At 62.7% G+C, this 191,512-nt stretch carries 178 protein-coding genes, 1 tRNA gene and 3 pseudogenes; 93 read left to right on the forward strand and 89 right to left on the reverse strand.

Annotated elements, in window-relative coordinates:
* On the reverse strand, positions 1–272 hold a 272-nt coding region (locus tag QCM77_RS08025; RefSeq protein WP_279682780.1), incomplete at its 3' end, for a transposase.
* Positions 273–588: 316 nt separating this feature from the next.
* Between QCM77_RS08025 and QCM77_RS08030 the strand changes: the two genes are divergently transcribed.
* From QCM77_RS08030 to QCM77_RS08040, 3 genes are all read left to right on the forward strand, one after another.
* Positions 589–795 carry an acyltransferase family protein gene (locus QCM77_RS08030; RefSeq protein ID WP_279682781.1) on the forward strand — a complete coding sequence of 69 codons (207 nt, stop codon included), beginning with the start codon at positions 589–591 and terminating at the stop codon, positions 793–795.
* Between the two features lie 80 nt (positions 796–875).
* A complete protein-coding gene (locus tag QCM77_RS08035; protein ID WP_279682783.1) occupies positions 876–1,571 on the forward strand; it encodes an acyltransferase family protein in 696 nt (231 codons plus the stop codon).
* Positions 1,572–1,648: 77 nt separating this feature from the next.
* The gene (locus QCM77_RS08040; protein ID WP_279682785.1) at positions 1,649–2,332 is read left to right on the forward strand and encodes a class I SAM-dependent methyltransferase; all 684 of its coding nucleotides are present in this window, start codon (positions 1,649–1,651) and stop codon (positions 2,330–2,332) included.
* Positions 2,333–2,391: 59 nt separating this feature from the next.
* Here QCM77_RS08040 and QCM77_RS08045 read toward each other — a convergent pair whose 3' ends face one another.
* Positions 2,392–3,735: a glycoside hydrolase family 16 protein gene (locus QCM77_RS08045; protein WP_279682787.1), complete on the reverse strand. Its 1,344-nt coding sequence runs from the start codon at positions 3,733–3,735 to the stop codon at positions 2,392–2,394.
* A gap of 312 nt (positions 3,736–4,047) precedes the next feature.
* Here QCM77_RS08045 and QCM77_RS08050 point away from each other — a divergent pair, with 312 nt between their 5' ends.
* Positions 4,048–4,857, forward strand: a complete 810-nt coding sequence (locus tag QCM77_RS08050; RefSeq protein ID WP_279682788.1) for a glycosyltransferase family 25 protein — start codon at positions 4,048–4,050, stop codon at positions 4,855–4,857.
* A gap of 3 nt (positions 4,858–4,860) precedes the next feature.
* On the opposite strand, the gene QCM77_RS08055 is transcribed toward QCM77_RS08050, so the two are convergent.
* Complete coding sequence (locus tag QCM77_RS08055; protein ID WP_279682789.1) at positions 4,861–5,682, reverse strand: glycosyltransferase family 25 protein; 822 nt, start codon at positions 5,680–5,682, stop codon at positions 4,861–4,863.
* Between the two features lie 204 nt (positions 5,683–5,886).
* On the opposite strand from QCM77_RS08055, the gene QCM77_RS08060 reads away from it, so the two are divergent.
* Positions 5,887–7,056 carry a glycosyltransferase gene (locus QCM77_RS08060; RefSeq protein ID WP_279682790.1) on the forward strand — a complete coding sequence of 390 codons (1,170 nt, stop codon included), beginning with the start codon at positions 5,887–5,889 and terminating at the stop codon, positions 7,054–7,056.
* Positions 7,057–7,148: 92 nt separating this feature from the next.
* A complete protein-coding gene (locus QCM77_RS08065) occupies positions 7,149–8,408 on the forward strand; it encodes a hypothetical protein (protein WP_279682791.1) in 1,260 nt (419 codons plus the stop codon).
* A 34-nt stretch (positions 8,409–8,442) separates the two neighbouring features.
* Here QCM77_RS08065 and QCM77_RS08070 read toward each other — a convergent pair whose 3' ends face one another.
* Complete coding sequence (locus QCM77_RS08070) at positions 8,443–9,507, reverse strand: glycosyltransferase family 2 protein (RefSeq protein WP_279682793.1); 1,065 nt, start codon at positions 9,505–9,507, stop codon at positions 8,443–8,445.
* Between the two features lie 219 nt (positions 9,508–9,726).
* Here QCM77_RS08070 and QCM77_RS08075 point away from each other — a divergent pair, with 219 nt between their 5' ends.
* The 12 genes from QCM77_RS08075 (at position 9,727) to QCM77_RS08130 (ending at position 23,137) form a co-directional block, all read left to right on the forward strand.
* The gene (locus QCM77_RS08075; protein ID WP_279682795.1) at positions 9,727–11,646 is read left to right on the forward strand and encodes an HAD-IIIC family phosphatase; all 1,920 of its coding nucleotides are present in this window, start codon (positions 9,727–9,729) and stop codon (positions 11,644–11,646) included.
* A 44-nt stretch (positions 11,647–11,690) separates the two neighbouring features.
* Positions 11,691–13,130 (forward strand): MBOAT family O-acyltransferase, encoded by a 1,440-nt coding sequence (locus tag QCM77_RS08080; RefSeq protein ID WP_279682797.1) that lies wholly within the window; start codon positions 11,691–11,693, stop codon positions 13,128–13,130.
* 148 nt (positions 13,131–13,278) lie between these two features.
* The gene (locus QCM77_RS08085) at positions 13,279–14,265 is read left to right on the forward strand and encodes a hypothetical protein (protein ID WP_511337186.1); all 987 of its coding nucleotides are present in this window, start codon (positions 13,279–13,281) and stop codon (positions 14,263–14,265) included.
* Positions 14,266–14,314: 49 nt separating this feature from the next.
* Positions 14,315–14,554, forward strand: coding sequence for an acyl carrier protein (locus QCM77_RS08090; protein WP_279682799.1), 240 nt, complete (start codon positions 14,315–14,317; stop codon positions 14,552–14,554).
* A 7-nt stretch (positions 14,555–14,561) separates the two neighbouring features.
* On the forward strand, positions 14,562–15,014 hold the full coding sequence (locus QCM77_RS08095) for a VOC family protein (protein ID WP_279682800.1): 453 nt from the start codon (positions 14,562–14,564) through the stop codon (positions 15,012–15,014).
* A 22-nt stretch (positions 15,015–15,036) separates the two neighbouring features.
* Positions 15,037–15,489, forward strand: a complete 453-nt coding sequence (locus QCM77_RS08100) for a hypothetical protein (RefSeq protein ID WP_279682801.1) — start codon at positions 15,037–15,039, stop codon at positions 15,487–15,489.
* A gap of 91 nt (positions 15,490–15,580) precedes the next feature.
* Positions 15,581–16,654, forward strand: a complete 1,074-nt coding sequence (locus QCM77_RS08105) for an ABC transporter substrate-binding protein (RefSeq protein ID WP_279682803.1) — start codon at positions 15,581–15,583, stop codon at positions 16,652–16,654.
* A gap of 4 nt (positions 16,655–16,658) precedes the next feature.
* Positions 16,659–17,642, forward strand: a complete 984-nt coding sequence (locus tag QCM77_RS08110) for an NAD-dependent epimerase/dehydratase family protein (protein WP_279682804.1) — start codon at positions 16,659–16,661, stop codon at positions 17,640–17,642.
* A complete protein-coding gene (locus QCM77_RS08115; RefSeq protein ID WP_279682806.1) occupies positions 17,642–19,114 on the forward strand; it encodes an O-antigen ligase family protein in 1,473 nt (490 codons plus the stop codon). Before QCM77_RS08110 ends, QCM77_RS08115 begins: the two co-directional genes overlap by 1 nt.
* A 67-nt stretch (positions 19,115–19,181) precedes the next feature.
* The gene (locus tag QCM77_RS08120) at positions 19,182–19,862 is read left to right on the forward strand and encodes a hypothetical protein (protein ID WP_511337187.1); all 681 of its coding nucleotides are present in this window, start codon (positions 19,182–19,184) and stop codon (positions 19,860–19,862) included.
* Between the two features lie 106 nt (positions 19,863–19,968).
* A complete protein-coding gene (locus QCM77_RS08125) occupies positions 19,969–22,383 on the forward strand; it encodes a polysaccharide biosynthesis tyrosine autokinase (protein WP_279682808.1) in 2,415 nt (804 codons plus the stop codon).
* Between the two features lie 10 nt (positions 22,384–22,393).
* The gene (locus tag QCM77_RS08130; protein ID WP_279682809.1) at positions 22,394–23,137 is read left to right on the forward strand and encodes a hypothetical protein; all 744 of its coding nucleotides are present in this window, start codon (positions 22,394–22,396) and stop codon (positions 23,135–23,137) included.
* 300 nt (positions 23,138–23,437) lie between these two features.
* Here QCM77_RS08130 and QCM77_RS08135 read toward each other — a convergent pair whose 3' ends face one another.
* A complete protein-coding gene (locus QCM77_RS08135) occupies positions 23,438–24,541 on the reverse strand; it encodes a polysaccharide biosynthesis/export family protein (RefSeq protein ID WP_279682810.1) in 1,104 nt (367 codons plus the stop codon).
* Between the two features lie 228 nt (positions 24,542–24,769).
* Positions 24,770–26,206: an undecaprenyl-phosphate glucose phosphotransferase gene (locus QCM77_RS08140; protein WP_279682811.1), complete on the reverse strand. Its 1,437-nt coding sequence runs from the start codon at positions 26,204–26,206 to the stop codon at positions 24,770–24,772.
* Positions 26,207–26,485: 279 nt separating this feature from the next.
* Between QCM77_RS08140 and QCM77_RS08145 the strand changes: the two genes are divergently transcribed.
* From QCM77_RS08145 to QCM77_RS08155, 3 genes are all read left to right on the forward strand, one after another.
* Complete coding sequence (locus QCM77_RS08145) at positions 26,486–27,088, forward strand: hypothetical protein (protein WP_279682813.1); 603 nt, start codon at positions 26,486–26,488, stop codon at positions 27,086–27,088.
* A gap of 74 nt (positions 27,089–27,162) precedes the next feature.
* Complete coding sequence (locus tag QCM77_RS08150; protein WP_279682815.1) at positions 27,163–27,477, forward strand: hypothetical protein; 315 nt, start codon at positions 27,163–27,165, stop codon at positions 27,475–27,477.
* Between the two features lie 153 nt (positions 27,478–27,630).
* Complete coding sequence (locus QCM77_RS08155; RefSeq protein WP_279682817.1) at positions 27,631–28,938, forward strand: O-antigen ligase family protein; 1,308 nt, start codon at positions 27,631–27,633, stop codon at positions 28,936–28,938.
* A 6-nt stretch (positions 28,939–28,944) separates the two neighbouring features.
* Here the strand turns inward: QCM77_RS08155 and QCM77_RS08160 are convergent, their stop codons facing one another.
* Positions 28,945–29,553, reverse strand: a complete 609-nt coding sequence (locus QCM77_RS08160; RefSeq protein WP_279682818.1) for a transglutaminase-like cysteine peptidase — start codon at positions 29,551–29,553, stop codon at positions 28,945–28,947.
* A 188-nt stretch (positions 29,554–29,741) separates the two neighbouring features.
* On the opposite strand from QCM77_RS08160, the gene QCM77_RS08165 reads away from it, so the two are divergent.
* Together QCM77_RS08165 and QCM77_RS08170 are read left to right on the forward strand one after the other, a co-directional pair.
* On the forward strand, positions 29,742–30,479 hold the full coding sequence (locus QCM77_RS08165) for a metallophosphoesterase family protein (RefSeq protein ID WP_279682880.1): 738 nt from the start codon (positions 29,742–29,744) through the stop codon (positions 30,477–30,479).
* Positions 30,480–30,605: 126 nt separating this feature from the next.
* The gene (locus QCM77_RS08170) at positions 30,606–31,181 is read left to right on the forward strand and encodes a hypothetical protein (protein ID WP_279682819.1); all 576 of its coding nucleotides are present in this window, start codon (positions 30,606–30,608) and stop codon (positions 31,179–31,181) included.
* Between the two features lie 656 nt (positions 31,182–31,837).
* Here QCM77_RS08170 and QCM77_RS08175 read toward each other — a convergent pair.
* From QCM77_RS08175 to QCM77_RS08190, 4 genes are all read right to left on the reverse strand, one after another.
* A complete protein-coding gene (locus QCM77_RS08175; RefSeq protein ID WP_279682820.1) occupies positions 31,838–32,257 on the reverse strand; it encodes a hypothetical protein in 420 nt (139 codons plus the stop codon).
* A gap of 49 nt (positions 32,258–32,306) precedes the next feature.
* Complete coding sequence (locus QCM77_RS08180; RefSeq protein WP_279682822.1) at positions 32,307–32,585, reverse strand: hypothetical protein; 279 nt, start codon at positions 32,583–32,585, stop codon at positions 32,307–32,309.
* Complete coding sequence (locus QCM77_RS08185; protein WP_279682824.1) at positions 32,578–32,700, reverse strand: hypothetical protein; 123 nt, start codon at positions 32,698–32,700, stop codon at positions 32,578–32,580. The genes QCM77_RS08180 and QCM77_RS08185 overlap by 8 nt, the downstream gene beginning before the upstream one ends.
* A 511-nt stretch (positions 32,701–33,211) precedes the next feature.
* Positions 33,212–33,400: a hypothetical protein gene (locus QCM77_RS08190; protein ID WP_279682826.1), complete on the reverse strand. Its 189-nt coding sequence runs from the start codon at positions 33,398–33,400 to the stop codon at positions 33,212–33,214.
* Between the two features lie 770 nt (positions 33,401–34,170).
* On the opposite strand from QCM77_RS08190, the pseudogene QCM77_RS08195 reads away from it, so the two are divergent.
* The 4 genes and pseudogenes from QCM77_RS08195 to QCM77_RS08210 all read left to right on the forward strand — a co-directional run bounded on the left by QCM77_RS08195 (position 34,171) and on the right by QCM77_RS08210 (position 37,197).
* Positions 34,171–34,988, forward strand: a pseudogene (locus QCM77_RS08195) (sugar nucleotidyltransferase).
* Between the two features lie 12 nt (positions 34,989–35,000).
* Positions 35,001–36,039 (forward strand): annotated as a pseudogene (rfbB, locus tag QCM77_RS08200) (dTDP-glucose 4,6-dehydratase).
* Between the two features lie 218 nt (positions 36,040–36,257).
* Positions 36,258–36,431 carry a hypothetical protein gene (locus tag QCM77_RS08205; RefSeq protein ID WP_279682828.1) on the forward strand — a complete coding sequence of 58 codons (174 nt, stop codon included), beginning with the start codon at positions 36,258–36,260 and terminating at the stop codon, positions 36,429–36,431.
* A 493-nt stretch (positions 36,432–36,924) separates the two neighbouring features.
* On the forward strand, positions 36,925–37,197 hold the full coding sequence (locus tag QCM77_RS08210) for a hypothetical protein (protein WP_279682830.1): 273 nt from the start codon (positions 36,925–36,927) through the stop codon (positions 37,195–37,197).
* Between the two features lie 532 nt (positions 37,198–37,729).
* Here the strand turns inward: QCM77_RS08210 and QCM77_RS08215 are convergent.
* Positions 37,730–38,011, reverse strand: a complete 282-nt coding sequence (locus tag QCM77_RS08215) for a hypothetical protein (protein ID WP_279682832.1) — start codon at positions 38,009–38,011, stop codon at positions 37,730–37,732.
* Positions 38,012–38,731: 720 nt separating this feature from the next.
* Between QCM77_RS08215 and QCM77_RS08220 the strand changes: the two genes are divergently transcribed.
* The 3 genes and pseudogenes from QCM77_RS08220 (at position 38,732) to QCM77_RS08230 (ending at position 41,073) form a co-directional block, all read left to right on the forward strand.
* Entirely contained in the window at positions 38,732–39,226 is a 495-nt protein-coding gene (locus QCM77_RS08220; RefSeq protein ID WP_279682882.1) for a transglutaminase-like cysteine peptidase, read from the forward strand.
* 204 nt (positions 39,227–39,430) lie between these two features.
* On the forward strand, positions 39,431–39,655 hold the full coding sequence (locus QCM77_RS08225; protein WP_279682833.1) for a hypothetical protein: 225 nt from the start codon (positions 39,431–39,433) through the stop codon (positions 39,653–39,655).
* Between the two features lie 1,051 nt (positions 39,656–40,706).
* A pseudogene (locus QCM77_RS08230) lies at positions 40,707–41,073 on the forward strand (VanZ family protein).
* A gap of 598 nt (positions 41,074–41,671) precedes the next feature.
* Here QCM77_RS08230 and QCM77_RS08235 read toward each other — a convergent pair.
* From QCM77_RS08235 to QCM77_RS08245, 3 genes are all read right to left on the reverse strand, one after another.
* Positions 41,672–41,956: a hypothetical protein gene (locus QCM77_RS08235; RefSeq protein ID WP_279682836.1), complete on the reverse strand. Its 285-nt coding sequence runs from the start codon at positions 41,954–41,956 to the stop codon at positions 41,672–41,674.
* A gap of 509 nt (positions 41,957–42,465) precedes the next feature.
* On the reverse strand, positions 42,466–42,744 hold the full coding sequence (locus QCM77_RS08240) for a hypothetical protein (protein ID WP_347882358.1): 279 nt from the start codon (positions 42,742–42,744) through the stop codon (positions 42,466–42,468).
* A gap of 421 nt (positions 42,745–43,165) precedes the next feature.
* Complete coding sequence (locus QCM77_RS08245) at positions 43,166–44,590, reverse strand: undecaprenyl-phosphate glucose phosphotransferase (protein WP_347882359.1); 1,425 nt, start codon at positions 44,588–44,590, stop codon at positions 43,166–43,168.
* Between the two features lie 344 nt (positions 44,591–44,934).
* Between QCM77_RS08245 and QCM77_RS08250 the strand changes: the two genes are divergently transcribed.
* Together QCM77_RS08250 and galE are read left to right on the forward strand one after the other, a co-directional pair.
* Positions 44,935–45,213, forward strand: coding sequence for a hypothetical protein (locus tag QCM77_RS08250; RefSeq protein WP_279682840.1), 279 nt, complete (start codon positions 44,935–44,937; stop codon positions 45,211–45,213).
* Between the two features lie 293 nt (positions 45,214–45,506).
* Positions 45,507–46,499: a UDP-glucose 4-epimerase GalE gene (gene galE, locus QCM77_RS08255; RefSeq protein ID WP_279682842.1), complete on the forward strand. Its 993-nt coding sequence runs from the start codon at positions 45,507–45,509 to the stop codon at positions 46,497–46,499.
* A gap of 40 nt (positions 46,500–46,539) precedes the next feature.
* Here the strand turns inward: galE and QCM77_RS08260 are convergent, their stop codons facing one another.
* The gene (locus QCM77_RS08260; protein WP_279682844.1) at positions 46,540–46,995 is read right to left on the reverse strand and encodes a hypothetical protein; all 456 of its coding nucleotides are present in this window, start codon (positions 46,993–46,995) and stop codon (positions 46,540–46,542) included.
* A gap of 543 nt (positions 46,996–47,538) precedes the next feature.
* Here QCM77_RS08260 and QCM77_RS08265 point away from each other — a divergent pair.
* Both QCM77_RS08265 and QCM77_RS08270 read left to right on the forward strand, forming a co-directional pair.
* Complete coding sequence (locus QCM77_RS08265; RefSeq protein ID WP_279682845.1) at positions 47,539–48,207, forward strand: hypothetical protein; 669 nt, start codon at positions 47,539–47,541, stop codon at positions 48,205–48,207.
* 18 nt (positions 48,208–48,225) lie between these two features.
* Positions 48,226–50,376 carry a CHASE2 domain-containing protein gene (locus QCM77_RS08270; RefSeq protein WP_279682847.1) on the forward strand — a complete coding sequence of 717 codons (2,151 nt, stop codon included), beginning with the start codon at positions 48,226–48,228 and terminating at the stop codon, positions 50,374–50,376.
* Positions 50,377–50,383: 7 nt separating this feature from the next.
* Here QCM77_RS08270 and pobA read toward each other — a convergent pair whose 3' ends face one another.
* Positions 50,384–51,556 (reverse strand): 4-hydroxybenzoate 3-monooxygenase, encoded by a 1,173-nt coding sequence (gene pobA / locus QCM77_RS08275; RefSeq protein ID WP_279682848.1) that lies wholly within the window; start codon positions 51,554–51,556, stop codon positions 50,384–50,386.
* A gap of 48 nt (positions 51,557–51,604) precedes the next feature.
* Here pobA and QCM77_RS08280 point away from each other — a divergent pair, with 48 nt between their 5' ends.
* Both QCM77_RS08280 and QCM77_RS08285 read left to right on the forward strand, forming a co-directional pair.
* The gene (locus tag QCM77_RS08280) at positions 51,605–52,525 is read left to right on the forward strand and encodes a helix-turn-helix domain-containing protein (RefSeq protein ID WP_279682850.1); all 921 of its coding nucleotides are present in this window, start codon (positions 51,605–51,607) and stop codon (positions 52,523–52,525) included.
* Between the two features lie 300 nt (positions 52,526–52,825).
* Positions 52,826–53,446, forward strand: coding sequence for a LabA-like NYN domain-containing protein (locus QCM77_RS08285; RefSeq protein ID WP_279660281.1), 621 nt, complete (start codon positions 52,826–52,828; stop codon positions 53,444–53,446).
* 15 nt (positions 53,447–53,461) lie between these two features.
* Here QCM77_RS08285 and pcaG read toward each other — a convergent pair whose 3' ends face one another.
* Entirely contained in the window at positions 53,462–54,088 is a 627-nt protein-coding gene (gene pcaG / locus QCM77_RS08290) for a protocatechuate 3,4-dioxygenase subunit alpha (protein WP_279660280.1), read from the reverse strand.
* 4 nt (positions 54,089–54,092) lie between these two features.
* Positions 54,093–54,878, reverse strand: coding sequence for a protocatechuate 3,4-dioxygenase subunit beta (gene pcaH, locus QCM77_RS08295; protein ID WP_279660279.1), 786 nt, complete (start codon positions 54,876–54,878; stop codon positions 54,093–54,095).
* A 95-nt stretch (positions 54,879–54,973) separates the two neighbouring features.
* On the opposite strand from pcaH, the gene QCM77_RS08300 reads away from it, so the two are divergent.
* The 5 genes from QCM77_RS08300 to QCM77_RS08320 all read left to right on the forward strand — a co-directional run bounded on the left by QCM77_RS08300 (position 54,974) and on the right by QCM77_RS08320 (position 60,139).
* Complete coding sequence (locus tag QCM77_RS08300) at positions 54,974–55,903, forward strand: LysR family transcriptional regulator (protein WP_279660278.1); 930 nt, start codon at positions 54,974–54,976, stop codon at positions 55,901–55,903.
* A gap of 145 nt (positions 55,904–56,048) precedes the next feature.
* Positions 56,049–56,297: a hypothetical protein gene (locus tag QCM77_RS08305; RefSeq protein ID WP_279660277.1), complete on the forward strand. Its 249-nt coding sequence runs from the start codon at positions 56,049–56,051 to the stop codon at positions 56,295–56,297.
* Positions 56,298–56,361: 64 nt separating this feature from the next.
* Positions 56,362–57,075, forward strand: a complete 714-nt coding sequence (locus QCM77_RS08310) for a hypothetical protein (RefSeq protein ID WP_279660276.1) — start codon at positions 56,362–56,364, stop codon at positions 57,073–57,075.
* 102 nt (positions 57,076–57,177) lie between these two features.
* Complete coding sequence (gene pncB / locus QCM77_RS08315; RefSeq protein ID WP_279660275.1) at positions 57,178–58,482, forward strand: nicotinate phosphoribosyltransferase; 1,305 nt, start codon at positions 57,178–57,180, stop codon at positions 58,480–58,482.
* 349 nt (positions 58,483–58,831) lie between these two features.
* Positions 58,832–60,139, forward strand: coding sequence for a GGDEF domain-containing protein (locus QCM77_RS08320; protein WP_279660274.1), 1,308 nt, complete (start codon positions 58,832–58,834; stop codon positions 60,137–60,139).
* Between the two features lie 15 nt (positions 60,140–60,154).
* Here the strand turns inward: QCM77_RS08320 and QCM77_RS08325 are convergent, their stop codons facing one another.
* Entirely contained in the window at positions 60,155–60,775 is a 621-nt protein-coding gene (locus QCM77_RS08325) for a TetR/AcrR family transcriptional regulator (RefSeq protein WP_279660310.1), read from the reverse strand.
* A gap of 285 nt (positions 60,776–61,060) precedes the next feature.
* Positions 61,061–61,384 carry a hypothetical protein gene (locus tag QCM77_RS08330; RefSeq protein WP_279660273.1) on the reverse strand — a complete coding sequence of 108 codons (324 nt, stop codon included), beginning with the start codon at positions 61,382–61,384 and terminating at the stop codon, positions 61,061–61,063.
* Between the two features lie 67 nt (positions 61,385–61,451).
* Between QCM77_RS08330 and QCM77_RS08335 the strand changes: the two genes are divergently transcribed.
* Positions 61,452–64,856: an acyl-[ACP]--phospholipid O-acyltransferase gene (locus QCM77_RS08335; RefSeq protein WP_279660272.1), complete on the forward strand. Its 3,405-nt coding sequence runs from the start codon at positions 61,452–61,454 to the stop codon at positions 64,854–64,856.
* Between the two features lie 5 nt (positions 64,857–64,861).
* Positions 64,862–65,575, forward strand: a complete 714-nt coding sequence (locus QCM77_RS08340; protein WP_279682852.1) for an alpha/beta hydrolase — start codon at positions 64,862–64,864, stop codon at positions 65,573–65,575.
* Here QCM77_RS08340 and tcuB read toward each other — a convergent pair.
* Positions 65,539–66,645 carry a tricarballylate utilization 4Fe-4S protein TcuB gene (tcuB, locus tag QCM77_RS08345; protein WP_279682854.1) on the reverse strand — a complete coding sequence of 369 codons (1,107 nt, stop codon included), beginning with the start codon at positions 66,643–66,645 and terminating at the stop codon, positions 65,539–65,541. The genes QCM77_RS08340 and tcuB overlap by 37 nt on opposite strands.
* Positions 66,632–68,023, reverse strand: a complete 1,392-nt coding sequence (tcuA, locus tag QCM77_RS08350; RefSeq protein WP_279660269.1) for an FAD-dependent tricarballylate dehydrogenase TcuA — start codon at positions 68,021–68,023, stop codon at positions 66,632–66,634. The genes tcuB and tcuA overlap by 14 nt, the downstream gene beginning before the upstream one ends.
* 161 nt (positions 68,024–68,184) lie before the next feature.
* Between tcuA and QCM77_RS08355 the strand changes: the two genes are divergently transcribed.
* Positions 68,185–68,868, forward strand: a complete 684-nt coding sequence (locus QCM77_RS08355; RefSeq protein ID WP_279660268.1) for a GntR family transcriptional regulator — start codon at positions 68,185–68,187, stop codon at positions 68,866–68,868.
* 11 nt (positions 68,869–68,879) lie between these two features.
* Here QCM77_RS08355 and ybaK read toward each other — a convergent pair whose 3' ends face one another.
* From ybaK to mobB, 8 genes are all read right to left on the reverse strand, one after another.
* Entirely contained in the window at positions 68,880–69,353 is a 474-nt protein-coding gene (gene ybaK, locus QCM77_RS08360; protein ID WP_279660267.1) for a Cys-tRNA(Pro) deacylase, read from the reverse strand.
* Between the two features lie 349 nt (positions 69,354–69,702).
* A complete protein-coding gene (fdhF, locus tag QCM77_RS08365; RefSeq protein ID WP_279682856.1) occupies positions 69,703–72,468 on the reverse strand; it encodes a formate dehydrogenase subunit alpha in 2,766 nt (921 codons plus the stop codon).
* Positions 72,465–74,174 (reverse strand): NADH-ubiquinone oxidoreductase-F iron-sulfur binding region domain-containing protein, encoded by a 1,710-nt coding sequence (locus QCM77_RS08370; protein WP_279660265.1) that lies wholly within the window; start codon positions 74,172–74,174, stop codon positions 72,465–72,467. Before QCM77_RS08370 ends, fdhF begins: the two co-directional genes overlap by 4 nt.
* A gap of 248 nt (positions 74,175–74,422) precedes the next feature.
* The gene (locus tag QCM77_RS08375) at positions 74,423–74,710 is read right to left on the reverse strand and encodes a hypothetical protein (RefSeq protein WP_279660264.1); all 288 of its coding nucleotides are present in this window, start codon (positions 74,708–74,710) and stop codon (positions 74,423–74,425) included.
* 116 nt (positions 74,711–74,826) lie between these two features.
* Positions 74,827–76,548, reverse strand: coding sequence for an OFA family MFS transporter (locus tag QCM77_RS08380; RefSeq protein WP_279660263.1), 1,722 nt, complete (start codon positions 76,546–76,548; stop codon positions 74,827–74,829).
* Positions 76,549–76,864: 316 nt separating this feature from the next.
* On the reverse strand, positions 76,865–77,128 hold the full coding sequence (locus QCM77_RS08385; protein WP_279660262.1) for a sulfurtransferase TusA family protein: 264 nt from the start codon (positions 77,126–77,128) through the stop codon (positions 76,865–76,867).
* Positions 77,129–77,194: 66 nt separating this feature from the next.
* Positions 77,195–78,451 (reverse strand): molybdopterin molybdotransferase MoeA, encoded by a 1,257-nt coding sequence (locus QCM77_RS08390; RefSeq protein WP_279660261.1) that lies wholly within the window; start codon positions 78,449–78,451, stop codon positions 77,195–77,197.
* Between the two features lie 9 nt (positions 78,452–78,460).
* Positions 78,461–78,988 (reverse strand): molybdopterin-guanine dinucleotide biosynthesis protein B, encoded by a 528-nt coding sequence (gene mobB, locus QCM77_RS08395; RefSeq protein ID WP_279660260.1) that lies wholly within the window; start codon positions 78,986–78,988, stop codon positions 78,461–78,463.
* A gap of 120 nt (positions 78,989–79,108) precedes the next feature.
* Here mobB and fdhD point away from each other — a divergent pair, with 120 nt between their 5' ends.
* Positions 79,109–79,999 carry a formate dehydrogenase accessory sulfurtransferase FdhD gene (fdhD, locus tag QCM77_RS08400; RefSeq protein ID WP_279660259.1) on the forward strand — a complete coding sequence of 297 codons (891 nt, stop codon included), beginning with the start codon at positions 79,109–79,111 and terminating at the stop codon, positions 79,997–79,999.
* Entirely contained in the window at positions 79,944–80,621 is a 678-nt protein-coding gene (gene mobA / locus QCM77_RS08405) for a molybdenum cofactor guanylyltransferase MobA (RefSeq protein WP_279660258.1), read from the forward strand. Before fdhD ends, mobA begins: the two co-directional genes overlap by 56 nt.
* Before the next feature lie 7 nt (positions 80,622–80,628).
* On the opposite strand, the gene QCM77_RS08410 is transcribed toward mobA, so the two are convergent.
* From QCM77_RS08410 to QCM77_RS08420, 3 genes are read right to left on the reverse strand one after another with little or no spacing between them, the layout of a single operon-like run.
* Positions 80,629–82,578 (reverse strand): molybdopterin biosynthesis protein, encoded by a 1,950-nt coding sequence (locus QCM77_RS08410; RefSeq protein ID WP_279660257.1) that lies wholly within the window; start codon positions 82,576–82,578, stop codon positions 80,629–80,631.
* A 13-nt stretch (positions 82,579–82,591) separates the two neighbouring features.
* Complete coding sequence (locus tag QCM77_RS08415) at positions 82,592–83,698, reverse strand: molybdopterin-binding protein (protein ID WP_279660256.1); 1,107 nt, start codon at positions 83,696–83,698, stop codon at positions 82,592–82,594.
* 54 nt (positions 83,699–83,752) lie between these two features.
* Positions 83,753–84,586, reverse strand: coding sequence for an ABC transporter substrate-binding protein (locus QCM77_RS08420; RefSeq protein ID WP_279660255.1), 834 nt, complete (start codon positions 84,584–84,586; stop codon positions 83,753–83,755).
* Positions 84,587–84,984: 398 nt separating this feature from the next.
* Between QCM77_RS08420 and QCM77_RS08425 the strand changes: the two genes are divergently transcribed.
* Both QCM77_RS08425 and QCM77_RS08430 read left to right on the forward strand, forming a co-directional pair.
* Positions 84,985–85,878, forward strand: a complete 894-nt coding sequence (locus tag QCM77_RS08425; protein ID WP_279660254.1) for a substrate-binding domain-containing protein — start codon at positions 84,985–84,987, stop codon at positions 85,876–85,878.
* A gap of 101 nt (positions 85,879–85,979) precedes the next feature.
* Entirely contained in the window at positions 85,980–87,209 is a 1,230-nt protein-coding gene (locus tag QCM77_RS08430; protein WP_279660253.1) for an ABC transporter substrate-binding protein, read from the forward strand.
* Positions 87,210–87,258: 49 nt separating this feature from the next.
* On the opposite strand, the gene QCM77_RS08435 is transcribed toward QCM77_RS08430, so the two are convergent.
* A complete protein-coding gene (locus tag QCM77_RS08435; protein ID WP_279660252.1) occupies positions 87,259–88,236 on the reverse strand; it encodes a TAXI family TRAP transporter solute-binding subunit in 978 nt (325 codons plus the stop codon).
* A gap of 107 nt (positions 88,237–88,343) precedes the next feature.
* On the opposite strand from QCM77_RS08435, the gene QCM77_RS08440 reads away from it, so the two are divergent.
* Complete coding sequence (locus QCM77_RS08440) at positions 88,344–89,321, forward strand: Bug family tripartite tricarboxylate transporter substrate binding protein (protein ID WP_279660251.1); 978 nt, start codon at positions 88,344–88,346, stop codon at positions 89,319–89,321.
* A 334-nt stretch (positions 89,322–89,655) separates the two neighbouring features.
* A tRNA-Ile gene (locus tag QCM77_RS08445) sits at positions 89,656–89,731 on the forward strand.
* 468 nt (positions 89,732–90,199) lie between these two features.
* Here QCM77_RS08445 and QCM77_RS08450 read toward each other — a convergent pair.
* The 4 genes from QCM77_RS08450 to QCM77_RS08465 all read right to left on the reverse strand — a co-directional run bounded on the left by QCM77_RS08450 (position 90,200) and on the right by QCM77_RS08465 (position 92,566).
* Complete coding sequence (locus QCM77_RS08450) at positions 90,200–90,898, reverse strand: AbiU2 domain-containing protein (RefSeq protein ID WP_279660250.1); 699 nt, start codon at positions 90,896–90,898, stop codon at positions 90,200–90,202.
* A 6-nt stretch (positions 90,899–90,904) separates the two neighbouring features.
* Positions 90,905–91,258: an HdeA/HdeB family chaperone gene (locus QCM77_RS08455; RefSeq protein ID WP_279660249.1), complete on the reverse strand. Its 354-nt coding sequence runs from the start codon at positions 91,256–91,258 to the stop codon at positions 90,905–90,907.
* Between the two features lie 138 nt (positions 91,259–91,396).
* Positions 91,397–91,660: a Y16D family protein gene (locus tag QCM77_RS08460; protein ID WP_511337188.1), complete on the reverse strand. Its 264-nt coding sequence runs from the start codon at positions 91,658–91,660 to the stop codon at positions 91,397–91,399.
* A gap of 171 nt (positions 91,661–91,831) precedes the next feature.
* Complete coding sequence (locus QCM77_RS08465; RefSeq protein WP_279660248.1) at positions 91,832–92,566, reverse strand: hypothetical protein; 735 nt, start codon at positions 92,564–92,566, stop codon at positions 91,832–91,834.
* 477 nt (positions 92,567–93,043) lie between these two features.
* Between QCM77_RS08465 and QCM77_RS08470 the strand changes: the two genes are divergently transcribed.
* Complete coding sequence (locus tag QCM77_RS08470; protein ID WP_279660247.1) at positions 93,044–93,460, forward strand: universal stress protein; 417 nt, start codon at positions 93,044–93,046, stop codon at positions 93,458–93,460.
* Positions 93,450–93,578 carry a hypothetical protein gene (locus QCM77_RS08475; protein ID WP_256374932.1) on the forward strand — a complete coding sequence of 43 codons (129 nt, stop codon included), beginning with the start codon at positions 93,450–93,452 and terminating at the stop codon, positions 93,576–93,578. The genes QCM77_RS08470 and QCM77_RS08475 overlap by 11 nt, the downstream gene beginning before the upstream one ends.
* Before the next feature lie 174 nt (positions 93,579–93,752).
* Here QCM77_RS08475 and QCM77_RS08480 read toward each other — a convergent pair whose 3' ends face one another.
* The 7 genes from QCM77_RS08480 to QCM77_RS08510 form a co-directional block, all read right to left on the reverse strand.
* The gene (locus QCM77_RS08480; protein ID WP_279660246.1) at positions 93,753–93,941 is read right to left on the reverse strand and encodes a hypothetical protein; all 189 of its coding nucleotides are present in this window, start codon (positions 93,939–93,941) and stop codon (positions 93,753–93,755) included.
* 181 nt (positions 93,942–94,122) lie between these two features.
* Positions 94,123–94,491 (reverse strand): hypothetical protein, encoded by a 369-nt coding sequence (locus QCM77_RS08485; protein ID WP_279660245.1) that lies wholly within the window; start codon positions 94,489–94,491, stop codon positions 94,123–94,125.
* Positions 94,492–94,568: 77 nt separating this feature from the next.
* Positions 94,569–95,132, reverse strand: coding sequence for a cyclic nucleotide-binding domain-containing protein (locus QCM77_RS08490; RefSeq protein ID WP_279660244.1), 564 nt, complete (start codon positions 95,130–95,132; stop codon positions 94,569–94,571).
* 93 nt (positions 95,133–95,225) lie between these two features.
* The gene (locus QCM77_RS08495) at positions 95,226–98,132 is read right to left on the reverse strand and encodes an NHLP bacteriocin export ABC transporter permease/ATPase subunit (protein ID WP_279660243.1); all 2,907 of its coding nucleotides are present in this window, start codon (positions 98,130–98,132) and stop codon (positions 95,226–95,228) included.
* Positions 98,129–100,345: an NHLP family bacteriocin export ABC transporter peptidase/permease/ATPase subunit gene (locus QCM77_RS08500; protein ID WP_279660242.1), complete on the reverse strand. Its 2,217-nt coding sequence runs from the start codon at positions 100,343–100,345 to the stop codon at positions 98,129–98,131. The genes QCM77_RS08495 and QCM77_RS08500 overlap by 4 nt, the downstream gene beginning before the upstream one ends.
* 12 nt (positions 100,346–100,357) lie before the next feature.
* Positions 100,358–101,626 (reverse strand): NHLP bacteriocin system secretion protein, encoded by a 1,269-nt coding sequence (locus QCM77_RS08505; protein WP_279660241.1) that lies wholly within the window; start codon positions 101,624–101,626, stop codon positions 100,358–100,360.
* Positions 101,627–102,123: 497 nt separating this feature from the next.
* Entirely contained in the window at positions 102,124–102,378 is a 255-nt protein-coding gene (locus tag QCM77_RS08510) for a hypothetical protein (protein WP_279660240.1), read from the reverse strand.
* Positions 102,379–102,941: 563 nt separating this feature from the next.
* On the opposite strand from QCM77_RS08510, the gene QCM77_RS08515 reads away from it, so the two are divergent.
* Both QCM77_RS08515 and QCM77_RS08520 read left to right on the forward strand, forming a co-directional pair.
* Positions 102,942–103,826, forward strand: coding sequence for a HEAT repeat domain-containing protein (locus tag QCM77_RS08515; protein ID WP_279660239.1), 885 nt, complete (start codon positions 102,942–102,944; stop codon positions 103,824–103,826).
* Positions 103,827–103,834: 8 nt separating this feature from the next.
* A complete protein-coding gene (locus tag QCM77_RS08520; RefSeq protein ID WP_279660238.1) occupies positions 103,835–104,653 on the forward strand; it encodes a hypothetical protein in 819 nt (272 codons plus the stop codon).
* 1,161 nt (positions 104,654–105,814) lie between these two features.
* Here the strand turns inward: QCM77_RS08520 and QCM77_RS08525 are convergent.
* Positions 105,815–106,366: a TetR/AcrR family transcriptional regulator gene (locus tag QCM77_RS08525; protein ID WP_279660237.1), complete on the reverse strand. Its 552-nt coding sequence runs from the start codon at positions 106,364–106,366 to the stop codon at positions 105,815–105,817.
* Between the two features lie 127 nt (positions 106,367–106,493).
* Here QCM77_RS08525 and QCM77_RS08530 point away from each other — a divergent pair, with 127 nt between their 5' ends.
* The 3 genes from QCM77_RS08530 to QCM77_RS08540 all read left to right on the forward strand — a co-directional run bounded on the left by QCM77_RS08530 (position 106,494) and on the right by QCM77_RS08540 (position 109,037).
* Complete coding sequence (locus QCM77_RS08530) at positions 106,494–107,351, forward strand: oxidoreductase (RefSeq protein WP_279660236.1); 858 nt, start codon at positions 106,494–106,496, stop codon at positions 107,349–107,351.
* 58 nt (positions 107,352–107,409) lie between these two features.
* Positions 107,410–108,411 (forward strand): NADP-dependent oxidoreductase, encoded by a 1,002-nt coding sequence (locus QCM77_RS08535; protein ID WP_279660235.1) that lies wholly within the window; start codon positions 107,410–107,412, stop codon positions 108,409–108,411.
* A 332-nt stretch (positions 108,412–108,743) separates the two neighbouring features.
* Positions 108,744–109,037, forward strand: a complete 294-nt coding sequence (locus tag QCM77_RS08540; RefSeq protein WP_279660234.1) for a DUF1127 domain-containing protein — start codon at positions 108,744–108,746, stop codon at positions 109,035–109,037.
* Between the two features lie 36 nt (positions 109,038–109,073).
* Here the strand turns inward: QCM77_RS08540 and QCM77_RS08545 are convergent, their stop codons facing one another.
* The 8 genes from QCM77_RS08545 to QCM77_RS08580 all read right to left on the reverse strand — a co-directional run bounded on the left by QCM77_RS08545 (position 109,074) and on the right by QCM77_RS08580 (position 118,864).
* The gene (locus tag QCM77_RS08545; protein ID WP_279660233.1) at positions 109,074–109,871 is read right to left on the reverse strand and encodes an adenylate/guanylate cyclase domain-containing protein; all 798 of its coding nucleotides are present in this window, start codon (positions 109,869–109,871) and stop codon (positions 109,074–109,076) included.
* A 257-nt stretch (positions 109,872–110,128) separates the two neighbouring features.
* On the reverse strand, positions 110,129–111,325 hold the full coding sequence (locus tag QCM77_RS08550) for an adenylate/guanylate cyclase domain-containing protein (RefSeq protein WP_279660232.1): 1,197 nt from the start codon (positions 111,323–111,325) through the stop codon (positions 110,129–110,131).
* 112 nt (positions 111,326–111,437) lie between these two features.
* Entirely contained in the window at positions 111,438–112,022 is a 585-nt protein-coding gene (locus tag QCM77_RS08555) for a HutD/Ves family protein (protein ID WP_279682860.1), read from the reverse strand.
* 399 nt (positions 112,023–112,421) lie between these two features.
* On the reverse strand, positions 112,422–113,462 hold the full coding sequence (locus tag QCM77_RS08560) for an IS110 family RNA-guided transposase (protein WP_279660230.1): 1,041 nt from the start codon (positions 113,460–113,462) through the stop codon (positions 112,422–112,424).
* A 190-nt stretch (positions 113,463–113,652) separates the two neighbouring features.
* Positions 113,653–114,807, reverse strand: coding sequence for an ABC transporter substrate-binding protein (locus QCM77_RS08565; RefSeq protein ID WP_279666921.1), 1,155 nt, complete (start codon positions 114,805–114,807; stop codon positions 113,653–113,655).
* Between the two features lie 26 nt (positions 114,808–114,833).
* Positions 114,834–115,679, reverse strand: a complete 846-nt coding sequence (locus tag QCM77_RS08570; RefSeq protein ID WP_279666919.1) for an amidohydrolase family protein — start codon at positions 115,677–115,679, stop codon at positions 114,834–114,836.
* A 25-nt stretch (positions 115,680–115,704) separates the two neighbouring features.
* On the reverse strand, positions 115,705–116,547 hold the full coding sequence (locus QCM77_RS08575; protein WP_279666918.1) for a shikimate dehydrogenase: 843 nt from the start codon (positions 116,545–116,547) through the stop codon (positions 115,705–115,707).
* Positions 116,548–116,773: 226 nt separating this feature from the next.
* Positions 116,774–118,864 (reverse strand): adenylate/guanylate cyclase domain-containing protein, encoded by a 2,091-nt coding sequence (locus tag QCM77_RS08580; protein ID WP_279682862.1) that lies wholly within the window; start codon positions 118,862–118,864, stop codon positions 116,774–116,776.
* A gap of 302 nt (positions 118,865–119,166) precedes the next feature.
* Between QCM77_RS08580 and QCM77_RS08585 the strand changes: the two genes are divergently transcribed.
* The 6 genes from QCM77_RS08585 to QCM77_RS08610 all read left to right on the forward strand — a co-directional run bounded on the left by QCM77_RS08585 (position 119,167) and on the right by QCM77_RS08610 (position 122,773).
* On the forward strand, positions 119,167–119,472 hold the full coding sequence (locus QCM77_RS08585) for a BufA1 family periplasmic bufferin-type metallophore (protein WP_279666916.1): 306 nt from the start codon (positions 119,167–119,169) through the stop codon (positions 119,470–119,472).
* 58 nt (positions 119,473–119,530) lie between these two features.
* On the forward strand, positions 119,531–120,448 hold the full coding sequence (gene bufB / locus QCM77_RS08590; protein ID WP_279666915.1) for an MNIO family bufferin maturase: 918 nt from the start codon (positions 119,531–119,533) through the stop codon (positions 120,446–120,448).
* Positions 120,438–121,220: an HvfC/BufC N-terminal domain-containing protein gene (locus QCM77_RS08595; RefSeq protein ID WP_279666914.1), complete on the forward strand. Its 783-nt coding sequence runs from the start codon at positions 120,438–120,440 to the stop codon at positions 121,218–121,220. Before bufB ends, QCM77_RS08595 begins: the two co-directional genes overlap by 11 nt.
* Positions 121,217–121,726 carry a DoxX family protein gene (locus QCM77_RS08600; RefSeq protein ID WP_279666913.1) on the forward strand — a complete coding sequence of 170 codons (510 nt, stop codon included), beginning with the start codon at positions 121,217–121,219 and terminating at the stop codon, positions 121,724–121,726. Before QCM77_RS08595 ends, QCM77_RS08600 begins: the two co-directional genes overlap by 4 nt.
* Positions 121,727–121,818: 92 nt before the next feature.
* Positions 121,819–121,974 carry a hypothetical protein gene (locus QCM77_RS08605; protein ID WP_279666912.1) on the forward strand — a complete coding sequence of 52 codons (156 nt, stop codon included), beginning with the start codon at positions 121,819–121,821 and terminating at the stop codon, positions 121,972–121,974.
* A complete protein-coding gene (locus QCM77_RS08610) occupies positions 121,961–122,773 on the forward strand; it encodes a class I SAM-dependent methyltransferase (protein ID WP_279666911.1) in 813 nt (270 codons plus the stop codon). Before QCM77_RS08605 ends, QCM77_RS08610 begins: the two co-directional genes overlap by 14 nt.
* Positions 122,774–122,797: 24 nt before the next feature.
* Here the strand turns inward: QCM77_RS08610 and QCM77_RS08615 are convergent, their stop codons facing one another.
* Positions 122,798–124,354, reverse strand: a complete 1,557-nt coding sequence (locus QCM77_RS08615; protein ID WP_279666909.1) for a L,D-transpeptidase — start codon at positions 124,352–124,354, stop codon at positions 122,798–122,800.
* A 281-nt stretch (positions 124,355–124,635) separates the two neighbouring features.
* Complete coding sequence (locus QCM77_RS08620) at positions 124,636–126,072, reverse strand: lipopolysaccharide biosynthesis protein (RefSeq protein WP_279666908.1); 1,437 nt, start codon at positions 126,070–126,072, stop codon at positions 124,636–124,638.
* Positions 126,073–126,379: 307 nt separating this feature from the next.
* Here QCM77_RS08620 and QCM77_RS08625 point away from each other — a divergent pair, with 307 nt between their 5' ends.
* Positions 126,380–127,447 carry an endo-1,4-beta-xylanase gene (locus tag QCM77_RS08625; RefSeq protein WP_279666907.1) on the forward strand — a complete coding sequence of 356 codons (1,068 nt, stop codon included), beginning with the start codon at positions 126,380–126,382 and terminating at the stop codon, positions 127,445–127,447.
* Positions 127,448–127,508: 61 nt separating this feature from the next.
* On the opposite strand, the gene QCM77_RS08630 is transcribed toward QCM77_RS08625, so the two are convergent.
* The 5 genes from QCM77_RS08630 to QCM77_RS08650 form a co-directional block, all read right to left on the reverse strand.
* Positions 127,509–128,459 carry a DUF6492 family protein gene (locus tag QCM77_RS08630; RefSeq protein ID WP_279666905.1) on the reverse strand — a complete coding sequence of 317 codons (951 nt, stop codon included), beginning with the start codon at positions 128,457–128,459 and terminating at the stop codon, positions 127,509–127,511.
* Positions 128,460–128,659: 200 nt separating this feature from the next.
* A complete protein-coding gene (locus QCM77_RS08635; RefSeq protein WP_279666903.1) occupies positions 128,660–129,169 on the reverse strand; it encodes a hypothetical protein in 510 nt (169 codons plus the stop codon).
* Positions 129,169–129,549, reverse strand: coding sequence for a hypothetical protein (locus QCM77_RS08640; protein WP_279682863.1), 381 nt, complete (start codon positions 129,547–129,549; stop codon positions 129,169–129,171). Before QCM77_RS08640 ends, QCM77_RS08635 begins: the two co-directional genes overlap by 1 nt.
* Before the next feature lie 93 nt (positions 129,550–129,642).
* Positions 129,643–130,434 (reverse strand): protein-L-isoaspartate O-methyltransferase family protein, encoded by a 792-nt coding sequence (locus QCM77_RS08645; protein WP_279666901.1) that lies wholly within the window; start codon positions 130,432–130,434, stop codon positions 129,643–129,645.
* Positions 130,431–133,901, reverse strand: coding sequence for an ATP-binding protein (locus QCM77_RS08650; protein WP_279666900.1), 3,471 nt, complete (start codon positions 133,899–133,901; stop codon positions 130,431–130,433). The genes QCM77_RS08645 and QCM77_RS08650 overlap by 4 nt, the downstream gene beginning before the upstream one ends.
* A 142-nt stretch (positions 133,902–134,043) precedes the next feature.
* Between QCM77_RS08650 and QCM77_RS08655 the strand changes: the two genes are divergently transcribed.
* The 4 genes from QCM77_RS08655 to QCM77_RS08670 all read left to right on the forward strand — a co-directional run bounded on the left by QCM77_RS08655 (position 134,044) and on the right by QCM77_RS08670 (position 142,764).
* Complete coding sequence (locus QCM77_RS08655; RefSeq protein ID WP_279666899.1) at positions 134,044–140,496, forward strand: non-ribosomal peptide synthetase; 6,453 nt, start codon at positions 134,044–134,046, stop codon at positions 140,494–140,496.
* Positions 140,497–140,638: 142 nt separating this feature from the next.
* The gene (locus tag QCM77_RS08660; RefSeq protein ID WP_279666898.1) at positions 140,639–140,809 is read left to right on the forward strand and encodes a hypothetical protein; all 171 of its coding nucleotides are present in this window, start codon (positions 140,639–140,641) and stop codon (positions 140,807–140,809) included.
* 246 nt (positions 140,810–141,055) lie between these two features.
* A complete protein-coding gene (locus QCM77_RS08665; protein ID WP_279666897.1) occupies positions 141,056–141,787 on the forward strand; it encodes a 4'-phosphopantetheinyl transferase family protein in 732 nt (243 codons plus the stop codon).
* Positions 141,784–142,764, forward strand: coding sequence for an LLM class flavin-dependent oxidoreductase (locus tag QCM77_RS08670; RefSeq protein WP_279666896.1), 981 nt, complete (start codon positions 141,784–141,786; stop codon positions 142,762–142,764). Before QCM77_RS08665 ends, QCM77_RS08670 begins: the two co-directional genes overlap by 4 nt.
* Here QCM77_RS08670 and QCM77_RS08675 read toward each other — a convergent pair.
* Genes QCM77_RS08675 through QCM77_RS08685 form a run of 3 tightly spaced genes read right to left on the reverse strand, consistent with a single transcriptional unit; the run spans position 142,761 to position 145,769 of the window.
* Positions 142,761–143,600, reverse strand: coding sequence for an ABC transporter ATP-binding protein (locus QCM77_RS08675; protein WP_279666895.1), 840 nt, complete (start codon positions 143,598–143,600; stop codon positions 142,761–142,763). The genes QCM77_RS08670 and QCM77_RS08675 overlap by 4 nt on opposite strands.
* A complete protein-coding gene (locus tag QCM77_RS08680) occupies positions 143,597–144,400 on the reverse strand; it encodes an ABC transporter permease (protein WP_279666894.1) in 804 nt (267 codons plus the stop codon). The genes QCM77_RS08675 and QCM77_RS08680 overlap by 4 nt, the downstream gene beginning before the upstream one ends.
* A 4-nt stretch (positions 144,401–144,404) precedes the next feature.
* Entirely contained in the window at positions 144,405–145,769 is a 1,365-nt protein-coding gene (locus tag QCM77_RS08685; protein WP_279682864.1) for an ABC transporter substrate-binding protein, read from the reverse strand.
* Between QCM77_RS08685 and QCM77_RS08690 the strand changes: the two genes are divergently transcribed.
* The gene (locus tag QCM77_RS08690) at positions 145,768–145,944 is read left to right on the forward strand and encodes a hypothetical protein (RefSeq protein WP_279682866.1); all 177 of its coding nucleotides are present in this window, start codon (positions 145,768–145,770) and stop codon (positions 145,942–145,944) included. The genes QCM77_RS08685 and QCM77_RS08690 overlap by 2 nt on opposite strands.
* Before the next feature lie 183 nt (positions 145,945–146,127).
* Positions 146,128–146,967, forward strand: coding sequence for a Crp/Fnr family transcriptional regulator (locus QCM77_RS08695; protein ID WP_279666892.1), 840 nt, complete (start codon positions 146,128–146,130; stop codon positions 146,965–146,967).
* 13 nt (positions 146,968–146,980) lie between these two features.
* On the opposite strand, the gene QCM77_RS08700 is transcribed toward QCM77_RS08695, so the two are convergent.
* From QCM77_RS08700 to QCM77_RS08710, 3 genes are all read right to left on the reverse strand, one after another.
* Positions 146,981–148,006, reverse strand: a complete 1,026-nt coding sequence (locus tag QCM77_RS08700; RefSeq protein ID WP_279682868.1) for a histone deacetylase family protein — start codon at positions 148,004–148,006, stop codon at positions 146,981–146,983.
* A gap of 130 nt (positions 148,007–148,136) precedes the next feature.
* Positions 148,137–149,078: an SMP-30/gluconolactonase/LRE family protein gene (locus QCM77_RS08705; RefSeq protein ID WP_279666890.1), complete on the reverse strand. Its 942-nt coding sequence runs from the start codon at positions 149,076–149,078 to the stop codon at positions 148,137–148,139.
* Positions 149,035–151,107, reverse strand: a complete 2,073-nt coding sequence (locus tag QCM77_RS08710; protein WP_279666889.1) for a PQQ-dependent sugar dehydrogenase — start codon at positions 151,105–151,107, stop codon at positions 149,035–149,037. The genes QCM77_RS08705 and QCM77_RS08710 overlap by 44 nt, the downstream gene beginning before the upstream one ends.
* A 206-nt stretch (positions 151,108–151,313) precedes the next feature.
* Between QCM77_RS08710 and QCM77_RS08715 the strand changes: the two genes are divergently transcribed.
* The 4 genes from QCM77_RS08715 (at position 151,314) to QCM77_RS08730 (ending at position 153,835) form a co-directional block, all read left to right on the forward strand.
* The gene (locus QCM77_RS08715; RefSeq protein WP_279666888.1) at positions 151,314–151,547 is read left to right on the forward strand and encodes a DUF6894 family protein; all 234 of its coding nucleotides are present in this window, start codon (positions 151,314–151,316) and stop codon (positions 151,545–151,547) included.
* A 9-nt stretch (positions 151,548–151,556) separates the two neighbouring features.
* Complete coding sequence (locus QCM77_RS08720; protein ID WP_279666886.1) at positions 151,557–151,733, forward strand: hypothetical protein; 177 nt, start codon at positions 151,557–151,559, stop codon at positions 151,731–151,733.
* Positions 151,734–151,946: 213 nt separating this feature from the next.
* Positions 151,947–153,536 carry a gamma-glutamyltransferase family protein gene (locus QCM77_RS08725; RefSeq protein ID WP_279666885.1) on the forward strand — a complete coding sequence of 530 codons (1,590 nt, stop codon included), beginning with the start codon at positions 151,947–151,949 and terminating at the stop codon, positions 153,534–153,536.
* Positions 153,537–153,622: 86 nt separating this feature from the next.
* The gene (locus QCM77_RS08730; protein WP_279666884.1) at positions 153,623–153,835 is read left to right on the forward strand and encodes a hypothetical protein; all 213 of its coding nucleotides are present in this window, start codon (positions 153,623–153,625) and stop codon (positions 153,833–153,835) included.
* A 51-nt stretch (positions 153,836–153,886) separates the two neighbouring features.
* On the opposite strand, the gene QCM77_RS08735 is transcribed toward QCM77_RS08730, so the two are convergent.
* From QCM77_RS08735 to QCM77_RS08750, 4 genes are read right to left on the reverse strand one after another with little or no spacing between them, the layout of a single operon-like run.
* A complete protein-coding gene (locus QCM77_RS08735; protein ID WP_279666883.1) occupies positions 153,887–155,173 on the reverse strand; it encodes an NAD(P)/FAD-dependent oxidoreductase in 1,287 nt (428 codons plus the stop codon).
* Positions 155,174–155,185: 12 nt separating this feature from the next.
* Positions 155,186–155,917: an amino acid ABC transporter ATP-binding protein gene (locus QCM77_RS08740; RefSeq protein WP_279666882.1), complete on the reverse strand. Its 732-nt coding sequence runs from the start codon at positions 155,915–155,917 to the stop codon at positions 155,186–155,188.
* On the reverse strand, positions 155,914–156,567 hold the full coding sequence (locus QCM77_RS08745) for an amino acid ABC transporter permease (RefSeq protein WP_279666881.1): 654 nt from the start codon (positions 156,565–156,567) through the stop codon (positions 155,914–155,916). The genes QCM77_RS08740 and QCM77_RS08745 overlap by 4 nt, the downstream gene beginning before the upstream one ends.
* Before the next feature lie 31 nt (positions 156,568–156,598).
* A complete protein-coding gene (locus QCM77_RS08750) occupies positions 156,599–157,357 on the reverse strand; it encodes an ABC transporter substrate-binding protein (protein ID WP_279666880.1) in 759 nt (252 codons plus the stop codon).
* Between the two features lie 24 nt (positions 157,358–157,381).
* Between QCM77_RS08750 and QCM77_RS08755 the strand changes: the two genes are divergently transcribed.
* Together QCM77_RS08755 and QCM77_RS08760 are read left to right on the forward strand one after the other, a co-directional pair.
* Positions 157,382–157,519, forward strand: a complete 138-nt coding sequence (locus QCM77_RS08755) for a hypothetical protein (protein ID WP_279666879.1) — start codon at positions 157,382–157,384, stop codon at positions 157,517–157,519.
* 19 nt (positions 157,520–157,538) lie between these two features.
* Complete coding sequence (locus tag QCM77_RS08760; protein ID WP_279666878.1) at positions 157,539–158,222, forward strand: helix-turn-helix domain-containing protein; 684 nt, start codon at positions 157,539–157,541, stop codon at positions 158,220–158,222.
* A gap of 185 nt (positions 158,223–158,407) precedes the next feature.
* Here QCM77_RS08760 and QCM77_RS08765 read toward each other — a convergent pair whose 3' ends face one another.
* Both QCM77_RS08765 and aptA read right to left on the reverse strand, forming a co-directional pair.
* A complete protein-coding gene (locus QCM77_RS08765; RefSeq protein ID WP_279666877.1) occupies positions 158,408–159,673 on the reverse strand; it encodes a D-amino acid dehydrogenase in 1,266 nt (421 codons plus the stop codon).
* Between the two features lie 71 nt (positions 159,674–159,744).
* Positions 159,745–161,073, reverse strand: a complete 1,329-nt coding sequence (aptA, locus tag QCM77_RS08770) for an omega-aminotransferase AptA (RefSeq protein ID WP_279682869.1) — start codon at positions 161,071–161,073, stop codon at positions 159,745–159,747.
* Between the two features lie 148 nt (positions 161,074–161,221).
* Between aptA and relB the strand changes: the two genes are divergently transcribed.
* Positions 161,222–161,770, forward strand: coding sequence for a type II toxin-antitoxin system RelB family anti-toxin (gene relB / locus QCM77_RS08775; RefSeq protein ID WP_279666875.1), 549 nt, complete (start codon positions 161,222–161,224; stop codon positions 161,768–161,770).
* A 131-nt stretch (positions 161,771–161,901) separates the two neighbouring features.
* Positions 161,902–162,054: a hypothetical protein gene (locus tag QCM77_RS08780; RefSeq protein WP_279666874.1), complete on the forward strand. Its 153-nt coding sequence runs from the start codon at positions 161,902–161,904 to the stop codon at positions 162,052–162,054.
* Positions 162,055–162,096: 42 nt separating this feature from the next.
* On the opposite strand, the gene QCM77_RS08785 is transcribed toward QCM77_RS08780, so the two are convergent.
* From QCM77_RS08785 to QCM77_RS08795, 3 genes are read right to left on the reverse strand one after another with little or no spacing between them, the layout of a single operon-like run.
* Positions 162,097–164,358 (reverse strand): xanthine dehydrogenase family protein molybdopterin-binding subunit, encoded by a 2,262-nt coding sequence (locus QCM77_RS08785; RefSeq protein ID WP_279666873.1) that lies wholly within the window; start codon positions 164,356–164,358, stop codon positions 162,097–162,099.
* Positions 164,351–165,406, reverse strand: coding sequence for an FAD binding domain-containing protein (locus QCM77_RS08790; RefSeq protein WP_279666872.1), 1,056 nt, complete (start codon positions 165,404–165,406; stop codon positions 164,351–164,353). Before QCM77_RS08790 ends, QCM77_RS08785 begins: the two co-directional genes overlap by 8 nt.
* The gene (locus QCM77_RS08795; protein ID WP_279666871.1) at positions 165,403–165,900 is read right to left on the reverse strand and encodes a (2Fe-2S)-binding protein; all 498 of its coding nucleotides are present in this window, start codon (positions 165,898–165,900) and stop codon (positions 165,403–165,405) included. The genes QCM77_RS08790 and QCM77_RS08795 overlap by 4 nt, the downstream gene beginning before the upstream one ends.
* Positions 165,901–166,139: 239 nt before the next feature.
* On the opposite strand from QCM77_RS08795, the gene QCM77_RS08800 reads away from it, so the two are divergent.
* Positions 166,140–166,766, forward strand: coding sequence for a TetR/AcrR family transcriptional regulator (locus tag QCM77_RS08800; RefSeq protein ID WP_279666923.1), 627 nt, complete (start codon positions 166,140–166,142; stop codon positions 166,764–166,766).
* 2 nt (positions 166,767–166,768) lie between these two features.
* On the opposite strand, the gene QCM77_RS08805 is transcribed toward QCM77_RS08800, so the two are convergent.
* Positions 166,769–167,695, reverse strand: a complete 927-nt coding sequence (locus QCM77_RS08805; RefSeq protein ID WP_279666870.1) for a LysR family transcriptional regulator — start codon at positions 167,693–167,695, stop codon at positions 166,769–166,771.
* A gap of 71 nt (positions 167,696–167,766) precedes the next feature.
* Here QCM77_RS08805 and QCM77_RS08810 point away from each other — a divergent pair, with 71 nt between their 5' ends.
* Both QCM77_RS08810 and QCM77_RS08815 read left to right on the forward strand, forming a co-directional pair.
* On the forward strand, positions 167,767–168,183 hold the full coding sequence (locus QCM77_RS08810) for a cupin domain-containing protein (RefSeq protein ID WP_279666869.1): 417 nt from the start codon (positions 167,767–167,769) through the stop codon (positions 168,181–168,183).
* A gap of 66 nt (positions 168,184–168,249) precedes the next feature.
* The gene (locus QCM77_RS08815; RefSeq protein WP_279682870.1) at positions 168,250–168,651 is read left to right on the forward strand and encodes a DUF4864 domain-containing protein; all 402 of its coding nucleotides are present in this window, start codon (positions 168,250–168,252) and stop codon (positions 168,649–168,651) included.
* Here the strand turns inward: QCM77_RS08815 and QCM77_RS08820 are convergent.
* Complete coding sequence (locus QCM77_RS08820) at positions 168,648–169,913, reverse strand: MFS transporter (protein WP_279666867.1); 1,266 nt, start codon at positions 169,911–169,913, stop codon at positions 168,648–168,650. The genes QCM77_RS08815 and QCM77_RS08820 overlap by 4 nt on opposite strands.
* 175 nt (positions 169,914–170,088) lie before the next feature.
* On the opposite strand from QCM77_RS08820, the gene QCM77_RS08825 reads away from it, so the two are divergent.
* The 8 genes from QCM77_RS08825 to QCM77_RS08860 all read left to right on the forward strand — a co-directional run bounded on the left by QCM77_RS08825 (position 170,089) and on the right by QCM77_RS08860 (position 177,415).
* Positions 170,089–170,529, forward strand: a complete 441-nt coding sequence (locus QCM77_RS08825) for a hypothetical protein (RefSeq protein WP_279666866.1) — start codon at positions 170,089–170,091, stop codon at positions 170,527–170,529.
* 79 nt (positions 170,530–170,608) lie between these two features.
* Positions 170,609–170,893, forward strand: coding sequence for a hypothetical protein (locus QCM77_RS08830; RefSeq protein ID WP_279666865.1), 285 nt, complete (start codon positions 170,609–170,611; stop codon positions 170,891–170,893).
* Between the two features lie 9 nt (positions 170,894–170,902).
* Positions 170,903–172,327, forward strand: a complete 1,425-nt coding sequence (locus QCM77_RS08835) for a TolC family protein (protein WP_279666864.1) — start codon at positions 170,903–170,905, stop codon at positions 172,325–172,327.
* A 13-nt stretch (positions 172,328–172,340) separates the two neighbouring features.
* Complete coding sequence (locus tag QCM77_RS08840) at positions 172,341–173,672, forward strand: copper oxidase (RefSeq protein ID WP_279666863.1); 1,332 nt, start codon at positions 172,341–172,343, stop codon at positions 173,670–173,672.
* A gap of 35 nt (positions 173,673–173,707) precedes the next feature.
* On the forward strand, positions 173,708–174,163 hold the full coding sequence (locus QCM77_RS08845) for a cupredoxin domain-containing protein (protein ID WP_279666862.1): 456 nt from the start codon (positions 173,708–173,710) through the stop codon (positions 174,161–174,163).
* 15 nt (positions 174,164–174,178) lie between these two features.
* On the forward strand, positions 174,179–174,481 hold the full coding sequence (locus QCM77_RS08850; protein ID WP_279666861.1) for a copper-binding protein: 303 nt from the start codon (positions 174,179–174,181) through the stop codon (positions 174,479–174,481).
* Between the two features lie 298 nt (positions 174,482–174,779).
* A complete protein-coding gene (flhA, locus tag QCM77_RS08855) occupies positions 174,780–176,921 on the forward strand; it encodes a flagellar biosynthesis protein FlhA (protein WP_279682872.1) in 2,142 nt (713 codons plus the stop codon).
* Positions 176,922–177,214: 293 nt separating this feature from the next.
* Positions 177,215–177,415: a hypothetical protein gene (locus tag QCM77_RS08860; protein WP_279666859.1), complete on the forward strand. Its 201-nt coding sequence runs from the start codon at positions 177,215–177,217 to the stop codon at positions 177,413–177,415.
* Between the two features lie 1,040 nt (positions 177,416–178,455).
* On the opposite strand, the gene QCM77_RS08865 is transcribed toward QCM77_RS08860, so the two are convergent.
* From QCM77_RS08865 to fliI, 6 genes are all read right to left on the reverse strand, one after another.
* A complete protein-coding gene (locus QCM77_RS08865; protein ID WP_279666858.1) occupies positions 178,456–179,676 on the reverse strand; it encodes an NAD(P)/FAD-dependent oxidoreductase in 1,221 nt (406 codons plus the stop codon).
* A 142-nt stretch (positions 179,677–179,818) separates the two neighbouring features.
* Complete coding sequence (locus tag QCM77_RS08870; RefSeq protein ID WP_279682874.1) at positions 179,819–180,778, reverse strand: helix-turn-helix transcriptional regulator; 960 nt, start codon at positions 180,776–180,778, stop codon at positions 179,819–179,821.
* Positions 180,779–181,145: 367 nt separating this feature from the next.
* Positions 181,146–182,204 carry an anti-sigma factor gene (locus QCM77_RS08875; RefSeq protein ID WP_279666856.1) on the reverse strand — a complete coding sequence of 353 codons (1,059 nt, stop codon included), beginning with the start codon at positions 182,202–182,204 and terminating at the stop codon, positions 181,146–181,148.
* Between the two features lie 82 nt (positions 182,205–182,286).
* On the reverse strand, positions 182,287–182,832 hold the full coding sequence (locus QCM77_RS08880; protein ID WP_279666855.1) for a sigma-70 family RNA polymerase sigma factor: 546 nt from the start codon (positions 182,830–182,832) through the stop codon (positions 182,287–182,289).
* A 207-nt stretch (positions 182,833–183,039) separates the two neighbouring features.
* Positions 183,040–183,459, reverse strand: a complete 420-nt coding sequence (fliJ, locus tag QCM77_RS08885) for a flagellar export protein FliJ (RefSeq protein ID WP_007606301.1) — start codon at positions 183,457–183,459, stop codon at positions 183,040–183,042.
* 121 nt (positions 183,460–183,580) lie between these two features.
* The gene (fliI, locus tag QCM77_RS08890; protein ID WP_279666854.1) at positions 183,581–184,906 is read right to left on the reverse strand and encodes a flagellar protein export ATPase FliI; all 1,326 of its coding nucleotides are present in this window, start codon (positions 184,904–184,906) and stop codon (positions 183,581–183,583) included.
* A 432-nt stretch (positions 184,907–185,338) separates the two neighbouring features.
* Here fliI and ctrA point away from each other — a divergent pair, with 432 nt between their 5' ends.
* The 4 genes from ctrA to QCM77_RS08910 all read left to right on the forward strand — a co-directional run bounded on the left by ctrA (position 185,339) and on the right by QCM77_RS08910 (position 188,182).
* Positions 185,339–186,040, forward strand: a complete 702-nt coding sequence (ctrA, locus tag QCM77_RS08895; RefSeq protein WP_007600544.1) for a response regulator transcription factor CtrA — start codon at positions 185,339–185,341, stop codon at positions 186,038–186,040.
* Positions 186,041–186,209: 169 nt separating this feature from the next.
* Entirely contained in the window at positions 186,210–186,614 is a 405-nt protein-coding gene (locus QCM77_RS08900) for a DUF350 domain-containing protein (protein ID WP_007600543.1), read from the forward strand.
* Positions 186,615–186,628: 14 nt separating this feature from the next.
* On the forward strand, positions 186,629–187,018 hold the full coding sequence (locus QCM77_RS08905; protein WP_279666850.1) for a hypothetical protein: 390 nt from the start codon (positions 186,629–186,631) through the stop codon (positions 187,016–187,018).
* A gap of 3 nt (positions 187,019–187,021) precedes the next feature.
* On the forward strand, positions 187,022–188,182 hold the full coding sequence (locus QCM77_RS08910; RefSeq protein WP_279682876.1) for a glutathionylspermidine synthase family protein: 1,161 nt from the start codon (positions 187,022–187,024) through the stop codon (positions 188,180–188,182).
* Positions 188,183–188,228: 46 nt separating this feature from the next.
* Here the strand turns inward: QCM77_RS08910 and QCM77_RS08915 are convergent, their stop codons facing one another.
* The 4 genes from QCM77_RS08915 to QCM77_RS08930 all read right to left on the reverse strand — a co-directional run bounded on the left by QCM77_RS08915 (position 188,229) and on the right by QCM77_RS08930 (position 191,273).
* On the reverse strand, positions 188,229–189,101 hold the full coding sequence (locus QCM77_RS08915; RefSeq protein WP_279666848.1) for a CheR family methyltransferase: 873 nt from the start codon (positions 189,099–189,101) through the stop codon (positions 188,229–188,231).
* On the reverse strand, positions 189,098–190,288 hold the full coding sequence (locus QCM77_RS08920) for a protein-glutamate methylesterase/protein-glutamine glutaminase (protein WP_279666846.1): 1,191 nt from the start codon (positions 190,286–190,288) through the stop codon (positions 189,098–189,100). The genes QCM77_RS08915 and QCM77_RS08920 overlap by 4 nt, the downstream gene beginning before the upstream one ends.
* 75 nt (positions 190,289–190,363) lie before the next feature.
* Entirely contained in the window at positions 190,364–190,729 is a 366-nt protein-coding gene (locus QCM77_RS08925; protein ID WP_007600538.1) for a response regulator, read from the reverse strand.
* A 73-nt stretch (positions 190,730–190,802) separates the two neighbouring features.
* Positions 190,803–191,273 carry a chemotaxis protein CheW gene (locus QCM77_RS08930; protein ID WP_279682878.1) on the reverse strand — a complete coding sequence of 157 codons (471 nt, stop codon included), beginning with the start codon at positions 191,271–191,273 and terminating at the stop codon, positions 190,803–190,805.
* Positions 191,274–191,512 lie beyond the last annotated feature (239 nt).

The following is a 191,512-nucleotide window of genomic DNA, read 5'->3' on the forward strand; positions in this document are numbered from 1 at the left end:
CGTTCCGAGCGGATGCCGTAGAACACCTGCAACAGCAAGGCGCTCAGCAATTGCTCCGGCGGGATCGAAGGACGCCCCTCGCTGGCGTAGAGCCTCCCAAGGCTGCGGTTCAAATCACTCAAAACATTCCGGACAAGTTCCCGGACCTTCCGCAGCGGATGGTTCGCTGGCACACGCTTATCGGGCGCGATGTACGAAAACAGGCCGCCCTGGTCCTTAAACCTGCCGCGCATGATCGCCTCTGCCGATTCGAGATGGATAAAGTGAATCATCAAGCCCCCTCCGTGGCGAGGGGGTTCTTCAGCAGACTGCTAATGCGGATTCTGGAGTTGTCCGCGTCATTTCGCGCAGATCGGTCTCAGCCGACGTTCAGCATGTAAACTCTATGCCTGAGCAGCGCGACTGAAGGGTCAGAGTGTGCACGACTAAACAAACATGCGTACACAAATATGTCGATTTGTGCGGTTATACCGACACCAGTCGTTGGTCGTCAGGGACAACCGGCAACCTAAGCCGCTTTCAACACGGTTGCGTCGACGATTCTAAAATGAATGTGAGGCTACATAGCACACAACTAGGAGCTTCAGCGTGCTGCAATCTATTCAGGCGCTTCGCGGTATAGCCGTTCTGGCCGTTGTTATCTTTCATCTCAAGCTCTTTAAGCTAGGACTATTTGGCGTCGACCTCTTCTTTGTGATTTCCGGTTTCATCATGGGCGTAACGTGCCGGAACCGTACAGCCTCCGAATTCATAGTAGCTAGGCTCATCCTATTGTTCCGTTGTATTGGCTACTAACCTCACTGACCTGCGTCCTTAGGATGTGCGGCGCGCCGCCATATTCCCCATTCGGGTTCACTGAGCTGGCCAAGAGCCTCTTGTTCCTGCCGTTTTACGAGCCAACCGGACACATTTGGCCCCTCCTTATTCCGGGATGGACGCTGAACTATGAAATGTTCTTCTACATGGTTTTCGGCATCTGCATGCTAACGAGACAGGCAGCGCTATCGGTGATCGCGCTGTTGCTCATCCTCGTGCTCGCTGGCTTGCTAATGGCACCGGAAGACCCCATGCTCAGAATTTGGACCGGCCCGCTCCTATTGGAGTTCGGTATCGGTGTTCTAATTTCGACATTGATGATTCCGAACTCAACGAGAGTCGCGATCTCGAGCCTTTTGATGAGTCTCGCGCTGGCCGTGCTCTTTATCGTGTGCAGGAAAGTCTTTGAACTCGATCTTGAGCATCCGCTTCCGAGGGTGACATTGATTGGCGGCGCATCCGGCGCCCTCGTCGTTGCGGGACTGACGCTGGAAAAATTGAAGGAACTCCCGGACCTCAACATCTTGCGTTGGTTGGGCGACCGGTCCTATTCCTTGTACCTAGTCCATTTGCCGATCATTGACACAGCAAGACAGCTTTTCGGAACCGGCATCTTTGCGCTGACAGGGATGTTTCTCATCAGCATTGTGCTGGCGCACTGGGTCTATGTTTGTGGAGAGCAAGTTGCGACGAATTGGCTAAAGCAGCGGCTCGGATTGTCGAGGGTTCCCAAACCGGCTGTTGCGAGAGCGTAAGCCTGCCATTTCTATGACGCGGTATGTGGTTATGAGAGCAGGTTAGAACGCGCGACATCACAGGGAGGTCGAGCCAAATGTTTAGCCAAGCACGAGGACTAGTTGGGCCCCTATTCCAAGCTGCATTTCCATCGATCGCCAAGCGGCGAGCTGAACTGGCCTATTGGCGCGATCGCTATTCCGTCGAGAGAGGAGTTCTGGTCAACACGCACTACGAGCCGCTCTACACGTCCGCTTTCGAGCTTGATCGCAGTGCCTATTCGGGGAAGCGCGTCCTCGACATCGGATGCGGCCCCCGCGGCAGCCTGGAATGGGCTGACGTCGCGGCCCAGCGCGTCGGGCTCGACCCGCTTGTGCCCGACTATCGCAAGCTCGGAATCGGTCGGCACAAGATGGAATATTGCGCCGCTCCTTCGCACAAGATCCCCTTCCCCGACGGACATTTCGACTTCGTGACCTGCCTCAATGCACTCGATCATGTCGACGATTTTGAAGGTACCGTCGGCGAGATAAAACGCGTGACGAAGCCGGGCGGTTTTTTCCTCCTGAGCGTGGAAATCGATCATCCGCCAACGCCGGCGGAGCCCATCACCATCACGCGCAATCTGCTCCGCACATTTGCTCCTGAATTCGAGGTTGTGCACGAAGAATTGTTCGGCACGCCCGAGGATCATAATTTGCACGCCGCTATTCTATCAAAACTGCCTTACGTCCCGAACCAGCCGGGCATCTATGTCGGCAAGATGAGGCGCGCCGGCTGATCCCCGGCTTTCGTCGTGGCGCCCCGTCCGCTCGCACTTCAACGAGCGGCGCGGGATCGTCAGCGCACCTGGAGCGACAGCAGCCGGCACGAGAGCGCCTTCTCCGGCTGCGCAATCTCGGTGCTGCAAGCGACCGGGCTCGGCAGCACCTGCCTTCCCTTGTCGCCACTCACCTCCGATATCAGCCTCGCCGTCAGGGCGTAGGATCCGGGACGCATGACTGCGGGCAGCGAGAGCTCCACCACGCTGGCGCCGTCGGATCGCTTCTTCAGAGATGCCGGCTCCAGTTTCGCATTCGCTGTCGCCGCGGCCGTCCCGTTCGCCTGGTCAACAAGAGAGGCCTGAAGCGTCCTGTTCGAAGGATATCCCTCGGGCAACCTGATCGGGATTTCCACAGTGACCGCCTGGGAGGCGCCGAGAGACGCCGCACCGGCACTGACCGGCTTGCCGGCGACGTTGCCGACCTTCAGGAAGGTCGGCTTCGGCATGTCGTTGATCGTCGTCGAATAACCGAATTGCTTGGGGTCGGGCGTGACTTCGCTCGGCCCGCATTGGCGCGCGCCTTTGTCGGATTCGGTGAACTGGCAGACGCGGACATAGTCAATCTTGAAGGCCTGCGGAAATGCGGCCTCATCGATCCCATGCCGGCCCGCCCATTCGCTGCCGCCGACGGCGAAATTGAGGTCAACATGTGCGGGCGGCCCGAGTTGGCCATCCTTGCGCAACCATTGATAGTTGCGGGTGTAGATCAGCTTGCCATCCCAGAACAACGAGACCTTGTCGGGAGCCCAGAGATAGCCTGCGGTGTGCCAGCCAAGATTGAGATCCTCGCTCGCGTACATGTTTTGAAACTTGGCCAGGAAATTCCTGTCAATGTAAGTGTACTGCTTTTCGTTGAACGGACCGATTACGTTGGAATGCAGCGAGTTTGCCTTATCCTCGACCCCGTTGATTACGAACTCGAAAATGTCCGCCTCGGGCGGATGCCAGGTCTTGCCGTCGAGGTCGTAGTCGGCCTCGAGCCAGAAGGCCGGAAACACGCCTTTCGCGTTCGGCAGAAACACCCGCGCCTCATAGTAACCATAATAGAAGGTTCGATGGCTTCGGATCATCGCGGATTCGAAGAGGTTCGTTCCCTCAGTCTTCTTGGCTACCAGGCTGAGCGCACCGCCGGAGACGACGTGATTGTCGCGATAGCGCTGGTTCTCGTCCTTAAAATGGTCCATCGTTTCGTTGTTATAGATATAGCGGGTGGCCCATTTCGTCCGGTCAAGCTTGTCGCCGTTGAAGTCGTCCGAAAACACGAGCTCCCAACCGGCAGACCATGCCGGCTTTGTGGGCAACACAGCACCAACAAACAGCAGCGCCAGCAGCGCTGACTTATGAATTCCGGGAGTCATCATCCCTGAGATACCTTTCTCAAATCCAGCGTCATTTACGGACAGGGCGCCATCGATGTCCAGATCATGCTCCGCATTGACCGCCTCCGGGCGGGCGTTCAGGTTGCCCGGGATGTCGACGTCAGTGAGGCGAATATCCTACATTTTGCGGGTTCTTCCATGATTGCGGTGGTCAACCATCCCAAAGCGATAGTGGCTGCCCTAACGATGCTCCCCGTCCGTGTTGACGAAGCGAGGCCAAAAGGCGGAACACAGTTGCTATCGCTCGTTCCATCAGCTACCCGCTAGGCTTGCTGCAGATTGGCGAGGAAACCCGTGACGGCCGGATTTGCCCCACCCGCGCTCATTATCAATCTTGATCGCGACATCGCTCGATGGCGAAGCCTCTCGGGCGCCCTCGACGGGCTCGGTATCGCCTATCAGAAGGTCCGCGCCGTCGACGCTCGCAAAAAGATCAACCTCATTCGCCGCATCGTTCATCGCGAGTTCGTCTATCCGTCCGAAAATCGTCATCTCACCGATGCCGAGATCGGTTGCTACCTCTCTCACATCTCCGCATTGAAGCGCATCGTGCGGCAGAATTTGCCCGCCGCGATGATCTTCGAGGATGATGTCGTTTTCGACAGCCAGTTTCGACAGTTCTACCAGAATGATCTGCCGAGATTCCTGGCGGCAACCGACATCGTGAAATTCGAAGGCATTCACTACCCCCACACATCGAAATCCGGATTCCTGATTGCGCAAGGCGTTACGAGCGAGCTCGTTATTCGCGTGAAACCAACCCTCGGCGCAGCCGCCTATGCTGTAACCAAAGAGGGCGCCATCGCCTTGCTCAAGGCAGTCTCTGTCGCTGACCGACCCTTTGATCATAAGCTCGCATATTATGATCGCCATTGGGTCGATTACGCCGAGACGGAACCCTTCCTTGCGCGGCAAGCCGACTACACCAGCAATCTCGAGCACGAACGCAAGGTATTCGATCTGGACGTTGATGCCTCCCGGCGGCTTCGGCGACTGCAGAATAAACTCAGGGCACCGAGCCGTGCCGCGCTGCGGTTTGCCTACATTGCAAAATTCCTGATCAAGCGCCGGCTGCGCACACCGAGGCGAGAGTCTCTCGCCTGACAATCACAAAGCTCGCGCGGGCGTACGCCGAAAGCCTCGACCAACTTTGGCAATCAGGACATTGCGCACCATCACGATGGGCCTGTGCAACGCACGCCCCAGCCAGCCTGCCCGCCGACGGAGCTTATTGATCATTGACGTGTCAGCCTTGGATTGGTTCCACTCTTTTCGCCTATCGATCTCGATGTTGCTGATGACGGACGCTTGCTGAACCAACAAGGGCCGGATCTCTCCAAACGTAGCGTTGTATCCTTCATAGCCAACTAAAAGGTGATCGGTCGGCCAGTCGAGGATGGAAAGGCGGCTTAACAATGCTTTCGCGCCACGCAGGTTGACCGCGTATCCGGCCGACCCGAGCGTAGGATTCAAAGGCACAATGAGTTTCGTAAGCTTCCCACTGGATATGACCGGGCCAGTGCGGGAGGTGTGATCATAGAAGATGCCTTCCAGCTTAACTACGTCGCAACGCGCCAGATAATGCGGCAGCTCAGTGCGATAAAATTCCAGAAAGCTGTCCGAAAACTCGGCATCATCTTCCAGGATGACCGCCCGATCGATGTTTTGTCGCACCATTCGACGCAAAATACCCATGTGGGACAGCGTGCAGCAGATCTCGCCAGTCGTCAGCGGACGCCCGATCTTTGTGTTGATAAAGTCCCTTCTGATCACGGAGCGGATCAAGGACAATTTGCGTTTTCCGTCGATTGCCGAAAATCGGCAATAGGGCAGCCCAGCCCGGACCATAAAGTTCCGGATGCTCTCCCAACGTTCCTTGTCACGCGTCAGATTAATGATGAAGATCGGAATTTTGGTCTCGTTTGCCATGGTGCTTCCGAAAAGGCATGGGTTTTAATCGTGCAACGGGCGAACTGTAGACCAAGCATGCGGCCAGTGCTAGTTAGAGGTCAGGCAGCTAATTACCAAATCGAGCGGGTTCACCAAATCTCGAAATCTTGCCGCTGACATCACCGTGCCCTAATCTACATTGGACAACTGAGCCTCGACGGCAAATCTCCTTACGGTTGAGCAATGAAGAACATCCTCTGGATCTGCGGACGACTGCCTACGCCGCTATTCACCGGCGACGCGCTCTACTCTGCAGGCCTGTTGAAAGCGCTGGCGCAGACCAATGAAGCTGCAATCACGCTGGTTGGGACCCGCAGGACTGACGAGCCGGTAGGCAACCATATCCTGAGCCTGCCAAACACCATTTGTGTCGACGTTCCTCCCACCGGCTCATCAGGCCTCCGGAGTCTGCTTTCGCGCCTTCCGCGAGATGCTTTCAATCTGAGTACGTCCGAACTAAACCGGTCTTTGGCAAAACTGCTTCAGCAGAATTGGGATTGGATCGTGATCGATCACGCCTATTCCGCAGGGCCGCTCTCCGCAATTCTGCAAAACCGCAAACGCGCCTCGATCTGCTATATCTCGCATAACGCCGAAGGCGCCATCCGGCCGCGGATCGCTAGCAGCTTCAACAACCCGCTGCGCCGGACGCTCATGCGGCTGGATGCCGAAAAATATCGCAGATTGGAGAACAGGATTCTGCAAAGTGCAGATGCTGTCACGTGTATCTCTGCCGAGGATGCATCCTACTTCGAGCGGTTCTCGAAGCACGTCCACATTGTTCCGCCGGTCTATCTCGGCGCAGTCTCCCCTGCCCGTCAGATCCAATCCGACTGCCCCCGTTCATTGCTGCTCCTGGGCTCTTTTGAATGGGGCGCTAAGCAAAGGAACCTAGAACTAATTGTGGAAAGCCTGTTGCCGGCGCTCCAGCAGAATGGAGTCACCCTCAACGTCGTCGGTACAGTCCCGCAGCATTTTCGCGATCGTTTCAGCAGCTTCCGCCCGCATTTATCGTTCCATGGACGTGTCGACGATGTTTCGCCATTTGTCGCGTCCTGCCGCGGGGGGCTGGTGCCGGATATGCTTGGCGGCGGGTTCAAACTCAAAGTTCTGGACTATGCGTTCCAGCGGCTGCCGATATTCGGTTTACGCAATGCGCTGGCCGGCACCACGGTCACTGAACAATCGGCAATGTTCCCTGCCGACGGCTTGGACAGCCTCGCCGAGACCATCATTCGTAACATCGATGATCTTGCCACGCTCAATCGAAACCAGAATTCACTGTTCGAGTTGCTTTCCGCCCGGTTCGGCCTGGAAGCCGGAACCCGTTATCTTTCGAAGGTCTTTCTGTGAGGGGAACGGCATTGTATCTTGGCCGGCAAGTCGCAGCGGGGTGCCTCCAAATGGACCGGCTTCGAGGCCCGCAGACCGTCGACGGACGCTAGATGAGTTCGAACACCGCCAGCACCATTGACTCGGCGTCGGGCCCGATCTCGGAACTTCAGTCGGATTTCGAACTGAACTCGACCGGAAAGCGCTTGGTCTCGATCTCGATTTTCTCCGTCCTCTTCCTTGGCCAAATTGCTTACAACATCGGAGAATTTCCGCTCGCATGCGATCTGGTCTGCTACGCTCTGACGACAGCCTACCTGTTAGCCTCCGGATACGCCGCGCCGAGCGTTCCTTCCCTGTTTGTGTTCATAAGCGTGATCGCGCTCGCCGCGTTTCGTATTCCCTTCGCAACTTCCGGCACGTCCTGGAGCTCGCTTCTGCTTCTGACCGTCCTCTACCTACCATTGTGCTTCCGTTTCAAATGGCGCCCCGGACTTGAACCTGTTCAGGATTACACGCTGAACGCCTATGTCTTGGCGGCGTCCGCGATCGCAGCAACGGCCGTTTTGCAAATCGCGCTGGTCAATGGACTTCACCTCAAGGCACTCGCGAACATTTACTTTGTATTACCCGCATCATTGCGCGGCGCCGGCTTCTACACTTTCTTCCGTGAAGAAGGAGGCATCGTAAAAGCCAACGGGTTCTTTCTTCGTGAAGCGGCCGATCTGTCGCTTGTAACCGGGCTCGCGCTCCTCATCGAATATCGTACCAGAAAGAGATTGATCGTATTGGGTCTGCTTGTAGCGGGCTTGCTCTGCTCGTTCTCTGGCTCTGGATTGATCGCAGTGTTCGCCGGCTTGCTACTACCCAAGACGGCAAATCGCATTCCTGCCTTTATCGCCTCAGCGGTCGGGGCGCTGCTATTGCTCGTCATTCTCTACAATCTGGAGCTCCCGTTTCTCGCCCCGTGGTTTGACCGCCTGTCTGAGTTTGGAAAGTCCGGAACGAGCGCTTATGCCCGATTTGTGGCCCCGATGGAGATGGTACAAAACAGTCTCGACGGCGGGATGTTAAACACGTGGCTCGGCAAGGGCGCCGGCAGCTTCTTCCGGGACCTCTCGGTGGCCCGATTAACCTATGAAGTGGCCGATCCGACCTGGGCGAAGGTAACTTACGAATACGGCTTGCTTGGATTTGTTCTGCTGCTGACGCTGGTCACGATCCGACTGTATTCGAGTTCCCTGCGGGTCGAGGCCTGCCACTTTTTTCTGGTGAGTTGGATTGGCTTTTCGTTTCTGCTCAAGCCAAATTACTGTCTCTTGATCTGGCTTCTGACCCTCGTGCCGAACATACGTCGGCTGTCCAGGCCATGACGCCCGTTGTGCCGATATCCCACCGTGGAACGCACTACCTCACCACCCTAAAAACATTGAGGGCGGCCCTCATCAATCTGGGCCGGCTTGTTGGTGCGTAGCGCCAACTTACGAGGGAGCGCGATAGCTGCTTGGGGCCAGCCACCACCGCTATAGTCCAGAATAGCAATGACATTCGCTGGGTGTATGAAAAACCCTGCGGATAGGACAGGGCTCGGAGAAAGTCAGCGATGATGCGGCCTGCGCTGTCCTTCGCGATCGGATGACGGTCGGGCCGCAATGCGTATGACGCAGCGCGCAAGCAAAGAAACAGCATGTTTCTGTTCAACGCTTCAGGGGCGACGGACAACCCAACACTGGCGGCAATTTCGCGAAAATACCCAACCCGTCGTCGGGTGACATCCACTTCTCGGGCGAAGCGGTTGTCTTCCAATTCCAAAAATGCACCGTGATTTGCCCCGTGGACGCGGTAATCCACCAGCGGTTTGGGGATTGTGATAACATCACCAAACGCGGGGGCAGCCGTCACCAAATAGCTGTCGGGCGCCCTGTCCATGAAGTCGGTCTTGAAACTGAAAATTTGATCAACGACCTCGCGTGGATAAGCATTGCCAGATCCCGGCGGGGTCGGGTAGACGCCCGCAGTAATTGCCCACTCACGAATTTCTTGAGGCGTAGGGGTCACAAAATACTGTGGCAGAATGCTGCCCGTTGCATTTCCATCTGCATCAATTGTTCGCATTTGAAACTGGAATTTGCTGGCTTTTTCAGACCAAACCGCCGCAATTTCGGTCATTACGTCGGGATGTAGCGCATCATCGGAATCCAGAAAGATGACGACGTCGCCTGAAGAACGGTGGAATCCATTCACGCACGAGGGCATTTGGCCGGCATTTGCCTGTTCGATAAGCGTAATTCTGTCCGCAAACTTTCCAATCACCTCAAGCGAATTGTCTGTCGATCCATCGTCGACAACGACCACTTCCACCTTAGGCCATTGAATTCCCAACGCACTCCTGATCGCCGCGCCTACAAACTTTGCATAGTTGTAGTTCGGGATGACGACGGAAAGAGCTAATTCACTCGGGTCCCGGGGCATTTCAATCCTGACTGACGTACATTCTGGTCGGTCCACTTCCCACGCCAGCTTCCTTCATTCTGTCTTGTGATAAGGACACCCCAACGAGGCGAAGGAGAGTCGGGTGTGGTGAAGAGCCGCGCCACGAAACCGTCTAATTGTGTTCACGGATCTGACCTAACTGGCATGGTACGCGATTTGCTAGTACAACCACAAATCTACGTAGACTTGGAAGTGACGATGTCCGCTGAACTGTATCGGGAACTGTCTTGGCTTCCAAGACCGCCCGAGGATTTCTCTTCTCACTGCAAAGACCTTTTGATGACCGGGGCCGAGTTGGGAGGCCAAATCCGGTTTCTCGCGACCCACGCGCTGGATGAGCGGCAGCTTTCGCGATTGGGACGCGCGATTGTCTCGGCCCGCGAGCAGGGACGGTCCCTGCAACCTTTAGCTCCATTTCGGCTTGGCCTGATCGGAAACGGCACCCTGGATCTCATGGTCCCCGTCCTGATTGCAACGGCCGCGCGCCACGGCTTTGCCCTCGAATGCATCACCGGTGCGTACGATCAATTCCTCCAGGACGTGTTGCAGCCGGACTCACGTCTCAACACATCCCGACCAGACGCGGTCCTGGTTGCGCTCGATCACAGAGGCCTTGCGCTTCAACCGAGCCCTGGCAACGAACAGGTTGCCGCTCAGACCATTGACGCCGCAATTGGCCTCCTCGACACCATTCGTGCGGCGATTGCGCGCAACAGCGGTGCTGTCTGCATCGTCCAAACACTTGCTGCTCCTCCGGAAGGGCTGTTCGGATCCTTCGATCGCGCGCTGGGCGGAACCAGCAGAAACCTCGTTGATCGCTTCAACCAAAAGCTGTGCGAAGCGGTCCTCCAGTCAAACGATCTGCTCCTCGACGTAGCAGGCGTTGCTGAAACGGCTGGCCTCGCAGACTGGCATTCCCCCGCACAATGGAATTTGGCGAAACTGCCATTTTCCGATGATTACGTTCCGCTCTACGCAGATCACGTCTGCCGGATCATTGGGGCGATGCGCGGCAAGAGTCGCCGATGCCTCGTGCTCGACCTCGACAACACGGTTTGGGGTGGCATCATCGGTGACGATGGACTTGAAGGAATTCAGATCGCGCAAGGCGACGCCACAGGCGAAGCGTTCTTGTCGGTCCAGCAGCTTGCCCTCGCCTTGCGTGCACGTGGCGTCGTTCTGGCCGTAAGTTCGAAAAATACGGATGCGATCGCACGGCGTCCCTTCAAGGAGCATCCGGATATGCTCCTGAAGGAGGATCACATCGCCGTGTTCCAAGCAAACTGGGATGACAAGGCAACCAACATACGTGCGATCGCACAGGAATTGGCGCTTGGTCTGGATTCCTTCGTTTTCCTTGACGACAATCCGGTCGAGCGCGGCCTGATCCGGCGCGAAATCCCTGAAGTGGCGGTTCCCGAACTCGACAGCGATCCCGCCGGCTACGCGCGCACCCTGGCGGCAGCAGGCTATTTTGAGGCGATCGCCTTTTCCGATGAAGATCGCGCGCGGGCCGACATGTATCAGGCAAACGCCCGCCGCTTGAATTTGCAGGGACAGACGTCGGACCTTCAGTCCTATCTGCGGTCACTGGAGATGCGCATCGTGTTCGGCTCCTTCGATCGCACGACGAGGTCGCGCGTTACACAGCTGATCAACAAGAGCAACCAGTTCAATCTGACCACTCGCCGTTATACCGAGCCTCAGATCGAACAGCTCGAGCACGACGGTGATGCGATGACGCTGCACGTCAGGTTGCTTGATAAGTTCGGCGACAACGGGATCATTTGTGTCGTCATATGCCGCCTGTCCCGCCCGGGCGCTTGGACCATCGACACCTGGTTAATGAGCTGCCGGGTGCTGGGACGGTGCGTCGAACAGGCGGTGCTTGCTGAGATCTTGTTCCGTGCGCGCGCTGCGGGCATCTCGACCCTGGAAGGCCTTTACCTTCCAACCGAGCGAAACGAGATGGTCGCCGAACATTATGGAAAGCTTGGATTTACGCGGATAGAAACCGCTTCCGACGGCAGCAGCCGATGGGAGCTCAAAACCGATGCAGAATTCGGCGACCTGCCGATGACTGTGGAGCGTGAACAACTGCAGCTGCTGCCTGCTTAAGCCTATCTTTTTCCCGCAAGCCTTTACGCCCGAGCTGATCGTCGATGAGCCTCACATCACCTCTGTTTTTCGCTTTCCTGGCCGGAGTCATTCTCGCCTATCACATCAGCGAGTCCGTTCGGTATCGCAGGCTGGTGCTGGGATTCGGCAATGCGATCTTCATCGCCAGTTACCTCACCGACTACATCCAGATCCTGCCCCTGCTTGCTTTTCTGCTCTTGGGCTATGCGTGCGTCTCGATTCTTTCCGTCTGGAAGTCTTCGCTTGCGCTGGGTCTCGCGATCCTTGGCGTCCTGGTATGCTATGTCTTCCTGAAGCGGTTTTCCTTCTTCGATGACCTCGGTCGTCTCCCCTTTCCATATTTGACGATCGGGCTGTCCTATATCCTGTTCCGAATCCTGCACATAATGGTCGATGTCCATTCGGGGGACCTCGAAGAGCGAATCGGGCCGACCGCATTCTTCCGCTACACGTGCAATTTTCTGTGCTTTGTGTCCGGTCCGATCCAGCGCTATCAGGACTTTCGCGCCGCAGATGGGATTGCCGTTGTCAAGCTCGACGCAGACACCGTATTCCAGGCCTTTTCCAGAGTGGTTGCCGGCTACGCGAAATTTGTGATCATCGCCGCTGTGGCAGAGTACGCGTTCTCGTTCCTGAAGCCGCAGCTACTTCAGGCTGGCGACCCGTCGCTCGCGAAGCTGTGTATGCTCTATGCTGCCGCCGCCTCGCTCTACACCGTGTATCTGTACTATAATTTCTCCGGATACATGGACATAGTTCTCGGCAGCGGGGTGCTACTCGGTCAGGCCTTGCCGGAAAACTTCGACAAACCTTTCTCTGCCCGTAGCTTCCTCGAGTTTTGGCAGCGTTGGCACATGACGCTCTCACAGTGGTTCAAGTTCTATTTGTTTAATCCGCTCGTCATGCTCCTGATGTCTTGTTTTCCTGCGCCCGCGCTCACGGCCTATCTTGGCGTTTTCGCTTTTTTCGTCACGTTTCTCGTGATGGGCGTTTGGCACGGGACCACGGCCGTGTTCGTCGTCTACGGATTGCTGATGGGGGCTGGCGCTAGCATCAACAAGCTATGGCAGGTCGCCTGCGCGGAACGCCTTGGAAAGAAGCGCTACAGAACGATGACCGAGACTTTGGGCTACGTCTATTTTGCGCGCGGCGTCACAATCAGCTATTTCGTGTTGGCCTTGACATGCCTGTGGACGCCTGAATTGTCGGATTTCACGCGTTTGATTGGCCGGCTTGGCCCTGCCGGGATGTCGGCTGCGTTTGCCGGGATTGCGCTTGCGTTTGGACTGTTCTGGTGGCTGGCTGATCGGGTCGCTCCCCGCCTGATCGCGCCAGCCTTTCTGGCAACCGCGCGCGACAGCCTTGTCGGCCGAAACCTGACGCTGGCGAGCCAGATGATGGTCATCGTCGCGGTCACCGCGTTGCTCCATAAGTCTCCCGACTTCGTCTACAAGGCGTTCTAAGTTGAGATATATCCTTCGACAGACCGCGCTGACCCTTACATCATTCGCGTTTCTCTATGCTCTGATTGGCAGCCTATCCTTCCTGGTGTTCCCAGACCCTTCGCACGGAGGGCCTCGCGACTTTCAGGTGGCAGAGCGCACACTGTTCATGACCGTGCCGAAGTACGTGTTCCTCGGGCGCAGCGTGCTCGACACTCCGGACAACAAGGTGCTTATCGTAGGAGCCTCCAACACGGCCGTCGGCTTCATCCAGAAGCTCATCCAACCGAAACTGGCGTGCGCCAAGGTCAGCAATCTCGCGATGGGCGGCGCAAACATATCGGAGGTTGCTCAGGTCATCGATCTGGTGCGCGAGACGCAGAGCAGTCCCAGTGCTGCGCCGAATACGTTCGTCATTGGCGTCTGGTATGGGATGTTTGCGGATTCCGACATCAGATTTGCTGATCCCGATCGGAATCGCGGAGAATCCGACCTCGATATTGAGAAGTACCGATACGGCTTCTACCGCCGGACCGCCAATGGCCCCGTCGCGCTCCTACCTTCCAAGTGGCTCGATGCCGGCGTCATGGCGATTCGCCCGCTTCTCCTAGTCGAGAAGGCTGCACGCGAAGCCAGAATGGGCGTCAATCTGCTCCTGACCGGGCGCCGGTCCGCACAACGGACGGAGCTTGAACGTGAGGCTGCGGTGATGTCGGAACAGGACAAGAAAAAGGCCCTGGAGTATTGGCAGGAAAGCATGGGGTTCAAGGGCGCGATTTCCGAGACGCAGTTCAACCTACTTAGGAGCACGGTTGCGTCGTTGCTTGATTCGGAAGAGCGAGTGGTACTCGTCGATCTTCCGATCCCATCATGGCACCGCGACGCAAGTCCGTATCAGTCCGGCTACGAACAAAAGCTTCAGGAATTGTCCGGGCAGTTCAAGGAACGGTCAAACTTCATCTCAATATCGATGGGCGATCTTGACGGAGATTTGGATTACTCTGACGAGGTACATGCAAAGCGACACTTGGCCAACATCTGGTCGGATAGATTGGCCAGCGTCTTGAGTTCTTTTGCCTGTCAGGAGAAGACTAACAAGCCAAAGGTTTCATCGCGAGCTCCCGAACAGGCTACGGCAGCATCGTCCGATCATTGAATAGTCACCAACGGTCGATGCGTGAACGTCGACGTCAAGGATATTCACTATGGATCAAGCTCAAATCTACGCGAAGCTCACATCTGTCTTCCGCGACGTGCTCGATGAGGACAACCTCGCCTTGACGCCGGAGATCACGGCCGACGATGTTGACGGCTGGGATAGCCTGTCTCACATTCGTCTCGTTCTGGCGGTCTCGAAGTCCTTTGGCGTCAAGTTTTCCGCATCCGAGATCGGCGGACTGAAGAACGTCGGCGAGTTCGTCGAACTGATTCAGAAGAAGATCTGAGCTCGAAGTGTCGGAATCCCGCGAGATTGCTCCAGCCTTGACTAACCTTGCCTTTCATCACTTCGGCCTGGCTGTCGCCTCTCCGGATGACGCATTTCGCTATCTGGCGTCGCTTGGCTATACAGCAGGGAATTCGGCGTTTGATCCCCTACAGCGGGTCAACCTTGCCATGCGTCATCACCCGACGATGCCTGACATTGAGGTGATTTGGCCGGGGGATGGTCCGTCCCCGATTGATATGCTAATCAAGAAGACGGGCACGATGATCTACCATTTATGCTATACATGCTCCGACGCTGACGCGGCACTTGCCGCCCTTTCGGCCGCCGGCATGGAGATCCTAACGGTTAGCCCCCCAACGCCAGCCATTTTGTTCGGTGGCCAGGATGTTTCGTTTCACCACATTTCCGGTTTCGGACTTATCGAAATTCTGCATACCGGCTCGCGCCGCGGATCGTAAATCGCCAGCACATGGACAGTCGATGACAAACGAGATCCGTCGAAATATTTCAACGCAAGCGGGCGTCGTTTTCGGGTTGTTGCTCATCGCGCTGACCATCCCTGGCAGATCGGCTCAAGCTCAGCTCGGAAAAACGACCGCGCCAATCACCGGTGGTACAGGAGTTTCAGCGCAGCCCCCCAACAGCTTTCAGACAATGAGCGGAACGTACGCGCCTCCGCACAAGACACCGGATGGCCGAGCCTGCATCGCGGTCCACCCCATGACGCACGCCCAGATAATTAACCCTAAAATCATTGATCAGATCGTCATTGTCAGCAACATATGCGGCCAAACGATTAACGTCCGGGTGTGCTATGCTGGCAGCACCGACTGCATTCTTGTACCTTTGGGGGGGTACCAGAGGCTGCAGAAGACCTTGGGTGTTGGGACAGGCTCGACTTCCTTCAGGTACGAATACCGCGAACTCTACTGAATTTCCTGCCGCCGCTGTGTTCAGGGTCCCCTACATTTCAGGGCGTCGCGTGAGACAGCCACTAGCTGGCTCCACGAGCACGGATATACTGATGAAGACAGTTCGACCCAAACCCCATACCGCTCGTTCCATCTCACGTGCCGTTGCCGGGTTTAATCTTGCCTGCCTATTGGCCACGTTCGCTTTCATTTGGCTGACATCCTCCCCAAGCGAAGGGGCAGAGCTTCCAGCCACGGCTCAATACAAGCTCAAACTCAATCGCGCCATATCGCCCGCGTCGGCTGGAACGATTCTGGCGGCATCCGACGCCCTGTTCGCGCGGGCAGGCCTTGACGTGCGCATGGTAGCCGGCTCGGGGGATGGTGACGCAATAGCTGCTGTTGCGGCCGACGAACATACCATAGGAGTCGCATCGGCCGCGGCGTTCCTCAAAGCGCGATCGGAAGGGCTCGCAATTGTCGCCTTCGCCGGATGCTATGCGACGAGTCCGGTCGAGTTTTTTACCCTGCCCGACACCACGCTGTTGCGTCCATCGGATCTGGAGGGAAAGCGAATAGGGTACAAGAGGGGACCCGAGCTTTCTGTCGTTCTCTCCGAGTTTGTTGCGAAGAACTCCCTGGCGCAAAGCAAGCTCCTCCCGATCGAAAGTGAGGAGCCCTTGCAGGATCTGCTGGACCGGAAGATAGACGTGCTCCTTGGTCGCCTCGACATTGAAGGTCAGGAGTTGGCGCGGAGGAACATAGAGTACAAGACGCTAAGTCCCGCCTCCTACGGCGTGCACGCCGCAGGACCAGTCTACTTTGTTCAAGAGCGCACTCTCGGTAAGCGGCGCAGTCTCGAGAAGTTCGTCATCGCGACCGCCGCGGGCTGGAGCGCTGCATACGCCGACTACGACCGAACAATTCCCATCATCGCCAACTCTATCGATACGCCTCTTTCGCGGCCGCTGATCGCTCGACTCATGGATGCGCAGCGTGGTTTCTTGCGCCCCTATGGGACAAGGTTTGGTGAGCTGGACGAGAGGCGCATTCGCGTGCTCCATGCACAGCTTTTGCAGCGACGTCTCCTACAAGAACCGGTCGATCTGACCCGCGCCGTCAACTACGACGTTCTGAAAGAGGCCTATCGTAGCGAGGCGAATAATCTAAATCGCGAAGAGCCCTGATCAGATGTCTAACGCTACTCAAGCTATCATTTTCGGCGGCGCAGGCTTCATTGGAACCCATCTGGCAACATGCCTCGTGGCATCGCAAAGGTATAGGCGCGTCGTGTCGGTCGACATCGGCCAGCCCAGGGCCAGTGTAGCCGGCGTCGAATATCTGCACCATGATGTGCGGAAGACCATCGATTCCGGCATTTCGGACGGGAGCCCCACCGACATCTTTAACCTAGCTGCGATCCATGTTACGCCTGGGCACCCGGACGGTGATTACTATTATACGAACGTCCTAGGGGCGGTAAACGTCTGCAGATTCGCCAACGCAATCGGCTGCAACAACATAGTCTTCACAAGCTCCATCTCGATTTACGGACCAAGCGAAGCAGCGCTCGATGAAGAGGCCACACCGGCGCCCGTGAGCGCTTATGGGCGCTCAAAGCTCGCGGCCGAGGAAATCCATCTGCTCTGGCAATCCGAAGCCTTGGATCGGAAGCTGACGATCGTTCGCCCTGCCGTCATTTACGGACTTCACGAGCGGGGAAATTTCACCAGGCTCTCGCGGATGATGGAACGGAATGCCTTCGTCTATCCGGGTCGGACAGACACGATCAAATCGTGCGGCTACGTGAAAGATCTTGTCTCATCCATGATCTTCATGTCGAACCAGAATGACGGCGTCCGCATCTATAATTTCTCGTTTGAGCACCGGTACACAATCAGCGAAATCTGTGCTGCGTTCTCCCGGGTCGCTGGCTACAAAGAGCCGCGGCTGACCATTCCAATCTGGTTCATGAATCTCGCCGTACTCCCCTTTGAAGCCTTGCAGTCGGTTGGCCTCAAGACGGGCATCAATCGGGACCGCGTAAGGAAGCTATGGTTCTCGACGAACATTCTGCCTAAACAACTTGTCAAAAGCGGCTTCAAGTTTTCTTACGATTTGGAAAGCTCGCTCATCGAATGGAAACGCGAGTCGGCTCTGAAGGACTTTGATTGATGGGTCTTCTTGATCGCAACCAACGATCTTCGATCAAGAACAGAGCTGATGTTCGTACAATCGGCAAAGAAAAGAAACCCAGCTATCCTGCCATGTTGGCGACGTCGGGGCTCTGTATCCTGGTTGCCCTGGCGCCGCTTCCTTTCGCCTCCATGGATATGCGGATTGTTGCGGTCTGGGTATTGTTGCTTTCTGCCGTGCTCTTGCTGACCGTCCCGCAGGCGATTAGCTCGCGAGACCTTGCTTTCCTGTGCGGATTTGCAGCGATCTCATTGTCTTGGGCATTCGTCGTCAGCGAACAATTGCATCACACGTCACCGCTGTCGCTGCGATTGATGGCCCCAATCTGGGAGCAGACCTCCGCAATCCTGGGCGAGCAATTGAACGGCTCGATTTCCGTAGCCCTCAATCAGCCCTTCTTCTCGGCCGGATCACAGATCGCCTGCCTCCTGTCTATGCTGTGCGGGTACCTTGTTGGCCGCGACCGGCGCGCCGCCCGCCTTTTGCTAATGTCATTTTTGGGATCGACCTTGGCCTACGCCAGCTATGGACTGATCGCCCACATCTTCTGGCCGGACTATTTGCTTTGGCACCGCAAGTACAACTATTTGGCCTCAATCACTGCAACCTTCATCAATCCGAATGTTGCCGCTTCCTATTTCGGGGCCGCAACCATTGGGTGGGTTCTGGTCTTCTCTAGCATGAGTAGCGATCGTTTCTCCGGACCGCCACTTTCGTGGGGCGAGGTGATCAGGTTTCGCCTCCACACCTTCTCGCCACTAAGAACCTTTTATCTGCTGGCGTGCTTTGCAATGCTTTCCACGACGATGCTGACCGGATCGCGCGCGGGATCCGTCCTATCGCTGCTTTGTCTGGCCGGGGCCGTAGGAGCTTATTTTCGCCGAGGATTAAAGAAGCGCAGGCTCCTCTGGGTTTTTCCGATCGCGGCCATGCTTTTGATTGTCGGCGCTATTTCGATCCTTGCACCCATGGTCAACCAAAAATTCGGAGTGCAAGGATTTTTCGATTCGGGACGCTGGCAGGCCTACGTTTCGACGATGGAAATGATCAGAGACTTTCCCTGGCTCGGTTCCGGCCTGGGGACCTATCGTTGGGTCTTTCCAGAATATCGAAGCGGCGATATTCCATCATATGGAGTTTGGGAGCAGGCGCATAATTCGACGCTCGAAGCGGCCGCCGAAATGGGCATTCCCTTCGCCTTGTTGTTGGGGATCGGTTGGCTCGCTTCCCTAGTCGTCCTGTTCCAAGGAATGTTGGGGCGTAATCGTGACGCGATCCTCCCGACCGCGGCCTTTTGGATTGGCCTATTGGTGATCCTTCATTCGCAGGTTGATTTTCCACTGCAAGTTCCGGGCTTTGCTCTGGCGGTCTGCCCCATTTTGGGGATGGGCATGGCTCAATCATTTTCGAGTAGAGCCAAGGTGTTAACCTATCCTTCCAATAAGTCGTGAGCCGCTGTACATTTGCCTAATTTTCCTTTAAAAACACCGAATTAGCAGGTTGGAAGAGGCTGGAATTATGAGCATTAATGGACACCGGTTGTCGTCAAAGCTGATTTTCTCGGCCATGTTTTGTGCGTTTGCGTTGTGCCTGCCCGAAGGCGCGTTTGCCGCTTGCGTGAACGATCCTGGTACCGCACAAAAGGCAGCTGGTTTTACCACGAACCCGTCCTCGTTACTCGAAGGGCCAAATGGACCTCGCAGCCCGGATGACGTGGCCGCCGACGTACAAACCTTCGTGGCGTCCTATCCTCAGGCGCTTCCTGCGGTGCTGGCGATTTTGAAGGATCTGACCAACAAGGGGGCTTCGACCTCCGCTCTCCAGAAGGCTATCGGGACCGGCCTCGGAAAGGCGGCCAACGTCTGCAAGACGACCGATCTGGCGTTTTCCCTCGAGATCCAGGGCGACCTTGGTGCCACGGGATCGGCTGATGCCAACGCGCAATACGCGGCCCTCACCGGAAACGATCCAACCCGAAGCGTGGCTCTCTCAGGCGCCACAACCGGCTCCTCGGGCGGCGTCGGCGGCCAAACGTCAGCGACGGGCGGAACATCGGGTGCCGGCTCGTCCTTTCAAACTTTTGTCGCCAACAGCGTGTCCAACAATCCGACAAATTATTTTAGTTCAAGCGTTAGCGGTGCGGGCTCAGCGGGCGGAACGACCACGACGATCGTCTGTACCGTATCAGGTTCGTGCTGAGCTTTGGGCCTTCCTTCAACGATCCATCCGAATTTTTCGGCGCTTGGATGCGGTCGCTTTGATTTTGAGTAGCCGCGACGAATATCAGTCAGGGTAGACGGGCCGGATGCTTCAAACACGAATTCCAAATTCTCATGCCTCGACGCAAATCCAAGGCAACGACACGGCGTCGTATGAGCACACCTTTTCTGTCGCCCTTGGCCTGATCACTCGGCAATACCCGGTGATGATCATCACGGTACTGCTCTGCCTTGGCATGGCGGGCGTTTACTTATTGACCGCACCCAAGCGCTACACCGGCACCTCCGTCCTTCTGATGGACAGCCGCAAGATGCAGGGTCTGCAAACGCAAGTCGGAGCGGCAGGAGACAATCCGATCGACACAGCCATGGTCGATAGCCAAGTCGAAGTCCTGAAATCCGAGACCATTGCCTCGGCGGTCATCAAGGACTTGCGGCTTTTGGATTCGACGGTATTTATGCGCGAGGACGCGGGTTTCTTAAACCAAGTGACCCAGCTCCTCGCAAGCTTCTTCCCGGAAGAGAAGCCCTCCGATGACGGGCTCATGCGAACGGCCATCGGACGCATTGTGAGCGGGCTGACTATCAAGCGCGTCGCCCAAAGCTACGTCATCGAAATATCATACCAATCGCTCTCGCCTGATCTGGCAGCACAAATCGCAAACGCGGTCGCAGAGAATTACATTACCGACACCCTTGAATCGAAATACCAAGCCTCGCGCCGCGCCGCGGTATGGCTCCAGGATCGCCTGAAGGAGCTTCGTGCCCAGGCTTCCTCCGCCGAACGCGCGGTGGCCGATTACAAGGCCAAGAACAATATCGTGGACGCCGGCGGTCGCCTGCTGACTGAGCAGCAACTCGCCGAGATCAACAGCGGTCTAACCGAGGCCCGCGGAAAGCGGGCGGAGGCGCAGGCCAAGCTGCAACGGATCACTGCAATTCTCAATGCTGACGAGAGCGACCCTCAGGTCATTTTGAATGATTTGGCGACCGTCAATGATTCAATGGCCAATCCGGTCATTACCAAGCTGCGCGGAACTTATCTTGATTACGCAGCTAAGGCATCAGACTGGTCCAATCGATATGGCCCAACCCATTTGGCGGTTGTGAACCTGCGCAACCAGATGCGCGAGATCCGGCGTTCCATCCTGGATGAGCTTCGCCGGACGGCTGAGGCCTACAAGAGCGATCTTGCGATCGCCAACGCTCGCGAGGAAGCGAGCCAAAAGAGCCTCAACGATACGATCGCCGTATCAAATGATACGAGCCAGGCCCAGATCGTGTTGAGGGATTTGGAAAGCAACGCGCAAAGCGCCCGCGCCTTGTCGGATAATTTCCTGCAGCTCTACATGGTCTCGGTGCAGCAGCAATCTTTCCCGATAACGGAGGCAAGGGTCATCACTCAGGCATCTGCCCTATCTACACCGAAGACGTCCCCCAAGACGGCCTTGGTTCTCCTGGCGGGTATAGTCGGTGGCGGCATTCTCGCGGGTCTGGTTGCGATCTTCCTTGAAATGCTCGACCGCGTCTTCCGGACCGTCAATCAGGTCGAAAGGCTGCTCCAGACCAATTGTCTCGCCTCTGTCCCGATCGTTGGTTTCGGAGCAGACCAGGCAGCCAAGGGCTCGCTGAGCCGCCTCAAGGGATGGTTGCCATTCCCGCGCGATTGGATGCCGAATTCGCGGCCGGGCTCTCGTCCGACCGTTGCCACCGGCCAGCCGAGCCGCGCCATGGAGGCGGGACCGACTGATGTAACTCGCCCGGGCGGCCGGCAGCTTACGATCGACGACAGCGTTGGGCGCTTCGCGATCAATTCGCCATTTTCGCGGTTCGCGGAAGCGTTTCGTTCGATCAAATTGGCGACCGATCTGAGCAACTATGGCTCGCCTCATAAAGTCGTCGCGATCACTTCGGCTCTTCCCAACGAAGGGAAATCGACGGTGAGCGAGGCTTTGGCTCAAACCACGGCGCAGAGCGGACTGCGCACCCTTCTCATTGATGGCGACATTCGTAATCCAAGTCTAACCCATCGTCTTGGTCGTTCGGCAGACGTTGGCCTCATCGAGGTCGTGTTCGGGAAGGTAGACTTAAAGGACGCGCTCTGGGTCGATCCGCAGACCAATCTGCACTTCCTGCCGTGCGTGGTAACCTCACGGTTCTCGAACTCGAGCGACCTGCTGGCCTCCGCGCAAATGCAAAAGTTCTTTCAGGATCTGCGCGAGCAATATGACCGCATCATCCTGGATCTCAGTCCATTGGCGCCGGTTATCGACGTGCGCGCGACAGGTACGTTAGCCGACTCGTACATTTTGGTTATTGAATGGGCGAAATCGAAGGTCGACGTCGTCGAGCGTGTCATCCAAGAAACGCCAATGGTTCGTGAGCGCCTCATGGGCGCGGTTCTCAACAAGGTGAACGTCGCCGCCATGAGCCGTTACGACACGCACAGCGGAGGCTATTACCGCAACCGATATTACTCGCGGTACGGGTACGTGGACTAACCGGTAGCGAATGGCCAATGCCGTTGGCAGATCAATCCTCGTACTGATCGCCCTCTCTTCAGCAGGCTGGGCCGTGCTGTTTTTTTTTAGTCCAACTCAGGACGTGCAGCTGGACAACATTGCCAGCGCGGTTCTCTCCGGGACCGTGTTTGGGCGTAATCCAATTGCCGAAACTGCATTGGCTGCAGCCGAAAATCGGGCAACTTGTAACCCTCGGGAAATCAGGGCGGCGGCGATCATCCGCCTGCGTCTCTATGAGATGGCTGTAAACTCCCTTGATGCGCGCCTTGCGAATGAGCGCTTAAGCTCGCTTCGCTCGTCTGTAAGAAAAGCCATAAGCTGCGTCCCGACTGATGGGCTCTTATGGTTCATCGAGTATTGGAGTGCGATCAATCAGGGCGGCCAGGTCAGCGCGCATCTCGACGAATTGCGGATGTCGTATCGCCTTGCACCGTATGAGGGCTGGATTGCTTTGCGCAGCCCATATGTGCTGGCGATCTACGACGTGCTCCCAGCTGACCTGCAGGAGAGCGCCCGCAAGGAATTTGTAGCTATGGTCCGAACGGGCTTGATCCGGGACGCGGTCAAGGTGTTGAAAGGAGCCGGATGGAGACACCACGATGTGCTCTTGGCCGGCCTTGCAACAGTAAGACTGGATTTTCGCCTTCAATTGGACCGCGCGCTGAGGGGTGAAGGGCTGATCGCCGATATTCCGGGCGTGGAGCCCCGCGAGTTCAGGCCTTGGCGATACTAGCAGCGTTAGAAACGAGCCTGATCCGTGCCGGTCTGGGGCGACAATGAAACTCGGCCACTCCTCAAATATTGAACTTTTGCGGCTGATGTCCAGCAAGAAATTTTGACGGAACGGCAGCCTGACGAAGCGAATGCGATTTGGGACGCTCCGGCCGTTTGGACTGCAACGAAGCGAATTCGCTTGGCGGGTCACCCAGCAACCGCTGCTTGAGGCGTGACCTGGCCCGGTCAACGGCAAAACGTTCACTTGCGGATATTGCCAGCCAAATCGTCGCGTACATGGTACGTGGCGAGGAGCTCACTATTGCCGCAGATTGAGCTTGAGGATCTGGGCGTTATTCGCCGTAACGATCGTATCGTTGGCAGTCGCGATCACGACACGAACGAACTGCAGGAACTTGGCCGTATCAACCGTCGCCGCATTGGCCGCGAACAGCACGTCCTTGTCCCGCATGTCAAATTTGGTCGCAAGGAAGTAGGCGGCCGGATCCCTGAAATCCGCGTTGTAGACGATCGGCACCGTGGGACCGACGAACTTGGAGCAATCCACGCCCAGCCGCTCCGCGAGCTCCCGCGGCTCCCGGCGGTAGACGTAGACACCACTGGGCTCGGCTTGGGCGTCCAGCAGGCCTCCAGCCTTGGCCATGGCCTGTGCCATGTTGATTTTCCACATGTCGAACGGAAACTGCCCCTGCGCGCCCGACGCGCCAAAGGCCAGGAAGATCTGCGGCTCGCGATAGACATAGATCGTATCGCCGGGATGCACCCAGATATTGTTCGCCGGGGTGTAAACCAAGGCGCCAAAGGGAACCGTTGCACGCTTTCCGTGACGCTCAAGCGTCACCCAGGTTTCCCAACCCTGCCCCTTCGGACCGCCGGCCCGGGAGATGACGTCCAAGATGCGCTCGCCGGCCGCGTTTGCGGTAAGACGCGTCGGCGAATTGACCTCACCGAGGACACTGATCAGCGACGTGTTTTGGGTGATCAGCGACACCACTACCTGCGGTTCGATGGCGCGATTCCCGATTGCCTTGACGATGTCCTGCTGAATTTCGCTGGGCGTCCGGCCATTCGCCTTGATCGCACCTGCATACGGAACGGTGATGAATCCGGCCGAATCGACGTTTTGGTTTGGCAGCGAAACAAAGTTACCCGGGCGAACACCAGCCTCGGCCGGGATGAACAGGCCGCCAGCGGCCGCTTCGAAGATGGATACTGCTACGACGTCGCCAATGCCGAATTTGATGGATGGCGGCGGACGATTGTCCGGGAAGGATCCAGCAATGGCTCCAGGACCGTATTCCCTGACGATATCGACGACCGTGGGGGTGAGCTTCACCAGCCCATATTCCGGGCCGTTGACCGTCTGCTCGCTCTTGATGACATGGTCCTCAGGACCCGACATCGGCATTATCGCGCACCCCGCCGAACTGAGCAGAACAGCCGAAAGTACGCTCACCAGGACGAAGCCCCGTTTCAACACTACCCAAGTCCCCAATTTATCAGCCCGCAAACTCAGCGAATTCCCCAAGCGAGTCAACGAACAGCGGACCCGAAACCCCGGTCGCGACGACGATAACCTGAAGATGTTGCATCGCGGTTACAGGGCGCAAGGCGCCCCCGGCAGACAGGCTCAATACACATTCCGGCGGTTTGTAAGTTCCAAACAGGTGAGCAGGAGGACCTTAAGGTCAAGCGCGAGGCTCCAGTTATTAATATACCAGAGGTCGCAATCGATCCGTCCCTTCATTTGCTCCACAAGGGCGGTCTCGCCTCGATAGCCCTTGGCTTGAGCCCAGCCGGTAATGCCCGGTTTCACATGGTGCCGGAACGCATAATCCGACAGCAATCTGCCATAGTGGCTGTCATGCGCCAGCGCATGCGGCCTAGGCCCGACCAGCGACATGTCCCCCATCAGAACGTTAACGAGTTGGGGAACCTCGTCGATGCTGCTTCGACGGAGGAGCCGTCCAAACCTGGTGACCCGCGGATCAAACCGCTTGGCCTGGACGACCGTGGCACCATCCTCCATGACAGTCATCGTCCTGAACTTGAAGATGGAAAACTCCTTGGCGTTGAAGCCGTTGCGCTTCTGCCGAAAGAACACCGGTCCAGGTGAGTCCAACTTGACGACGATCGCGCTCAGAATCATCAAGGGAGCGAACACGACCAGCCCGACCATGGCTCCGACGATATCGAGCAGGCGCTTGGATGCCTGCTCCGCCCGCGACAGCGGTCCCCGCTGGATTTCCACCGAAAGTGAATTCTGCAATCTGAACGAGGGATTTCCCGCCAGCGAGCGGATTCGCCGGTCCGGCAGCAATCGAACCGGAAGCGGCGAGATCCTAAGCCCATCGCGGACGAGTTCGACTTTGCGGGTATCGCTCCAAGGAAATGCCAAAACGATTGCTTCGGCCCCTCGAGTGCGTGCGACCGCGATCGCGTGCTCCAGCGTGGTAGCCTCGCCCGCACTCATCGCAAACCCGCCTCCTCGTCCGGCCGGGAACACCACGCGCTCGACTTCCGTAAAGCCATATTTTCCCAGCAGTTCCTCGAAACCCAGCGCGGCCAATTCCTCGCCTGTGCCCAGCAAAACGGCACGCTGGCCCTCTACCTGCCCGTCAGCCACAACACCGGCCACGATGCGTTTGGCAAACCGCCGACAACCCACCAGCAAAAAGGGCGCAAGCAGACTGAAGCAGATCACAGAGCCGCGAGAGTAGACGGCACCGCTTTTCATCAGGAAGGCCAACGATGTAAACAAAAGGATAACCAGGGTCCATTGCGCGAAGATCCGGCCCGAATCCCTTCGCTTCTTCGCAAGTGCGGCACGAAGATCATACAACCCGGTCGAGTAGCCAATCAGCACATAGAGCAATGCTGCAACGGGGCCAACTCCGAGCACTGGCTCAAGGCGATCAAGGCCGCTACTGGCAAGAATTTGGTAGAGTACAGTCCCAACCACGCTCGCAAACAGGATCACTGCGGCGTCAAATGACGCGACCAGATGCGTAAGAGCGGAGTAAGGGATTTTAATGCCGACGCGGCGGTCCTGCAGATCTTCAACCAACCGAGCATCGTCGATTGGACCCTCCGATAACGCCGGCTCGTTCGGCGCCCGGTGACCGTCCGTCGATCCGGTCGAGATTGAGCTCTGAGGGAACAAAATCGCCTCCTTGACAATGCCAACGCTTAATTCAACTTGGCGCCTACCAGCAGATCATTGGTAATATTGCATTGCAATAAAATAATGCGATGCATTAATTCAAATTTGAAAAATGGAGCCTGCTAGTGCCAAAAAGGTGGGCAGGGAGTCAAGTCACTGTTTGCAACGTCAGTCCGAGTTTCGATGAAGAGCCTCCATTGCGTCCTCGCCATCATCGCGCTGCTTTCAATTCCCAACGCGCGATCAGAGCAGACCAACTCCGGAACGCGGGGATGCGTCACCGGAGTCGGAGTCGCTCGGCAGGAAGAATGCGACAGCGAAGTCTCTAAACAGGTGGGCAGCGGCAGCAACATCATCCTGCTTAGTGGGGGATGGCAGTTGGTCAAAACCAAGAACCCGTCAGGCGGACCGGACGCGGTCTCTGTTATGCACGTGGCTGATGCGAAGAGGTCCGACATTGGGCTCGCGGGCCTCAGCCTCCAATGTGGCCGGCAAGGCATCGAAGTCCTTCTAATCATCCTAGAGCGGATGTCGCGCGGCGAGCCGAAGGTCACCCTAACGTCCGGGAACGGCCGAATTGCGGTGTTTAATGCATCCGTCGTGCAGACAGGCCAAGCTCTGTTGTTGCCCCGCAACGCTGCGGAGTTCGCAACCCGTGATTGGCAGCAGGCTAACGAGCTCTCTGTTGAAATTGAGGGAAAGTCCACTTCGATCCGCGGAACGGTCCCGATCGGCGGGCTTGCTGTCGCTTACCAATTGCTAACCGAGAGCTGTCCTGCACGATGAGGAGGCGACTTGTTCGGGAACCAGTTGACGGTTCCTTAGGAAAGTAGGTGGAATGGTGGCGCCGGAGACACACAATGACCCCGATTGCCATCTTCCTATTTCTCGCTGGCGCGGTCCTGGCTTGGCGTTTTCGGGTGTGGATTCTGGTGCCTTTCAGCCTGATCGCGGTCATTGTCACGTTTCTGACCCAGCTATCGCTTGGTGCAGGACTAGCGGTCGCGTGCGGATATGGGTTTCTGATGGGATTCGCCCCGCAAACCGGCTATGCCTTCGGGCTGTTGGCGCAGACGACGTTGCTGGCCCGTTATTCGCGGAAACAAACGTTTTCTCGCAAGGCATCCGTAGCCGCGCTCTACAGACGAACGTCAGCCGATCACTCCGGACGGTAAATGGCCTGCAGGTTTTGCGTCCGTAGACGCCACCGACTGGCTCAAGGTGCCGGCAAAAAGGCATTTGGCGGCGCTGTCTCCGCATGCGATAGTAAATCGATCTGCGGATCGTCGCCGGCTCGCCCTCCTCCCCCACCATTTTGAAGTCTTCAATTGTCGATCGCCTTTTCCCTTCTGATCGCGCTGTTAGTCGCAACTCCAGCCGCACCATTCATTGGCTACATCTTCATCCAGAACACCCTGTATTTGCTCGCCGCGATCATGCTGGCGTCGGTCGCCACTGCGGCGAGCCCGGCGGATATCACTGCCGCTGCGACGCTCCGCAGATTTGCTTGGGCAGCGCTTTTCCCCATCGTATGGATGATCATTCAGATTGTTCCGCTTCCAATTGCTTCGCTTACCAGTCCCATCTGGCCCACTGCAGCGGTCGCACTTAATGACCCCTTGTTGGCCAGCCGAATCAGCATCGATCCGGGAAGCACCTTGCGCAGCCTGATGTGGTATTTGGCCGTGCTATCACTGATCATCTCGACGATCCTGATCGCCAGAGATCGAAAACGGGCAGAAATCCTTCTGCTTACACTGACGGGCGCAGCAACATTCATTGCGCTTGAGAGCTTGGCTGGTCAGATCGAGTTCCTCGCGACGGCCGTGCCGGACACCGGCAGGTCAAATAGCCATTCCTTTGCTGTGGCTGCTGTCATTGCGGCACTGGGAAACAGTGCAATGATTGCCATGGCAATGGAGCGACATTCAAACCGCGCCGGCGCCGCCCTCCCCCTGAGCACTCCGCTGCTGTTACGCATTGCCCTCGGCATCACGGGAATCGTTGTTTCCCTTGCTTCCTTTGCCGCGTTTGGACAGGGAATGCTGTTTGGGCTGACCGGACTTGGGTTTGCGACCATGCTTTTCGTTGCGACCGCCCGCCGCCTCGGATTCCGGCCCTGGCCATCGGCAATCTTGGCAGCAGTCCTGATCGCAATGGCGGCCGTGGCAACGCTATCCCTGGCACAATCCACTCCATTCGTTGATCTCCTGGGCTTTGTTAGATCCGACGATCAGGCATCTCTTGCCGTGGCGCGGCGCGCCATGTCCGACAGCTCCTGGACCGGAAGTGGCGTCGGCACGTTCGTACGGGTCGCGCGGATTTATCAAGATTATGGGGCTGGCCGCGCGTTTGCCGCCCCTTCGGCGGCAGTTTTGGTCGCCATCGAATGGGGACGCGTGGCCGTGCCAATTCTCGCCGGGTTTACGCTTCAGCTTTTCTTATTCGCCTTGCGCGGCGCCGTCGGGCGCGGACGAGACTCGTTCTTCGCGTCCGCAACGGCCGCCATCGTGGTTGTCGTTCTTTGCGACAGCTTTGTCGATGTAAGCATGTTGAACCCGACGGCCCAGATCATGCTAGCCGCGGTGATCGGCCTAGGCCTTGCGCAAAGCACAGGACGAACCGGCTCAACCTGAGGCACCCTAGACCCTGCTGCTTACGATCGTCGTCCAAAGCTTTGAGTTGGGCATCTGCATGCGCACCCAACGATAGGGGACGCGCGACCACGGCTTGATCTGCGAGGTCATATTGTCGAGCACCAAATCTCCACTCGTGGTACGGACAACGAGAATGAGGTGATGCTCGCCGGAATTGACGACAACCTCGCTCAACAGCAGGGCCCGCGCCGGCCAGCCACGCGCCAGCAATTCATGCCGCTTGCTGACCGCATAGTCGTTGCAATCGCCCCGCGCTGGATTGATCACCCATTGCTCGCCGGCCAAGCCGAGCTCATTTCTCTCGGGGGCGATCTCCCGGTTAACCATCTGATTGACTTCCTTCAGATGCCCCCATCGATCCTCGGTCAGCCGAACCGGCCCGCCCCGAAACATCGGCCGTGTGCGGCACTCGTCCCGATACCGCAGACAAAATTGCGTATAAGCCATTGGCGGAAGGGTTGGGGTCTCGAGCTTAATGCGCTGGATTGCGGATTGAAGCCCCATCGGCATTCCCAGAAGTCCCGCATGGACCGGCTCGAACCAAATGAGACCGGCAGCGATAACCCCCAGAGCCAAAGTTGTGATTTTACGCATTGGTTGCTCCCCGCATGCTTATTGGCTAGGAAGCTAACCTCAAGAGTTTGAAATTCTGCGGCATTTCGCCCGCCAAATGGACTCAAAAGCCAAGCAGATTTTTGCGATTCCGTTTACTATGTGCGCTGAACGCAGTTATTCGAGCGATTGACGCCGGAAGACGAAAAGGCCGCCAAGTTCGGCAGATGATGAGATTGTCGAAATCGAGGAATAAGACGCGAAAGCCGATTCTGCCGGAGGGCATTCGCATCTATGCGATAAGCGACATTCATGGATGCGCCGATCTTCTCCAGCAAATGTTCACCGTAATCGACCGCGATCTCACCACGATAGGTTCGAGGCGCGCAATCCACGTTTTCCTCGGAGACTACATTGATCGAGGACCTGACTCGAATCGAACCATCGAACTGCTGATTGAACGTAGCATGAAGCATGAATCGGTGTTCTTGAAAGGCAATCATGAGACCTTCCTTTTGGACGTACTGAACGCCCCCTCGCAGCTTCAGAACTGGAAACAATATGGCGGGCTCCAAACCTTGGCGTCATATGGACTTAGCCCCTCTCTCAATCCCGATCCGGCTGAACAAGACGAACTCATTCGGCAATTATCGCAGGCAATTCCGGTCCGTCAGCTGTATTTTTTGAGGAGCCTGCGCGCGCGCTTCGTATGCGGCGATTTCTTTTTCGTGCATGCGGGTGTCAAGCCTGGCGTCGCCTTGGCAAGACAACAAGAGCAGGACATGCTCTGGATCCGTGAAGAATTTCTCGAAAGCAATCAGAACTTCGGAAAATACATCGTCCACGGCCACACCCCCGTCCAGCAGCCAGACATACGACCGAACCGAATAAACATCGATACTGGTGCTTATGCTACGGGCAATCTAACGCTTTTAGCTCTTCAGGACGACAGTATGCTCGCTCTCTAGTTGACGCACGGCATGCCGTTTTTTCTCTTTGGAGATTTGATGAATTCAACAACCAGAGTTCGTGTCCTAATGTTAGCCCTTGCGGCAGCGGTCGGCTGCTTCGGGATCGCATCGGGAGCCGCAGAAATGACGGCCTTTAATCGGCCGGATTTCCCAAAGGATCCAACCGAGGCCAATCTCAACTCGAACGCACCAGTCGAATGGATCGGAACGATCTCACCGTTGCGCTCCGACCTTGAGGGCGACCAGGCGCTGGTTCTGGCACTACAGGCGATCCAGCAGGCTAGAGCCGATCACGGGATTCGAGCAAACAGCGAACTTGCCCGTTCGCATCTCAAGCACGCTCTTTCCTTGGCGCCGTATGATGCCGAATTGTGGTTAGCATTGGCAGTGCTGGAGGCCGGGCAGGACCCCGACGGACCTGCAGCAATCGAATCGTTGAAAATGACCTACCTCACTGCGCCGAGCGACGCGCGACTGATGCCACTAAGACTTGCTACCGTCACCCGATTTGATGCCCTTGCCAGCCCAGACCTAAGGGACTTGGCACAGGGTGATGTACGTCTCATGTTGACGCGACAGCCGGATCAGACGCCGGCGCTAGTGTCGGCCTATCGGCAAGCCTCAGGCCGGGGCAAAGAGTTCTTGAAGGGTGCGATCCGGACCATCGATCCCGCACGTCTCATAACGTTAAGCGGCTAGTTGGGGCCGCAGGCCCTATGGCTGTCGCGGAGCGGGTCACTCCACAGCTGGCTTTTGGGGATATTGCCCGTTCCTCGCGGAACGTCTAAGATCAATTCCAGTTGGGGGACCTAACCATGCGATCAATTTTCGGATTAGTTGCGCTCATCTGGTGCTTATCCACATTGGTGACCCCGTCATATGCTGCCGACTACGCGATCCCTGTGGTGAAGCATGCAACGCGCGTCCCTTACATTGACCGGGGTCCAAATCCATATTGCGGCCCACGCTGCGGCTGTCCGACGGTAGTCCAGGTGCGGCACAAGTCGCTTCAACAGGCGTATCCCTATACATTCGATCCCCGCACGAGGGATGAGCCTCATTACTATTACGGGTCGGTACGAACGTATGTGCGTTATGTGAACCCGTTGGACCCCCAGCGGGTCCTGGCCTACTAGTCTGGTCGCACGACTTGGCACCGCCGTTAGGATCCATTTACACCTAATCGCCTAATCTCGTTCGTCGAGCGAGGTGATTTTGATGTATGCGGTCCAATTGGTGTCGTGCGCGTTTGTGGTATGCACGACCGTTACACTCAGCAGTTACATTTTACTGCGACACTGCCTGATGCAGTGGAGCGACGAGTCCTAGGTTGCTCTCTCTCTGACCGATAAGGCTTAACAGCTTTCCCCCGGCCCTGGCCTGTAATCGGGAAAACGGCACAACATATCCGCTTTCAAGAACTTGTAGTGAGCAATGGAAGAGTCCAGCTCCTTCAGACGGCGCTGGCCATTTTGAATTTCCCTATCGAACAAGTCCTGATGATGATTATCCAGGGCCTCACGCTCCAGATATTCGTCATCGCCATTGCCGAGCGTTACGGCCGCCCGTGCCAGCACGTCCTCGACCCGCCGGTTCAGGCCCGATTGCTCCCGCTCGGCCGCGCGCAGGACCTGTTCGATCGCGCTCATGATGGCTTCGATGCGGGACTGATCGGTTTCGGCGTCGCGCTCGGGTGAGCGGGCGCGGAACTCCGCCTCCCCCCTGATGCGGTCTCTCAGGAAATCGTGGGTACGGGCCCGGAACAGCTGGAACATACGTGCATTTTCCGATTGAAGCGCCAGACCGAAAATGGGGCCGGGATGGTTAATAAAGGCTAAAGCCTGCGGGCCGCTCACCGCGGTTCTGAGCTATCCATGCCTTCCAGGCGCCTTCGTGCTTGGCGTACAGTTCTTGCCAACGCTGCTCACCCGTAACGAGCCACAGGACGCCTTTGTCGCGTACGACCTCTTCCAGATTGGCGACCGGCTGGCTATCCAGCCGTTCGAATTCGAAGGTCTCTTCAAGCGTCAGCCCTATCAAAACGCGCTGCCCGCCTGCATCAGCGAAATATCGCCGCGGAGCGTTATTTCTGAGGTCAGTCATGGCGCGCCTCTCCCGAGATCCACGGCCCGCTTAACGCGCCGAGGCGGCGGCCATAGACCCAGACGAACAGCGGTACACCTGCAACCGGTATGATCAACGCAACGAGCCAGATCATCAACTCAAATCCCAACTCAACAGCACACGGTGGCAATCAATGGCCTACAAAAATCCGTGCGCAACCTAGCCACCACCAACTCGGCAGACAACGGCGGCTGCGATTTAACCTAACCGGACATGGTTACCTCGGTCATGCCGCTCCATACACAACGCAGCATCCTCGACAATCCGATCTCCTTCCGGTTGTATAACTTCAGAATGCGCGCCGTGTAGCTGGCCGGGATGTGGAGGAACCATAGGGTGCGTAGAGTTGGCGCATGTGCTTGCGCTTGCGCGATCGCCACGCACGTGCGGCGTAGCCAACGCCGAAGCCGGCGAAGAAGATCAAGATCACGATCAAGACTGGCGCCATCGGAAAATCTTTCCATTTGCGGAACGCTTCCTTCTCCCAGACATACCATTCTCATCGTGCAGTTGTGTCGACATGATGATGAATGCTGCTGATTTCGTTGTCAGGTGCGAGAAATCTTGGGCAGCAATCTGCTTGAGGATCGATCATCCGCTTGCGGTCAACTGAGGAACCATACGACAAATCTCACCAGCAATAGCGAGATGAAATAGACCCAGCCTGCCATCGCGATCAACGCCACGCTGAAGAACGCGCCTTCGAACGCTCGTTCTCGAATTTTAGTGAAAGGCAATGCCGCCCAGGCTTTTTGAAGCATCTGCGTGTTCGCGTTGTTCGTTTGCGCGATCATAGCTGAACAAATTCGACGATCTCGTGACGCGCGTCATCGTGAGAGAAGCGACGGGCGATCATCGAGAGACAAATCACCGGAGCGATGCTACTGCATGCACGCGTCATCGTTGGATCAATTCTCGACCAAGATCGTTGCAACGGTGACAATTTCGCGCGCGACGACTCGATACGTATCGACCGGCATGAATTTTCAAGGCGCGAGCGCGACGGAGAAATAAATGTCGTGCAAGCAAGCTAGCGCGGAACTATCGGCACGAAATCCGCATTCTGCCCATCGGCGCCGGACCTACCGCGAAACAGCAAGAACCCCTTGTCTGTCGAGACGATATCCCCTGGCTGCAACGTGTCGTCCCTCAGCACGCGCTGGGTGGCTTCTGCTCCGGCGGATCTGGCTCGACCATGCGCCGTGGGGCGTTGAGCCGCCAGTCCCGCCGCGCCTGCTCGGCGCGCTTGCGTGCATCGTCGCCCCTGCGTTTCCAATCCTCGCCAGGAATCAGACTGTCGGGAGAGAGAGATGTCGTTGGTCGGCTCCTCTGCCGTCGACATCTGGTCGCCGGCGCGGCCAGGCCCCGGCCATGTTTGGGCCGCCAAGACCAGCGCGACGATTGCGATGAAATAGGCTTTCGTGCGGGTCATTACGATCGTCCGGACACGCCGTGTGCAGTATAGTCTGTCATGACGGCCACTTCTTTCGGCGGCCCGAACCGGCTTGCACGCTAAACCATGCATTATCACATGGCAGACCTTCGGCTTGGGCTTTGGAATCACATGAAGGGCATTATCCTGGCAGGGGGCACGGGTTCCGGGCTCTATCCGGTCACCGCCGTGGTATCGAAGCAGCTCTTGCCTGTCTTCGACAAGCCGATGATCTATTACCCGCTGTCCACCCTGATGTTCACGGGTATCCGGGACATCCTCATCATCACGACGCTACAGGACCAGCCGCTGTTCCAGCGGCTGCTCGGCGACGGCTCCCAGATCGGCCTGAGCTTCTCCTATGCCCATCAGGGCATCCCGCGCGGAGTGGCGCGACTTCGTCGGCAAGGACCCGGTCGCCCTGCTGCTCGGAGACAACATCTACGGCAACCGCCTGCCGGCGATGCTGACCCAGGCCGCCGCGCGCGGGCAAGGAGCCACGGCTTTGGGTACCCCGCCAACAGCCGGAGCACTATGGCGTGGTCGAGCTCGACGCCAGCGGCCGCGCCTTGTCCATCGAGGAGAAGCGACAATGACGTTCTCGACATCGCCGCCGGGATAACGACATCCGCGCGCGGCGAGCTCGAGATCACCGACATCAACAGGCTCTCTCTGGAGCGCGGAGAGCTGTTCGTGCGGCTCATGGGCAGCGCATGGCCTGGCTCGACACCGGCGCGCATTCCTCGCTGGTCGAAGCCAGCCATTTCGTCCAGATCCTCGAGCAGCGCCAGGGGCTGCGCATCGCCTGCCCCGAGGAAATTGCACTGCGGCAGGCTACATCTCGCTTGAAGCCTTCGAGAAGCTGGCGCAAAAAAACGCACAAGAACAGCTATGGCGAATATCTGCTGTCGGTCTACCGCTCGTTCGGCCGCGAGGCAGGCGGCTCCTGAAGCAGAGACCGAATGCGCTTTGACGGCACCACCATCTTCGTGACCGGCGGCGCGGGCTTCATCGGCTCGGCCGTGATCCGCCATCTGCTGGCGGACACCGGCGCACGCGGCGTCAACATCGACAAGCTGACTTACACCGCCAACCTCGAGTCGCTGCCGGGCGCAGCCGGCCATTCGCGCTATGCCTTCGAGAAGCAATGCATCGGCGAAAGCGCCGGCCTGCGGGCATTGTTCGACAAGTACCAGCCGGGAGCCATGTCGACCGTTCGATCGACGGGCCGGCGGAATTCATCCAGACCAATGTGGTGGGCACCTTTAACTTGCTTCAGGAGGCGCTGCGCCACTGGCGAACGCTGACACCGGAGAAGCGCGCGCGCTTCCGCTTTCTCCACGTCTCGACCGACGAAGTTTTCGGATCGCTCGGCACCAGCGGTTCGTTCAGCGAAGAGACGCCTATGCGCCGAACTCGCCCTATTCGGCGAGCAAGGCCTCGTCCGATCATCTCGTTCGCGCCTGGCGGGAAACCTGCGGACTTCCCGCCCTGGTAACCAGCTGCTCGTACAATTACGGGCCGTATCATTTTCCTGAGAAGCTGATCCCGCACATGATCATTCGCGGACTGGCGAACGAGCCGCTGCCGGTCTATGGCGATGGCGGCAATATCCGCGACTGGCTCCATGTCGCCGACCACACGGAGGCGCTGACACTGGCGCTCGAGCACGGCAGGGCCGGCGAGACCTACAACATTGGCGCGCGCTGCGAACGCACCAATCTCGATGTGGTGGAGCGCATCTGCGATCTGCTCGATATGATCTCGCCGGGCCCGTCCGGCCCGCGTCGCGACCTGATCAGCTTCGTGGCCGATCGGCCCGGCCAAGATCTTCGCTACGCCATGGATCCCGGCAAGATCGAACGCGAGTTCGGATGGCGGCCGCGCGAGAATTTCGAGAGCGGACTCGCGAAGACCGTCCACTGGTTCTGCGACAACCGGACATGGTGGCAAAACATCCTCGACCGCGGCTACCGGCGCGCGCGGATCGGCCTCGGCTGACAAAAGCCCGTGGTTATACGGAGCGCTGCGCACCGATTTCATGGCGGTAAGGTTGAGCGGTTAGCTTAATCCGCGGTCTTTGTTGCGAGTTTTCCCCAATCACTTATCCATCTCAGCACCGGGCTTCCCCAAGGCCCGCCCCACCCAAGCAAAGCCGTCGAGCGACATGGGTCCGCTTGGCGGCTTTGTCTTGTATCTGCGAGAGGATCGTTTCGGATATGGCGCGCAAGCCCTGGTCGTTCAAGGAAGACCGTCGGTTAATGGAGCTGGCTAAGTCTTCTACGTCGCTGGAAGAGGCGGCAAAGCAGCTCGGCCGGTCGCCCCACGCGATCAAGCGCATGGCGCTGCGCCTTGGCCTGTCGCTCAAATCGAAGGCCACCAAGCAGGGCTGACAAACGCGGCCACGAGGCCAGTCGAAGCTGGAACGGCCGACGGTTCTGTACGCCGGAAGCGGCTTGACTCGCCTTTTTGAAAAGAACTCACGATCCGATCCTGGGGAGCTGAGCGGCCTGCTTACGAATTTGTCTGGCCCATGCGGACAAACGATCCTCAAACTTGATCGTCTTATTTGAAACGACGCCGCTTCAACATAGCGCTCCTCCCTTGGCTCTGGTGGAGGCGGCAGCGCAGTCGGCGGTCATATCGGCGATAGATGCCGAGATGGTTCCAGGGGCACCGGATTTTTCCTCCTTAAGGTTGATCGGTGAGGTTAATTGCACCCACCATTTGTCGCTTTGTCGCGCACCCGATATCCCGTCTCCTAAAGACAAGGATCGACATGCTCGATAGAACCGAGGAAATTACGTCGGTTAGTAAACGCCGATGGATTGGCAATTACCTTCTACCAATCGCCTTCCTGGGCGTCGCCGGCGCCGCGACGATTGCATGGATCACCGCAATTGGCTGGGCCAGTTGGCGCCTGATCACTCGGTTATTTTGACGAAGATAGTGACCGCAATGGCAGATTTTGCCAGCCTTTCCGACCATTTCATTCTACGGATGTATGAGTTCATCCGTCACGAGGTCCTGTCCGTCGCTTCGACCCGCCTCGCCACAAGACAGCGAGCGGATGGACTTCTCCAGGAGATCACCGCCGAGGTCTTTTCTACAAACCGATCGATTGGCCTGAGCACCACGACAGGAGCCGATCACCGTTAAGCGCCCGTTGGCACCCTGAAGACGATCTCAAGCTGATCGTGCTCAATGCATGAGGTGTTCCGACCGATCGGATCGCTCGCCGGGCTTAGTCGCGGGTCGCGGATGTCGATACATGATCGCCTGCAGCCCCTGAGAGAGAAACGCCGGGCTCAGCGCCGCAGAGCTTGAGCGAACTGACAGCCCTAAGGGCTCGGCGATCCGACGACCGCACGCGGCGGTGCTAAGAAACGCCTTTGCACTTGTGACAAAGGCTTATTGAAATGCGTATTTTCTTGGTATCGGCTGTCAGGCCAGCCTCGCGCTCGTCTCGCTCGATATTGCAAATGCGGCTCAGAACTGCATGTTACTCGCGGAAGCTGACGGTATGCGGGAATGTTTCGAAACGACGTTCTCCACGACACCCAAGCCTGAAGCGGCGACTTCGGCCTCGCAAAAGTCTTCCCGCCCGAACTGTCCCATCACCGAATACGCAGAGCGTTTCGGATGGATCGCCCAAATAGTCTCAAGCCTCACCTACGGAAGCGCACGCTTCCTACTGACGCTCTTCGTAGCGATCGCAGCGGGCGTCCCCACGCTTAATGTCCGAGTCGATCTCATCGAGCGGGGGATTGCAGCGAAGCAACGAATACTTGTCGTCGTACGGCGCCGGTTGTCTGCGGCAAACACTCGCGCCGCGCGGCACTTGAATTGCCTGATTTCCGACGGTGTAAACGCAATTGTCCGGCTTCTGATCCACTTTTTTCTCGCCCTGGTTTTGCGCGGCTGCGAACGCCGGCACGGCTAGGACAGCTGCGACAATGGCAAACCTTCGCATCGACGTCTCCCTGTTTCCAAGGCATCGAAGTAAACTTAGGAGCCGTTGGTGAGCTATTCAACGCCTACCGCCGGTTCCCGAAGAACTGCTCTGAGGGTACGTACTTGGTAGGATCGGCGAACATTTAGTGACGCGGGACAGTCAGCTGTGGGCGGACATCGTTCTCGGGTTATGCGAGGGGCTTTCCGATGATGAAGACCTTGGGGAATTACTGACCGAACCCGACACGACCGCACCGCTTGTTCGAGATAGACTACCGACGAGGGCTACCATCGAAGCTAGCAATCTAGAGAGCCACAGGACGGGCCGACCGGCAAGCAGGGGCCACCGCAAAGAACGCTGCGTCCTCACTTCACGGTTCAGCCACTGGCACAAACTGCACATGTATCGGGACTTGGCGCCCCGTTGGGGACAGGTCGGCCTGCTACTTCCTCCGGAACCGATTTCCCCGAGAGATGTTACGCTAACGTATGCAATCTCACATTGCTACGAGGTTGTAGGCACAAAGCGCAACTCGAGCGACTTTGAAGTGAGGAGTTGGCGTGGCACGGGAACTCTCACCGTTGCACCTAGCGTCCCCCAACAGATAGGGAAGCATGACATGCGCCCTTTTTTGCAGCGGCTGTGCTGGCGATTGTGGGGATAATCGTCGGGCCTGACGCCGTCAATGCAGCGCAGCTGGAGATGCCGGCGGGGACCCAGTCGCCAACAATACGGCACATGCGGTTCGCAACGCCGACGCTTCCACCAATGGCCTACACGATGTTTTGCCTGCGCTACGCGGACGATTGTCGCACGCAGCCGCTCTTTCGCGGGGGTCTGGTTCGCCTGACTGGCGAACGCTGGGCCATTCTCAAAGAGATCAATCAAACCGTTAACCGCAGCATTAGTCCGGACGGCGCGGAATTGAGCTCGGGCGTCGAAGCCTGGTTGATCAATCCGGATCGTGGGGATTGCAATGATTACGCAGTGACCAAGCGCCACAAACTGCTCGATCGAGGCTTGCCCTCAATCGCGCTTCTGCTGAGCGAGGTCGTGACCCGTTGGGGAAAGCATCACCTCATTCTCGTCGTGCGTACCCGAAGTGGCGATCTGGTTCTCGACAATCTGACGCCGGTAATCAAGCCGTGGGCGCGTGTACCCTATCGCTGGGTTCGAATTCAGATGCCGGGTCAGCCTCGGCTATGGACCACGATCGCCGACGGTGGGGGGTGAGCATCGGACCGGGGTCTTTACCACACGCAAAATCCGGCGGATGGATGCTCCTAGCAACACAGGAGAATGTCACGACAGCGGTCCTAGTCGCTTAGGCGCTAGCCATTACTGAACAAGAAGTGCGTGCCAACCTTGAGGTTGCGGACCAAGTAAATCGGACCGGCGCCCCCAGACGTGTTATCGCGGGTAATGAAAACATATCTCATGATCGCGATTACCCTTTTTGCGGCTCCGGTTGCCGCACAGCCGGTTGTGCCGCCTGCTGCTACGCCCGAAATATCATTTCGCGACCAAATCAAGGCCGCGCGCGCCAGGGACGCGGCAGAGCAAAAAAGCGGCTCAACCGTGCGGCCATGGGACCGGGACGTCAATGGAAAGCGCCCGTGGGATACTCCCGTGAAAGCGCCAGACAGCAATGTGAAACCCTAAACGGAAATTGAAGCGCCCGCGCGGGCTAGCGGCATTACTTCCACAACAGCGATTCCCAGACACCCGATCTGCTGCTCTCGTAACGTTCGCTGCGAGGTCGTCATGGTTCACTTCGGTGATTTCGCCCAGCGTGGAAAGCTTTGTTGTCGCGATATGAAGGGTGGCGGCGAACTAAGAACCTTACACTGGTCAACCGCTCATATCGACTGGCCCGCAATCGTGAGGTACAGGAACTGCTTTGGGTTGTGTTGTGCCCTTTATTCAGAATCTGGGCACGGGTTTGGCATGTAGAATCGGCTAGGTACGGAAGGGTGGCACACAGAATGCTTCACTGGCGCCATGTTCGCCTTGTTTTTTATACTAGCGATCTTCGATGCTGGATTTGCGGCGGTTTACTTCACCCGAGAAGTCCTTTCGCGACGGCGACGCCGATTTAGCCAAGTCGCATCAGGAGCGGCGCCCTGGGTTAAGCTTGCAAACATGGGCCCGCTGCAAACTTGGTTCCCCCTATCCTACGCAAATTCATTTGATCGCAGTCATAGGGTTTCCGCGAAATTGCCTTATCCGGGTTGAACTGTCTGCGTACTGTGGTTCTGTCTCGCTCATGAGGTCTCCCTTAAATGCTCGGTTTGGTACTTTTGGTTGTGATTGCAGCGACCTCATTCGCGGCTGGCTACGCTACCCGTTCGGCCATCTCGCGGGCACGACGCACCAAATATCTCAAATGGGAACCATACGTCCGACCTTCGCGGTCCTCCCACCCCCCACAGTTTCTGATGCGTCCTGACAAACGTAACGTCTCCCCGATGCAGCGGGTTGCGTCCGGAGGGCGTCGTAACGGTTGATGCGGTAAAAGCCTTCCAAGTGGATCCCCTCAGCGATCCGGCCATGAAAGATTGAATTTCCGCTATCTTTGAGCTCTATCTTTTGCTGCCGATAGGGCCATGGGGATGCCATCGCATAGCCTGCAGCGGACCCCGCATGGCAGATCCTTTTAACGATACGAGCGCTTTTTCGGCCTACTAGATTCCGATTGTTATACTCTGCCAGCATGCGTCGTAACCACCTCATCGCCGCCGCAGGGATCTGCTTTGCGCTTATCGTCTACGCCACACTCGCGAGGTTGGCGGGAAGGCCCGTTCTTGTGGGCCATCACGAAGCCTATTGGGTTGTCGTCATCGAGCGCTTCAGTGCATATGGACTGTTAGGCCTCCTTTTGTCGTTCCTTTTGCCGGGACGTTTTGGCTTGGCCTGCGCGCTGGTGGTGGCCGTTGCGGTCGGCTTAGAGGTCCTGCAAGGACTGACGCCTGATCGCGATCCCTCATTGATAGACGTGCTCCAAAAAGCAGCGGGAGGTACAGTTGGGGTGCTCCTTGCTCAAACCATCCTCGCTTTTTTTGCCCAGACCGCCCTCCTAGACGCCTACACAGGGTGATGCGGACGTGCGACAAATTGCAGTTGGCAACGCGCAGCTTTGGGATCACAGTGGCGGTATGGGCAGCTTAATCGGATCGAAAACTCAAATGTATTATTTCGCAATGCTCGTGGCCGGGGCCACGCTGCTCGGCACTTCCCTGTCCGCTCACGCCCAAGCGACCTACTCAAACGGCATTCGCAGCGGATATGCCGGCACCGCAACAAATTCAATGACCTCGCCTAGCCCTTCTCCCTCGCCATTTTCCAATCCCGCACCGGCAACGAGAAATCTCGGAACAGGCCAAGGCCGAACTGAAGGGGCAATGGGTCTCACACCCCAGCTCCAGCGCGAATTAGGGATCGGTCGCCAACAATAACGTCGCCCACGAGCGCCCAACTTGACCATTTGCCCCCGCAGCTCGCCATGGTCAAAAGCGCCGCGACCTGAGCGTCGGCTAAGGTTGCGGTGCCTTGGATTGCGCCTTGCGCTGATTAAATGGCAAGAGGATGCCGGCATTCGTGTCCGCATCACTTGGCCCATGAAGATGTGCGCCAACCGCCGGACCCGCTAGGTCGGCTCCCAGCCGCAGTTCGCGGCAATCAGGCCGCCCTGTGTCCGGTACGGAACTCGTTGGGGGCCAGAAGTTCAGCCATCTGCCGATGCGTTGCCTGAAGCGCCTCGATGGCGCCGTCCAGATCAAAATCGGCCTCGCGCACAGACGCGAAGAATTTGGCCGTCAGCGCCAGATCGAGTTTAACGCGGGTAGCACCATCGCGGCTTTTGCGGCGGTGGAGCGACAAATGGATGGCCCGCATTCTGGCTTCTGTAGGCGTGCAGCCGCTGAGCATCGCGAGTTCGTCATATGTCATCCAGATCTGAGGCATATCCCTGTCCGCCCTTTTGTTATGAGCGCCAACCTAGATTTCACGTCTAAAGGCACTCTTGCCGCGGCGCGGTCGCGGGGTGTTTTCGCGACAACAGCGTCAATGCAAAGCTAAAGCGCAAGGACGTTGGGGGCACGAGGGCCGGGCACGTGGCGAGCGTCTCCCGCTGCCACCGGGGACATCTCACTTCAACCTCGTTTCGGACACTTGTGTCTCTGCTTCGGGCAGGATGGTACTTCGAGGGGCAGGAAGCATTCGGCACCGTCAAAACGGCCCCCTCTGCAACCCTCTTGCATGTAGCGACGATAGCTCTATGCTCGGCTGCATTGATCAACCGTGAATTTAAGTTCAGATTACTTAAGCGAGATTTCCGTGAGATCACTCCTGAGCAACACCGCTGTCTCCGAAGAATCTGTTTGGTATCGTTCCACTTTTTCCCCGCACGAGCCTTACCGCACCGATACATCGCTCGATTGCGCCGCAAGGGTCCTGATTGGATAGCGATTGCACTAGCCGTGGCTGCTGTAGATTTGCTGCTGGCGACGGTTACTTGGATAGTTCTGCCTTGGCTCTGAGCTAAGAGGTCCAGGTGCGGGGAGATGGCGTGGCCGCAAACCGCTGTCGAGACCCTTGGACAACTTGTCGGCCTTGAGCTTGACGACCGCGAACCTGGCATCCGCTGCCAGCGCGTTTTCCTGGCTGTAGATCAGCGTCGCCTCAAACTTGACGTCGGGCGCTCCCTCGACCGTTCCCGAGCAGGTCGCCCTCGCGCCGTTGTACACGCCCAAGAGGTTGAGCTCGACCTTCCTCGGCCTTTTCCTACAGGTTCGCGCCAGTCGAAGCTCGGCTCCAGCTCATTCGCGCCGCTGGCTCTTCGCGTCTCTATGGCGCAATGCCGTCCGAGCTGACGAACAATGCGGACAGGACTTCACCGACATCTTCAGTGCACGCCTGTTCCCAAGCGCGGCCGTGCTTTATCAGACCGCAGCTGCGGAGCGCGTGCCGAGCTTATCAATCGTACATGTGGAGCGCCGGAAATCGACCGGGAGCTATTCCGACGCTACGTCACGGAAAAGGGACTGCAACTTCGTCATCCCTGCTATCCGTCGGACGACAGGCCTGCCTATCTGAGGGACTAGCTCATTCCCTTACGGGCGTCGCCGGCGAAGCTCGGCTCGTCGACCAGCGTCGCCCTGAGCAATCAGGGTCTCAATAGGCTTCCTGATGAATCAGCGCCAGCGCGGTCTTCAGGATGATCCTGATGTCGAGCCCGATGCTCCAGTTGCTGACGTACCAGACGTCGTACTCGACCCGCTTTTCCATCAGATCGATGGTCGGGGTTTCGCCGCGAAAACCGTTGACCTGGGCCCAACCGGTCAGACCGGGCTTCATGTGATGGCGGTACACGTAATTGCTGATGAGCTGATCGTAGTAATTGTCATGCGCGAGGGCATGCGGGCGCGGTCCGACCAGCGACATCTCGCCGCGAAGGACGTTCCAGAGCTGCGGCAGCTCGTCGATGCTGGTCCGCCGCAACACGCGACCGACCCGCGTCACCCGCGCGTCGCTCTTCGTCGCCTGTGTGACGACATGACCGTTCTCCGCCACCGTCATGGAGCGGAATTTCCAGATCTGGAATTGCTTGCCGTTGAACCCGCGACGGGACTGCCTGAAGATCACGCTGCCCTTCGAATCGAGCTTGATCATGATCGCGGCCGTCACCAGCAGCGGCGCCAGCAACAGCAGGGCGAACGAGGCGAGGCCGATATCGAGACAGCGCTTCTGCGCCTGTTCGAAGACGCTGAGCGGCGCACGCTGGATCTCGATCGCGACCGTGCCGCTGACCGGCTGGAACGGACGCGAGACCAGGTCGGCGATCGGAAAATCCGGCAGAAGGCGGATCGGCTGGGGGACCACGCGCAGATGCTGGCTCAGTTGCTGGAGAAGAGGCATTTCGTCCCAGTCGACGACCAGGAGATATTCTTCCACATCCGCCGTCCGCGCCTGACGGACGATATCGCGAATCTCGCGATCCCAGCCGGCGCCCTCTTCGGAAGGCTCAAGCACGAAATGCCGCACGACGTTGAAGCCGTGCTTGCGCAGATCCTTGAAGCGACTCGATGTGAAATCGAGGGGCTTGAGGCTGAGCAGCACCACTTTCCGGTCGACCAGGCGACCCTTGGCATAGCTCGACGTGAGCGCCAGGCGCCACAGCACGCGGAGCCCGCCCAAGGCAACGCCACCGGTCGCGGCAAATAACAGGGTGGTCCCGCGCGACAGGTCCTGGGACGATTTGAGCAGAAAAGCCTCGACCGCGAGAATGGTCAGCGAGATCAACCAGACCGCCAGAGCCTTGCGCAGCTGCCAGATCGTACTCAAGAGGCGATGATGATCGTAGACGCCCTGGAAGTACGCGATGGTCACGAACACCGCGCCGACGACGAGACCTGCTCCGACGGACGAATCCTGTTCGGCCACGAGGACGCGATAAAGACCGCTCGCCACGAAATAGCTAAGCAGCACCGCGAAGAAGTCACCGGCGATCAAGGCTACCTGCAGGGGCCTCTGGAGGGCACCGCGTCGGTTCGATATACCCGAATAATAGTTTTCCGAACCGTAAGTTGCTACAGCCATCCGAACCTCGCTGCCTCGTCACACCTTCGCATCAAGAATTGCGGGCAAAATCGATCCAATTCGCGACGTGCGCTAAAAGTATATCTTAACTAAACAAAGCGACATTGCGGCAGTGCACCGAAAAAATCAAATCGATTTTCTGCAACGCAGCGTCGCTTCAAGAAAATGCTCAAAGTGCTGTCACACACGTGACAATTATGCGGGCATCCCGCCGCGTTTGCCGCCAAATCGCGTCATTTCCGCGCAGGATCTCGCGCGCATTTGAACGGCTGTTCAACCATGCCGCTTAAGCCGTTATTAGGTCGCAGCCATTAACACTCGTGACCAATTCGAGGAGTTGTGTCGTGAGTACCGTTGCCGTTTTCAGCCTGTTGATCGGATCGTTGCTGGGAGGACGATTCCAAGTCTTCATCCTGCCGCCCGCCATCGTTCTCGGTGCAGTGATTCTAGGTGCGGGCTCGGCCTGGCAAGGACATGATACAGCTCACACTGTTGTTACGATTCTTGTCTTTGCCGGGGTGCTCCAGCTCGGCTATTTCTTCGGCGCGCTTCTGATCCGCGCGCGAGCGCCGGCCCGTCGTGTCAAGCCCTCGCCGTCGTTCGACAGCCGGAGCTTCGGCTAGCCGGACCGAAACGCAGGGATCGGCGATTCGGAGAACCGCGCGAGCAATCCGTCAGGTGCACAAATGAGCATTCGTTCCACACGGGTGGAGCATAAAGCCGCTCGTGGCGCTCCGATTTCGTCGATAGCGTATTGACGTCTCAGGCGAAGCTCTCTGAAAGAGTTGGGCCATGCTCACGAGCGCGCCCCAAAATTCGTCCCAGTGGTTCAGTCGCGATCCTTGTGTTTGAGGTAGATTTGTTGCTGGGACTGTCGCGTTGGTGATCGTTCCTTTCGCCTTGAGGTAAGTAGACTATGACCGACCAACCGACTATCCTCGTCACAGGAGGCGCAGGCTATATCGGCTCGCATGCCTGCCGCGCACTGGCCGCCGCCGGCTATCAGCCCGTCGTTTATGACAATCTGTCGACAGGTCATCGCAGCTTCGTCGCCGGCCCGCTGGTAACGGGCGATCTGCTCGACGGCGCCACGCTGGCGCGCGCCTTCGCCGAGCACAAGGTCACGGCGGTGATGCATTTCGCGGCGGCCAGCCTCGTCGGCGAGTCCATGACCGATCCGCAAAAATATTACATCAACAACGTGCAGGGCACGCTGTCGCTGTTGCAGGCGATGCGGAGTGCAGGCTGCCGGCGCATCGTGTTCTCCTCGACCGGCGCCGTCTATGGCAACGCGGACTCCAAGGCGCTGCCGGAGGATTTTCCGTGCGCGCCGATCAACCCTTACGGCGCGTCGAAGTGGATGATCGAGCGCATGCTCGCCGATTATCGCGCAGCCTACGGCTTCGGCGCGTTCTGCCTGCGCTATTTCAACGCCAGCGGCGCCGATGCGGCCGGCGGCATCGGCGAATGGCGTGACAACGAAACCCATCTCATTCCGCGCGCCATGATGGCGTTGCAGGGCCATGCCGACTTCGCATTGTTCGGCGACGACTACGACACGCCCGACGGCACCGCGATCCGCGACTACATCCATGTCACCGACCTCGCCGCAGCGCATGTCGCGGCGCTGAAACTGCTGGAACAAGGGCATGCCGGCGGCAGCTTCAATCTCGGCACCGGCTCCGGCTTTTCGGTGCGCGAAATCCTGACCGCCATCAGGCAGGAGACCGGGCGCGAGGTGCCCCACACCGTCAAACCGCGCCGCGCCGGCGATCCCACCTATCTGGTCGCCGATCCCTCCGCAGCGCGAAAAGTGCTAAATTTCGTGCCGCGACACTCCGACCTGCCGACCGTGATCCGCACCGCCTGGGCCTGGCACCAGAAGGCGCACCCGCTTAAGCAGCGCTGACAACATCGCCGAAATCAATCAGGGCGGCTTAACGCGTGGTCTATGGTCTATTCCGTTCTGACCCGAGCGATCCCGGCACAAACGGATGGCGCGGCCGGGAACGGCTGTCGAGGCCCTTGGGCAATTTGTCATTGAGCTTCACGACCGCGCATCGGGCGTCGCTAGCCGGCGCATCTTCCTGGTTGTAGATCAACGTCGCCTCGAACGTCACGTCGGGCGCTTCCCTGGCCGTTCCCGAGCAGGTCGCCATCGCACCGCGGCACACGCCCGAGAGCTTGAGCTCGACCTCGTCAGGCCCGAACACGGTCGGCGGCCCCTCGGCATGTCGCCGCGTGGTCAGAACGGCCGTGAAGCGCTGCTCGTCGACTCGATAAGAGCCGCCATACGTGAAGAAGCTGTCGCTGCCCGAGATCCGGCCCTCGACCAATTCCACAAGGCCCGTGCCCTGACCGCGCGGGGTCCGGAACCAGGCAGCATATTTGCCGTCTCTCAGCATGAAAACATCCGCCGTAGAATTCATACGTATGTGCAACCAACTCTGGGGCGCGACAATGACCGATGCGGCGCGTATTCCGCCACGGTTAACAACCTGCAAAACCAACCGGTCAAATTGCTGCCCATGTACGGAGCCGACGCGGGCGGGCGCACGCTCCGCCGTGCAGCGGGCAAGAAAGCTGGACCTCGTTGCATAACGCGGTAAGAACGATTGGCGTGCCGACCTCGTTTGGCAGCTTGAAGCGACGCCGTACCAGAAGGCCGAGGCCGCGCTCGCTCCCATTATAGAGACTGCAGCAGAGAGCCGTCCGGTCGAGGACCGTTCGCCTGAGGCGGTCCCAGCCGCCTGACATTATCCATCCGGCCAACAGCTTGCCTGGGCTGTGGTTTCTCCGGTCGCCGGTTTGAACCTCTTCCTGATAAAGTGCACCAATATCTAAGAGTGATTCCGGTCACACTTGCCTGGGCGCTGCGCTGCTAAGCGTCGGACCAGGACGGGACCGCAATACACGCAATACATAAGTCGAATTGGATGAGAATTCCCATGAGAAGCCTGATCGGCGCCGTTGTCGGCGCGTTCTGTCTTGCGGTCCCCGCCCTGGCGGAGACCCCGGCCGCGATCGTCGAGGATGTGCAAGGCAAGGTCGACGGCATCGCGTTCATGGATTATGTGGCGCCGGGCAAGATCATCAAGCTCGGACCCAAGGCGAGCATTACGCTCAGCTATCTCAAATCCTGCCAGCGCGAGACCATCAGCGAAGGCGTCGTCCTGGTCGGCGCCGAGCAGAGCACCGTGCAGCTCGGCGAGGTCAAGCGGGAGAAGGTCCCCTGCGATACCAATGCGGCTAAACTGTCCGAACGCGAAGCCAACCAGAGTGCGGCTACCACCTTCCGCACCATGCGCTCGGACGCCAAGGGCGCGCCGGCCAAGCTGCCGACGCTCTACGGCGTCGCGCCGCTGGTGCAAGCCAAGAGCGGCAGCACGCTGGTGATCGAACGCACGGATGGCAAGGAGCCCACGATCAGCGTCCCGCTGGTGAATGACATCATGATCGGCGGAAAATTCTACGACTTCGCCAAGGCCGGAAAGTCGCTGACCCCGGGCGGCAGCTATCTCGCCATTCTCGGCGCCAAGCGCTACGCCTTCCAGGTCGATGCCAGTGCCACGTCATCGCCGACGCCGATCGTCGGCCGCCTGCTGCGGCTCGAATAGGCGGTCTGCGACGCGGCGATGCGGAGGATCGGGGGACGGGACATCGTTGCGGCGATCCTGATCGCGCTCGTTGCGGGCGCGGTCTTGACGTCCCCGCCGCTCAGCACGCTGCAAGGCCTTTCGCTCGACATCCTCACGGCGTTGCGCGGCAAGCTCGTCGGCGACTACCGCGATCCCGCGACATCGCCGGTCGTCGTCGTGGCCATCGACGGCGAGACCTACGACACTCCGCCGTTCAAGGGCTCGCCGACGCAGACATGGACGCGCGAGATCGGCCGGGTGCTCGGGAGCATCACCGACGGCGGCGCCAAGGTGATCGGGTTCGACGTGATCTTTCAAAGCTCGATCGAGCAATCGGAGATTCCGTTCGGCGACGCGTCGTTCGGCAGCCGTTTGAAGGGATTTGACCGGGACTATCTCATCGCCCTGCGGAAGCTTTCCGACGGCGGCAAGCTGGTGCTCGGCGAGATTCTCAGCAATGACCATCCGGAGCGGCCCGATCGCGCGCAGCAACTGGCTGTGAAGAACAACATCCGCGCCCTCAACGTCCATACCGACATTAACGACGTTATCCGGCGAATGCCGTTGAGCTTTCCTATCGACGGCCAGCCTGTCCCCGCGATGGCGGTCGAACTCGCCGCGCGTGCGCTCGGCGCGAAACCTGAGACCGGATCGTCCGGTGCGACGACATTAGCTGGCTACACAATCCCAAGTGCAGTCCCCAACACGCTGACGCTCAACTTCCGCGGCATGGGCCGCGACGTCCCAGCCTATTCCTTCGCCGATTTGCGTGCCTGCGTCGAGAAAGGCGATTACGACTTCTTCCGCCGCGCCTTCGACGGCAAGGTCGTGCTGCTCGGCAGCATCCTCACCTTCGATGACCGCAAGTTGACCTCGATGCACTTGTCCGGCGGATATGATGGGACACCGGCGCAACGATGCGCCCTGCCCGCGCCGGCGAGTACCGCGCAGAAGGCCCGCAGCGACATCGCCGGCGTTTTCGTTCACGCAACGGTGGTCCGAAATCTGATGGAGCACGACGCCGTCACCGAGCTCGGCTTGCCGCTGCGGATGATTCTGACGATTGTGTTCGCCGCGATCATTGCCTGCGCGGCCTGCCTGCTCGCCCCGACCGGCGCGATGCTCACCTGGCTCGCACTGACCGCCGCCTACACCGCCGTCGCCGTCGGCACCTTCGTCCATGCGTTTGCCCTCCCCCTGACCGAGCCAGTGCTTGCGAGTCTCGCCGCACTCGCGATGATGATCGGCTACCGCTTCGTCATCGCCGACCGCGAGGAACGCTTTCTGCGCAGGAGCTTTGCGTTCTATCTCGCGCCCGAAGTGATCAACAGCATGGTTGCCTCCGGCAAGATGCCGGCGCTCGGCGGGGAGATGCGCAACATCACGATGTTCTTCTCCGACCTCAGCGGTTTCTCCTCGATCGCCGAGAAGATGACGCCGGGCGAGCTGGTCGCATTGATGAACGACTATCTGTCCGCGATGACCGATATCATCGAAAGCCATGGCGGCTATGTCGACAAATATATCGGCGATTCCGTCGTCGCGATGTTCGGCGCCCCGGCCGACGATCCCGATCATGCACGCAACGCGATCGCTGCCGCGCTTCAATGCCGCGACAAGCTGGAAGAACTGAACCGAAGCCACCCCGCGTTCCAGGGCCGCCGCCTCGCTCACCGCATCGGGCTGAACAGCGGCGAAGCCGTAGTTGGCAATATCGGCTCGCGCCGGCGCTTCAACTACACCGTCATGAGCGACACCGTGAACCTCGCCTCGCGCCTTGAAGGCGCCAACAAATATTTCGGCACGACGATCATGGCCTCGGAAATGACAGTGAGCCAGAGCCGCGGCACCTATACCTGGCGCGAGCTGGATACGGTCAGAGTGCAGGGACGTGACGAGCCGATCAGGGTGTACGAGCCGCTGGCGGACATGAACCGGGAAACGCAGGAGCAAGGCGTGCGCGCGGCAATCTACGCCAAGGGTCTTGCGTGCTGGCGGGCACGCGACTTCGCGCAAGCCGCCGATTTGTTCGAAAGCGCGGCCGGCGACGATCCGCCGTGCCGATATTTTGCCAGGCGTGCCCGGGCATTGGCGGCGAACCCACCGCCGGCCGACTGGACGCCGGTGAACACGCTGGAAGGGAAGTAGCGGCGTCCTAAAAGGGCAGCCCCACATAATTCTCCGCGAGCAGCCGCTGCGCCGTCTCGGACGAGAACAGATACTCCAGCTCCGTCTGCTGAAGCCGATCTTCATATTCGGAACGGTCGGGGAAGCGATGCAGCATCATGGTCATCCACCACGAAAAGCGCTGCGCCTTCCAGATCCGCGCCAGCGCCTTGGCGGAATAGCCTTCGAGACCCGAATCATCGCCGTTCTGATAGTGCGCGAGCATGGCGTGGTAGAGATAATAGATGTCGGAGCCAGCACTGTTGAGCCCGCGCGCGCCGGTCGGCGGCACGATGTGGGCGGCATCGCCGGCGAGGAACAGGCGGCCGTAACTCATCGGCTCGGCGACGAAGCTGCGCAAGGGCGCGATGCTCTTCTCGATCGACGGTCCCGTGACCAGCCGCGAAGCCACATCATCCGGCAGGCGGCGCTTCAGCTCGACCCAGAACGCGTCGTCCGACCAGTCCTCGACCTTGTCGGTGAGCGGCACCTGGACGTAATAGCGGCTCAGCACTTGCGACCGCAAGGAACACAGCGCAAAGCCGCGCACGTGCTTCACGTAGATCAGCTCCGGCGACACCGGTTTCGTGCGCGAGAGCACGCCGAGCCAGCCGAACGGATAGACCTTCTCATATTCCCGCAGCACGTCCTTCGGGATCGATTTGCGACTGACGCCGTGAAAGCCGTCGGCGCCGACGATATAGTCGCAATCGACCCGGACAGTTTCGCCGTTCGAACGATAGGTCACGTAAGGCCGATCCGAGGTCAGGTCATGCGGCGTCACGTCCTCGGCATTGTGCACGACGTTGCCGCCGAGACGGTCGCGCGCCTCGTAGAGGTCGCGCGTCAGCTCGGTCTGGCCGTAGACCAGCACCGAATTGCCGCCGGAATGCTTGTGGAGATCGATGTGTGAGAGCACCCCCTCATGGGCGATCTCAAAACCGTTGTGAATCTCGCCCTCGCGGTCCATCCGCTCGCCGCACTGCGCCTCGCGCATCAGCCTGGCAAAGCCGTGCTCGAGCACGCCGGCGCGGATGCGGGCAAGCACGTGGTCGCGGCTGTATTTCTCCAGCACGACCGTGTCGATGCCCTTCAGGTGCAGGAGCTGGGACAACAGCAGCCCGGACGGCCCACCGCCGATGATACAGACCTGAACTTTCATTTTTGCGTCCTCCTCGGCACTTTTTTGCAGATCCAGCGCCGCTGACCGATGGAGGGTTTCGTCTTTGTCTTGTACTATTCGAACATGAGAAGCACAGCCCCTGCCCCGGCCATCCGGGTCTACAATTTGTTCGGCGAGTCCGGCGACCTGCCCGACGTCGTGCATTGCGAGACGATCGCGTCGCGCTCGGTGCTGCACGACTGGACGCTGGCCGTGCACCGCCATGCCCGGCTGCAGCAGGTGCTGCTGGTCGAGCGCGGCGGCGGCGAAGCGACGCTCGATGGGCGCGTGATGCAGCTGAAGCCGATGCAAATCGTCAACGTGCCTGTCGGCCACGTCCATGGCTTCCGTTTCGTGCCTGACACCCAGGGCTGGGTGCTGACCATCGCCGCGGAAATATTGGACGAGGCGCTGCTTGCCTCAGAAGGACTGCGCGGCGCCTTGTCACGATCGGCCGTGGTGCGCGGCACGCCGCAGATCCGGGCCACCATGAAGCAAATCTTTGCCGAGCATGCCGCGCGCGATTTCGGCCGCGCGCATGTGCTGCGCGCCTTGTCGGCGGCCATGATCGGCCTCGTGGCGCGCGCGCTCGTGAGCGAGAGTGGCGACAATGGAACGGCCGAAACCGGCCTGTTCCGCGGCTTCGAGGCGCTGCTGGAACAGCATCATCTGGAGCGCTGGAGCGTTGCGGACTATGCAGACGCGCTGTCGATCACGCCGACCCATCTCAACCGGGTGACGCGGGCAGCAACCGGCGACACCGCCTCGCACCTGATCCTCAACCGGCTGATCCGCGAGGCGCGGCGCAACCTCGTCTACACCAATTTGCCGGTCTCGACGATCGCCTATGCGCTTGGCTTCGAGGACCCCGCCTATTTCAGCCGGGTCTACACCGCAACGACCGGGTTATCACCGCGCGCCTTCCGTGCGCAGCTCCATGGAAATACAGCGGTGCGTGGAGCCCGATAATGGTGCCGCAGGCCGGCGCCTCCCACTTACCTTCGTATAGAGCGTCCAACCCTTTGGATATGGGCCGTTTACCTCCGTACAATTGAGCCTGGAACGCGCGCGCCTTAACGTGGCTGCATTCGGCGCCCTGGCGCTGGTGGGCATGAGACCTCCCTAACCTTGGCGCAAGACGGCCACCCCCTGTCCGGTCGTCTGCGCCGCTTTTTTTAGGCCCGCCGCGACTTTTGTTTTCCGGCCGACACATCGGGCCTTCGCGGTCGAAACTGCCGGCTTCCATGCGAAACTTGGGATTTGTGCATAATGTCTTCGTTTGAGAAGATCGCACTCTTCATCGATGGCTCCAATCTCCATGCCACCTCCAAGGCGCTCGGTTTCGAGATCGATTACAGGCGTCTGCTCGGCGAATTTCGCGGCCGAGGTGTGTTGCTGCGGGCCTTCTACTATACGACCGTCATCGAGGATCAGGAATATTCGTCAATCCGCCCGTTGATCGATTGGCTCGACTATAACGGGTATACCGTCGTCACCAAGCTCACCAAGGAGTTCGTCGACGCCACCACCGGCCGCCGCAAGGTGAAGGGCAGCATGGATGTGGAACTCGCCGTGAAAGCGATGGAGCTTGCCGAGCACGTCGATCAGATCGTGTTGTTCTCGGGCGATGGAGATTTTCGTTCGCTGGTGGAAGCCGTGCAACGCCGTGGCGTGCGCGTAACAGTCGTCTCTACGCTGGCCACCCAGCCGCCCATGGTCGCCGACGAACTGCGCCGGCAAGCGGACATCTTCATTGACTTGGGAGAACTGAAGGCAAGTGTGGGGCGCGATCCGGCGGACCGGCCGGGATCGCGCGAGATGCGTCAACAACCACCGCAATTCACCGCACGCGGAGATCAATCGAGGCGACCGGGTGGAATGATCCCATAGGACGACGTCGGATCGTCAGACGTCGAAGAAAACAGTCTCTTCCGGCCCCTGCAAATTGATCGTGAAGGAGTACACGACCTTGCCGGCGCGCTCGTTGCGCGTGGCAATCAGCGTCTTGCGCCGCACCGCGGGTTCGACCAGGTTGAGCACGGGATCGATGGCGTTGGCGGCCTCTTCGTCCGAAAAATAGAGGCGCGTGTTGAGGCCGATGTTGATGCCGCGCGCGACGATCCAGAGGTTGACATGCGGCGCGCATTTGCGGCCCGCTTTATCTGTGATGGCGCCGGGCTTGATGGTGTCGAACGTCACCAGCCCGCTCTCGAAATCCGAGCCGGCGCGGCCCCAGCCGCGAAAATCCTCCTCCAGCCGGCCGGCGGAGCGATCGGCCGGATGGTTGTAGCGGCCGGCCGCGTTGGCCTGCCATATCTCCAGGAGCACGTCGCGCAGCGGCGTGCCGCTGCCGTCGACCACGTTGCCTTCCAGTGTGATGCACTCGCCCTTGGTATTCGGCGTCACCAGCACGTTGGAAAAATTCTTCTCAAAAATGTCGAAGCCGGCCATGGCCGGGATTAGGCCGATATGGACGTAGGGCCCGGCAGTCTGCGAGGCGGTTTCCTTGAGATAGTTGAGCAGCTGCGGCATGGACTCAGTTCCCTGCGGTGCGATTTTCAAAGTAAGTGGAGCGCTGACCACGCAAGACAATGTCGAAGCGGTAGGCGAGCGAGTCGAACGGCGTAGAGGCATTGAGATCGAGCGGTGCCACGAGGCGGTCGAGCGCATCCTTGTCCGGGATCGTCGTCAGGATCGGGCAGACCGAGATCAGGGGATCGCCCTCAAAATACATCTGGGTGATCAGGCGTTGCGCGAAGCCCGAACCGAATACCGAGAAGTGGATGTGGGCGGGACGCCAGCTGTTGACGTAGTTGCGCCAGGGATAGGGCCCGGGCTTCACCGTGCGGAAATAGTAGTAGCCGGTGTCGTCGGTCAGCGCGCGGCCGCAACCGCCGAAATTCGGATCGATCGGCGCCAGATAGGTGTCCTTCTTGTGCCGGTAGCGGCCGCCGGCATTGGCCTGCCAGAACTCGACCAGCGTGTTCGGCACGCCGCGCCCGGTCTCGTCGAGCACGCGGCCGTGGACGATGATGCGCTCGCCGACAGGATCGCCGTCCTTGGCGTAGTTGCGGATCAAATCGTTGTCGAGCGGGCCGAGGTCGTTGTGCCCGAACACCGGCCCCGTGATCTCCGAGACCGAGTTCTCCAGCGACAACAGCGCCTGGCGCGGTGAACGCAGCACCGAGGATTTGTAGCCTGGCGCGTGCGCCGGCGGATGCATGGAACGGTCGCGCTGGAAGAAACCGCCGTCGCCGAGCGGCGTGAACGGCTCGGGGCGGTTGAGGCGGGGATCCCGCAAGGCTGGCGCCTGGGCATTCATCGGCGTTGTCTCTCCCTGTGGCGTCCCGGTCCGGGCGCGCGGCTTATCGGGAGACCATGGGACGGTCTATTCTCAAGATAAATAGATCGATTATAATGAATTCCATGAACAAAATCGATCATTTGGCTCTCGACGGCCACGCCCTCGAACTGTTCCTCGCCGTGCTGGAGGAAGGTTCGGTGACGGCAGCGGCCACGCGGCTCGGCCTGACGCAATCGGCGGTCAGCCACGCCCTGAACAAGCTGCGGCGGATCGCGGGCGATCCGCTGTTCGCAAAATCCGGCCGCGGCATCGTCGCCACGGCGCACGCCCAGGCACTCGCCGCGAAAGCGCGCGCGCTGATCGACGAGATGCGCAGCTTTGCCGGCGGCGTCAGCTTCGAGCCGGCGCAGGCCCAGCTGTCGCTGACGATCGCCGCCAATGACTTTCAGCGCGACCTGCTGCTGCCGCGGTTCTTCGATCATGTCGCCGCACGCGTGAAGAGCCTGAACCTGCGCGTGATCCCCTCGCAGTCACCCTCGCCCGCGATGCTGCGCGAAAACCGCTGCGATCTCCTGATCACGCCGCTGCCGCCATCCGGCGTGGACATCGTGCAGAAGCGGCTGCTCCAGGACCATTACGTCTGTTACTACGACGCCAAGGCGCGTGCCGCGCCGGCCAGCCGCAGCGCCTATCTCGCGGCGCGCCATATCACGGTGGTCTACACCGACAATGAGCGGCTCGACTTCGATCGCCGGCTGGCGGCCAATGGCTTCCACCGCGACATCGCGATCTCCGTGCCGAGCTTCTCCGGCGTGCCGTCCTTCCTGCGCGGCTCGCAGATGCTGGCGAGCATGCCGAGCCTGCTGGCGCCCGGCGTGATGCACGGCTTCGCGCAAACGCGGATACCGCTGGCCTCGCGCACGCGAACCCTGGCCGAGCTGCCGATGTTTATGGTCTGGCACCAGCGCTATCAGAAGGATCCGGCCCACCGCTGGATCAGGAACCAGCTCGAGATCATCACGGCGACGGCCGCGGGCGGCTGAACACGCCGGCTGCGGCGCATAGGCCACACTCAAATCCGGAAACGACTCTCCGAGCGCGGTAGCCGGTCGAGTTCAACCGAACGGTTGATGCACGGTCCGCGTTTCCGCGCCACGGTCGCGCAACTGGTGCGACGAGGTGGATATAATGAAAAAGAATCTTGCGGCGCTTATGCTCGGCGCGATCGCGGCATTGACGGCCACCAGCGCCACCGCCGGACAAATCGAAGACGTCCATGCGCGCCTCGAGGTGCTGGAAAGGCAGAACGCCGCAATTCGCAAGGAAAACGCCGCGTTGCGCGCGAACCAGCAGCTGCGCGAAGAGAATACGCGGCTGGAATCGCAAGGCGCACACGCAATGACCGAACCTGCCAGGACCGGAGCCCGGTCGCACTAGGACAACTCCGCATTCCCAGCCGTGGCGGCTGTTTCGCAACAGGCCAGAAATCCCTTGCAGGCCTATGCCTGCCGACCTGCCGGTCAAGGCGCCACCGCTTGCTGGCCCGGGGCAGTTCAGGGCCTGGATCGAAGGCGGCGCAATCTTCAGCGGCGGGGATCCGGTGTCCGACACTTACGGTCTCACCGGTCAGTTCGACCTGACGCCAAAGGTCGGTTGGGAATCGGCTACCGGCTTCGATTATCGCTTCGCCGGATCTCCCTGGCACATCAGCGGCCAATTCCGCTACGGCGAGGGAGGCAAGAGCACCGGCCTGGACTCACTGACGCAAACAATCGTCATCGGTGCTGCGAGCCAGACAAGTACGCAAACCTTTGCCAATGCCTACAAGGAAACCCGCTGGCTCGCCGATCTCGCGATGGGACGCGACATCGCCGGCAGCGGACCAAGCACGCTTCAGCTGAAGGGCGGCCTTCGCGTGACACGGCTCAAGATGGTCGAGGCTGATGCCATGACCGCGCCTTTGCGCGAACGGCTGGACGCTCATTTGCGCCAGGCGTTCGCCCGCCTGTGGCGGGAGGACGCGGCGATATGCGACTGGGTCACGGCGGAGCGCGATTCGGCCCTGGCAGCGCTTCAGTCCGTTGCGGCCGAACGGCACGGATTTTTGGCGGAGAGGGACGATGCGCGTGCGCAACTGGCGGCGGTCCGAAGCTCGACCTCCTGGAGGCTGACGGCGCCGCTGCGCCGGACCAAGGAATTATTTCACCGCAGCTGACGTGCTTGGCCCCGGGGTTGCACCCTCGCCGGGTGCCAGGCGGTGCCCTGCCCTTCGCCAAACCCACTGGTTGCGCAGGGGCAGCCACGCTAGAATTCCCTCATGACCGTGACCGACATTGCAAGCCGGACCTACAATCACAGCTGGCGGCTGGATCCCATCATCCGCAGCCTGCTTGATACCGACTTCTACAAGCTATTGATGTTACAAATGATTCGGGAAGCCTACCCGAATCAGCAGGTGACCTTCTCGGTCATCAACCGCTCGCGCCATGTACGGCTCGCCGAGATCATCGACGAGGGCGAGCTGCGCGCCCAGCTCGACCACGCCCGCACCATCCGCTTCACCAAGAAAGAGCTGATCTGGCTTGCCGGTAACACCTTCTACGGCAAGACCCACATGTTCTCGGCGGACTTCATCCGCTGGCTCGCCGAATTCCGGCTGCCCGAATACGAGCTGCGCAAGGTCGAAGGCCAGTACGAGCTGCACTTCCATGGGCCGTGGAGCCATACCACGATGTGGGAGATTCCTGCGCTCGCCATCCTCAACGAATTGCGCTCGCGCGCAGCGATGAAGGACCGCGGCCGCTTCGAACTCGACGTGCTCTATGCCCGCGCCAAGGCCAAGCTGTGGACCAAGGTGGAGCGGCTGCGCAAGCTGGAGAACCTCCGGCTCTCCGATTTCGGCACCCGTCGCCGCCATGGCTTCCTCTGGCAGCGCTGGTGCGTGGAGGCCGTGAAGGAAGGCCTGGGCCCGTCCTTCATCGGCACCTCCAACGTGCTGCTCGCGATGGACAATGATCTCGAAGCCATCGGCACCAACGCCCATGAGCTGCCGATGGTCGCCGCGGCGCTCGCCAAGGACGACGAGGAATTGCGCTGGGCGCCCTACCGCATCCTCGACCAGTGGCGCCAGACCTATGGCGGCAACCTCCTGATCGCGCTGCCCGACGCTTTCGGCACCAAGGTGTTCCTGCGCGATGCGCCGGAATGGGTCGCCGACTGGACCGGCTTCCGTCCCGACAGCGCGCCGCCGATCCAGGCCGGCGAGGAGATCATCAAATGGTGGGAGCAGAAGGGCCGCAATCCCAGGGACAAGCTGCTCGTGTTTTCCGACGCCATGGACGTCGGCTCGATCGAGGAGACCTACCACCATTTCGGCGGCCGCGTGCGGCTCTCCTTCGGCTGGGGCACCAATCTGACCAATGATTTCGTCGGTTGCCCGCCGGACGACTCGATCAATCTCGATCCGATCTCGATCGTCTGCAAGGTGTCGTCGGTCGACGGACATCCGGCCGTCAAGCTCTCCGACAATCCCGAGAAGGCGACCGGCCTGCCCTCGGAGATCGAGCGTTACCTGCGCGTGTTCGGCGACGTCGGTCGGGTGCGCAAGCCGGTGCTGGTCTAGAGCATTATCGGTTCTGATTGAATCGGAACCGAAGCTCCAGACTCCTGCATTGACGCGTTTTCTTCACGCCAACCGGTATCCACTTCGCTTGAAAGCGCTCCAACACCAAGCCGATTCTTCTCGATCGAGTAAACTGCGCGAGACGAATTCGAGACATCGGCTCGCCGATGCCGCGTCAGTTCCGGTTCGACGGCATTTGCGACGATCTGCGAGCATCCGCTTCACAACGCCTTCACCCTGCGACGCAATCTCCCGGCATTGTCAAGGCGAGTTAGGCACCCTTCACGCGTAATACGCGTTATGAGCGGATCGCTCCGCTGGGGTCGTCGAGCGACTTGGGGAACGCAAAGTGTTTCGCAGAACAGCGACGTCGACGAAGGGACGAAGTTTCCTTCATGTCATCAAGCTCGTCTCGCCTTTCGTCATGGTCGTCGTGCTGCAGGCCACGATCGCCGGATTCAGCCTGGAGGTGATGTCCTCGGTCCGCGCCTATGTCGCGGGCGAGGCGATGTGGTCGCGCTCGCAGAAGAACGCCGTCTATTTCCTCAATCTCTATCTGCATTCGGGCGACGCCAGCCAGTTCGCGCAATACCAGACCTCACTTGCCGTCCCCATCGGCGACGAGTTCGCGCGCTGGGCGCTCGAGCGCGATCCGGTCGACGTCGAGGCCGCCCGCATCGGCTTCCTGCAAGGCGGCAACCATCCGGATGACGTGCCGGGATTGATCTGGCTGTTCCGATACTTCAATCGCGTCAGCTTCCTCCAGGAGGCGATCCGCGAGTGGACCGCCACCGACCCGATGCTGCTGGAGCTGAGCGTGTTCGGCGAGGTCATCCGGTCAGAGCTGGAGAACAGACCCGTTCAGGACAGCAACCGCCTGCAATTATTGTCGTCGCGGCTCTCGGAGCTCAACATTCAGTTCACGGTGCATGCCAACCGGTTCTCCACTGTCCTCGGCGAAGGCTCCCGCGCCATCAAGGCGACGCTGACTTGCGTCAATATCGTCACCGCCGTGACGCTGATCCTGCTCCTGATCTGGCACACGCGGCGATTGGTGCTGCAACGACAGGCGTTCGAGGATGCCTTGCATGCCGAGAAGGATCGCCTGACCTGGCAGGCATCGCACGATTGGCTGACCGGCCTGTCCAACCGCCGTGCGTTCGAGGCGCGCCTGCAAAGCGAATTGGACGACACGGCAGCGGGTTCGCTGGGCCTGATCCTGCTCGATCTCGACCAGTTCAAGAACGTCAACGACAGCTGCGGTCACCTCGCCGGCGACCGCCTGCTCTGCCAGATCTCGCGCCTCCTGCAACAGGACCGGCGGCCGCATGACCTGGTGGCCCGGCTCGGCGGTGACGAATTCGGCTTGATCCTGCCGCAGTGCCCGCCCTCGAACGTCGTCGACATCGCCGAACGGTTGCGGCGATCGCTCGAATTGTTCAGTTTCGCCTGGGACGATCGCTGCTTTGCGGTGACCGCCAGCATCGGCGTTGCCTGCATCGCAGACGGCAACACCACGCTCGAGGACGCGATGCGGCATGCGGATGCAGCCTGCTATCGCGCCAAGGACAAGGGCCGCAACCGGGTTCAGGTCGACAGCGCGAGAGCGGACGTCGTCGTCGTTACGGCCCGGCCGCGCGAGGCTGCGCGCGCCTGACGCTGCTCGGCTCTGTCAGCGCAAAGGCAGAATCCCGAGACCGGCGAGATGCGCGTCGAGGAACTGTTCGACCTGCTGGCGCAGCATCTGCGGCGGCACGGCCACCATGCGCTCCTCGAGGCCGAGCGAGATGATTCCATGCACCGCGGAAAACAGGGTGCGTGACAGCAGCGCGATCCGCACGTCGTCCGCATTCGGAAGCAGCCGCACCAGGGGCGGATGCATCAGCGCGAAAGCGTCCATCACCATCTGAAGGATGTCATCCGGATAAGGGCGGTCATCCTCCATCCGATGCTCGAACAGCGAGCGCAGCAGATTGGCGTGCTTGGCGAAGAATTCGAGATAGGTCGCGGCAAGCCCGTAGAGCTGGCGAACGGGATCCGCGGCCGGAACCTGGCCCAGCCGCACCGTCAGCGCCTGAACGGTCTCCCGATTTACGGTCAGGATCACCCCGTCGAAGTCGCCGAACTCGTTATAGACGCTGCCAACTGAACAGCCGGCGGCGTCCGCGACGTCTCGAACTTTTAATGATTTCAGCCCCTTAGTCGCAATAATGCTGCGGGCGATCTCCACGATTTGCAGCCGCCGGCGAGATTTTTTTCGGTCTCGCAGCGATTCTTCTTGAACATTGTTCATTTTCAGGATACTCATTTGAACAATGTTCAAGTTAACCCGGAGACCTGCAAAATGCAAATCCTCGCTGTTGATATCGCCTCCACCTTCGTCGATGACGCCACAGCTCTCGTGACCGGATTTGGCCGCGCCCTCCTGCGGTTCGCGATGGCGCCGATCGATCGCATCGCAAATGCCTGCGACATTGCCGGCGTCCTGACTGAGCGCCGCGCGACCTTCCGGATGTGGCGGGCCAACCGCGGCCGTGCCCGTCATGAGGGCCGCCGCTTCAGCTTGCTCAGCCGCCTCTCACCCTTTCGCCGTCTCGGCCATCTCACCTGAGGCGAGCGCAGCCGCCACGTTGGTGGTCGCCTCGAATGCAATATCAGGTTGCAATGAAGGACTTACCATGTCCCGATATTCGCGGCCGATGCCGCGACCTTCGACGATGCGGTTCAGCTTTTCCTCACCGCCCGGCGCGATATCCCGGTCAACGCGGCCTCCCTGCCGAAGTTTGATAGGGCCGCGAGCAAACCATTTGCGAACCAAACGACACCACGCGGAGACCAACAGGATCGGAACGTAAAGGCGCAGAGCGGGCCGATCGTCATCACCCGCAATTGCCTGTCGCATATCGTCTGGTCCCGACGTCCAACCGAATGTATCAACCTCAGGCAGCCTTTCCAAAACAGGACTAGTCATGATCAGGGAATTGATGTCGTCACGCCGCTTCGCGCCGCTGTTCTGGGCGCAATTCTTCTCGGCGCTGAACGACAACGTGCTCAAGAACGCGCTTGTCATCATCCTGCTTTACAGTGCCGCGACCGGCCACGGCGATGCGCTGGTGACGGTCGCAGGCGCCGTCTTCATCTTCCCCTATTTCATCCTGTCCGGGCTCGGCGGGCAGCTCGCCGACAAATACGTCAAATCCGTCGTCGCAAGACGGCTCAAATTCGCCGAGATCTTCGCCGCGGGCTTTGCAGCCGCCGGCTTTTTCCTGCATTCGGTGCCGCTGCTGTTCGCAGCGCTCGCACTGTTCGGCGTCATCGCCGCCCTGTTCGGCCCCGTGAAATACTCCATGCTGCCGGACCAGCTCGCGCTTGGAGAGCTGGCGACCGGCAACGCGTTGGTCGAAGGCGCGACCTTCATGGCCATCCTGCTCGGCACCGTCGCCGGCGGCCAGTTCGTGGCCGGCTCCGCGCATATGGGCTGGGTCGCATCGGCCGTGGTCGTGCTGGCCCTGCTGTCCTGGGCCTTCGCCTCCCGCATTCCCGCGACCACGCCGTCCGCACCCGATCTGCCCGTCAACGCCAATCCCTGGACCTCGACGCTCGGCCTGTTGAAGACGCTGCACGCCGACCACCGGCTGTGGGACGGCACCGTGATCGTCTCCTGGTTCTGGCTGGTGGGCGCCATCGTGCTCTCGCTGCTGCCGGCGCTGGTCAAGGACGTCATCGGTGGCACCGAGGGCGTGGTGACGTTGTGTCTGGCGATCTTCGCAATCGGCATTGCCATCGGCTCACTGTTCGCCGCGAATCTCAGCCACGTCCGCCCGAACCTCGCGCTGGTGCCGATCGGCGCCATCATGATGGGGTTTGCAGGCATCGATCTCGCCTGGGCGATCGGCGTGACCGCCAAGGGCCACGACATCACAGCGGCCGACTTCGCGACGTCGTTCGCGGGCCTGCGCATGCTGATCGACTTCGTCGCCTTCGCATTCGGTGGCGGGCTGTTCGTCGTGCCGTCCTTCGCCGCCGTGCAGGCCTGGTCCGCCCCCACCGAGCGCGCCCGCATCATCGCCGCCGGCAACGTGCTGCAGGCCGCCTTCATGGTGGCCGGCTCGCTGTTCGTCGCGCTGCTGCAGGCGGGCGGATTGCACGTCGGCTGGATCTTCTTCGGCCTCGGCGTCGCCAGCTTCGGCGCGGTCTGGTTCGTGCTGACGAAGTGGGGCAAGGAAGGCGTGCGCGATTTCGGCGGGTTGCTGTTCCGCGCGCTGTTCCGCACCGAAATCCGCGGGCTCGAGAATCTGCCGCCTGCCGGCACGCGCATGCTGATCGCGCCCAACCATGTCAGCCTGATCGACGGCCCGCTGCTGCACGCCGTGCTGCCGATCGACGCGAGCTTCGCGGTTGATACCGGCATCTCCAAGGCCTGGTGGGCCAAGCCGTTCCTGCGGGTCGTCAAGCACTACACCATGGACCCGACCAAGCCGCTGGCCGCGCGCGACCTGATCAAGCTCGTCGCCGCCGGCGAGCCGGTCGTGATTTTCCCGGAGGGACGCATCACCGTCTCCGGCTCGCTGATGAAGGTCTATGACGGCACCGCGATGATCGCGGACAAGGCCGACGCGGTCGTCGTGCCCGTTCGCATCGAAGGCGCCCAACGCTCGCATCTCAGCTATCTCAACGGCAGCCAGATCAAGCGTTCGTGGTTTCCGCGGGTGACTGTCACCATCCTGCCGCCGGTCAAGCTTCCGGTCGACCCGACACTGAAGGGCAAGGCGCGCCGCAACGCCGCGGGCGCCGCACTTCAGGACGTGATGATCGATGCCATGGTGAAGAACGCCATGCTTGATCACACCCTCTTCGAAGCGCTCGGGCACGCCTATCGCGACCGCGACACCGGCAAGGTCATCGTCGAGGACGCGCTCGGCACCAAGCTGACCTATCGCAAGCTGATCCTGGGCGCGCAGGTCTTGAGCCGGAAGCTGGAGAACGGCACCACAGTCGGTGAGAATGTCGGCGTGCTGCTGCCAAATTCCGCAGGCGTCGCCGTCGTCTTCATGGCGCTGCAAAACATCGGCCGGGTGCCGGCGATGCTCAACTTCTCTGCCGGACCGGTCAACGTCCTTGCCGCCATGAAGGCCGCGCAGGTCAAGACCGTGCTGACGTCGAGAGCCTTCATCGAGAAGGGCAAGCTCGACAAGCTGATGGCCGCGATCTCCGCCGAGGCGCGAATCGTCTATCTCGAAGATGTCCGCGCCTCGATCGGCACGGCCGACAAGATCAAGGGCCTGCTCGCCGGCACCGCGCCGCGCGTATCCCGCCAGGCGAACGATCCCGCCGTCGTGCTGTTCACGTCGGGTTCGGAAGGCACGCCCAAGGGCGTGGTGCTCTCCCACCGCAATATCCTTGCGAACGCCGCACAGGCGCTGGCGCGGGTCGATGCCAACGCCAATGACAAGGTGTTCAACGTGCTGCCGGTGTTCCACTCCTTCGGACTGACCGGCGGAATGATGATGCCGCTGCTCGCGGGAATTCCGATCTACATGTACCCATCGCCGCTGCACTACCGGATCGTGCCCGAGCTGATCTACCAGACCGGCGCCACGATCCTGTTCGGCACCGACACCTTCCTCACCGGCTACGCGCGCTCGGCGCATGCCTACGACTTCCGCACCCTGCGCCTCGTGATCGCCGGCGCCGAGGCGGTCAAGGATCGCACTCGGCAGATCTTCATGGAGCGCTACGGCATCCGCATCCTCGAAGGCTATGGCGTCACCGAGACCGCGCCGGTGCTGGCGATGAACACGCCGATGGCCAATCGTCCCGGCACGGTCGGCCGCCTGTCGCCGCTGATGGAAAGCCGCCTCGACCCCGTCCCCGGCATCGAGGAAGGCGGACGCCTCTCGGTGCGCGGACCGAACGTGATGCTCGGTTATCTCAGGGCCGAAAATCCCGGCGTGCTCGAACCGCTCGCCGAAGGCTGGCACGACACCGGCGACATCGTGGCGATCGACGCGGCCGGCTTCATCACCATCAAGGGCCGCGCCAAGCGCTTTGCCAAGATCGCGGGCGAGATGGTCTCGCTGTCGGCGGTCGAGAGCATCGCGACGACCCTGTGGCCGCAGGCCGCATCAGTCGCCGTGTCGATCCCGGACCCGCGCAAGGGCGAACGCATCGTACTGCTGACGACGCAGAAGGGCGCCGAGCGCAGTGCGATGCAGGGCCAGGCCAAGGCGATCGGCGCGTCCGAGCTGACCGTTCCCGCGGCGATCATGGTGGTGGACAAGGTGCCACTGCTCGGCACCGGCAAGACCGACTACGTCACCGCAACGACGATGGCCCGCGAGCAGGCGTCCGCGCCGGAGCGCGAGGTGGCGTAAGAGAGATGTACGAGGCGCCTCAATCAGGCGAGGCGCGATGCCCGGGAGTGGTTCTGCTTCACGGCATCGCGCGAACCTCGGCATCCCTGAAAAGGCTTGAACGGGCGCTCCGGGCAACCGGGTTCGCGACGCTCAACATCGACTATGCCAGCCGCCGCAAACCGATCACGGCGCTCGCGGATGATATTCACCCAGAGGTCGCCCGCTTCGCCGAACGTGATGCGCCCCTGCATTTCGTCGCGCATTCGATGGGCGGCCTCGTGACGCGCGCCTATATCGCAAAATACCGGCCGGACCGGCTTGCCGGCGTGGTGATGCTGGGCACGCCAAACAGCGGCAGCGAAGTGGCCGATCTCCTGCGCGGATCTCGGCTCTACCGTGCGTTCTACGGCCCGGCTGGGCTCGAGCTCACCACCACGGCCACGACCGGGTCTGACGCCCTGCCCGCCGTCGACTATTCCGTCGGCGTGATCGCGGGAAACCGCTTCATTGATCCCGTTGCCGGTCTCTTCGTTCTGCCGAAGCCGAATGACGGACGCGTCTCGGTGCAAAGCGCGATGCTGCCCGGCATGGCTGACCATATCATCGTGAAGACGTCCCATACCGGACTTCCACGTCACGCCGCCGCGATCGCGCAGACGATTGCCTTCCTGCGCGACGGTCGCTTCCGATCATCCAAATCTCAGGACCCGGCTTCGCTGCGGCGCTCCTGCGCATAGCGCACCAGCGCCGCGAAGCGATAGATGCCGTGCACGAACTTGCCGTAGGGCATGGTGATGAACAGCGCGAACACTGCGCCCAAATGCAGTGCGAGCAGCGGTCCCATGGCTGCAGTCTCGCGCAGAATCAGAAGCAGCATGCCGGTGAAGCCGGTGAGGAACAACATGGCGATGAATCCGACATCCATGCCGTAGCGCTGCTCGTCGAGCAACGCCGGATCGCGCCGCATCTTGGCCGCGAAAAGGCCGATCGGCCCGACGATGAGACCGATGCCACCAAGCGTGCCGAGCACGACGGGCAGATCCCACCATGGATACGGCGCCTCGCGGGCGAGGAGGTAGCGGTAAAGCGTGGCTATCGACGTCGCGGCAAAGCACAGCAGGAAGCCGTAGAAGGTCAGGTGATGGAAAAGCTTGCGCCGGTCGGTCGGCTTCTCGTCCTCGTTGTAGCAGCCGACGCCGCCGCCGTGGAGATAGCGCAGCTCGCCCGCATCGCGGATCGCCTGGAATATCGAGCCGCCATCGGCGCGGCCGCCGATCGGCGTCCCGATGTCGCGCCAGAACGCACGCACGCTCATGACCAGCGCGAGGATCGCATAGAGGAAGGCGGCGCTGAATAATGCGGCCATCGCATTGTGCGGCATCAGCCTGTAGAACGCGCCGGGGCCGGTGTGCACGCCGAACAGCACGCCGCGGTCGTTCAGGGCCGCGAAGCCGAGAATGAAGGCCGCCATGCTGAGCGCGGCGACGATGCTGATGACGAGGCCGTTGCGCGAGAAGGCGCCGGACAGCGCCTGTGGCCAGGCATAGGCCGCGTAGGACTCGGCGCGCGCCACCGCGAGCGTCTTCGGGACGTTGACGTTGAATTCATGCGGCGGCGAGAACTGGCAGTCGACATAGCAGGCGCCGCAGGAATGGCAGAGATTGGCGAGATAGTTGAGGTCGCCGTCGGAGAAGGCGCGCCGCATCTCCATCGCGGGAAACACCGCGCAAAGGCCCTCGCAGTAGCGGCAGGAATTGCAGACCGTCATCAGACGGTCGGCTTCGTCGAGAATCCTAGTTCCGTGCATGTTTCGCCGCTTCCCGTCCTGCGATCCGCCCGAACACGCTGCCGATGGTCATGCCGATGCCGGCCGCATAGCCCTTGCCGAGCACGTTGCCGGCCATGATCTCGCCGGCCGCGAACATGTTGGCCGACGGCTTGCCGTCAGCCATCAGCATCCGCGCCTCCCTGGTCACGCGCGTGCCGAGATAGGTGAATGTTATGCCGGGCCGCACCGGATAGGCGAGATAAGGCGGCGTCTCGATCCGCCGCGCCCAATGCGTCTTCTGCGGTGTGATGCCTTCGGTGCGGCAATCGTCCAGAATAGTATGATCGAACGTGCCGGGCCGCACCGCGGCATTGAACTCGGTGATCGTGTTTTCCAGCGCAGCCGGATCGAGCTCGAGCTTGCCGGCGAGCTCAGCCACGGTCTGCCCGGCGATCGGTGGAAACAGCGTCGGCATGAACGAGGTGACGACGGTGGAATCGAAGATGATGTAGGCGATCTGGTCGGGCTGCGCCGCGACCAGGCGACCCCAGATCGCGTAACGCTTCGGCCAGATATCCTCGCCCTCGTCATAGAAGCGCTGCGCGTGCTTGTTGACGACGATGCCGAACACGACCGAATCGTGCCTTGTGATGATGCCACCGTCGAATTTCGGCGCGCGGGCGTCGATTGCGACCGCATGGCATTGGGTGGGATCGCCGACCTCCTGCACGCCCTTGGCAAGCAGCATCTTCAGGATCGTGCCGCGATTATAGGGCGTGCCGCGGATCAGGAAATTGTCGGCGGCATCGCCCCAATATTGCTTCAACCATTCGATGTTGGCCTCGAACCCGCCGGCGGCGGCAACCAGTGACGTCGCACGAATCTCGGTCTCGCCCTTGATCGGCTGCTCGAGGCGCGCGGCGAGGAACATGCCGTCCTCGATCACGAGGTCGGTGACCTCGGCGTCATATTCGACATCGACGCCGAGCCGCTCGGCGGTGAGGTAGAGCGCGTTCAGCATTGCGCGGCCGCCGCCGAGGAAGAAGGAGTTGGTGCGGCCCAGGCTCAGCGTGCCGCCGAGCGAGGGCTGCCAGCGCACGCCCTGCTCCACGATCCAGTTCAAAATGTCCTTGGACTCCCGGATCATGTGCCGGGCGAGCACCTCGTCGGTCTGCCCGCCGGTCACGCGCAGCAGATCCTCCCAGAACTCTTCCTCGGTGTAGGGGCCGGTCAAAATCTCGGTTGCGGCGTCATGGGCGCAGCGCATGTTGCGGGTGTGGCGCGTATTGCCGCCACGATAGAATTTTGGCGCGCCTTCGAGCACGAGCACCGAGGCCCCGCCGCGTCGCGCACTGATCGCAGCACACAGCGCCGCGTTGCCGCCGCCGATCACCAGCACATCGTATTTGCTGCTCATGCCGTCTGCCCGATGCGACGAAGTTGGAGACATTCTGCCCGCCGGCGGCCCCCGGTCAATCCGTTTGGCCGTTGCGCACCTTTGTATACAAAGATATACAGTGATCCGGCAAGCACCGTCCCTGCATGGGCAGGATGCGAGTGGCGAGCCCACGAGGATGCATGGCAAGACGCCCGGCAAAGGCAGGCGGATCGATCGCGCGCGGCAGCGGTGTCGCGCTGGGCGAAGCCGTGTTCCGCTCGCTCTGCGAAGCTCTCCAGGCCGGCAGCTACCGCGCCGGCGACCGCCTGCGCGAGGAAGAGGTCGCCCAGCGGCTGAAGGTCAGCCGCACGCCGGTGCGGGAAGCTCTCGGCCGGCTCGCGGCACGCGGCTTCGTCGAACCTGCCGGCGGCCGCGGCCTGATCGTACGCAACCTTGACATCTCCGAGGTGCTCGAACTCTACGCGATGCGCGAGATCATGGAAGGCGCCGCCGCGCGTCTGGCCGCCGAACACGCCTCAGCGACCGAGGTCGATGCACTCAGGGATATCGAACAGGCTTTTGTTGAGGCCTCCGCGACCGACGCGGCGGAGATGGCGAGACTGAACCGCGCGTTCCACCAAGCGATCTGCCGCGCCGCGCGCAACCGCTATCTCGACAACGCGTCAGGCGAATTGCAGGACTGGATCGCCCTGCTCGGTCCAACCACGTTCACCGTATCGGGTCGCCCCTCGACCAGCCATGGCGAGCACCAGGCCATCATCGACGCCATCGCGGCTCGCGACGGCGACAAAGCGGAGCAGCTCGCGCGCGCGCACATTCGCGAAGCGCTGCGCTGTCGGCTGAAGCTGTTGCAAAGGCAGTAGCAGCGAGACGCTCAAGCTACCAGTTCTGCGGCAATCGCCTTCAACACGTCCCGCACATCGCCTGGACTGAGCCGCACCTGCAGTCCGCGCTGACCGCCATTGACGTACACATAGTCATGTACGAGCGCGCTCTGCTCGATCACGGTGCGCACGACCTTCCTCTGCCCGAACGGGCTGATGCCGCCCACCTTGTATCCGGTGACACGTTCCGCCTCAGGCGGCTTCATCATCTGCGCCGACTTGCCGTTGGCGACCGCGGCGAGCTTCTTCATCGAGACCTCCTGATCGGACGGGACGATCACGCAGACCGGCTTGCCGTCGACCAGCGCCATCAGCGTCTTCAGCACCCGCGCCGGGTCTTCGCCGAGCGCGGACGCGGCCTGAAGGCCGATGCTTTCGGCGTCGGGATCATATTCGTAGGCGTGAACGGTGAAGGCAACACCGGCGGCCGCAAGCACGCGCGTGGCTGGGGTGACTTTGGACATGCCTGATGTCTAAAGCGCGATGAGATGAGGATGAATCATTATCGCGCTTTAGGTTGTTGTTTGAGCATGATCTTTTCGGAAAACCGCTTCGCACTTTTCCGGATCATGCTTTAGCACCGTCGCCGTGGGGAGCGAAGCGACGAGACAATGATGCTCTGGATCTCGCGGCGCGATCTTTTCCCAACGTCGTCCTGGCGAAAGCCAGGACCCATTACCCCAGGGTGAGGTTTGGCGAAAACTCTCGGTCCGGTACCGCGACAATCCGCAATCGACGGATCACGCGGTATGGATCCTGGCTTTCGCCAGGACGACACCGGTGTACTGGGCCGGTATCGGAGCGGCCCAGTACCTACTCCGCCGCGTCCCGCATTTCCGCGCGCTCGGCCCGGGCCGCGCAGAACTTGAACTCTGGAATCTTGCCGAACGGATCGAGCGCCGGGTTGGTCAACAAATTCGCCGCCGCTTCCGCGTAGCAGAACGGCATGAACACCATGTTCTCCGGCACGTCGCGGTCCGAACGCACCTTGACCTCGACCGCGCCGCGGCGGGTCTCGAGCCGGATGAAATCGCCGGGCGCAAGCTTCTTCCTGTGCATGTCCTTCGGCGACATGAAGGCGACCGCCTCCGGCTCGATCTGGTCGAGCACCTGGGCGCGGCGCGTCATCGAGCCGGTGTGCCAGTGTTCGAGCACGCGGCCGGTCGAGAGCACCATCGGATATTCGGCGTCGGGTATCTCGTCCGGCGGGATGACGTGGGCCGGCACGATCTTGCCGCGGCCGCTCGCGGTCGGGAATCCCGTGGTGAAGATGATCTCGTTGCCGGGTTTGTCAGGACCGTCCACCGGATAGGTCACCGCGCCTTCGCGCACCAGCCGTTCCCAGCTGATGTTCTTCAACGACGGCATCAGCTCTGCCATCTCGGTGAAGACCTCGCCGGGACCAGCATAATTCCAGGGCAGGCCCATTCGCTTGGCGATCTCCTGGATGATCCAGAGATCCTGCCGCGCCTCGCCCGGCGGCTTGATCACCTGGCGCGCGAGCTGCACGCGGCGATCGGTGTTGGTGAAGGAGCCGTCCTTTTCAGCAAACGCCGAGGCCGGCAGGATGACGTCGGCGTGGAAAGCAGTCTCCGTGACGAAGAGATCCTGCACCACGAGATGATCGAGCATGGCGAGCGCCTGGCGCGCATGCTGGAGATCGGGGTCGGACATCGCGGGGTTCTCGCCCTCGATATACATGCCCTTGATCTCGCCGGCGTGGACCGCGTTCATGATCTCGACCACGGTCAGGCCGCGCACGGGATCGAGGTCCTGGCCCCACAGCTTCTCGAAGGCACCGCGCATGTCGTCGCGGCCGACCGGCTGATAGTCCGGCAGGAACATCGGGATCAGGCCGGCATCGGAAGCGCCCTGCACGTTGTTCTGGCCGCGCAGCGGATGCAGGCCGGTGCCGGGACGACCGACCTGGCCGGTGATCAGCGCCAGCGCAATCAGGCAGCGCGCATTGTCGGTGCCGTGGACATGCTGGCTGATGCCCATGCCCCAGAAGATGATCGACGATTTCGCCCGCGCATAGGTTCGCGCGACCTCACGCAGGGTCTGCGCCGGGATGCCGCAAATCGCCTCCATCTTCTCTGGCGTGAACTCCTTGATCTTCTCCTTGAGGTCCTCAAAACCCTCGGTGTAGCCGGCGATGTACTGATCGTCGGTCAGCCCTTCGGTGATGATCGTGTGGATCATCGCGTTCAGCATGGCCACGTCGGAGCCCGGCTTGAACTGCAGATGCTTGGTCGCATGGCGCGACAGCGACTGCCGGCGCGGGTCCATAACGAAGAGCTTTGCGCCATTCTTGGCGGCGTTCTTGATATAGGTTGCCGCGACCGGGTGGTTCACGGTCGGATTGGCGCCGATCACCCATATCACCTCGGCGTCCATCGCGGCAGAGAACGGAGCCGACACCGCGCCCGAGCTCAGGCCCTCGAACAACGCAGCAACCGACGAGGCGTGGCACAGGCGGGTGCAGTGGTCGACATTGTTGGAGCCGAAGCCGGTGCGCACCAGCTTCTGGAACAGATAGGCCTCTTCGTTCGAGCCCTTGGCCGAGCCGAAGCCGGCCAGCGCTTTCACGCCATTGGTGTCACGGATCTTGACGAGGCCCTTGGCGGCGATGTCGAGCGCTTCCTCCCAGGTCGCTTCCCGGAAGTGGGTGAAAGGATTGGCCGGATCGACCTGGTCGTTGGAATCCTTCTTCGCATTCGGCAGACGCACCAGCGGCTTGGTCAGCCGATGCGGATGGTGGATGTAGTCGAAGCCGAAGCGGCCCTTGACGCAGAGACGGTTGTGGTTGGCGGGGCCATCGCGGCCCTCCGCATAGATCACCTTCTCGTCCTTGACCTCATAGGTCACCTGGCAGCCGACGCCGCAGAACGGGCAGAGCGAATCCACCTTCTTATCGGCATAGACGACACGGGTCTGCGCCTCGTCCAGCATCACGGCCGGCATCAGGGCCCCGGTCGGACAGGCCTGCACGCATTCGCCGCAGGCAACGCAGGTGGATTCACCCATGGGATCGTCGAAGTCGAACACGATCTTCGAACCGTGGTTACGGTAGGCCATGCCGATGACGTCGTTGACCTGGACCTCGCGGCAGGCGCGCACGCACAGGCCGCACTGGATGCAGGCATCGAGATTGACGCGCATCGCCGGATGGCTGGCGTCGGTCGCCCAACGCTCGGCGGCGGGGAAGCGGCTCTCGGTGACGCCAGTGGTTTCGGCCCAGTGCCAGAATTTGGATTCCGGATCGTGCGAGGTCTCGCGCGCGGGCTGATCGGCGACCAGCAGCTCCATGACCATTTTTTGCGCGGAAACGGCGCGCGCGCTCTCGGTCTTCACCTTCATGCCGACCGATGGCGTCCGCTTGCAGGACGCCGCGAGCACGCGCTCGCCCTCGATCTCGACCATGCAGGCGCGGCAATTGCCGTCGGGGCGATAGTCCGGCGCCGGCGAATAGCACAGATGCGGAATCTCGCGACCCTGGCGTTTTGCGACTTGCCAGATCGTCTCGCCGGCTTTGGCCTCGACCTGCTTGCCGTCGAGCTCAAACGTAATCTTCGTCATTCGGCCGCTTCCTTGAACTCGTCAGGGAAATATTTGATCACGGTGGAGAGCGGGTTAGATGCCGCCTGACCCAAACCGCAAATCGAGGCATCGCGCATCGCCTGGCTCAATTCTTCCAGCAAGGCTCGGTTCCAGACCGGCTTCTGCATCAGCAGCGCGGCCTTCTGGGTTCCGACGCGGCACGGCGTGCACTGGCCGCAGCTCTCGTCTTCGAAGAACTTCATCAGGTTCAGCGCCGCCGCGCGCACGCTATCCTTTTGCGACAGGATCACGATCGCGGCCGAACCGATGAAGCAGCCATATTTCTCCAGCGTGCCGAAATCGAGCGGGATGTCGTCCATCGACGCCGGCAGGATGCCGCCGGACGCACCGCCCGGCAAATACGCGTAGAACTGATGGCCGTCGGCCATGCCTCCGCAATATTCGTCGATCAGCTCGCGCACGGTGATCCCTGACGGCGCGAGCTTCATGCCGGGAGTCTTCACGCGGCCCGAGACCGAGAAGCTGCGCAGGCCATGACGCTCGTGGCGCCCATGGCCCTTCCACCAGTCGGCGCCCTTCTCGACGATGTCGCGCACCCACCACAGCGTCTCGATATTGTTGATCAGCGTCGGCAGGCCGAACAGGCCGACCTGGAACGGATAAGGCGGCTTGTGCCGGGGCAGGCCGCGCTTGCCTTCGATGCTTTCGAGCAGCGAGGATTCCTCACCGCAGATATAGGCGCCGGCGCCGCGGCGCATGTGCAGCGTCGGGCCGCCCGCCGGAAGCATTGCGATCTCGCGCTCGAGGATCTCGCGCGATGCCGGATATTCGTCGCGCAGGTAGATGTAGATATCCGAGGCCTGCACCACATGCGCGCCGATCAGCATGCCCTCGAGGAAGCGATGCGGATCGCTTTCGAGATAGACGCGATCTTTGAACGTGCCGGGCTCGCCCTCGTCGCCGTTGATCGCCATCAGCCGCGGGCCGGGTTCACCAAGCACCGCGCGCCATTTGCGTCCCGTCGGGAAGCCGGCGCCGCCGAGACCGCGCAGCGAGGCGTCGTCGAGCGCCTTTAGCAGATCATCCGTCGGTAGCTCACCCGAGCGAAGGCGATTGAGCAGCTTGTAGCCGCCGCCGGCGACATAGGTGTCATAGCCGATATATGTCGGCAGGTGCGCGTGAGTGTCGCCGGCCTTCGCGGCCGCCACGACATTGGCCACCGTGGCGTGGTCAACAAAGTTGTGTCCGACTTCCGCGGCAGGCGCCGTATCGCAGCGGCCGACGCAGGGCGCGCGCACGACGCGAATGCCGGGACCCGACGCGTTCTGCAAATCGGCGAGCAGCTTCTCGCCGCCAAGCATCGCGCAGGTCAGCGAATCGCAGACGCGGATCGTCAGCGGCGCGATATCAGGCTGGCCTTCCTTCACCACGTCGAAATGCGCATAGAAGGTTGCGGTCTCGAACACCTCGGCGAAGGCAAGCTTCATCTCGTCGGCGAGCGCAGCGAGATGTGCCGCCGAGATCTGGCGGTACTTGTCCTGGATCAGATGCAGATATTCGATCAACAGGTCGCGCCGCCGCGGGCGATCGCCGAGCAATTGCTCGATCTCATGCGCGGCGGTGGGGTCGACCTGCCGCCCCTTGGGCGTGGACTTGGCACGCCGGCGCCCCTCGCCCGGATGCTCGAATTCCCTGACCTTGTGAACGTCGTCGTTGCTGCTCATGGAAACGCCGCGTTCTCCTCAAATGCGCGATGAATTTAGGCCGGGTCGCTATCGCGAATAGCCTGCATGTCCAGCCCTGATCGTTGGGAACAGCGTCGCGCGCGTCCCACGGATTCAAGCCTCGCTCCAACCAACTCTAGCCTCTGGTATGCCAGATGCAAGGAAAATTAGAACGCCTTTATAGTGATTTAGGAGCCATGCAGCCGCCCCGCCATGCCCCTTACGCAAACGCGACCTGAAACCTTATCTCAGCTCTTGCTCATGCACTCTTCGATGTAGAACCAGCGGTCGTCGCCGGCGAGGCCCTTGGCTTTCACGTCGGCACGGCAGGCCTTGAGCTTCGGCTTGTTGGCGGACCACTTCGCCTTCATATCCTTCAGCTTCTGCATGGTGAGCTTGATCTTGCCCGGCTTGGCTTCGCTCGTTGCAACAGGCGCCGCCGGTGTCGTTGCCGTCTGCGCGGATGCGGTATGAAGACCAGCGACGAGCAACACGGCCGCAAGGCAAATTCGAAGGTAAATTCGGGTGCGAAGCATAAAAGTCCCCCTAAGTCACATTCTTGATCATCTGGTAAGTCACATTCTTGATCATCTGGAAAGGCGAGCGCCGCGAGGTACTGCGTTGGGCACCTCGCGGCAGCGTGGGTTTACGATCAGAGAATTCTGACTGCGCTTTCGAGCGTCTTGTATACGCCCCAAGCCAATGGAATGGCGACAAACGCCCAGAATAGCGCGGCCTTGCCATCCAAGCCGCCCGTGCCGATCCCGAATGACCCGGTCTGACCGCCACTGGCGCCACCGATCGAGGCCTGGACCTTCGCCACCTCGGTTTCGCTCATGTACCACTTCGGATCGACCGGCTTGATCAGATAGTTGCAGATCAGGCCCGCGATCAGCATCGCACAGAGGATGTACATGGTGGTGTTGTAAAGCTGGTCGCGCGGCACGCCGGCCGCGAGCTGGAACTCGCGGATGTAGTTGACCACGACGGGTCCGATGATGCCCGCGAAGGACCACGCCGTCAGCAGCCGGCCATGGATGGCGCCGACAAACTGGGTTCCGAACATATCGGCAAGATAGGCCGGCACGGTGGCGAAGCCGCCGCCATACATCGAGAGGATGATGCCGAAGCCGAGCACGAACAGAAGCTTCGAGCCCATCGCCGCAAATGTCGGCGCCAGCGCGTAGAGCACGATGCCGAGAATGAAGAACGTATAGTAGGTGTTCTTGCGGCCGATATAGTCCGACAGCGACGCCCAGAAGAAACGGCCGCCGATGTTGAACAGCGACAGCAGTCCGGCAAAGCCAGCCGCAATTCCGGCGATCTGCGCCTTTTGCGCCACGCTCAATGCGTTGAAGCCGACATCAGGAAGGCCGATCAGCTTACCTGCGAAAACTTCCTGGAGTATCGGCGAGGCCATTCCCAGCACGCCAATCCCGGCCGACACGTTCAGGCATAGCACACCCCAGATCAGCCAGAACTGTGGCGTCTTATGCGCGTTGTTAAGATGGACGTGATGCTCGGAGATCATCGTCTTCTTTTCGCTCGGCGGCGTCCAGCCATCTGGCTTCCAGCCGGCCGGCGGCAGGCGATAACGAAAGGCGCCGATCATCATGAAGACGAAATACCCCGCGCCCAAGATTAGAAAGGTCTGCCAGGCCCCGACATCCACAGAGCTCTTCAAGCCAGAAAAGGTGAAATCGCGTACGTAGTCGACGCCGATATAGGTGAGATTGATTTTCAGGAGGCTGCCGCCGTCCATTAATACGCTGGCAAGTGGCGATCCTATCATGGCGCCGCCGCCGAAGCCCATGATGGCCATGCCGGTGGCCATGCCCCGCCGGTCCGGGAACCATTTCACCAAGGTCGACACCGGCGAGATATAGCCGAGGCCGAGGCCGATGCCGCCGATCACGCCGGAGCCGAGCCACATGATCCAGAGCTGATGGAGATAGATGCCGATGGCCCCGAGCAGGAGGCCGCCGCACCAGCACAGCGCGGCGACAAAGCCGGCCTTGCGCGGCCCGACGCGCTCGAGCCAGCCGCCCCACATTGCGGCAGAGAGACCGAGCACCACGAAGAACAGCGTGTACATCCATCCCATGCTGGCGACCTTCCAGTCGCAGCTGGTCGTGAACAGCTCTTGAAACAGCGACATGTCTGCGCACGCCTTCGGCGCAGTCAAGCCGATCGCGCGCGACAGCGGCAGCCAGAACACCGAGAAGCCATAGGCCATACCGATGCAGAGATGGATGCACAGCGCGGCCGGCGGCACCAGCCAGCGGTTGAACCCGGCGGTCGCGATGGTCCGCTCGCGATCCAGAAAACCTGCGCCGGCACCTGAAATCCTTGCAGCGCTTTCGATTGTAGTCATGCATTCCTCCCCTGCAGCCGCCCTTCTGAGCAGCCTGCCGCTAGCATCCTGTCCTCAGCCCATTGCGGTGCAGCTGTTGCCCCTGCTGCTCCGCACAATCACCCGACACGCGCCAGGATCGTTACGCGCGTCTGAAAAGTTAACCCCTCACGAGGGGCTCTATGCCCGATACGACGTGCAGGCTTCGTGGGTGGCCCGTTGATCCGCGCACTGCAGACAAGACTCAACCTCCGCGCCTGCGCGGACAGAGTTAATTTGGGCAGAAGCCATGATCGATGTCGATAGACAAAAGGTCGGTATCAGCGCGGTAACGCGCCTAAGAACGCAGCACAGCATTGGCGCTGCCTATCGACCCATTCGCTTTTTCTATCAAGAACACGATGCGCGCGTCGTTGCGCTCGGTGATCTCCACCGTGTCGCCGGTCTCGCGGATCAGGTTCGGGATGTCAATCACCGACATGGGATCGGTGCAGTACACCTCGAGCTGATCGCCCGGCTGCAACGGCTTCAGCGCTTTGCGCGTCTTCAGGGCGGGCAACGGGCATTTCAATCCAGTGAGATCGAGCGTCGTTCTGGTCATGGGCGCAACATGGCGGGAGGGGTCGATGGCGTCAACGCCAAGACAACGCCAAGACAACGCCACGACTCAGAGCAGATCGGCATAGGACAAGAAACCTACACCCTGCCCCGGCTCGACCTGCGTGATGTCTTCGCCGAGTTCAATGAGGCCGTCGGTCTCGACCAGGGACGACAACAGCCCAGCCCCCTCGCGCGGAAACTTGACCGCCTCCAACGCGCCATCCTCTCCGCGCCGCAACGAGGCGCGAACAAATTCGCGTCGGCCGATCTTCTTCTTGTAGGCGAATGCCGCGCGCACCGGGATTGGCAACAGCGGCTCCGGCAGGCTGCCCGCAAGCGCCAGCACCGTCGGCCGTACCACATGCACGAAGGTGACAAAGCTGGCGACGGGATTGCCGGGCAGTCCGATCAGCGGCGTACCGTCGATGATGCCCATCGCCACCGGCCGTCCCGGCTTGATCGCCATCCGCCACAACACCAGCGAGCCGATGCTTTCGACCGCTGCCTTGACATGATCCTCCTCCCCGGTCGAGACGCCGCCGGTGGTAAGGATCAGGTCATGGCTGCCTGCCACCTGCTTCAAGCCATTGGCGAGCGCGTTGCGCTCATCGCGCAAGATCCCGAGGTCGCTGACCTCGCAGCCGAGCCGGCGCAGCATCGCCATCAGCATGAAGCGGTTGGAGTCGAAGAGCTGCGAGGCCGCGCGCGGCTCGCCGGGCGAAGCCAGCTCGTCCCCGGTCGAGAACACCGCGACACGGACGCGCCTGACGACGTCGAGCCTGACAAGGCCGAACGCCGCGGCGAGCGCGACATGCTGCGGCCGCAGGCGCTGGCCTGCGCGCAGCGCGATGTGCCCTTCGGGAATGTCCTCGCCTGCGGGCCGGACATTCGCGCCCGGCTTCAGCCCCGGCGGCAGCACGATTCGGCCGGCGTCATCGATGCGGACATCTTCCTGCATGAAGACGGTTTCGGCATCCGGCGGCATCGGCGCGCCCGTAAAGATGCGCGCGGTGTGGCCGGCCTTGATCGGTCCATGCGCAAGGCCGCCGGCCTGGATGCGGCCGTCGAGCGGGAGTGCCCGTTCCGCGCTGTCCGGAAGATCTGCGTTGCGCACGGCGTAGCCATCAACGGCGGAGTTGGTGAACGGCGGCAGCGGCAGGGGCGCTGCGACATCGCGCGCGAGCACGCGCCCGTCGGCATCGATGAGTGCCACGGTTTCGAGATCGGCAATGGCGTTGACGCGCGTCGTGATCAGGCCAACGGCCTCGCCGACCGACATCATCGGCCCACCGAAGGCAAAACAATCGTCCGACAATTGCGCCATGGTGCCTCGTCAGCGCATCGCGGCGCTTTTCGCGACCACATCTTCGACCGGCATCGCCGCTCGCAGCAGCAATTCCGCCGCGGCGGCGATATCGTCGAGATGGACGGTCGGCAGTCGTGTTTCAATGGCGACGTCGGCCACGATCCCGAAAATTCCGGGATCATCGGGAAACAACAACGGCTTGTCGTTGACGGCGCGATGCACCTCGATCTTGCGATGCGGCTCGCGCTTGAACCCTTCGACCACGACGAGATCGACAGCGGACAGCTTGCTCAACAGTTCCGGCAGCCGCGGCTCGGCCGCCCCGCGCAATTCGTGCATCAAGGCCCAGCGGTTGGACGACGCAACCAACACCTCGGCCGCGCCGGCCTCGCGATGGCGCCAGGAATCCTTGCCGGGCACGTCGACGTCGAACTGGTGATGCGCATGCTTGATGACCGAGACGCGCAAGCCCAGCGCGTTGAAATGCGGGATCAGCCGCGTCAACAGCGTGGTCTTGCCTGCACCGCTCCAGCCTGCAAGGCCGATGACTTTCATCGTAACTCGATCTCCGCCAATGGCTCGCCAGCCGATGGAACCTCCGGCCTCTCCCCGTCATTGCGTTTCACCGCCATGCTTATCTCGGCTTGACCCGAATGTCATGCTAACGTCGTAGCCATGATGAAGATCGACAAAGCCCCCGTGCCCCTGATCGTCCCGAACCCCGGCGACCCGCGCCTGACCCAGAGCGTGACCGGGACCGACCAGGCCGGCGCCAAGGTCGAGATCAAGGTGCCGATGGAACGACCGCTGACGCTCTACCTGAATGCCCAGGAGATCGTCACCATGATGACGATCGGGGACTATCCGGAATATCTGGCGCTGGGCTATTTGCTCAACCAGAACATGCTGAAATATAATGACGCGGTCACCGAGGTCGAATACGACGACGACCTCCAGATGGTGGTAGTGCGCACCGAACACCACACCAATTTCGAAGCCAAGCTGAAGAAGCGCACGCAGACCTCGGGCTGCGCGCAAGGCACCGCCTTCGGCGATCTGTTAGAGGCGGTCGAGAGCGTCGCTTTGCCGAAGGCGGAGCTGCGCACCTCCTGGCTCTACCAGATGACGCAGACCATCAACACCATGCCCTCACTCTATCTGGAGGCCGGTGCGATCCACGGCTGCGTGCTGTGCAGGGAGGGCGAGCCGCTCTGCTACACCGAGGATGTCGGCCGTCACAACGCCGTCGACAAGATCGCGGGCTGGATGTACCGCCACGGCGTCGATGCATCCGACAAGATCCTCTACACCACGGGGCGGCTCACCTCGGAGATGGTGATCAAGACGGTCCGCATGGGAATTCCGATTTTGGTGTCGCGCTCGGGCTTCACCGCCTGGGGCGTCGATCTCGCCCGGCAGGTGGGCTTGACGCTGGTCGGGCGCGCACGCGGAAAGCGGTTCATCGCGCTGTCGGGGGAAGAGCGCATCGTCTACGACCAGAACCTCGCTTATGTCGAGGAGGAATCGGCGAAGCACAAGCGCAAGGGTGAAGGTGGTGACGACTAGCTTTCCGACCACGCAAGGCGTGCTGCTCGCCGGCGGCCTCGCGCGGCGCATGGGTGGCGGCGACAAGCCGATGCGTATCATTGGCGGCCGCACCATCCTGGAACGCGTGATCGCGCGCTTATCGCCCCAATGTACCGGGCTGATCCTCAATGCCAACGGCGATCCCGCCCGCTTCGCCGCGTTCGGTTTGCAGGTCGTTGCAGACGACGTGCCCGGCTTTCCCGGCCCGCTCGCCGGCATCCTTGCCGCGCTCGACTGGACCGCAGCGAACCGACCTGAGGTGGAGTGGGTGCTCAGCGCCGCCGGCGACTGCCCGTTCCTGCCGCGCAATCTGGTCGCACGCTTGCAAGAAGAACGCATCGCGGCGAATGCCGAGCTCGCCGTTGCGGCATCAGGCAGCCAATCGCATCCAGTGATCGGCTTGTGGCGCGTAAGCCTGCGCGATGAACTCCGCCACGCGCTCGTGGTCGAAGACCTCCGCAAGATCGACCGCTGGACCACGCGCTACCCTCTCGCGACGGTGACGTGGCCGACCGAGCCGCTTGACCCGTTCTTCAATGCCAACACGGCCGAGGATATCGCGGAAGCTGAGCGGCTGGCCGCACTGGATGCGGCGTCTTAATCAAGCTTTACGCGCGCCGGAATCCCGCCCGCTCCAGCGCCGCCCGCGCCTCGTCCGAGCCGAGCGCATCGAGAAAGGCCTGCACTGCCGGCCGCTGCTTGCGCGCTGTGACCAGCGCGAAGTCATAATGCTCTTCTGCGAGCGGAATGAAACCGAGGCCGACCGCATGGGCGACCGGCGCAATGGTCATGCCCCAGTCGGCGCGGTGCTGTGCGACGGCCGCGGCCACCGCGTTATGCGAGCGTGGCTGGTTCCAATAGCCTTCCGGGCGCGCACCACCGAGCAACCGGTCGATCAGAATGCGCGTGCCGGCGCCCTGGTTGCGGTTGACCATGATGCAGGAGGGATCCGCGAGCGCCACGGCGACGGCGTCCTTCGCGCCATGGCCTTCGAAGCGTTTGTCGCCCTTGCGGAACACGATGCCCTGCATCCGCCGCCAGCCCGGCACGAGCTCAAGTCCTTCGACGAGGTAAGGCGTATTGTAGGTCTCGCTCTTGTCGTCGAACAGATGGATCGGCGCCAGATCGCATTCACCGCGCCGCGCCGCCGCGAGTCCGCCGAGACTGCCGACGGCGATCGAGCGCACGGTCAGGCCGGCATGCGCGAGTTGCGTCGTGACAAGATCGAGGCCGGTGCAATGGCTGCCGACGATGACAAGATCGGGCACCCGCGCATGCGGCGTGAACAGTGTCACCTCGGCTTCGGTCCCGGCCAGCATCTGGTCGGCGAGCGCGTCGATGCGCAGAAAACCGTCGGCCTGTGCGAACGACGTGATCGCACCGGAACCCTTGCCGGAGGGATAGGCGATCAAGCCGTCCTTGCCTTCGACCAGCGAGACCATGACGAATTCGGTGCGGCCAAGCTCGGAAGGAATGCGCACCGGCACGGTCGCGCTCACCTTGGCATCGGAGCGGGGCGGCAGTCCTGCCATCTTGCGCAGCACCGGCACGATCATGTCGTGGAAGGTGAACATCGCCGAGGTCGGAAAACCCGGCAGGATCACCACCGGCTTGCCGTCGCATACCGCAAGACACAGCGGCTTGCCGGGCTTGAGCGCAACGCCATGCGCGATGATGCCGGGTTGGCCGAGCCGGCCGATGATGCGATGAGACAGGTCGCCCGCGCCCTTCGACGTGCCGCCGGAGAGCACCAGCATGTCGGCATCCGCCAGCGCACGGCGCATCGCGGCTTCGAGCTGAGCTTCGTCGTCGGGAATGGCGCCGAGGAAAACCGCCTCACCGCCGTTCTCGTCGATCGCAGCAGTGACGATCGCGCCGTTGGTGTCGTAGATCGCGGCGGGCGCGAGCACCTCGCCGGGCTGAACCAATTCGTCGCCGGTGGAGATCACGGTAACCCGCGGTTTTCGCGCGACATTCACGTCCGCAATGCCGCAGGCCGCCAGCATGCCGATCTCGCGCGAGCCGATCATCGTGCCGGCGCGCAGCAGCGCCTCGCCGCGCGCGATGTCGGAGCCTGCATAGGAAACGAATTGCCCGGGGGACGCAGCGCGACGGACGTCGATCGCATCAGAGCCGGCCGGTTGGGTGTGCTCGACCATGACCACGGCATCGGCACCGCGCGGCAGCGGACCACCGGTGGCAATCGGCGTTGCGGTTCCCGCCGCCACCTGCAGCGCCGGTACGGTGCCGCAGTGAATGGTCTCGCCGTTCAACCCGAGGCGAACCGGCGCGCCTTCACCGGCCGCGGCAAGGTCCGCCGAGCGCACCGCAAAGCCGTCGACATTGGAACGGTCGAACGGCGGCACGTCGATCGGCGCGGTGATGTCTTCAGCGAGCGCCGTACCGAGTGCATCGGCGAGCTTGCGGGCCTCGCTTGGGATCGCGCGCGGGAACAGCGCGGTCTCGAAGCGTGCCAGCGCCTCCTCGCGGGAAAGGATCTTGAGGAACTGCTCCTGTTCGAGCGCGCTGCGGACTTGCGATTGCGGGATCATCGTCATGCCAAAACCCATATCATTCCCGCATCAGATAGGCATCGACCGGCGCGCCTGCTGCAAATCCCTCGTCGCTGGCGGGAACAAGCAGCCATGCATCCGCACGGGCAATCGCCTGGAGCGGCCATTCGCCTACCGCAAGCGGCACCCACGCATGATGTTCCTCGGCCAGCAGGGCCATTTCGGCGATGCCGACGCTGGATGCGATCTTTCGCGCGAGCGGCAAGGTCATCTGTCGGCGCGGCAGCCGCGCCGACAGCCGGTCGACGAGCGGCAGCGCGAGCGCGAGCCAGGCCGCAAGCGCATGATCCGGCGATCCGGGCAAGGCGACGACAGGAACCGTTCGGAGCCGCCCGATCGCGGCGGTGCGTCCAGGCTGGAGCGCAAGACCATGGGCGATCACATTACCACGCTGGGCCAGCGCCGTGACGGCGGCATCCTTGCGACCGACGCCGCTGCCGCCGATCGTGAGCAGGAGATCGCAGCTGGGCGCGCCGAACGCCTCCGCGATCGATTCCGCGTCTCGCGCGCCGGCCTGGTGCGTTTGCACATCCAGCCCTGCGGCGCGTGCGATGTCCGCAATCAGATGCATGGTCACAATTGCGCCCGATACATTGACAATGCGCAGCCGCGGACGACGCACGCTCAGCCGGTCCAGTCCGGCCGCGCGCGCGAGCAACAGAGCGGCAGGACCGACCGGACACCCCTCTGCCGCGGCAGGCGTGCGTCCGTCGATGTCGCTTCCGGCGCGCCTGATGCCCTGCCCCGGTACGCCCTCCGCCAGCACCTGCGCGAGTGGGCCCGACATGTCGACTGCGTCGGCATCGAGCACACAGTCGCATCCCGCCGGCATCGCGTCGCCGTCATCGACCCAAACAGGCGCCATTGTCAGAAGCAGCGGTGAATAGGACGACGCGCCGACCAGATCATTGGCGCATAACGCCCAGCCGTCCGCGGCAGCGACGTCGCGCGGCGGTTGGGCCGCAAGGAGCGGATTGCCCGCCGCGATGCAGCCGGCCGCTTCAGCCAGCGGCAACTGCACCGGCGCGAGCGGATCAAGCCCCTTCAGCAACGCGGCGAGCGCGGTGTCGAGCGGCGTCAGCGATGACGGCAGGCGCTGGGTCATGCGCCATGATGGACCATGCATCGCCCGGTTTGGCAACCGCCGGCGCTGTCAAGATCAGCCGCCCGACTTGTCCGCATTGGGGAAGAACAGCTGTTGTCCGTCGACCTTGTATCCGGCGATCGCCGCCTGCCCCTCCGGCGAGATCAGCCAGTCGATGAAGTCTTGCCCCAGCTCCTTCTTCACGTTCGGAAACTTCGCGGGGTTCACCAGCATCACGCCGTACTGATTGAGCAGCCGCTTGTCGCCTTCGACCACGATGTCGAGATCGCCGCGCTCGCTGAAGGCGATCCAGCTGCCGCGGTCGGACAGTACGTAGGCGTTCGCCGCGCGCGCTGCATCGAGGGCGGAGGCCATGCCCTGCTTGGCCTCGCGATACCAGCCGCCTTTGGTGCTCGCGATGTCGATGCCGGCGACGATCCAGAGCGCGAGCTCCGCGGCATGCGTGCCCGAGCGGTCGCCGCGCGTCACGAACGGCGCGCCCTTGGCCTCGATCGCCTTCAGCGCGGTCGCGATGTCCTTGCCCTTCACCCCGGCGGGATCGCTCTTCGGCCCGATCAGCACATAATCGTTGTACATCACGTCAAAGCGCTTCGCGGCAAAACCGTCGGCAACGAATTTCTCCTCCTGCGGCCGCGCATGCATCAGCACGACGTCGACTTCGCCCCTTCGCGCCCCGTCGAGCACCTCATCGGCGCGCCGCGCGATCACCGTGACGTCGATGCCGGTTTTGTCACGGAAGATCGGCAGCAGGTGGTCGAGCAGGCCGGACTCCTGCGTGGACGTGGTCGAGGCCAGGACGATCGCGCGGTCCTCCGCGGATGACGCCGTACCCCCCGCGGCAAGGCCGCAGAGCAGCGCGAATGCAACGGACAGGCGGCGGGCGGCCATGATCGGGTTCCTATTGGCTATGACGCGGCCATGATGATGATCGATTGCGCCGCACTCGTGACGCGTTTGCTCGTTCAGCTCCGGATGCGGACAACAACAGATAGAGCGCGGGTCGAGCCACTATCGGCGGCAGACTTCACCCCGCGCTGCGCGCCGACAACTCGGGAAATTTCGGCAACGCGCGGAGCGGGATGTCGACTGCTACTGCGGGCGCGACAGCCGCAAGGTCCTCACCACGCGGGCGATTCAGGATCGTTCACCAAAGCAGAGATCGCGCGTGAGGATATGTTGCAAAGCAACGAGATGATCGGGCATGGTCCTGGCGGACAGAACTTGAAATGCAGATTCCACCTGCGTCGAACGTCAAAAAGAAGCAAGAATTTGCATAGGAATGCAGGATGGAATTCCTGACGACCAGCGAAGCCGCCGACTATCTTCGGCTCGGCGAACGCAAGCTTTACGAACTCGTCACCACCGGCGCGATCCCCTGCACCAAGGTGACCGGGAAGTGGCTCTTCCCGCGGCACGAGCTCGACCTCTGGGTGCTGTCCGGACTGGCGCGTCCGGCCGGCATGCTGATCGCGGAGCCGCCGCCGGTCGTGGGCGGCAGCCAGGACGAGCTTTTGCACTGGAGTCTGCGCGAATCCGGCTCGGGCCTGGGATCGATGAGCGAGGGCAGCGCGCGCGGGCTCGAGCGCTTGCAGCGCGACGAGGTGATGGCAGTGGCAATGCACTTCCACAGCCTCGATGCGGATGGCAATCTTGCCGCCGACGCCAGTGCGACGGCGCTGCGTGACGCTCCGGACCTGCATGATGCATTGCTGGTCGCCTTCGTGCGCCGCGAGCAGGGTCTCGTGCTGCCGCAAGGCAATCCCAAGCGGCTGCGCGGCCTCTCCGACGTGCTCGCGCTCGGTGCCAGGATGGCGATGCGGCAACAGGGCACGGGCGCGCAGATGCTACTCGACGTGCTGCTGACGCGCGCCGGCGCCTCGACGCGCGATTTGCGACGGATCGAGACGCCGGCCCTGACCGGACCGGATCTCGCCGAAATCGTCCGCGCGGGACAAGCCGATTGCGGAATCGCGACACGTGCGGCAGCGCGCTCGGCCGGCCTCGATTTCGTGCCGCTGGTCTGGGAGAACTTCGACCTCGCGATGCGGCAGCGCAGCTATTTTCGCCCCGCCATGCAGGCCTTGATCCGGTTCCTCAGCGAAAACCGGTTGCGGCAGCGCGCGGAGGAGCTGACCGGCTACGATCCCTCGCCCGCCGGACAAATCCGCTTCGCGGCCTGAGGTTGACGCCCGCCCCGAAATAGTTGCAAAAGAAACTAATTCAGCCGGGCCATACCCGGCGAGCAACACCGGCCAACGCGCCGGATCAGGGGAGGACAAGCGTGAAGCCAACGAGATTTGGACTGCCGGTCGCTGCCGGCTTTGCAGCGACATTCTTGGCGGCAACGCTGCTGCCGGGTGCGGCATCGGCGCAGGTTTCCGACGACATCGTCAAGATCGGCGTGCTCACCGACATGAACGGCCCGGCCTCCGCGCCGACCGGCCAGGGTTCGGTGACGGCGGCGCAGATGGCGATCGACGATTTCGGCGGCACCGTGCTCGGCAAGCCGATCAGCATCGTCGTCGGCGACCACCAGCTCAAGGCCGACATCGGCGGCGGCATCGCGCGGCGCTGGTACGACGTCGACCAGGTCGATCTGATCGTCGACGTGCCGGTCTCTGCGGTCGGGCTCGCGGTGCAGAACATGGCCAACGAGAAGAAGCGGCTGTTCATCACCCACTCGACCGGCACCGCGGATTTCCACGGCAAATTCTGTTCGCCCTATGCGATCCAGTGGGTGTTCGACACCCGCGCGCTTGCGGTCGGCACCGCGGACGCCGTGGTCAAGCGCGGCGGCGACAGCTGGTTCTTCATCACCGACGACTACGCCTTCGGCCATTCGCTGGAGCGCGACGCCTCCAGCGTCATCACCGCCAATGGCGGCAAGGTGCTGGGCTCGGTGCGGCCGCCGCTGGCAACGCCCGACCTCTCCTCCTTCGTGCTGCAGGCGCAGGCCTCCAAGGCCAAGATCATCGGCATCGCGGCGGGTCCGCCCAACAACATGAACGAGATCAAGACCGGCTCCGAGTTCGGCGTGTTCAAGGGCGGCCAGCAGATGGCGGCGCTGCTGGCGCTGATCACCGACATCCATGGCCTGGGCTTGCAGGCTGCCCAAGGGCTGTTGCTGACGACGTCGTTCTATTGGGACATGGACGACAAGACGCGCGTATGGTCGAAGCGCTACTTCGCCAAGATGAACAAGATGCCGTCGATGTGGCAGGCCGGCGTCTATTCGAGCGTGACGCACTATCTCAACGCCATCAAGGACACCGGCACCGACGATCCGCTCAAAGTGGCGGCGAAGATGCGGGAAAAGCCGATCGAGGATTTCTTCGCCCGCAACGGCCGCTTACGCGATGACAATCTGATGGTGCACGACCTCTGGCTGGTGCAGGTGAAGACGCCGGAGGAGAGCAAATATCCGTGGGACTATTACAAGATCCTCACGACGATCTCGGGCGACAAGGCGTTTGGGCCGCCGGACCCGGCGTGTGCGATGGTGAAGAAGTGACGGTGTGGCGACGCGCGAGAGAAAAAGTCGCCATGGCTGGGGTCGTGCCCTACTTCATCACGCCGATCTCGCGAAAGTACTTCATCACGCCGGGATGGATCAGCTCCGGCTTCGGCGCGGCCGCGACCGTGTTCGCGGCCGTGGTCTCGCAGGCTTGCGCGAGCTGCTTGCAGAACGTCGCCTCGACACCGTGCAGCGTCTTGGCCAGCCGGTAGGCGACATCGTCAGGCAAATCCTCGCGCGTCAGCACAAAGCTCCAGGAGCCGAGCGAGGCGATCGGCTCGGACTGCTTCGGGTAGCTGCCGGCCGGCACGGTGAGCGGTTTCAGGAACGGATGTTTGGCGCGGATGCGCGCGATCTCCTCCGCGCTCGGCGCAATGAAGCGCGCGCCTGACGCGGTCGATGCCATCGCGGCAAAGCCGGGCCAGCCGATGCCGGCGCCCCAGAGCGCGGCGACGCGTCCGTCCTCGACCATCGCGGGGCCGTCGCCGGCGCGATCGAGATAGATCGCCTTGAAATCCTCGTCCTGCTTCAGGCCGAGCCCATCGAGCACGTAGCGCGCCAGGATCGGCAGGCCCGAGCCTTTTGCGCCGAATGCGACGGGCTGACCGACGAGATCGGGAATCGTCTTGTACGGACTGTCCGCGCGCACCACGAACATGCCGGGATTGGAATAGATCGCCGTGAGAATTTTCAGCCGCACCTTCGCGCGGCCGATGCCGGCAAAGGCTTCATAGGCCGGCTCGCCCGCGACCAAAGCGAGATCGAGCTCGCCTTTCTCCAGCAGCGGAATGTTCTCGTTGCTGCCCTTGGTGTTGCGCGGGACGATGGTGGCTTGCGGATCGGCCGCGTTCATCACTTGCGCAAAGGCGTTGCCGTAGAGCGGAAAGCCGCCGCCGGGCGTCGCGGTGCCCAGGCTGATCGTAAGGCTGAGTGTCGTGGTCGGAATGGCCTTGCCTCCGGTTTGAGCACCGGCGGGGCTCAACAGCAGCGCCACACCGAGAAGAATGGTGATTGCGAATCTCATGGTCGGTCCCGGCGGGGGCGCGTCAACATCGACTTGCGACGATGTAGGCAGCGCCCCGATTTTGTGAAAGCATGTCACCCAACGACAATAGAACAATGGGAGGCTTCATGTTGCGAATTTTGCGTAACGGTTTTTTCGGGCTGGTTTTCCTTTCAACGCTTTTCAGCGCCGCAGCTCCCGCCTCCGCCACCGGCTATCCCGACCGTCCCGTGCACTGGATCATCGGTTTCTCCGCCGGCGGCCCGGTCGACATCGTGGCGCGGATCATGGCGGCCTGGTTGTCGGACCGTCTCGGCCAGCAATTCATCGTCGAGAACCGCGCCGGCTCCGGCGGCAACATCGCGGCCGGCGCCGCGATCAACTCGCCGGCGGACGGCTACACGCTGCTGTTCGTCGCGCCCAACAACGCGATCTCGACCTCGCTGTACAAGAAGCTGCCGTTCGACTTCCTGCGCGACACCGTGCCGGTCGCCAGCATCATGCAGCTCACCAACATGCTGGTCGTCTCCAACGCGTTTCCCGCGAAGACGGTTCAGGAGTTCATCGACTACTGCAAAGCCAATCCCGGCAAGATTTCCTTTGCCTCGTCCGGCAACGGCACCTCGGTGCACATGTCGGCCGAGCTGTTCAAGGTGATGACCAAGTGCGACATGGTGCACGTGCCCTATCGCGGCTCCGCCATCGCCTTCCCCGACATCATCTCCAACAAGGTGCAGCTGATCTTCGACAATCTCCCCTCCGCAATGGAGCAGGCCAAGGGCGGCAATGTCCGCGCGCTCGGCGTGACCTCGCCGCAGCGCTGGCCGAGCGTGCCGGACGTGCCCGCGATCGCCGAGACCGTGCCGGGCTTCGAATCGGTCGGCTTCTACGGCATCTCCGCGCCGAAGGGCACGCCGAACGAGATCGTCGAGCTTCTCAACAAGGCCGTCAACGAGGCCCTGAACGACCCGAAGCTGGTGGCGCGCCTCGCCGAGACCGGCGGCATCCCCAAGCCGATGACGCCGGCCGAGTTCGGCAAGCTGGTCACCGACGAGACCGAGAAGTGGCGCAAGGTGGTGGAGTTCGCGGGGGTGTCAGTGGACTAGCGCCGGCGATCTGCCGCGAGCCTGCAAGGCATTGGAGGGGACCGGAAGCCCCCTCCCATCAAAAAGCGCGAAAACAACCCCATGCACAGTAGAAAGATCAAGCGATCACAAGGGGTTACAGAATCAAAAAAACGGGCCTCGGCGGGGGCGATTTGACCCGTCGGGCAAAACAGGACTATAAGGGGATCATCGCCGATTTCGGGTATTCGAAAATCTCAGGCCTTGCTGCGCCGGCGCTTCCATCCACTGGTGCCAGCATTGCACCCCCGCCTCCGTCCCTGTAAACGAACCGCGCACCGTTGCCGGCCGCGCCTCCCGCGGCCGTCTCGCGGCGGGGCCTGTAGCTCAATGGTTAGAGCCGGCCGCTCATAACGGTCTGGTTGCAGGTTCGAGTCCTGCCGGGCCCACCAGTAAAAATAGGCATTTGCGAAATCGCTGATTTCGTGGGGACCAGATTGGGGACCAGATTGGGGACCAGATTGGTTAGCCCATTGGTCTCCCTCTGTGCCTGTTCTGTCCACCATATCACGACCCCGAAAAAGAGAGAACATCATGACAACAACGCTCGTGCGTTGCGTGCTCGCGACGCTGCTCACTGCCCTCTTCATCGCCGCTCCGGCGCTCGCTGAGAGTCCGTACCCGACGCCGACTCGTGACGGGCGGGAGCGTATCCCGAGGACTGGTTCATGCCCGACTGGCTACGTCGGAAAGGGCGACAAGTGCGAGGCGCTCCACCGGGACACCCCGCGGGCCTACCCGGTGATCCCGGGCAAGCCGTGCCCGTCCGGGACGTTCCGGAGCGGCGACTATTGCAAGGCCTTCCGATGAAGAGCGATAACACAAGGTCGCAGACCCAGAGCTTTGGCTGCTGGCCGGGTTTACAGCGTGACCACGCCGAGCACGGCCGCCTGCGCATCCCGGTAGACTTCCTCGCCCGGCATGTAGCCTTGCGGCAACGGTTCCGGTGCCAGCACGAAGGCGCGCGGCCGCAGCACCGGGTCCTGTCCATTTCGATAGAGCTGATCAAGCGCATGCCACAGCGCATGCAGGAAGGCGCACATGGCTTTCATCTCTTCGATGTCGGTCTTGGCGAGGAGCGCGTTCACCTGCTCGATCGTCCCGAATTTCTTGTGCGCCAAGCTGTGCCGGATGCCTTTGTATCGGGTCGAATAGACGCCTTGCCAACGGTCGATCTCGGCCAGCATCGCCTGCGCCCGCAGCGGCTCTAGGGCGTGCTTCCCTTCGACGTATTCGTCAACGTCGAGGCCCGGCAACCGCCTCTTGCGTTGCTTCAGGCATTCGATCGAGAAGATCCCGGGCCTGCGATCGATGACCTTCCGGATCCGGCCGATATTGTGCTTGCTGCCGTCGTCGAAGATGCGACCCATCGCAATGAAGGTCGACACGATCGTCCCCTGATGGGCGACCCGCCAGAACAGGCTGCGGTTCATCATCTTCACGACGTCGGGACGGTCTATTGCAAGCCGGCGGACGCCTAGCGCGGTGAAGAAAAACTGCTGCAGGTTCGTCTGCTCACTATAGAAGACGTCCAGGCGCTTGCGGAATGCGTCGCTCATCGCCGATTACTTCATGCCCTGCAGGTCCTCGGGCGTCAGCAGCATGATCCGGAGGCGGCCGAGAACCCTGATCGTCGCATCCTCCACGTCGATATCCGGGTTCTCTTTGCAGACGTTCTGAAATAGGTTGATGATCGTCGAGATGTCGCGCCCCTCCAGGAAGTCCCGCTTCGACGTGCGGTTCGCGGCTGAAAGGAATCCGGCGACCCACATCAAGGTCAGGCCGGCGTCCCCCGGTCCGTTCGCGGTCACATCTTTGCAGAGATGCTTGTTTGGACCGATGAGCGTCGTGGCGGCTTCGGCCGGCCGGCCGGCAGCGATCGCCAGCAACAGTATGGCGGCGCAGACAGTGAAACGCATGAATCCCCTTGCAGCTTGCCGTGAAACCACGAATGAGTCAGGCTCCGTAGGCGCCAAGCTGCGCAGCCGGCAAGAGCCAACGTCCACGCAACAGTTAACGCTGTCCGCATGTGCTTTCCCCCAATTCATGATGCTATTCTAGTACAGGTCGTCGCTGCGAAGTTCATCTGGTTCTGCCCTGTCGGGGAAATGTAACCGATAGGCTTCTCGTCGATTTACGAACCTGCTGGCTGAGGTGACGAATCCCTGGTCTTCTCCATGTGGTCGTTCGCCCTCATACCCGTCAATCGCTTGAAGTGCGCGGATAGCATCATTGTGCCGGTGACCCCTAACGACCTTTCCATCAGAAGCACGAACTGCGGCGCAAATAACTATTTCAATCAGGGCAGCGTGTGAGTTCATGATATCCGTCCCGCGAATGCAACGAACAATTCGACACTTAGTGGGCAGGCAACCTTGGCCTCACAAAGGGTTCAGGCGCCCGCGCGGGCGGCTCTGGCCATAAATGCCGCGACGAGTGAGTGCTCCAATTCACAAACCATCCCGCCGAACCGTCCTTAAAATCCGCAGCGTTTAGCGTGGGTAGCTACACGTGTCTATTTGTCCACGTTGATTGCAAACGTTGACGTTGATTGTTGACGATGGTGGGTTTGTCGCCATTCGGAATGCACTCAATCCTTGTAGCATTGCAGCTTTGGACTGAGCGTCAGCAACCTGTACCTGCGCTTGCGCGATTTGCGTATTGGCAATGGCTAGATTGCGCCGTTGATCTTCGGCCGTGAGGCGGCTTTGAAGTTCTGCTAGTTGAAGTTTGTATTCTCCTTCTGAGAGTTTGCCAGCGTCCACTTTTTCAGCACCTACCAGTCGCGCGGCTTCGTAAACATGAATCAAATCCATGTAGGGATAGCGTCGCTCCCGCCATGCGGCAATTACTCTCGAGGTTGAGCATTCAACTGAGCCTTTGTATCCCTTCACCTCCTTTTTCAGACGCTTCTCGTTGCATTCGGCTAATACTGACTCGATTTTTGATGGATCAACGCAGGTGAATTGAACCTCAGCCCTTGGAAAATCGCCCGGACCAGATGTCGGTCTGGCATCTCTAATGTTAGTCAGTACGGCAGATTGTTTTTGAGCTGCGCAATACTGGTTTGCTTCATTTATCGCTTCAGGCTTCAGCTCCCCATAGTTGCTAAACCCGCTCGCTGCTTGGCGAGAAACCATGTAGGTATTCTGCCCGACCGGGACCACGCCTGAGTTGACGGCGCAGCCAACCAGGGCGAGCGATACCAGCGGGATCATAATCCTCATTAATATTTCCCCAAGATGAAGCTAAACGTCGGCTTGCTTCGGCCTTAACTGCAATTTTAGCCAAACGATACGGTCGCCCCTACTCGCTCCTAGGCTGTATCATCCCGTTCTATTCTTGTCGCCTCAGATGCCACTTATACGGATGACCAAGCTTGTCAAGCTACTAGACGCCAGCGCTCACGCCGCAAAAGGGCGTGCAGGGTTAGCATGGGTCTATCGCCAGCGATTGTTTCGCATTGGGGATTACGGTGACAGTGCACTCAATGATCCGGCGGCATTCATGGATTCGAAGGTTCATGAATTAGTGCACGGTCACCGTAACAATGGACCCACCGCGCGTATAGGACCATATTAGCCAGGCATCACTTTGTTCGACGAGCAAGGGAGCCACCGAATGTACGCCAACATTCTCTTGAGCACGGATGGATCGGACGTCGCGAGAAGAGGCGTTGAGCATGGCATTGCCTTGGCGAAGGCTTGAACGCCAGGCTGACGATCATCACCGTGACGGAAGCGCTGCCGGTTGACTATGGGAGCGGACACGCCTCGGGATGGATTCCGACGCAGGAGGAGGTTGACAGCTTTGACGCGGCCGGCAAGGCCTGTGCGGGCAAAGTGCTTGACGAAGCGCGCGCCATGTCGGAGCAGATCGGCACGCCCGCCGAACTCTTGCATGTTCCGAATGCGCACCCGGCAACTGCGATTATTGAAACCACAAAGTCCAGGGGCTGCGACCTGATCGTCATGGCCTCTCATGGGCGTCGCGGCCTTGCGTGCCGGTGCTGGTGGTGCCGAAGCCGGCATAAGTGTAAGGCTTACGCGGCATCGCTCGGCTGCCCCGCCGCGCTACCGCACAAGACCGCTCTCGCCGCAGGAGACCTCCATGGTCAGTGAAAAAGGCCCGAACATCAAGAAGAAGCAGAAATGCAAAAACTGCGAAGGCAAAGGGTTGCTCAAGAAGGGCGACAAGGTGGTGAAGTGCCAGCGCTGCAAAGGCACGGGGGTGCGGTGATGCTCTCGCAAAAGGTATGGACCTGCTCGTGCCACGCTCGGGGACGAACGCCCACAATGCAGAAATGAAATGACCGATGGCCCGCCGGACCATCGGTCATCGTAAAGAATCGGCTAGATCCAAACCGGTCGCGCCGTCGCCCCCGCGCAACGGCGAAGCCGTTGTCGCTGGAGATCAGATGGTCGGAGGGACGATACCGGTTTTGGTCGTGCCGCTCGGCCAGGCGCCGCCCGACACATCGTCGAGGGCGCTGTCACCGAGTCCATCCTTGTTGGACGTTGACGAGATCTCGGTCTCAGCGACGTCGTTCAGGTCGCGAGGTTCGGCTTCACCTTTGGAATTGGCGCCCTGCGTGTTGCTCATATTCAATCTCCACCTTCATCAATGCTGATCGGGTCAAGCCGGCGATGAAAACGGTACGCCGGCCTTATGTCGTGAGTATTTCAAGGGCTCGGGAAAACGGTTTCGGGGCTCGCCCTTTGTTTCTTCGCATCGGCCGAGGCTTTCTCCAGCTCTGATCAATGCCAAGCCCACTACCCTGACGTCAGAACCCGTGGGTCGGAGGCACGCGACCGCCGGACACATCGTTCAGTGAGCTGTCGCTGAGTGCATCCTTTTCCGACGTCGAGATCTGGGATGCCTTGTTCTGAGCGGCATCGTTGCGGCTATCGAGAGACTCGGCTGCCGGCTTCGAATTGGTGTCCTGCCTATTGGTCATGTTCAATCTCCACTTCAAATGATGATCTTCTAACCCTAAGCGCGACGCACCGATCGCGTCATTTCCTGAATATTCAAGGGCTTGGGAAACCGGTTTCCCGATCTTCGCCCTTTCGTTCATGCGCTTGAGGGTGGAAGGTAGCGCTGGATTGATTTGCGAGCGATACGGCATATGCCGTATTTCGTCGTCGGTCACGGGGACGTGTCGAAAGACCCCCTTCGAAAGACCTCCCCTTCGAAAGACCCTGCCTTCGAAAGGCCCTGCCTTCGATCTCAGGATCTGGCGCCCCTCATCGCGACCTCCTCCACAAGCTTGAGCAGGCGGTCAAATCGCTCGCCTGCGATCGACACCTGGTCGAGCACGGCAGGATCAAGCTCGTCCTTCAACCGCGTCGCTTCGTCCCCGAGGCCGCCTTCCTGCTCGCCGTAGGCCATCCTGCGCTCGGTGGCGCGCAGCCGGTCCGACAGCAGGATCGCGAGAGCGCGATAGAAGCGGCTGGCAAAGGCGTGGTCGCCCGCGAGCTTGCGCGAGAGGACCTGCTTGTCCAGGAACAGGGCAACCGAATCGGCCTTCGCGGCCACCGTGGCCGAGGGCGGCGCGGAATCGATCAGCGACATCTCACCGACGAAGTCGCCCGCCTCGAGCTGGGCGATCTCGCCGATGCCGGCCACGCTCACGCCCATTCGTCCCTGCAACAGCAGGACGATCGACGAGATCGGCACGCCTTCATCGATCAGGACGTCCTGCCGCCTGATGCCGCGGCGGGAGCCGGCGCGGGCCATCCAGTCGATGTCGGAGTCGTTCAGCACGCCGAATATGAAGAGGACCTTGCGCATATCGGTGACCCCTAAAGCGCCTCATCGCGCTTTAGCTCCTTGTTTGAGCATGATCTATTCGGAAAACCGCGGCGCACTTTTCCGGATCATGCTTCAGATCAGTTGACGTTCCGCGAAATCCGCAAACAAGCCCGGCTGCGCCATCAGCTCGGCGAAGCTGCCGGTCTGCACGATCTTGCCGCCGCCCAGCACGATAATCCGGTCCGCCGACCGAACGGTGCTGAGCCGGTGCGCGATGACGATACGTGTCAAATTGAGCCTCGATATTGAATCGCTGACGATGGCCTGGGACCGGTTGTCGAGCGCACTGGTGGCCTCGTCCATCAGCAGGAGCCGCGGCCGATGCGCCAGCGCCCGCGCGATCAGCAAGCGCTGGCGCTGGCCGCCCGACAGCGTGTTGACGCCCTCGGCAACGAGGGTCTGCATGCCCATGGGCATGGCCTCGAGGTCGCGGTCGAATCCCGCCAGCCGCGCGATCTCCCAGGCCTGGTCGATCGACAGACGGGCTGCGCCGCAGATGTTTTCATAGACGCTGCCGGAGGCGAGCCTGGAGTTCTGGAGCACGACACCGACGTCGCGGCGCAACAAGCCGATGTCGATCGTCTCGAGCGACTTGCCGTCGACGAAGATCACGCCGGATTCCGGCTTCTCGAAGCCGAGAAGCAATCGGAATAGCGTCGACTTGCCGCTTCCGGACGGGCCGACGATGGCGAGGTATTCTCCTGTCCCGACGCTGAGGCTGACATCGTCGAGGATCAGCGGGCCGTTGTCGCCATAGCGGAACGACACATTGGCAAACTCGATCGCGCCGCTGATCTCGCCAACCGACTTCCGCTCGTCGCTGATTTCGGTCGCCGTCGCGATGATCGGCTTGATCCGCTCGATCCTCGGGATTGCGACCAGCAGCTCTCCGATCGCCAGCGCCCACTCGCCGACCGCGGCGAGCGACAGCCCGAACGCCGCATAGAAGGCCAGGAACGTCCCAAGCTCGTGCACCGGCTTCGCGCCTGATGTCGTCTGGGCCAGGGCAAAGATGAGCAGCGTCGCCAACGCGGGAAACGCCGCATCGAGGCTCTTCTGGAGGTTTTGCGCTCGCTGCGACGCGATGAAATGGCGCTTCTGCTTCGAAAAGCGCTCGACCCAGATCGAGAGCGCCTGCATGGTCGCGTTCGCAATCCGCAGTTTTCCGACGCCGGTGAGGAGCTGTAGGACCAGCCCCTCCAGCCATCCCTGCAAATAAAGGCTCTCGCGCTCTTCCGACAGCCGGACCAGGCTGATCGCGACCACCATTGCGACGCGCAGCACGGCGAGCGCTGCGGCCAACAGGCCCAGCCTGATGTCGAGAGTGAGCATCACGGCAAAACTGAAAGCGCAGGACACCAGCGCCAGAAATCCGCGAATGGCGCGGCCGGTGACAATGGTGCGGACGGCTTCGACACCCAGCGTGCGGTCCGCGAGGTCGCCAACGGAGAAGTCGCGGAAAAACGCGGTCGGCATCCGCAGCAGGCGGTCGACAATGGCCGCCTGCAAGACAAAGTCCAGTCGGCTCTCGAGCCGGAGCATGGCGATGCCCTGCATCATCTGGAATCCGCCGGCCACCAGCGTCACGACAATGAGCGCGATGGCGCAGATCAGGAGCTGGTCGACTTCCGCGCGCGGCAGCACGGAATCGATCAGCAGCTTGGTCACGAGCGGCGTCGCCAGCGCGAGCAGGCCGAGGCACAGGGCCGCCAGCATGATCCGCAGGAAATCGCCCTGGACCGTCGCGGCGCCGAACTTCAGGAGATCGCGAACCGTCAGGGCCCGCGACGGCAGCGGGCGATAGAACATCACCGCCTCGGGGGCCAGTTCGGCGGCGATTGCGCGCGTCAATTCACGGCGCGTGCCGGCGCCGGGGTCGACGATGACGTGGCGGCCGCCTGCCTTGGGAAGGATCGCGACGGGCCGCCGGTCCTGCCCAAGGAACGCGACGAATGGACCGGCACTGTTGGTCTGCCAGTCCGCCCGCAGCAACAGGCGCCGCAGTCGCACCCGCGACGCCTCGGCGATCCTCACGGTGCGGGCAAGATCATCTGTGTCCAACGCCATATTGGCCGGAGCCCGGAGCGAAATGCCCATGGCTGCTCCGACCTCCCGACAGGCCGCGAGCAGACCTCTCGCACCGACCGCGCCGGGCTGCGATGCCTCGGACCCGGCCGTGATGATGCCGGCAAGACGACCGACAATGCCGGTCCTGCGCTGCCGGTTGAGACCGGAGCGCAGGCGCAAACGGTCGGCCTCCGCGAGGGTGTCCTCGTCAATCCTGCGACACAGGCTCTCCATGACGCGTCCATGGAATCGATCGAGGGCGGCCCAGATCGCGGCAAGCGGGAATGCCGTGCTGCTGCGAATCTCCAAAGTCGAATCCTCGCGGGCGACGATCCACGTCCCCGGCGGCATCGGTGAGGGACACTCTCCGGCGCCATGTGGCTGCGGCATCTCCATCACGCCGATGGTGCCATGCTCGATCCCGATCCAGCCGACCTGCCGGCCGGACAGCCGGAGAATGTCGCCGGATGCCAGTGCGTATCGCGAGCCGATCGCGGCCGGCTGCACCACCGTGCCTTGAGGAGACGCTGCGATGATCCCCGACACGAGCGCGGTCCATGCGTCGATCGCGTCCCGGTCTGCAAAACCGCCACGACGATCGATCACGACCTCGGTCTCGAGACCGCCGACCGCAATCACGGCCATCGCATTCCCGTGTCCATCGCTGACGCCGGGCAGGCCGAAAATGACTGCGCCTTGCTCGACCCGAAACAAATGATGCCGGCGACTCGGCTCGCCGCCGGCACTCTGCCTGACTGCAAACAGGTCGACATAGCCGCGCACGATGTGCAGCACGAGATCGACATCATCGACCGGCAAGGGTCGATGGCTCTCGAGTGCGACCGGGCCGGACACAGCACCTTCGCGCCAGGGCGGCGTTTCGAGGGAGGGAGGCCGGTACGCGCTGCTCATTCGCTCGACACCAGCTGGACGTATTCACCACCCTCGGCGAGCAGCTCCTGATGCGTCCCCCGCTGCACGATCCGCCCGTTGCTCATCACGAGGATCTCGTCACAGTCGCGGATCGTGCTGAGCCGGTGGGCGACGATGATGCAGGTGCATCCCCTGCGCCGGAGATTGTCGTCGATCGCCTTTTCGACGATCGGATCCAGCGCCGAGGTGGCCTCGTCGAGGACGACCACGGAAGGATTGCTCGCCAGCGCCCGCGCGATCTCGAGCCGCTGTCGCTGGCCGCCACTGAAATTCCTGCCATCCTCGGCCACGTGGCAATCGTAATTGCCGGCGCGGACGGCGACATCCTCATGGATCAGCGCATCCTTGAGCGCCCGCGACACGCTGGCTTCAGCCACAGTGTCGTCCCAGAGCGTGAGGTTGTCGCGCGCCGTCCCCTCGAACAGCAGGATCTCCTGATCGATATAGGCGACCGAATTGGTGAATATCTCCTGGGGAATCTCGCTCATCGACCAGCCGTCGATGCGAATGTCGCCGGACCAGGGACGGTAGAGGCCGCTGACCAGCCGTCCAACGGTGGATTTGCCGCTGCCCGATGAGCCGACCAGCGCGACCCGGCAGCCGGGCTCGACCACCAGCGAAAAGTCCTCGATCAGCGGCGGCTCGAGCGCCGAATAGCCGAACGAAACGTCCTTCAACTCGACCCGGCCCGACAGTTTTGCGGGCATGCGGGCGGGCGCACGCTCCATCGGCACCAGGGGCCGGGCGGGATAGTTGAAGACGTCTTCGATCCGGAACAAATTGCCCTTGATGGCCAGGAAGGCCGTGGTCTGCTGCACGAGCGCGTTGATCGGCTCGACCAGGCTGGTGAGCAGGGCCTGCAAGGCGACAAGGCCACCGATGGTCAATGCGCCATCGACGATCCGCAAGCCACCCACGCCCAACACGAGCGCGATGGTCAATCCGGTCAAAAAAATCGGGCAGGTGTCGAGGAAGGTAGAGTAGACGCCGAGATCACGCTCGGCGTTCAGGACCTTGGCCTGAAACCCCGCCCAGCGCGCGAAGGCGTCGTCTTCCAGACCGCCGGCCTTGATCGTCTCGATCGTGCGGATGATCTCGATGGTGCTTCCATTGAGCTTGGCACGTTCGATGACCAGCTTGCGATTGAGATCCTCGCGCTGGCGCGCGACCAGCCTGAGCACGAGAACGTTGAGGAGAGCCATGGCGATGCTGATCGCGGCCAGGAGACCATCGTAGAACGCCATCGTGACGGCGATGAAGACGACCGAGATCAGGTTCAGGGCGTTGGCAGCCACCCCGTTCGAAAGCAATTGCGCGATCTGCTCGCTGGCGGCTATCCGGTTGGCGAGGTCGCCTGAGTGCCGCTGGGTGAAGAACTCCATCGGAAGGGTCAGGACATGCCATAGCAACTGGCTGACCATCGTCACCGTCAGCTTGGTCTGGATGCGCAGCAGCAGCGACTGTTGAAACGCCGTCATCAGCGCCCGCGCCACGGCTGTCGTCGCCATGCCGATCAGCAGGGGCGTGAACCAGCCCTCGACATGCTTGATCAGGACGTCATCGACAAAGATTTTTGCGAATGTCGGAACCAGGATGGTGGGCAGCACGAGCGCCATGCTGAGCGCGACCAGCAGCAGCACCGCCCCCAGCGAATTCGACAGTCGCCGCTTTAGCAGCGGAAAAAAATCGGGCTCGCGCCCGCCCGGCTCGAAGTCGGGTCCCGGCTCCATCGCCAGCACGACGCCGGTGAAGGACGCATCAAACTCATCATGGCCGACCTTGCGACGCCCGATCGAGGGATCGTTGACATAGGCGCAATCCGCATCCAGCCTTTCGAGCACCACGAAATGGTTGAAGTTCCAGTGGATGATCGATGGCATCGGCAGCTCATGCAACGTTGCCGGCTCCTTCCTGAACCCCTTTGCAGTCAGTCCGAACTGCCGCGCGGCCTTCAACACGTTGCTGGCCTTGCTGCCGTCCCGGGACACGCCGCATGCTTCGCGCAGCTTTTCCAGCGGCACCCACCGGCCGTGATAGGCCAGGACCATGGCGAGGGAGGCCGCGCCGCATTCCAGCGCTTCCATCTGGAACACCGTGGGAGTGACCCAACGCCGCCGCATGCGCGTGATCCGGTCGCGGAGGCGATCGAGGAAACCCGGCTGGTCGTCGGCTTGGTGCGATGACGTGGTCATGCGCTGGCGATCCTAATCGCCAATTCCGGTCAGCCGCTTCGTCAGCGGAATCACCAGATCGATCGGCCGCTGCTCGCGCGTCGTGACCTCGGCGCGGGTCATCGTGCCGCTCGAGAGCAGGATCGGCGGCCCCTTGCCGGAGGTCCAGCGATACAAGCTGAAGGTTGACGGATCACGCTCCAGGGCCACCTTCGCCGCATAGGGCGCGCCGCCCTCGGAGAAGCGCTTGACCAATGCATCGTTGTGCAGGTCCGCCAGCATGCCCTGAGGCGTTACCGGAAAATCCGAAATCGCCACCACCTTGCCGACAACCGCACCGTATTCCTCCCGCTTGATCGTGACCGGCTCGACACGAACCTCCATCCCCGGCCTGATGGTCTTGCCGCGGTCCGGCGGCATGTAGATGGTTGCCTCCAGGACCTGCCCCGCGATCTCGATTTCGATCACGGGTGCACCGACGGCAAGCACTGCGCCACTGGACACCTTGAGTTCGACGACACGCCCGTCAGCGGGGCTGAGAATTTGCGATCCTCGCTCCAGCTCGGCCGCAAGCTGCTCGACCGCCCTCCTGGAATCATTGACCTTGAATTCCGACAGCATGCGATCGCGCTCACGCTGGCTTTGCAGATCCAGCCGCTGCGCGTTGAGCTTGAGACTATCGTTCCGTGCGTCGGTGATGCGTTCCCGCGCATTGTTGAGTTCGACGCGGCGGTCCTCGAGATATTTGCGCGTGACAATTCCGCTCGCCGCGGCGGGTTCGAGTTTGGCCACCTCATCCGTGAGGTAGGTGGTGCGCTTTTCGGCAGCCGCGATCACATTGGCGAGGCCGGCGTCCTGGGCCGCATAGTTGGCAAGCTTGGCATCGATCTCCCGCGCGATCGCACCGGCGAGCTCGGCATGCTCGCGCTCGCGCTCGCGCAGGACATCCCTCGCCTGCCGAAGCCGTTGCTCGGTCTCGGTCTGAACGATATGGGCGATCACCTGATCGCGGTGGACGGCATCGCCGATGGCGACGTCGAGCGAGGCCAATTTGCCGCTCACTGCGGATACGGCGTCGACCAGGCGGCCGCCACTGCTCAGCAAAATGCCATCGCCAGACACGCGGGTTGGAATGCGGCCGAGCATGCTCCAGGCAACCAGCACGACGAGTCCCAGCGCCAGCGCGGCCGCGGCCATCCAGTCGAACGGGCGCGTGACGCCGACGACATGGTCGAGCTGTTCGGGATTCGAAAGCCGCTCGATGGCCGCTTCCCGAAAGATTCGTTCCGTCCCCCGCTTCATACAGTCCCCACCAACGCCCAAGCCGCCCTCGACCGCGCTCGATTTGGCAGGAATGCTTTCGTCTTTTCAAGCAGAGATTGTCCGCCCGCGCGGGCGAAGTTTTGACTGCCACGCCTTGAAACCCAAACCTTCATTGTGCTCGCGGCCTGGCATTCACGCAGCCACGTCGAGTTCGCTCATATCGGGCCGCAAGAGCAGCTTTCCGACATCGTCCGCTCGCTTTGGCCGCAGCCCCGCCGCGTCATACGAGGCACAATGCCTGATTGGCAGGCATGGCTGTCTCAAGGCGGTCAAATGCCGCCGGCCGCAAAAGAGCCGTCGGTTAGGTCGGCGACGTCGGTTATTCAATCTCCAGTTTCATCAATGCTGATCGTTAAGCCACAAAGTCAGATGGCTTTGTTGTAAGAATTGTTGCTGATTATGTATGGCCAAAGGCCATCCGACACATCGCGGCGGCAGAGGTGACCTCTTCGAGCCGTCGTCGGCTCAGGTGCCTTCTAGCCCCCCTTGCCAGTGGTACTGAACGGCCGCCAAGTGCTGCCGCCTGAAACATCGTCCAGCGAGCTGTCGCTGAGCGCATCCTTCCCTGGCGTCGAAGTCTTGTTCGGCGCGCCGTCCTTGAGGCTCTCACCAGGCTCGGCTTGCCCTTTCGAATTCGTGTCCTGCCCGTTGGTCATATTCAACCTCCATGTTTCATCACAATGCCAAGCGCGAATGCGCGAGACGAAATTCGCCCCATGACCAAACTTCATAGCTTTATCTCCGTCGCTGGGCGATACGGCAGATGCCGTATTTCGCCGTCGGTCAGGACGCTAATGTCGAAAGGCTCTGCGCCGCCGAACGCGGTCTGATTCCACCGAAAGTGCTGGAAAATCGACGATTGCGTCCTTTATCCCACCGCTCATAACGGTCTGGTTGCAGGTTCGAGTCCTGCCGGGCCCACCAGCCTTCGCTCGCGAAGCGAGTGACGGCTGCCGCGCCGGAGCCCGAAGGGCGAAGGCGGGCTCTGGGCCCGCGAGCTACGGCTGGGCAAGCCACTTTCGCCCTTCGGGCTACGCGTGGCGCAGCTAAACGGCACCCCGCTTTTTTATCGAACGGCCCATTAACGGGCGACATGCTTCTAAATATTCGAAAGCGGATTCGGGGCCAGAATGGCGCGCCGTCTGACAACTCGTAAGCGAACTTTCGCCGCCACCAAAATTTTACCTTGGCGTCCGCAAAACAACGGCTACGCTGTTCGGATGAACCCACAGGTCCCCGATTTACCCGGCGATACAAAATCACTAGTCTCAGCCGCGTTGTAGCAGGGGGTGAGATGGCCTTTTTCGTAGCCGAGAATTGGACGGCAAAGAATTCAGAGCTCTTCCCGGATCTTGGCGTCCTGATCGAGGAAACGCGGGAGCTGACCCCATCCACGTTCTTGAACTACTTCGAGGCATTTGAAAAGCTTTTCAAATCGGCATTTGTACCATCGTTCTTGGCGCATGAGGTCGCCCAAGTCGCCCGCGTTGGTAACTACGATCAAGTGCAGTCTGACAGCGAAATCGAGATTTTTCGCAGCGAATATTTCCGGATTTCGGTGGCGAAGATCAAGGCTGCCTCTGCGCAGGGAAGCCGCCATGCCGAAGTCGTGTGTCATGGCAACGATCATATCCGCGCAAATCTGGGGCCGCCCCCGCTGGAGTTCGACATCTTCGAGATGCCTGCCGAACACCGTTATGACGTGTTCGATCGGTCAGTAAGGCCGAACTTCGTTCGACGCTATTGTCAGCCCAAAGGGGAAGCCTTGGGCGTCGAAGCGGGTCGGCACATACTGAGGATGGTCAAGCCTCCCGCCGATGCTTACCAGGTGTTTGCGGTGTCGTTGCAGTCACGCTATTCGGTTATCTGGCATTTTGATGCCGACAACCTCGAGCCCAAATATGCCGCCGCCGCCAACCTGATGTCGTCTCGCGTCCAGACCGCCATCGGAATCCTCGGTCAAATGGCTGGTCAATCGGCCTTGCCGGTCCTTACCGCAGCGGCCGAATCGGGCGACCATTTCGTGCGATGGTCGGCCATAAGCGCGGTCACAGCGATTGTCCAACAAGAGGGCCTCGTTCTCCTCCGCCGGGCGCTGGAGGACCCTCACCCCCATGTGCGGAGCGCCGCCAATCGCGCTCTCCTCAAGCTGTATCCATCACACCTGACTGCTGGATGAGGACGAAAATGGCGATCACACTCGACGCCGCTTGCAACGATACCATCGAGTTGTCCGACTTTATCGAACTCGTCGACAAGAGCAGCGATCATCTCTCGATCGACGTCCTATTATCTCATGGGGAGCATCTCCAGATGCTGTCCAATAATCGAAAATTCCTGGTCGATCATATCGTTGGAGAGCTCAAGAATATCCATGACTACCAGCCCTCGAACGGCTGGAATTCGCAAACCATCATGCTGGGTGGTGTGGCCGGGAAATTCGCTGTTCGCGCCAATGTGTGGCTGCCGCGTCGAATGCTGCATGGGACAAGCGCCGACGGTCGCAAGCCTCAATTCTCCTTCGAGCAAGCGCATGATCACAACTATGATTTCCTCACCGTCGGGTACCTTGGCCGAGGATACGAGACCGAGATCTGGGAGCACGATGATCGATGCAGCGGGGAAGCCGGAGAACAGGTCGATCTGAGATTCCTGGAGCGCACCTCACTGCCCGAACATAAGGTCATGCTCTATAGGGCATCGAAGGATGTGCATGTTCAGTTGCCGCCGCAGGACGACTTCTCGATTTCACTCAATCTCCTGCCGCCGTCGATTCCGGAGTGCGAGCAGTATCTGTTCGACTTCGAACAGAGCGTCGTCACAAAGACGTTCGTGGGCGGCTCCCTGGGTCAGCAGTGGTTGACGGAGGCGGCCGGTCATCTCTGCGATGACAATATTTCCGAGGTGCTGTTGGCCATTGCGACCAAGCATGGCTCCGAAAAGATACGCCGGGCCGCACGTCGATCGCTGGCAATTCGCTGGCCAGGCCTGGCGGACGAGCTTTGACCGGCGCACCGCTCGCCGAGCACGACGACCGGCGTGTCGGCTCCGAGTTCTGCAATACCCGGTGTCCGGCACGCCAACACATCCGGCTGCAGCCGGATGTGTTGCTGCTTCAAAACCTCGCCCAGTTCGCCTCGACTTCAGCTCATCCCCAGCCGGGGGGCTTCACGGGCGGCTTATACGAGGTGAAAACCGTTCCGCCGGTTACCGAGTCAAGAAGAGACTCGTCTAGCTCTGAATTGCCCGAGCCATTCGCTTCGTTCCTGACAGGCGAAAGCTCGTCCGAAGCATCGCGAAGGACATCGTGAACGTCTTGCCTACCACTCTGTGGCATGTCAGGTGCGGTGGCAGCGTCGTTAGTCTGATTCTGGCTTAGTTCGTCAGCGGCATTCTTGGTCATTGCGATCGTTCTCCAAAAAATTGGTACTGCTCAGCTACCTCTTCCGTCCGGTCAAAAACTGCGCACCGTACTAAGGAGAGTCATTCGATCCACCTGTCAGGTTCATTGAAAATAGCTTAAGGCATTGGACATTGTCCACCTTCAGTTGCATCGGGTGCGTTCCGGGCGCCGGTCATGTCCGCTCCCCGAGGAATGGGGCAAAGCGGACATGCCAATTTCCAGCCCTAATCAATGCCAAGTACTATACCCAAACGGACTCTCCGCTCATCCGCTGCCGTCGCTAGTAGGCACGCGACCGCTGTCCTTCAGGCTCGCGAGATTCGGCGTTCCCTTTTGAACTCACGCGAATGCTCGAGACTAAATTCGCCCGATGACCAAGCTTCATATCGTTGTCTCCGTCGCTGGGCGATACGGCAGATGTCGTATTTCGTCGTCGGTAAGGAGGCTAATGTCGAAAGGCCCTGCGCCGCCGAGGCCAAGGCCTTGCGCGCGATCCCTCGCAAGAGTTCTGCAATTGCACGAATTCCTCAAAGACCATTGCTTGCTGATCTGTGGGGATGCCGGGGCCGGCATCCCATATCTGGATTTCCACCGACGCGCCCGCGGCAGCCGAGCAGAACTCGGCGACCTCATCGTATGAAAAGGGAATTACGGTGCACTCAATGACTCTCGGCGCTTTCGCGGGGTCGAAGGCTCTAGAATTAAGTGCACTCAATGACTCCGCCGCTTTCGCCGGTTCGACGACCCCTGAATTAAGTGCGCTGTCACGCCGATAGCGCGCTCCTCGTCGCGCGAAGAATATCATCCGACAGCTTGGGATCGTTCACGGCCCGGGCGAGCACGAGTGCGCCGACCAGGGAGGCGGCCGTCGCGAGCGCCTTGTCGTCGCGCTGGCGTGGCTTCAGCGTGGAGGCCATTCGGCTGCTCAGCAAGCCGATCACGCCCCGCACACCGGCGGTGAAACGCGCCCTCACGCCTGAGCTTTGGCGTGACACCTCACAAGCCAGGGCGGAAAAGGGGCAGCCGCTCGCCGGCGCGTCGCGATGCGCCGGCGAGAGGTATTCCGAGAAATAGTCGTCGAGTTCAAACACCTCGGGCAATTCCTGGCCTTTGGCATTGATCGCATAGGCCACCGCTTCCTCGACCAGCCGCTCCTTGGAGCCGAACTGACTGTACAGGCTGCCGTGCGTCATCCCGGCCGCCTCGGCGAGAGCGTCAACACCGACGGCGGCGATACCGCGCTCGCGCAGCAGGCGCGAGGCGGTCTCGAGAATATGCTCGCGATTTTTGGCGGCCTGTTCCTTTGAGACGCGCATGGGACCGATCCTTGGGCAGGGGACTTGGGCACGGGGCTTGACAATTATAATTACGATCGTCATGTATATCAATAGTTACGATCGTAATCAAAACATTTCCCGCCGGATGGCGGCGTTGGAGAGGCTTATGAACAGGATTAAACCGAAGATCGCGCTGGTGACCGGCGCCTCCTCAGGCATCGGCCAGGCCACGGCGGAGCGGCTCGCGAACGCCGGCTACAAGGTGTTTGGCACCAGCAGGCGGGGCGGACAGGCCGGCAAGCAGGCGTTCGAGATGCTGTCCCTCGACGTCACCAGCGATGCATCCGTGGAAGCCGCCGTCGGCGAAGTGATCCGGCGCGAAGGCCGCATCGACCTGCTGGTGAACAATGCCGGCTTCGGCGTTGCCCCTGCCGGCGCGGAAGAGAGCTCGATGGAGCAGGCGCGCGCGATTTTCGAGACGAACTTCTTCGGCCTGGTCCGGATGACGCGCGCCGTCGTGCCGCACATGCGGCGCCAGGGAAGCGGCCGCATCATCAACATCGGCTCCGTGCTTGGGTTTCTCCCGATGCCTTATGGCGCGCTCTATGCCGCGACCAAGCATGCGGTGGCAGGCTATTCGGAATCGCTCGACCATGAACTGCGCACGCGGGGCATCCGAGTCTCGGTGATCGAGCCCGCCTACACCAAGACGCCATTTGACGCGAACTTCATGGAGCCCGATGCGACGCTCGAGGAATATCGCGAGGCGCGTGCAGGCGTGACCAGGAGGGTGAACGAGGTGATGGCGACGGCGGAACAGCCCGGCGTCGTGGCCGAGACCGTGCTGAAGGCCGCGAGCGCGGCGCGCCCGCAGCTCAAATACGCGGCCGGCAGCCTTGCCAAGCGCCTGCGATTTCTGCGCAGGTTTGCGCCCGCAGCCCTCGTGGATGCCGGGATCCGAAAGGATTTGCGGCTTGATACGCCGGCGGCACCGCAGCCCACCCGCACCGCGCGGGCTTTCTGACGGCGCGCGACCGACCGCAAGCTTGCCATTGCGAAGAACCTTCGGACCAAGAGGACAAATGAGAGCTCTTATCTTCAAGCGTTACGGCAAGCCGGATCAGGTCGCGTTGGCCGACATCCCCCGGCCGACGCCCGCGCCGAACGAAATTCTGGTCCAAGTTCACGCCGCGGGCTTGAACCCGATCGACAACATGATTCCGAAAGGAACGTTCAAGCCCATCCTCAAGTTTCAGCTGCCGGCCACGCTGGGCAGCGATCTGGCGGGCGTCGTCGTCGAGGTGGGAAGCCGCGTGACCCGCTTCAAGCCGGGCGACGCGGTCTTCGCCAGCATCTTCGACCTCGGGACTGGCGCCCTCGCCGAATTCGCGCGCGTGCCGGAGGATGCCGCAGCGCTCAAGCCGGAAAATCTGGATTTCGTGCAAGCAGCCTCCGTCCCGATGGTCGGCCTGACGTCGTGGCAGGCACTTAGGGAGCGCATACGTCTCAATCCCGGTCAAAAGGTGTTCATCCCCGCGGGCGCCGGCGGGATCGGCACGTTCGCGATCCAGCTCGCGAAATATCTCGGAGCAAAAGTGGGGACGACGACCAGCACGGGAAATGTCGATCTGGTGCGCAGCCTCGGGGCTGATGAGGTGGTCGACTACAAGACACAGCAATTCGAGGAGGTGCTGCGGGACTACGACGCGGTGCTGGGCACGATCAGGGGCGACATGCTCGAGACATCGCTTCGGATACTGACGCCAGGGAGCACGATTGCCTCGCTGATCGGGCCCCCAGACGCTGCGTTCGCGCGCGCCCGGGGGATGAATGTCTTCATGGTGTTGCTGTTCCGATTGCTGAGCCGCAAGATCATTCGCCGCGCCGGCAAAATTGGCGCCTCATATTCGTTCCTGTTCGTGCACCCGGACGGCAGGCAACTCGCCGAGATCGGCGAGCTTCTCAAGGCGGAGCGCATCCGGCCGGTGATCGACAAGGTCTTTCCGTTCGAACAGGCGAAAGAGGCGCTTGCCTATCTCGAAATGGGACGGGCCAAGGGCAAGGTCGTCGTCCAGATGAGGTGACGGCGTCGATCCGGGCGTGGGCACGCCCTCGGAACATTGCACGCGAGATCGGCCAATACTCCCGCAAGGCTCGGGGACGGAGCGCCGTCCCCGGATCACGCCGGAAATGCGCGGCCGACACCCTCCAGCCCATGCATTTCGAACATCGTCACGTCTCCGTGGAGAAAATAACGGCTCTGTCACGCCGGACTAACGCCGGACACGACGGCCGTATGTTTCCTGGGCGTCAGGCAACCACCGCGGCGAGCATTGTCGCCGGGTGAGAGGCCGGCGCCGTGTCAGCGGCTTGGCGCGCGCCGGCGACCACGATTTAGTTCGGAGATTTTGACAACATGCAATCGCAAGCCTTGCAGACAATGACGCCCGCGAGGGCGCAAGCCGCCAGTCCCGAGCGGGCGGCGGTCATACCGGCAACGGGGTTCGCCTCGGGTGCTGATGGACTTAGCATCCGCGCGATCTTCGGCCTGCCGGTGACATGGTGGCAGCGGTCTCGTTTCAGAGCAGAGCTGCGTGCGGATCTCAGAGACAAGCCCGAGTTTCTCCGCGACATCGGGATGGGCGCGTACGAAGCGCAGGCCGAAGCGTCGCGGTATTTCTGGGAAGCTGTGATACTCGAACGCAGATAGCGGGCCTGCCAGACCGGAACGCGGGCCGGCCTCCCCTCAATGCTCCACGCGCCACAACCTCCACCGCTCCGGCACGCCCTTGAGCTGGTGCACGCCGTGATCCCTGAAGCGGATCTCGGGCTGCGACACCAGTAGTTCCTTGACCGCGCTCGACACCAGCACTTCCCCGGCGCGCGCCTTGGCGGCGACGCGCGTGCCGATGTGGAAGGCGAGGCCGACCATTTCGCCACCGCTGACCGTGTATTCGCCGGCATGCAGCCCGACCCTGATCTCGAGACCGAGCGTGCGCACGGCCTTCTGGATCGCGGCCGCGCAACTGATGCCGGCAGCCGGTGCCTTGAACGTCGCCAGCACGCCGTCGCCCGTCGTCGTGACTTCCTTGCCGCGCGAACTCTTCAGCTCCTTGCGGACCGCCGCGTAATAGTGGCCCATGATTTTGGTCCAGCGCGCATCGCCGAGCTTTGCGGCTTTTGCGGTGGAGCCTACGATGTCGACGATCAGGATCGTGGCGAGCGCCCGCTTGAGTTCGGTGTTGCCCCCGGCCGGTCGGCGCCGGAGCACGATCGCGCCGGCCAGCGGTTCATAGCGATGGTTGCGGCGCCGCGCGATCGCGGCCTTTGCATAGTCCTGGGCACGCTGCGCGCTGCCGCAGCGAATTGTCTTCTCCTGCGGCAGACGCGTCCAGTAGACCTTTCGCTCGTCGCCCGCGCCCTCGACCTCCACGGCGCCCCATTTCAGAAGGATCGCCGTGCCAACACGCCGGACGCACCACGCCTTCGACGTGTAACCCGATACGTTCGACTGATGGATTCCGATGCGGAGGAATTTTGGCATGAACGTGCGGCCGATCGATGAAACGCTTGGACGAAACGCTTGGGCGGGCCTGGCGCCGAGCGTAGTCACACAATCCTGCATTGGCAACAGGACTCCCAAGCGCTTGACGCTTGCGGCGAGACCGGCAAATTTTGTCGCATCAGTGACGCGGCGTCTCCGGTGGAGCCGGCCGTCGAAGCTGGACCGGATCAAACAGTGATCGTCGAATATCGGCTTCCTGCGATCGGGGAGGCTTGCGTGACCGCGGGCATCCCGCCTCAGCCGTGATACGCAAACAGTTCGATCGGCTCGCTGAAGCCGCGCACCCCGTGCTCACCAACGCGCTCCAGATCGAATTGGCGGCCGACGAGATCCGCAAACGCGCGTGACAGCAGCACCGTCTTTCCCAATTGCTTGGTCAAAGCTTCGAGGCGCGAGGCCATGTTGACGGCGGGACCGATGACGGTGAAGTCGAGCCGGGTGGACGATCCGATATTGCCGTACATGACGTCGCCGACATGGACGCCGATGCCGTAGTTCAGCGGCGCGCGGCCGGTCCCGTTGTTGCGCGCGTTCAACGCGATCATGGCCTGACGGGCTTCGGTCACGGCATGCAGCAGGTTTGCGCAGGCGTTGGGCTCGCTCAGCGGGAAGATGGCGAGCAGCCCGTCACCGATGAATTTGAGGATCTCGCCGCCGTGCCGCGCGATCGGCTCCGACATCGCGTCGAAATAGTCGTTGAGCAGATCGATGACGTCGTCGCGCGGCCAATTGTCGGAAATTTTGGTGAACTCGCGCAGATCGCAGATCATGATCGCGGCGCGCACCGTCGTGCCGGTGCCGCGCCGCGTGGCGCCGGCCAGGATGAGCTCGCCGGCATGGGAGCCGACATAGGTCTCGAGCAGCGTCCGCGCCAGGCGGTTCTTGATGCGGATCTCGCTGACCAGCGCCAGCACCGGCAATATGTTCTTGAGGGCCGCGACATGGGTGTCGTCGAACCCGCCGGGCCGGTCGGTCGCGAAGGTGACGAGATGGCGCTTGCCGAGCGTGTGATAGAGCGGCCAGGCCACATAGTCGGTCAGGCCTTTCGCGCGCATCTCGTCGTAGAGGGCGTGCTTGCGGCCGAGCGCGGGTTCCCGTTCGAGATTCTCGCGCACCTCGGTCGCGCCGTCGAACATTTCGTTGGCGGGACTGCCGATGAATTCGGACCGCTCGCGGACGTCATAGTCGACCCGCGCAATCTCCGCCTCGCGCATGCCGTCGGACCATATGAAGCGGGCCCCGAGCCATTGCGGGTGGTGGATCAGCACGTGCAGCGTCGACCGCGCCAGCGGAATGCCGGCCTGCTGGAGGCGGATGCACATCTCGGCAAAAATGTTGTCGATGAAGCGCTCGTCGCGCGTGCCGTTGGTCAACCAGTCGACGACGCTGTCGCTGTCGGAGTGGACGGAAGCATGGTTTGGCGGCGCGTTCATTGTCTGCCTCGACGGCGGTTTGCGTCACCGACATATCGTGTTCTGGCGCGACGGCGTCAACCTAGCCAGTTGCATGGATTGTGCGCATCGCTCTGGTGGGCAGGAACGCTGTTCAGCCGACGATCTGGATAGACCCCAGCACGGCCAGCCCCGAGACGAGCGCAAGCGTCGACGCCCCGGTCAGTTCGACCTTCAACGTGTTTTCGTGCGAAATCGCAAAATCCGCGCCGTCGAGACGGATGCTGCAGTCGCCGCGCGCCGCATAGACCAGATGCGTGCCGGCGGACAATCGCCGCTCACCGGGCTCCCTGAGCGCCAGCAGGTCGATCTCCGCCGTACCGCGCCGGCCCATCAAATTCACGACCTCGACCGGGCCTTCCTCGAGCTCGGTGACGATCTCGAGCTCGCCGGTGAAGCGCACCGTCGTGAACGGCTCGCGCTCGTCGAATTCCTGCGTGGGCGCCTTCAGCACCAGGCCGCGTCCGCCGACGACCATCTGCAGCCGGTCGATGCCGGGCATATACGAGAAGGGACCGGGCGCCACGATCGGCGTGGAAGCAAAGCGCCACAGCAGGCTGTCCCAATCCTTCACTGGGGCGTCAGCGCGATGGGCATCCGTGATATCGGTGAAAATGCCGCCGCCGTTCTTCCAGGGCGAGCGGGCGTAGTCGTCGGATTTCAGCAGCGTGGTTTTCATGTTCTGGAGCCGTCCGGGAAACGCAGGTGGGCTGATGTCATCAGCACACCATGCGCGCGATGGGCCGACTTTGCCAACCGGTTTTGCGGAGCGACATGCGGGGCCACCTCCCGGATATCGCTTCGCTCATCCGGGCTTCTGTAACGGGCCTTGGTTAGTCAATCCCTTTTTGCGTCATCCTCTCGCCGGGAACCTGCTTCTGTACGGGATCGGCGCGGTGGCCGTCACCTGATGGGGTTCTAGAGAGGAGCAGGTCGGCCAATCTACGGAAGCGTGATCGCATCGTGGGATGCGTCGACAACCCGGATGACGACCTGACCTGATCCATCGTCCCGGCGAAGGGACTTCGCTTCGGGAAGGTTGGTGTGGTGACCCGCCCGAAAACCTGTTCGCTCCTGTTTAGACTGCGGCGGCGTTTGCCTTGGCGGTCGAGTTGAAGGGTACGTTGTCCTTGAGCATGCGAAGCATGATCACGGCCAGCTTGCGCGCCAGCGCCACCTTGGCCTTGTTCATGCCGGCACGCTTGGCGATCCGCATCGCCCAGCTCTTGAGCTGCGCACAGCCCTTGATCGGCTTGGTCAGGATGATGTGGGCGGCCTCATAGAGCGCCTCGCGCACGGAGGCGTCGCCGTTCTTGCTGATCCGGCCGGAGTAATCCGTCTCGCCTGACTGATGCTTCTTCGGCGTCAATCCGAAGAGTGGCCCCGCCCGCTTCGACGAGGTGAAGCGGCAGGGGTCATCGATGGCGCTGGCATAGGTCAGCGAGATGATCGGTCCCACGGCCGGGGTCGACATCAATAGCTTGGCTTTGGCATCCAGCAGGGACATCGCCCGCATCCGCTTCTCAAAGCCATTGAACTCGCGCAGTAGCACTGTGTGAACCGCAAGCGTCGCCGCGGCGATGGCCTCGAGGGCCGGATGGCCGGTCACCAGTTCGTTGATCCGTGCTGCAAAGCCGCGCTTCGTCGTCTTGCCGACCTTCAAGCCGAAGCCTCGCAAGATCCCCCGCAAGCTGTTCTCGACGTCCTGTAGCTTGCTCTGGATCAGCTTGCGCGCGGTTAGCATGGCGCGGGTCTCTTGGGCACTCATCGATTTGCAATGCACCGGCCGGAACCAGCCGAGCCGCATCAACTGTGCGATGTTGCGGGCGTCGTTGCGATCTGACTTCACTGGCATTGCCTTGAAGGCGTCGCTCACGTGGCGCGTCTCCAGAAGCTCGACCGCAAGGTCGGCCTTCTTCATCGCCGCGTAAAGCCATTGTGACAGCGGTCCTGCCTCGAGCCCGATCCTGGAAAGCTCGAATCCAAGCGATCGGAACCAGGCGATCAGCGCCTCCGGCTCGCTTGCCGGCTTGGCCTCCCGAACAATCTTCCCGGTCGCATCAACAATGCACACGCTGGAGCATTCCAATGACACATCGATTCCGGCATAATGGTCCATGGTCGTCTCTCCTCGATGCTTGGAGCAAGGCCTGGCCTCGACTCCGTTACACCATCAATGTGAGGGACGACCGCCAACCTTCCAGCCAAGCCGCGCGACGCGCGCCAACACATCGCGCCGTAGCTAGCGCGGCTTGGCTGGAAGGCCGAGGGGGGCCCGTTACCCCATCTACGGGGTGCCTACGGGTCCCTCACTCGCCCTTGCCGCCCTTCAGCTTCGGCAGCGTCTCGACGATCTTCTGCTTGCCGTCGACGATCTCGGCGAGGAAGCTGGCGCGATCGATGTCGCCGTTCTGGTCCCAGCTCGCTTCCATCAGCATGCCAGGCGCCTTGTCGGGCGTCAGCGTCAGGCCCTTCATCGCGGCGCCAAACGCCTTGCTGTCGAACTTGCCGATTTTCTCGGTGACGTATTTGACGAGATAGACGGCGGTGTAGCCCTTGATGCCGTTGTGGTCGGGCCGGTACTTGTAGCGCCCGCTGAACTTCCTGGCGAAGTCCTCGATCGCCGGCACCGGCGCATCGGCGGAAAGGCCGACATGGCCGCGCACGCCGTTGGCGGCGGGGCCGGCGAGCTCGACCACCTTCTGGCTGAGCAGCGTGGTCTCGCCGAACAGCGGCGTCGCGAGCCCCTGCCGCTTCGCCTCGATCAGGAAGCGGGCGCTCTCCTCCTCGTTGGTGTAGACAAAGATGGCGTCGGCCTTGGCGCCCTTGAGCTTGATCACGTCGGAGCCGAAATCGACCTGGCCCTGCTCGGTGGAGATGTCGGCCGCGATCTCGATGTTGCGGGCCTTCATCTCCTTCGCAAAATTGTCGTGGCCGCCCTTGCCGAAATCGTTGTTGACCCAGACCAGCGCAACCGTCTTCACCTTGAGCCTGTCGTGCAGATAGTTGGCGATCTTCGGCATCGAGAATTGCTGGCCGAAGGCGGTGCGGAACACCCAGGGGTTTCCCTGCGTGGTGATGTCGGCGGCCTCGGCGCCGACGATCTGCGGGATCTCGGCGGCTTGCGTCAGCGCCATGTTGACCTTGACCGAGCCGGAATAGATCGGCCCGAGCACGACATAGGGATCCCTGTCCAAAACCTTCTGCACCTGCGCACGCGAGACACCGGGGTTGCTCTGGGTGTCGAGATGCTCGGTCGCGATCTTGCGGCCCAAGATGCCGCCGGCATTGTTGATCTCATCGACGGCGAGCGCGACGCCGTCGCGCCAGTTGGTGCCCGACACCGCGCCGGGGCCGGAGAGCTCGATGACATCGGGCAGGTAGACCGTGCTCTGCGCCTGCGCACCGCTTGCGCCTAGCGCTGCCGCGATCGCCATGACGACCGTCCCTGCAAGGTGCCTCATGATGTCTCCTCCCCTTTGCTGTCTTGTTATGCTCGATCTGCCGCGCCGCCAAAGCCGAGCAGCTTTGCCGGCGTTTGCCAGAGCAGGCGGTGCTGGTCGTCCGGATCCGGGAACAGTTTTGTCAGCACTGCGAGCAGCGGCCCGTAGTCGAGCCGTTCGGCTGCGCGCAGGAACGGATAGTCCGAGCCCCAGACGCAGCGATCGAGCGTGAAGGCTTCGACCAGCGCGGCGATGAACGGCCAGGTGTCCTCGTAGGGATGCGGCTGCTGCGAGAACTTGTAATAGCCGGAGAGTTTGATATGCGCATCGCGCGCGCGGCCGATCGCCAGCAGCGCCCGGAAGGCTTTGCCCCTCACGCCCTGCGCGACCGGGGGACGACCGCAATGGTCGAACACCAGGCGCACATTTGATTTATCAATCAGCGGCAGCAGCTCGAGCAACTGATCCTGCTCGACCTGAATCTGGAGGAACAGGCCAAGGCTCGTCAGCTTCTCCAATAGCGGCGCCGAATGGCGATAATAACCGGCGCCGTGGAACGGCACGTTGAAGGCGACGCCGATCACGCCGGCGGCTTTCAAGCGTTCGAGCTCGCTGATGTCGACGTCGTTCTCGACCACGGCGACACCCCGAAAGCGGCCGCCGCCCTGCTTCAGCGTGTCGAGCAGGATGCGGCTGTCGCTGCCGTAACCGGTATTGGTGGCGACGACCAGCGCGCGCCTGACATCGAAGGCGTCGAACACGCGGATAAGCTGTGCCGCTGGCGCGATCTCCTGCCCGCTCGGACGGTATGGCGTGTCAGCCCCGTAGGGAAAGCGAACGGGATCGATGGCGTGGACGTGGCAGTCGATCCTGGGGGACGCCGGCAGTGTCATGGCGCAGAACTCCCCAATGTCCGTGTCAGAACGTCGCCTCGATCGCCTTGATCAGCTCGGGCGTCACATCAGGCATGATTCCGAACCAGGCCTTGAAGGCGAGCCGGGCCTGGTTGAGCAGGAGGCCGAGCCCGTTCACCGTGGTGCAGCCCCGCGCGCGGGCATCAGCCAGGAACGGCGTCTCCAGCGGCGTATAGATGAGATCGGCGGCGAGCGTTTCGGGCCTCAAGCGCGACAGGTCGATCTCGAGCGCGCTCTTGCCGACCATGCCGCGATCGGTGCAGTTGACGAGGAGGGCGGCATCCGCGAGCGCCGCGCCGCGTGCATCCCACGCGACGGTGCTGACGGCGGCGCCGAAGTCGTTTGCAAGGGCCTGCGCCTTCTCAGGAGTACGATTGGCGATGCGGATTTCGCGCGCACCGTTTTCGAGCAGCGCCACCACCACCGCGCGCGATGCGCCGCCGGCGCCCAATAGCAGGATCGGCCCGGCGTCGCCGCGCCAGTCGGGCTTGGCATCGCGCAGGCTCTGGACAAAGCCGTTGCCATCATTGTTGAAGCCGGAGAGCGTGCCGTCTTGTTCGACCACGATGGTGTTGACGGCGCCGATACGCTTCGCGGTCTCGTTGACACGGTCGAGCAGCGGCATTGCCGTCTGCTTGTGCGGCATGGTGACGTTGCAGCCGCGAAAGCCGAGCGCGACAAGTCCACGGAGCGCATCTTCCAGCCGCTCCGGCTTGACCGCGAGCGGCACATAGGCGCCGCGGATGCCGTGGGCCTTCAGCCAGTAATTGTGAATGACGGGCGAGCGCGAATGCGCGACCGGCATGCCGATCACGCCTGCCAAACCAAAACCATCCGCCTGCGGCATGCTTCCACCCTCGGACCGCCTCGCGCATTGAATTCGCGCGCCGGCGGGTAGGTCTCCACCGTACCTTTCGGTGCCCGACCATGTTATTTGGTCGATTGTACAATTCTATTAGGCGGAATGGCTATCTCGTGCAATCTGAATCTCGGAGCGGACGGAGCGGAACAGGACCCGGAAGGACGCGCGCACGACGGCCCGCATCGTGCAGGCCGCCCTTCTCGCTTCACGACTACTTCGTCGTCAGCGCCGCGATCGGGCGCCACGAAGCGTCGGGCGCGGCCGCAGCAAGCTGCCGGCAACGGTCGCGCATGAGCTCGGCCGGGCGATCATGGCCACGCTCGCTAAGCACGGCTTCGAAATCGGCGAGCGCTGCGTCAAATCGGCGTGCGCGATAGTTGGCGAGGCCCTGTTCGTAGCGGCCGATCCAATCGAGCACCTCACCACCACTCTCCCCGGCAAGACCGATCAATTCATGAACCGGGAAGCCCTCCTCACGTCCGTACACGGCGATGCTGTCGATCTCGCGCGTGACGATGGTGCCGCGCGCCAGGCGTTCGGTGGCCTCCCCGATCAGGATCTGGGTGCCATAGGACTTGTTGGCGCCCTCGAGGCGGCTTGCGACGTTCACGGCATCGCCGATCACGGTATAGTTCAGGCGCAACTCGGAGCCGATATTGCCGACCAGCATGCGGCCCGAATTGATGCCGATCCGGATCTGGAGCGGCTGGCCGAGATCGTCGGCAAGACCGGACTCCCGCATCGCCCTGCTACAGCCGAGCGCCGCGCTGCAGCAGCGCAGCGCGTGATCGGCCTGTGGCTGCGGGGCGCCCCAGAACGCCATGACGGCGTCGCCGATGAACTTGTCGATGGTCCCGCCATTGGCAACGATGACCTCCGAGGCGATGTCCAGATAGCGCGACAGCAGCGGCACGACGCGGTCGCCCAGCCGCTCGGACAGTCCGGTGAAGCCGGCGATGTCAATGAACATCACGCTGAGCTCCTGGATGCTGCCGCCGGGCTTTGCATCGACGCCCTGCCGCAACAGCGAGCGAACCAGATCGGCCGGGATGAACTTGCGAAACGCCGACAGGCCGGCCGCCATTTCGGCGATCGCGCCGGACAGGCTTGCGATCTCCTTGAGGCGCGACGGATGGCGGCGGACCTGCTCCAGCGCGAAGGCTTCGACATGACGGAGCTCGCCGACGACGCGCGACAGCGGCGCGGCAATGACGGAGCGCGCCAGCATCGCCGATGCCAGCGCCGCGAGCACAGCGCCGACGGCAAGGCCGAGGATCAGCCGCCGCAGCGTCGTCTCGACCGGACCGAGAAATTCCGCCTCCGGGATCACGGTCGCGAGCGACCAGCCGGGAAACGGCAGCGGCGTCAGCGCGACCTCATAGGCCGCGCCACCTGACGTGAGCCGGCTCCGCCAGGCCTCCTTGCGGCCAGCCTCGCCTGCCTTTTCCAGCGCGACGCGTGCCAGCGGGAGCAGCGCGGTGTCACCGCGCGCAGGGTGCAGCTCGTCGGCATTCTTGTCCGGCGCGGCGACGAGCTCGCCGCTGTGATCGACGATGAACGCCGTTCCCGTGCGCCCGACCTCGAGCTGCGACAGAAAGCGCGCGAGCCTCGTATATTCGATGACCACGGCCAGGACGCCCTGCCGTTCCTGATAGACGTCGATTGGGCCCGCAAAGGTAATCGACGGCCGCTCGCCGGTCGGATGGTCCAGCACCCTGAACCATTGCGGCTCCTCGGCGGTGAGCCCGGCCTTGAACCAGGCTTGATCAGCGACGCGGAACTCAGTCGGCTCGAAGCGGCGATTGGCGAATTCGATATCGCCGGGAACAACGTCATATTCGTCGACGCGGCGCTGGCCGGCATGATCGGTCAGCGATATCTCCATCATTTCCAGGCGGCGGTCGCCGAGCTTGTGCGCGGCGAAGAAGGACCCGTCGGGCCAGCCGAAGGCGACCCAGGAGATCGTCGCCTGCGATTGCAGTTGCGACAGGAACACGAATTCACGCTTGTCGGCCTCGCGGGTGTCGAGCACGTTCTGGAGGAACAGCGTGCGGATCGCGGTGTGCGCGGCGCGCGCCTCGTCGACGATCGCGGCGACCTCCTTGCGGACGGCAGCGACGATCTGCTCGTTGATGGTCGAGGCGAGCTGCCGGCTGGTCGCCTCCGCCGTGCGCCACCACAACAGGCTGGAGAGGGCGGCCGTCAGCAGGATGGCGGTCAGGACCAGCGCCGAGACAGCGAGGCGAATGCTGACCGTCAGCCTGGCGATCGCGTGAAACTGCCGTCCGGGATCGACATTCATCGCTGCTTCCGCCCTCGGGCCGCGCGTGGTTCCTGACATCGCTCTACGTGGTGCACCGCCGTTCGTTACGTCTGGCAGACCCGGTCAGCACCCGCCAATGCTCTGCCGCTAACGTCTCGATAGCGCCAAGGCATTGGATTTGGCCGGCCACCTGCCCGCAAATTGGTGCAGGGCCTGTGTGCGCTCACCCAACGGTCTCACGGACTCGTGAGCGGCTCGAATGTAACGCGGAACGTGAGCGAGGCGAACAGGACTATGCGCTTTTCGCTTGCAAAGCGATGCCATCTCAAAAGGAGAAGCCGATGTCTGCCAAACTCGCCGTCACCACGCTCGTTCTCGCCGGCGCCATGTCAACTGCGCTCGCAACGCTCGCCGCCGCCGCCCCGCTGACCAAGGCGGAGGCCGATGCCGCCGTCGCCGCCAAGAAGGAAAAGTGCTTCGGCGTCGCACTTAAGGGCCAGAACGATTGCGCCGCCGGACCGGGCACGACCTGCCAGGGCACCTCGACCACCGACTTCCAGGGCAACGCCTGGAAATTCGTCCAGGGCGGAACTTGCACCAGCATCGACCTGCCGGGCGGCAAGAAGGGCTCGCTCAAGCCGGTCTGACGCCGGCCGACCGACACACCCCGTCGACAGATCGAAAGCGGAGAAGCGGAGAAGCACCATGATCACGGCTATCAAGCCAGCCGCCGTGCCGGCCGTGCCGCTACGCTTTTCACGTCCGATCGGCGGCGTTGCCGGAACCAGCTTCAAGCCAGAGCATCTTCCGGCCATACTGGAGGCCGGCCCGCAAGCCGGCTTCTTCGAGGTTCACGCCGAGAACTACATGGGCGCAGGCGGGCCGCCGCATCGCGCACTGGAGGAGATCCGCCGCGACCATCCGCTGTCGCTGCACGGCGTCTGCATGTCGATCGGCGGGCCTCAGCCGCTCGACAAGGCGCATCTCGCACGCTTCCGCAGCCTCGTCGCACGCTATCAGCCCGCGCTCGTCTCCGAACATCTCGCCTGGTCGACGCATGAGACCAGCTTCTTCAACGATCTCCTGCCGCTGCCCTATACCGAAGCAACACTGGCGTGCGTCTGCGACCACATCGACCAGGTGCAGGACGCGATCCGCCGTCCATTGCTGCTGGAGAACCCGTCGACTTACCTCGCTTTCCGCGAGTCCTCGATGAGCGAGACTGATTTTATTCGCGGCATCGTCGAGCGTACCGGCTGCGGCCTGCTGCTCGACATCAACAACGTGTTCGTGTCCGCGACCAATCACGGTTTCTCGGCGCTGGACTACCTCGTGAACTTTCCTCTGTCCCGCGTCGGGGAAATCCACCTCGCCGGCCACGCCGAGCAGACCGACGACGAAGGCGATCTGCTGCTGATCGACAGCCATGACGGCCCGGTCGCGGACGCCGTGTGGAAGCTCTACGAGATCGTCGTCCGGCGCCACGGCGCCGTGCCGACGCTGATCGAGTGGGACAGCAACGTTCCGGACTGGCCGGTCCTGCAGGCGGAAGCCGCCGCCGCGCAGACGATCCTCGATCGCTGCGATCAGCCCGCGCCGACGGGAGACCGTCATGCCGCGTGAGCAGGATCTGTCCTTTGCCGCGACCTTCGCACCGGCACTGCTTGATCCAGCGCGCGGTGTGCCTGCGGCGGTGACCGGGCCTAACGGCAAGGCGGGCGGAAAACGCTACGCCGTCTACCGCAACAACGTCACTGTCAGCCTGATCGACGCGCTCGCCGCGATCTATCCGGCGGTACAGCGCATCACCGGCCCCGACTTCTTCCGCGCCATGGCGCGCTTCCATGTTCGCCAGACGCCGCCGATCTCACCGCTGCTGTTCGACTATGGCCGCGACTTTCCGACTTTCATCGAGGCCTACGAACATGCGCGGCCGCTGCCCTGGCTCGCCGACGTCGCCCGCATCGAGCGGGCCTGGCTCGATGCCTATCACGCACGCGACGCCGCGCCGCTCGCGCCGGCACGGCTTTCGGCAGTGGCGCCGGACCGCCTGGGCGATCTCGTTTTCACCCCTCACCCGGCGGCGCGCGTCGTGCGGTCGCAATTCTCGGCGGTGACCATCTTTGCCGCCAACCGCGATACGGCGCCCTTCGAACGCATCGACGCATCCACGCCGGAAGACGCACTGATCACGCGCGCAGAATTCGACGTCACCGTCCGGCACCTTCCACCGGGCGGCGGGGTCTTCGCGACCAGTCTGATGTCGGGCCGGCCGCTCGGCGAGGCCGCTGCGTCAGCGCTGGAAACCTCGCCCGATTTCGACATCGCCTCGAATATTTCCGGCCTGATCGAGGCCGGCGCATTCACCTCAATTGCCTTTGGAGACCCACAATGATCGCGGATCAACGCCTGTCAGCAGGCGGAAACCTGCCGACCGTCAGGCTGCTCATCGAGAGAGCCAATGATCTGGTGCAAACCATCGCATCGCCGTCGATCGTCCAGCTCGTGCTGCGCGTCGCGCTGGCTGTGCCGTTCTGGCGCTCCGGCATTCTGAAATGGGGCGGCTTCCTCAAGCTGAACGACACCGCGGTGACGCTGTTCACCGACGAATTTATGCTGCATCTGCCGGGCGGCCCCTATCATTATCCCGCGCCGACGGTGATGGCTTTCCTGTCCGGGTGCGGCGAGATCACGTTTCCGATTCTGCTGATCCTCGGCCTCGGCACACGGTTCGCCGCGCTCGGACTGCTGTTCATGACTGTCATCGTAGAGCTGACTGTGCCTGACGGCTGGCCGATCCACATCACCTGGGCGGCGATGGCGCTCGGCATCATGGCCTACGGGCCGGGACGCGTCTCGCTCGACCATCTGGTCGGCCGGACGCTTTCGCCCGAACGATAGGGGCGGTCGGCCTTTATACCCTGCCGCGACGAGGAGAAGCGCGGGCCAGCACCAAATAGAAATTGTATTGCGGCACCGGTCGGATATTCTCATTGACGTCCGCCGATCCCGCACGTGCGGCGGTCCGCTCCCTGAGCTACGGCTGCTACGCCGGTTCAAGCGGCGTCGAAAGCCGGCTCAGCATCTTCAACGGCAGTCGCTACGAGCCGATGACGCTGGAGGAGCGAGGCAAGCATGTCCAACACTGACAAGGTTTTCGCCGGCTCGATCCCAAAACTCTACGACGAATATCTCGTCCCGCTGATCTTCGCCGTTTACGCCGACGACATCGCAAGACGTGTCGCGGCCCTGTCTCCCGCCGTGCTGCTCGAGATCGCGGCAGGCACGGGCGCAGTGACGCGCGCCGTGGCGGCGGCACTGCCGCGCGACGTCCGTTATATCGCGACCGACCTCAACGAGCCGATGCTCGCGGTCGCGGCGCAGCGTCAGGCAGACGACGATCGCATCTCATGGCGCCAGGCCGACGGGTCGGCCCTGCCCTTCGACGATGCCGCCTTCGACGTGGTCTGCTGCCAGTTCGGCGCCATGTTCTTTCCGGACCGTGTCAAGGCTTACGGGGAAGTGAAGCGCGTCCTGAAGGGCGATGGCACGTTCGTGTTCAACGTCTGGGATCGCATCGAGGACAATGTGCTGACGCATGAAGCAACTGTGGCGCTCGAAAAGCTGTTTCCCGACGACCCGCCCCGTTTCATGGCGCGGACGCCGCACGGCTATCACGACAAGGCCGTCATCAGAACCGACCTCGAACGCGCAGGCTTCCGTGACATATCGATCGAAACGCGATCTGAAATAAGCCGCGCGCCGTCGCCCGAATACGTCGCGATCGCGCTCTGCCAGGGCACGCCGCTGCGCAGCGAGATCGAGGCAAGGGATGCCAGCAAGCTTCAGGCTGCAACCGACATCGTTGCCGAGGCGATCCGAACGCGCCATGGGTCCGGATCGATCGAAGGCAAGATCCAGGCGATCGTGGTCGAGGCGCGGCGGTAATTGCGGGCTTCGATCTGCCGCCTCCTACCAGAAGCCCCGCTGCATCGGCTGCGCCGGCTGATAATATTGATACTGGCCGCGCCGGCGCGGATTGATGGGCTGCGGGTTCGGATCGCGCTGGAAGAAGAAGCCGAAGCCGTTACCGCCATTGTCCCAGCTGTCATCGCTCGCCATCGCCATGGGAGGCGCGGTCGGCTTGCGCGTGATGAAACCGCCCTGGGGCTGGTTGCTCAGCACTGCAACGAACTCGGTGCGGTAGTTGGTTTCCGCACTCAGCGGCTCGTCCGAGATGATGATCGACGAGCGCGGCAATGCGGTCGGCCCGATGCGATCCCATACCTCCTGAGGGATGGTGATGCGGTCGAGCGCGTCCTTGGCGTCGTCGCTATTTTCGATCGTGACCACGCTCCAGCGCAGGCCGGTGTCGTTTTTCGCCATCGCGGTGAAAACATGCGTGCCGAGCGGCTGGTCGGGATTGCGGATCGCGACGGGAACCTCGATGCTGGTGTCGAACACCTCGCCGCCGCCGTCCGGTGCCGGCTTGTGCGTGTTCCGCCGCACGTAGAGTTTCTGCGTCGCGCGGCTGATGTAGACCGAGACCGGCTCGAGCGCGAGCCTTGCGTCGGTCGCTGTCTTCACGGCATCGGCCTTCCTGGTCGCTGCGGCCTTGGCGGCCTCCTTGGTGGCAGCGACGGCGTCGCGCTTCGGCTGCGCGGCGGCCTTGGCGGCGTCGAGCTGGCTCGCCGCGTCCGCCGCCTTGGTGGCCACCTTCTGCTTCAGCTCCTCGGCCTTGACCCGGGCCTCATCGGTCTTTGCGGCCGCGAGCTGTTTGTCGGCGAAGGCGAGCTCGGCGTCGGCGCGGGCCTTTTGCTGTTCCAGCTTGCGCAGCGAAGCGGGGAGCGAGGCGGCCTCTTTCGCCGCCGCTGCCGCCGCCTTCTTGGTCTCGTCGGCCGCGCGGGTGGCCTCCTCCGCCTCGCCGGAGAGCCTGTCGATACGGTGCGGCGCCGCCTCAATGGCCTCCCGCTTCGGCATGAACAGCGCGGGGTGGGAGAAATCGACCGGGGCCGCATCGTTCGGCGAGATGATCACCCGCATCCCGATGTTCGTCTTGTCGAACAGGCCCTCCGCAAAGCCGAACGGCATGCGCACGCAGCCATGCGAAGCGGCATAGCCGGGCAGCGGCCCGCCATGCAGCGCGATGCCGTTCCAGGTGATGCGCTGCATGTTCGGCATCCAGGCATCGTCATACATGGTCGAGTGGTGGTCTTTGTCCTTTTCGACGACGGCGAAGACGCCGGCCGGCGTCTCGCGTCCCGTGGTTCCGGTGGAGACCGGCGCGCGAAAAATCCAGCCGTCGGGGTCGTAGAAGGTGACCTGCTGGCTCTTGATCGACACGATCGCCATGATCGGCTCGCCCGCCTCGCGTGGCGCCACCGCTTCGGCCGGCTGGCGCGCCTGCTTGGCCGCGGTGGCCGGGGCCGCCGCCGCCAATGCGACCATCGCGGCCAGCGTCACAATTCCGGGAGGCCCCCAACGCCGCATCGTCATGGTGGAATGCGCCGTTGTCATCAGGTTTTTCATGCCATCCTCGGTCGAAATGCCGGTCCGCTTGTGTCGATCACGTGTCAGATTGCGATCTTTGCATTAAGAAATCGCAGCCGCCTTACGTTCCGTCTGTGGCGACATTCGGCACGTTGCGGCGGTAAATCTCTCATATACGACGGTCGGCGCAGGCGGAAGGGCGGCGTGCGGCCGAAGCTGGCCCGAAGCTGGTGGTCTATCGCTGCGGCAGAATGACCGGGTTCGGTGACGCAGCGGCCAGGGCCTGACGTCGGACGGCGAGGCCCCCCGACGGACGCATGCTAGACGCCCAGCGCCTTGCGGTTGAAGGTTCGCAGGAAACGCAGCGACAGGGTCCGGACATTTGCGACGTTCAGCAACCAGGCGGCGGCGGCATAAGCGAGCCCGCCGGCGAGGCTCACGACGATGAGCGGGACGGGGCCGGAGCCATTGACCTGCGATCGAGCAACGAGAATGGCAGCCGCCATCGCCGCGGCGGAGACGGCAACGCCGGCGAGGCGGTGGAGGTCGAACGGGACCGGGTGGGCGCGATGCATCAGGACGACGGCAACGAGGAAGCCGATTGCCTCGGTCGCGAGCGTCGCCACCGCCGCGCCGTAGAGGCCGTAGCCGGCGACCAGCGTGAACATCAATGCCACGCTGACGACCAGCGTCAGGAACGACTGCGCCGCCAGCATGAACGGCCGCTCGGCGAGCTGGAAGCTGATCTGCACGTAGAACTGATTGGCGATGCCAAAGAAGCGGGCGAGCACCAGGGTGGGCAGCAGCGCCGAAACGCCGGCGCGGAAATCGACGCCGACGAGCGTGCCGGCGACCTGGTCGGCTGCGAGCGCCAGCCAGACGGCGACGGGCGCGACCACGACGAGCAGCAGCTCGAGGCTCTCGGTCAGCCGCTCCCGCGTCGTCTCGGTGTTTTTCTCCGACAATGACCGGAATACCAGCGGCACGGTCGCCGCGGCGACGCTGGAGGCGATCATGACCATGAACTGGCGCGGCAGATCGGCGGCGACGCCAAAGATGCCGGCAGCGTCCTTGCCGAGCAAATAAGCGACGATGAGGCGGTCGCAGGCGGAGTAGACCGCAACGGACAATCCGGCCAGCGTCAGCGGCAGGCCGTAGCGCGCGAGTTGCATGAACTGGCTGCGCTGGAAGCGCGCGATCCTGGTGCGGTCACCGACGAGGTTCAGGATGATCCCGGTGAGCGAACCCAGGCCGAATGCGGCAAGCAGCCCCAATCCACCCCAGCCGAGCCAGATGCCGAGCAGGCCGAAACCGACGCTCGACACGCTGCGCACGATCGAGATCGCCGCGAATCTGTATGGGCGCAATTTGGCGCGCTCGAACTCCTGGCCGACATCGACGGCATTCGCCATGATCGCGACGAACATGCTGGCGAGCAGCAGCCCGACGCTGAGATCGCTGCGGAACAGGAAGACCAGCGGGGTGGTGGCGCAGAGAACCGCGACCGTCAGCGCGAAGGCGACCATCGCCGTGCCGCGAAAATCCACCTCGGCCGACATCGCCTGATAGCGCGACACCGACAGCTTGATCCAGGCGAAGAAGATCGCGCCCAGAATGCCGGCCAGGCTGATGCCGACGACATAGACGCCGTACTCCGCCGGCGTCAGCAGCCGCGTGTAGGCCGTGACGGCAAAGAAGCCCACGGCCGCAGGCAGGATGTAGGCGACGAGATAAATCGAGAAATGGCGGTTCAGCATGCGAGCACGGGACCGGCAACATTGTTGCGAGTGTGACGGCCGTTCATCAATGGGACCATGGCGGGGCGAACGAACTGCGCCGCAGCATCCCTCAAGAGTGTCACATAAGTCTGGAGATCGGGCGGCGAATGCAGCTTTGAGGCCGCTTTCGCGCGTTAGCGTTAAATTTGCCTTCCCCTGAGCGGGAGGGCGCGACCACCGCAAGGAACCATGATTGGCGGATGGCAAAGTTAACCCAACGAGGGAAAACCCCGGCGTTGCAAGGCGCCGCTTGGTACGATGGCGCGTTGGTTCGACAAGGACTGCCGTGACCAGGCTGGACAGACGCGGATTTCTCCTCGGCAGCGCCGCAGCATTCGCGGCGGGCGCGTCGGCGTCCGCAGCGCCGGCGTCGAAACTCGCCCAGCGCCGTCCGGGATTTGGTGCCGCGGCCACGCTCTGGGATCTGCAAGCTGATCCCAGGCTCGGCGAAGCCATCAGCACCTATTGCACGCAGGTGGTGCCGGTGCTCGAGCTGAAATGGCCGATGCTGCGCCCGGACGCGCACACATTTGCGTTCGAGCGCGCCGACGCGATCCTGGACTTCGCCCGGCAGAACGATTTGACGATGCGCGGCCACGCGCTCGCCTGGTATTACGATATTCCGGACTGGACCAAGCAGATCAAGGACGCCAGGGGCGTCGAGCGCGCCTATGTCGACCACATCGGCACCGTCGTCTCCTATTACAAGGACAAGCTGACGTCGTGGGACGTGGTCAACGAGCCGATCCCGGACAATCCGCGCAGTCCAAAAGACCGGCGCGACTCGTTCTGGACGCAGCACCTGGGCAACGGCTGGATTCCGCTGGCGTTCCGCACGGCGGCCGCGGCCGACCCCTTCGTCAAGCTCGCGATCAACGAATACGACATCGAGTCGGCGAAGGACACGTTCATTGCGAAGCGCGCGGCGTACCGCAATCTCATCATGGACCTGCTCGACCAGGGCGTGCCGTTGCACGCCGTGGGTCTGCAATCGCATCTGCATGCCGAGCTCGAAATCGACACCCATGGGCTTGCCGAATTCGTCACCGAGCTGCGCTCCTGGGGCCTTGAGGTGCTCGTCACCGAACTCGATGTCGACGACCAGAAGCTGACGGGGACTCCGGCGGAGCGCGACGCAATGGTCGCCAAGCGCGTCGATGATCTCTTGACCGCGATCTCGACCAGCGGCCCGGTGCGCTCGATCCTGACCTGGGGCCTCTCGGATCGCTATAGCTGGATCAACGGCACTTTTGCCCGCGCCGACAAGCAGCCGAACCGTCCCCTGCCGCTCGACGGCGAGTTCAAGCCGAAGCCGTTCATGGACGTGATCAGCAAATTCACGAGAGACGTGTAAGCGGCTTTATTTTGAGCATGAACTTTTCGGAAAACCGCTGCACGCTTTTCCGGATCATGTTCTAGCGTGTCTTCGGCGTCTCGAATTCGGCCTCGTCGCCCATGTGATCGGGCGAAAGGCTCGGACCGCGACGATCGCGCGAGCTGAGGCGGAACACATTGCGGATGTCGTCGATCGAGGTCGACGAATAGGACTGGATGCAGAGCGCGACCTGCTCGGGCGAAGCGGCGCGCATCATCGCTTCGATGGCGGGACGGTCGAGGCGCGTGTCGTCCCAATGCGAGACCGCGATGCTGTCTTCTGTAACCCGATGGGTCGCCAGATGCGCCGGCGAGCTCGCGACGAAATGGCCATAGAGCAAATATTCCGAGAACTTCTTCTTCCGGCATAGTGCCAGAACCCAGTTCAATCCCGTTGCCGACTTGATCGCGTCGGTCATCGCGCGCGCGGTGTCCTTGTCCCAAACCAGCGCGTTGCCGACATAGTCGTCCGCGGGGAAGGACCTGTCCTTGATGCCAAGGAGCTGATCGACCGTGCGCAGCCACAGCCCATGCAACGGGTGGTCAGCGCCGATGTCCCTCGGGGTGACGAACAGCGGCGTCTTCTCAGCGCCGGCGTATTGGCCGACGTCGAATTCGCGGAAGAACAGATTGTCCGAATCCAGGATGCAGACGCGCTGCTCCGGTGCGTTGAGGACGCCGGCGACCTTGAGGATCTGCTGGATGTGCCAGCCGTGGACGGGTGACGACAGCAGCGAGAGCCAGACGCGCCGTTTGCTGATGAACTGGAGAGCCGGCGGCAGCGCCCGGAGCCATTTCGGCAAATACCGCGAGGCCGGAACGATGACACGCTTGTCGGAAGCGAACCGCGCGAACAGCGGCAAATCCTCATCGTTAACGAGAACATAATGCCGCGTGTAGCCCGTCAACCAGGTGTCGATGCTCTCGCTGAGCAGCGAAAAGCGTTCGATATCCTTGGCGTAGCTGGCGGTCAGCAGGGCAACAGAATGCATGGCGCGCGCTCGTATGGCGATCAGGCCGCAGTCATAGCGGCGCGTCGATGGGCTGGAAACTCACACTCTGAATCAAGGTAAAGCGAAACAGAGATTGACCGCAGGAAAAGACTAGCCTCCGGACGTCAGGCTTCTGACGTAGGCGATCGCTCGCTCAGCTACGGCGGGATCAAGGTTCGTTTTACGTATCCTTTGCTCAATCAGCTCCAGGTCCAAAGGCCGCGTCCCATGGATCGCGCTGACGAACCGCTTGTCCCTCTCATCCAACCTGGCGAGTTTGAACACGACGAGGTCAGCGCAGGCGCCACGCCGGTCACCGTCCGTCCCGCGACTTCAGTTTGCACTCTGACCGCCCGGTTCAGCCAACCTCTCGGGAGCTTAGCCGTCGTCTCATCGACGCCATCGATGTAGAAACCATGCGTACGGTGGAACTGGCTTTCAGATCCAAAAAGGCCGTCGATGTGTTCAGACGCAATTGGCTGCACACCGTCACGTGTGTGCTTGGCCTCCGTCATTTCCCAGACTTTTGCGTTTGCTGGAAAGGCATCGATTTCCGGCGATTGCGTCGCCGCCTCTGGCGCATCGGACATGGAAGCCAGTATCGCCTGACTGCCAACGATGTACACCGTATCCGTGTCAAATGCGAAGGCCAGGGCTCGGACGACTCTAAGCAAATCTTCGAAATCGCGTACTGGGCCGCCCTCAGCCATCACAGACCTCGATCAGAAGCAATTTGAGTGCTCAAGCCGCGTTCAACGATTCTTCTTGCGGCCCTTCGTAGCCGGATCCGCGTATCGTAATCGCCAAAATGAACGCCTTCGGTGAGAAAGAATGGCGACGAATTGCGCAACCTGACCATCTCGCGATCGCGACTGATCAGTTTCACCGCGAGTTCCCCGGTCGGAAGGGCAAGCAGCTCCTGCCACTCGCGTACGAATGGCCAATCTGTGAATTGGTCGGCCTGACGCGCGTGAGCTGCCTTGGCCTTTTCCACCAGGGATGGGTCGCGACGAAGTCTCCGCACGATCAGCCGATGCATCATCAGCTTCGCGGTATCGCCAACCACGCCCTCGTTTAAGCCGTCCTTCATGCGTTCATCCGGAACCAGTTCGAATATAAACAACCTGCCGGGAACAAAAAAGGGCGCAACTTCCCGATAGTTACCGCTTTGGCTCGGCGGGACCTAATCCAACGGCAGCCCCTGCTCGATGCCGCGAAAGCGCAGCGGGGCCAGGGCCGACGCCCGCTGCCACCAATCGGCGACGCGGTCGTCGAGCGCGGTCACACCTCGACCCTGGCCGGGGAAGATCCGGATCCGCTGCACCGCCTCGGCTTCGAACCCCTTGCCCTTGCGCGTGATCTTGAGGGCCGCGCCTTCGCGGTCCCGCTGGGTCAGCGGCACCAGAAGGCGGCCGCGGGGGCGGAGCGAGCGGAGCCAGAGCGGATGCGGAGACGAGAAACCGGCATGCACGATGATCACGTTGGCGGGTTCGCCGATGTCCTCGCATCCGTCACCATGGACGACCGCGACGTTGCGATAGGCGCGAAGATAGCTTGCGGCGCGCGCCGCAAGCCGCTCGTCGCATTCGATTGCATACACCCTGCCCTTTGGGCCCACGATCTTCGACAGCACTGCCGAGAAATAGCCGAGCCCGCAGCCGATCTGGACCACGCGGTCTTTCTCCCCGACGTCGAGCAAATCGATGAAACGCGCCCACAGGCTCGGCAGTCCGGTGTCGAGCTTGCGGCGCGCATCGATCGCGACCAGCACATTGTCCTGAAGATGAACGGGATCGGCATCTGGCGTCAGCCGATAACTGCGCGCCGCCTCGCTCTTGATGCGCCAGGGTCCCTTCGCCAGAAACTTTTCGCGCGGAACAGCGGCGAGGGCTTCGAGCAGGCGCGGTGAGGAGATCCGCTCGCGCTTTGCGATCAGCTCCACGTAACGCGCGCGCGAGGCGACAAGATCGCTCATCGCACGGGGTCAGCCCGTTCGCGCACCGGCGCGTCCGCACCGAGCTCGTTGATCAGCTGCATCGCCTGCTTCAGGTCCGGCGTGTAAAAGCCCTCGCTGAACTTGCCGACAATCGGTGCGAGCAGGAGACTTGCGTGCTCGCGCTTGCCGGCTTCGAGCGACAGGCGCGCCAGGCTGACGGCGGTGCGAAGCTCCCAGGACAGCGCGCCCTGCTTGCGCGCGATCTCCAGCGACAGGCCGAACAGGTCCTCGGCCTCCTGCACCGATGCCGGATCACCGCCCGACAGGGTGATCTCGCCCTGCAGGCGGTAGACTTCGGCGAGATAGGAGTGATCACCGGTCCGTCTCGCGGTCGCGAGCGCGCCGTCCAGCGCGCGCAAGGCGGCATCGCGCATCCCGACCTTGGCGTAGGCCTCCGCAAGCAGGCAGCGGAACCAGCAGCCGGCGAGCCAGGAATCCATCGCTTCGTATTCGTCGAGGCCGAACCGCATCTGGCTGAGGCCTTCATCGGCCTCGCCGAGCTGCGCCAGCGCCCAGCCGCGCAGGATCGCCGCCTGCTGCTTCCAGTGCAGGAAATTGTGCTCGGTGGCGATGATCATGGCGCGGTTGGCGTGGTCGCGCGTGCCCTCGACATCGCGCAAATGCTGGCAAAGATAGGCGCCGAACACGAGCGCGAAGGCGAGCGTGAAGGGGTGGCGGATCTTCTCGGCGTTCGCGATCGCCTGCTCGCTGTGCTGGCGCGCCGCGTCGGGCCGGCCGAGGAACCAGAGGAGGTAGCCGAGATAGGACAGCGAGACGACGCCGGGATCGGTGCCGTGCCGCTCCATCAGATCGGAGTGCAGATCGGGGCTGTAGAGGTTGATGCAGCGGTGCAGGTGGTGCTGGGACGCAGCAAAGCGGCCGCGATAGAGCATGGTCATCGCGATCGAGCGGTGCGCCTCGATCAGATAGCCGGTCTGCTGCGCCGGCTGTGTCCGCTCGTTCAACCGCTCGCGCTTGGCGAACTTCAACAGCTCGACGCTGAGATCGTGCGCGCGGGTGAGATCGGCGCGGATGAAATGACAGACCCAGAGCCCGCGCGTGGCGGCGAAGGCCTTTTCGTCGTCGTCGAGCTGCTGGCCGAGTTCGAGGGCGCGGATGTAGTTCTCCTCGACCTCCTGCACGGCATAACCTTTGGCGGCGATCAGCGCGTTGCCGAGCGCGATGCGCAGCTCGAGCTCCATCTCGTCGGCGCCCTGCATGCGCGCATTGGCCTGCACGACGCTGAGGCCGCGGCGCAGATGGCCGATCGCCTCCAGATTGGCGCCGCTCTTGGCCGCCTGCTTGCCGGCCTTGAGCCAAAAGCTGGCGGCACCCTCGCTCTGGCCGGATTCGGTCAAATGATGGGCGAGCAGTTCCGGTTCGCGCTCGGTCTTCTCCGGATACATCTCGGCGAGCACCTGGGCGATCCGGGAATGCAGCTTGCGCCGCTCGCTGTGTAGCAAGCTCGCATGCGCGGCGTTCTGAATCATCACGTGCTTGAAGGAGTAGAGCGCGTCGGGCGGATGGCCGCGGCGCATGATCAGCCCGGCCTCTTCCAGATGATTGAGTGCGGCCTCGATCTGTTCGGCGGGCGTGTTGGCGACCGCGTGCAGCGTCTCGTAGGAGAATTCGCGGCCGATGGTGGCGCCGATCTGCGCGATCCGCTTGAACGGCCCCATCCGGTCCAGCCGCGCCATCAGCGAGTCCGTCAGCGTCGCCGGGATCGCGAGCTGCCGCCACGGACCCGACAACACGTAGCGCCCGTGCCGTTCGGTCAGGAGGTTGGATTCGAGAACCGTCTTGGTCAGCTCTTCCAGGAACAGCGGCACGCCGTCGGTCTTGACGATGATCTCCTCGACGACCTCCTTGGGAAGTTCACGTCCCGCCACGCGCTCGACCAGCGTCGCGCGCAGCTGCCGGCTCAACCGGTTCAGCACCAGCGTGGTGAGGTGCGAATGCGCGTTCCAGCTCGGCTGGAATTCAGATCGCGCTGTCATGATGACGAGGACCGGCCGGTTCTGCACCCGGTCGACCAGGAGGTCGATCACCTCGCGGGAAGTCGGGTCGATCCAGTGCAGATCCTCGAACGCGACCACCAACGGCAGCTCGCGCGCAAGGCCGAGGAAATGATTGACCAGCGCCGCGACGGTCGCATCCTTTTGCTGCTGCGGCGACAGCTCAAGCGGCGGATAGCGGTCACCGGTGGGAATGGACAACAGCGCGGCAAACAGCGGCGTAACCTGCTCGATGTCACCATGAGCGGCGGCGATCGCGGTCTCCAGGTTCGCCAGCGACTGCGCGGACGCATCCTCGCGGTCGAGACCGAGAGAGAATTTGAGCTGCTCGGCGAACGGATAGAACGCGGTGGAGGTGTAATAGGGCGAGCACTGGAACGAAACCTGTCCATGGCGATCGCCCGCGATGCGCTCGAAGATTTCCTGGATGATGCGCGACTTGCCAATGCCGGGCTCGCCGAACTTGACCACGACCTGGCCGTCGCCGTCCTTGACCTGCTGCCAGCGCCCGATCAGCAGCGCAATCTCCTCCTCGCGGTTGACGAGCGGGGTCAGCCGCGTGCCCATGGCGGCGGCGAAGCGGGTCTCCACCCGCGAGGCGCGCATCACGTGCCAGGCCTGCGCTTTCTCCGAGATGCCCTTCAGCGCGTGGACGCCGAGATCGCGGTAGTCGAACTTCCCCTTCAGCAGCGACTGGGTCGAGGCGGAAATCACCACACCGTTGGGCGGCGCCAGGCCTTGCAGGCGCGCGGCGAGATTGACGGTTTCTCCGACCGCGGAGTCGCGCTCCTCGGTGCCCTGTCCGACGAGGTCGCCAACCACGACGAGACCGGTCGCGATGCCGATGCGGACGGCGGGTGAGTGGCTGAGCGCACCACGCGGCTCGATCGCGCGCGCTGTCGACAGCACCCGCACGATCTCGAGCCCCGCGCGCACCGCGCGCTCGGCGTCGTCCTCATGTGCGGTCGGATAGCCGAAATAGACCAAAATGCCGTCCCCGACGAAGCGGGCGGCAAAACCTTCGTAATGCTTCACTACGCGGACACAGGTTTCGCGGAAGCTCGCGATCATATCGCGCACGTCTTCCGGATCGAACTGCACCGAGAGCGAGGTGGAATCGACCATGTCGCAGAACATGGTGGTGAGCTGACGCCGCTCGGCACCGACCTCCGTCCGGGTTTGCGGGCGCGCCGCCGCGTCGGGCTTCTCCGCTGTTTCGGCCCGGAACAACGCGGTCATGGCCCGCTGGAGCCGCTTCCGATCGCCGAGCGGCAATCCGAGCTCGACGAGATCGGATTCGGTCAGGTCCCCCATGACGTCGAGATCGAGACGGTGCTGCGCGAAAAGATCGGTATAGTGGCCGAGACCGATGCCCTCGAGCCAGCGCTTCAGCCCGCCTTCCGTTCCCGTGCCCGGCTCATTCTCCAGCATGGTGATTCTGCCCGACCAATCACTCCGTCGAAGCGCTTAGGGCCCCTCAACCACAGATTTTGGGGCCAAAACTTCACCTCAGACTGGACGCGTTCCCTTAGTTCTTGGAAGAATAGCCCAATCGGATCAAAAGGGAACGGAATTGTCGGACGTCACACTCCCAGCACCGCAGGGATCAGCCGGCACGACGGCCGACACGAAGATATTCGCGCATATCGGCGGCCTTCTCGATTTCCATGCCCGCAGGACGCCGACGGCCCCCGCCCTCCTCGCCCCTGGCCGGCCGGGCCTCAACTACGGCGGGCTTTCCGACCGGACGCAGGATCTCGTCCGCACGCTGCGCGGGCTCGGCATTGCCCCTGCCGACCGGGTTGCGGTTGCGCTGCCGCGCGGCGCCGACAGCGCACTGGCCCTGATCGCGATCGCATCAAGCTGCGCCTGCGTTCCCGTCAATCCCGACCTGACGGCGGACGAGCTGCAACGCTATTTCAGCGAATTGAAGCTGACGGCGCTGGTCGCCCGGGCTGACACGAACTCGGCGAGCCGCGATGTCGCCAAGGCGCTCGATCTTGCGGTGATCGATTTCGTGCCGGGGCCGCAAAACGATCTCGGCGGCTGCGCGTTCGTCGGATCGGCGGTCGGACCGGCAAACGGCAGCGGCGCCTCGCGCGGCGACGATGACGCGTTCATCCTGCTGACATCGGGCACGGCGGCGCGGCCGAAGATGGTGCCGCTGACGCATCGCAATGTGTGCCTCTCCGCCTATAATGCCGGCCGCGTGCTGTCGCTCGCGTCCCACGATCGTCTGCTCAACGTCCTGCCGCTGTTTCACGCCCATGGCTTGATCTCCGGCCTGCTGACGGCGCTGGCCGCGGGCTCCAGCGTGATCTGCACCGATGGTTTCGACGCTTTCTCCTTCTTCGGCTGGATGCGGCAGCTGCAACCGACCTGGTACACGGCAGTACCGACCATCCACCGCGCGCTGCTGACGGCGGCGGAAGCGACCCCGGACCTCGCCCGATCGTCGTCGCTGCGCGTGATCCGCTCCGCCTCGGCCTCGCTTGCGCCTGCGATCCTCGACGGGCTGGAAGCGACGTTCGGCGTTCCCGTGCTCGAAACCTACGGCATGACGGAGGCAGCCTCGCAGATCGCGGCCAATCCGTTCGAGCTGCGCAAGGTCGGATCGGTCGGCCGCGCCGCGGGCCCCGAGATCGCAATCATGGACGAGACGGGCCGCGCGCTCGCGAGCGGCGAGCACGGCGAGATCATGCTGCGCGGACCGAACATGAGCCGCGGCTACTATAATGACGAGGCGGCGACGCAGGCTGCCTTCCGCAACGGCTGGTTCCGGACCGGCGATCTCGGCTATCTCGACGCCGACGGCTATCTCTTCATCGTCGGCCGTATCAAGGACGTCATCAACCGCGGCGGGCAGAAGATCTCGCCGCTGGAGGTGGAAGAGGTGCTGCTCAGCCATCCGGCGGTGCTGGAGGCCGGCGTATTTGCCGTCCCGCACCAGAAGCTCGGCGAGAACGTCGCCGCCGTCGTGGTGCTGCGGCCGAATTCAGAGGCGACCTCGGACCAGTTGCGCCAGTTCGCGCGGAAACGACTCGCGGCCTACAAGGTGCCGAGCCTGATCCGCGGCGTGGCGATGCTGCCGAAAGGCGCCAGCGGCAAGGTCAAGCGCAACGCGCTCGCCGAGCTGATCGCAACGGCGGGCGGCGGCGACGGGGCCCGTCTGCCGCGCAACGCGCTGGAGACCCAGCTCGCCGGGATCTGGGCCAATTTGCTGGAGCTGCCGCAGGTCGGGGGCGATCAGGACGTGTTTGCGCTCGGCGCGGACTCGCTCGCGGTGACGCAGATGCGCTCGCGCCTGCGCGAACGCTTCAACGTCGACTTTTCGTTCGAGGACATCTTCGATTGCGCCACGGTCGCCGCGCTTGCGGCCCGGCTCGAGACCGCCGCAACCCATCGCGAAACGATGCTGCCGGCCTGGCGCCAGGCCGCGGAAGCAGACGCACCGCTGTCGTTCCAGCAACAGCGGATGTACGTGCTCTCGCGGCTCGACCCGACCCGCTACAACTACAACGTGGTCGAAGTCGCGCTCCTCAAGGGCCAGGTCGACGTCGCCGCGCTTTCTGCGAGCCTCGCCGCGGTCTCTGCGCGCCATGAGGCGCTGCGGTCGATCATCATCGAACGCGAGGGCGAGCCGGCGCAGCTTGTACTGCAATCGCCGCCACGGTTCGAGCGGATCAAGCTCAAGCCCTGCCCCGCGGACAAACGAGCCGCCGTTATCAGGCGTGAGGCGCTCGGGCTCGCGCAATATCCGTTCGACCTTGCGCGCGAGGCACCGCTGAAGGTCACGCTGCTGTCGTTCGACAATCGCAGCCACGCGCTGGTGGTCAACGTCCATCACCTCGCCACCGACGGTTGGTCGCAGCGGCTGTTCTGGGAAGAACTCGCCGCCCATTATACGGCAGCGCGCAAGAACGATGTGGCGGCACTGCCTTCGCCCGCTTTCCAGTATCGCGACTTTGCGCTCTGGCAGCAGAGCTGGGCGCAGACGCCCGCCGCCAAGGAGCAACTCGACTATTGGCGGGCGCAGCTCGGCGGCATCACCACACTGCCGCTGCGGACCGACCGGCCAAGGCCGGAGGTCTGGAGCGGTCACGGCGCCCGTCGCTATCTCGAATTCTCCAAGACTCTGTCGGCCGACCTGCGCGCGCTGAGCCAGAACCAGGGCGTCACGCCGTTCATGACCCTGCTCGCCGTGTTCCAGTGCCTGCTGTTCCGCCACACCGGACACGAGGATGTCGCGACCGGCTCGCTGATCGCCAACCGCAACCAGATCGAGAGCGAACGCTTGATTGGGCTGTTCGCCAACACCCTGATCCTGCGCAACGATTTTGGCGGCGATCCGAGCTTCGGCGAAATCTTGCGACGGGTACGGCAGGTCACGCTCGATGCCTACCGCAACCAGGACCTTGCGATCGAGGAAGTCCTGCGCGCGCTTCAGATCGCGCGAAGGAGCGACGGCAATCCGCTGTTCCGGATCATGTTCATCCTCCAGAACGCCTCGATCGAGGCGGCACCTTTCTCCGGCATGTCGACGCGGCGGATCGAGATCGATCCAAAGGTGGCGCGATTCGACATCACGCTCGAACTGGTCGAGGCCGACGGCCGCTTCACCGGCTTCTTCGAATACGCCACCGATCTGTTCGACGCGGCGACGATCGAGGGCATGACTGCTCAGTTCAAGACCCTACTCAAATCCGTCATCGCCGATCCGGAGCAGCGCATCGCGCACCTGCCACTCCTGACCGAGGCCGAACGCCGGCAGTTGCTGGCGAAAGGCCGGGGCGTGCCGGCCAATTTCACCACGCGCGGCAACCTGAGCGAACGTATCGACCGCCAGGTCAAGAAGACGCCAAACGCGATCGCGGTGTCGGACGGCCGCACATCCCTGAGCTATCGCGAGCTGGCGCGCCGCAGCCAAGGGGCCGCGCGCTGGCTGGCCAGGGAGGGCATCGGCGCCGAGGCCGTGGTCGCCTTGCTTGCGGAGCGCGGCCCCGACCTGCTCGCCGCGATGATCGCCGTGCAGCGCGTGGGCGCTGCCTTCCTCAATCTCGATCCCGACCAGCCGCCGGCACGGCTCGCGACCATCCTCGGATCGAGCTGCGCCCGCATGCTGCTGACCGGGCGCGCGCAGTCATCCATCGTCGAGGCGCTGCTCGAACCGCTGGTCGAGCGCATCCAAATGGCCGCGCTCGAAGACGCGGTCACGCCAGGGGCGACCAAGCCGGCCCGCGCGGCACGACGCGCGGCTTCCAGCCTCGCCTATCTCGTCTACACCTCCGGCTCCTCCGGGGCGCCGAAGGGCGTCATGATCGAGCAGCGCGGGCTGTCGAACCATCTGGCCTCGCTCATCTCCGAGCTCGGCCTCTCGTCCCGGGACGCGATCGCGCAGACCGCGCCGCAGAGCTTTGTCATCTCGGTGTGGCAGCTCCTCGCGGGGCCCATGGTCGGCGCGCGCGTTCATGTCTGCGGCACCGCGATCGTGCGGGACCCGATTTTGCTCGCGCGGGAGATCGAGCGCGAGGGCATCACGGTGCTCGAGATCGTCCCATCGCTGCTGCGCGTGATCCTCGATCGCATGGATGAGGCACAGGTCCGACGCGCCTTTGCGAGGCTGCGCCTCCTGATCTCGACCGGCGAGCCGCTGCCCATCGATCTCTGCAAAGCCTGGTTCGCCCGCTGTCCGAAAGTGCCACTGATCAATGCCTATGGCGCGTCGGAATGCTCCGACGACGTTTCGCTGCATCGCCTGACCAAGGCGCCGGCGACCACGACGGGCAATGTCCCGGTCGGCGCGCCGCTGCCGAACACACAGATCTACGTGCTCGACGCAAGCCTGCAGCCGCAGCCGGTCGGCGTGACTGGCGAGCTCTGCATCGGCGGCGCCGGAATCGGCCGCGGCTATGTCAACGATCCCGCGCAGAACCGGCAGCGCTTCCTGCCCAATCCGTTCTCGCGCCAGGCCGGCAGCCGGCTGTATCGGACCGGCGACCTCGCCCGCCGCCGCGCCGACGGCACGATCGAATGCCTCGGCCGCGCCGACCATCAGGTCAAGGTCCGCGGCTACCGTATCGAGCTCAAGGAGATCGAGAACGCGCTTGCCGACCACCCGAGTGTGCGCGCCGGCATCGTCGAGCCGCGTCGCGAGACGAGCGGCGATGTCAGGCTGATCGCCCATATCGTCGCAGGGTCCGGCAGCCGGAGCAGCGCCAGCGAGCTGCGCGAGTTCCTGAAGAGCCGGCTGCCGGACCATGCCATCCCGTCCGCGTTCCTGTTCCTGGATCAGGTGCCGCTCAATGCCCATGGCAAGATCGACCGGACCGCACTGCTGGCGCCGGCGCAGCAGGAAGCCTTCGGACCGGATGCGGCCGTGCCGGCGCGGCGCTTCACCGAAAAGGTGCTGTCCGACATCTGGATCGACCTGCTGAAGGTCGAAAACCTGGGCATGACTGACAATTTCTTTGATCTCGGCGGCCATTCGCTGCTGGCGGGCCAGGCGATGGCGCGCGTCGCTCGGGCGCTCGGCGTGTCGCTGCCGATCAAGACCATCTTCGAGGCACCGACGATCGACGAGCTTGCCCGGCGGGTCGACGAGGCCGTGGCAGCAAAGCCGCGCAAGCCGGCCGCAAGTTCAGCAAGGCTGGCTAGAGCGAGCCTGGCCGAAAGCGGCCCTCCCACGCTCTCGATCGCGCAGGACCAGATGCTGCGGATCGAGCAGAATCTTCCGAAGCTGCCGCTGTTCAACCTGCCCTTCGCCTTCCGTCTCCAGGGGCCGCTCAATCGGGCCGCGCTGGCGCAGGCGATCGACGACGTCGTGCGCCGGCACGAATCGCTGCGGACCCATTTCGGCTGGAGCGGCGGGGAGCCCGTCAGCCGCATCGCCGCGCCCGGCGCCCTCGGCCGTGTCCTGACTGTCGAGACGATCGGCGACGGTCAGCCCCACAACAACAAGCGGCGCAAGGCCCTGGAGCTCCGCAAGATCGATCTCCTGATCGAACAGGAGACCTATGCCCCGATCGACACCACGCGCGCGCCGCTGCTGCGCGCCCGGCTGTTGCGGCTCCACGACGGCGATCATGTGTTGCTGCTGACGCTGCACCACGCCGTCGTCGACGGCTGGTCGATCGGCGTTCTGTTCGAGGAATTGTCCAACCGCTATGCGGCGTTGGCCGGCTATCCCTCGGTGCCGCTGCCGAAACTGCCGCCGGCCTTTTCGGACGTCGCGCGCTGGCAGCGCTGGTGGTGCGGCACCGATGCCGCCCGCCGTCAGGCGGCCGACTGGACTGAGAATTTGCGCGGGGCGGCCGCCCTCTTCGAGGGCGAATCAAGCCCGGGCGCGTCCACGGGGCACCATCCGGTCAGTCTCGAGCGTCAGCTGATCGGCCGGCTCACGGCATTTGCCGGCCAGCACAATGGCACGCTGTTCATGTGCCTGCTGACCGGCCTGAAAGCCCTGCTGCTGGCGCGGACCGGCCGCAACGACATCTCGGTCGCCACCGCCATGGCCAATCGCGCCCAGCCGGACACCGACCGGATCGTCGGTCCGTTCGAGAACACGGTGATCGTTCGCACCCAAATCACCCCGGAGCTGTCGTTCGCGCAGGCCCTGGCCCGGGTCCGGCAGAGCGTGCTCGACGCGCATGCGCGGCAGGAACTGCCGTTCAACATCCTGGCCGACCATCTGGAGCAGGAGGGGGTAGATCCAGCCTCGCTGCTCCAGGTCTATTTCACCCTGCAAAATCCGCTGCGCCAGCCGCTCGATCTCCCTGATCTCGCGACAGGGTCGATCGGCAACATCGCGCGCGAAGGCCAGCCAGTGCTGCCGATCGACCCGACCTGGCTGTCGCTGATGCTCAAGGAGCGGCCGACCGGAATCACCGGTTCATGCAATTACAAGAGCGAGCTGCTCGACGGCGGTACGGTCGGCCAGTGGATGGAGGATCTCGTCGCACTGCTCGGGGCGGCGGTCGCCCAACCCAACGCGCCGCTCGGCCGATTGCTCAATCGCAGGGCGGCATGACCGGCCGTACAGCACGGGCGAATACGGGTTCACTCGTCAAAGCTGCGAATAGCCAAGTTGCATCTTGATTATTTGGCGCCACCGCGCAAGATTATTCTCGCGTTTTGATTTGGACGATTATTTTCAACCGGGGGAGTTAGTTATGGGTTTCATCAAATTTACCAAGGGCACCTCGTTGAGCGACAAGGACCGCAAGGCCCTGCAGAAGCTGCTCGGCGCCGAGAAGAAGAAGCTGCAGTCCGCGCTGAAGGACGTCGACGCCAGCATTTCGATGCTGGGTGGGGCCAAGAAGGCCAAGAAGAAGAAGAAGTAAGGCTCTGCAGCCGGGACGCCGCACGAATCTTCAGGCTTCGGTTTTCGGACTTCAGTTTTCAGATTTTGGCCGCTCGCCTGTCGAGTTGGGGTCTCGCACAAGCTTGCGCCCGTAAACCGGCCAGCAATCGACAAGGATTCGCCCGAGTGGACCGCTAGAAGCGGTCCGCTCAGTTAATTCTTGCTCAGTTGATTCTTCCGTCATGGCAGGGGATTTGGCCCCGGCCTGACGCCATGGGCCTAATTGATGGCAGACGACAGAATTGAACTGTTTGTCGGACTGATCGAGACTTTTGACGCGCCGGGTGCGGTTGATACGTGCCGGCGACTGCTCTCGGTCGACGAACGAGTACGAGCCGACCGCTTCAAGTTCGAGCGGCACCAGCGGCAGTATATTTTCGCGCACGCGATGTTGCGCCTTGCGCTCTCGCACGTCGCGCCGAATGTCGCACCCACCGACTGGTCATTTATGGCCGGCCGTTACGGGCGGCCATTTGTCGCAGCGCCCAAGACCTCGACCGCGCTGCATTTCAGCCTGTCCCATGCCGACGGCTGCGTTGCCTGCGTCGTATCCAGGCACGAAGCCGTCGGCGTCGACGTCGAGACCGTGTCACGGCGCGTCGCTCCGCTATCCACCGCGCTTCGGTTCTTCGCGCCGGAAGAGGTCGAAACGCTGCGCGGACTGCCGGAGCCCGCCGCGATCGAGCGCTTCTTCGACTACTGGACGCTGAAAGAAGCCTATCTGAAGGCCAGGGGTTTCGGCCTCAATTTGCCGCTCGATGCCTTCGCGATGCAGGTGTCGCGCGAGGCCATCGAGATCAGCTTCAAGCCCGATATCGCCGACGATCCGGAAGGCTGGCGCTTCTCGCTTTGCTCGCCGTCGCCCTCGCATCGCCTGGCGATTGCCGACGGCTCCCGCGCGACCGGCGGCCTTCCCATCACCCGCAATGCGTGGCCGCTGCAGGAAGCGGCTGAATGACGCCGCCGCGGCTGCGCGTCTTTCCCGCGATTTCGCGCAACCGCGATCCCAAGAAATATGTCGGCGAATTGATGCAGGTGGCGCAGTTCGCCGACCGCAACGGCTTCGAGGGCATTCTGCTGTTCGAAGGCAACGACGTGTTCGTCGAGCCCTGGGCGATGGCCCAGCACATCATGGCCGAGACGACGCGGTCTTCGCCGCTGATCGCGGTCAATCCGGTCTACATGCACCCGTTCACGGCGGCAAAATTCGTCTCGTCCTTTGCGCAGCTCCACGGCCGCAAGGTCTATCTCAACATGATCACGGGGACGGCGGTCAGCGATCTGCAGGGGCTGGGCGACGAGCAGTCGCATGCCGACCGCTATATCCGGCTCGGCGAATTCGTCGCGCTGATGCGTCAGCTGCTGGCAAGCCCGCGGCCGGCGACTTTCGAGGGACGGTTCTACCGCACAAGCAATCTGCAACTGCGGCCGCGCCTGCCGGCGGAGCTGATGCCGGAATTTCTGGTCGCGGGCCAGTCCGAGCCGGCACAGCGCGTGGCGAAGGAGACCGGGTGCATCAAGATGCAGATGCTGCCGCCAGATCTCGAACGCGGCCTCGATGTATCAGGCATGAATTTTGGAATTTTCGCGCGCGAGAGTAGTGAGGAGGCGCGACAGGCGGCAAAGGCGCGTTTCCGCGACAATCCCGACGATCGCGAGCTGCTCGCGCTCACCGTGGAGAACAGCGACTCCGTGTGGAAGCGGCGGCTGTATGAAGGCCAGAGCGGCGAGCTCGCGGACAACGGCTATTGGCTGCTGCCGTTCCTGACCTTCCAGGCCGACTGCCCCTACCTCGTCGGCAGCTACGAGGAGATCGGCGCGAAGCTGAAGGAGTTTGCCGCGAAGGGCCTGACCACGATCATGCTCGACATGGTCGCAGACGAGACCGAGATGCAGCACGTCTGCAAGGCGCTCGCGGCGAGCGGGATGTTTTAGGACCTCACCCCAAGCGGACTGAGCCGCGCCAGCGGCTCGGTCCCTTCCGGCCGCCGCAAGAGCTGCATGACATGCCGCTTCAGGCGCACGAACTCGGGTTCGGTGACGAGGTCCTGGCTTCGCGGCCGCGCGAACGGCAGCACGACATCCTCGATCACCCGACCGGGTCTTGCGCTCATCACGACGATGCGATCGGCGAGGAACAAGGCCTCGTCGATATCGTGGGTGACAAAGACCGTGGTCGTCGGAATCTTGCTCCAGATGTCGAGCAGGACCTCCTGCATCATGCCGCGCGTCTGCGCGTCCAGCGCACTGAAGGGTTCGTCCATCAGCAGCACCCGAGGCTGGTTGATCAGGACCCGCGCAATTTCGACGCGCTGCTGCATTCCGCCTGACAGTTGCGCCGGATAGAACGCCTCGAAGCCGGAAAGGCCGACCAGCTTCAGGATGGAGTCCGCGGCGAGGTCGCGTTCTCTTCTTGCCAGGCCGCGCATCTTCGGACCGAAGGCAACATTGTCGCGGACCCGTTTCCAGGGAAACAGCGTATGTTGCTGAAATACCATTCCCCGATCGGGGCTCGGCCGCTGGATTGACTGCCCGTCGACCGTGAGCCGACCTGCCGTGATCTGCAGATGTCCGGCCAACGCGCCGAGTAGCGTGGACTTGCCGCAGCCGGAGGGACCGAGGATGCAGACGAGCTCGCCCGGCGCAATCGCGACACTAAGGCCACTCACTGCCTCGAACGCATCGCTGCCTTCACCAAGCGAGATCGAGACATCGGCGATGTCGATGCGACCAACACTCTTCGCGTCGATATCCGCGACCCGAAGGTTCATCGCGCCACCCGCGGGTTGCGCCAGGGCATCAGAAGGCGCCCGGCGGTCGTCAGCAGCCAGCTCGAGCCCATCCCGAGCAGGCCGATGATCAGCATGCCGACGATGATGTCGGCATAGTTCTGGAGCGTGTACGCCTCCCAGGTGTAATAGCCGATGCCGAACTGACCGGAGATCATCTCCGCGGTGACGAGGCAGAACCACGACGTGCCCATGCCGATCGCGAGCCCGGTGACGATGCTGGGTGCGGCATCCGGCAGCACCACTTCGCTGAGAATCGCGAGACCGCCCGCGCCGAGACTGCGCGCCGAGGCGACCAGCCGGCGGTCGACATTGGCAACACCATGGACCGTGTTCAGCACGATCGGAAACAAGGCGCCGATGAAGGTGATGTAAATCATCGACAGCTCGGACGACGGGAACATCAGGATCGAGAGCGGTATCCACGCCACGGCCGGAATCGGCCGCAGCAATTCGAGCGGCGGCAGCAACAGGTCACTCGCGGCGCGCGAGCGGCCGATCGCGAAACCGAGGATCACGCCGATCACGACCGCGGCTCCGTAGCCTGCGAAGACCCGCCAAAGGCTACTGCTTATATGCGCCACGAGCTTCGGCGATTGGAACAGGGCGACGGCGGATTGAACCACCTCGACCGGCGGGGGCACGTTGCGGAAGGTGACGATTCCCAGATTGGCGTGAGTTATCGAAGCGATTTGCCACAGCCCGACGCAAGCCAGGATCGAAAGGCCGCGGACCACCCACCGGATGCCGGCGGGCCGGCTGGTCTGAAGTGCGCGCTTCATCGCCTCACCGGCTCGCGACGAGGGACTCGCGCGCGGCGCTAAAATCGAGGACCGCGCCGCCGTTCTGCTTCGACCAGTGCTCGGCCGCCCGCTTGAGCAGAAACGCACTCAACTCGCCCTCGGAGGACCGCACGAACCAGGCATGGCTTGCGAACAGCTTGATGCCGCTCTCACGATCCTGGGCATAGACGACGCGGATGGCTTTGCCTTCCTTCTCCAGTCCGGCGAGCGCCTTCAGCGCGTTCTCAGGCGAGGCGTAGTGGCGCACACGAGGCTCGTCCCTGACCCAGATCTGCGCGACGCGGGTGAAGTCGCGGATATCGGCACCCGTCGCCGCATCCTTGGCTTTCAGCGGAAGCTGCGCATAGTTCTTCAACTCCGCGTCATAATCCCGCCCGATCTGCGCGGTCGCAATCCGGATGAACTTGTCGGTGACGAACTGATTGACATCCAGATCGCTGTCCGCACGCTTGAGCAACTTCAGCGTCTTGATCGACGTGGCGACGGCCTGGCGGTATTCCGGCTTCCAGGTCACATCGCGGGTCTGAAGACCGAGCGGGCCGTGGAAGAGGTAGTCGACCTCGGCCTCGATGCCGGTCACCTTTGCGATCAGCTCGCTGTACTTCTCCGGCTCTTCCGCGATCAACCGATCTGCCTCCAGCGCGGCGCGCAGATAGGCGACGACGATCTCCGGGTATTTGTCGGCATAGTCAGCATCGACCAGTCCGCCATGGAACGTCGGCGCGTTCGCCTGCGCACCGTCGAAAATCTTTCGCGCAAAGCCGCGCCACGGAAACAGCTCCGCGAAGGGCACGAAGTCGGCATGCGCCTCGATCTTGCCCGCCTGCAAGGCAGGCCCCGCAACTTCAGGCGCCTGCGTGATGATGTTGACGTCGGTCTCGGGGTTCCAGCCCTTGGACTCGATGGCCCGGAGCAGCATGCCATGCGAGGTCGAGGCAAAGGGAACGGAGATGGTCTTGCCTTTGAGCTCGTCGAGCGACTGCACCGGCGAGTTCGAGGGCACCACGATTCCGTTGCCGCTGCCCTTGGTGCTGCCGGACAGCACGCTGATGAAGAGGCTGCGGCGTCCCGCCTTCTGGAAAGCCACGCCGTTCAACGAGCCCGGAAAATCGGCCATCGCGCCGAAATCGAGCTTGCCTGCGACCATCTCGTTGGTCAGCGGCGCGCCGCTGGTAAAGTTCTTCCACTGGATGTCGTAGATGACATCCTTGTACTTGCCGTCATGCGGCAGGAATTTTTCCAGCAGCTTGAGCTCGCGAATGAGTAGTCCGCCGGTTGCGCAGTTGATGGTCGTATCCTGCGTCCCGACCGCGACCCGGATCGTCTCCGCCTGCGACGGTCCGAACATGGCAATCGTCATGGTCACGACGGCCGCACTGATTTTCAAAGAGCTGAAATCGATCATCGAACTGTCCTCGGAGGCCGGCCCCGTGCCGGCGGCAACGCGCGGCGGGACTATCGAAGGCGCGACGCTGGGGTTGAAGCAATTACTTGCATCGCTGTTGCTGCCGCTCGCGCCGTGATTAGTCGTGCAGCGGCGCAAAGGATTTTCTCAAGACAAAGCCATCGACAGGGGAATCGTTTCGCTGTCGCGCGCTTCGCATATCAAGCTTTGCTAAGTGGTTTGGAACGATCGCAAAGAGATGGACACCGCCCCACCCCCGCTCTTACCTATTCGCAAAATATCTGAGAGCTGACGGATTGCGATGACCATACTCAAGGAAGCTGCCGCGACCGAGCCTGCCGCTTTCACCGACCGGCCTCATCCAGGCGTCCAGTTCGACTGGACCGACCGCGAGAAGTCGCGGCCGAGCCGCAGCGCACGCGCCAAGACCGCAAGCTCGGCGCTGTTCATGAGCGAGACGATCGACGGACTGAACGCCGGCGCGCATTTCCTCGATCGTTTGTCGGCGCCGGAGCAGGCGCGCGTGCACGCGGCCGGCCGCACGATCACGGTACCGCAGGGCGAGACGGTGTTCAGCCAGGGCGACGGCCACGACGGCATCTTCATCATCCGTCGCGGGCAGGTGCGGGTTTACTACACGGCGCCGTCGGGGCGCGAGATCACGCTCGCCTATTGGACGCCAGGACATTTCATAGGAGGCCCTGAGATCTCGGGCGGCGGCGTTCATATGTGGTCCGGCATCGCCATCGAAGCCTGCGAGATCACAGTGCTGTCCGGGCCCGCGCTCGAAAAGCTCTTGACCGGCATGCCAAGCTTCGCACTGGCGCTGATCGACGGCCTGATCGCCAAGGGCAAATGCTACTCCTCGATGGCCCAGATCCTCGGCACGCGCTCGGTGATCGAACGGCTGGCGCAGTTCCTGCTCACCTTGTCGGAGCTTCATGGCGCTGCCGACGGCGATACCATCGTCATTAGCCGCAAGATCACCCATGACCAGATCGCCGCCATGGTCGGCTCGACCCGGCAATGGGTCACGATGATGCTGAAGCGCTTCCAGAACCGCCGCATCATTGCCATCGACGGCAGCAGCATCCGGATCAGGCGGATCGACCTGCTGGAGCAGATTCTGTTCAAGGATTAGAAGGCAGTCCCCCTCACCGCGCCTCTTCAAACCCCGCCAGCACCGAGGTCAGGTTCGCACCCAGAATATCCGAGAGATAACCGCCCTCCTGCACGAACACGGTCGGCAGGCCCATCTTTGCGATGGCCTGGCCGATGCGGCGGAAGCCGGGCGTGGTGACGGCGAGGCCCTTCAGCGGATCGTGCTCGGAGGCGTCGAGACCGAGTGCGATGACGAGGGCTCCGGGCGCAAAGGATTCGATCGCCTTGCGTGCGACGTCCATCGCCTGGATGTAGCCGTCATCGCCGGTGCCGATCGCCAGGGGAATGTTGAGATTTGTGCCGAGGCCGGCGCCTTCGCCACGCTCATGCGCATAGCCCCACACGTAAGGATAATACGCGACGGGATCGGCGTGGATCGAGACCGTGTAGACGTCCGGGCGCGCGTAGAAGATGCCTTGCGTGCCGTTGCCGTGATGGACGTCGACGTCGAGGATCACGACTCGTTCGTGCCTCTGCCGCAGATGCGCCGCCGCGATCGCGCTGTTGTTGAGGAAGCAGAAGCCGCCGGCCATGTCGCGATAGGCGTGATGGCCCGGCGGACGGCAAAGCGCGTAGGTCGCATCCTCGCCATCCATCACCATCTGTGCCGCCGTGACCGCAACGTCGGTCGCGGCGCAGGCCGCAGCCCATGTGCCCGCGCCGATTGGCGCCGCGGTGTCGGCGCTGTGCCAGCCGAGTCGGCCTACGATGTGAGTGGGATAGGTCGCGGCATGGCGCACCGGATGGATGTTGCCGATCATCTCCGGACCGGAATCGCCGAGCGCGGTCCACGCGTCCCTGGCTTCGCTCAGGAACGACAGATATTCCGGGCTGTGAATGCGCGCGCGGGGGCCTTGCCCGAATGTGATCGGCTCGACCAGCTGATGCTTGCCGTCCTTCAACCCCTTGAGCAGGCGGTCGGCACGCTCAGGCTGCTCCGTGGTGCGCTTGACGACACCGCGAACCAGGAAGAATTGCGGATCGTGGCTGCGATGCAGTTCGGTATGGACGGCTTTCACTCAAACACTCCGTGGTCGCATGCTTTTCGATGGCCACAGATGTCTTGATCTCCGCAGCAGCGAGATGCAAGCAAGAAGAATGCCGGCTCTGCCGCGGTGCCCTGCGCCGGGAGCAGATCGCTCGTGAATCTCAGCAGCGCCGGCGCTGGAGGCAGTGCTCGCGGCCCTGCTGGTCGGTGCGGAAGGACTCGACGAAGCCGCCCTGACGCTGGGTGACGAAGACGGTCTTGCCGTCGCTGCCGCCGAAGGCGAGGTTGGTCGGCTCCTTGCCCTTTAGCGCAATCTCCCGCTCGACCGCGCCATTGGCCTTCATCAACGTGATCGTGCCCTTGAGGATGCGCGCGACATAGAGGCGGCCGGCCACGTCGGTGCGCAGGCCGTCGACGGTGTCGGGCTGAAACGCCTTGACGAGTTTTGGACCGGTGAGCTCGTTGCCGCCGACGGCGTAGGACCAGATCTGGCCGCTGCTGGATTCCCCGACATAGAGCGTCTTGTCATCAGGGCTGAGATCGATGCCGTTGGTGGTGCCCATCGCGCGCGGCGCCGACATGACCTGTCCCTGCACCGTTCCGTCGGCTCCCTTCGCGATGCGCCAGATGTGGCCTTCCCTGCCCTTCCAGTTCGGATCACTCGCGTAGATCGTGCCGTCGCGGGCGATGGTGATGTCGTTGGGCTGGTTCATCTCGTCGGAGTGAAACCAGATGGCGGGCTCGGTTGCTCGCTTCGGGATCGCGAAGATGTTGTGCTTCTTGTAGTCGGCGATGAACATGGTGCCGTCGCGCGCGAAGCGGATGGCGTTGCCGACGCTGCCCTCGGGCAGCGCCGTGAACAGCTCCGACGCCGCCCCGCCCACAGGCAGCTTGCCGATGGTGCCGGGCTTGCCAAAATTGACCACGAAGAGATTGCCATCGAGATCGGCGGCCGGCCCTTCGATGCCAAACGTGTATTCGCCCGGCGGCGTCATCTGCACGCTTTCGAACAGTTTTGTTTCCGCTCGAGCCGGCGCCGTCGCAAGAAAGAGAACAACGCTACTGCACAGGCACCAGAAATTCCTGCCGGATGTAATAGCCATCGTCGTCGCTGCACTCGCCATTCAAATAGGGATCGGCCGGCCGGAAGAAGCGGCTGAAGCCGGGTTTGTCTACAGCGTTCCTTTGTGTCACGACGACGACCTTGGCGGCCGGCATTTCGCCGCATTCCTTGTTCGTTTTTCCAAAGAACTTGCGCTGCGGCGGGCCGGATTTGATCCGCATCCGGGTGCCCGGAACCATCTTTGCAACCAGCAGATCCGCCGTGTCGAGCAGGCGCGTGTAACCAGGTTCGGCCTTCGGCAGGCCTTCGCCACCCGGCGGCATCAGCTTCTCCGCGCCTAACCCACGAAGCCGCGTGCGCAGCTTGCCGGAGTCGGGATCGCCTGGATAGATCCAGCCATCCTGCGACAGCATGAAGCGAAGCACCGTCGCGTCCTTCTGTGCGTCCGATTGGCCGGGCTTCAGGCCGAAATCCGAGTGACAGCCGACGCAGTGCTTTTCGACGAGGCCCTTGCGCAGCGTGGTGAGGCGGGTGCTGTTTTGCGCGTCCCTGGCAACGAAGATCGCGAGTTGATCGATCAGCGCCTGGCTGCGCATGTCGCAGGGCAGTGGTTGCGCAGGATCACCCGCGGCGCGATCGATGCGGATCACGGTCTGGTTCTTGTCCTCGACCAGCCAGATCGCGCCGTCCTCCGCGACCGTCATGCCGACGGGGGCACCCTGCGGCCGCGCGCCGTTGACGCGGTGCCAGCCTGCGATCAGCTCCTCGAACGGCGCGGCGGCGACGTCGCCGGCCCCGGTCTGAAAGCTGTGGGTCGAATCAGCCGCGCAACTGACGTGGTAGCGCACCGGCGCCGGGGCAGGCTTGGGAAAGCCGTGATCGTCAACATCGTAGACGAGGACACGGCTGCCGGTCGGGCGATAGCCATGCAGGCCGACCAGCAGCTTGCCTTCCAGCTCCGGAAATTTGGCGCCGTGATAATAGAGCATCGCGAGCGGCGCGCCGTGCGGCGGCAGCAGCGAGAACGGCGCCTTGTAGAGAGCGTTGGCTGTGCACAGCGATTTGTAGATCCCCGACTGCAATACGAGCTTAAATTCGGGACTCGGCGTCGACAGATCGTAGCAATAGGGCCAGCCATAGTGCCTGCCCTGCTCGATCGCGTTGATCTCCTCGTTCGGCTTGAAAATGTCAGGCAGGTCGCGGCCGTTCTCGGCTTGCAGGAAGGCATAGCCGGCATCGGGAAAGTTCGGGTGCAGCGCCAGTGCCATCGAGTTGCGCAAGCCGCGCGCATAGACGACGTGCGCCGGGTCGGGATCGCCAGGCTTCAACGCCGGGAAGATGCCGCCCGGGGGCGGCGTGAACAGCCAGATCGATGCCATCGCGGAAGCGCCCTCGGCCGCCGCGCAAGGTTTCGTGATCGGCGCCGGCGTGATGCAGTCGTCGCTGTGCGAGCCGACATTGACGAACAGCCGGCTGTTCTTGTCAAAGATAAACTGCTTGAGCGGATGTGCGCTCTCGTCGACCCTGGTGCCGTCGGGCAATGTGATCCGGCGGCCGGGCATGTGACGGATGATGGTCTCGACCGTGTCGCGCGGATTGTCGGCGAGCGGATCGAACCGGAAGATCGTCTCCGCCGTCGACGCATAGAGCTTCTTGTCCGGGCCGATCGCGAGGCCGAACGGATACTCAACGCCGGTCAGCAATTCCCTGAACCGCTGGCCTTGGGGTGCGCGCGGGTCGAGCAGCAGCAGCCGGCCATCGGCGTGGCCCCAGCCCGCCATGTCGGCGACCACGAACAGGTCACGGCCGGGCACCTGGATGATCGAGCGCGGGAATTTCAGCCGATCCTCCTCGCTGGCGACGAGGCCAGCGCAAAATCCCGCCTTCAAGTCGATCAGGATTTTTGGAAAAGCCAGATCGGCGCTGCCGCAGGTCTCCGTGCCGATGGCATAGCCGCTCTTGCGGACCGGTTCTGATGAGCCTACCGAGGCGAGGGTCAGCAGGACCACCAAGGCGCCCGCGCATGCGCGCAGGCTTCGGCTTTCACGCCAAGATGTGAGGTGGTTCACGGTAGCCTCCCGGACTTTCCGTCCAAAGTTGTTCCATGCCGCGGGAACGTCGTCCAGTTGATCAACACCCCCTTGTGATCAAACCCGCAGGGGTCTTCGTCCCGACCAATGTCCGTAGATTCCCTTACCGGGCTCGCCCCGAATGTTTCGCGAATGCTTCGGGTGGTATTGCTTTGCCGTCCCAATCGCTTTCTGAGGAGGCGTGTATGGTTCAGATGTATTTCCATTGTTCCAATGCCGAGGGCACGCTGGTCGACCGGTACGGCACTGCGGTCGCCAATCTGAACGAGGCCCGCGACCGTGCCGATCAGATCATGCGCTCGATGATCCTGACGCCCGGGACCGAGGACTGGCGCGACTGGGTGATCCATGTCAGCGGCGACGACGGCGAGGAGATCTTCGACCTCCCCTTCACTGCCATGCTCGGCAAGCCGCACTGAGGTGATGCCATGTTGCTCGCGTCACTGAGCCTGCTCCGCCAGCCCCTGAACTTCGTCGCCGCCAAATGGCAGACGTTGATCCGGGTCGCGGGCAATCCCTACCGCCCCGAGCTTCACTACATGCGCGGGCCTGGCCCGAAATGGCACGCCAAGTATCGGGCGAGCCGGCTGGATCGCGCGCGCTGAGCCCTGCGGCTTCCGCTTCCCACTGATCGGTCTCTCAACGCGTCATGCCCGGGCCTGCCCGGGCATTCTCGTCTTGGCCATCCCTCGCCTGTTTCACACCAGCCATGTCGCGCCTCCCTTTCGATGTTCTCGGTGGGGGCGATGTGCCATTCTCCGCGCGCTCCGCCAATTGCGGAGCCCAGCGCAACGAAGCCGAGACGTACAGACAACATCATGCCTCATCAGTTCAGCCACGCCCAAACCGTCCGCAAGCCTGCCGTCAAATCCAAAGGCGGCGTCGTCGCCGCGCAATCGCGGCGGGCGGCCGAAGTGGGAGCGCAAGTGCTGGCGGCAGGCGGCGACTGTGTGGACGCGATCGTCGCGACCACCTTCGCGCTCAACGTGCTGGAGCCCTGGAACAGCGGCATGGGCGGCGGCGGCGCGATGGTGCTCTACCGCGCCGCGGAAAATCGCTACGAGGTGATCGACTACGGCATGTGCGCGCCGCAAAGCCTGCGCGCCGCCGATTATCCGCTCAGCGGCGAAGGCGCGGCTTCCGATCTGTTTCCCTGGCCGCGGGTGAAGGACGACCGCAACATCCACGGCCCCGGCTCGATCGCCGTGCCCGGCGTCGTCGCCGGCATGGAGGAGGCGCATCGCCGCCACGCCAGGCTGCCGTGGAAAGATCTGGTCGCGCCTGCCGCCGCACTCGCCGGCGAAGGCCTGCTGGTCGATTGGTGGACCACGCTGACGATCGCGGCATCGGCGGCCGATCTTCGGCGCTATCCCGCGAGCGCGGCGACGTTTTTGAAAGACGGCCTGCCGCCGAGCGCGCCGTGGGGGATCAAGTCCGAGACGCGACTGCCGCTGGACACGCTGAAGGCGACGTTGTCGCATCTCGCGGCCGCCGGTCCGCGCGATTTCTACCAGGGCGATCTCGCCAAGACCATCGCGTCCGACATCAAGGCCGACGGCGGCTCGCTGTCGATGGAGGACCTCGCCGCGTTCCGAGCCCATCTGCGCGAGCCGCTGGCGATCCCCTATCGCGGCGGCAAGGTGTTTGCAACGCCGGAGCTCACGGCCGGACCGACGATGGCGCATGCGCTGCGCCTGTTGCAGCAGAATCTGAAGCCGGGAAGCGTGCCCGATGCGGCCGCCTACGCCGAATATGCGCTCGCCCTGCAATCGGCCTATCGCCAGCGGCTCAAGGATATGGGCGATGCCGACGGCAAGCGCTCGCTCGGCGCGGAATATCTGGCGCCCGCCTGCACCACGCATTTCTCCGTGGTCGACCGCCACGGCAACATCGCGGCGGTGACGCAGACGCTGCTGTCATCCTTCGGCTCGAAGTATGTGACGCCGCACACCGGCATCGCCATGAACAACGGTATCATGTGGTTCGATCCGGCGCCTGCTACCACCAACTCACTCGTAGCAGGCAAGCGTTGCCTCACCAACTACACGCCCGTCATCGCCGAGACCGGGGACGGCAAGCGTCTCGCGGTCGGCGCCTCCGGCGGTCGCCGCATCCTGCCGTCGGTGATGCAGATCGTGTCCTTCGCGATGGATTTTGGCATGGATCTCGATGCCGCGATCCATCAACCGCGCATCGACGCCAGCGAAGGCGCGATCGTAATCGGCGATATCAGGCTGCCGCCGGAAACACGCGAGACGCTCGCGGCGCGATTCGACTATGAGGAAGCGCGGGTGCAGTCCTTGCCGCAGAAGTTCGCCTGCCCGAGCGTCGTGATGCGCGACGGCGACACCAATTCCGGCGCGGTGGAGATTTTCCAGCCCTGGGCTGATGCGGTGGCGGAGGGCTGAACGCCACTCCTGCACATTCAAGGAACTTACCTGCGGCCGGTTCGTTCATTGACCGGACAAGTGCGCTCGCCCTCATGGAGGACATGATGAAGAAACTCGCCCTCGCGGCGTCGCTGATCATTGCAGCCGGCTTCACGCTTGCCAATCCTGCTCTTGCCAAGGGTTGGCATGGACATGGACACGGCCATGCGATGGGCCATCATCACCATGGCACGCCGGCGGGATGGCACCACGGACGGAAAGTTGGCTGGCGCGGCGGGGGATGCCCTCCCGGGCTGTGGAAACAGGGCCGCTGCTGACGCGCTATCTGCATTCATGCAAGGCGTCGCTCGTGACGGGCGGCGCCTTCTTCAAATGCCCAGCCGGTCGCGCACCCGGCCCGCGATCACCGCACTCGTCACGCCCACCGGCCAGAAAGCGTGCATCGGGATCGGCTTGATGCCGGTGACGGGCATGTCGATCTCCGCCTTGTCGCCGCCGACCAGACGTCGCGCGAGTTGCGCGCCCATCGCGGTCGAGAGCGCGACGCCGCGGCCGTTGCAGCCGAGCGAGATCAGGATGTTGTCCGCGGGCTCGTGCACATGCGGATAATGATCCTTGGTGATGGCGAGCCGGCTGTTCCAGCCATGGGTCCAGGCCGCGCCCTTGAGCTGCGGCCATAACCGCTCGGCGTAGCGCATGAGATAGGCGACGTCGGAGGGCGAGTTGATCCAGCGCATCGGGCCGCGGCCGCCCATCAACAGGCGGTTCTGCTGATCGATGCGGTAATAGACGGTGATGTGGCCGCTCTCGTAGAGCACCGGTCGTGTCGGCATGATCGAACGCGCGACCTGATCCGAAAGCGGGGCCGTGGCGGCGATCGAGGAAAACACCGGCACGATGGTGCGGCGAAGCGCGGGCCAGAGATCGTCCGTAAAACCGTTGGTCGCGAGCAGCACCTTGTCGGCATGCACCACCGCGCGCGGTGTCTCGATGCGCCAGCGGCTACCCTCGCGGCGCAGCGATAGCGCCGGTGTCTCGCCATGCACCTTCGCACCTGCCGAGATCGCAGCACGCGCGAGTCCACGGGCGTAGCTGAGAGGATGCAGATCGCCGCCGCGGGTGTCCAGCATGGCACCGATGTAACGGTCGGTGCCGGTCATCTCGCGCAACTGCTCGCGATTCAGGTACGTCACCGGCATCCCGCGGGCGATGCATTGCTGCGCGGTTTTCTCGATCGCGGCGGCGCTGACCTCGTTATAGGCCGCGCGCAGCGTGCCGTTCTGACGCGCCTCGCACGGGATCTGGTAGCGGCGGATCAGATCGTGGGTGAAGTTCGTGGTGCCGTAGGAGAAGTCGATCATGCGACGGCCGAGCTCAGTGCCGAAATCGGCTTCGATCTGATCGGGATCGTGCTTCAGGCCGGGATTGGTGTGGCCGCCATTATTGCCGGATGCGCCCCAGCCCGGCTCCTGCGCCTCCAGCACCAGTGCCTCGACACCTTGCTCCGCCAGATGCAACGCCGTGGACAAGCCGGTGTAGCCACCGCCAATGATGGCGACCGAGACCGTGTTGTCGACGTCGAGCGGCGGCGTGGCAACCGGTGCGACGGCGGTCTCGGCGTAGAGAGACGGGGGCAGAGGCAGGCTCGCGTTCATGGCGAAGACCGGTTAGAGCGGATGCAGCACGCGGCGCAAAAAGTCCTGCGTGCGCGGATGCTGGGGCTGGTTGAGCAGCGCCTTGGCCGGCCCCTGCTCGACGATGACGCCGCCGTCGATGAACAGCACGCGGTCGGCGACGTCGCGGGCAAAGCCCATCTCGTGGGTGACGACGACCATGGTCATGCCGTCGTCGGCGAGCTTGCGCATCACGCCGAGGACGTCGCCGACGAGCTCGGGATCGAGCGCCGAGGTCGGTTCGTCGAACAGGATGGCCTTGGGCTGCATGGCGAGCGCGCGCGCAATCGCGACGCGCTGCTGCTGGCCACCGGAGAGCTGCGGCGGATGTGCGTCGGCCTTCTCGGCAAGACCCACTTGTGTGAGCAGGGCGCGGCCGCGCTCGAGTGCCTGCGCGCGCGGCTCTCTCTTCACATAGAGCGGACCTTCGACGACATTCTCCAGCACTGTCCGGTGCGGAAACAGGTTGAAGCGCTGGAACACCATCGAGACCTGAGTGCGGACTTTCACGATCGACGGCGCGTCGCGGTCGACCTTCAATCCCTCGACGCTGATCTCGCCGCGGTCGTAGCTTTCGAGACCGTTGATACAGCGCAAAATGGTGGACTTGCCGGAGCCGGACGGGCCGACGATGCAGACCACCTCGCCCTTCTGGACGGACGCCGTGATGCCCTTGAGCACCTCGTTCTCGCCAAAGCTCTTGTGGACGTCGCGGAGCTCGATCATTTCTTGCCGGCCCGCTTCTCGAAGTGACGGACCAGCAGGATCAGCGGGATGCTCATGGTGAGATACATCAGCGCGACCATCGTGAACACGTTGGTGTTCTTGAAGGTCGAGGACGCGATCAGCTTGCCTTGAAGGGCGAGCTCGGCAACCGTGATGGTCGAGGCCTGCGAGGAATCCTTCAGCATCATGATCATGACGTTGCCGTAGGGCGGCAGCACGATGCGCACCGCCTGCGGCAGCACGACGCGGCGCATGGTCAGCCACCAGCCCATGCCGATCGATTGCGCCGCCTCGATCTGCCCCTTGTCGATCGCCTCGATGCCGGCGCGGAAATTTTCCGCCTGATAGGCCGAGTAGGCGATGCCGAGCCCGAGGATCGCGGCCTGCAGCGCGCTGAGCGTGACGCCGAGATCGGGCATCACGAAGTAGAGGTAGAACAACAGCACGATGATCGGAATGCCGCGGATCACATTGATCAGGCTGGCGCTGAGCATCGACAGGACACGGATGCCGGAGACCCGCATCATGGCCCAGACGAGGCCAAGCACCGTCGAGAGCAGCAGCGAGCCGATGGTGACGACGATCGTCAGCACGACGCCGCTCATCAGGATCGGGAAGAACTCGGCGGCGTCGTGCCAGAAGCCTTTCATCGACCAGCCTTCAACGATCAAGCGTCATCGATCAGCCCTGTGCCTTCAGGCCCCATTTATCGAGGATCTTGTCGATGGTGCCGTTGGCCTTCAGCTTCGCGAGCGAGGCGTTGATCTTGCCGAGCAGTGCGGCCTCGCCCTTGCGTACGCCGATGCCGACCGAGCCGACGGTGACGGGCTTGTAGCCGTCGACCAGTCGCACCTCCGGGAAGCCGCCCAGCTTCAGATTGTAGGCGAGGATCGGGTAGTCGGCGTAACCGGCCTTGAGGCGGCCGGTGTTCACGTCGCGCAGGATGTCGGGGATGGTGTCGTAAGCCTTGACGTCCGCGAACAGGCCGGACTTCTTCAGCGCGTCGACGAAGGCGGTGCCGACCTGGGCGCCGACCGTCTCGCCCTTCAGATCTTCCTGCGTGGCGTAGGCCTTGGTGTCGGTCTTCGGCACCACCAAGCCTTCGCCATAGGTGTAGATCGGATCGGAGAAATCGACAACCTCCTTGCGCGGCGCGGTGATGAACATCGCAGCCGCGATGATGTCGATCTTGCTCGAGGTCAGCGACGGGATCAGCGCCGAGAACGCCATCGGTTCGATCTGCACGTTGAGGCCGGCGTCCTTGCCGATCTCGGTAACGAGATCGACCATGATGCCCTGGATTGTGTTGGTCTTGGTGTCGAGGAAGGTGAAGGGAATGCCGGTCGGCGTCGAGCCGACCTTCAGCACCTGCTGCGCCGAAGCCGGCGCCACGGCTGCAATAGCGAGCGCCGCGACCGCGGCCAGACCAAAACGCTTCATCGCATTCCCCTTTGGGTCCGGCCGATGGCGGCGCTCGCAGATGTCGTCATCGCAGACGTTGCGGGCCAAGCCGTTTCGGCCTATTTTCACCAATATGAAAATTTGGTCACACTTTCACAACCGATGCAAGCAGTTTTCATGCACATGAAGGAAGCGGTTTGACGTGAGCGGTGGCAAAAGAATGCGCAGACCGGCCGCCGCAAAGCCGGTGAAGGCGAAGGCCAAAGCCAGGGCCAAAGCCAAGACCAAGGCCAAGACCAAGGCCAAGGCTATCGCCAAAGCGGCGGAGCCTGCGATGGATGTCGCGGTCGGCCGCCGCATCCGTGATCTCAGGCGCATCAGGCAATTCTCGCTCGAGACGGTCGCTTCGCGCACGGAGCTGTCGATCGGCTTCCTCAGTCAGATCGAGCGCGGCCTGTCGTCGCCGTCGCTGCGCGTGCTGGCCACGCTCGCCGATGTGCTCGGCGTCGGCATCGCCGCGCTGTTCGGCGCGAGCCCGAGCGCCGATGGCACATCCGACCAGGTCGTCACGCGCGGGCTTCAGAGGCCCGAGCTGAAACTCTGGCGCACCGGCGTGTCGAAGCAATTGCTGAGCCCCGCCACCGCCGATAACCGGCTCAATCTGTTCCTGGTGCATCTGGAGCCCGGCGGCTCCACCGGCGACGAGCTCTACACCCATGACGGCGAGGAAGCCGGCCTCGTGCTCGAAGGCGAGATGATGCTGACCGTGGACAGCGAGACATGGTCGTTGAAGACGGGCGACAGTTTTAGATTCGCGAGCCGTCGGCCGCACCGATTTTCAAATCCAGCGCGGGATGCGAAAGCGGTGGTGCTGTGGGTGAATTGCGTGACAGGGGCGGGGTAGTCCCCTTCTTCCACGATCAAAGTTTCAGCCCCGTCATCCTGAGGCGCGAGCGGAGCGAGCCTCGAAGGATGCACGGCCTCCGATGCAGCCGGGCCGCCGCCCTTCGAGGCTCGCCGCACGGCGCGTTGCGCCGCGCAGCTCACGCCTCAGGGTGACGGGGATAGACTAGCGGAGCGGAGAAACGCTCACCCAAACCGGTGATTGTACCGGTCCACCGTCAGCGCGCTGACGTCGATGTCCGGCTTCTTGCCTGACAGCATGTCGGCGAGCACGCGGCCGGAGCCGCACGACATGGTCCAGCCGAGCGTGCCGTGGCCGGTGTTGAGGTGAAGGTTGGCATATTGCGTCGGGCCGATCACGGGCGGGCCGTCCGGCGTCATCGGGCGCAGACCGCTCCAGAACCTCGCCTTGGAGAGATCGCCGCCGCGCGGGAACAGATCGGTCAGCGAGTGATCGAGCGTGGCGCGCCGCGCGTCGTAGAGCTGGCTCGAGAAGCCGGAGATTTCGGCGGTGCCGCCGACGCGGATGCGATTGCCCAAACGGGTGATCGCGACCTTGTAACTCTCGTCCATCACGGTGGATTCCGGTGCGCCGGAGGCGTCCTTGATCGGCACCGTGATCGAATAACCCTTCACCGGATAGACCGGCAGCGAGATATCGAGCGGCGCGACCAGCCGCGACGACCAGCTTCCGAGCGCGAGCACGTAAGCGTCGGCCTGCAACATTCCGGCGCCAGTCGCGACGCCGCTGACGCGCGCGCCGTCGGTGACGATACGATCGATGCCGGTGTTGAACATGAAGCGCACGCCGAGCGCTTCGGCGTGCTTGGCCAGCGCCTGGGTGAACATGTGGCAGTCGCCGGTCTCGTCCTGCGGCAAGCGCATGCCGCCGGCGAACTTTTCCTTCACGCCGGCGAGTGCCGGCTCGACCGCGATGCAGCCCTCGCGGCCCAGCACCTCGAAAGGCACGCCGTACTGCTTGAGCACGGCGACGTCCTCACCGGTGCCGTCAAGCTGGGCCTGGTAGCGGAATAGCTGCAGCGTGCCCTGCGAGCGCTCGTCATACTGGATGCCGATGTCGCGGCGCAAATCGCGCAGGCAATCGCGGCTGTACTCCGCGATCGGAATCATCCGGCTCTTGTTGACCGCGTACCGTTCGCTGGTGCAGTTGCGCAGCATCTTGAGCAGCCAGATCCACATCACCGGATCGAGCTTCGGCCGGATCACCAGCGGGCCGTGCTTCATCAACAGCCATTTGACCGCCTTCACCGGCACGCCGGGACCGGCCCAGGGCGAGGAATAGCCGGGCGACACTTCGCCGGCATTGGCAAAGGAGGTCTCGAGCGCCGGTTCGGGCTGACGGTCGACGACCGTTACCTCATGGCCGGCACGCGCGAGGTAGTAGGCAGAGGTGACACCGATGACACCGCTGCCGAGGATCAGAACTTTCACGCTTGGTCAAACTCCCGCGGCATCACGCTCGCCGCTGCAAGAGGGGAACTCCGCAACGGCGAGAGCAATTATCAGGCCACCCGCTTGATGGCGTCGCCGAGGATCGAGACGATATCGTCGATGTGGCTCTTCTCGACGATGAGCGGGGGCGACAGCGCAAAGGAGTCGCCGCTCATGCGGAAGTACAGTCCGCGATTGAAGCAGTCGACCATGACGTCGTAGCCACGCGCACCGACCGTACCGTCACGCGACGACAGCTCGACCGCGCCCATCAGGCCGCAATTGCGGATGTCGACGACGTTGGGCAGGCCTTTGAGCGAATGCAGCGCATCGCGCCAGTAGTCGGCGATCGACGCACCGCGCGTGAGCAGGCCTTCGTCCTTGTAGATGTCGAGCGTGGCGATACCGGCGGCGCAGGCGACCGGATGGGCCGAATAGGTGTAGCCGTGGAACAGCTCCATCTGGTTCTCCGGGCCGACCATCAGGCCGTCGTGCACCTTGCGGCTCGCAAACACGGCGCCGCAGGGAATGGTGCCGTTGGTGATGCCCTTGGCGGTCGTCATCATATCAGGTGTGACGCCGAAGAACTGGGCGGCGAACGGCGCGCCGAGGCGGCCGAAGCCGGTGATGACCTCGTCGAAGATCAGGAGGATGCCGTGCTTGTCGCAGATCTCGCGCAGACGCTGGAGATAGCCCTTCGGCGGCGGCAGCACCGCGGTCGAGCCCGGCACCGGCTCGACAATGACGGCGGCGATGGTCTCGGCGCCGTGCAAGGCCACCAGGCGCTCGAGATCGTCGGCGAGTTCGGCGCCGTGCTCGGGCTGATCCTTGGCGAAGGCGTTGCGGGTGAGATCATGGGTGTGGCGGATGTGGTCGACGCCCGGCAGCAGGGTCGCGAAGGCGCGGCGGTTGGCGACCATGCCGCCGACCGAGGTGCCGCCGAAACCGACGCCGTGATAGCCGCGCTCGCGGCCGATCAGGCGGGTGCGGCTCGCCTGGCCGTTGGCGCGGTGATAGGCGAGCGCGATCTTCAGTGCGGTGTCGACCGACTCGGAGCCGGAGTTGGTGAAGAAAATGCGATCGAGGCCCTTCGGCGCGATCTCGGCGAGCCGCTCGGCGAAGTCGAATGCCAGCGGGTGGCCCATCTGGAACGACGGCGCAAAGTCCAGCGTCATCAGCTGCCGCTCGACCGCGGCGGCGATCTGCTTGCGGCCATGGCCGGCATTGACGCACCAGAGGCCGGCGGAGGCGTCGATCACCTTGCGGCCGTCGACGGTGGTGTAATGCATGCCCTCGGCCGAGGAGAACAGGCGCGGCGCCTTCTTGAACTGGCGGTTGGCCGTGAACGGCATCCAGAACGAATCGGTCTTGATGGTGTTCGGAATCTGATGAAGGGTCACGGCTACGCTCCTTTGCTGACCGCATAGCAGAGCCACGGCTTCAAAAGCGCAACAAGTCCTTTTCTGATGGCCTGCAAGCCATTGATTTTACTGTAGCTGCCGGTCCATATTTGCGCGATCCGCAACACTTGCAACACTGGACCAGGGCATGAGCGTCGATATCGGTGGACGGCTGCGATTCATCCGGGCGCGCCAGAAGCTGTCGCAGCGCGCGCTCGCCAAACGCGCCGGCGTCACCAATTCGACGATCTCGCTGATCGAATCCAACCAGATGAATCCGTCCGTGGGAGCGCTCAAACGCATCCTCGACGGCATTCCGATGGGGCTCGCCGAGTTCTTCGCGCTGGAGCCGGAGAGCCGACGCAAGATCTTCTACCGCTCAGAAGAGCTGACCGAGGTCGGCAAGAAGCCGATCTCCTACCGCCAGATCGGCGACAATCTGTTCGGTCGCAGCCTCCAGATCCTGAAGGAGCGTTACGAGCCCGGCAGCGACACCGGACGCGTTCACCTGGTCCATGACGGCGAGGAAGGCGGCATCGTGATCGCCGGCAAGCTCGAGGTCACCGTCGAGGACGAGCGTCGCATCCTCAATCCCGGCGATGCCTATTATTTCGAGAGCCGCCGCCCGCATCGCTTCCGCTGCGTCGGCGGCAAGCCGTGCGACGTGATCTCGGCCTGCACGCCGCCGACGTTTTGAAACGCGTCAACGTCATCCGCAATCTTACGGTGCCACCGGTGTCTTACGGAGCTTGAGCCATCTCAATTTCCGCGCGCCGAACCGCTATATGTTGCGAGCCATAGTGGCCGTTTCGCAACAAGGGTTCGCGGATGAATATCACGCTCGCCAATGCCGAAGCCGCGCTCGACGACGTTCAGCGTGATGCCGACAAGCTCCGCTCGCGCGAGCTGCGCAAGGCTATCGCCGAATACATCGAGACACAGCGAGCGGCGATCAAGGCTCTGCGCAGGAAGATGAACTGACGCGCCACGGCGGAGCGAGAAGGACTCGCCCCGCCTGCCGCCTCAAATCTGCGTCAGCAACTCCTCGATCCGGATCGGGAAGCGGCGGACACGCACGCCGGTCGCATGCCAGACCGCGTTGGCGACCGCGCCTGCGCTGCCGGTGATGCCGATTTCGCCGACCCCCTTGATGCCGAGCGCATTGACATGCGGATCATGCTCCTCGACCGTGATGACGTCGAGCGGCGGCACGTCGGCATTCACCGGGATATGGTATTCGCCCAGATTGGCATTCATGATCCGGCCGCTGCGGCGGTCGGTGATGGCTTCCTCGTGCAGCGCAAAGGATAGGCCCCAGATCATGCCGCCGTACAGCTGGCTCTGCACCATGCGCGGATTGACGATGCGCCCCGCGGCGAAAGCGCCGACCATGCGGGTGACGCGGACCTGGCCGAGCTCCGGATCGACCTTCACCTCCGCAAACACCGCGCCATGGGCGTGCATCGCATACTCCTCCATCGCCGCCGGATTCGGCGCGCCGGTGCCGCGCGCCTCGACCTCGGCGAGGCCGGCGCGCGCGAGAATCTCGGAATAGCTTTCGCCGCGGCTCTCGTCGTCACGCCGGATCAACCTGCCATCGCGCGCGATCACGCCGGCATTGCCGGCAGCGAACAGCGGCGATCGCTCATCGTTGGTGGCGAGATCGGCGAGCTTTGCGATCACGGCCGCGCCGGCGCTGTGGATCGCAGCACCAGCCGTCGCGGTATGCGCGGAGCCACCGGCGATGCCGGCATCGGGCAGGTCGGACGACCCCGCCTTGAACTCGACGCTGTCGATATCAAGCCCGAGCTCGTCGGCCGCGATCTGCGCAAGCGCCGTCCACGCTCCCTGCCCCATGTCATGTGCGCCGATTTCCATTGCACCGGAGCCGTCGCGGCGAAGCACCGCACGTGCTTCGGCCTGGAACATCAGTGCCGGGAAGGTCGCGGTGCCCATGCCCCAACCGACCAGAAGGCCGGCATCGTCGCGCATCTGCCGCGACTGAAGCGGTCGCTTCGCCCAGCCGAAGCGCGCCGCGCCCTGCTCGTAACAGGCACGTAACGCCTTGGAGGAGAACGGCTTGCCGGTGATCGGCTCGACCTCGGCATAGTTCTTCAGGCGGAAGGCGAGCGGATCGATGCCGCAGGCCCAGGCCATCTCGTCGATCGCACTCTCCAGCGCGATCGATCCGGTCGCCTCGCCGGGCGCGCGCATGAACAGCGGCGTGCCCGTGTTGACACGCACGGCGTCGTGCGACGTGCGGATTGCGGGTGCCGCATAGAGCGTGTGCGAGGCATCCGCTGCGGGCTCGTAAAAATCGTCGAACGTGCTCGACACCGTGCGGGCGTGGTGATCGAGCGCGGTCAGACGCCCCTCGCCGTCGGCACCGATGCGCAGCCGCTGCCGCGTCGGCGCGCGATGACCGACCGGGCCGTACATCTGCTCGCGGCGCAGCACCAGCTTGACCGGTTTGCCGACGAGCTTTGCCGCCATGATGCCGAGGACCGGAGGACCAGCCATGAGCCCCTTCGAGCCGAAGCCGCCGCCGAGGAACGGGCTGCGGATGTGGATCTTGTCGTGCGCGATGCCGAACAATTCGGCAAAACGCGCAAGGGATAGCATGAGACCCTGGGTCGGCATGTCGATCTGCAGACTGTCGCCATCCCATGCAGCCACGATCGCATGCGGCTCCATCGCGTTGTGATATTGCGGCGGCGTTTCGTAAATCGCGTCGATCTGCTTTTCGGCCGAGGCAAGGCCCGCTTCGACGTCGCCGCGGTGATTTTCCGTGGGGTTGCCGACGCCGACGACCGGCGGCACGAAGCTGTCGCCGGCATCGAGGCCGACGAGCGCTGGCAGCGTCTCGTAACGCGGCGCCAGCAGCGCCGCGCCTTCCGTCGCCGCTTCCAGCGTTTCGGCGATCACGACGGCGATGGGCTGGTTGGCGTAGCGGACCTCGTTGCTCTGCAACACCTCCATCCGGAACACGAACGGATTGGTCTTGATTTCGGGGTCGATCGCGAGCTCGGGCTTGTGGTCCGATGTCATGACATCGATGACGCCGGGATGGCGCTTGGCAGCAGCGACATCGAGCGAGGTCACGCGGCCGCGCGAAATGCCGGCGACGGCCATCACCGCATACAGCATGCCGGGCGGATGGTTGTCGGCGGCGTAGGTCGCCTGGCCCTTGACCTTGAGGACCCCGTCGCGGCGGGTCAGAGGCTGGCCGATATTCGAGCCGTGGCGCAGATGGGCGGGCGCGCTGGTGAGATTAAGCTCAGGCATGAATGGCTCCGGACGTCGAGGCAAAGGGAGAGGCCGGCAGCGCGGGGATACGCGCGGGCGTACCGGCGGCGGCGAGTGTCAGCGCGCGCACGACGATGCGGCGCGCGAGCTCGATCTTGAAGGCGTTGTCGCCGGACGGCTTTGCGTCGGTGAGCGCGCGCCGGGCGGCTTCCTGGAAAGCGTCCACGGTGGGCGCGACGTTCCTGAGCACGTCCTCCGCAGCGCGGGCGCGCCAGGGCTTTGCGGCGACGCCACCGAGCGCAAGCCGCGCCTCCTTGATCTTTCCGTTCTCGATCTGCAACGCAGCCGCAGCGGAGACGACGGCAAAGGCGTAGGAGGTCCTATCGCGGACCTTGAGATAGCGCGCATGCGCGGCAAAGCCGCGCGCAGCGGGCGGCAGACGCACCGCGACGACGAGGTCGCCGGGCTCGAACGCGGTTTCACGCTCCGGCGTATCGCCGGGCAGGCGATGCAGTTCGTCGAGCGCGATTTCGCGCCGCCCGTTCCGGCCCTCGATCTCGACGATTGCGTCAAGCGCGACCAGCGGTACGCAGAAGTCGGACGGATGCGTGGCGATGCAGTTTTCGCTCCAGCCGAGCACGGCGTGGGTGCGGTTCTCGCCGTCGCGCGCGTCGCAGCCGCTGCCGGCCTCGCGCTTGTTGCAGCGGCTGGCCGTGTCGTAGAAATACGCACAGCGCGTCCGTTGCAGCAGATTGCCGCCGACGGTCGCGGCATTGCGCAGTTGCGCCGATGCGCCGGAGAGCAACGCTTCGGCGACGGCCGGATAGGACTTTGCAAAGTCAGCGTCATGCGCAAGATCGGCGTTGCTCACCAGTGCGCCGATGCGCACACCACCGTCGGCAAGGCGCTCGATTTGATCGAGCCCGTCGAGATGCGTGACGTCGACCAGACGATCCGGACGGCTGACGCCGCCCTTCATCAGATCGAGCAGATTGGTGCCGGCGGCGAGATAGCTGGCGCCCGGCTGGGCGGCGGCGGCAACGGCCTCTGCGACCGTGCCAGGCCTGAAATAATCGAACGGTTTCATGCTGAGCGCCTCTGATTGGCTTCGTCCATGCCGGCCTGCGCGTCGAGCACGGCATCGACGATGCCGGCGTAGGCGCCGCAGCGGCACAGATTGCCGCTCATGCATTCGCGGATGCGCTCGGGATCGTTGCCGGCCTGCGCCTCGCTCATCATGCCGATGGCGCTCATGATCTGGCCGGGCGTGCAGAAGCCGCACTGAAATCCGTCATGGGCGATGAAGGCGGCCTGCACCGGGTGAAGCTGGTCGCCGCGCGCGACGCCTTCGATGGTGAGGATGTCGGCGCCGTCATGGCTGATGGCGAGCGCGAGGCAGGAGTTGATGCGCTTGCCGTCGACGAGAATGGTGCAGGCGCCGCATTGGCCGCGGTCGCATCCCTTCTTGGTACCGGTCAGATGGAGGCGCTCACGCAGGAGATCGAGCAGCGTGACGCGCGGATCGTCGAGGACGAATTCGCGCCGCGCACCGTTCACGGTGAGGCTGATGGAGTGGTTCATACAAGGCTCCGATCAGAAATGGACATCAGTGATCGCGCGGCGCGCCACCGCCGTGGCCGCCGTCGATACGCGCCGCCTGGACATAATCCGGGCCAACGTCTCAGCGAAGATACGGAGGCAGCCTCCGCTTAACAAGGGCCGCCAAAAAATATTGGAATTCGTCAAAAGCCCATGCGCAGACAACGCGATGCAGCTCTGCAAGGGTTCAATCTAACCAATTCGTGATCTACATTGCCGGCATGGACGACCACGCCGACCAGATTCGCAAACCCCGCGCCGACGCCGTGCGCAATCGCGAACGCGTGCTCGAGGCGGCGAAGACCGTGTTCAATGCGGGCGGCCCCGAGGCGAGCCTCGAGGCCGTCGCGAAACGCGCCGGCGTCGGCATCGGCACGCTCTATCGGCATTTCCCGACCCGCGAGGATTTGTTCGAGGCGGTGTACCGGCGTGAGGTCGAGCAGCTCAGCGAGCTCGCCGAGCAGTTGAAGAACGCCAGGGATCCGGTCGATGCGCTCAGGCGCTGGCTGCGCTCAGGCGTCGAATTCGTTGCCACCAAGAAGGGCATGGTGGCAGCCTTGGCACTCGCGGTGCAGAGCGGGTCGGAGTTGCATGCCTTTTCCTTTGAGCGCCTGACCAAGGCGATCGGCTCGCTTCTCGATCGCGCAGCCGCGGCCGGCGCGATGCGCGCGGACATCAGTCCCGAGGACTTGCTGCGCGCGTTCTTCGGCATGTGCTACATGCACGATCAGCCCGGCTGGCAATCCTCGGTGCTGCGGATGCTCGACGTGTTCGTCGACGGGCTGCGGGTGCAGGCGGTCGCGAAACCCAAGCCGCGCCGTATCACACCCGCGAAGCGGAAGCGATAGCGTCACCCTGTCAGGATCGGCCTCAGTGCCTCGCGGTGATGCACGATGAAGTCGAAGAAGGCGGCGATCCGCGGCACACGCCGGAGATCGGGATGCGTCAGGATGCGCCAGCTTCGCGTCAATTCCGGAATCGGGCCAAGGACGCGCACGAGATCGGCTTCGGCATCGCCGAGCGCGACGGGAAGCGGACCGATGCCGACGCCGGACTTGATCGCCGAAACGAGGCCAAGCACGCTGTTGACGCGCGCAGCCATCTGGGCATTGGGCGCGACCTCCTTCAGCCATTTGACGGCGCGGTGCTTGGCAAGGGATTCGTCCAGCCCGACCAGCAAATGAGGCGTGAGGTCCTCGACACGATCCGGACTGCCGTGCCGGTGAAGATAGTCGCGGCTGGCGTAAACCGCCCAGATCGACTCGGCGATCTTGCGCCCGACCAGCTCGTCGTCGGTATCGCCCGAGCGAAAAGCGATATCGACCTCGCCCTTCGACAGGTCGAGGTAGCCGTCGCTCATCACGAATTCGACCCGCAGCGAGGGATGCAGCGCGTGAAAGTCGCCGACGATGCCCGATTGGATGAGCCGGGCGACGACCGGCTCGGGACAGGTGACGCGGATCACGCCCTTCATGTCCTGCTCAGCGTCGACCGTCCGACGCTGGAAGTCGTCGATGGTGGCTTCGATCCGCTCGGCATAGGGCAGCATGATCTGACCGAATTCGGTGAGGCGGTAGCCGCTCGGCTGACGCGTCACCAGCGCGCGGCCGAGCCGCCGCTCCAGCTCCTCGAGCCGCCGGTGCACGGTCGATTGGCTGAGGCCAAGCGCCTTGCCGGCAGCAACAGTGCTGCCGTGCCGCGCGACCGCCAGGAAATATTTGAGGTCATTCCAGTCGAACATGAAGGGATTATGCACTTCTGCGGCCGCTGGCCGCAATGTTGCGGCTCCCGCGCCTGAACGGCGGCACCTAGGCTGGCGCTTTCAGCGACTTACAATGGAGACTTCGGATGCGCCCCCATTTCGCTCTCAGCGCCGCAATCGTTCTGGGATGGTCGGCCGCAGCCGCCGCGCAGGACCACGGGGCTCAGGGTCTCGCCAAACCGAATCTCGTGCTTGGCCAAGTGGTTGAAGGCCTGCCGAAGGACGAGAAGCAGTCCGTGCGGGTCATGACCGCGTCGTTCAAGCCGGGCGACAAGACGCCCTATCACAGCCACCGCTTCCCGGTGACTGTGTACGTGCTCGAAGGCGCCTTCACGCTCGAGCTCGAGGGCAAGCCGCCGCTGACGGTGAAGGCCGGCGAGGCACTGGTGGAACCGCCGAACGTGGCGATGACCGGCTACAATCGGACGAGCGGCGAGACCAGGGTCGTGATCTTCTATGTCAGCGCGGTCGACACCCCCTTCCTCGATCCGCAGTCACATTAGGCCGTTTGCCTGAGCATCCCCGTGGCGATATCCTTGCTGGACGGGATGACCAAGCGAGGTTTTGCCATGCGTGTGCTCCTTGTCCTGATATTCGCGCTGCTGGGTGGCGCTTCCGCACGCGCCGGCGATGTCGCAGTCGCACAAGGTGTCATCCGCGCCCAGGAGCAGGCCTTTGTCCGCGACGATGCGGCGGGGGCCTATTCCCACGCCGCGCCGGCGATCAGGGAGATCTTCCCTGCGCCTGACATCTTCATGTCCATGGTGCAGAACGGCTACGCGCCGGTCTACCGGCACAAGAGCTTTGAGTTCGGCGACAGCAAGAGCGAAGGCAACCGGGTCTCCCAGCACGTTCAAATCGTCGATGCCAACGGCGAGGCCTGGGAAGCGCTCTACACGCTCGAACAGCAGAGCGACGGCATCTACAAAATCACCGGCTGCTCTCCATTGAAGGTCGGACGAGAGGCCTAGGTCGCGAAACTCGGTCCCGTCTTCGTCGCATTCATCCGCGACCGGATCAGCAACGTCAGCACGATGCCGATATTGAGCGCGTTCCACGCCACGCCGTTCGCGAACGCAGCCGCATAGGAGCCCGTGGCGTCGAAGATCACGCCCGAGACCCAGCCGCCGAAGGACATGCCGAACACGGACGCGAAGATCACGATGCCGACGCGGGTTGCGGCTTCGCGTGCCGGCATCGCCTCGCGCACGATGATGGCATAGCTCGGCACGATGCCGCCCTGGAACAGGCCGAACATCGCGGAGATCAAATAGAGCGAGGTCAGGCTGTCGAAGAACAGGTAGAATACGAGTGCAAATCCTTGGGCGACCGCTCCGATCAGCAGTGTGGGGATGCCCCCGATCTTGTCGGCGAGATAGCCCGAGCCGATCCGGCTGACGATGCCGCAGGCCATCATCAGCGACAGCATCTCGGCGCCGCGCGCCACACCAAAACCGAGATCGCCGCAATAGGCGACGATATGCACCTGCGGCATCGCCATCGCCACGCAGCAGGAGATGCTCGCGATCGAGAGCAGCACCGTCAGCGTGTTGGTCGACAGCTTGAGATCGACCCGCGGCGGCGGCGCATTGGCATGATTGCGGACCTTGTCGTTGCCCATCTGCGTGCGCAAGACCAGCACCAGGATGGTCATCAGGCTCACGCAGGCGAGGCCGATGCCGATGTGCGTGTAGCGCCAGCCGATCGACTGCATGCCCCAATTCACAATCGGCGGCCACATCGTGCCGGCAACGTAATTGCCGCTCGCAACGATGGTCACGGCAAGGCCACGATAGCGCTCGAACCAGTGCGAGGCCTCCGCCATCAGCGGCGCGAAGGTCGCGGAGGTGCCGAGCCCGATCAGGAAATACGCCGCCACGAACTGCCAGAGCTGGGTCGACAGACCCGCGAGCACATTGGCGACGCCGAGGAAGGCGATGCTGATCGCCATCGCCGGCACGATGCCGAACCGGTCGGTGATCTTGCCGGCGATCACGCCGCCAAGCCCGAAGCCGAACATCATGAGAGTGAAAGCCAGCGACACCGCGCCGCGCGTGGCGGCGAATTCGGCCTGCACCGCGGGAATCATGACCACGATGGCCCACATGCCGACGCCGCCGATCGAGCCGATCAGAAGCGCAATGACAAGGCGCATCCAGGCCTGACGCGAATCAGGGGTGAATGTTTCGGGTGTCTGTCCTGGATGATTTGGGGCGTGCACGGGCCGGACCATGGCCCGCGGATCGCCACAGGGTCAAGCATTGTGGCGCGATATTGGGCATGCGCGGTGCACAGCGGTAAGAAGAAGCTTGGCGAACACGCGTTTTGCCATTAATTTGCAATCAGCGTGTGCAACGTTGCCGCGCGGAGCGTATGTCGGCGGAATGTTGTTGCGATTGACACGATCGATGCGGATCAGGGTGGGGCGCATCATTGCCCTCGCCTATCTGTTTTGCGTGCTCGCGCCGGCCGCAAGCCTCGCCTGGGGTCAAGGTCCGGCACCGTGTCTTGGCGACGACTTCGTGCCCGCCAACATCGTGCCGGCGCATCATCAGATGCAGACGAGCCATGAGATACAGACGAGCCATGCGCATGGCGACTTCTCGCATGACCACGCGGGGGCACATGCGCATCACCAGACCGCCGCGCAGGACGCGCCCGCATCACATCATCACGACGGCAAGGGGACGCCAGGACCGTGCTGTGCGATGATGTGCGTGGTTGCGCTGCCGGCCGACCTGCCCAGCGTCGCAAAACCGCTTCAGCCGGTTTCCGCCTGCGCGCCCGAGATCGTGGCCAGCCTGCACAGCGCGGCGCCGCCCCTGCTCTACCGCCCTCCCATCGCCTGATCTGACACGCGACGACGTCAGGCCGAGCGCGCATCTGCGCGCGCGGGCCTGTGGTCTTCAGACGGATCAGGGATGAATCATGCTTACGCTTTCCGGGGCGAAGTCCGCCGCCGCATCTGTGGCGCGTGGACGACACTTTCTATTTAATTGGTCACTGCTGACCGCCACTGCGCTGGCGTTGTCCGGCTGCGTGCCGGCAACGACACAAGTCGCCGGCGCTGATCCTGCCGATCCCGCCGCCAAGGTCGCGCGCGCCGGCTATCGTTCGGCAATTGCGCCGTACACCAGCCTGCGGCCTGCGACTCCCGCGCCATGGCGCGAGCGCAACGAGAACGTCGCGCCGCAGCCCAAGCAAGACCGGTAGGAGCGCGCCATGACATACCATTTCGCGCAAAGCCTGCTCGTGCTCGCTGCGATCACTCTCTCGGGCTGCGCCGCATTCTCGCCCGACAGCGGCATGAATGCCGTCTCGGAGCTGACGAGCCAGACCATCAACAAGGACGTCGCCTTCGTGCGAACGACTGAGGGAGCCGGTGCGGTCGACGCGCGCGTTCGCCAACTGCTCTCGCGAACACTGACCGCCGACACCGCCGTGCAGATCGCACTGCTCGACAACAAGGGACTGCAAGCCGCCTATAACGAGCTGGCGCTGGCCGAGACCGATCTCGTCGAGCAGAGCCTGCCGCCCAATCCCGTGTTCTCGATCTCGCGGATCTCGGGCAACGGCGCCAGCGAAATCGAGCGCCAGGTGGTCGGCGACATCCTCGCGCTCGCCACCCTGCCGTTCCGCTCCGACATCGTCCGCGACCGTTTTCGTCAGGCGCAATTGCGCGCGGCGCTGGCGACGTTGCGGCTCGCCGCCGATGTCCGCCGCGCGTATTTGCGCGCGGTTGCCGGCAACGAGATGGTGGTGCTGCTGACGGACGCAAAGGCGACGGCGGAATCGACCGCACAGCTCGCAGTCAAGCTCGGCGAAACCGGTTCGATCAACAAGCTCGACCAGGCCCGCGAGCAGGTGTTTTATGCGGAGACCACCGCCGATCTCGCGACCGGGCGGCAGACGGCAACGAGCGCGCGCGAAAGGCTGGCGCGCCTGATGGGACTGTGGGACGGCGGTCTCGATTTTCGTCTGCCCAATCAACTGCCGCCGCTGCCGCGCCGGCCGCAGGCTTTGCCGTCAATTGAAGCCGACGCGGTCGCCCATCGCATCGACTTGCAGATCGCACGGCTTGAACTGACGGCGCTGGCGACGTCGCTGAACCTCACCGAGGCGACGCGCTTCGTGACCCTACTTGATCTCGCCGGCATCTCCCGCCGCACCAAGGATCCGGACGGCGCACCGTTCCGCGAACGCGGCTTCGACGTGCAATTCCAGATCCCGATCTTCGACGGCGGCGAGGTCCGGGTGCGGCAGGTGGCGGAGACCTACAATCTCGCCTTCAACCGCTTGACCGAGCGCGCCGTCAATGTGCGCTCCGAGGCGCGCGATGCTTATCGGGTCTATCGATCCAGCTACGACATCGCGAGCCACTACCAGCGCGAGATCGTGCCGCTGCGCAAGATCATCACGGAGGAGATGCAGCTCCGCTTCTCCAGCATGCAGATCGATATTTTTGCCTTGCTCACCGAGGCCCGGCAGCGACTCGCGTCGCTGCGCGGTGCAATCGATGCCAGGCAAAAATTCTTCCTCGCCCAGTCCGAGTTGCAGACCGCCGTCAACGGCGGCGGCGCACCTGCTTCCAGCAGCGACACTTCAACCACCATCGCCGCGGCAGCGCCTGCCGATGGCGGCCACTGACATGGAGGCCACGATGTTTTCCCGCCGAGGATTTTTGGGCAGCGCTGCGCTGGCCAGCGCATCCGTCGTCAGCGGCCGGGCGCAGGCCGCCTCAATTCCGGAAGCCCCGCACATGGACAAGGTGGTGATGCAACCGCCGCTGCACCCCATCGGTGGTCCGGACTACCGCCCGGTGGTCACGCTGAACGGCTGGTCGCTGCCGTTCCGCATGAACGGCGACTGGAAGGAATTCCATCTCGTCGCCGAGCCCGTGGTGCGCGAATTCGCCGAGGGCATGAAGGTGAATTTGTGGGGCTATAACGGCCAGTCGCCGGGCCCGACGATCGAGGCCGTCGAGGGCGACAAGGTCCGCATCTTCGTCACCAACAGACTGCCCGAATACACCACCGTGCACTGGCACGGCATGATCATTCCCAGCGGCATGGACGGTGTCGGCGGGCTGACCCAGCCGCACATCCAGCCGGGAAAAACCTTCGTCTACGAGTTCGAGATGAAGAAGAGCGGGACCTTCATGTACCACCCGCATTCCGACGAGATGGTGCAGATGGCGATGGGCATGATGGGCATGGTCGTCGTGCATCCGCGCGACCCGAACTTTCGTCCGGTCGACCGCGACTTCGTCTTCGTCATGAGCACCTATCGCGTCGATCCCGGCACATATCTGCCGCAGGTCAACGAAATGACCGACTTCAACATGTGGACCTGGAATGCGCGGGTGTTTCCCGGCATCGATCCGCTGCCGGTCAGGCTCGGCGACAAGGTGCGCGTGCGCATCGGCAATCTCAGCATGACCAACCATCCGATCCATCTGCACGGCCACAGCTTTGCCGTGACCTGCACCGACGGCGGCTGGATTCCCGAGAGCGCGCAATATCCGGAGACGACGACGGACGTACCGGTCGGCGCGGTGCGCGTGTTCGACGTTCTCGCCGACAATCCCGGCGACTGGGCGTTCCACTGCCACAAGTCGCATCACACCATGAATGCGATGGGACACGACATGCGCAACCTGATCGGCGTGTCGCGCAAGGATCTCGCCAAGGCCGTCGGCAAGCTCGCGCCTGACAGCATGGCCATGGGCTCGACCGGCATGGCGATGGGCAACATGGAGATGCCGGCGCCCGACAACACGCTGCCGATGATGACCGGCACCGGTCAGTTCGGCCCGATCGAGATGGGCGGCATGTTCACTGTGATGAAGATCCGCGAGGGCCTCGCGCGCGACGATTATCGCGATCCCGGCCCCTACCAATTCCCGCAAGGCACCGTCGCCTATGAGGTCACGCCGCCGGCCCCAGAGCCGGCGCGGCAACAAGGGACGCCGATGCACAAGATGAAGATGTGAGCGTTTCGATCAACCACCACCAACTGGAGATACCAATGAAGAAGACGATCAAGCTCGGTCTCGCGCTGGCTGCGCTTTCGACCGCGCCGGCGTTTGCCCACAACCAGCACGGGCACGGCACCTTCTCGGCCGGCGGGCCCGGCGATCCCAAAAAGCCCGCGCGCACCATCGAGATCCTGCTGAACGAGATGGACTACGCACCCGCCAGGATCGAGGTCAAACGCGGCGAGCAGATCCGCTTCGTGCTGCGCAACGTCGGCAAGGAGGATCACGAATTCCTGCTCGCCACCACCAAGGAGAATCTCGCGCATGCGGTGGAGATGAAGAAGCATCCGCACATGGAGCACGACGATCCCAACGGTGTCAGGCTCGCGCCGAGCAGGACGGCCGAGATCCTCTGGAAGTTCAGCAAGGCCGGCACGTTCGAATTTTCCTGCCTGATTCCCGACCACCGCGACTACGGCATGGTCGGCCACGTCACCGTGAAGTAACAAGGGCAAACTCCCATGAATCGCATCATCCGCATCGCCGCGGCGCTGGCGCTGACCGTCAGCCTCGCCACCGGAGCCCTCGCAGCCCAGGGCGCCGCGATCAGCGGCGAGGTCAAGAAGATCGACGAGGGCGCCGGCAAGATCACGCTCAAGCACGGACCGGCGAAAAGCCTCGGCATGGATGAGCCCATGACCATGGTCTATCGCGTCAACGACCCCGCCTTGCTCAAGCAGGTGAAGGTCGGCGACAAGGTGACTTTTGAAGCCGAGGAGGCGGCCTCGGGGTTCACGGTGACGAAGGTCCAGAAGGCGAAATAGGCCCGCCGGCATTCCACCATGGTCATTCCGGAGCGCGCCGCCCTGGCGCGAGCCCGGAATGACAACCTGACCGGCCCGAAATACTCCGGTCCGCCCCCATGCCGCGCCCTTTGTTAACCCTTTGCTAACCATACACCGGGCAAAAATTGCCGGGTGGAGTCGAGTGTCGTCAGCCGCGTAGAACGGGGAGTCCCCTGTGGACGCCAGTGCGGTACCTCACTTTCGGAACGGCGGCCCTTCGGCCGCCGCGCAGACATTTGGGGCGCGCGGACGGCAGTCGCGCGGAGAGGCAGCTACCATGGTCGACGTCACCGCGGGACAGGGCGTAGGCGGCACGAACGCCGGTTTCCCCACCCTTGCCGAGATCGGCAACATCCTCAAGCGCGGCGATATCGCGCTGGCGCTCGGCGTCCTCACCATCCTGGTGGTGCTGATCCTTCCCCTGCCCGCGATCGTGCTGGACCTGTTCCTGGCGATTTCGATCACGCTCTCGATCCTGATCCTGATGACGTCGCTGTTCATCCAGGCGCCGCTGGAATTCTCCGCTTTCCCGACTGTCCTGCTGATCTCGACCATGCTGCGGCTGTCGCTCAACATGGCCTCGACCCGCCTGATCCTGTCGCACGGGCACGAGGGCACGGATGCCGCCGGTCACGTCATCGAAGCCTTCGGCAGCTTCGTGATGGGCGGCAATTTCGTCATCGGTATCATCGTCTTCGCCATCCTGATCATCGTCAACTTCGTCGTCATCACCAAGGGTTCGGGCCGTATCGCCGAAGTCGCGGCGCGCTTCCACCTCGACGCCATGCCCGGCAAACAGATGGCGATCGACGCCGACCTCTCCGCCGGACTGATCGACGAGAAGGTCGCCAAGCAGCGGCGCAAGGATTTGGAGGACGAGAGCGGCTTCTTCGGCGCCATGGACGGTGCCTCCAAATTCGTCCGCGGCGATGCCATCGCCGGCCTTCTGATCGTTTTCATCAACGTCGTCGGCGGCATGATCATCGGCGTGGCGCAGCAGGGCCTGTCGTTTGCCGATGCCGGCCGCAGCTACACGCTGCTGACCGTCGGTGACGGCCTCGTCACCCAGGTGCCGGCGCTGATCGTTTCGACCGCGGCGGGCCTGCTCGTCTCCAAGGCCGGCGTTTCCGGCGCCGCCGACAAGGCGCTGATGAAGCAGTTCTCGGGCTATCCGCAGGCGCTCGCGATGTCCGCGGCGGTCATGCTGGTGCTGGCTGCCCTGCCCGGCATCCCGACCATCCCCTTCCTGGCGCTCGGTTCCGGCGCCGGCGCGCTCGCCTGGCACGCCCGCAACCGCAACCGGGCGACTGCCAGAGCTGACGAAGTTGCCAAGACCGCACCTGCGCCGGGAACGCCGGGCGCACCAGGCTCCGCTGCGGCGGAGGAGCCGATCTCCGCGGCGCTCAAGATCGACGACCTCAAGATCGAGCTCGGCTACGCGCTGCTGCCGCTGGTCAACGGCCCCGACGGCACCGACCGCCTCACCGAGCAGATCAAGGCGCTGCGCCGTTCGCTTGCGATCGAGATGGGCTTTGTGATGCCGGCGGTGCGCATCCTCGACAACGTCCAGCTCGAGGCCAACACCTACATCATCAAGATCAAGGAGGTCGACGCCGGCACCGGCAAGATCTGGCCGAACCAGTTCATGGTCATGGACCCCGGCGGCAGCCAGGTGCAGGTGCCCGGCATCCACACCACCGAGCCGACCTTCGGCCTGCCCGCGACCTGGGTCGATGCCAGCCTCAAGGAGGAAGCCTCGCTCAAGGGCTACACCGTCGTCGACGCCGCGACCGTGCTCTCGACCCACCTCACCGAGCTGCTCAAGGCCAACATGTCGGACCTGCTCTCCTACGGCGAGGCGCAGAAGCTGCTCAAGGAGCTGCCGAAGGAGCAGGGCGAGCTGGTCAAGGACATCGTGCCGGGACAGGTCACGGTCTCCGGCATCCAGCGCGTGCTGCAGCTGCTGCTCGCCGAGCGCATCTCGATCCGCGACCTCTCGACCATCCTCGAAGGCATCGCCGACTCGCTCGCCTTCTCGCGCAATCCCGCCACCATGGTCGAGCACGTCCGCGCCCGCCTAGCGCGGCAGATCTGTGCGCAGAACACCTCCTACAACGGCTATCTGCCGCTGATCGCGCTGTCGGCCCGTTGGGAACAAGCCTTTGCCGAATCCATCATCGGCCAGGGCGAGGAGCGCAGCCTCGCCATGCAGCCCTCGAAACTGTCGGAGTTCATGACCGGCGTGCGCGAGGCCTTCGAGCGCGCCGCGCGCGAAGGCGAGGCCCCGGTGCTGGTCACCTCTGCGGCAATTCGTCCCTTCGTGCGTTCCCTGGTCGAGCGGTTCCGGGCCCAGACGACGGTACTGTCGCAGGCCGAAATCCACCCCAGGGCGAGGTTGAAAACGGTCGGAAGCATCTGATTTGCCTTAAGAAGCCGTATGTTTTTTGGCCACAGGCAAATGGTTTTTGAGTTTCCGGCGCCTTGTCGACCAAAGGCCGATAAGGCGCCTTTCAGGCACATTACAGCATTGAAATAATTGCGAAATCGCACGAGAAAGCGCCGCTTTTGATCGCGGCCTTTCACGTCCTGTCACGCTCTTGTGATGACCCCTTGGGAACGAATCCTCCCAATATTAGGTTGTTGGTCACCAGAAGCATGAACCTGCCCAGACAGGGCGGCGACTACTTCGGGTAGATGGCGGCAGGAGCCTTCATGAACCACTCGATTTACAGCGCAGATCGCTCGACCCACCTCAAGATCGTGGTCGTAGCCCTTGTCGCCGGCATCGCGGTGGCGGGCTTCGGGATCACGGCGCGCACGAGTTCAGACGAAGGCCTGACCCAGACCGCTCGCGTCATGAAGGCCGGCAAGCCGGTCGCTATCACCAGCTCGAACGTTTCGCTCGTTCGCTAAGGAGATCCAAGTTTCAGGAATTCACGCGGCTCTTTACCAGCCCCCCAAAGTCGCCACGTGGATATGTAGACGACCCCAACCCCAAGTCGACTACAGAAAGCGCCCGCCCCCCACGGGCGCTTTCTCATGTCTGGGGGTAGCGATTCATTTGAATTGCACACGCTTCAACCTCGTCGTTGCGCTCACATTATCGGAGTGTGGCGTAGCCTCGATGCATCGATCCCATGTCCCGGACGCGCTGCAGCGTTCTTACGCTGCTGCGCAGAGCCGGGACCCCGGGTGCCACGACACTTTGCTGCTGCATGGGCCCCGGCTCTGCAGCGCATCACTTCGTGCTGCGCAGCGTCCGGGGCACGAGACCTATCTTCAATGGACACACCTTCGCCCTCTCGCGGCTTGTTCGCCCGAGCTTTGCTTGGTCGCGTCACCCTCAAAATGAAGGGCGCAGGGAAGACCGGGTGCCGGCTGGCACCCGCGGTCCACTGTGCGAAAGGCAGTAGCGAAATCTGCACAGCGGCATACAGGTGAAGCCAAACATCCGGCCTTCCCTGCGCAGTGGTTTTACGGCTTATGTCGTGATCTCCCCGGGGAGCGATGCACTATTGCCCCCGTCGCCGTGCAGATGACCGATGCGCGCGCCCGGTCGGGCCGCCACATCACCGCAAGACTTGACGCACAGACCCCGGGCGTCAGGACCACACGATTTTGCCGTACGCCGATCACACCGGTCGTGCGCGCGAGGACTCCGCTCACGGTTGCCCGCCCTGCGAAGCCGTTCGCGCCGATGTGACCCACGTCCACCGCCGTCCGGCCCGCGTTCGTGACGATCGCGATACGCCCCTCTTCCTTGGGCCGGAGTGAGGCGACACATACGCCGTTTCCGAATTTCGGTAAAGTGGAATATTTTTAACGCCGCGGATTGACCGACTTTTCGGTGTTTTGCCCGTCAGGGAACACAAGGGCTTGTAGGTGGCGTCATAAAGCTCGTCCTTGCGAGGCGCGCGTCGATTGTCCCCGACCCACCGCAGCATCGGGCGAGACTACCGCGCCCCATAGGTCGGCGGCGGCGCCTGCACGGTTGGAGCTGCCGCAGCGAAGAGCTCGTCCTTGCTCCCGGTGAGCGGCGGATAGATGCGCTTGCGGTTGATGGTCGCTTTGGTTGCCTTCGCGGCCGCGCCGATGGTGCGGACTTCGCGGTCCCACCCTTCCGTATAGAGCGCGCCCCAGCCGCCGAGATCGAGCACGGTCACATACCAGTCGATCCGCAGCGGCAGCATCGGCAGGCCCGCGAGATCGGCGACCACATTGTGGCCGGCGAAGCGGCCCATGGGGCGAGCGAACTGGCAGGACATCACGGTCGGATGCAAGCCATCGACCACGCTCGAGGCGACGTCGCCGGCCGCGAACACACCGCGGACATCCGCAACCCGCATCAAGGGATCGACGAGAAGGCGCCCGAGGCGATCGCGCGCGTCCGGAAAGCTCGCCGCCAAGGGGCTCGCGCGCATCCCCGCACACCAGATCACCGTCTGCGTCGCAATGAACTCGCCCGAGCTCAGACGCATGCCGGCGGCCTCGATGGACACGACGCGGACGCCGAGCCGCGTCTCGACATCGAGCGAGGCCAATGCCGTCTCGATCACAGGACGCGCGTGCGCGCCGATGGTGGCGCCGACCGCCGGATTGGGATCGACCAGGATGATGCGACGGCTGCCGGTGATGCCGGCGCGCGCCAGCCTGTCGGGCATCTCGGCCGCGACCTCGATGCCGGTGAAGCCGGCGCCAACCACGACGACCGTCGAGCGCCCCGGCGAAGGCGCGCTGCGTCCGAGCGAATTGAGATGATCCTCGAGGTGGAGCGCCGCAGTATAGGTATCGACATCGAAAGCATGCTCGGCAAGGCCGGGAATGTCGGGACGCATCACTTCGCTGCCGAGCGCCAGCACCAGCCGGTCATAGGCCAGCGTCTCGTCGCCGTAGCCGGTGACCAGCGAAATCTCGCGCCGTGCCGGATTGATGGCTTCGACCTCGCCAATCCCGTGACTGACGCCGATCGGATCGAGCAGTTGCGGCAGCGGAAGCGCGACATCGCTGAGATCGGCCTCGTAATTGCGGACGCGGATGTTGTGATAGGGATTGCGATCGACGAGACGGATCTCGATGTCACGGCCGGCCGTACCGATCTCGTCGCGCTTGCGTGCGGCACCGATGGCCGCCCACAGACCTGCAAATCCGGCGCCGAGCACGACGATACGCGCCATGTCCGTTGACTGCATTTCCCGAGGAAACGAAAAGGACACGAAAAGCGATCGAGCCGTCTGACCGCACCGACAGATATAGCTGATCCGGCCGGGCGGACCAACTGCGATGGTACTGGCGCGCAGCACAAATTCTCAGCGTGGCTCAGGCCTCGCGCAGTTCCGACGGCGTCGCGCCAAAGCGCTTGCGGAAGGCACGGTTGAAATAGGACAGATCCGAGAAGCCCGATGAGTGCGCGATGTCGCTGATCTTGCGCGCCATGGCGCGGGGATCGCCGAGCAGCTTGCGCGCCTGCAGCAGGCGCTGCTCCAGCACGAATTCGGTGAAGGTCGTTCCGGCCTGCTCGAACAGGCGCTGTGCCTGGCGCGGGCTCAGGCCGGAGCGCGTGGCGATCTCGGACAGACAGAGATCGTTGCGGCCAAGCGCAGCCATCACGTCGGTGCGCATGAGATCGAGACGGGCCGCCGCCTGGCCGCGGCCGCGCGCCAGACTTGCATGGTCGGCATCGGTGCCGAGCAGGAGGCCGACGAGATCGACCATGTGCTGCGCGGTGAGGCGCTGGCCGATGGCGTCGAGATGCGGCGCGTGATGCGCGGCCAGGGAGTGGTAGCGGAAGACCGTCTCGGCGACCGCGCCGTCCGAGAGCACTCGCGACAGCTTGTCCTCGGCGCGCGGATTGATGTCGAGCAGCGCGCGGCGCGGCATGCGGATGGTGGTGAAGCGATCTTCGTTGGTATGGCCGACGGTACCGGTGATGCCCATGTCGACGAGCACCATCTGCTCCGGCGTGAGCTCCACAGTATGGCCGTTCTGCCCGACGCGGACGAGACCCGCATGTGCCGCGATCAGGACGAGATCGTCGCTGCCGTCGGCAAGGTGGCTCTGGGTGCGTGAATATTGCGCGGAGGCGCCTTCAGGAATGGCGAGCGCGATATTATCGACCACGCTGACCTGGAGCCGGCAATCGATGCTGTCGCCGCGGCTCGGCCCGATATCCAGGCCGCAGGACCCGAAGGTCCGCTCGCGCCAATGTTCGAAGGCCGGGCCGTGTGGCAGCCCCGCATATTGGTGAACGAAGATGCCCGACGTTTTCGCTGCATCCATCTGATTTCTCGCCCCTCTCCGGCACCATGATCGGCGGCGCCGACTGCAAATTCCGGGCATTTGACGCCGCGACATGCGCGGAGGTTCAAATCGGGAGTGGATTCGGCGGAATTTGTCGGAATACGACGGCGGGATGGACCGTGGCGACAGGAGCCGATCAGGCATTGCTACGACGATGTTGAAGCGTCCAATGCCTCCCCGGTGTCGTCCTGGACAAGCGAGCAGAGCGAGCGCCGATCCAGGACCCATTACCCCAGGAGTGAGTGGTTGCTCACCCGTGTGGCCACGGCTCACTCTCGCAACAAGCTCTTGGGGTCAAGCTCTTGGGGTAATGGGTCCTGGCTTTCGCCAGGACGACAATGGAAACCTACTTCTTCGCCGGCGCCTGCGGCTGTGGCGGCGGCACAGTCTCGATCAGCTTGCCGGAAAATACCGGCGCCGAGGTCGGCTGGCCGCTCGTCGAGCCGCCGGCCTGCTCGAGGGTGACGGCGTAGGTCGCGCCGTTGACGACGTCGGCATCGTACGAACCGAGCACCGGTCGTGCGGTGAAATCGCCTGCGCCGATCACACCGAGCGAGCGCGGGCGCGGCAGCTTGTCGGAGATCAGCCAGAGCTCGAAACTCTTGCCGGGCTCCGGTGTCGCGCCGACCTTGCGCACGGTGAAGTTCCTGGTCGCACCGTCGATGGTGAGGATGAAGGCGGGACCGCCGCCCTGGCCCTGCAACAGCGCGACATATTGCGACGACGCCGGCAGCGGCGCCGGCGTCTTCACCTCGACCGTCTGGATGCGCGCTGCCGGTCGCAAGCCGCCCGGCAACGCCTCGGGCTGGAAGATCTGAAGCGACAGCGTCACGAGCAGCGCGGCCGCGAGCGCACCGACGGCGGATGCGATGGTGCGCCAGCGCTTCACGCGGCCCTCGAGCCGGATCACATTGCTGTTGTCCGCGACCGGCGCCTGCGGCGCGCGCGCGACCTCCGGGTCCGGCGCATGGACCTGCGGCATGAAGATCGGCACGACGTCGGGAATCGCATCGGACGCCGGTCGCGCCGTTTCGCCCTGCTCCGCTTCGGGAGGCTGCGGCCCCGGTTGCTGCATATCCTCCGACGGCAGCTCCGGAGGCTCGGCGTCGAACGAAGAAAACTCCGCCACGGGTGGCGGCGGCGCGACGTCCGGCAGCGCCGGCGGCTCCTGCGCAAAGGCCGTCCGCTCGAGCTCGGACCTGATGTTCTCCCACACGATCGGACGCGGCTCGATCGAGCCGACCATCTGGTTGAGGACGCCGATCCGGTAAGCCCAGGCCTGCACGATCCCGGCGAACGCCTTGTCCACCGCCATCATGGTCTCGACCTGCGCGCGCTCGTCGGCGTCGAGCGTACCGAGCGCATATTCCGCGGCGAGCGCGATATGGTCCTCCGTATAGGCCATCACTTGCGGTCCAGACCCACCCTCACAGTATGAGCTCTCATGGCCCAAGCTCTCATAGCCCAAGCCCTCATAGTCCAAGCCCTCATAGTCCAAGGCACTCGCGAATATCCAACATGCTGCGCCGCAGCCACGTCTTCACCGTATTGACGGGCGCCGCGAATTTCTCCGCCAATTGCTCGCGGCTCCAGCCGTTGTAATAGGCGAGAAGCACGAGCCTCTGACGGTCCGGCTCGAGCCGGCCGATACATTCCAGGAGCCGCTTCAATTCCTCGGTCATCTCCCTCCGCGCCAGCGGATCGGGGCTGTCGGCCGCGACTTCCATCGCCTGCGGCTCTTCCTCGATGGAGACTTCCGTCTTCTTGCGCACGATGTCGATGGCGCGATTGCGCGCGATCGACGCCATCCACGTAATCGGCGACGACAGAGCGGGATTGAACCGGCCGGCACTGTTCCAGATCTTGACGTAGGTCTCCTGAATGACCTCCTCTGCGAGATCCTGTCGGCGCAAGATACGGAGCACGACGCCATAGAGTTTCGCGCGCGTGGCGACGTAGAGGCGCTCGAACGCGGCCTGATCGCCCTGCGCTACCGCCCCGATCAGCCCGACCAGCTCTGCTGGCGTCAGCATTCAGCCCCCCAATGCGCGGCCCGTCGCGTTCCGCGCAAGCCCTGGCACTCCGCCACCATAGCGCGCGACAAACCCGACCACCAAGGGGCCGCGCCGCCACACTGTGGACAGCACATGCGAAAACCCGGACCCTTGGGGTCCGGGATTTGGGGTCCGGGTTTTGGGGTCCGGGTTTTGCAAATTCTCGCGGATCTGGCGGCTAGCGCCTCAGGCGACGGCGCCCATGCGGGCGCGCATCAGGCCGATGCTGTCGAGATCGGCCTGCTCGCGGGCGTTTTCCTCGGCGCGTTCGCGGGCCTGATCGCGCTCGTCGAGGAGCTCGACCTTCTTCAGCTCCTCGAAGGCTTCGGCCAGCGCGGCCTTGGCTTCGTCGAGCTGGCCCTTCAGCTCGTCGGCCGAGCGGGTCAGGTTTTCGCGGCGCTGGATGGCAGCCTTGGCATAGGTCGGATAGGCGAAGTGCGAGGGATCATTGATCCCGGCGCGCTCCTGCTCGGTCGAGATCTCGCGTTCGAGATCGGTCGACATCCGCTGGAAGTCGGCGATCATGGTCTCGATCTGGGTGACCCGGCGGCGCTTCTCGTCGACCTGAAACTTCTTCAGGCGGATAAGGGTATCACGTGACTTCATCGACTCGTACTCCCCAGAAGTCCCTTGGCTGCACGTGGGACAACACCGGTCGCCCCACAGGCCCGACTGGGGCCAAGACCGGCTCTGCTACTCTGTGGGATGGGATGATGACGGGACAAAGTTAGCGTTCCGTTTCCAAATTACCGAGGATTTGCGCAAGTTGGCGGTAGCCGTCGGCAAGCGAGGCGCCTTCGTCCTTGCGCTGGCGCAGGAAGGCCTCCAGCGGCTCGTGCAGGCGGATCGCCTCGTCGACCTCGGGGCTGGAGCCGGCGCGGTAGGCCCCGAGCCGGATCAATTCCTCCATGTCGGCATAGGTTGCCATCACCTGGCGCGCCCGCTGGATGGTCGGCCAGAACTGCGGGTCGGCCGATTTCGGCATGGTGCGGGAGACGGATTTGAGGATGTTGATGGCGGGATAGCGGCCGCGTTCGGCGATCGAACGCTGCATCACGATGTGGCCGTCGAGGATGCCGCGGACGGCATCCGCGATCGGCTCGTTATGGTCGTCGCCATCGACCAGCACCGTGAAGATCGCCGTGATGGCGCCCTCCCCCAGGCCCGGACCGGCGCGCTCCAGAAGCTTCGGCAGCTCGGTGAAGACGGTCGGCGTGTAGCCCTTGGCGGTCGGCGGCTCGCCCGCGGACAGGCCGATCTCGCGCTGGGCCATGGCAAAGCGCGTCACCGAATCCATCAGGCAAAGGACGTCCTGCTCCTCGTCGCGAAAATATTCGGCGACCGCGAGCGTCAGATACGCGGCCTGGCGGCGCATCAGCGCCGGCTCGTCGGAGGTCGCGACCACCACGACGGAGCGCGCCAGGCCCTCCTCGCCGAGGTCGTCCTGCAAGAACTCCTGCACCTCGCGGCCGCGTTCGCCGATCAGCCCGATGACACTGACCGCGGCATCGACGTTGCGCGCGAGCATCGACAGCAGCACCGACTTGCCGACGCCGGAACCAGCGAAGATGCCCATGCGCTGGCCGCGGCAGCAGGTCAGGAACGTGTTCATCGCGCGCACGCCGAGATCGAGCGGCGCGCCGACGCGCTTGCGCGAGTGCGCCGGCGGCGGCGAATTGCGATATGGCATCGGCGCCGGGCCCTGCGGCAGCGGCCCCTTGCCGTCGATCGGCTCGCCCAGTGCATTGACGACGCGGCCGAGCCAGGCCGCGCAAGGCCGCACCTGATTTGCGGCATTGGCGATGACCGCCTTGCAGCCGCGCCGCACGCCGTCGAGGCCGGCGAACGGCATCACGACGGCATTGTTGCCGGAGAAGCCGATCACCTCGCAGGGAATGGAACGGTTGCCCCCGGTCTCGATCACGAGCCGCGCGCCGACCGACATCGCATGGATCGGGCCGGCCACCTCGACCATCAGGCCGCGCACGCCGACCACGCGGCCATAAATGTTGACGCCGTCGATGTCGCCGATCTGTTCGGCAAGAGCCTTCATTAAGAGAGAGCCTTCATAGGAGGGCCTTCATAAGGTGATCGCCTTCGTAATCCCGGGCTTCGCGGCGGAAACCTTAAGTTTCGCCATATTTCTGAACGGCGCTTAACTTCGTGTTTACCCGCATCGTTAATCATTGCGTCACTGTCTTTGTGACTGAGCGTGGCTCCCCTTCAGAAGAAGGCTGAGTCGCGGGAGTCGGTTAGGCCCGTCTCTTAAAGTGGAACTTGAACGCAACCGGATAACGAAAGCTGCTTCACACACAAGACCTTAGGGCGATTCGACGAAAATTGCATCCACAGGGCTTGCGTTCCAGAATCAGAATTTGTTAACCATCTGTTGTCAGGATCCGAATCAGTTGTTCAAAGGCGTTTTGTTGTGTGCCGCGAATGCGGCCGACCTGACGCCCAGGAGCGGCGACTATGGGGAACTGGCATGCGCGTTTTGCTGATTGAAGATGACAGCGCCGTCGCGCAGTCGATCGAGCTGATGTTGAAGTCTGAGAGCTTCAACGTCTACACGACCGATTTGGGGGAAGAAGGCGTCGATCTCGGTAAATTATACGATTACGACATTATCCTTCTCGACCTCAACCTGCCCGACATGTCCGGCTACGACGTGCTCAAGCAGCTCCGGGTCTCCAAGATCAAGACACCAATTCTGATCCTCTCCGGCCTCGCCGGCATCGAGGACAAGGTCAAGGGTCTCGGCGTCGGCGCCGACGACTACATGACCAAGCCCTTCCACAAGGACGAGCTGGTTGCCCGCATCCACGCGATCGTGCGCCGCTCCAAGGGCCATGCCCAGTCGGTCATCCAGACCGGCGACCTCGTCGTCAACCTCGACACCAAGACGGTCGAAGTCGGCGGCCAGCGCGTGCACCTGACCGGCAAGGAATACCAGATGCTGGAGCTGCTCTCGCTCCGCAAGGGTACGACCCTCACCAAGGAAATGTTCCTCAACCACCTCTATGGCGGCATGGACGAGCCGGAGCTGAAGATCATCGACGTCTTCATCTGCAAGCTCCGCAAGAAGCTCGCCAATGCCTCGGAAGGCCGCAACTTCATCGAGACCGTGTGGGGCCGCGGCTACGTGCTGCGCGAGCCGCACGAGGTCGAAGAGCGCATTCCCGCCTGATCAGGGTTCTGCCGCGAGCCCTTCGGGCTCGCTCCTCCCAGCCTGGACCCCGCCGCAAATGGCGGGGTTTTGTTTTTTTGGGGACGCGAACGCGGCCTCGTCGTCCTCCCCGCCATTGAACCGCTATCTTCCTCCAGCCGACGAATGGTCGCTGCACGATGGGGGAACGATGATCCTGCAATCACTGGCTGGCCTGCCCGCCTTCCTGGTCTATTTCTGCACCGGGCTGATCGCGATCGTGGCGTATCTGTTCGCCTACACCCGCATCACGGCGCATAACGAATTCCAGCTGATCCGCGACAACGATCCGGCTGCGGCGATCGCGCTCGGCCTCAGCCTGCTGGGCTTCGTGGCGCCGCTGGTGAGCGCGATCGCGCATTCGGCCAATGTGCTGGACTGCCTGATCTGGGCGATGATCGCGCTGATCGTCCAGATCGTCGTGTTCTTTCTGGTGAGAGTGCCGGTGCCGAACCTGTCGGCGCGGATTGCCGCCGGCGAGCTTGCAGCTGCCATCTGGCTCGGACTGTCCTCGCTCGCCGCGGGCCTGCTCAACGCCGCCTGCATGATCTACTGACATGATCCACTGATATGGCCGACAAACCCTCCAAAAAGCAGTTCGGCAAACGCCGGCCGGCGGCCGGGCCGCCACCTCCGCAACAGCCGGTGAAGCGCTCCGGCCATGTCGCGCTGCTGGTGATGGGCACGATCGCGGTCGGCACCACCGCCTACACGCTGATGCCGCGGCAGACTTGCGAGCCCCCGCCTGCCGGCTCGGTGCCCGGGCAGACGAGCGCGGCATGCAGCAGAAGCAGCTCGTCGGGCGGCGGCGGCAGCTCGCGCTGGTCGTCGCGATCGAGTTTCTTCAGCAGCGACTCCTCGAGCCATTCCTCGTCGGGAACGTCGTCCGATTCAGGCTCCGGCGGCGTGAGCCGCGGCGGCTTCGGCTCGTCTGGTCATGGCTTCTCGGGCGGCGGCTGACCCATGCAACGCATCGTCTGCCCCGAGCGCGACGACTGGCGGCAGACCGCCGAACAATGCGGCTTCGCCTTCCACACCATCGACGGCGAGCGCTATTGGGACGAGCGCGCCTACTACGCCTTCACGCTCGACGAGATCGAGCGCGGCATCGAGACACCGACCGGCGAGATCGACGCGATGTGCCTGGAGCTCGCCGGCCGCGTGATCGGCGACGAGCGCCATCTGCGGCGCTTGAAGATTCCCGACGCGTTCTGGGGCTTGATCGCCGAGAGCTGGGGCCGTGACGACCGCAGCCTCTATGGCCGGCTCGATCTGAAATTCGACGGCAAGGGACCGGCAAAGCTGCTCGAATACAACGCGGATACGCCGACCTCGATTTTCGAAGCCGCGGTGTTTCAGTGGACCTGGCTCGAACAGGCGATCGAACGGCGCATCATCCCGTCGCGGGCCGACCAGTTCAACTCCATCCACGAACGACTGATCGAAGCGTGGAAGCAGATTGCAGCAGGCCGCCATGTCCATCTCACCGGCACTACAGGCAATGCGGAGGACGCCGGCACGCTCGCTTATCTCGAAGACACTGCGCGCCAGGCGGGACTGGCTACCACGCTGCTCGACATCGAGGCGATCGGCTGGCGCAATGATGCCGGCGGCTTCGTCGATCTCGACGACCGCGACATCGCGCTCGCCTTCAAGCTCTATCCCTGGGAATGGATGTTCCACGACGCCTTCGGCGCAAGGCTCAAGGACGCGCCGACACGCTGGATCGAGCCGCCGTGGAAGGCGGTGCTCTCCAACAAGGGCATCCTGCCGCTGCTCTGGGAGATGTTTCCGAACCATCCCAATCTGCTGCCGGCGTTCTTCGAGGACGATCCGCGGGCAGCCGAACTCGGCAGCTCCTATGTGCGCAAGCCGCTGCTGTCGCGCGAAGGCGCCAATGTCACGCTGGTATCCGGCGGAATGCCGCTCGACCAGCAGGCAGGACCCTACGGCGCCGAAGGATTCGTGCGGCAGGCATTGTCACCGCTGCCGAACTTTTCAGGCTTCTACCCGGTGGTGGGAAGCTGGCTGGTGGATCACGAACCCTGCGGCCTGTCGATCCGCGAGGACGAGGGCCCGATCACCGGCAACGGCTCACGGTTTCTGCCGCATGCGATCCTGTGAGGGCCGCTCTTTTTCCCTTCTCCCCTTGTGGGAAAAGGAAGAAGCATCAGCGCGCCGCTGCCACCTTCAACGACGGCGGCATCAATCCGCCCATCGGGCGGCCGGAGCGTGTCGGGTTGAGCTGATAGAGACCGCGGCGGTCAACGATCGGGCGGAACGCGTCGGTGATGCCGACGACGGATTCGGCAGCGCCAAGCAGCAGCGTGCCGTCGGTCTCCAGCCCCTTCGCCATGCGCTCGAAGATCACCGCCTTGGTGGCCTGGTCGAAATAGATCAGCACGTTGCGGCAGAAGATCACGTCGAACGTGCCGAGATGGGAGAAATCCTGCAGCAGATTGAGCTGGCGGAACTGCACCATGGCGCGAATGTCGGCATTGAGCTGCCAGAGCTCGCCTGTTTGCGTGAAGTACTTCATCAGGTGCTGGATCGGCAGGCCGCGCTGCACCTCGAACTGGCTGTAGACGCCGGCCTTGGATTTCTCCAGCACCTCCTGCGACAGATCGGTCGCGACGATCTCGATGCGCCAGCCGGCGAAAGCCGCGCCCATCTCCTTCACGCACATCGCGATCGAATAGGGCTCCTGCCCCGTCGAGGACGCCGCCGACCAGATCCGCAAGCTCTTGCGCGCCGCGCGCGCCTGGATCAGGCCCGGCAGGATGGTTTCGCGTAAGTGATCGAACGGAATCTTGTCGCGGTAGAAGAAGGTCTCGTTGGTGGTCATCGCTTCGACCACGTCGCTCGCAAGCCGGCCGTCGCCGTTCCTGATCTTCAGCACAAGATCGGGAATGCCTGACAGGCTCGCCTTGCGGGCCAGCGGCAGGAGCCGGCTCTCGACCAGATACTGCTTGTCCGGGGAGAGATCGAGCCCGGAGCGCTCTTTCAGGAACTTGCGCAGATAGTCGTAGTCGACCGGCGTCACGAGCGGTCTCCCGCGAACAGGCGATTGACCCTGGCGCCGATCTGGTTGAGCGGCAGGATCGCCGCGCAGATGCCGGCATTGGCCGCCGCACCCGGCATGCCCCAGACCACGCTCGTAGCTTCGTCCTGCGCGATGACGCTGCCGCCGGCGGCAACGATGTCCTTGCCGCCGCGCATGCCGTCCGAGCCCATGCCCGTCAGGATCACGGAGAGGATGGCGCCATGCCAGATGTCGATGGCGGAGGTGAAGAGCGGATCGACCGCGGGCTTGCAGAAATTGACGGCGGGGCCGTCGTCGAGCGCGATCGCCACGTCGGCGCCGCTACGCACGACGCGCATGTGCTTGCCGCCGGGAGCCAGATAAATCCGCCCCGGCTTCACCGGCTCGCCGTCGACCGCCTCGGCCGCCGGCTTCCGGCTCGTGCGCGCCAGATGCTCGGCAAGGATGGTGGTGAAGGTCGGCGGCATGTGCTGGGTGATCAGCACCGGGACGCGGTCGATCACCGGGCCGAGCTCGGTGACGAGCGCCATCAGCGCCTGAGGACCGCCGGTCGATGAGCCGATCAGCAGCACCTTCGGCGCCTGGGTCGAGAATGGACGTATGGACAGCGCGGACGACGGCGCATGCACGGCCGGAGCCGGCGCGGCAGGCCGCGCGACAGCCGGTCCACGTGCGGCCGGAGCCTGGCTCGCGGGCGCCAGCGGCGGGCTCGCAACCGCGGGCTTGCGGCGCAGCCGTGCGCCGAGGTGGCGGATCTTCTGGATCAGGTCGTGGTGGAAGATGTCCGCAGCCGACGCCTCGCGCGTCGATTCCGGCTTCGGAATGTAGTCGGCCGCGCCGAGCGACAGCGCCTTGAAGCTGATCTCCGCGTTACGGCGGGTCAGCGTCGAGGCCATGATGATGACGAGATCGCGCTTCTTCGCCAGCAGTTGCGGCAGCGCCGAGATGCCGTCGAGCTCGGGCATTTCGATGTCGAGCACGGCAACGTCGGGATTGATGCGTTCGATCTGGTTGACCGCCTCGAGCCCGGTGCGCAGCGAGGCCGCGACCTCCATATCGTGCTCGGCACCGATCCAGCGCGAGATCAGACCGCGGATGACGACGGAGTCATCGACGACCATCACCCGCAACGGTCCGGCTTCCCGCGACGAGCCCGGGGTCGAATTACCTGCGAACGCAACACTCATTACTCACCAACTCAGACTGAAACGGTTCAGTTGAAGACCAACGCCGAAGGATCCGTTCAGCCTCCGGGCAGTCGCTCAGATAAGGCCGACTTCCTGGAATTTCGCCGTGACGATGTCTTTGTCGAACGGCTTCATGATGTACTCGTTGGCGCCGGCATGCAGCGCGCGCGCGATATGCGCGACGTCGTTCTCGGTGGTGCAGAACACCACTTTCGGCTGGTCGCCGCCGGGCATGCGCCTGAGATGACCGAGGAACTCGTAGCCGTCCATCACGGGCATGTTCCAGTCCAGCAGCACCGCGTCGGGCAAGCCGCGCTTGCAGGCTTCCAACGCCTTCTCACCGTCCTCGGCTTCGAGAATTTGGAAGTCGAGGCCCTCCAGGATCCGGCGCGCAACCTTGCGGATGACGCTGGAATCATCAACGACGAGACAAGTTCGCATGTGAACCTCTGCTTCCTACCCCCTTTGCGGGGGCACTTCCAATTGCAAGTCCATCGGCGGCAGTGCCGCCGTATCAGGCCGCCATCATCTCGGGCGCGAGCTCGAGGACGCGATCGACGTCGAGGACGACCATGAGCTGACCGTCGAGGCGGTGGACGCCGCCGGCGAGCTTGGCCATGCGGGGATCGAGGTTGACGGGGTTTTCCTCCATGCCGTCCTCGGCAAGCCGCAGCACCTCGCCGATCTGGTCGATCAGGAGGCCGTAGGATTCACCGCGCAGATCGACGCCGACCGCCATCGGCGCCTTGCCGTCCTCGGGCTTGGGCAGGCCGAGACGGGCGCGCATGTCGACCACGGTGACGATGCGGCCGCGCAGGTTCAGCACGCCCGCGATCTCGCGCGAGGACAGCGGAACGCGGGTGACGCGCTCGGGCATGAACACGTCCTGGACCCGGGAGATCGGCAGGCCGAACAGCTGGCCGCCGATCATCGCGGTGACGTATTCGACCATGGCGCCTTCGCCGGACTGGGTCTTCTTGGTCATGTGCGTATCTCCTGATCGATGCCATTTTGTTTGAGCATGATCTTGTCGGAAAACCGCTTCACACTTTTCCGGATCATGCTCTTAGGCCGCTGCCCGGCTCAGCTCGGAGGCGCCGGCGGCGCCCGCGGTCTGTTCCTTCAGCGCCGCGATCAGACCGGGACGGTCGAACTTGGCGACATAGTCGTGGAAGCCGGCCTGACGGCCGCGCTCGATCGCCGCCGGCGACACCAGCGCGGAGA

The sequence above is a fragment of the Bradyrhizobium nivariense genome, assembly GCF_029846695.2.
GTDB lineage: Bacteria > Pseudomonadota > Alphaproteobacteria > Rhizobiales > Xanthobacteraceae > Bradyrhizobium.

Coding starts and splice junctions, on each gene's coding strand:
- QCM77_RS08040 (WP_279682785.1), top strand. CDS start 1,649: ATGTTTAGCCAAGCACGAGGACTAGTTGGGCCCCTATTCCAAGCTGCA.
- QCM77_RS08045 (WP_279682787.1), bottom strand. CDS start 3,735: ATGATGACTCCCGGAATTCATAAGTCAGCGCTGCTGGCGCTGCTGTTT.
- QCM77_RS08055 (WP_279682789.1), bottom strand. CDS start 5,682: ATGGCAAACGAGACCAAAATTCCGATCTTCATCATTAATCTGACGCGT.
- QCM77_RS08060 (WP_279682790.1), top strand. CDS start 5,887: ATGAAGAACATCCTCTGGATCTGCGGACGACTGCCTACGCCGCTATTC.
- QCM77_RS08065 (WP_279682791.1), top strand. CDS start 7,149: ATGAGTTCGAACACCGCCAGCACCATTGACTCGGCGTCGGGCCCGATC.
- QCM77_RS08070 (WP_279682793.1), bottom strand. CDS start 9,507: ATGCCCCGGGACCCGAGTGAATTAGCTCTTTCCGTCGTCATCCCGAAC.
- QCM77_RS08075 (WP_279682795.1), top strand. CDS start 9,727: ATGTCCGCTGAACTGTATCGGGAACTGTCTTGGCTTCCAAGACCGCCC.
- QCM77_RS08080 (WP_279682797.1), top strand. CDS start 11,691: ATGAGCCTCACATCACCTCTGTTTTTCGCTTTCCTGGCCGGAGTCATT.
- QCM77_RS08085 (WP_511337186.1), top strand. CDS start 13,279: ATGACCGTGCCGAAGTACGTGTTCCTCGGGCGCAGCGTGCTCGACACT.
- QCM77_RS08090 (WP_279682799.1), top strand. CDS start 14,315: ATGGATCAAGCTCAAATCTACGCGAAGCTCACATCTGTCTTCCGCGAC.
- QCM77_RS08100 (WP_279682801.1), top strand. CDS start 15,037: ATGACAAACGAGATCCGTCGAAATATTTCAACGCAAGCGGGCGTCGTT.
- QCM77_RS08105 (WP_279682803.1), top strand. CDS start 15,581: ATGAAGACAGTTCGACCCAAACCCCATACCGCTCGTTCCATCTCACGT.
- QCM77_RS08110 (WP_279682804.1), top strand. CDS start 16,659: ATGTCTAACGCTACTCAAGCTATCATTTTCGGCGGCGCAGGCTTCATT.
- QCM77_RS08115 (WP_279682806.1), top strand. CDS start 17,642: ATGGGTCTTCTTGATCGCAACCAACGATCTTCGATCAAGAACAGAGCT.
- QCM77_RS08120 (WP_511337187.1), top strand. CDS start 19,182: ATGAGCATTAATGGACACCGGTTGTCGTCAAAGCTGATTTTCTCGGCC.
- QCM77_RS08125 (WP_279682808.1), top strand. CDS start 19,969: ATGCTTCAAACACGAATTCCAAATTCTCATGCCTCGACGCAAATCCAA.
- QCM77_RS08130 (WP_279682809.1), top strand. CDS start 22,394: ATGGCCAATGCCGTTGGCAGATCAATCCTCGTACTGATCGCCCTCTCT.
- QCM77_RS08135 (WP_279682810.1), bottom strand. CDS start 24,541: ATGTCGGGTCCTGAGGACCATGTCATCAAGAGCGAGCAGACGGTCAAC.
- QCM77_RS08145 (WP_279682813.1), top strand. CDS start 26,486: ATGAAGAGCCTCCATTGCGTCCTCGCCATCATCGCGCTGCTTTCAATT.
- QCM77_RS08150 (WP_279682815.1), top strand. CDS start 27,163: ATGACCCCGATTGCCATCTTCCTATTTCTCGCTGGCGCGGTCCTGGCT.
- QCM77_RS08160 (WP_279682818.1), bottom strand. CDS start 29,553: ATGCGTAAAATCACAACTTTGGCTCTGGGGGTTATCGCTGCCGGTCTC.
- QCM77_RS08165 (WP_279682880.1), top strand. CDS start 29,742: ATGAGATTGTCGAAATCGAGGAATAAGACGCGAAAGCCGATTCTGCCG.
- QCM77_RS08170 (WP_279682819.1), top strand. CDS start 30,606: ATGACGGCCTTTAATCGGCCGGATTTCCCAAAGGATCCAACCGAGGCC.
- QCM77_RS08175 (WP_279682820.1), bottom strand. CDS start 32,257: ATGTTCCAGCTGTTCCGGGCCCGTACCCACGATTTCCTGAGAGACCGC.
- QCM77_RS08180 (WP_279682822.1), bottom strand. CDS start 32,585: ATGACTGACCTCAGAAATAACGCTCCGCGGCGATATTTCGCTGATGCA.
- QCM77_RS08185 (WP_279682824.1), bottom strand. CDS start 32,700: ATGATCTGGCTCGTTGCGTTGATCATACCGGTTGCAGGTGTACCGCTG.
- QCM77_RS08190 (WP_279682826.1), bottom strand. CDS start 33,400: ATGATCGCGCAAACGAACAACGCGAACACGCAGATGCTTCAAAAAGCC.
- QCM77_RS08205 (WP_279682828.1), top strand. CDS start 36,258: ATGGCGCGCAAGCCCTGGTCGTTCAAGGAAGACCGTCGGTTAATGGAG.
- QCM77_RS08210 (WP_279682830.1), top strand. CDS start 36,925: ATGGATCACCGCAATTGGCTGGGCCAGTTGGCGCCTGATCACTCGGTT.
- QCM77_RS08215 (WP_279682832.1), bottom strand. CDS start 38,011: ATGCGAAGGTTTGCCATTGTCGCAGCTGTCCTAGCCGTGCCGGCGTTC.
- QCM77_RS08220 (WP_279682882.1), top strand. CDS start 38,732: ATGCGGTTCGCAACGCCGACGCTTCCACCAATGGCCTACACGATGTTT.
- QCM77_RS08225 (WP_279682833.1), top strand. CDS start 39,431: ATGATCGCGATTACCCTTTTTGCGGCTCCGGTTGCCGCACAGCCGGTT.
- QCM77_RS08235 (WP_279682836.1), bottom strand. CDS start 41,956: ATGCCTCAGATCTGGATGACATATGACGAACTCGCGATGCTCAGCGGC.
- QCM77_RS08245 (WP_347882359.1), bottom strand. CDS start 44,590: ATGGCTGTAGCAACTTACGGTTCGGAAAACTATTATTCGGGTATATCG.
- galE (WP_279682842.1), top strand. CDS start 45,507: ATGACCGACCAACCGACTATCCTCGTCACAGGAGGCGCAGGCTATATC.
- QCM77_RS08260 (WP_279682844.1), bottom strand. CDS start 46,995: ATGCTGAGAGACGGCAAATATGCTGCCTGGTTCCGGACCCCGCGCGGT.
- QCM77_RS08265 (WP_279682845.1), top strand. CDS start 47,539: ATGAGAAGCCTGATCGGCGCCGTTGTCGGCGCGTTCTGTCTTGCGGTC.
- QCM77_RS08270 (WP_279682847.1), top strand. CDS start 48,226: ATGCGGAGGATCGGGGGACGGGACATCGTTGCGGCGATCCTGATCGCG.
- pobA (WP_279682848.1), bottom strand. CDS start 51,556: ATGAAAGTTCAGGTCTGTATCATCGGCGGTGGGCCGTCCGGGCTGCTG.
- QCM77_RS08280 (WP_279682850.1), top strand. CDS start 51,605: ATGGAGGGTTTCGTCTTTGTCTTGTACTATTCGAACATGAGAAGCACA.
- QCM77_RS08285 (WP_279660281.1), top strand. CDS start 52,826: ATGTCTTCGTTTGAGAAGATCGCACTCTTCATCGATGGCTCCAATCTC.
- pcaG (WP_279660280.1), bottom strand. CDS start 54,088: ATGCCGCAGCTGCTCAACTATCTCAAGGAAACCGCCTCGCAGACTGCC.
- pcaH (WP_279660279.1), bottom strand. CDS start 54,878: ATGAATGCCCAGGCGCCAGCCTTGCGGGATCCCCGCCTCAACCGCCCC.
- QCM77_RS08300 (WP_279660278.1), top strand. CDS start 54,974: ATGAATTCCATGAACAAAATCGATCATTTGGCTCTCGACGGCCACGCC.
- QCM77_RS08305 (WP_279660277.1), top strand. CDS start 56,049: ATGAAAAAGAATCTTGCGGCGCTTATGCTCGGCGCGATCGCGGCATTG.
- QCM77_RS08310 (WP_279660276.1), top strand. CDS start 56,362: ATGCCTGCCGACCTGCCGGTCAAGGCGCCACCGCTTGCTGGCCCGGGG.
- pncB (WP_279660275.1), top strand. CDS start 57,178: ATGACCGTGACCGACATTGCAAGCCGGACCTACAATCACAGCTGGCGG.
- QCM77_RS08325 (WP_279660310.1), bottom strand. CDS start 60,775: ATGAACAATGTTCAAGAAGAATCGCTGCGAGACCGAAAAAAATCTCGC.
- QCM77_RS08330 (WP_279660273.1), bottom strand. CDS start 61,384: ATGCGACAGGCAATTGCGGGTGATGACGATCGGCCCGCTCTGCGCCTT.
- QCM77_RS08335 (WP_279660272.1), top strand. CDS start 61,452: ATGATCAGGGAATTGATGTCGTCACGCCGCTTCGCGCCGCTGTTCTGG.
- QCM77_RS08340 (WP_279682852.1), top strand. CDS start 64,862: ATGTACGAGGCGCCTCAATCAGGCGAGGCGCGATGCCCGGGAGTGGTT.
- tcuB (WP_279682854.1), bottom strand. CDS start 66,645: ATGCACGGAACTAGGATTCTCGACGAAGCCGACCGTCTGATGACGGTC.
- tcuA (WP_279660269.1), bottom strand. CDS start 68,023: ATGAGCAGCAAATACGATGTGCTGGTGATCGGCGGCGGCAACGCGGCG.
- QCM77_RS08355 (WP_279660268.1), top strand. CDS start 68,185: ATGGCAAGACGCCCGGCAAAGGCAGGCGGATCGATCGCGCGCGGCAGC.
- ybaK (WP_279660267.1), bottom strand. CDS start 69,353: ATGTCCAAAGTCACCCCAGCCACGCGCGTGCTTGCGGCCGCCGGTGTT.
- fdhF (WP_279682856.1), bottom strand. CDS start 72,468: ATGACGAAGATTACGTTTGAGCTCGACGGCAAGCAGGTCGAGGCCAAA.
- QCM77_RS08370 (WP_279660265.1), bottom strand. CDS start 74,174: ATGAGCAGCAACGACGACGTTCACAAGGTCAGGGAATTCGAGCATCCG.
- QCM77_RS08375 (WP_279660264.1), bottom strand. CDS start 74,710: ATGCTTCGCACCCGAATTTACCTTCGAATTTGCCTTGCGGCCGTGTTG.
- QCM77_RS08380 (WP_279660263.1), bottom strand. CDS start 76,548: ATGACTACAATCGAAAGCGCTGCAAGGATTTCAGGTGCCGGCGCAGGT.
- QCM77_RS08385 (WP_279660262.1), bottom strand. CDS start 77,128: ATGACCAGAACGACGCTCGATCTCACTGGATTGAAATGCCCGTTGCCC.
- QCM77_RS08390 (WP_279660261.1), bottom strand. CDS start 78,451: ATGGCGCAATTGTCGGACGATTGTTTTGCCTTCGGTGGGCCGATGATG.
- mobB (WP_279660260.1), bottom strand. CDS start 78,988: ATGAAAGTCATCGGCCTTGCAGGCTGGAGCGGTGCAGGCAAGACCACG.
- fdhD (WP_279660259.1), top strand. CDS start 79,109: ATGATGAAGATCGACAAAGCCCCCGTGCCCCTGATCGTCCCGAACCCC.
- mobA (WP_279660258.1), top strand. CDS start 79,944: ATGTCGAGGAGGAATCGGCGAAGCACAAGCGCAAGGGTGAAGGTGGTG.
- QCM77_RS08410 (WP_279660257.1), bottom strand. CDS start 82,578: ATGACGATGATCCCGCAATCGCAAGTCCGCAGCGCGCTCGAACAGGAG.
- QCM77_RS08415 (WP_279660256.1), bottom strand. CDS start 83,698: ATGACCCAGCGCCTGCCGTCATCGCTGACGCCGCTCGACACCGCGCTC.
- QCM77_RS08420 (WP_279660255.1), bottom strand. CDS start 84,586: ATGGCCGCCCGCCGCCTGTCCGTTGCATTCGCGCTGCTCTGCGGCCTT.
- QCM77_RS08425 (WP_279660254.1), top strand. CDS start 84,985: ATGGAATTCCTGACGACCAGCGAAGCCGCCGACTATCTTCGGCTCGGC.
- QCM77_RS08435 (WP_279660252.1), bottom strand. CDS start 88,236: ATGAGATTCGCAATCACCATTCTTCTCGGTGTGGCGCTGCTGTTGAGC.
- QCM77_RS08440 (WP_279660251.1), top strand. CDS start 88,344: ATGTTGCGAATTTTGCGTAACGGTTTTTTCGGGCTGGTTTTCCTTTCA.
- QCM77_RS08450 (WP_279660250.1), bottom strand. CDS start 90,898: ATGAGCGACGCATTCCGCAAGCGCCTGGACGTCTTCTATAGTGAGCAG.
- QCM77_RS08455 (WP_279660249.1), bottom strand. CDS start 91,258: ATGCGTTTCACTGTCTGCGCCGCCATACTGTTGCTGGCGATCGCTGCC.
- QCM77_RS08460 (WP_511337188.1), bottom strand. CDS start 91,660: ATGAACTCACACGCTGCCCTGATTGAAATAGTTATTTGCGCCGCAGTT.
- QCM77_RS08465 (WP_279660248.1), bottom strand. CDS start 92,566: ATGAGGATTATGATCCCGCTGGTATCGCTCGCCCTGGTTGGCTGCGCC.
- QCM77_RS08475 (WP_256374932.1), top strand. CDS start 93,450: ATGGTCAGTGAAAAAGGCCCGAACATCAAGAAGAAGCAGAAATGCAAA.
- QCM77_RS08480 (WP_279660246.1), bottom strand. CDS start 93,941: ATGAGCAACACGCAGGGCGCCAATTCCAAAGGTGAAGCCGAACCTCGC.
- QCM77_RS08490 (WP_279660244.1), bottom strand. CDS start 95,132: ATGCGCAAGGTCCTCTTCATATTCGGCGTGCTGAACGACTCCGACATC.
- QCM77_RS08495 (WP_279660243.1), bottom strand. CDS start 98,132: ATGAGCAGCGCGTACCGGCCTCCCTCCCTCGAAACGCCGCCCTGGCGC.
- QCM77_RS08500 (WP_279660242.1), bottom strand. CDS start 100,345: ATGACCACGTCATCGCACCAAGCCGACGACCAGCCGGGTTTCCTCGAT.
- QCM77_RS08505 (WP_279660241.1), bottom strand. CDS start 101,626: ATGAAGCGGGGGACGGAACGAATCTTTCGGGAAGCGGCCATCGAGCGG.
- QCM77_RS08510 (WP_279660240.1), bottom strand. CDS start 102,378: ATGAAGTTTGGTCATGGGGCGAATTTCGTCTCGCGCATTCGCGCTTGG.
- QCM77_RS08515 (WP_279660239.1), top strand. CDS start 102,942: ATGGCCTTTTTCGTAGCCGAGAATTGGACGGCAAAGAATTCAGAGCTC.
- QCM77_RS08520 (WP_279660238.1), top strand. CDS start 103,835: ATGGCGATCACACTCGACGCCGCTTGCAACGATACCATCGAGTTGTCC.
- QCM77_RS08525 (WP_279660237.1), bottom strand. CDS start 106,366: ATGCGCGTCTCAAAGGAACAGGCCGCCAAAAATCGCGAGCATATTCTC.
- QCM77_RS08530 (WP_279660236.1), top strand. CDS start 106,494: ATGAACAGGATTAAACCGAAGATCGCGCTGGTGACCGGCGCCTCCTCA.
- QCM77_RS08535 (WP_279660235.1), top strand. CDS start 107,410: ATGAGAGCTCTTATCTTCAAGCGTTACGGCAAGCCGGATCAGGTCGCG.
- QCM77_RS08540 (WP_279660234.1), top strand. CDS start 108,744: ATGCAATCGCAAGCCTTGCAGACAATGACGCCCGCGAGGGCGCAAGCC.
- QCM77_RS08545 (WP_279660233.1), bottom strand. CDS start 109,871: ATGCCAAAATTCCTCCGCATCGGAATCCATCAGTCGAACGTATCGGGT.
- QCM77_RS08550 (WP_279660232.1), bottom strand. CDS start 111,325: ATGAACGCGCCGCCAAACCATGCTTCCGTCCACTCCGACAGCGACAGC.
- QCM77_RS08555 (WP_279682860.1), bottom strand. CDS start 112,022: ATGAAAACCACGCTGCTGAAATCCGACGACTACGCCCGCTCGCCCTGG.
- QCM77_RS08560 (WP_279660230.1), bottom strand. CDS start 113,462: ATGGACCATTATGCCGGAATCGATGTGTCATTGGAATGCTCCAGCGTG.
- QCM77_RS08565 (WP_279666921.1), bottom strand. CDS start 114,807: ATGAGGCACCTTGCAGGGACGGTCGTCATGGCGATCGCGGCAGCGCTA.
- QCM77_RS08570 (WP_279666919.1), bottom strand. CDS start 115,679: ATGACACTGCCGGCGTCCCCCAGGATCGACTGCCACGTCCACGCCATC.
- QCM77_RS08575 (WP_279666918.1), bottom strand. CDS start 116,547: ATGCCGCAGGCGGATGGTTTTGGTTTGGCAGGCGTGATCGGCATGCCG.
- QCM77_RS08580 (WP_279682862.1), bottom strand. CDS start 118,864: ATGAATGTCGATCCCGGACGGCAGTTTCACGCGATCGCCAGGCTGACG.
- QCM77_RS08585 (WP_279666916.1), top strand. CDS start 119,167: ATGTCTGCCAAACTCGCCGTCACCACGCTCGTTCTCGCCGGCGCCATG.
- bufB (WP_279666915.1), top strand. CDS start 119,531: ATGATCACGGCTATCAAGCCAGCCGCCGTGCCGGCCGTGCCGCTACGC.
- QCM77_RS08595 (WP_279666914.1), top strand. CDS start 120,438: ATGCCGCGTGAGCAGGATCTGTCCTTTGCCGCGACCTTCGCACCGGCA.
- QCM77_RS08600 (WP_279666913.1), top strand. CDS start 121,217: ATGATCGCGGATCAACGCCTGTCAGCAGGCGGAAACCTGCCGACCGTC.
- QCM77_RS08610 (WP_279666911.1), top strand. CDS start 121,961: ATGTCCAACACTGACAAGGTTTTCGCCGGCTCGATCCCAAAACTCTAC.
- QCM77_RS08615 (WP_279666909.1), bottom strand. CDS start 124,354: ATGAAAAACCTGATGACAACGGCGCATTCCACCATGACGATGCGGCGT.
- QCM77_RS08620 (WP_279666908.1), bottom strand. CDS start 126,072: ATGCTGAACCGCCATTTCTCGATTTATCTCGTCGCCTACATCCTGCCT.
- QCM77_RS08630 (WP_279666905.1), bottom strand. CDS start 128,459: ATGCATTCTGTTGCCCTGCTGACCGCCAGCTACGCCAAGGATATCGAA.
- QCM77_RS08635 (WP_279666903.1), bottom strand. CDS start 129,169: ATGGCTGAGGGCGGCCCAGTACGCGATTTCGAAGATTTGCTTAGAGTC.
- QCM77_RS08640 (WP_279682863.1), bottom strand. CDS start 129,549: ATGAAGGACGGCTTAAACGAGGGCGTGGTTGGCGATACCGCGAAGCTG.
- QCM77_RS08645 (WP_279666901.1), bottom strand. CDS start 130,434: ATGAGCGATCTTGTCGCCTCGCGCGCGCGTTACGTGGAGCTGATCGCA.
- QCM77_RS08650 (WP_279666900.1), bottom strand. CDS start 133,901: ATGCTGGAGAATGAGCCGGGCACGGGAACGGAAGGCGGGCTGAAGCGC.
- QCM77_RS08660 (WP_279666898.1), top strand. CDS start 140,639: ATGGGTTTCATCAAATTTACCAAGGGCACCTCGTTGAGCGACAAGGAC.
- QCM77_RS08665 (WP_279666897.1), top strand. CDS start 141,056: ATGGCAGACGACAGAATTGAACTGTTTGTCGGACTGATCGAGACTTTT.
- QCM77_RS08670 (WP_279666896.1), top strand. CDS start 141,784: ATGACGCCGCCGCGGCTGCGCGTCTTTCCCGCGATTTCGCGCAACCGC.
- QCM77_RS08675 (WP_279666895.1), bottom strand. CDS start 143,600: ATGAACCTTCGGGTCGCGGATATCGACGCGAAGAGTGTTGGTCGCATC.
- QCM77_RS08680 (WP_279666894.1), bottom strand. CDS start 144,400: ATGAAGCGCGCACTTCAGACCAGCCGGCCCGCCGGCATCCGGTGGGTG.
- QCM77_RS08690 (WP_279682866.1), top strand. CDS start 145,768: ATGGCAATCGTCATGGTCACGACGGCCGCACTGATTTTCAAAGAGCTG.
- QCM77_RS08685 (WP_279682864.1), bottom strand. CDS start 145,769: ATGTTCGGACCGTCGCAGGCGGAGACGATCCGGGTCGCGGTCGGGACG.
- QCM77_RS08695 (WP_279666892.1), top strand. CDS start 146,128: ATGACCATACTCAAGGAAGCTGCCGCGACCGAGCCTGCCGCTTTCACC.
- QCM77_RS08705 (WP_279666890.1), bottom strand. CDS start 149,078: ATGGCTATTACATCCGGCAGGAATTTCTGGTGCCTGTGCAGTAGCGTT.
- QCM77_RS08715 (WP_279666888.1), top strand. CDS start 151,314: ATGGTTCAGATGTATTTCCATTGTTCCAATGCCGAGGGCACGCTGGTC.
- QCM77_RS08720 (WP_279666886.1), top strand. CDS start 151,557: ATGTTGCTCGCGTCACTGAGCCTGCTCCGCCAGCCCCTGAACTTCGTC.
- QCM77_RS08725 (WP_279666885.1), top strand. CDS start 151,947: ATGCCTCATCAGTTCAGCCACGCCCAAACCGTCCGCAAGCCTGCCGTC.
- QCM77_RS08730 (WP_279666884.1), top strand. CDS start 153,623: ATGAAGAAACTCGCCCTCGCGGCGTCGCTGATCATTGCAGCCGGCTTC.
- QCM77_RS08735 (WP_279666883.1), bottom strand. CDS start 155,173: ATGAACGCGAGCCTGCCTCTGCCCCCGTCTCTCTACGCCGAGACCGCC.
- QCM77_RS08740 (WP_279666882.1), bottom strand. CDS start 155,917: ATGATCGAGCTCCGCGACGTCCACAAGAGCTTTGGCGAGAACGAGGTG.
- QCM77_RS08745 (WP_279666881.1), bottom strand. CDS start 156,567: ATGAAAGGCTTCTGGCACGACGCCGCCGAGTTCTTCCCGATCCTGATG.
- QCM77_RS08750 (WP_279666880.1), bottom strand. CDS start 157,357: ATGAAGCGTTTTGGTCTGGCCGCGGTCGCGGCGCTCGCTATTGCAGCC.
- QCM77_RS08755 (WP_279666879.1), top strand. CDS start 157,382: ATGGCGGCGCTCGCAGATGTCGTCATCGCAGACGTTGCGGGCCAAGCC.
- QCM77_RS08760 (WP_279666878.1), top strand. CDS start 157,539: ATGCGCAGACCGGCCGCCGCAAAGCCGGTGAAGGCGAAGGCCAAAGCC.
- relB (WP_279666875.1), top strand. CDS start 161,222: ATGAGCGTCGATATCGGTGGACGGCTGCGATTCATCCGGGCGCGCCAG.
- QCM77_RS08780 (WP_279666874.1), top strand. CDS start 161,902: ATGAATATCACGCTCGCCAATGCCGAAGCCGCGCTCGACGACGTTCAG.
- QCM77_RS08785 (WP_279666873.1), bottom strand. CDS start 164,358: ATGCCTGAGCTTAATCTCACCAGCGCGCCCGCCCATCTGCGCCACGGC.
- QCM77_RS08790 (WP_279666872.1), bottom strand. CDS start 165,406: ATGAAACCGTTCGATTATTTCAGGCCTGGCACGGTCGCAGAGGCCGTT.
- QCM77_RS08795 (WP_279666871.1), bottom strand. CDS start 165,900: ATGAACCACTCCATCAGCCTCACCGTGAACGGTGCGCGGCGCGAATTC.
- QCM77_RS08800 (WP_279666923.1), top strand. CDS start 166,140: ATGGACGACCACGCCGACCAGATTCGCAAACCCCGCGCCGACGCCGTG.
- QCM77_RS08810 (WP_279666869.1), top strand. CDS start 167,767: ATGCGCCCCCATTTCGCTCTCAGCGCCGCAATCGTTCTGGGATGGTCG.
- QCM77_RS08815 (WP_279682870.1), top strand. CDS start 168,250: ATGCGTGTGCTCCTTGTCCTGATATTCGCGCTGCTGGGTGGCGCTTCC.
- QCM77_RS08820 (WP_279666867.1), bottom strand. CDS start 169,913: ATGGTCCGGCCCGTGCACGCCCCAAATCATCCAGGACAGACACCCGAA.
- QCM77_RS08825 (WP_279666866.1), top strand. CDS start 170,089: ATGCGGATCAGGGTGGGGCGCATCATTGCCCTCGCCTATCTGTTTTGC.
- QCM77_RS08830 (WP_279666865.1), top strand. CDS start 170,609: ATGCTTACGCTTTCCGGGGCGAAGTCCGCCGCCGCATCTGTGGCGCGT.
- QCM77_RS08835 (WP_279666864.1), top strand. CDS start 170,903: ATGACATACCATTTCGCGCAAAGCCTGCTCGTGCTCGCTGCGATCACT.
- QCM77_RS08840 (WP_279666863.1), top strand. CDS start 172,341: ATGTTTTCCCGCCGAGGATTTTTGGGCAGCGCTGCGCTGGCCAGCGCA.
- QCM77_RS08845 (WP_279666862.1), top strand. CDS start 173,708: ATGAAGAAGACGATCAAGCTCGGTCTCGCGCTGGCTGCGCTTTCGACC.
- QCM77_RS08850 (WP_279666861.1), top strand. CDS start 174,179: ATGAATCGCATCATCCGCATCGCCGCGGCGCTGGCGCTGACCGTCAGC.
- flhA (WP_279682872.1), top strand. CDS start 174,780: ATGGTCGACGTCACCGCGGGACAGGGCGTAGGCGGCACGAACGCCGGT.
- QCM77_RS08860 (WP_279666859.1), top strand. CDS start 177,215: ATGAACCACTCGATTTACAGCGCAGATCGCTCGACCCACCTCAAGATC.
- QCM77_RS08865 (WP_279666858.1), bottom strand. CDS start 179,676: ATGGCGCGTATCGTCGTGCTCGGCGCCGGATTTGCAGGTCTGTGGGCG.
- QCM77_RS08870 (WP_279682874.1), bottom strand. CDS start 180,778: ATGGATGCAGCGAAAACGTCGGGCATCTTCGTTCACCAATATGCGGGG.
- QCM77_RS08875 (WP_279666856.1), bottom strand. CDS start 182,204: ATGGCCTATACGGAGGACCATATCGCGCTCGCCGCGGAATATGCGCTC.
- QCM77_RS08880 (WP_279666855.1), bottom strand. CDS start 182,832: ATGCTGACGCCAGCAGAGCTGGTCGGGCTGATCGGGGCGGTAGCGCAG.
- fliJ (WP_007606301.1), bottom strand. CDS start 183,459: ATGAAGTCACGTGATACCCTTATCCGCCTGAAGAAGTTTCAGGTCGAC.
- fliI (WP_279666854.1), bottom strand. CDS start 184,906: ATGAAGGCTCTTGCCGAACAGATCGGCGACATCGACGGCGTCAACATT.
- ctrA (WP_007600544.1), top strand. CDS start 185,339: ATGCGCGTTTTGCTGATTGAAGATGACAGCGCCGTCGCGCAGTCGATC.
- QCM77_RS08900 (WP_007600543.1), top strand. CDS start 186,210: ATGATCCTGCAATCACTGGCTGGCCTGCCCGCCTTCCTGGTCTATTTC.
- QCM77_RS08905 (WP_279666850.1), top strand. CDS start 186,629: ATGGCCGACAAACCCTCCAAAAAGCAGTTCGGCAAACGCCGGCCGGCG.
- QCM77_RS08910 (WP_279682876.1), top strand. CDS start 187,022: ATGCAACGCATCGTCTGCCCCGAGCGCGACGACTGGCGGCAGACCGCC.
- QCM77_RS08920 (WP_279666846.1), bottom strand. CDS start 190,288: ATGAGTGTTGCGTTCGCAGGTAATTCGACCCCGGGCTCGTCGCGGGAA.
- QCM77_RS08925 (WP_007600538.1), bottom strand. CDS start 190,729: ATGCGAACTTGTCTCGTCGTTGATGATTCCAGCGTCATCCGCAAGGTT.
- QCM77_RS08930 (WP_279682878.1), bottom strand. CDS start 191,273: ATGACCAAGAAGACCCAGTCCGGCGAAGGCGCCATGGTCGAATACGTC.